Raw genomic sequence first — 230,686 nt, 5'->3', positions numbered from 1 at the left:
TGTGACTTCGTCATAATTGTTTGTTCAGAAGCTTATGTTGCAAAAGCCAATGCTGGTGAAGGAGGTGTAGGTTACGAAAAAATGATTGTAACTGCGTCACTACTTAAAAAAATCGACAGCAATAAAATAATTCCAGTTGTTAGGCAATCCTCTTCTACGGTACTTCCAACTTTTCTGCAAACAAAGCTCTATATTAACTTTTCCAACGACACTGAAGTTGAATATTCACTCGATGAATTAATCAGAGCACTTTTAAATGCTCCGTTGTATGAAAAGCCTGAAATCGGGGTAAGTCCGTTTAAACCGCTACAGGGGTCTAAGCCTGATAGAACTGCAGATGGTCTTAAAGCGGCAATGACAGCTATTGCTGCAGCGTTTGAAAACAGCCCTTACGATACATTAGCAATTGGGGTTATTAATAATCTCACGGATATGCACCGTCTAAAGTTGGAGCGTTACCTAAGTCAGGCCGAGAAAGAAGGGCTCGTGAAAAGCGACTTAATTGGTCGATACTCGGTAACAAACGATGGTTTCGACTATCTAGTCAATCATGGAGTCATAGATGCATAATCGGGTAGCCGCAGGTATCTAGCCTCCAGCCCCCACACCACCCTGCATGCGGCTCCGAACAGGGCGGTTCATTTAGAATACCTAACCTAAACGTTCTGGTTAGGGTAATGAACTGCGATCCATCCATCTCTCAGTGAATATAGTCCTGCTTTCTTAAGATACTCGTTACTCAGCGCTTGCTGTATGTAGTGGCATAGTGAATTTGGCCACCTAATAAGAAATGTTATGATCCCCTCATAACCCATTTAGGTGACAACATGAATAAAAGTAAACGTGCACGATATAGCGCCGCCATTAAGCTTGAAACAGCTCAATTAGTCATAGATCAAGGTTACACACAAGAAGCGGCCGCGAAAGCCATGAACGTGGGTAAATCGACAGTCAGTAAGTGGGTAACACAGCTTCAGGTTGAGCGCCAAGGGCTTGCTCCTAAAGCCTCACCCATGACACCTGAGCAGATTGAAATCAGGGCACTTAAACGTGAAATTGAGCGGATAAATCTCGAGAAAGAAATCTTAAAAAAGGCTACGGCTCTATTGATGTCGGACTCGCTGAACACTTCTCGATAATCGAGAAACTCAATCAGAGCAATAAATACCCTATTTCAGTGTTATGTCACGTATTCAACGTGAACCGAAGTAGCTACCGTTATTGGGCAAGCTGTGAGCTTGTGGTGACGCCTGAGCAGCGGCGTTTAGAATGTGAAATCAAAGCGATACATGCTGAAAGTAAGGAGTCTGCGGGTGCGCGAAGTATAGCCACCATCGCTTCTGAACGTGGCTTTACGTTAAGCCGTTATCGGGCGACTCGGTTAATGAAAAAGCTTGGCTTAGTGAGTTGCCAACAATCCAAGCATCGCTATAAGAAGGCTGAAAATGAGCATGTGACCATCCCAAATGTACTCAAACGACAATTTGCAGTTGTCGAACCAAACACCGTTTGTGTGGCGATGTGACGTATATTTTGGCGGGTAATCGTTGGTGTTATTTAGCGGTTGTGCTGGATTTATTTTCGAGAAAAGCCATCGGTTGGGCGATGTCATTTTCACCGGATACTGAGTTAACGGTGAAGGCCTTAGATATGGCCTTTGAATCTCGTGGGAAGCCTAAAAACTTGATATTTCATTCAGATCAAGGCTGCCATTATACCAGCCTGAAATACCGTCAGCGGCTGTGGAAATATCAAATCAGCCAGAGCATGAGCCGTCGCGGTAACTGCTGGGATAATGCGCCAATGGAAAGGTTTTTCAGAAGTTTAAAAACGGAATGGCTCCCGATACAAGGCTACAAGAGTTTTAGCGAAGCTAAACAAGATGTGACCGATTACATCATTGGTTATTACTGTGAAGTTAGGCCACATCATTACAATGCAGGATTGAGCCCAAATGAATCGGAGCGAAGATTTTGGGAAGATTCTAAAGCTGTGGCCAAATTTAGTTGATCACTACAGTATTCCTAGTGTTTTCGAGCTCCGCCATGGACCTTTACTTGTGATCCCACAAGCAACGGCAGCTTGGATCCTGACACCCCGCTTAAGTAAATTCTGTACCTTAGTCCGTGGCTTTCGCCATTGTAGTGGCATAGTGAATTTGGCCACCTAATAAGAAATGTTATGATCCCCTCATAACCCATTTAGGTGACAACATGAATAAAAGTAAACGTGCACGATATAGCGCCGCCATTAAGCTTGAAACAGCTCAATTAGTCATAGATCAAGGTTACACACAAGAAGCGGCCGCGAAAGCCATGAACGTGGGTAAATCGACAGTCAGTAAGTGGGTAACACAGCTTCAGGTTGAGCGCCAAGGGCTTGCTCCTAAAGCCTCACCCATGACACCTGAGCAGATTGAAATCAGGGCACTTAAACGTGAAATTGAGCGGATAAATCTCGAGAAAGAAATCTTAAAAAAGGCTACGGCTCTATTGATGTCGGACTCGCTGAACACTTCTCGATAATCGAGAAACTCAATCAGAGCAATAAATACCCTATTTCAGTGTTATGTCACGTATTCAACGTGAACCGAAGTAGCTACCGTTATTGGGCAAGCTGTGAGCTTGTGGTGACGCCTGAGCAGCGGCGTTTAGAATGTGAAATCAAAGCGATACATGCTGAAAGTAAGGAGTCTGCGGGTGCGCGAAGTATAGCCACCATCGCTTCTGAACGTGGCTTTACGTTAAGCCGTTATCGGGCGACTCGGTTAATGAAAAAGCTTGGCTTAGTGAGTTGCCAACAATCCAAGCATCGCTATAAGAAGGCTGAAAATGAGCATGTGACCATCCCAAATGTACTCAAACGACAATTTGCAGTTGTCGAACCAAACACCGTTTGGTGTGGCGATGTGACGTATATTTTGGCGGGTAATCGTTGGTGTTATTTAGCGGTTGTGCTGGATTTATTTTCGAGAAAAGCCATCGGTTGGGCGATGTCATTTTCACCGGATACTGAGTTAACGGTGAAGGCCTTAGATATGGCCTTTGAATCTCGTGGGAAGCCTAAAAACTTGATATTTCATTCAGATCAAGGCTGCCATTATACCAGCCTGAAATACCGTCAGCGGCTGTGGAAATATCAAATCAGCCAGAGCATGAGCCGTCGCGGTAACTGCTGGGATAATGCGCCAATGGAAAGGTTTTTCAGAAGTTTAAAAACGGAATGGCTCCCGATACAAGGCTACAAGAGTTTTAGCGAAGCTAAACAAGATGTGACCGATTACATCATTGGTTATTACTGTGAAGTTAGGCCACATCATTACAATGCAGGATTGAGCCCAAATGAATCGGAGCGAAGATTTTGGGAAGATTCTAAAGCTGTGGCCAAATTTAGTTGATCACTACACATTGACGCCATTAGCACATACGTACTCGACGACGGATCCAGTGGTCTAAATCGACACACCCTTGGTAAGCGTTGGCTATGCCAAAGTAGTTGATCCAGCCTTGCATATATTGCCGCACTTTAAACAACTGATAGCTCATGCTCACGCCCCAATTGCGGTTTGTCAGTCGTCTTATCTTTTGTTTGAAGATGTGCAGTGTTTTGACATGCCACTGGATCTTTCCGCGGTTAAAGGTAAACCCTAGAAACTTGCTTTGGCCTACCTTAACCACTTGGCTTTTCTGTTCGTTAACAACCAGTTTTAGCTTAGTGGCAAGATAGCGAGTAATACTCTTGAGGACACGTTCGACCGCTCGTTGAGACTTGACCAAGATGATAAAGTCATCCGCGTAGCGGGCGAAGTGATGCCCTCTGCTTTCCAGCTCTTTATCCAGACTATCCAACATGATGTTTGATAGTAATGGTGAGAGTGGGCCGCCCTGAGGTACGCCTTCGAAGCTTGCTTCAAATTGGTCGTTGATCATCACGCCAGCACGCGGGTATTTACCAATAAGCGCCAGCAGACGCTTATCCTGTACCTTGATCATTAACTGAGTCATTAAGAGATCATGATTTACTCGATCAAAGAACTTGGACAGATCAACATCGACGGCAAATTTGCGTTTATGTTTGATGATATCCCTGACTTGCAAGACTGCTTGTTTGGCATTCCTATTTGGTCTAAAGCCGAAGCTATTAGCCGAGAAGAAAGGGTCAAACAACGGCCTGAGAATTTGAGCAATCGATTGCTGTATCACACGATCAATGACGTTAGGGATACCCAGTTTGCGTTTACCGCCATCGGGTTTGTCGATCTCTACGCGTCTGACTGCTGAGGGTTGATATTCATCTAACTCAAGTTGAGATTTACACTGTTGCCAACCGCCTTGCTGCACCCAAAGCGGGAAGGCTTCGATGGTCATGCCATCGATACCAGCCGCGCCATTATTGGCTTTAACCTGACGCTAAGCTCGGTGTAGATTCTCAGGCTGAAGCCGTTGTTGGAATAAATCGCTGTTGAAGGCTGGTTGCATATCAATACGCTGATGATAGTAATCGTCTGGCGACGTAGTGGGAATCAACAAGTTTGACAAGACTCTTCCTTCTTCTAAATGTTCAGGCCTTCACCATGTCCCATCAATTACGATGGGCGTTGGGCTACTATGCCGTCTGCTGACTTCTGCTTAATCACATGCCGAGTTGCCCCGTCATGCGCTATCGGTTTTCATCTGGTTCGCTCTTTTCAGTCGATGACACTGAAAAGCCAAGGCACTTATAAATCAGAGCCTGACTGGTTAATGACCGATCGCGTGTTAAGCAGATCTCTCCAGATAAGAACATGAACTTTCTTTGCACTGCTGCATCATTTACGGTGGCCATTAGATCACGTGGTTTCGTCGTCTTGTCCCCTTACTTCGTGGGGGAGGCCCTGCCAACTCACCTCTAGCCTACGCCTCATATGATGTTCTTGTTCATCAGCTCGCAAATTTGCTAGCGGCTTCCTTCAAACCAATCATCAATGATAAGCCCTTGCCATTCGCTAGTAGTTAACGTTTAATAACAGGATGTTATTGAACGGTGACCTTCCTACAGAGGACTTTCACCTCATAAGTTCATGCCCATGCTGGGCGTACACAAGTGTGTTAATTTGACGCATTTACGCTGCGTTTCAATGCGCAAATTACACAGGCGTTATACTTAAAGGGGGTAATGTTGAAATATTGCACAAATTGTCAAACGGAATTTGGTGAAAACCATAAGTTTTGTGCTGGGTGCGGCAGTCCTAGAAACTCATCTGGACATGTTATTCAATCAGGTGATCAAAGCGTAAATACAATTGGCTCAGAGATTAATAATAGTAATATCCATATTGGAGATAATATAAATAATTCAAACAATATTGACCCTGAATTACTTAATCTTAAGCGTGAGTTTGTAAATCTACCATGGACAAGCGATGGTGCTTTAGCCAAAAGTTCTACATTTAAAAAGCTTGGCGCTTGGGGAAGTTTAGCTAGCATAATAGGTTTGTTTATACCTTTTTTTACAACCAGTTTATCCTCCATACAGCCAATTGTTTTTTTATTCTTTGGCATTTGCTTTTCAATGCTGATCTTAAGCATGGTGCTTCCTCGCAGAAGGTTTGAGCATTTGAGTGGGTTAAAAAACTTAGAAATTGGCACTTCTGGTAAAATCTATATCACAAAAATATCCGCTGAGTGCCCTTGGTGTGGTTCTGAAATGAATTTGAGAATGGTTGGACCCAAAAACCAGAGAGAGCACCTATTAATGTGCACTCGAAACCCCGCACAGCATAGAATTATCTTTGATCCGACAGCACTGCCGGATATCGAAAAATAAATATAACAAATAAGGATAGGCCGCGCGTAGCCGCGACCTTATCCCAAGTGTTGAACAAGCCCGATGCTGGTTGTTGACACTTTATTATGCAAATAGCTGATTGAGAATTTGAGGGTGCTAAGGTCGTACTTTGAAAGAGACTTTTTTGCAGACATGACCCGCCCTTAGCGAACGAGCTAATATTTTTATCACTTGTTCATCAAGCTGTTATCGAGTCCTCATTCTGTTTGGTTAACCCGTTATCCTTATACTTCTCGCCTTAAGCGGTGATATTAGCGCCTGTCGGTCGATGACGCATATGAACACCCATAAAATGCATAGCTTGATGGCAGCAAGGGCAATAGCGCACGGCTAAGGTACGTTTGACCTCAGGTAACATGGGGAACACTGCACCTGCGACAGCCAACATTAGTTGGATTTGTTGCCGTAGCTTTTTGGCATTGCCTCGCAGTAAGCCATAGTCTCGTACTCGCCGTAATCCTTTGGGTAACACATGTTGTAATATCAACCACAGAAATTCGACCGCGGGCAAGCTGCGTACTTGTTGGCAGCGAGTCTGACTGTCTTGATAGGTAAAGCTCACCTGATTATCGACATGACGACAAATACTGCTGTCGGGTAAAACGCCCCGATAAAGGTAGCGCGACAGATATTGCAGTGCAGGAGCACCTTTACCGACGAACTGACAATCGACCACCCATTTCGACTGGGATTGATGTGGCAGTTTAAGCTGAAGCGTGTCACTCAGATAAGCCAGTAAACGTGCTCGCCACACCTTGGCAAGATTAAAGGCGTTAAATAAGTAATGGGTTTGACACTTGCGCCATTGCCGCTTGCCTGAGTGGTAGCTCCCTGCTGGGATAATGAAGTGCAGATGTGGATGGTAGTCTCTGCGCCGACTGTGAGTATGCAGTACGCCGGTGAAGCCGATGTCACCACTGAGCTTAGGGGAGCGTGCGGCAAAGTCTTTGAGTACACTCGCTGCCACGGTAAACATGGCGTGATAGAACGGCTCGGGTTGCGACTTCGCTATGGCTCTTAATTCAAACGGCAAGGTAAAGGTCACCATAAAATAATTCACCGGTAATAACTTGGCTTGTTGTTTACTCAGCCAGTCACATGTGGTGCCGTGTTGGCACTGTGGGCAACTACGATGACCACAAGAGAGCGGAAACTCAAGCTGTTGCTCGCAGGTTTGACAATCCCAGCAACTCACCCTCGCCGTGTTGCAACGACAGCTGAGCATGGCATGGATAGCAGCATGTATTTCTGGGGTGATTTGATGGGCATAACGCCGCCGAAAATCCGCCAGATGTTGGCGTAAAATATCGATAAACTGGCTCATAACCCACACTCCCACCTCAAAGCTAAGTCGTTGGTCAGTTGGTTAATTGCCTCACAGGTATTTTTACGGGTGATATCAGTGAGCCGCGTGTAACGGGCGGTGGTATTCAGGCTGTGATGGCCAAGCAGTGTTTGCACTGAGCGCAAATCGAGTCCTTGCTCCAGTAAATGGGTGGCATAACTGTGGCGTAGACTGTGCGGGCTGATGGCTTTATGAATGTTGCACTCGGAAATGACTTGCTTCATGGCTTTTTGGAGCCCGCCTCTGTCCATGAGTGAATCAGGTTGATTATCTTTACCCGGAAACAACAAACGAGGATGACGGTGGGTGCGCCAATAATAGCGTAAAGCTAACAAGGTGCGTTGAGGTAACGGCACCAGTCTATCCTTGCCACCTTTAGCATCACGGATATGCACCTGCATGAGTCCTGCATCAATATCCCCGACCTGCAATGAAATCGCTTCACCAAGGCGCAATCCCATGCTGTACAGGGTTAAGAAACAAACCTGATAACGCAGTTGACGCGTGAGGCTGATAACCATCGCGACCTCGCAGGGCGTCAGGATATCGGGCAGGTGTTTCACCTGTGGTGGCTTAACAATATTAAGCCACTGCCAAGATTTATTGAGGACGTGAAAGTAGAAAAACTGCAAACCGTTGCGATCGAGTTTGACGGTGCTCCATGAATGTGAGGCAATCAAATCAGCAAAATAGCGTTTTAAATCATCGGTGGTCAGGGTATCGGGGCAGCAGTCAAAATATGCCGCAATACGGCGTATAGCTCGGCTATAGGCATCAATGGTTGCAGGCCGCTTGCCTTGCAAGGTTAAGTTGGTAAGATGTTGTTCATAAAGTAAATCAAAGCGTTGTTGTTCGTGAATGTCCATGATGATACTCCTAGGTTTGCGACCGAAGCAGGTCGCGTCTAGCAAGTATTTAGGATGAGGGGCAAAAGGATGGCTTTATCTTGTTCCTGCCGCAAAGCGGCTTCGTTCAACAAACAATTTAAGAGTGATTCACCACGCTTGGCATTTTGGATTTGGGTCTAGTTCAGTGTTTATGGCGTTCAAATTGAGTTGTGTGGTAGCGTGGTTCACGCCTTAATTGAGCATTAATCCATAGAAGTTATTATCCGAAATTCATGAGTTAGAACTGATGTTCTAACTCGGAAATGTCCCCAAATGAGTTCTTTATTTTTTACTTTATAGAAATTTAGTTTGCATGGATTGCGATATTGATATTTTCGGGGTGGTAGAGCAGTGCCTCTAGCATCACCGCTTCAGTTTGAAGCCAAAAATCAATTTCAAATGGGCTGATCAGTAGGGGCATTCTGCCATGATAGGCTTTGCACTTTTCTGTGGGCTCAGTCGTTAATGTGACCAGCTGGGTAAACTCTGCGTTTGGATAGCATATTCCGGCCATGTAAAGAGGCTCTCCTTTAGCATGACTAAACAGATATTTCTGTTTTTGTTTTTTACCTTCCTCGCGCCATTCATACCAACCAGAGCAGGGTACAACGCAGCGGAGACTCGCAAATGCGGAAGCAAACGTTTTCTTTTCTCGCACGGTTTCAGCCTGTGCATTAATCAATAGCTTTTTCGACCAAGCAGGCTTTATTCCCCAGGTACAATCTAGCTGCTGAAGCTGGCTATCGGCCATCATAATCACCGAAACTTGTTCGGTAGGGCGTAAATCAAGGTTGATTTGTGGATTAAATAGCACACCCAGTTGAAGGGATACCGTATTAGCGAGAAAACTATCAATGCTTATTCGTCCGCACATTAGGCTAATTCCTCATTATTTCTATCTTTATACACAATAGACTAAGTAAAAAATCAGTACGAGCGCCACAAAAGCCTAGACTGTACCTCTCACGAATTAAGCAGCCATGAACTGTCCATTCCTTGTCTGTTGTAAAGCTAATGTCATTGTTTATGCAGGGATTACAGCAGAGTAAATCGAGCCACTTGAGTATTGGCGAAGACAGACACTAGAACAAGCGTAATGAAAAATGGGTCATCTTGATTGATTTTGCATTTTTGACCTGCTGTTACTACATTTCAACGTAGCTGAACAGGGTTTTTAATTTGCAAAGGAAAGCAGAACCATGCTCTTCAGACCAGTGCGAGTCTTTGTCATAACATTACTTTTAACTGCTTTTAGCTTCTTAATTTTGTTTCTGGTGCAGTTGTCGGAACTTACCTGTGTTGATGATTTATCTGAACTAAATGATATCGTTGCAAAGAGAGACCAGACGGGTGACACCACCGCGGTGAATTTTGACGTGGGGTTTGATAAAGAAAAGAACCAATGGTGTTACATCGAAACATCACAATAATTCTTGCCAGTTAGCTAACAACGCCTATAATTACTGTATATAAAAACAGTGGTGTTGACTATGCGTATTATCCCCATCTATGCCAGTGCCGGTATCACTGGCTTCGAAAGCCCTGCAGCTGAATATAGTCAGTTGGGTCTCAGCCTTGATGAGCTGTTAGTTGTGCATCCCAGCGCGACCTTTATTGGTATCGCAAAAGGTGACTCAATGCAGGGAGTGGGCATTTTTTATGGCGATTTACTGATTGTTGACCGCCAAGAAACCGCGCGTCATGGTGATGTGATTGTTGCCAATTTCAACGGTGAATTTGTATGTAAAATCCTCGATAAAACGCACCGCATGCTGCTGTCATCGAATGAACAGCACCAACCTCAGCCTATTCACGATTACGATAACTTTACGATAGAAGGGGTTGTTATTCGTTCTGTTCGTTGCCATCGCCAAAGTCCATTATTAGCTGACATCTGATGTTTGCCTTGGTAGACGCCAACAGTTTCTATTGCAGCGCCGAGCAGGTATTTAGACCTGATTGGCGTGGTAAGCCAATGATTGTGTTGAGCAACAACGATGGCTGTATTGTTGCGGCAAACAAGCAAGCTAAAGAACGGGGTGTGCCTAAGTTTGCACCATACTTTCAAGTCAAAGACCTGTGCACGAAATTAGGTGTCATTGTTTGTTCAAGTAACTATGAACTCTATGCCGATTTATCTGCAAAGATGATGAATATCATTGGCCGATTTGCACCAGAGCAGCATGTCTATTCGATTGATGAAAGCTTTCTCTCCTTTAAAAATAGTTACCCTGCCATTAAGTGCTTGCGAGCCCAAGGTCAGTTGATTCGAAAAGCGGTTTGGAAAGAGACACGTTTGCCGGTTTGTGTCGGCATAGGCTCAACACTCACACTGGCTAAAGCGGCCAATCACGCGGCAAAGAAGTTACCTGGCTATCAGGGTGTGTGTGTTATCGATAATGAACAAGACAGGATTTCAATTTTACAATCAATGAATGTGAGTGATGTCTGGGGTATTGGGCGCAGGATAAGCAAAAAACTTGAATTGATGAACGTCAAGACCGCCTATGACTTAGCCAAAATCCCTGCAGGTTTAGCGCGAAAGCAATTTAGTATTGAAATAGAACGCACTGTGCGTGAACTCAATGGGCAAGCGTGCAAAGTATGGGACGAGGCGAGGGCGGATAAGAAGCAAATATTTTCAACTCGTAGTGTGGGCGAGCGTATTACCGAGTATGAGGATTTAATGCAAGCGTTAAGTAAGCATGTGGCGATTGCTGCAGCGAAAGCGCGTAAGCAAGGTTCAAGCTGTAAAACCATGTTGTTGTTTGCCAGCAATTCTCCCTACGATGAACGCCCAACAGGCTTTAAGACCTTAGTGCACTTTGCTTGCGCCACCGATTGCAGCATTGAACTCACTCAAGGTATGACACAAGCAGCATCTCAACTTTTCCGTGCAGGCGTACGTTATTATAAAGTCGGTGTAGGTCTGATTGATTTAGTTAGCACCCAGCATGGCCAGTTAGATTTATTCAATGCCTCAAAAGCCAAACCGGCGTTAATGAAGACCCTCGATGGCATCAATCAACGTTATGGTACAGATACCTTATTCATTGCCGCCCAAGGTATCGAGCAAAAATGGGCCATGCGCCGCGACCTGCTCACGCCACAATACACTACCAAGTGGCATTGTCTGCCTGAGATAAAGTGTTGATTAGTTGAAATAGACGTCTAGTTTTGGCCTATTAAGGAGCATTATTCACACTTTCTCTCTCCAAAACCCAAAATAAGTAATTGATTAAAATAGCATTTAAATTTGTTCAATGCTCTCTATAAAAACACCATAAATGGTGTTTAATTAATTGATTTTATTGTCATTTATCTTGTTTGTTGTGTTTATATGGGCAATATCTGCCGTTCACCGACGGCAGAAGCTGTGTGTCGCTTTAAGGTTGCGCAGCGCAGGCTTAATATTGAGGTGGACTCTGCGGGTACTATTGGTTATCACCAAGGGGATAGGCCTGATAGCCGTGCTATGGCGGCGGGGGAAAAGCGGGGTTTTAGTTTCGATGGAATGCGGGCTCGGCAGGTTGTGGATGCCGACTTTGAACATTTTGATTTAATTTTGGCGGCGGATAAGGCCAATTTAGCGGATTTGCGTAGCCGTTGTCCGCTCGAGTATCAGTACAAGTTACACTTAATGCTCTCCTATGCGGATACGCAAGTCACAGAAGTGCCGGACCCTTACTATGGTGGCGATCAGGGCTTTGAACTGGTGTTGGATTTATTAGAGCAGAGTATGGATGCCTTGCTTGATAGGTTGATCTGTGGTCCACAAAAGTAGTTGTGCGTGACAGTGTTTGTTAACGCGACATCTTCGTTTATGGAAATAAAAAAGCCAGCATATTTACTATACTGGCTTAAATTTTAAGCTTGATGAATTAACGTAACGATCATAAACATAAAGTCATTAGCACTTTATCTTCAACACACTCCGCGCGTTATTTTCAACGCTCGCAGAGTCGCAAGCTGATTTAGTCGTTATGGCGTTTGCCTGAACGTTTCAGCTTTTCATTAGCCAGTTTGGCTTCTTTCTCGGCTTCTTTTATGGCCATGATGCGGGCGACTTCAATCTTCTCAAGCTCGGCCATCGCTGGCGTTTCTAACGAAAGGAGGCCGATTTTGCCTGAGCGGTATTCATGCAGCAATAACTCAGATGCCTTGTGCATATCAATGCGACCACCGGGACGTAGCGCTCCACGTTTACGGCCGATTTCCTCGAGAAGTGCGACATCATCCTTGGGTAATTCACTTAAGTTATAGCGCTCACAAATCTCTTTTGGATAAGCGGTTAAGAAATACTTAGCAGCGAACAGGGCCACATCTTCATATTCCATTGCAGTATCTTTAATGGCGCCAGTGACGGCGAGGCGATAGCTGCTCGCTTCGTTATCCACTTTGGGCCACAAAATCCCTGGGGTGTCCGAGAGTACGATACCGTTACGTAAATTGATCCTTTGCTGGGTTTTGGTGACCGCAGGTTCGTTACCGGTTTTGGCGATAACACGGCCAGCTAAGGTATTGATGATGGTGGATTTCCCTACGTTGGGGATCCCCATGATCATAGTGCGAATGTCTTTTTCGGTTTTATCGCGACTCGGCACTAACTTACGGCAGATATCAGGGATCTTTTTCACCATTGCCGCTTGCAGTGTGGTGATCGCGGTGGCTTTTACGCCTTGTTCGCGTTCTAAGTATTCAATCCATTGCGCTGTGATCTCTGGATCGGCCAGATCGGATTTATTGAGCAGTTTGATACAAGGTTTGTCGCCTCGAAGCTGAGCCACCATGGGGTTTTCGCTACTGTAGGGAATACGCGCGTCCAGCACTTCGATAACAAGATCGACCTGAGGCATTGCCTCTTCAATCTCTTTGCGTGCCTTGTGCATATGCCCTGGATACCACTGAATTGCCATGATAACGCCTTGTCCTAAATAACTTAAAGAACGGCTATTCTACCTTGAAGGTGGCGAATGTCATAAAAAAAGCGCCCTAAGGCGCTTTAATCGCTTAATCCTTGACTGTCTCTTGCGATTATCTCTCGGATTAATGGGCGGTATTCGGGGGTTAAATAACGCCAAGCTCGCGCAGTCTTTCCATCAAATAACTGTCGGCGGTATAACGCTCAGACAGCACGACAGCAGGGTTTGGATGCAAAAATAACGGCAAAGAGATCCGTGGTTTGGTTTTATCCGTACCTTCAGGATTGATGACGCGATGTGACGTCGATGGGAAATAACCGCCAGACGCTTCCTGTAGCATGTCACCGATATTGATAATGATGCTGCCAAAATCGCTGGGGACATCTAACCAAGTGCCATCTTTGGCTTTCACTTGCAGCCCTGGCTCATTGGCCGCAGGTAACACTGTGATAAGGTTAATATCTTCATGGGCTGCTGCGCGAATGGCGCCCATTTCTTCACTGCCTGTCATCGGTGGGTAATGCAGAATGCGCAGCAAGGTTTTTTGGCTGTTGGCGATCATTTCTGGCAATGGGATCGAAAACTTGGCTTTTACGTCTTCTGGAGAGTAGGTTTCAATCCACTCTAAAAGCTCAGCGGCTAGCGCGTTGGCTTTGTCATAATAGGCGAGAATATTGGCACGCAGTGAATCGGGGATCCGCCCCCAAGGGTACACGTGGTAATACTCTTTAATGTCTTTGACTGTGTTGCCTTTGGCAGTTTCAGAAATCGATGCGGGGAAGAAACCGTCGTGGGTTTCCTTTTTAAACATGTAGTCGTTTTTGGCTTCTGAATTAAAAAAGGCTTGCCACTCGGTGTAGATGTCTTCAACTAAGCGCTTATCAATCGGATGATTAGATAAAACACCAAAGCCAGTTTCCCTAAGTGATTCAACGAATTGCTGGGCACTGTTTTCAGCGCGGTAATCAATGGTTTCTAATTTCATTGTGGTTTCTACTTGTTATATTTAGTTGTAATTTGACCCGCAGCAAGTGTAGCCGTGCGCTTGAGCGGGTGCAAATACTCCGCGAGGGTGAGTGAGAGCAACTGCTGTATTTTCGGTCATTTATGCTGTCGCTTAATGCGCACTGATTTAAATGCTTAGATTAGGACTGACTTAAGTGGCAAGATTTTAGCCGTTAAACCCGTTAGTATGGGTTATTGGATGTGTTGTGATTAGATTTGTTGTGATTGGGATTGATGTCAGCCGCATTTTGAAGCCGAGTGCAAGATATCTTGCTTGGAGTGGGTCTTATGTTGGCTTTTTATGGAACAGCTGCTTAATCAACTTAATCAAAGAGTATCAAAATAGACAACGACGTGAGTCGAAAGGGCATTAATATGAACAAACTGACCGATTTTGAACGCTATGTTATCGAAGAAAAAGGCACTGAACGACCATTTAGTGGTGAGTATTATGATCATGATGCCAAGGGTTTGTATTTATGCAAAAAATGCCATGCGCCCTTGTACCGCTCTGAGCATAAATTTAATGCCCATTGTGGCTGGCCAGCTTTCGATGATGAAATCGCCGGCGCTGTAACTCGCCATGTTGACGCCGATGGCCGCAGAACCGAGATTGTCTGTAGCCAGTGTGGTGGCCATTTAGGCCATGTTTTTGAAGGTGAGATGTTAACCCCCAATAATATTCGTCACTGTGTTAACTCCGTTTCTATGGTTTTCAAAGGGATGGATGATGCTGTTGAACCAGCATCGAACAGCTTTGCAACTTTTGGCGCTGGGTGTTTTTGGTGCGTCGAGGCGATTTTTAAAAGCCTAAAAGGCGTGGTGAACGTGACTTCTGGCTATGCTGGCGGTGATGCCCATGACGCCGATTATAAATCGGTTTGCTCGGGCCAAACTGGCCATGCAGAGGTGGTGCATATCGAGTTCAACCCAGAGGAAATTGATTTTACGACGCTGTTGCAGGTCTTTTTTGAGAGTCATGATCCGACCACGCTCAATCGTCAAGGCAATGATAAGGGGCCACAATATCGCTCTGTGGTGTTTGCCCATAATGCCGAGCAGATTGAGCAAACCACCGCTATGTTGACTCAGTTAGCGGCGGCTAAGGTTTTTGATGCGCCTATTGTGACCCAAGTGTCAGCATTTGAGACGTTTTATCCCGCTGAAAATTATCACAATGATTACTTTGCTTTACACGGTGAGCAACCTTATTGTCAGATGGTCGTGCGCCCTAAAGTCGAAAAAGTGAAAGCCTTGTTTGCACGATTGCAAAAAGCTTAAGCAATTCAACGCAGGATGCTAAATACAAAAACGCCACCGATAAAGGTGGCGTTTTTAATCGATTTTTTAATGTCCGCAACGGTCGTTACCGAGGTAACTATCTACTCTCGGCTAACCACTGGGCGTATTGTTTGGTGTAATAGCTGACAATCAAATCCGCTCCCGCACGCTTTAAGCCGACAAAGGTTTCTGTCACCACTGCACGCTCATCCAACGCACCTGCAAGGGCGGCAAACTTGATGCCTGCATATTCGCCGCCGACTTGATAGGCGGCGAGTGGCAAGTGGGTTTCTTGTCTTAAACGGCTTAACACATCTAAGTAGGGCGTACCCGGTTTAACCATCAGGATATCGGCGCCTTCGGCTTCATCTAATGAGGCTTCTAACAGGGCTTGGCGACCGTTGGCATAATCAAGCTGATATCCCTTGCGGTTACCACTGAGTTCACAATCGACCGCGGCTCTAAAAGGACCGTAGAAGGAAGAGGCGAATTTTGCCGAGTGAGCCAGAATCGCCACATGTTCAAAACCTGCGGCATCAAGCCCTTGGCGAATGGCTTTCACTTGACCGTCCATCATGGCCGATGGCGCTAACATGTCGGCGCCCGCTTTGGCGGCTGTTATCGATTGCTTAACTAAATTTTCGACGGTGAGGTCGTTGCAGACTTCATTATTGTGCACCACGCCGCAATGGCCGTGATCTGTGTATTCACAAAAACAAATGTCGGGGATCACCATCATCTCAGGCACGGCGGCTTTAATGGTGCGCACCATACGGGCGAGCAAGCCATTGTCATCCCATGTGTCGCTGCCTTTATCATCCTTAGTGTGCGAAATCCCAAAGGGCATTACATAACGGATCCCGAGGGCGTAAAGTTCGCGTACTTCTTCCGCCAGTGCACTCTCTGGTAAACGGCTGATGCCAGGTAGCGTGGAGATAGGCACTGCGTGGGTGATGTGCTCTTCAATGAACAGGGGATGGATGAGATCGCTTAACGAAATATGGGTTTCGCGCAGCAGATCGCGCATCGCTTCTGAACTACGTAAGCGTCTTAGGCGACGCAATGGAGGCGTGTTTAACATGAAATATCCTTATCGAAGGCGGGTTAATGCAATCGTACAATAGTAAAGGAATGGCAAGGAATGAATTCAATCCAGACTTGTCTGCTCTGACAAGCAAAGTTGAAAAAGTTTCCCCAAGCTGGCGGTATTCCTTAATGAGTTTATCGATCATTGACTTAGATCACATAAATCCATCAAGTCCTGATTTGCTACTGGATATCATGCGGGCGCTATTTTAGCTGACTTGCTTGCTTAGCCCTTTGTTTTCGGGCATTTGATGTTATTATTTGCGCCAGTTTACTCATGGCATATTCGCACAATACCGAAATGGTCAATTTGATGCGAAATCTTGCCCGCTAATCCGGTTTTGAAATGACAATAACACACGAACACTCTGCTTGTATTCTTGCCTTAGACACTTGTACCGAATCCTGCTCAGCTGCGCTGCAATATCAAGGTCAGATTTATGCTGAACTTGCCGATGCGCCGCGTGAACACAGCCAGCGTCTGTTGCCTATGGTCGATTCAGTGCTCAAGCAAGCGGGCATTAGCTTAGATAAAGTGGCGGCGATTGCCTATGGTCGTGGTCCTGGCAGTTTTACGGGGATCCGTATCTGCACTAGCATGACCCAAGGTCTGGCACTGGGGTTAGATTTGCCTGTGATTGGTATTTCAACCTTAGCGGCTATGGCACAAATGGCCATTAGCGAGCATCAAGCCGAGCAAGTGCTGTGTGCCATTGATGCGCGCATGGGTGAAGTGTATTGGGGGCAGTTTGTGGCCGTCGATGGTATTGCGACATTAGTCGGTAAAGAAGTGGTCAGTGCGCCTGCCAACGTACAACTTCAGCTTGATACTGAAGCGCCCATTGTGGCTTGCGGCACCGGTTTTGATGCTTATCCTGATTTACTGGCACTCGGCAAAGGGATTTTAGCTCTCGACGCCGTGAAATATCCCGATGCAAGGGCTATGCTGATATTGGCTGAGACAGGTATCAAAGCAGGGCTGACAACTTCGGTCGATGAGCTTGAACCTGTATATTTACGTGATACAGTCACATGGGAAAAGTTACCCGGTCGTGAATAAGCTGTTCTTTGCCTGAGTATCTGCGATAGAATCTCAGGCAATTAATGCTAAGCATTCTTTACGATGAATGGCTTAACGATGAATGGCTTAACGATGAATAGTGCAAACTTAAGGCTTCTTGATGCAAGTTAATGTGAATCAAATGAGTTTGACGAATGCTGTAGCGAGTAATAGACCCGCTATCGCTCAGGGGCTAACCGCACCTGAATCGTCACGCCCAGTGATTGATCAAGATGCCGTCGAAGCCCTTAGTTTAGAGACTCAGCCTAAAAGTAAAAGCGCAGCCGGAAATTTACAGTCAAGGCTCGGCGCCCACCTAGAGTATGAGCAAGACACGCGTGGCCATCAGGGGGCGATAGCCCAATATTTACAAACTCAACATGCCGCCAAACGCGATGAAATTCAGCAAATGGTTGGCGTGGACTTGTATGCTTGAACATCAACAAAAGCCTCCCCGTTCTACCTCGCGATTTTCCTCTTCTAAATTAACAGGTTTAGCCGCCAGCGGTGTGCCAAGCCGAGGCTTGTTTATTATCGAGCTGGTGGTGGCGTTACTCATCACTCGCATTCCCTATTTAAGCGTGCCGTTTAAATGGCTTGAAAGCTATTTCCATGAATTATCCCACGGCATTGCGACGATATTAAGCTCGGGCGTGGTCAGCCATATTCAGTTGTTTCCTAACGGCGCAGGCTTTTGTTTTAGCCAAGGCGGTTCGCCGATGTTGATTGGTTTTGCTGGGTATTTTGGCGCGGCCTGTTGGGGATATTTAATCTACTTGCTCGCGACTTGGCCAAAGGGGATCCGCGTGAGTTTTGCCTTGCTGGGCGCTTTAGTGGTGCTAAGCGGCTTGCTTTGGGGCCGAGATATCCTCACACTAGCGATCTTAGCCGTACTCACTATTATTTTGTTGCTACCGCTTAAACTCAGTCAAAACAAGATGCTGACCCAGTTTCTACGTATTATTGGCTTGATGATTATGCTCAATGCGCTGGCAAGTCCAACTGTGTTGCTCGGGCTTGATGGCCAAGGTGATGCGGTGATGTTGGCCGAGCGTTCTTGGATCCCCGCGTGGATTTGGGTGGGACTCTGGTTATTGACTAGTGCTTGCGCCTTGTATTTTGCGTGGCGCCGTGTCGATAACGCTGCGAGTCGTTAGTCATCAAGGTCATTTAATACCTCAGGCGTATTGTGTTTCCTCTAGACGTTTTTCCGCTTTGCGCTTTATTGGTTTAGATAAAGGTGAATTGACTCATCACTTTGAGCCATAACCACTTATGTTACTCAAACCTAGGTTTTACGACTTCTATTCCTTGGATTTTTGACCATTGGCTGCTAGCTTAAGCCTTCGGTATCCATGGAGAATTACAATGAAAAAAGTCACCTTAGTTGCCAGTCTATTGCTTGCTGGTTTATGTTCGAGTGTTACCTACGCCGATGAAAGTTTAGATAAAGTCTTAAAAAGCGATTTTCGTCAGGCTAAAAATGCCAGCCGTGACGTTTATCGTCATCCCGCTGAAACCTTAAGTTTTTTTGGTATTACCCCAACACAAACTGTGATTGAACTCTGGCCAGGTAATGGTTGGTATAGCGAAATATTAGGGCCTTATTTAGCCAAAGAAGGCCAATATATCGCCGCCAGTTTCGAAACCGCTCCGGCGACGGACACGCCTGGAAATCGCTATCGCGCTAATGCCGGCACTAAGTATGAAGCGTGGATGACGGCCAATAAAGACGTCATGGGCAATGCCAAAATGGTCACTTTCGATCCCCCAAATAAGATGGATTTAGGCGCCGATGGCAGTGCCGATCTGGTATTAACCTTCCGTAATCTTCATAACTGGGCATCAAGTGATCAGTTAGAGAATGTGTTTGCCGCGTCATATAGAGTATTGAAAGACGGCGGTGTCTTTGGTGTGGTGGAGCATAGAGCCAACGAAGGGATGAATTTTAGCACTGGCTATATGGATCAAGCGGCCATGGTTGCTCTAGCCAAAAAAGCCGGTTTCACCTTAGTTGAAAGCGCCGAAATCAATGCGAACCCCAAAGATACTAAGGATTACGCCAAAGGTGTTTGGACGCTACCGCCATCCTTTGCTTTGGGTGACACGGATAAAGAAAAATTCCAAGCGATCGGTGAAAGTGATCGTATGACACTCAAATTTGTCAAAAAATCATCTTAATTACCTGACATCAGAGGCATTATGTGGCAATCTCTCGCCCCCCAAAATCAAATCGAATTTGTATTACCTCATATTAAGGTCGCGGGCCGATTATGGGGGGCGAAGGATAAACCTTTATTACTGGCCTTGCATGGCTGGTTAGATAACGCCAACAGTTTTGAGCCCTTAGCGGCACATTTACTCGATTATCAAGTGCTCGCCATTGATTGGCCTGGACATGGTTTTTCGGCGCACAGGCCGGGGCATTATCCGCTGCATTGGATTGATTACTTGTATGATTTGGATGCACTGTTAACGGCATTACCGCAAAAGCCTGTGGCTATGGTGGGGCATTCGCTCGGTGGCATTATTGCCTCGGCGTATACGGCAACCTTCCCTGAAAAGGTCAACAAGCTGGTATTGATTGAAGCGTTAAGCCCCTTGTCTGAGTCGCCAACGCAGGCGAAAGCACGACTAAGGAAAAGCTTCTATCAACACGAGAAATATTTAACCCAGAAGCATGGGCAGGCAAAAATTTACGACAGCATAGATACCGCAGTGCGGGCGAGGGCACATTTAACAGGACTTGCCGAACCTTGGTGTAGTCTGTTGCTCGAGCGTAATATGCAACCCGAAGGTGAGGGCATAGGTTGGCGCAGTGATCCTCGATTGAGATTAGATTCACCCCAACGGCTAACCTTCGCCCAAGTTGATGCCTTGATGCAGGACATCAATATTGAAACCTTATTAGTGTGTGGCAAACAAGGATTTAGCCAGTTGCAGACCGCCATACCTAAGGCGCGAACTTGGTTCAAACATTTGTCTGAACATATAATTGAGGGCGATCATCATGTGCATATGGACAATGCTGAAGGCGTTGCACGCTTGATCCGCGAATTCGTTAAATAGGCTGCCTTTGCCGCCCTAAAAAAGACGCTAGGTTTTTTGTTTTTTTTATGTGATGATGATCAAAATTAAAACGCTCGTATGATTTATGACGAGTCAATCAATAACTATAAAATGTAAGCCGGTATTTTAACTCGGTATTTATCGAGTATTGACGCTTGTATGGATATTGTTTCCGCAGTTGTGGGGATTTAGGAGAGAGTTGTGGATCAGCCTTGGATTAATCATTTGCCAAAAGATGTGCCTGCTGAAATTAATGTGGAGCAGTACTCATCGCTTGTTGATATGTTCGAAACAGCGGTGGCTAAGTATGAAGATCAACCTGCATTTATTAACATGGGTGCCACGCTAACCTATCGTAAATTGGAAGAACGCAGCCGTGCATTCGCCGCGTATCTACAAAATGAATTAAAGCTTGAAAAGGGCGATCGTGTCGCCTTAATGATGCCAAACCTGTTGCAATACCCGATTGCACTGTTTGGTGTTTTACGTGCCAGTATGGTGGTCGTTAACGTTAACCCGCTATATACCCCGCGCGAACTTAAACATCAGTTGATTGACTCGGGCGCCAAAGCCATCGTTGTCGTGTCAAACTTCGCCCGTACCTTAGAAGAAGTTGTCGAACAAACGCCCGTTGAAAGCGTCATTATCACCAGTTTAGGTGACCAATTAAGTGCTCCAAAACGCACCTTAGTGAACTTTGTGGTGAAGTACATTAAGAAGTTAGTGCCTAAATACGACTTACCCCACGCCCTATCGATGCGCGACACCTTATCAACCGGTCGTCGCATGCAATACATCAAGCCTGAAGTGACTAACGACGACTTAGCGTTTTTGCAATACACAGGTGGCACAACTGGGGTGTCTAAAGGCGCTATGTTGACCCATGGCAATATTGTCGCCAACGTATTGCAGGCCGATGGCGCTTATTCGCCCGCCTTAAACGATGGCAGCGAGTTTGTGGTAACGGCTTTGCCGCTGTATCACATCTTCGCGTTGACCGTGAATTGCCTGCTGTTTTTGCACAAAGGCAGCCAGAACTTACTCATCACCAATCCTCGTGATATCCCAGGATTTGTTGCCGAGTTGAAAAAGTATCCTTTCACTGCATTGACTGGGGTAAACACCTTGTTTAACGCGTTAGTGAACAGTGATGATTTTTCCCAGTTGGATTTTTCGCGCTTAAAACTCTCTATCGGTGGCGGCATGGCGGTACAAAAAGCCGTCGCGGATAAATGGCAAGCCATCACTAAGACCCGTTTACTCGAAGGTTATGGTCTGACCGAAGCCTCACCTTTATTAACCTGTTGTCCATATAATTTAGATGGTTACAACGGTTCAATTGGTTTCCCTGCACCTTCGACACTTATTCAAATCCGTGACGATGACGGCAAGGCATTAGCCCAAGGCGAAACCGGTGAACTGTTCGGTAAAGGTCCTCAGGTAATGAAAGGCTATTGGCAACGTCCTGAAGAAACTGCCAAAGTGATTGATACCGACGGCTGGTTAGCCACGGGCGATATTGGTTACATGGATGAGAAAGGGTTCTTCTATATTGTCGATCGTAAGAAAGACATGATCTTAGTTTCAGGCTTTAACGTATTTCCTAATGAAGTCGAAGAAGTGGTCGCACTGCATCCTAAAGTGATTGAAGTGGCCGCTGTTGGTGTACCAAACGACGCCAGTGGTGAGTTAGTGAAGGTATTTGTGGTGGCAAAAGATAAATCTTTAACCGCTGAAGACATCATTAAGCACTGCCGTATTCATTTAACGGGATATAAAGTACCGAAGCTGGTAGAATTTAGGAACGAGTTACCTAAAACCAACGTGGGTAAAATCTTGCGACGAGAGCTTAGAGACGAAGCTAAGCGCGCGTAAGATTGAAGCCGGCATTTGCCGGCTTTTGTTTTTATGGACTGTGATTGACCCACAGGATCTGGAGAAGAATTTGTCAGCGTTTCAATATGTGAGTGATGAAGCAAGCCTTAATGCCCTCGTTGCCCAATATAAACAGAGTAAGATACTCGTGTTAGATACCGAGTTTGTTCGTACTCGTACTTATTATGCCAAGTTAGGTTTGATCCAAGCCTATGATGGTAAAACCTTAGCTTTGATTGATCCTGTGGCTTTACCTGATTTAGCCCAGTTTTGGGCGCTGTTATCGGACCCTAATATCGTTAAGCTTGTGCATTCCTGCAGTGAAGACTTAGAAGTTTTTGCGCACTATGGCAAATGTCAGCCTACGCCTTTGTTTGATAGCCAAATTGCCGCCTCTTTGTGTGGTATGGGCCACGGTGTGGGTTATGCCAAGTTAGTTGAAACTTGCCTTGGTGAAGTAATCGATAAAGGTGAATCGCGTACAGATTGGATCCGTCGTCCTTTAACGGAAGCCCAGTTAAGCTACGCCGCCAATGACGTCCTGTATTTGTATCAGCTCTATCCTCAACTTGAAGCGAAACTCAGCGCCCAAGGGCGTTTAGCTTGGTTATACGAGGAAGGGGAAAGGATGACTCAGGGCAGGCTTGCCGATCCTGATCTCGACACGGCTTATTTGAAAGTGAAAAATGCTTTCCAACTGACCGAAATCCAATTGGCTTACCTTAAAGTGCTTGCTAAGTGGCGTCTTGAAAAAGCCTTAGTGCGTGATTTAGCCCTAGGTTTTGTGGTCAAAGATCATGGCCTTATCGCATTAGCGAAGAAGCAACCTAAATCCTCGGCTGACTTGTTTAAGCTCAATGATTTGACTGAGCAAGAAAAACGTATCCACGGCAAAGATCTATTACGTGTGCTGCAAACCGCTGATTTGGTCAATTTACCCGAATTAGTGGATGTGTTGGCGTTGAAGTCGGGCTACAAATCGGCCTTTAAGGCGATTAAAAGCTGCTTAGTCGAGTTATGCGAACAGCATGATGTGCCGCAGGAAATGCTCGGTTCTAAACGTCATATCCATGAGTTTTTGCAATGGCGTTGGGATAAGCAACAAGGGGATTTGCCCGCGGTGTTATGCGGATGGCGGGGCGAGATTGCCGCTGAGTCCCTAGCTAAGCTTGAGGTCTAAGGCTTTTAATCTAGTATTTAAATCTTGCGCGTGAAGTCTTGTACTTTATGCGCAGCATTTAAGCTGGAAAACAGCCAACAAAAAGCGTCATCTTCCACAGAAGATGACGCTTTTTGCGTAATCGACTTATCTGTCAGGCAATGTGACGTTAAGTTCGAGTACCGACAGGTTCGCGTCGTTTTGATCTAACTGCACAGAAACTTGATCATCAGAAATCTGCACATATTTGCGAATAACGGCGATGATCTCTTGTTTCATCTGCGGGAAGTAATCGGGAGTGTCCCTTTGTCCACGTTGATGAGCCACAATGATCTGTAGGCGCTCTTTAGCCATTACCGCAGTGCTAGGCTTTTTCTTGCTTTTGAAATAGTCGAGTAAAGACATAATTAGCTACCAAATATCCGTTGTAAGAAACCTTTCTTTTCTTCCGTAATAAAGCGTACTGGTACATCTTCGCCCAGTAAACGTGCAACTGTGTCACTGTAGGCTAAACCTGCATCACTTTCTTGATCGATAATCACAGGCACGCCTGAGTTAGAGGCTTTCAGTACCGATTGTGATTCAGGGATCACGCCCAGTAATTCAATGGCCAGAATCTCTTTCACGTCGTCGACACTCAACATTTCGCCCGATTTTACACGGCTCGGTGAATAACGAGTCAGCAATAAGTATTCTTTGATTGGCTCAAGATTTAGCTCGGCACGACGGGATTTGCTCTGCAGCATCCCTAAAATACGGTCTGAATCGCGCACTGAACTGACTTCTGGGTTCGTGGTCACAATGGCGATGTCGGCAAAATACAGTGCCATCATAGCGCCTTGCTCAATCCCCGCAGGTGAATCACACAGGATAAACTCAAAGTCTTTGGCTAAATCGTCCAGCACACGGCCGACGCCTTCTTTAGTCAGCGCATCTTTATCGCGAGTCTGTGAAGCGGGTAACACGAATAACTTGTCGCAGCGTTTATCTTTGATCAGCGCTTGATTTAAATTGGCTTCACCATTGATCACATTGACGAAGTCATAAACCACACGACGCTCACAACCCATGATCAAGTCTAAATTCCGTAAACCAATATCGAAATCGATAACGACTGTCTTGTGTCCTTGCATGGCAAGACCGGTCGCAATCGCAGCACTCGATGTGGTTTTACCTACGCCGCCTTTACCTGAAGTGACAACAATAATTTGTGCCATGTTTCTCTCTATCCTTTGTTCTGCCATTTAGAGGGGCAATGATTCAACCATAAGCGACTCACCGTCTAGGCGAATGCAGCCGCTTTTATCTGAGCTATGTTGTTGTAGATTTTCAGCGAGCCAATATTGCCCTGCTATTGAAACGAGTTCGGCCTCCAGAGAGTGGGCTATGATGACGGCACTGGTATCGCCCGCCGCGCCTGCCATGGCTTTCCCTCGCAATGCGCCATAGATATGAATGCTACCATCTGCGATGACTTCTGCGCCATTGCCTACCGCACCAAATATGATTAAATCACCATTTTTTGCGTAGACTTGTTGGCCTGAACGAATATTTTGCTTCACTATCTTAGTTTGGCGCGGTGCTGGCGGTGGCGTACTGCTCTGTTTTCCGGCTTTGACTATGGCAAGGCCTAAGTCTTTGGCCTGTTTACTGAGTACGGTTGTCGCGCCCGTTATGCCAACAATCACTAATTGACGTGAGATCAGCAGATCCTTTAACGCACTTAAATTTAAGCTGTCGTGTTGGATCGCACTCAGATTGACGACTAAAGGAGCACCCAGAAAAAACTGAGGAGCTTGTGCCAACTTACTGTCTAATTCAGTCATGACAGCTTGTAAATCGCTGCTATTAATATGAAGCACTGAAAGAGTAAAAGAAGCGCCTTTTAACTCTAAGCTAGGTTTTGACATCCCGGCACTATTCTCCAGAAATCATCAGTCGGTTCGCTGATTTTACAATTAAATTACTAGGCGACCATGTTATAGTGTGCCCCATTGACTGGCAAGTTTGAACTATTGGATATTTGTACTCTTATGCTATGTGCCGTTTATAAAAGTAGCCGAAAGGCTGATACTTATTTATTTGTGAAGAAAAGAGATTGTTTTGATGATGTTCCAGCGCCTTTGATGGAAATGTTCGGCGTGCCAAAGCTGGTGATGGTGTTTCCTATTGCGAAACGTGACGCGTTAGGCATGGCAGATATTCAAAAGGTAAGAGCTGCGATGGAAGAAAACGGCTTTTATTTACAAATTCCACCACCTCAGGTGAATTTATTGGCAGAGCATAAGCTCAGTCTTGGGATCAAAGATTAAGCCAATAGCATAAAAATAACAGGAAGGTATATGCATCGATACCGTGCTTATCGAACCCAAGCTTATCAAATCAATGCTTACCCAGTTAAGGTTTGTCACTTTGGGGTTTATCAGAATAAGCATTATCGACTCGCCGCATATATCTTCGCTCCCATCAGGGCATTTGTCTGTTTCATCATTTGGCTGAGTGCGTGCAGTTTGCCAGCCATGGCGCAGCAGTCGGACGAGAAAATCAGCTTTAGTGATTATTTAATTCAGTTAAAGCAAGAAGCCCGTCTTCAGGGCATCAGCCAAACGACCTTAGATTTAGCCTTTCCCCAGATCAAACTCTTCAAAAAAGCTCGAGCGACAGACAGCCTCCAGACTGACAAAACTCACAACCTCGATACTTATCTCGCCGACACTGTGCCCGAGTGGAAAGTTGACACCGCACGTGTACTATTTAAAGAGCATGAACAACAACTCAACGCCATCGCCAGCCAATACGCTGTTCAGCCACGCTTCTTAGTCGCGCTCTGGGGGCTTGTCTCCGACTTTGGTGAAGCTTCTGGCGATTATCCTGTGCTATCTGTGACGGCGTCACTGGCCTTTGGCGGCGAGCGCGAAGCTTTCTTCAAAAAAGAGTTTATGGCAGCGCTCAGCATAATGGATAAAGATCATATCGGTTTTCAAGATCTTAAAAGTCGTTGGAATGGCGCCATGGGACAAACGCAGCTGATGCCAACGGATTATCTTGCCTATGGGCAGGACGGCGATGGCGACGGTAAGAAAGACATTTGGCACAACACACAAGATGCGTTTGCCTCCGCGGCGTATTTGCTACAGCAACTCGGTTGGAACGGCAATGATACTTGGGGGCGACAGGTACAAGTGCCCGCAACGCTTGATTTGGCAGTCGCTGGATTAGATAAACCCCAGTCCTTAGCCCAGTGGCAAACTCTCGGTATTCGCAAGTTTGATCATACCGATTTGCCGTCCCGCGAAGACATCAACGCCTCGCTAATCATGCCCGATGGTGTTACCGGTCGAAAATACCTCGTTTATGGCAATTACCGCGCATTAATGCACTGGCAGAATACCGATTATTTCGGGATTTCTGTCGCGCATCTGTCCGAGAGAATAAAGTATCCGCCGATAAACTAGTGTAAAATAGCCCGCATTAAGCGGGCTTTTTATTGAGAAGATACAGTTAATCATGGCATTTTGGCAGAGCAAAACATTAGCGCAGATGAGCGCAACCGAGTGGGAATCCCTGTGTGACGGTTGTGGTAAATGTTGTTTAAACAAGTTGATAGATGATGAAACCGAAGACTTGTATTACACCAATGCGGCCTGCCTTTTGCTCGATCATCAAACGGCGGGCTGTCAGCATTACAGTGACCGTTTCACCCATGTCCCGCAATGTACTGTGATCACGATTGATAATATCCATGAGTTAACTTGGCTTCCCGACAGCTGCGCATATCGCCGCTTAGCGGCAGGACGTGAGCTACCGAGCTGGCATCCGCTGCTGACTGGCTCTAAAGAAGCGATGCATTTAGCGGGCATGTCGATCCAAGGTAAAGTAGTCGATGAAAGACGCGTGAAGGATATTGAAGATCATATCGTGCTATGGCCACTCAAAGATGTGGATTAACAGACGTAGATTAATTTTTACCGTCGCGTTGTCGATTGGACAGTGACCGTCAGAATGAAAAAACAACTAGGGAGCGATTATCGCTCCCTTGTGCATTTTGGGTGTTAAGTTAATTTAAACTTCGTCAAATAACCCTCGACTAGATTTTTAATCCCACCATCAACTGATCAAGTTGCCCAGCTGTTGCTTGCAGCTCATCACAACCTGAAACCGACTGGTTCGCCGATTGCTCCACATCGTGGGACTGGTTACGAATTTCCATCAGGTTAGTCGCAATCTCGTTGGCTACAGCCGATTGTTCTTCGGCCGAGGTGGCGATTAGTACACTCATTTCAAACACTTTATTACTGTGGTGGGCGATAAACTCTAAGTCTTTGCCCGTTTGCAGTACATGTTGTTTGCCTTCATTCGCTTGATTCACAGTACGCGACATCACTTGTGTCAGGTTGCGCGTGCCAGATTGCAGCGATTCGATCATGGTTTTGATCTCAACCGTCGCGGCTTGAGTGCGGCCCGCTAAGGTACGTACTTCATCGGCGACCACGGCAAAACCACGACCTTGTTCACCGGCGCGCGCCGCTTCAATCGCCGCGTTGAGGGCGAGTAGGTTGGTCTGCTGGGAAATCGCATTAATGGTTGATACCACTTCATCAATTTTACTGGCGTTGTCATTGAGTACGCCCACCGCATTCGAGGCTGAGGAGATCTCATCCGATAACACATCGATGGCTTTGACTGTGGTTTCAATGTCTTTACCGCCCGCGCTAACTTGTTGATTAGCCTCTTGGGTTTCGGCAGAAGATTGCTCGGCATTGCGGGCGACTTCCTTCACTGCGGCGGTCATTTCTTCCATCGCCGTCGCTAGGGAGTCCAAATGTTGTCTTTGGTTCACCGCCAAGGATTGACCTTGCTGCGCTGTGCTACGAAACGAGGACACTACCTCGCGGATTTTCGTTGTCGACTCGGCGATTTGTTTCACTAACAGATGCTGACGCTCCACTAAGGCATCAATGCTGATAGCTAAGATACTGAATTCGTCCTTTACCTCGAAGAAGTTTAAACGTCCGGTTAAGTCACCCGATGCGGCGCGTTTTAATGCCATCACTGTGGTATAAAGTGCGCCGCCCACAAAGGTTGAAATGTAGTAACTAAATAAAAATAACACGAACAGAAGCGCCGCCATCAGGCCGTAAACCAGCAGGTTATCTTTGGCGAGCAAGGCATCAATTTCTTTGCTGTCTAAGGGAATAATCGTGATCAGGTTTTGATCGTTAACGCGACTCACAGCTCTAGGTTGCTTACCGCTATCATCAATACCGCCACCGCTGCGAGCTAAGGATTGCGCTTTGCTGTCGGCTTCATTCACCGAAACAATGCTGACATTGCCTTTGATTTCACGGCTTAGCTGGCTAAGGATAGCTTGGCGTTCTTGCTCTGGTAGTTTGTTATATAAGGTGCCCGTGACTTGGTTGATTTGTTGTGACGCATTTTGTAGACCGTTGAGCTGTCCTTGCACTAAGGTTTGCTGGGATTGGTTATCAAGAAAAATCGCCAGTCCAACAATCATTAGCATGGGAACGATAGAGAGAATAGCGAATTTAGTTTTTAAGGTCATATGGATAAGATATTGATCTATCCAGCGAAACTTTACTTCTTTCATGAGTGCCTCGATAAAATGGGCTGTGAACCGAATGTATATCGGTCAGTTTGCCATAGACTTGATAGTTTTCTGTTTTGTAATGATTTATATCTCTAATGTAGTCTAATTGCAGTCGTTATTGTGTTGTTTGCTGCAATTTTGGCAGGGTACAGGCATTAGTTTACAGTTTAGTTACAAATGCTGCTAGTGGCTGAATAGAGAACTTGTTTCGGTCAGAATTGAGGTTTGGATTTCACCTTGAGCAAAACTCAGGCTCTGAACTGGGGTAACACATGAATTTGCATGATAAAAACCCCCAATAAGCCCTAGTAATATGGCGCTCGCTCGCGTAAAATTTCTATCCTTTTATTTCGTTATAGCTAGCAAAGCGTCTGGCATTAACGCCCGATAACCTGAGCACCCAAATAGCCTGAAAGTTTGGCGCCCATAGCACTTGTTTATCAAGCGCGACTATGCAGTGGAAGAGAAAATGCAGCAGTTAACTGAGATCGTAGAACAAGCCTTAGTCATTATTGACCAGGCCAGTGATCTAAAAGCACTGGATGATATCCGTGTCGATTACCTGGGTAAGAAAGGTAAGATCACCGACATGATGAAAATGATGGGTAGCTTAAGCCCTGAAGAAAAGCCAGCCTTTGGCCAAGCGGTCAATGATGCTAAACAGGCGATTCAACAAAAATTAACTGAGCGCATCGATGGTCTGAAGAGTTCTGAACTGGAAGCCAAATTAATCGCTGAAAAGATTGATGTGACTTTGCCAGGCCGCACCCAAGAGATCGGTGGCTTACATCCAGTGACTCGCACCATTGAACGTATCGAAACCTTTTTCGGGGAATTAGGGTTCTCGGTAAAGCAGGGTCCTGAAATTGAAGATGATTTCCACAATTTCGATGCACTGAATATCTCTGAACACCACCCTGCCCGTGCCGATCATGATACCTTTTATTTCAATCCTAAACTGATGCTGCGTACCCAAACCTCGGGCGTGCAAATCCGTACTATGGAAACTGAAAAGCCACCATTACGCATTATTTCACCGGGTCGTGTTTATCGTAACGATTACGATCAAACGCATACGCCAATGTTCCACCAAGTGGAAGGGCTGTTGGTTGATGAGCATGTGAACTTTGCCGAATTGAAAGGCATTTTGCATGACTTCCTGCGTAACTTCTTCGAAGAAGATCTGCAAGTGCGTTTCCGTCCATCTTACTTCCCATTCACTGAACCTTCAGCGGAAGTGGACGTGATGGGCAAAAATGGTAAATGGCTAGAAGTGCTTGGCTGCGGTATGGTACATCCGAATGTGCTGCGCAGCGTTGGCATAGATCCAGAAAAATACTCTGGTTTTGCTTTTGGTATGGGTGTCGAGCGCTTAACTATGTTGCGTTACGGCGTAAACGATTTACGTGCGTTTTTCGAAAACGACCTACGTTTCCTAAAGCAATTTAAATAACGGAGCTGTAATAGCATGAAATTTAGCGAATCTTGGCTTCGTGAATGGGTAAACCCTTCAGTCAGCCGTGAAGCATTATCCCACCAGATCACTATGGCCGGTCTCGAAGTCGATGACGTTGAAGCCGTCGCTGCCGACTTTAGCGGTGTGGTGATTGGTGAAGTGGTTGAGTGTGGTCAGCATCCCGATGCTGATAAACTGCGCGTGACCAAAATCAACGTTGGTGGTAGCGAACTTATCGATATCGTCTGCGGTGCACCAAACTGCCGTCAGGGTCTTAAAGTGGCCGTGGCTATGGTCGGTGCCGTATTACCTGGCGATTTCAAAATCAAGAAAGCTAAGCTGCGTGGCATGCCATCAGAAGGCATGTTGTGCTCGTACAGTGAGCTTGGCATTAACGTCGAAAGCGATGGCATTATCGAATTGCCATTGGACGCGCCACTTGGCACTGACATCCGCGATTATCTGCAACTTAATGATGCCGTTATCGATGTAGATTTAACGGCTAACCGTGCCGATTGCTTAGGCATGGCAGGTCTTGCCCGTGAAGTAGGCGTGTTAAACCGCCAAGCTGTGGTTGAGCCACAGTGGCAAGCCGTTACGCCAACGACAGATGCACAGGTCACGATTAACGTTAAGGCGCCAGCCGCTTGTCCACGTTATTTAGGCCGTGTGGTTAAAAACGTTAACGTTAAAGCGCCTACGCCATTATGGATGCAGGAAAAACTGCGCCGTAGCGGTATTCGCTCTATCGATCCTATCGTTGATATCACTAACTTTGTGTTGATTGAATTCGGTCAACCTATGCACGCTTTCGATCTTGCCAAGTTAACGGGCGATATCCAAGTGCGTTTAGGCACTGGCGAAGAGAAAATCACCCTGCTTGATGGCAGCGAAGTGACCATCCCAAGCGATACCTTAGTGATCGCCGATGATGCGCGTCCATTAGCCCTTGCAGGCGTGTTTGGCGGCGAATATTCAGGCGTGAGCGACACGACCCAAGACATACTGCTTGAATGTGCGTTCTTCGCGCCTCTTGCCATTATGGGTAAGTCACGTCGTTTAGGCTTGCACACAGATTCATCACACCGCTTTGAGCGTGGCGTTGACCCTGAGATGCAACACAAGGTTATTGACCGTGCGACCCGTTTAGTACTGGATATCTGTGGCGGTGAAGCAGGCCCTGTGGTGGAAGCGAAATCAGAGGCTGATTTACCCAAACCTGCACAAATCGTTTTACGTCGCAGCAAGTTAGATAGAATTTTAGGTCACCACGTGCCAGACACGGATGTGGTTGAAATTTTACAACGTCTAGGCTTCAATGTGGTTGCTGGGCAAGATAGCTGGCAGGTCACCACTGCGACTTATCGTTTCGATATGGCGATTGAAGAAGATTTGATTGAAGAAGTGGCGCGTATTTACGGTTATAACAATATCCCGAATATCGCACCCGTTGCCGCGCTGCGTATGTCAGATCATAAAGAATCTGACTTGAGCTTAAAACGCGTGCGTGCCTTATTGGTCGCTCGTGGCTTCCAAGAAGCGGTAACCTACAGCTTTGTCGATCCAAAACTGCAAAATCTGGTTCACCCTAGTTTAGAGGCAATGGTGTTACCAAACCCAATTTCCAGTGAAATGTCGGCCATGCGCCTGTCAATGTTCACCGGTTTATTGGCCGCCGTTGGCTACAACCAAAGTCGTCAACAGAGTCGCGTGAGACTTTTTGAAACTGGCCTGCGCTTTGTTCCTGATATCAATGCAGAATCCGGTGTAAGACAGCAAGCAATGCTCGCTTGTGTCATTACTGGGCTCCAAAATGATGAACATTGGGCTATGGAATCGAAAACTGTTGATTTTTTCGACCTTAAAGGTGATTTAGAAGCAATTATCGGCTTGACAGTTTCCGCATCAGAATTTAGCTTTAGAGGAGCGACGCATTCTGCTCTCCATCCGGGGCAATGTGCTGAAATATTGAGAAATGATCGAGTGATCGGTCATATAGGTGCAATCCATCCTAGTTTGGAGAAGCCTTTTGGACTCAATGGTAAAACCATCGTTTTTGAGTTGGAATTGGATGCTTTATTGCATACCAGTTTGCCGCTAGCCCAAGCTGTATCTAAGTTTCCAGCTAATCGTCGTGACATCGCAGTCGTAGTAGATGAGAGTGTATCTGCAGGTGATGTAATGAAATTGATAAGAAAAGTTGGCGAAAATCAGTTGGTTGGCATAAACTTGTTCGATGTATACTTAGGTAAAGGTGTTGAACCTGGCAAGAAGAGCCTGGCGATAGCACTTACATTACAAGACACTACTCGTACGCTTGAGGAAAAAGAGATTGCTGAGACCGTTGGTTCAGTCGTTTCTGCCCTTAAGTCCGAGTTCAACGCATCGTTGAGGGATTAAAGTATGGCACTTACCAAAGCCGAAATGGCAGAACATCTTTTTGAAACACTCGGAATGAACAAACGTGTCGCCAAAGAGATGGTTGAGTCGTTCTTTGAAGAGATTCGGGGCGCACTTGAAAGTGGTGAGCAGGTCAAGTTATCTGGCTTTGGCAACTTTGACCTTAGGGACAAGAATCAAAGACCGGGAAGGAACCCAAAAACAGGCGAAGATATCCCAATTTCTGCTCGTCGTGTCGTGACTTTCCGTCCCGGCCAAAAGCTGAAAACTCGTGTAGAAGCAGCAAACACGGGTAAGTAATTTCGTTTGTTTGATGGGAAAGCCACTCCTTAGAGAGTGGCTTTCCTGTTTATTTTTTTCATGCAATATTTCAACTATTCTTATCCACTGTCTGAGGTAAATTCTTTGTCAAGACAGCCCAAACATTTTGACCGTCGCTTTAAACTCGCCTTAATACACCCTAAATACTGGGCCACTTGGTTGGCGATTGGTCTATTAGTGATTTTCGGACTTATGCCCGCATGGCTGCGTGATCCCATAGCAAGATTATTGGCAAGATTAGTGATGCCGATTGCCAAAAAGCCCATTAGTGTTGCAAGAGCCAACTTAAGAGCGTGCTTTCCTGAACAATCTGCCGTCGAGCTCGAAGCGTTAATCCGTGAGAACGTACAAAACTTCGTTTTAGTCTTGTTAGCACAGGGCGAATTGCTGGTGCGCTCAAAAGCGCATTTGCGTCGTCGAGTGAATTTAATCGGCTTTGAGCATGTGACGAAAGCACAAGCGGCGGGGCAACCGATCATTTTCATCATGCCCCATGTGTGGCCAATCGATTATGCTGGCTTACGCCTTAACCTAGAGTTACCTATGGTGACTATGGCCAAAGCCCATAAAAACGGCTTATTCAATTGGTTTAGTAATCGTGTGCGTAGCAGCTGTGGTGGCCATGTATACATGCGCGAGGCGGGAATTCGTGCGTTGTTAGCTGAGCTTAAGCGCGGTAACAGTTTCTTTTATCTTCCCGATGAAGATTTAGGCCCAGAACAAAGCGTGTTTGCGCCATTTTTAGGCACAGTGAAAGCGACACTACCTGTCGTTGGGCGTTTAGCGCAGGCGGGTAATGCCCAAGTGCTACCTGTAAAGATTGGTTACAACCAAGCGACACGTCAGTTTGATCTCACTGTGATGACGGCCGTTGCGCCTGAAGACATGGTAGGCAAGGAAAACGAGGCGTTGGCGCTGAACAAAGTGGTCGAGCAAGTTATATTAGCTTACCCTGAGCAATATATGTGGTTCCTACGCGTGCTCAAGACGCGCCCAGAGGGTGAAGCTTCTATCTACGGTCAATGACGGGCCAGTCAATTTAGTATGGCTAAAAATGGCTTTGAGCGCTCAGTGCTCAAAGCCATTTTTGTTTTGAGGGGTATTCTTGTTGATGGCACTCTTTATTGATTGAGATCTTGATCAACTCTGCTGTCGTTAACAATGCCAATTACAAATGAGGCACCTAATCTTCATCTTGTTCCATTTCAAGTTGCATCAGTAGCATGTCTTCGCCATCAAGTACGCGGGTGCGATAGCTTTGACACGCTGGGCAGACGATGGTGCGTTCACTAAGCACGGATTCGCTCTGGCAGTCTTGGCAAAGAATCACTAAGGGCTGAATTTGGATGTTGAGCTGGGCTGCTTTGCAAATGCCATCGAGCTTAAACGTATCGAAGGCGGTTTGCAGCAGGCTAGGTTCAACCCCGCTCATCACCCCCAGTTTGATATCCACTCGGGTGATTTTAGCGGCATGATTGGCCAGCGCGTGCTGCTCGCATTGCTCAATCAGGGCACTCACAATCGAATATTCGTGCATCAGCAAATCCTTGGCAGCAGTTCACCCTGGGGAAGATCGAGATAACGCTTGGTATTCCAAGGCGTTCTTAGCACTACTTTCCCTGCCAGTTCATCACTCACAGTACCGATAATCGATGCGTGCTCACAGCGGCCAAAGCGTTGCATGATCTCGAGCGCACCTAAGGCGATGTCGTTGGGGACGGCGAGGATGAAAGTGCCTTCGTTGGCAAGATCCATGGCTTCGAAACCATAGAGTTCACACAGACCTTTGACTTCATCGCTGACGGGAATACTGGCCTCATTGACAGTAATGCCGACATTGGAGGCGACGGCCCATTCATTAAGCACAGCCGATAAGCCACCGCGAGTCGCATCGCGCATCGCATGAATGGGAATATTGGCGGCGATCAATTGCTCGACTATCGGCCAGAGCGTCGCGCAGTCACTTTGCAATGCCGATTCGAGTGTGAGTCCTTCACGCGCCATTAAAATCGCTGCGCCGTGGCAACCAATATCACGGGAGACGATAATGGCATCGCCCACAGCGATATTTGCTGCTGAGATGTTGGGACGCAAGATGCGGCCAATGCCTGAGGTATTAATAAATAAACCATCGGCGCAGCCCTTGGGTACGACTTTAGTGTCGCCGCAGACAATCCGCGCGCCACTTTGTTTGAGCTCTTTTGCCATGCTGCGGACAATAGTCGTTAAATCATTGATAGAAAAGCCCTCTTCGATGATCACGCTACAGCTCAGATACTGAGGTTCTGCACCCATCATAGCGAGATCGTTGACTGTGCCCGCGATAGCAAGTTTGCCGATATCGCCGCCGGCAAAAAACAAAGGTGAGACGGTAAAAGAGTCAGTAGTAAAGGCGTTGGCGCCGTGCAAATCGAGTTTGGCAGCGTCTTCTTCGCTACGAAGGATTGGATTATCAAACTCGGCAAAAAACAGATCACGGATCAGTTTATTCATTTCTTTGCCGCCACCGCCGTGGCTGAGCTGAATGGATTTATCTTTTAGCGTATCAGCCATGATGTGGCTCCTTGATATCGATACCTTGATAGCGGTAATAGGCGTTACATGCACCTTCGGAGCTGACCATGCAGCTGCCTAGGGGCGTTTCGGGATTGCAGCCGCGGCCAAAAACTTTACAGTCCTTTGGTTTAGCAAGCCCACGAAGAATGTCGCCACACTGGCAGGCTTTGTGATCGTCAATTTCCTTTACGGGTAAGCAGTCTTTAAAGCGCAGTTCGGCGTCCCTGTGGGCATATTCGGGTTTGAGCTGCAGCGCTGAATTGGGGATAGGACCGAGGCCGCGCCAGCGAAATTGCGGTCTGACATTAAAGAATTGATTCACTTTGGCCTGCGCCGTAAGGTTACCGTCTTCCGATACCGCGCGGCTGTATTGGATATCGAGCTCCGCTTTGCCCGCGGCTTTTTGGCGTACAATCCGTAAAATAGACTCCATCACATCAACGGGTTCAAATCCTGCGACGACCACGGGCGTACCATAGTTTTCGACTGTGCTGCGATAGATTTTGGCGCCGCTGATCACGCTCACATGGGCGGGGCCAATAAAGGCATTCACTCTGGCTTTCGGGTCGTGCATCACGGCATCAATAGCGGGCGGCACTAATACATGATTAATATGGAATAACAGATTTTCGAGTTTTTCGTGCTCGGCCAGCTGCAATAAAATTGCTGTCATTGGGGTTGAGGTTTCAAAGCCAATGGCGAAAAACACCACGGTTTTATCGGGATTATCGCGGGCAATTTTGAGCGTATCTAAGGGATCATAAATCGGCCGAATATCGCAGCCTTTCGCCCTAAAACTGGCTAAGGAACCCTTAGAACCGGGCACACGGATCATATCGCCCAGCGTCACTAAGATGACATTCTCTTGGGAGGCCAGCGCCGCCGCTTGGTCAATGCGCTCTTTCGGCATAATGCACACAGGACAACCTGGACCGTGGATAAACTCAATATTATCAGGCAGTAAATCCAGCAAGCCGTATTTCATAATAGTGTGGGTATGGCCGCCACAGACTTCCATGATATTGATTGGTTGCTTAACTAATTTAGCGGTTACCTGAATATCCCGCGCTAAATTGGCAATCGTTTGTGGATCGCGAAAGCCTTGATAGAGGTGTTTTAGTTCAAGCATGCTCTTTCCTCGGTGCACTCGATAGGGTGCGCGCCTTGCTACTCAATCTTGCATTGTTGATGGTCAGTGTATGGCTTCGTTTTCGAGTTTAGTGACGATTTCTTGGTATAGGTCAATGCTTTGCTGCGCATCTTCCTTATCGATTTTGTTCATCACAAAGCCAATATGGATCAGCACATAATCGCCAATTTCCAGCGGCTCATTCATTAAATGACTGCTGACATCGCGGCGCACGCCTAAGGTATCGACCGTGACACTCTGGCGTTCAATATCGACCGCCACCACTTGGGAAGGTATGGACAAGCACATTATTGTGCACCTCTAATATTGTCTTTAAGCCAAGCCGCCACAGCCTGCATGGAGTTGCCATCTTTAATGGAGACTTCAATGATTTGAGTTGCTGGATTGAGTTTTTTAAGCTGTGCTCTGGCTTCGTCCAGCTTGAAATCAAAATAGGGCAGTAGATCGCACTTGGTGATAAAAACTACATCGGCGCGGCGGAACATCACGGGATATTTTTCAATCTTATCATCGCCTTCAGGCACTGACAGCAGCACGATATTTTTGTGGGTACCCACGTCATAACTGGCTGGGCAGACGAGATTACCGACGTTTTCAACGAAGCAAATATCCAGTCCATCAAGTGGTAAGTGATGCAGGGCACCGTGCACCATAAAGGCGTCAAGGTGACAGGCCGAGCCCGTTTGAATTTGATAGGCTGTAATGCCTTTCGCGATTAAGCGGTCGGCATCTCGGGAGGTTTCTAAGTCGCCTTCAATCACCGCATAGTTGAGCTTGGTGTATTCTTTGAGATTTTCTAATAGGGTAGTTTTACCGCTGCCTGGACTACTCATGATGTTGAAGGCCGTGACCTTATGTGCCTCAAAGTGGGCACGGTTATGACCGGCTTCGACATCATTTTTATCTAAAATCTTGTGGATGACTGACAAGGTTTTTTTATCGTTTAACTGAGGATTGGTGTGTAACTCTCTATGACTATGCAATGGGCTATGGGATGCGCCATGCTCATGCGAATGGCTGTGATCATGACTGTGCCCGTTATCATGGCTATGGTCATGACTATCAACATGTGAATGCGCGCCTAAATGATCATGGTCGTGGCGGGTAAGGGAGCAGCCGCAGTCTTTACACATTTTACCTCTCCTTGAATCGGCAGAGTGCGAGGACTTTGCCTGACGAATTGTGAATGCTGATATACGGATCGTTAATTTGGTTACGCTAATGTTGAGTGTGATACAAATTGCGCTGCAGATCTTTGATGTTCGTCAGGTTTATGGGGATAAAAATGGCGAGCTAACATCAGGGGTTATCAAATAAGTAAGGTTATTGACTCTGATGAATCCCATACCAGAGTTGGCCTAGGGCGATGCCGCCATCATTGATAGGGATCTGTTTACTGCATAACACTTTATTGCCTTGGGCGCTGAGTTTGCTCAGGCAGTATTCCAATAGGTATTTATTTTGGAATACGCCGCCGCAGAGCACGGTTGGGAGGTGTTTGTACTGGGCGGCATAGTCGCAGATAGCATCGCCTAATGTGTGTAAAAAGGCGCGGGCGATGGCATCTCGTCTGTTGTCCGTTAGCGGTTGTGCAGTAATCAATTCAACAATTTGCTTGAACATTTCACTGCTACGCCACTGGTCGACGTCAAGAGGTAAGTTAAGCGACATGGCTTCAAGGGCTAATGCATCGGCGCGATTGGCCGCGGCTTCTATTGCCATGCCCGCTTGACCTTCAAATTGTGTGGTTTCGATTAAGCCTAAGGCGCAGGCGAGGGCATCGAACAGTCGCCCGACAGAGGAGGTTTTTATCGCGCTGCCGTTCTGCCAGATCTTATGTAAGTTAGTCAGAGTGTTTGGGCGCATGTTGTTTAATATAGGTAATTGCAATGCGAGTACAGCATCGAGGCTCATTTGCTCGAACAATAATGCCAGTAACAACCTCACGGGTTGCTTAATTGCTTGTTCGCCGCCCAGTAGCGCTATGGGCTCAAAATGGGCCAGTCGCTGCGCTTTATCCAGCGTGGTTAATAGCACTTCACCGCCCCATAAACTGCCATCGTCGCCAAGCCCAGTGCCATCAAAACTAAAGCCCAATACAGGTTCTCGGTATTGGTTAACCGCCATTACGCTGAGCACATGGGCATGGTGATGTTGCACAGTTAAACATTGGCTTTGCCTGGTATTGATGAGTTCTACACTCGAGTTTGAGTGCATTTCAGCCCAGCGTGACGGGGCATAATCTGGGTGTTTATCGCGAACAATAAGATTTGGCGCAAAGTGATACAGCCGCGCAAAGGTGGCTAAGGTGCGCTCAAAATACTGCTCGGCGCTGACACTGAACAAGTCGCCAATATGGGGACTTAAAAACACATTATTGCCAAAGCCTAAGGCGATAGCATTTTTTTGCTGCGCCCCCACGGCCAAAATCGATTGGGTTAGCGGTGTATCAAGTGGAAAACTTAAGGGCGCATAACCACGGGCGAGACGCAGCACTTGCACCTCTGCAGGCAAGTCCATGTTGGGCTGAATCACCTGCACCACACTGTCATCGCAGCCATTAATAATCGGCCGATTATGATCAACTATTGCATCCACAACATGGCTTAAGTGGTGAATAAGCTCATAACAATCTGTGATGATAGGTTCTCCGGACACATTAGCGCTGGTCGCGACCAATGGCCCTTTGAAGAGACCTAATAGTAAATGATGCAGTGGTGTGTAGGGCAAAAATACCCCGAGTTTATTCAGATTGGGGGCGACAGCTAAGCTGAGATCATGTACGGGGCGACTACTCATCAGCACTATGGGCCGCTCCTGTGAACTCAGCACTTGCCACTCTGCATCCGAACCTGTGACATAGTGCTGCGCCATAGTGATATCCGTCATCATCACCGCTAGCGGCTTGGCTTGGCGCTGTTTTCGCAGCCGGAGTGCGTTGACGGCATTGTCACTTCGGGCATCACAGATTAAGTGAAATCCACCCAATCCTTTAATTGCCAGAATCTGCCCTTGGCGTAATCTGTCAGCCGCTGCTGTCAGTATCGCAAGGTCCGTACTCAATTCAGGTGCGCTGAAATTTGAGGTATTGGGAATGATGTATTCCCCTTCCGGTGTTTTTAAACTGAGCCTGGGGCCGCAGACTGGGCAACTGACTGGCTGAGCATGATAGCGGCGGTCGAGTGGGTTTTGATATGCTTTGGCGCACTCGGGACACATGTCAAAATCGGCCATGGCGGTATTGTGTCTATCATAGGGTAAGGCATTGATTATGGTGTATCTTGGGCCGCAATTTGTGCAGTTGGTAAAGGCATAGCCAAAGTGGCGATCATCAGGATTATGCATGTCGTTCAAACAATCTTGGCAGGTACTTTTGTCCGCCGTTACCACCACCTGCGCGCCTATCGGTGAACTTGGGTCATCGTCCTCATGGCTGTCGCTTTTTATAATTTCAAATGTGGTTTCGCTTAGCAAAATCGGCAGCGGTGTTTGGGTTATATTGTCGATACGTGCCAGTGGCGGCGGGGTGGTATTGAGCGTTGTGATAAATTGCGTGAGGTTTTCTTCCGTGCCTTGCAGCTCAATGGTCACGCCCTTGGCATTGTTGAGCACAGTACCTGTCAGTTGACACTCAAGGGCATAACGATAGACAAAGGGGCGAAATCCCACCCCTTGCACTATGCCAGTGATGTGCAGCTGACAACGCTTTAGCGCGGCACCCTTGTGGACAAGGTATTCCAATGCCAGCCTGCGCTTTATCTGCAGATCACTGTGTTTTTTGTGGCGACTATTATGTCTATGTGGCTGCATGCGTTGTGACTTAACTTTTGGCCTCCTAATCATGGGCATTCAGTTGGCGCTGCTTAACGTAAAGTGCGCCAACGGCTAAGTTATCGCCGTCTAAATCTAGACTACGATTGATCACTAAGGGGAAGTTCTTTCCTAAGCGTAAACTGATGCGTTTACACAGGGTTTCATTCGTTAATTCATTGCCCGCTAAGGCAACATTGTGCACGCCGATATTTAAATCGATATGTTCTAACCAGTTAGAAAGATAGTCCGCCAGCGAGTCTTGCATCGCAAAGGCGAGTTGACTCGGGTCGTCATTACCTGCGATACGAAAACTCAAGACTGTGCCTAAGGTTTTACACCAATTTAGGCTGCGGTGGGCTTCACCTTTGGTCAGGGGATAATCGATACGCGGGGCATTGGCACCGTGGTAACGCATGGCGGCGGCCATCAGTGTATCGCTGAGTTTTTCTTGGCTTTGCGTTTCTTCTTGGGGATTGAGGCCAATTAAAATGGCGGCAATGGCCCACAGACTTTGCAAGTTGTCCCGTCTGCCGTGAAGCTTTAGGCTCAGGAGTTTTAGGTAATCGTCGGGGAACAGGCTTTTAAACTTCTGTGCCACGGCTTTTTGTGGGCTGCTGTCCAGTTGATGGAAAATTTCGTAACCGTTATCGGGTAGCTCGGGCAGTGCAAAGAAGAGTTCAGTGTCGCCCTTATTATCGCAGGTGACAATTTGACTGGCGTGGGTATGGCTTAAGTAAATGACCGCGGCATTTTTTGCCTGTCTGTGGCTGGTAAATTTACCCTTGAGTAAGGCACTGAATAACGCTGCGTCCGCGATGGTATGATTTTCGGTATCGCTAGCGTGTGACGTGCCAGCATGTTCAACTTCAGTGTGAGCTGCTTCTGCGTTAGCGGCAAAGGTGTTAGCAGTGTGAGTCGCTTCACTCGATTGAGGTAATACCGCTACATTCAGTTCGCCTTGATGGGAACGTGACCGTTTCGCTGCTTGCCATTGGGCTTGATAACCGTGAAGACTGACTTTTTCCCTTAAGGGTTCTGGGGCGATAAAGTGCTTGGTTTGAGTCTGCATTGAGCCTAAATCTTTGCTAGCAATTTGTGCCCAGGCGCCATCGACCCACGCGAGTTTCGGCCTATTATGCTGGCCTTGGATATAAACCCAATCGACGCCTTTTTGTCGCAACACTTCAGCGAGTACTAAGATCACTCGGCTGTAGGCAAAGCAAATGTCGTACAGTGGCGCACTGAGTTTGTCGTGCTCTTGCGTGGGTCTGGCGCAGATAAGCGGCTTTTCAATACTGGAAAGCGCGAGCACCTGTGAATCGTTCAGGCAGAAATGGGCGTTTAGCGTATTGGGATTACAAATTAACAGTTGTGGCCGCTCGCCTAAGGGCTGAGCAAACGGTGTCAGACTAAGTTGCAGATCATCGGCGGCCGCTAATGCCAGTGGGCCTTGTGTCAGCAGCCCCTGTGCCATGGCTTTTATATCTGACAAGGTTAAGGCTTTTTGCGCTGGCGTTAATTGTGTTTCGCCCTTGCAGCAAGGGCAGGCTAAATCTAGCATGCCAAACTTCGCCGATTGATTATCGCCAATCAGCGGATAACATTGCTGGCAAAAAGGCGCGATGGCAGGACTTGATCCAGACTGTGAGTAGGGCAGTAAGGTTTTGCCGCCTTGGGGCTCGTCGATGACCTTAATGCCGGAGTCAATCAACCAAGCGGAAATCAAAAAGTCCGCGGCAATGGCATCGGCCAGTTGCTCGAGTTGAGTCTGCTCGCCCTGGGCTTCAATAAAGTAACTGTGCTGACCAAAGTCATGTAGGCCATCACAGCCTATGCTGATGTTCAGCGCATCGTAATTTAGGTATTGATTACATAAATGCGCGTACAAAGGCACCTGACGTGAGCAGGTAAAATCGAATCTGATGTTTTTCATTTTCTATATACTTTCACCAGTAGTAACGCCGCGTTTATAAGAGTCAGGGATCAGCGAGTCGATACTGTGATCGGCAATACGCGTCGCAGTGAACCCAAGGGAGACTAAGTGGGATAACAAGCTTGATTCCATTAACGGCACTGCGGCGGCGACTTTAGGGGTCAAGCCCAGCACCATAGGTTCGAGCACGGTTGGGGTGACGCCCAGCACAAAGGTCTTAGGTCTGTCGCCAACCATTTCCATCATATTGAGGGTTTGCAGCATTTCGACTTCATGGGCGCTGCCTTGCCAGTCGATTTCCTTCGGAGCCTTATCAAAATCGAAGAAGTAGACCTCGCCCGCTTCTACGCCATTGGCATTGACAGTATCGACCACGATTAAATAATCATATTGGCAAATAATGGGAATGAGTCCCTGAGCCAAGGTGCCGCCATCGAGCAGCTTCAGCTGGTGAGACTCATGGGTAAACTGATAATTATCAGCTATATAATTGACAAAATGTACGCCGATGCCTTCATCGGCGTACAGGACATTGCCAATACCGAGTAGCAATATCTTCATTGGACTCCTAGTGGTGTGAGTCTGGCTTTGGGTAGTCATAGCCAGAGACAATCGAGTCAACTGAGTTATGTTTGAAGCGTATCCCTGACCAAACCGCCATATAGACGTGGATAACCACAAAGATAACAAATGCCCAAGTGAGGTAGTGATGGAAAATCCTAACTTGTGCCAGCCCACCCATTTGTGCCGTAATCCAAGCGGCGCTGCCCCAAAGCATCCCACCTAAACCTTGGTGATACACATTGGCGTACAACACCAGACCCGTTATACATATCACGAGAGCGACCAGTGAGATTGCTACATAAGTCACAAATTGCAGCGGTCCATATACACCCGCTTTATGTAAGTGACCCATCCATAAGTAAGATTTCAGCTGAGTGATCCAGCTTTTTACACTCATCACATCGCGAAATGAGCGTCGCTCAATGTCACTTCGACTGAAAAAATACAGGTAGAAGCGGACTAAGGTGATCGCGGTCAATACAAAACCGCAGATCAAATGAGCGAAGCGGATCCAGCCTTGTACGAGCACATCCGTACTTTCAGGCGCCACAAGAAACGGCCAAGCAATATAGAATCCGGTGATCACTAGCACTAAAATTGATAGTGCCCTGAGCCAGTGGAAAATCCGTATTGCCGGACTAAAAACCAGTGTCCGAATGCGGGTTGCAGAATGGTTCATTTTGCGTTCCCTCCCTCGATTATTGACCATTGGGACTGACACGGAACTCGCTCAATGCCTGACCTTTAAAATCCATCACGTGTACAGAACACGCCATGCAAGGGTCAAATGAGTGAATAATACGTATCACCTCAAGGGGTTTAGTAGGATCTTCCAGTTTCAAGCCAATTAAAGAGGCTTCATAGGGACCCATTTTGCCGTTGGCATCCACAGGTCCTGCGTTCCAGGTCGTCGGTACCACGGCTTGATAGTTCTCAATCACTCCATTTTTAATGCGGATCCAGTGGCTTAACATGCCGCGTGGCGCTTCAATCATGGCGTGACCTATGTACTCTTTGCTCGGGTCGATATTGGGTTTCACATAAGTTGATTCATCAGACTGGATATTCGTCAGCAGCGCATCGAAGGTTTTTAATCCTTCTTGGGCGACGATAACTGTCTGTAACATACGGGCTGCGGTGCGACCTAAAGTGGTAAATAGGGCGGCAACGGGTAAGCCAGTGCGAGCAAGCAGGGCATTGACCGAATCCACAACCACTTTGTTACCACGGGCATAACTCACCAATAGGCAGGCTAATGGGCCCACTTCAACAGGTTCGCCTTGATAACGGGGGGATTTCACCCAAGAGTATTTGCCATCACCATCCAGCGTTGGCAATTTGCCGTAGACGGTATCGCGTTCAACAAACCCCGTGTAATTAGGGATCGTTGTACCGTCATAGGGATGTTGCGGCGCATCGGCGCTATACCAAGCATGGCTGACGTCTTCAGCAATCAGATCTGGGTTTACATCGCTGACACCGGCAAGGTCGCCATTCATGATCACGCCTTGATTGAACATGTATTCGCCATTGGCTAACACAAAGTCATCGGTCGCCATGAAGTTTTTCACATTCACGCCGCCCAGCACGCTTGGCTCAGTACCAAAGGCTTCGGCCGCCATCACGATATCCGCTTGATAAGCACGCAGGATAAAGTCAGTCACGGTCGCATGTTTTTGCTTCCATTCCTGCAGGCGAGCAGGGCTTAACATGTCACGCACCGACGTCACACCACCAACAACAACGGATTGTGGATGTGGTGATTTACCGCCAAAGATGGCCAGCATTTCTGCCGCAACACGTTGTACTTCAAGCGCTTTAAGATAGTGAGATAGCGCGATAAGGTTTTGCTCTGGAGTAAACTTATAGGTGCCATTGCCCCAATAAGCGTTGGCGAAGGGGCCTAATTTACCCGTTTCGACAAAGCCTTTGACTCTTTCTTGCACGGCTCTTAAATCACCTTCACCCGCGGCTATGGGTTTGTCTGTGTATTGCAGCGCAACTTGTGCAGCTTTGGCCGGATCGGCGCTCAGTGCAGACACCACATCCACCCAATCAAGACCGTGTAGATGGTAGAAATGCACAATATGGTCATGCATGTATAAAGAGGTTTGCATCAATGAACGTAAGTATCTCGCGTTCAACGGAATTTGAATTCCCAGAGCGTTCTCAACTGCTTCAGTGCCGCAGCGGTAGTGGGAATAGGTACAGACACCACAGATACGTTGCACAATAAGGCCAACATCCATAGGTGTACGGCCCTTGAGGATGACTTCAATACCGCGCCAGAGTGTGGAGGATGACCAAGCCTTGCTGATGACGTTATTTTCATCAACTTCAACTTCGATACGTAAGTGACCCTCGATACGTGTGATAGGGTCGATAACAACGCGCTTGCTCATGGGTTATTCCTCCAGCGGTTTGGCAAAAATACTGGCAACGGCATGGGCTCCAATGCCCACCACAGTCGCGCCTAAAATCACCGCACCAATAGTATCTGCGGTCGCATCCAATCCATGGAGGAGTTGACGGCCAAGGGGTTTTTCAAAGTCGGCCATGTCATCCCAGAAGTTAGGTTCTGAGCAGCCCATACAACCGTGTCCAGCGAGAACTGGCCAGCTGGTGTGATGGTTAAAGCGCTCGGTAGGGCAGTTGTTGTAGGTGTAAGGACCTTTACAACCGACTTTATACAGGCAGTAGCCTTCTTTCGCGCCGTGATCGCCAAATTCTTCAACGAATTCACCGGCATCAAAGCGGCCGCGACGTTCACAGTTATCGTGTACCCGTGCGCCGTAAGCCCATTTAGGTCTGTTAAACATATCCAGCGCAGGTAATTTGCCGAACATGATGAAGTACATCAAAGTGCCGACTATGTTCTTTTCGCTCGGTGGGCAACCGCCTAAGTTAATGACGGGTTTACTGACCACTTCGTGCACGCCTTTCGCCCCCGTTGGGTTTGGATAGGCAGCTTGCACGCCACCAAACGCCGCACAGGTGCCGACAGAGATAATCGCGGCGGCGCCTTCTGCAGCATGTTTGATGATTTCTAATCCTGTGTGACCTTTACAGCCCACAGTGAGGAAGCTGCCGTTATTGGCGGTCGGAATCGCCCCTTCAACGGCCAGTAAATAGCGGCCCTTGTAGGTTTCGAGTGCATTTTCGAGGTTTTCTTCGGCTTGCCAACCCGCAGCAGCCATTAAGGTTTCGTGATATTCCAAGGAGATATGATCAAAAATCAGCGAATCTAGATTGGGGGTATCGGTACGAATTAAGGATTCTGAGCAGCCAGTACATTCGGCCATGTGTAACCAGATTAAGGGTACACGGTCGGCTAATTCGGCAGCTTCGGCTACTAAGTTACTAAAGGGGAGCGGCAATGCGAGCATGCTCGTCACCATGGCACTCCACTTCATAAAATCACGGCGGCTAATGCCGTGCTGTTGCATTTTCTCAATCAGCGATTGTTGTTGACGGGGAGCGAATTGGCGTAACGCATCTAAGCGCGCCTTTCCCTGTTCATATAGGGCTGCATGTGTGTCCATGGGTCAACCTTTTTTGTTATTTAAATGTAAATTGGTAAGGGTTTACATAATTGACAGGGTCAGTTTAGGCCGTTGGAGTGTAAAGATTCTTGATGTATATCAAGAATTTTCAAGAGATGTGATAGAACTGAATTTGACATTTAATTAACATGACGCAGATCTAATTTCACTTTTCCTAATGGGACAAAATGTCTCATATTTGCCATTTTGGATGAAATCGGTCACTTAATCGGCGCTCATGTTATTAAGGTTGCGCTGTTGAAAATGCCGACCTTAAGTGGGGGGAGTCTGTGCATACGGCTTAATTGGACTTATATCAGCTTGTTTAAGAAAACCTTAAGATTCAGTTAATAGATTCAAAGGTAATCGTTAACGCGGAATATTCTATGAAGAAAATATTGTTGTTACTCAGTTTAATGGCCGCTGGCGTACAAGCCGCGCCGTCGTTGGATCATCAAGTGTTTAACGCGCAAAACCAAGCTGTTTCCCTGAGTGAGTTTAAAGGTAAAGTCGTCTATGTCGATTTTTGGGCCTCTTGGTGTGGGCCTTGCCGTAAATCCTTTCCGTGGATGAATGAGATCCAAAAAAAGTATCAAGATCAAGGTTTGGCCGTAGTGGCAATCAACCTAGATACAGATAACGAGTTAGCCCAAGAATTCTTAAAACAAGTCCCCGCCAATTTTTCAGTGCGTTTCAATCCAGAAGGTGATGTCGCGCGCAGCTTCGATTTGCTGGGTATGCCGAGCAGTTTCATGTTCAATCGCCAAGGTCAGTTAGTGCAGCATCATGTTGGTTTTTATGCCGATAAAGCCGCTGAATACGAGCAAGAGCTCGTCAGTTTACTGAAGGAGTAATTTATGCTTAAACCCGCATTAGTCGCAGTCACACTCATTATAGGTTTGAGTGGTTGTTCAAATTTAGGGGTGCAGCCGTGGGAGAAAGGCCAGTTGGCACGCGCTGATATGGCGCTCGACAGTGAAAAACTCGATCTGGCGCTCGATGATCATATTTATTTTAGTAAAGAAGGCAGTAGCGGCGGTCGCGCCTTTGCCGGTGGTGGATGTGGCTGTAACTAAACTCTCCGTTGGTAGTTAGTTGCCCTTAGATGTAACGAATAGATGTGATGAGCAGATGTAATAAAATCAGGGGCGAAATCCCGCGGTATTGAATAGATGAAAGTGACCTACAGGTGTTGTCAGCTATGACCCAAAAAAAGAATCAAATAAATGCAAGACAATCGAAACAGATTGCGGGTGCGTTAGCCTTAGCCAGTTGTGGATTGTTTGCCACAAGTGGCCACGCGACTGAATTATCTAAAAAAGCTGACGACTGGAAGGTCGATGCCGCTTTAATGTATTACGGTGAGCAGGATAGAGTGCAGGCCGTTGAAGCCATAGGTACAGCGCAAAAAGCCTTTGGCGATGATAGCGTGCTGGATCTCAAACTGGTGGTCGATAGCTTAACCGGTGCCTCGGCTTCGGGCGCTGTGGCTCAAAGTAGCAGCCAAACCTTTACTCGTCCTTCGGGCAATGGCCAATACAGTGTGGCAGCGGGCGATACACCGCTTGATGACACGTTCCACGATACCCGCGTTCAAGGCAGTGTTAACTGGGCCCAAGCGCTCAATCCTGACTGGAAAGTCAACGCTGGTGTCTACGGTTCAAAAGAATTCGATTATATGTCAATGGGGCTCAATGCCAGTATTGAGCGCGGTTTTAACAAAGACAACACTACGTTATTTTTAGGCACAGCTTACAGCTTCGATGTGGTCGATCCTGTTGGTGGACGTCCGGTGGATTTATCCTCCATGGCGGTTCGTGATAACTTCGCCAGTGAAGAAGCCTACCGCACCGCATTTGATGCGACTCGTCAAAGTGGCAGTGATAACAAGCAAACCGCCGATGTGATGTTAGGCATCACCCAAGTGCTCAGTCAGCGCTGGTTGTTGCAGGCCAATTACGGCTTATCGAGTGTCAATGGCTATTTAACCGATCCCTACAAAGTGCTCAGTGTGGTGGATAACAATGGCATCACTCAGGATCTCTTGTATGAAAGCCGCCCCGATGCTCGCTTGAAGCATAGCTTCTACGTGATGACTAAAGGCGCGTTGGATACGGGCGTGGTGGATTTTTCCTATCGTTATAATACCGATGATTGGGATCTCACATCGCATACCTTAGAAACCCATTACCGTTATTATTTTACGGGCAATTTTTACGGTCAATTGCATCTACGTTATTACCAACAAACGGCGGCTAACTTCTATCAACCTTTCTTGATGGCAGATACGCCACTGCCCGAGTTTGCCAGTGCCGATTATCGTATCGGTGATATGTCGGCTTATACGATAGGGATTAAATTTGGTCATCGATTATCGGGCGATCATGAGATGTCGTATCGCTTAGAGTATTACCAACAGGATCCGAAAAATAACGGCACTACGATCCCCGGTGAGCTGCAAAACTTTGATCTGTTCCCTACGCAGAAGGCAATAACAGCACAGTTTAGTTATTCTTTTTAATACGAAATAATGCTACTGACTCAGATAGCAAGGCGTTAAACTGTATGGGTAGCTTAGCTACCCATACTCAATTTACCCCTGAGCTTATTTAAGCTGAATGCCAGTGGGGTGCCATGTAAAGAGGTGATTTATGATGTCGACATCATCCCTAAAAACCGCACTTTATTCGCTGCAACGCCGTGATTGGGGTTATGTGGGCGAATTTAGGGCCATGGCGAGTCCCTGTGAAATACTCATTGCATGTGATCAACTCGATATCGCCGACGATATGCTGGATATGGCAGTCACTGAGGCGCTGCGTATCGAACATAAGTACAGTCGCTTTATTGCGCAAAATTGTCTGTGGCAATTAAACCATGCCTATGGTCATAAACAGCTTATTGATGAAGAAACCTGGCAGTTATTGGCTTTTGCCAAACAATGTTTTCAGCTTAGTGACGGATTATTTGATATCTCTGCAGGGCCGTTAATGGAGCTGTGGCGCTTTGATCCCAAAGCCCAATTGCCCGAACATGCCTTCATACTTGCCGCTAAAGCCTTAGTGGGGTTTGAGCGTATCGAGTTTGATTCGCGCCATATTGAGATGCCATCGGGAATGAAATTGGATTTTGGCGGCATTGCTAAGGAATATGCAGTCGATAGAGTCGCCTATGAGTTGGCTGAATGTTATCCAGATATTCCTGTGCTAGTGAATTTTGGTGGCGATATCGCCTGTCCTGTGCCCAAAGTGAACCCATGGCAGGTGGGCATTGAAGATCCTCGCCATCTCGATCGCGCCGCCAGTGTACTGGCGATCAGTCAGGGCGCATTAGCGACCAGCGGCGATACACGGCGCTTTTTTGAAGTAGATGGAAAGCGTTACGGCCATATTGTCGATCCACGTACTGGCTATCCCGTCGTCCATGCGCCGCGCTCCGTGACTGTGTTAGGGCCAAACTGCGTGACCGCTGGAATGCTGGCGACTATGGCCATGCTACAGGGCCAGGATGCGGAAGCATTTTTACAGCAACAAGATGTTAAGTTTAGTATTTTCCGTTAAGGGTTCTTTTAAAAGGCTCTGTTAAGGACATTGAATGCGTATTATGTTGGTTGAAGACAATGAGTTATTAGCCCAAGGGATTTGCTTAAGTTTGGCAAAGCTGGGCATGCAGGTTGATCACCTTAATAGTTATCAGCAAGCATTACAGGGTGTTAAAAATGAAAGCTTCAGTGCCATAGTGCTCGATCTGGGTTTACCCGACGGTAACGGTAAAGAGTTACTCAAGGCGTGGCGTCAGCAGGGGGTGTCAATTCCCACAATAGTCCTGACCGCCAATACGGATTTTGACACTAAGCTCGAGTGCTTAGACATGGGCGCCGATGATTATCTCGGTAAACCCTTCGATGTGCGAGAGCTCGCCGCTCGCATTCGCGCCATTGTCAGACGCCAGTACGGGCTCGATCACAACAGTTTGATTATTGGTGCGCTGTGCATTGATTTAAATACCCGTGAAGTGACCTTTCGCGAGCAAAATGTGCTGCTTTCACGGCGTGAATTTCAATTATTGCTTGAACTCGCACAATCAGCTGGGCGCGTATTGACGCGCAGCCAACTGGAACAGTTAACCTATGGTTGGGATGAAGTCGGCAGCAACTCGATTGAAGTACACATTCATCATTTGCGTAAAAAGCTCGCCAATGAGCTGATTAAAACCGTGCGTGGAATCGGCTATACCTTGATTGAAATAAATTAATTCACTGAATTAAGTGACAATACTCACGTTTATGGGTATTGATACCTCAGTGATTCGCTGAGGGTAAACGTTAGGAAACTGAAGTGATTCGATTAAAGGGGCTGGATGTGTATTCACTGCGTTTGGTACTGACATTATTGATTTTGTCAGGTATTTCAGTGTCCGTTGCTGTCTCTAGCTGGTTGAGTACTCGGGATTCTAAGCATCAAATTGAAGAACTCTTCGATGCGCAAATGCTGCAAACCGCAAAAATGCTGGAGCTGTTTTATCACACTGAGCCCGGTGCGACGCCCCAGAGTACCGCAAGACCGCAAGTGCTCCATGTTCCCGATAGCCAGATCAGTTCCTTTGCCGAAAAAGCCGATGCCCTGAAACTCGCCTATGAGCATAAATTGGCGTTTCAAATTTGGAGTGAAGCGGGCGAAGCCTTAGTGCTGTCGGACAATATTGGCCATCAACCTATCACCCGATTCGTGCAGGGTTATCACAAGAAAGTGTTCGAAGGTGAACTCTGGCATGTGTTCAGTTTTTTCTCGGTCAAAAATCATGTTTGGATTGTCACCGCCCAGCAGGATGAAGTGCGCCAAGAGCTCGTATCACAAATCATGCACAACGCGGTTATCGTGCCCTTGATTGTAGTGCCTTTGACACTACTTATCGTTAGCCTATTGTTTTATCTATTGTTCCGGCCGTTAAAAACCTTTGAAAGGGAGCTGATTGGGCGGGCGCCGAACGATCTCACGCCGCTGACTATGTCACTACCGAAAGAACTCGTACCCGTTCGCCGTGCATTAAACTTATATATCAATAGCATAGCTAGATTCATTGCCCGTGAACGCCGTTTTAGCGCCGATGCCGCCCATGAACTTAAAACACCATTATCTGTGATTAAATTACATCAACACGGTTTAGAGAGCCTGATTGACGATGATCCGCAGCAGAAATTTCATCTGGCCGCGATTGATGCCGGCGTGGTGCACATGAGTCATACCGTTGAACAGTTACTCGTGTTAGCGAGGGTGGATTCGATAAATGAGCTCAATGTGTCATCCCACGCTATCTTGCCTATGGTTGAAGATGCGCTTAATCAATTGATGCCACAAATCACCGATTATGAATGGAATATCGATATCGCGCCCCAGCTGACCGTGACTTGCGATCGTTTTTATCTGCTGCTGGTGCTAAAAAATATTATCGAAAATGCCTGCAAATACAGCCCGCAGGAATCAGAAATCTCAGTGTCGGCTCATTCACAGGGTGATGAGATTAGTATCTGTATCGCGGATCGCGGCCAAGGCATGACAGAAGAGCAGATTGCTAATGCCACTGAGCGTTTTTATCGTGTGAATGAAAATGAAGGCATAGGTGCGGGTTTAGGTTTGTCTATCTGCCATCACATCATTGAATTGCACCAAGGCCGTTTAGTGATAGCGCCAAGGGAGCAGGGCGGATTATCTGTGACTCTTTTTCTGCCGCAATAGTTCAGAAGTTAACATCTTAAAATAGATCCGCAGTTTAAGTGACATCACCTCAGTGGTTTTGATACATTTGGGTGAGTGTAATTGTGCGTTTGTCTGCTATTTTAGAAAAAATTCTTAGGTTTACCAACAGATTGGTTCGCTAATTGTGTTTTTTCATCTAAGATCATCCACACTTAAGTTGAGACTTTAAAAAGTCTCATTTTACTTTCAAAAATGTAGCATTTGGATCACTTAACCTGCTTTTGTAACTGTGAAAGCAGAAATATGCATGATAATGTTATTTTTATATTCCTTTTAGGTATAAACTTATTCTCAAATAGTATTGTGTAGAAGGGGTTAACTGCATCTTTATTTATGAGTTTTTTTCTCCTTCTGATATCTTTCGCGATATGTAAGCAACTGTTTTTTTTCGCCCCTAAGCGAGGGTGAAAAAAATTCACTGTATACATAAAAAACATTGATTTCTTAGTTTATTTTTTAGGTTACCTATCTATGGTTAGCTTGTTGCGTTGCCCATCGTCCAAACCTTATTCGTCACTCATTTGTTCACTGACGCTAGGCGCTGTTGTCGCCCTGTCTGGTGTCGCGTACGCTGAAGAGACAAAACCCGCCGAGACAGTTCCTGTGGTAACTCCGCCGAAAGTGATTTCTCAGCCCGCTACAAAAAATCAAGTGAGATTCACTAAAACAGGCGCTTTCGATAGCGATACTGTGGTGAAGATTGCAAAACGTTTGGCAGCGAAACCGTATGTGGCCCTTAAAGACCCGTTACCCGCTGGCCTGGCTAAATTGTCATACGATGAATACCGTGATATTCGTTTTAACCCGACTGCGTCTATTTGGCGTGATCAGGGCGTGCCTTTTCAAATGCAAATGTTCCACCGTGGCTTCTATTTCCAAGATCTGATCGAGATTGCGATTGTGGAAGGTCAAAACGCAACGCACTTAGCCTACGAGCCTAAGTATTTCACCGCGGGTGAAGTGATTACCCAAGCGTTACCCAATGACGACATTGGCTACTCAGGTTTTCGCATTCATAACCAACTGAATACTAACGGTGTGTTTGACGAACTTATGGTGTTCCAAGGTGCGAGTTATTTCCGCGCTTTAGGTAAAGGTAACGCCTATGGTTTATCTTCACGTGGTTTAGCGTTAAAAACCGCCGATGCCGAAGGGGAAGAATTCCCAATATTTCGCGCTTTTTGGGTTGAACGTCCATACAATGACAGCAACTTGATTGTTGTGCATGCCTTGCTAGATAGCCCAAGTGTGGCGGGTGCTTATACTTTCTCTGTCCGTCCTGGTGATAACACTTTGATTGACGTTGAAGCGACGCTGTTTCCGCGAGTTGAGCTGAGCAAAGTTGGTTTAGCACCCAGCACGAGCATGTTCCTGCATTCACTCAATGGTCGTCACGATACCGATGACTTTAGACCTGAAGTACATGATTCAGACGGTTTATTGATGTTAAACGGCCGTGGTGAGCATTTATGGCGTCCATTGGCTAATCCACGTCAATTACAAGTCAGTGCGTTTTCTGACAACTCGCCACAGGGTTTTGGTTTGATCCAACGTGAGCGTGATTATGCGTCTTACCAAGATTTAGAAGCACATTATGAACGTCGTCCAAGCCTGTGGATTGAGCCTGTGGGCAACTGGGGCCAAGGTTCTGTGGTGTTGACTGAAATTCCGACTGAGTCTGAAATTCATGACAACATCGTTAGCTACTGGAAACCTCGTCAGCCTATTCCTGCGGGCAGTGAATTCCATTTTGCCTATCGCATGAGCTGGGGTGATGAACCCGCGGCTAAAGTCGGTGCTGTACATGTGTCTCGCTCTGCCAGTGGCCGTGCCGATATCGCTAAAGCAACACCAAGACGTTTATTTGTGGTCGACTATCAAGTTGAAGGTCCGATGACAGATGAAATGCCAGTTGCTAAAGTAGAAGCGTCTGGTGGTGTGGTCACCAATGTGGTGATTGCCCGTAATGCAGCCAAAAATGGCTATCGCTTAGCTTTTGAATTAGAGCCAGAAGATAAAGAACTTATCGAACTGCGCGCTGAACTCAAGTTCCCAACTCCTCGTCAGGTTGAAACCTGGCTCTATCGCTGGACGCTGTAAGGTTCATGACGGAGCAACATGATATGACTGTATCCGAAAACTCGGTACTCGAGACGGAAGTCCTCGTGGGTGGTAGTGCTATGCCAAATGAACGGCCTGGCGCTATGGAACCCCAAAATTTAAGTAAGATGCCAGAGGGATTCCCTCGCCGTAGCACAGTGGCGAATGGAGTACGTTCGCGTGCTTCGCGCCGCTTCTTAGTGGTTGGCGGTGCTTTATTACTGTCTTTATTCGCTATTTATGAAATGGGCGCGGTATTTAGTATTGGCGGAATTACGCCACTGGAATATCTCGTGTTGGCGTTATTTGCGGTTAACTTTTGTTGGATCGCCTTAGCGTTTTGTAGTGGTATTGCGGGTTTTTTAATTTTGCTGCGCAAACCGCGGGCAAAAGATCTGCAAGTGACTGAGCTGCATACGCGCACCGCGATCTTAATGCCGACCTATAACGAATCCCCTGATAGGGTATTCTCGGCGGTCTCTGTGATGGCAGAAACCTTGTCGCAAACGGGTCATGGTCATGCTTTTGATTGGTTTATCTTAAGTGATACTACTGATCCTGATATCGCCTTGCTCGAAGAGCAGGCGTTTTTGGTGTTACGTCAAGAAACCCATAAACACTCGCGTGTGTATTACCGTCGTCGTCGTAAAAACGTCGCCCGTAAAGCGGGTAACGTGGCGGATTTCTGCCGCCGTTGGGGTTCGCGCTATGATCACTTGTTAGTGCTTGATGCCGACAGCTTGATGGAGTCTTCAACCATCACAGGTTTGGCCCAGCGTATGCAGGCCGACCCTGATGCGGGCTTGATCCAAACGATTCCGTCGCTGATCAACGGCACCACTTTAATGGCGCGTTTACAGCAATTTGCGGCGCGCATTTATGGCCCCGTTATAGGCACCGGTTTAGGCTGGTGGGTACAAAAAGAAGGTAACTTCTGGGGCCATAACGCCATTATCCGTACCGAAGCTTTTATGACTGCGGCAGGATTACCCAACCTTAAGGGTAAGCCGCCTTTTGGTGGTCATATCATGAGCCATGACTTTGTTGAAGCGGCCTTGATTCGCCGTGCAGGCTGGAGTGTGGTTATTGCCTATGACTTACCCGGTTCATACGAAGAATGTCCACCGTCAATTATCGACTTAGCAGTACGTGATCGCCGCTGGTGCCAAGGTAACTTGCAGCATTCACGTATTTTGCCAACTAAAGGTTTGCACTGGGTGAGCCGTTTGCATTTACTGACGGGTATCATGGCCTACTTATCATCACCTTTCTGGTTGATGTTGATTTTGACCGGTTTGATGTTAGCCCTGCAAGCACACTTTATTCGACCTGAATATTTCACCGATCAATTTTCACTGTTCCCCACTTGGCCCATCATGGACTCGGATAGGGCATTGAGATTGTTCTACATTACTATGGGCGTCTTGTTCGGCCCTAAAGTATTTGGTGTCTTGTTGCTGCTTAAAGACGGCGAGTTTGCTCGCAGTGTTGGCGGCCGGATTAAAGCGATATTCAGTGTGATCTTTGAGGTTATACTCTCAGCGTTGATCGCACCTATCATGATGTTCATCCATTGCGGTGCCGTGATGTCAATTCTGATGGGCCGCGACAGTGGTTGGTCGCCGCAACGTCGTGATGACGGCAGTATGCCTTGGATGACGTTAATTTATCGTCACCGTTGGCATATGCTGGCGGGTGTGATGTTAGGTTATGCTGCTATTTTGGATTCTCTAACCTTGTTGGCTTGGATGAGTCCTGCCTTGATTGGTCTGTGGATTGCCGTGCCTATTTCAGCATGGACGGGTTCTGTCAAAATCGGTGAAGTGTTTAAACGTGCGGGGATTCTTGCGACGCCTGAAGAGCGCAATCCTGCGCAGATTTGCCTGCAAGCACATGAAGCCCGTGCCGCTTACCAAAAACACATCGCTGAGCCTTGGACATTGGCACAGGTCCTTAAAGATCCTGCGTTGATGGAGCTGCATTTGGCTATGGTGGATAAACAGCCATTGCGTGCTGCGGGGACTCCGATTGAAGCGATGGAAGCCATAGTGCATGTGAAAGTGCATGAAGCTCGCTGCCAACAGAGTGCATTAGCAGTACTGAATCGCCAAGAAATGGCGATGGTGTTAGCGAATCCTTTGATGTTACGTAGCCTGCAGAAATTACCAGAGCAGTTTGTTGAAGAAGATCTGGTGTCTTTTTGCTAACGAATATCTAACGCACAGCGACCCAACATTAGCGCAGTGTTTGCTCGCAAATGGGTTTGGTTGTAATGATAATGAAAATGCCACTGACGACCTCAGTGGCATTTTTCTTTTCATAATCTACAGTTTGCCCCTAGTAATTAACTGATCCCCATGAAATAGTCGTATGACAGTGTTATTGACTGACATGATCGCTGGCTTTCAAGTGACCTTAAATAGCGAAGGGAGTATTTATGGTATTGCACAAGATCATCCAGTATTTCTCACCGTTTGTACGCGCATCGCAAATTAAACGTATGCCCATGAGTCGCTGTTTGGGACTGTTAGTGCTGAGCGTTATTGTCTGTTTTCCTATCACGTCAGTGGCAATGGCTACCGATGATACTCAAGCCATTTCATCGAATCCCAGCATTGGGGCACAGCAAGACATGCTGCAGCTAAACAGTGTGCAACCAAGCACTGAGAGTAAAGCCGATGAGCCCGATGCAGCCTTGCCACTTACGGCATTAGTGCCGCAGGTGTTGCTGCTGGATCTTGCGGGCGTTAATCCTGTTTTTGGTCTGTATTATCGCGAATTAACATTATCACCAAATACCTTATCTGCGGCCGAAATGGCGCGGGTTCAAGCTGATGTGGCGGGCTACTGGCGTTATATCAAGACCTTTGCGCAGTGTAATAACGGCGAACCTGTAGACACAGTATCAACCGTTATTCCAACGGATCTCCAATATCAAAGGGTGCTAAAACAAGTCACCCATTTAGCGCTATTGGATGCGGCTGATCCTTGGGAAACCTTAGTGCTGGATGAAAAGTTAACGGTCGGAATGAGTCATCCACTCCTTGATACCATAGCTAAACGTTTGTGGCGCTTGGGTGATTTAGCCATTGAGCCAACGACGAACCTTGTCTATAGCGAAGAATTGGTAGTTGGTGTTAAGCGTTTCCAACAAAGGCATGGGCTAAAACAAGACGGGGTGATTGGTAAGCAGACCTTGTATTGGCTGAATCAATCGCCAAAGGCGAGGGCAGTCTTACTGGCTAAAAATACGATTCGGCAACGAGTGTTTGAACGTAAGTTGGAGCCAAGCTACTTGCTGATTAACGTGCCCGCCTTTGAGATGATCTTAGTCGATAATGGCACCACAGTGCTCAATTCCAAAGTGATTGTGGGCAAATCTTCTCGGCAAACCCCGCTGCTGGATAGCCAGATTTCCAGCGTGGTCCTCAATCCCAGTTGGCGAGTGCCGAGCAGCATTCTACGTCGAGATATCCTGCCGCAGATTAGGCGAAATGGTCATTATCTTAATGAACGCCAATTTGATGTGTACGACTATAACGGCCAACGGGTGCAACACATGCCAGAAGAATGGCAGGACTTAGCCAGCACTTCGTTTCCCTATCAGCTAGTGCAACGCCCAGGGGAGAAGAATGCATTAGGCAAATATAAGTTTCACTTTGATAACAGTTTCAGTATCTATTTACATGGCACTTCTGAGCCAAGTCTCTTTAATAAGGACGATAGGGCATTATCATCAGGCTGTATTCGGATTGAAAAAGTCACTGAATTAGCCCAGTGGTTTAAAGAACATTTAGTTAAAGATAAGCGTTTATGGGACAAATTAGCCCCAGATATAACGGAGCCACAGTGGTTTTCACTTTCTCAAAAGCTGCCTGTGCATCTGGTGTATTGGACTGCATGGCTGGATGGCAGTGAGCAAGAGCAATACCGTAGCGACATTTACCATTTAGAAGCTGAGTTGACGAATGCCGTGCCTGCCACGGTTTTAGATCTCAATTAAGATTTTGGCACCATAAAGCTGAGTAAGATAACAAATTGAACTCGCAGGGCATTTTAAAATCGTGAGCAGAATGGGGTGGGCAAAACTTGATCTTAGGGCTTATTCAGTATAATTTGCTTGATTAGTGACCAAAAAGCATACAAAAGGTGATCATGTGACTTTGATATGTCCTGCCCGTAGGCAGTTATTGTTAGGCCTGAGTGGTGTGGCATTATGTTCTCTTATTCCATCAAAAGCAGCAGCCAGTCGTTCAACCAAAGGGATCCGCGAGTTAAGTCTGTTTAATCGCCATACCGGTGAGCGCGATGACGGCAGTTACTGGGTTGATGGTCATTATCAAAGCAAGGTATTAAACGATTTTAATCATTTACTGCGGGACCATCGCCAGAATGTTGCGGCGCCCATGGATAAACGTTTATTCGATTTGCTCTATTCCCTTAAAACGACTTTGAATGTCGACGATGAAATCCATGTGATTTCTGGTTATCGTTCACCCAAAACCAATGCCATGCTTGCGAGCAACAGTGGCGGCGTCGCAAAAAAGAGTTATCACATGCGCGGCATGGCAATGGATATCGCGATCCCAAGCGTTAAGCTTAAAACCCTCAGAGAAGCGGCTTTATCCCTAAAACTGGGTGGAGTGGGCTATTATCCTAACTCTGGCTTTGTGCATGTCGATTGTGGGCCGGTACGACACTGGTAGCGTGAATAATTTGTTGCTGAACTCGCTGATAGAATCCTTGCTCTAGGGCTTGAGATTCTGTCAGGTAATGCCTCAGTAGCGGGATAAATTGCTGGTTGAGCTTGTTCATTTCTCTATGCTGTTGCCAATCACAGATCAATAAACTCAAATGTTGTGAGAATTGATACTGCCTTTGCCTTTGTAACTCAATGTCGACCGACTCAATGACCTGCATGAGTAAAATAAAGCTGCGGTTTTTCTGTTGGGTGCAGGCAAGCAATTCTAAAAATTTTAATTCAAGGGTATTTTGCTGGTAAGGAACGGTTTCGATAAGCGAGACAAGTTCACGGGCCAGTTGGCATGAAAGTCTGTTTTCTTGTTGTAACTGGTATAGCGCATGACGCATTTTTTGACACAGCAGTTATCGAAATTTGCCCGAGCTTATCAGGCTTCTCAATTTCCCAGTGTGATCTAGATCGCGTGTTTTTTGTTTGAGATCAAAGCCTTTTCCCAGCTGTAACAGCCAAGATACAAGTTCTTCAATTTGATAAATTGCTACCTGTTTTACTAACGCAGCGGCGGACAAATTGATGGGTTGCGGGATTCTTGTGCGCCTTGGGTATCTATGTTAGTATTCGCGCGCTTTATATGAGCCGTCATTGGTCGAAAATGCCGGCAACTTTTTACTCTAAATTTAAGTGAGAAACACATGTCTTACACTATCCAAGCACAAACCCGCACTGAAATAGGGAAAGGTTCGAGCCGCCGCCTACGCCATGCTGGTAAAGTACCTGCTGTTATTTATGGCCAAGGCAAAGAGCCAGTTTCTATTGTTTTTGATCACAAAGATATCATCAACATTCAAGCTAACGCTGATTTCTACACTTCAACTTTGACTATCGTTGTTGATGGCAAAGAAGTGGGTGTACGTGCACAAGCTATGCAACGCCACGTGTTCAAACCACTTATTGAACATGTTGACTTCGTTTACGCTTAATTGTCGTAGCTGAAGCAAAAAAGCGCCTAAGGGCGCTTTTTTTGTGGCTGATTTTCACGCGACAGATTTTCATCTGATGGAGCGGCGTGACTCATTTTATTGTGGCCTAATACTTATCATAGACAGGCAGAGTGTATCGACACTCCACCTGAATTTGAGTCTGACTTTGCTACTTGATATTGAAGTTGTAATAGATATCAAGAGATTGGCCTAAGGTACCTGAGACTGTTTCAAGATAAAGCTGCGAGAGCAGGTAATATCTGACTGTCATCTCATAGCCAGGGTTAAACACGCCCACCCCGTATTTCACCATCAAGTTCTCGCCGATAAAGCCACTGATCGCCACACGGCCCTCATCGTTGGTGTCGAGTTGTACGTTAGAGAAACCAAACTCTTCAATCAATCCGGTCGCGGTATTACCTATGTTGTTAATTGCGCCGCCGCCCACCTGCGAGCTTAAACCTAAGGCTGCGCCCATCATCAATGAGTTATTTTGCTCATTGTTGGCACTGTTAAAACCACTGCCTTTAATAATGTAAGACAAGATCTCGGCCTGCTCTTTGGCGGGATTAGAGAACAGGGTCACCACAGGGCGGGCGGGAGTGCCAGTGACGCGCACACCCGCAACTAAGTCTTCACTCTTAATCTCGCGTATTGCCTCAATATTCAGGTTAGGCACTGACGTTGGCCCCACAAACTGCACTTCACCAGTACGGATCCTCAGGGTTTGACCCATAAACCGGTAACTACCCTGATTAACTCTGATATTACCGAAGAGCAAAGGCGGACGGAACGCTTGCTGTTGCAGTTTTAAGGTTCCTTGTAGCCTACCTGTGAGGCCCATGCCATCAATCCTGAGTTCGTTGCCCACACTGATATTCAGATCGGCCACGATTGCATAGGGGCTGGTTTTAGGTTGCATGGCGGCAATGGAGTCGTCAAATACCACGTCATCAGATGTGGCGATACCGCCTTCCGCTAATGGCACAATTTTAATGTTGCCAGAAGGAACGGCTATTTTGCCCTTCACCGTTAATTGTTTACTGTTGAAGGTTAAATTGATGTCGGGTGAAACATCAAGGATAGCCAGTGGCGGCTGGATCACGGCGAGTTTGTCACCTTCAAGGGCTAATTCACCGCTAAATTGACCTTGGGGCCATTGTAGCTGACCAGTCACTCGACCCAAGCCATTGCCCATCATCCAGCGGCCCTTGAGCTCGGCTTGTTGACCCGCGAACGACATTGACAGGTCAATTTTGTCGATTAGTGTCGGGTTTGCCGTCAGGGCTAAGGAGCCCTCCGTTAAGGCCATGCTTCCCGACACTTCTGGCGCCTCTAGACTGCCCGCAAAGTTAAGCTGACTGGTCAGCAAGCCTTGTACCGTATTTAGCTGCGGGAAAAATTCTCCCAGTGGTTGTAAGTTGATTTGCTTGATATTGGCAAAACCTGAGAGCGTGCGGTCTGGGGTGACATTGACGTTGATCTCACTCTGCCAACTGGCCACGCCTTCAGATTCAAAATTTAATACCGTTGCAAGCCGTTTAGCATCTAAGGTCGCTAGCAATGACAGATGTTGGTAATTAATGGTGACTTCACGATTCTTATCCCGCTTGAGCATGATACTGCCAGGGGCAAAATCAAAGTTCACATCGGCAGTGGGTTTACGACCCGCAGCCCAAGCCAAATTGGCTAACAATGAGGCAGGACCATCCCAGCGCATATTCGTTGGCAATATCGGTACGAGTAATTGCCCTGGATTACCCGAATAGCTCACCTGCGCGCTGCCTTTTTTGCCGATTGTCGTCTCGCTGTTTAGGCAGATGCGGCTGTTCGGGTTCATGAGGCAAAACGGCGTGATGCTGCCCTGATTCTTGTTTTGATCCCAAGCGAGATTAATGGCGTTATCGAGCTGCCATAGGCCAACGGGGGTGTTGAGATTTAGACGTTCGACATCGAGCCGTAGTCGCGATTTTTTCACATCGTATTGGCTACTCACTGTGGTATCGAGACCGAGATCGCCCGTGGCATTCAGGGTCAGCTTTTGAGCGTCAATCGTGCCTTTCGCCTCAAGCGTCACTGTATCTACATTCTGATCCGCAATCTGTAAGGCTTTTGATTTCAGCGAGATAGCAAATTCATGTTGATCTAGCGGCTTGTAATAGGCCTTTAAGTTGGATTCTCGCAACTTAATATTCTGATAAAACAGTTCAGCGAGTTGGGCGGTGAGTTCAACTTGAGGGTGCTTCTCATCCCCTGTGACATTAATTTGCGCCTGCAATTGGCCGCTGGCCTTAGGCAACCAAAGACCGAAGTCGGGTACTTGCAGCTCACCCTGTAGATCCCAGTTGGCGTTGGCTTCGCCTTTGAGTGTCAGAGTCGAGCCCAGTACTTTGGCGTTCAGCCCCTTAGAACTGACATACAGGGAATCATTCACACTGATATCCCCTGTGATATCGAAGGGATAACCTTGCAGGGTGCCCGTGAGCTCAGTGTCGTTCAGGGAGACTTGCCAGCGAGGATCAGCAAATGAGCCTTGAGTGCGTAATTTTCCTGAAATCAAACTGTCCGGTAGACCGGTTGCTGTTTGCGTCGTATCCGTTTGTGGCAGTTGTACTTCCTCCAGTTTTACGTCATTGAGCCAGAGATTGGCGTACCAGCGAATGGCTTTTTGATAATCGAGTTCGCCCGTGAGCTTGACCTGACCAATCGCGCCCGTTGCATCAAGATTATTAATGGTTAACTTCGCATCTTGATGCTGAAGGCTAGTGTCTATGGCGAGTACTTTGTGGAACGGCGTAGTCAGCTGGCCTTTAAGGCTCGCCTCTTGACGATTGAGATCGCCTTGACTTTCCAGTGCCACATCGCTGACCGAGTATTCAGGGCTTTTTAGCGGCCACTGCAGCCGTGTCTGTTCAAGTTTCACCTTGTAGGGCAGGTTAGGATCGCGAAGCGTTATCTGCCCATCTAGCGTGAAGTCGGCATCGCCCTTGGCGACAGCGTTGACTTGTAGTTGCCCTAAGCTTTGGCTCAGCTTTACATCTAGTGCTTGGTGAGTCAGCTCAGGTAATTCGGCTAATTGGTTAAGGGTGAGGTTGGCTTCTAAATCGAGTGGATAATCTTTATCGAGCGTTAAGCTGCCTGTGATATCCGCGCTGCCATCGGTATGGCTGATGGCGAGATGATCTAAGGTCAATTGATATTCGCGGAAATGACCTTGCAGCTCGGCATGGCTAAAGACATCTTTACGATCGCCGATTTGCAGCGTGGTGTTATCAAGCGTGAGGGCATTGACCGTCACAGGAAAAGGCATAAACACTTGTGGTAAGTGCGCTAGAGCCCATTCAGCACTACTGTCTTTTGCTGGCGAGTTGGCCGATGGGTCAGGCGTTGCATTGGCTGTTGTGCTGGCCGCTGTGTCGGGTGTCGTACTCGCGGCTATGTCGGCGTTAGAAGCCGTCGTTGTCGCTGCTTGGTTCGTTTGTGCGGCATCGGTTGCTGTGGGGATCAGCACAAACAATCCTTCACTGGAAAGCTGCTTAACCGACAAGCCTTCGGCAAGCCACTTTGCCTCTGCGTTAAGGCGATTAGCCGTAAATTGCATCTCATCCACTTGGATATTCACAGCTTTGAGTTCCGCAGAATCTAACTCAATATCAAAGGGTAATTGCAGCTCGCTGGGCTCTTCATCGAGCGGCGCTATCGGGGTTTCGTTTGTGTCGGCAGACAGGGCTAAGGTATCAATAGTCACATCGACTTTGGCCGCAGATAAGCCATTAACACATAAACGTTTTTGTAGTAAACAGGCGGGTTGCCACAGTAAATGCAGATCCTCAAGTTGTACCTTGATGCCAGTCATAGACCAAGACGCATGGGACAGGGCTAAGTCTTTATTAATGGAGCCTGAGGTGTAAGTCAGATCAAGATCGGGCACAAACTGATCGGCTAAGCCTACTGTGATGCGCGAACCAAACTCAGTGCCGAGTAATAGGGCGATTAACACTAAAAGCCCTAATGGCACATAGATGATAATCCGAGTCCAGAGTTTAAACTGTCGCCACAGTTTTTGGATGAATGATACCGATTGGGTGACAGAGGTCGCAATGGCTTCAGTGACTTCCGTGATGGGGCTGTCTACGGCGTCTTGTTCGGATGGCTTATTATGCTCTGGGGGCTGGCTCATAGATCTGTCCCCATGGTCAGGTGAATTCGCCATGATCTTTCAATAGTATCGGTTTCTTTCAATCCAACCCCTAAATCCAGTTTGATTGGGCCAATGGGGGAAATCCAATGGATACCGCCACCGACTGAGACAACAGGTTCAAATTGATTATTATCGAAGGCGTTACCCGCATCGATAAAGGTACCGACCCGCCAAGTGGGGGTCACATAATATTGATATTCTAAACTGCCGACCATTAAATAGCGGCCACCTATGACCTCGCGATTGGTTTTGCCATCATCGGCGACATAATCTAAATAGGGGCCCAATTCTTGATAACCATAACCCCGTACACTCTGATCGCCGCCGGCAAAATAGCGCAGCGAAGGCGGGATAGAGGCCAGATCATTTTCGTTGGCTAAGTTGGCGGCTAAATCGATACGTGCGACAATTCTGTGGTTGTCGAAGAAGGTATCAATCCATTTAAATTTTGCCTGTAGGCGCGCCAAACGGGTTTCTGAGCCTAAATAGGGATCGGCATAATCTAGGCTGTAAATCTGTCTAAAACCGGATTTAGGATCGAGTGAATTATCACCGCGCGTTGTCCGCGAAAAGTTAATCCCAGCCAAATAAAACGACGGCATATAATCGACATCAGACTGGGTATATTCTTCGCGAATAGCCTCAAGCGAATAACTCATTAGCCATTGGTTTTCGAGTCTTTGTTGGCGTAATAGCCCAAGAAGATATTTAGTCGATTCAAGCTGACCAGTGTTACTAAAATCGCGATTCTCGGCGTCATACACTTGGGTCACACCGTATTTGTCCCGTAGCAAACCGACGCGGATTTTTAATTGATCATCTAAGGGATGCGTCAAGGGGATAGTATAAGTGGTTAATAATTTTGGTCTATCCGGTGACCATTCGAGGCTGGTCTCCTGTGAGTGACCGTATTTATTGATTTGTGGCGTCCGCCAAGTCACGCGCACTCTTGGGTCGAAAGCTTGATCCGTCTTGCCAATATCACCACCAAAACCGAGCTCAATGGCGTGGCTTGCCTTAGGTGTTAATTCCACCAGCACCGGAATATGACTCTCTTCGACACCGTCGATTTGCGGGATCACTTTAATATTGGCGAAATAGCCCGTATCTAATAACTGGCGATTCAGCGCGCCCACACGGCGAGTCGAGTAGGAAGCGCCTTCTTTAAAGGGGATAAGTTTTTCTAAAATTTCAGGTTCTAAAGTATGGCCTTCGAAGCTGACTTGGCCAAATTTATAACGTTTGCCAGAGTCAAAATGCAAACTTATCTGCGCGGTATTGATGTCGCGGTTAACTTTGATCTGTGATTCCGTAAATTCGCCATCGAAGTAACCTCGTGCCAGAGCTAAGGTGACCAGCTGCGATTTTACGTCGCTATACACACCGTGGTTTAGCACATCGCCAGGCTTAAGGTTGACCTTTGCCAGCCATTGATCGAAGGCGCGATCATCAAGCATTTCGCCACTGAAGTTAATATCGACCCACTGGACTATAGTTGGCTCGCCTGCAGTGATCACCAGTTTTAGTTCCCACGGTCCCTTGTCATGTTCCGTCAGTTTTTCTTCCACTTCGCCATGATAGTAACCCATGGATTCTAAGGCTGTGCAGACATTGTCATCGACATTAAATAGAAAGGCACGGCGCTGCACCTCGGATTCGGGTAAGGTGCCTAAGTGCGCAACTATGTTACGTTGCAGAGCTTCATTCACGCCTGTGACAGATAGTTTAATAAATTCATCTGCCGCCGCAGCGACGGATGTGACTGAAATCAGACTCAGAAATAAGCAAAAACGAAAGTAATGTGAGGTGATTTGCAAAAATGGCTGCACTTTATAGTCCCTGTGATGTGGCATCATTGTCGCCAGAATAAAACCAACAGGCAAGGAGATGATTGAAATTACACGATGAAATGGTTACAAAGGACGCTACTTTTTAAGGGGATGTAAAGAATGAAAACAAAATTAGCCACCTTTAGTTTAATTATCTCGGGTCTACTTTTTATGTCACACAACACCTTTGCCAATGACAAACCGTTCGCCATTGCGATCCATGGCGGCGCTGGCACGATTTCTAAGGCTAATCTCACTCCTGAACAACGCCAAGCCTACAAAGATAAGTTAAAGGAAGCGATTGATAAAGGCTCAAAAGTGTTAGAAGAGGGCGGTGACAGCTTAGTCGCGGTGCAAACAGCCATTAATATTCTCGAAAATAGCCCACTGTTCAATGCTGGCATAGGCGCGGTGTACACCTATGACGGCGGGCATGAGTTAGATGCGTCCATTATGGATGGCAAAACCATGAATGCCGGCGCAGTTGCTGGAGTGCGCCATATCGCCAATCCCATTGATCTCGCTTTAGCTGTAATGAATAAGTCTGAGCATGTGATGCTCTCGGGCGCGGGTGCAGAAGAATTTGCCCTGACTCAAGGCTTTAGCTTAGTGCCAAACAGTCATTTTGATACTGACGAGCGTTATCAGCAATTACTCGATGCACGGCAAAAACTGCAAGCTGCGGCTAAATCAGAGCAAGTCGCGAGTGTTGAGATGAAAGATCTCGATTACAAATTTGGTACCGTAGGCGCCGTCGCCTTAGACAAAAATGGCAACTTAGCTGCTGGTACCTCAACCGGCGGCATGACGGCAAAACGCTTTGGCCGCATTGGTGATTCCCCTGTGATAGGTGCCGGTACTTATGCTGAAAACGGGGTGTGCGCCGTATCGGCAACCGGACACGGTGAGTTCTTTATTCGTTACCAAGTGGCGGGGGACATTTGTGCCAAAGTGAAATACCAGCAGAAATCCATTATTCAAGCCGCCGATGAAGTGATCAATCAACGTCTTATCACCGCAGGTGGTTCGGGCGGTGTGATTGCCGTCGATCAGCGCGGTAATATCGCCACGCCATTTAACACTGAAGGCATGTACCGCGCTACCCGTAGCAATGGTGAACCCGCCCAAGTGCTGATTTGGCAAGACCAATAACTTGAATTGTAAAAGCAGTTGGTTCGAGACGGACATTGCTTACAAGATTGCTTACAAGATTGTCTAGAAACATCACTTATAAACCTTAAAAAGCGAGTGCTGCGAAAGTGGTACTCGCTTTTTGCTAGCGGTTTTTTGCTTTAAGAGTGAGTAAGAAGCTGATAAGTTTGGGCTATTACGAATAGTTAATGGTATGTGGGGTGTCGCCCGTTGTTTGATTTCATTAGCGGTACAATAGTCATACGCAAAGCCGCACTTAACTCACCGTCAAAGCTGCAGTTTGTGTCCCGCGAACTCATCGCGTTTGCATGAGGTTGCACTCAGCGTAAAGGATATTTACATGATTTCTACCGTGTTAACCGACCGCGTCAGGGTTTTCCTCAATCGGTTTAGCCATCGACTTTGGGTGAAACCACTGCTTGTTTGCTTATTATCGATTGCAGTCGCCTTTGCCGCAAAATTGGCTGATGGTACTGAGCTTGTTGAGATTGCACCTAAGGTGTCATCGGCCTCCATCGAGGCGCTGTTATCCGTCATGGCTTCCAGCATGCTGGTTATCGCCACTTTTTCCGTGGGTTCTATGGTCTCGGCCTATGCTTCGGCGGCTAACACGGCAACACCACGTTCATTTATTTTAGTTGTCGCCGATGATGCCTCTCAAAATGCGCTATCGACCTTTGTTGGGGCATTTATCTTCAGTATTGTGGCACTCACTGCGGTTAAAAATGATTACTTTCAAACGGCGGGTCTGTTTATCCTCTTCCTGCTGACCACGTTTATTTTTGGCATGGTGATCTTTACCTTTGTACGTTGGGTTGATCGCATTGCCCGTCTTGGCCGCATGGCAACCACAATTGAGAAAGTTGAAAAGGCGGCGGCCGATGCTCTGACACGGCGACGCAATACCCCACATCTTGGCGGCGTTTCTGTACGTCCCCAAGCGCGTGGACGAGCCGTGTACGCGGCTAACGTCGGTTATGTTCAGTACATTAATATTGCCGCGATGCAGCGCTGGGCAGAGAAAAACGAGTTACGAGTCGTGATTGCAGCCTTGCCGGGCACGTTCGCCACGCCCAATCGACCATTGGCATACATTAGCGCCGATGGTGCGGAGCAGACTGAGATTGATTGCACCTGTGTTGCCGAGTCATTCCAGATTGGTGATACCCGTCTTTTTGACGACGATCCGAGATTTGGTCTAGTGGTACTGTCGGAAATCGCTGGCCGCGCCTTATCACCTGCGGTCAATGACCCAGGTACGGCCATTTGCATCATAGGCACACTGGTACGGCTGTTTACACTATGGGGTGAACCCGCGGCAGTTGATGATAAACCCTCGCCAGAGTGCGATCGCATTGAAGTCCCTCACGTTTGTGTGCAGGACATGTTTGATGATGCGTTTACCGCGATAGCCAGAGACGGCGCGGGAGTGGTGGAAGTCGCTGTACGGCTACAAAAAGCGCTTGAATCGTTAGCATCCAGCGATAACGGGGACATACGCGCGGCCGCTGAGTACCACGGGCGGCTGGCACTTAAGCGTTCACAAAAGGTGCTTGATATTGAAGAGGACTTGCAAGCCGTACAAGACGCCGCCAAGTTTGCCGAGTCAGCAGCTTCGTCTAACACTTAACGAGACATTTATTATCTCCTCGTGCTGTGTATCCGTTTGTTGTTTCTTTCTATTCTGTCAGCACTTTTTGACATTCGGTTTACACACTAGATAAGCGCAATCGATATAAATCGCACATCCTTGCCGATATTTTGACTAGACTTCAAACGTAGGGTTAATTCGAGGGGAAGACTATGGACTTAATTAAGATTCGTGACCATATGGATCGTCAGCCCGTGTTACTGCGCGCGAATATGTCGCTGGCGACCGCGGTCGAAAAGCTGTTAGATAATAATAAAATGGGTGCTGCAGTGGTTGATGATGCGGGCGATTTGGTGGGCTTTTTATCCCAGCAGGATTGTCTAGCTGTGATGATCAAGAGTAGCTATCACTGCGATATGACATCTGTGGTGAAGGACTGTATGCGCACTGAAGTGCTGTTTGTCGGGCCTGATGACAGTATTTTACAACTCGCCGAACAAATGCTCGGGCCTAAACCTAAGGTTTATCCTGTGGTTGAACACGGTAAAGTGATAGGCACGATAAATCGTACTAATGTGCTCAAAGCGATGAATATCTATATGCAGCAATGTTATCTGTCACCGGTTTAATTTGAGCCGCAGTGGACATAATCTGACAGCCTTTATCCTGAGTGCAGAGTAAATTAGCAATACCATTGCGCCACTTTCCTTGCTAGGATCGCCGTTTTTGATGCTAGCAATGGAATTTGGATTTGAACTCAGACAAACATCCGCTATCGAACGCCTTTCTTAATCTTTGTTATCAGGCTGATGCGTCTAGGATTCGTCGTCGTTTATTTAAGCTCAATAAAGAAGCCGACTCAGATAAAAAGACCCAAGTCTTAGCCCAGCTGAGTGAGCAAGCGCAGGCGGCGTTTGAGAAGGTTGAGCAGCGCCGTAACGCTCGCCCTAAAATCCAATATCCTGAAAACCTTCCCGTTTCTTTGATGCGCGATGACATTGCGCGCGCGATTGCGGGCAATCAAGTGGTGATCATTGCCGGTGAAACGGGCTCAGGTAAAACCACGCAGCTCCCCAAAATTTGTTTAGAACTCGGCTTAGGTTGCCGTGGCATGATAGGCCACACCCAGCCAAGACGATTGGCTGCCCGCAGCGTGGCGAGCCGAGTTGCTGAAGAATTACAAAGTCCGCTCGGTGAAGTGGTCGGCTTTAAAGTGCGGTTTGCTGATGCGCTTAAGAGTGACTCTTATATTAAGTTGATGACCGACGGTATTTTACTGGCGGAATTGACCTCAGATCGCAATCTCGATCAATACGACACCATCATCATAGATGAGGCCCACGAGCGCAGCCTCAACATTGATTTTATTCTGGGCTACCTTAAACAAATTCTTAAAAGACGCCCCGATCTTAAAGTCATTATCACGTCGGCGACCATAGACGTTGAGCGTTTTTCTAAGCATTTCAACAATGCGCCGATTATCGAAGTGTCGGGCCGTACCTTTCCGGTCGAAACCCGTTATCGTCCATTGGTGCAAGATAGTGATGCCGATTTAGATCAAATTGAAGGCATTTTTGCCGCCGTCGATGAGCTGGTGGCCGAAGGGCTGGGCGACATTCTGATCTTTATGAACGGCGAGCGAGAAATTCGCGATACGGCCGAGCAATTGAGTCGGCGTAATTACCGCGATACCGAAATTTTGCCGCTGTACGCACGTTTATCCTATGGCGAGCAGTCCAAAGTCTTCAGTAGTCACAGAGGTCGGCGGATTGTACTCGCGACGAACGTTGCGGAAACTTCGCTGACTGTGCCGGGCATTCGCTACGTTATCGACCCAGGTACAGCGCGTATCAGCCGTTATAGTTATCGCACTAAGGTGCAACGTTTACCGATAGAACCTATCTCGCAGGCGAGCGCCAATCAGCGCCAAGGCCGTTGTGGTCGTGTGGGATCGGGTATTTGTATTCGTTTGTACGATGAGGCGGATTTTAATAATCGTCCGGCGTTTACCGATCCTGAAATTTTGCGCACTAACTTGGCATCGGTCATTTTGCAGATGCTCGCCATCGGTTTAGGTGATATTGCTGGCTTCCCGTTTATCGAGCCACCTGATCCACGCCATATCCGCGATGGTTTCTTGCTGCTCGAAGAATTACAAGCGGTTGAGAGCAAACACGGCAAGCTCGTATTGACGCCACTTGGGCGTAATCTGGCGCAAATTCCTGTGGATCCGCGTTTGGCGCGTATGGTGGTCGAAAGTCAGCAGTTAGGTTGTTTGAACGAAGTGCTGGTAATTGCTGCGGGATTATCGATTCAAGATCCCCGCGAGCGTCCGATGGAGAAGAAGCAAGCCAGTGATGAAGCCCATCGTCGTTTTGCCGATCCCAGTTCCGATTTCGTTAGTTGGATTAACCTGTGGCAGCACTTAAAAGATCAACAAAAAGAGTTATCTGCTAGTCAGTTCCGTAAAAAGTGCCGCGATGAGTATTTGGCCTATTTGCGCGTTCGCGAGTGGCAGGATTTATACGCCCAGCTTAAACAAGCCGTGCACGATTTAAAATGGCGCTTAAACGATACGCCCCCAAGTTACGATACCTTGCACCGTGCGCTGTTGTCGGGCTTGTTGAGCCATGTTGGTTTTAAAGATAACAATAACGAGTATTTAGGTGCGCGTAATCGTAAATTCTTTGTGTTTCCCGGTTCGCCATTGGCCAAAAAAGGCCCAAAGTGGATTATGGCCGCTGAGCTTACCGAAACTTCGCGCTTATTCGCCCGCTGCTGCGCCAAAATTGAACCCGAATGGCTAGAGCCCTTAGCGGCGCATTTGATTAAGAAAAGCTATGTAGAGCCCCATTTTGAGGCAAAACCTGGCAGCGTTATCGCCCTTGAGAATCAAGTGCTCTATGGCCTGACGGTTGTACACCGTCGCAAAGTGCAATACGGCCCCATCGATCCCGTTGAAGCGCGTGAGATTTTTATCCGCAGCGCCTTGGCAGAAGGGCAGTTGCAAACCCAAGAAGCATTTTTTGTCGCTAACCAAAAGCTGCTCGAAGACATTGAATCCCTCGAGCATAAATCCCGTCGCCGCGATATTTTGGTGGACGAGCAAGTGTTGGTGGATTTTTACGAGCCGCGGATCCCCGAGGGGATTTACAACGCCCAGCTGTTTTTCGGCTGGTGGAAAAAAGCCAGGCGCGAGCAACCGGATTTACTCGATTTCAGCAAAGCGCTGTTAATGCAGCGCAATGCCGACCATATTTCGACCTTGGATTTCCCCGATACATGGCACAAGGGCAATTTGCGCCTGCAGCTGAGTTATCACTTTGAACCCGCTGCGGCGGATGACGGCGTGTCGGTGCACATTCCGGTGGCGCTGCTTAATCAAATCGACGATAGCGATTTTGATTGGTTAGTGGCGGGGCTGAGGGAAGAAAAGTGCATCGCGCTGATCAAATCTTTGCCTAAGAGTTTACGACGTAACTTTGTGCCCGCGCCTGACTATGCCCGCGCTTGTGTACAGGCCATGGTGCCTTTTAGTGCCAGTTTGCTTGAAGCCATGTGCAAGCAATTGCTGCGCATGAGTGGCACGCGCATAACGCCGGAAGATTTTGATTTAACGCAGATCCCCGCGCATTTGCAGATGAACTTTAAAATCGAAGACGATAAAAACAACTTAGTCGCCGAAGGTCGGGTGCTCGATACCTTAAAAGCCGAGTTGCAGGGCGTGGTGGCGAAGGCCATTCGTCAGGTGGCGGATAAAGGCATAGAGCAAGAAGCGTTAACTGAGTGGTCCTTTGGTGATTTGCCGCAGCAATATCAGCAGCAAAAAGGCAATTACCAAGTACGGGCGTTTCCGGCGCTGATCGATAAAAAAGACAGTGTTGCGATCAAATTATTTGATGATGAATTTGAAGCCTTAGATGCTCATCGCCAAGGTCTGCGACGCTTGTTGCTGTTAAACATTCCATCACCGGTAAAACATTTGCAGCAAGCTTTGCCGAATAAGGCGAAATTGGCGATGTATTTCAATCCCTTTGGTCAAGTACAAATCTTGATTGATGACATTATTGCCGCCGCTGTGCAGCAATTATTGGATGAAAAAGCCCTCGATGTGCGTAATCAAGCCCAATTTGAGCAGGCAAAGGACTGGGTTCGCCAAGAGCTCAACCCGACCGCCGAGCAAATTGCCCTGAAGGTTGAGCAGATTTTGACCTTATACCAGAGCATTAAAAAACGTCTCAAGGGTAAAATCAGCTTAGATATCGCTTTTGCTATGAGTGATATTCAAAGCCAATTAGACAAATTAGTGTTTAAAGGGTTTGTTGAATCCTGCGGTTGGAATCGTTTAGCCGATGTGGCGCGTTACTTAAAAGCGATTGAAATCCGTGTCGAGAAGTTGCCCGTCGATCCAACTCGCGACCGTTTGCATATGCAGAGTATTAACAAGGTGCAGGAAGCATTGAATGCACAATTGGCGAAAGTGCCACGATCTATGCCGACACCGCCCGCGTTAATTGAAGCGCGCTGGATGATTGAAGAGTATCGCGTCTCCTGTTTTGCGCAGGTGTTAGGCACGGCTTATCCGATATCGGAAAAACGCATTTTGAATCATATCCAACAGGTCTAATGGTTTGATTTAAGTGTTCAGTTGAATACCTTGGTTGGTTTAAAGGGCTGAGTACACTAATGCGAGCCATCATCGAGCAGACAAGCGTGTAAAAATACCTTCGCGAAAAACCGAGTAGAACTAACCTTTTACTCGGTTTTTTATTTCCCTAAATTCCTGCTATTTGAACGATATACACGTCAGTGATGCGCCGCGAATTGCGCCATGCACTAAGCACCAGGCACTGTGCTTTAGCTTTAGCCTCATCTCCACTCCTGCCCACGTAATCTTGTTATCTTCTGCGGTAAAACACTCACCTCCGACATTACTCAGTTATTCATCGATAAAACTGCTGTGCGGCGCTTAGTCAGTCTTAGTGGCTATCTTGGCTTGATGCCAGTCATGCTTTTATAGCGATTTTCTTACTTTTTAGATCAAGTAGTTAACTCTCGTACTTTCAAACCTTCCTACCATCTACTCCTTTATGAATACCCAGTGTTTTTTGGCGACTTTTTCGGGATGTTCTCGCGGAAATTCTTCTATTTTAGCCACTTTCTAATCTTTAAACCTATTCAACTTACTAAGTTGTAATCTTCAAAAGCGTTTGAAAACTGAGATCTGACTAATACTCGCAGAAAATTGATGATCTGGATCAAGCATCATCCGCTTTACCAATTTGGAGGTATACATTTTGTTAACAACTAAAAGGTATGATCGCTTCGTGATCCAAAGATGCAATAGATATACATAAAACTTGCCGCGGACGCTTGTCCCAACGCGCAACGTGGCAGGAACACACCTCTTGGAGGATGCATGAGTGCTAGCACCGCAGAAGAAAAATCCCTAGAACTGAAAATCTTTATCTTTTTAACCGTGTTTCTCGCGCCGTTATTGTCTGTGCTGCTGGTCAGTGGCTTGGGCTTTGCAATTTGGTTTAGTCAGATTTTGACTGGACCACCGGGAGTGGGTTAATCGCTTTATTATCAGAATATTAAATAAAGAGTGGAATGTCGGATGAGCAAAGAACTCCATATCACCAGTTTAGTGGTGCAGGTCTTACCGCAGAAAATGGCAGACGTTAGACAAGAGATCATGGCCATTGAAAATGCCGAACTTTCCGTCAACAACGAAGTGAAGTTGGTCGTGGTCATCGAGAGCGAAACTCAGCGCGCCTTGATGGACAGCATAGAAGCGATCAATGCCATTCCGGGCGTGTTATCCGCCACTATGGTTTACCACCAGAGTGAAGTGCTCGAAGAGGGTGAAGAATGAATATGAACAGACGTGACTTTATTAAAGCCAATGCGGTGATTGCCGCTGCAGGCGCCGCTGGTTTAGCCTTACCCGCTGGCGCAAGCAACTTAATTACCAGCTCAGAACAAACCAAATTAGAGTGGAATAAAGCCCCTTGCCGTTTTTGCGGCACTGGCTGCTCTGTGATTGTCGCAACCCGCGATGGCAAAGTGGTCGCCACCCATGGCGATGCTAACAGTGAAGTGAACCGTGGTCTTAACTGTATTAAAGGCTATTTTCTGTCGAAGATCATGTACGGTAGCGATCGCTTAACCACGCCCATGCTGCGGATGACAGATGGTAAATACGACAAGCACGGTGAGTTTTCGCCAATTAGCTGGGACAGCGCCTTCGACATCATGGCGCAAAAGTGGAAAGAAACCATTAAAGCCAAAGGGCCAACGGCCGTGGGCATGTTTGGTTCGGGCCAATGGACTGTGTGGGAAGGTTACGCCGCCGTTAAGTTGATGAAGGCGGGCTTCGGTTCAAACAATATCGACCCTAATGCACGCCATTGTATGGCGTCTGCCGTGGTCGGATTTATGCGCACCTTCGGTATCGACGAGCCAATGGGCTGCTATGACGATATGGAAGCCGCCGATGCATTCGTGCTTTGGGGCTCGAACATGGCCGAGATGCACCCGATCCTGTGGAGCCGAGTAACAGACAGACGCTTGAGTGAACCCCATGTCAAAGTAGCTGTGTTATCGACTTTCCAGAATCGCTCCTTCGATCTGGCGGATATTCCGATAGTGTTCACGCCGCAAACGGATTTGGCCATGTTGAACTTTATTGCCAACTACATTATTCAAAACGATAAAGTGAACTGGGATTTCGTTAAAAAACACGTGAATTTCCGCCAAGGCACGACTGATATCGGTTACGGTTTACGTCCGACTCATCCCCTTGAGCAAAAAGCTAAAAATGTTAAAACCGCAGGGGATTCAACGGCAATTGATTTTGAAGCCTTCAAAGCCTTTGTTGCCGAATATACCGTCGAGAAAGTCAGTAAACTGTCTGGGGTGCCAGAAGATAAACTGATCGAATTGGCTAAGCTATATGCCGATCCGAATGTCAAAGTGACGTCATTCTGGACCATGGGATTTAACCAACATACCCGTGGTGTCTGGTGTAATAACCTGATTTACAACATCCATTTGTTAACAGGTAAGATTTCAACCCCAGGTAACAGCCCATTTTCGCTGACCGGTCAGCCATCGGCCTGTGGCACGGCACGTGAAGTCGGGACTTTCTCCCATCGTCTACCCGCCGACATGGTGGTGACCAATCCCGAGCACAGAAAACGCGCCGAAGAAACGTGGAAGATCCCGAGCGGTATCATTCCGCCCAAACCCGGTTATCACGCCGTTGAGCAAAACCGCCGCCTTAAAGACGGTGACTTGAACTGTTATTGGGTGCAAGTGAATAACAATATGCAGGCGGGTCCGAACATCAACGAAGAAGGGTTGCCGGGCTATCGTAATCCCGAAAACTTTATCGTAGTGTCCGATGCTTATCCCACCGTCACCACCCAAGCTGCCGATTTGATCTTGCCCACTGCAATGTGGGTCGAGAAAGAGGGCGCTTACGGTAATGCCGAGCGCCGTACTCAGTTCTGGCATCAAATGGTGCAAGCGCCGGGCGAATCGCATTCGGATCTGTGGCAGTTGATGGAATTTGCGAAACGTTTCACAACAGATGAAGTGTGGCCCAAGGATGTATTGGCGGCGAACCCTGAGTTCAAAGGCAAAACGCTTTTCGAAGTCCTGTATCAAAATGGCCATGTCGATAAGTTTCCTTTGGCGGATGCCGATCCTAAGTATCTGAACGATGAAGCGAAACATTTTGGCTTCTATGTGCAAAAAGGTCTGTTTGAAGAGTACGCCTCCTTTGGCCGTGGTCATGGTCATGACTTAGCGCCGTTTGATGCCTATCACGAGGCCCATGGTCTGCGTTGGCCTGTGGTCGATGGCAAGGAAACCAAGTGGCGCTTCCGTGAGGGGAGCGATCCTTATGTAACAGCGGGCACAGGCTTTGAGTTCTACGGTCATCCCGATGGCCGTGCGGTGATTTTTGCGCTGCCCTATGAGCCTGCCGCCGAGTCGCCAGACGAAGAATACGATATTTGGTTATCGACGGGCCGAGTGCTGGAACATTGGCACTCAGGTTCTATGACCCAACGTGTGCCTGAGCTTTATCGCGCCTTCCCCGATGCTGTGTGTTTTATGCATCCAGAAGATGCCAAGAAGCGTGGTCTGCGCCGTGGCGATGAAATTCGCGTGGTGTCACGTCGTGGTGAAATTAAGACCCGAGTTGAAACCCGTGGCCGTAACAAACCGCCAGTGGGCTTAGTGTTTGTGCCTTGGTTCGATGCTAGCCAGCTCATTAATAAAGTCACCTTAGATGCGACAGATCCCTTGTCAAAACAAACTGACTTTAAAAAATGTGCGGTGAAGATCGTCAAGGTTTAAGGAGAACACGATGAAAACTCTACAATTAGTTTCAGCGATCGGTTTACTGGCATTCGGTTCATTGATGATGACGGCAGTCTCTGCCGCCAGTATTCCCGACGAAAAAATAGCGACCCTGCGACAAGCGCCAATTGATGTGGAACCGACGCCGCCGGCGATGCAAAACGTGCGTAATACCGATGTGAAGGAAGTGCGCAGCTACCCCATGCAGCCGCCTGTGATCCCGCATAAGATCGACGGTTATCAGCTCGATCTCAAAGTGAACAAATGTATGGCCTGTCATGCCCGCAACCGCATTGGGGAATCCCAAGCGCCTATGGTCAGCGTCACGCATTTTATGGACAGGGATAATAACTTCTTAGCCACATTATCGCCGCGCCGATATTTCTGCACTCAGTGTCATGTGCCGCAGTTAGATGCCAAGCTACTGGTCGAAAATGACTTTGTGGACATGGAACATCTGATCAAAGCCAACACTGAGCAGAAAAAACACTAGGAGTTAGCATGTTAGATAAACTGAAAAAAATCTGGCAGGTACTCAATCGTCCGAGTGTGCATTACAGTTTAGGTTTTTTGACCTTAGGTGGCTTTGTGGCTGGAGTGATTTTTTGGGGCGGCTTTAACACGGCCCTCGAAGCGACCAACAAGGAAGCTTTCTGTATCAGTTGCCATGAAATGGAAAACAACGTCTATCAAGAGTTACAGACGACAATCCACTTCACTAACCGCAGCGGTGTGCGGGCAACGTGCCCAGATTGCCATGTGCCACATAACTGGACCGATAAAATCGCCCGTAAAATGCAGGCCTCTAAGGAAGTGTGGGGCAAGGTTTTCGGTACGATTAACACCCGAGACAAGTTTGAAAGTAAACGGCGTGAACTGGCTGAGCATGAGTGGGCGCGGTTAAAGGCCAATGACTCGCTCGAGTGCCGTAACTGCCATAACTTCACTTACATGGACTTTACCCGCCAATCACCCAGAGCGGCGCAGATGCATTCAACGTCACTGGCAAGCGGCGAAAAGACCTGTATCGATTGCCACAAGGGGATTGCTCACCATCTCCCCGATATGGCAGGTGTGAAGGGCTTTTAATCTTAAACAGAGTGTGACTTCGTGTGGCTTAGCGTGACTTAGTCTCGTGTTAGTTTTACTTGATGTTGCTTTTGCTTAGTGTTGCTTAAGGTTAGTTAGATATCTCCAGCCAAAGGCCAAGCATACCTGCTTGGCTTTTTTATTAATTGTAATGGCAGCATGGCATTGCGACTTCACTTGGTACTTGGCATGCTGAGTTAACGTTTAAGCGATTGATTTTGTTTATGAGTGCCTGACGGGGTTTTATTCAGTTCACTGCACAGGATACAATCGACAGAGAATCATTATTGGGTGATAGAGGTCAGTATGAAAAGGCCGCTATGGAAAATGCTATTACGCAGGAGGCGATGATGAATGAACAACTTGAAAAACTCTTAGAAGACATCGGTTTTATGAGCCCGAGCTTGCTTGAAATCGTGCAGGGCGTGCGCCAAACCGTTAACGCCACCGCCGCCGTATCCTCGCTCGATATCACTGAAACGGTGAAGTACGGTGGAATACTCTTTAGCACGAAGAGCGATTTTGGTGGGGTGTTCGCCTATAAACAGCATGTGTCATTGGAGTTTAGTTTGGGCGCAAACCTTAGCGATCCACACAAGGTACTCGAAGGCAGTGGCAAATTTCGCCGCCATATCAAGTTAACCTCAATCGATGAAATCGCAGCCAAACACGTGGCGGAATATATCACGCAGGCGCTGCATCAAGCGGATAAGTAACAAGTGGATTAGTATCAAGCGAATGAGTGGCTGTTTCGCCTTATGATGTTAGGTAATAGTGTTGGGTCGTGATGATAATTTATGCTGCTAACTCATGGTATTAGCTCAGAGTATTAGCTAAGTATGCTAGCAAATGCGCAGAAACAAAAAAGGAGCTGAATATTCAGCTCCTTTTCGTTTTGCTAAGGCGCAGTAGCGACGCCTTAGCTTATATTCCAATGTTGAGCTTGTTACTCCAAAAAGCCACAAACCCAAATAAAGGGATATTAGAAGTTCGCAGTGCGCGGTGCACGTGGGAACGGGATAACATCACGAATGTTGTTAACGCCAGTCACGTAAGACACTAAACGCTCAAACCCTAGACCAAAACCTGCGTGTGGCACTGTGCCATAACGGCGCATATCACGGTACCACCAGTAATCTTCTTGGTTTAGATCCATTTCAGCTAAACGCATATCCAGCACGTCTAAACGCTCTTCACGTTGAGAACCGCCGATGATTTCACCGATACCTGGGGCTAACACGTCCATCGCGGCAACGGTTTTACCGTCATCGTTTAAACGCATGTAGAAGGCCTTGATATCTTTTGGATAGTTCTTCACGACCACAGGGGCTTTGAAGTGCTCTTCGGCTAAGTAACGCTCGTGCTCAGAAGATAAGTCGATACCCCAAGACACAGGGAACTCGAAGGTTCTGCCACAGTTTTGCAGAATTTCAACCGCATCTGTGTAATCCACTTGAGCAAAATCGCTTGAAACGAAAGATTGCAGACGGTCAATCACTGTCTTATCAACGTGCTGGGCGAAGAAAGTTAAATCGTCCATACGCTCAGTCAATACGGCATTGAATGCGTATTTCAACATAGCTTCGGCAAGGCCAGCGATGTCGTTTAAGTTAGCGAAGGCCATTTCAGGCTCAACCATCCAGAATTCCGCTAAGTGGCGGCTAGTGTTTGAGTTTTCAGCACGGAAAGTCGGGCCAAAGGTATACACTTTTGACAGTGCACAGGCGTAGGTTTCAGCGTTCAACTGGCCAGATACGGTTAGGAAAGCTTCTTTACCGAAGAAATCTTTATCGTAATCGACTTTTCCTGCATCAGTACGTGGCAGGTTTTCCATATCTAAGGTCGATACGCGGAACATTTCACCGGCACCTTCACAGTCAGAGGCGGTGATAAGTGGGGTCGATACCCAAATAAAGCCTTCTTCGTGGTAGAAGCGGTGAATCGCTTGGGATAAACAGTTACGCACGCGGGCAACAGCACCAATAATGTTAGTGCGTGGGCGTAAGTGCGCTAATTCGCGTAAATGTTCAATTGAGTGACGTTTAGCGGCCATTGGGTAAGTGTCTGGATCATCAACCCAGCCTGCGACTTCAATATCAGTCACTTGCAGCTCAAATGCTTGACCTGCGCCTGGAGATTCCACCACGTCGCCTGTCATCACAACAGAACAACCCGCAGTCAGCTTTAACACTTCGTTGTCGTAATTATCTAAGCTATTGGGCACGACACCTTGGATAGGATTAAAGCAAGAGCCGTCATAAACAGCTAAAAAAGAGATGCCGGCTTTAGAGTCACGACGGGTTCTGACCCAGCCACGAACTGTGACTTTAGAACCGACGGCGTGCTCACCTTTAAATACAGATGCGACAGATGCGATGCTCATTGTTGCTTAATTCTCCAACGAAACGTTTTATATGAAAATTTTGGAGGTTTATATTACCTTGCTGGTGGCTTTTCTCAAGCTGAAAAAGGTATCCTGAGGTTAATAATATCGATATTGGGCGATATAGTGAGTTAAATGGCTGGAGGCAGTATGAGTAAAGTCAGAATATTTCAAATTATCCTCGCGGCCTTATCCATTTTAGGCTGGGCGTTGGCCGTCTATGCGCTATTAGTGTTCGGTGATGCGAGGCCTGACCGCGAAGTCGGCGATTATTTAAGCCGTGGCGCGACATTTAGAGTCCATTGGGATCCACACGAAACCCAGTTATTACAGTATTTGATTTGGACCTGTGGCGGCATTAGTTTGGTCAGTTTAGCGTTTAACTATTATGTCGCCCACCATAGCCGCATGGGTTATTGGTTTAACATTCCCATGTTGCTGTTAACGTCGATTGTCGCCGGTTTGTATATACACTTGGTGGTTTAAGCTATCTATTATTTGGCTAATTTAACCGTTTGGCTTTTTAACGGTTTAGCGGTGCCAAATGAAGTCAGAGAATATCGGCAGGAATGCTTAACTGGCGGCATAAATGGTCGATAATGGCGGCGGTCGCGCCCCAGATAAAGCGTTGTTGGTAGGGAATAAAATGCACGCTGTAGTAGCGCCCTTGGCGTAAAAAGCGTTTTTGGTGGCGATTGCTCGGCTCAATAAAAAAGCTTAATGGCACAGTAAAGCAATCGGCTACCTCACCGGGATCGAGTTTCCAATCAAATGCCTGCTTGATAATGCCGACCACGGGCGTGATTTCAAATCCGGTAAAGGTATTGTGGGCCGGAAATGTGCCCACCACATCGACGTTATACCGCGATAATCCTATTTCCTCTTCTGCTTCCCTTAATGCTGCTGCAATTGCATCGACATCGTAGGGCTCAATTTTACCGCCGGGGAAACTGATCTGCCCTGGATGGGCGCGAAGGTGCATCGGTCTTTGGGTTAAAATTAGATTCAGTTCACCGTTGATATCCTGCAGCGGGATCAACACCGCAGCTTTGCGCAGTCCAAGGTGTGGGAAGGCCGCCGGATCTTGCAGCGCTAAAGGGTGCAGATTAAATCTGAGTCTAAATTCCGCTTGATCCATCGACGTTCTCGTTACTGTTTAGTATGAAAGCTTACGGCTTTTGCGGCTCTGCGCCAAGTAAAGGCAAAATCCGGCTGATCTTATCAAAGGTTTCTTGGTACTCGGCATTCACTTCTGAATCTGCCACTATGCCGCCGCCCGCCCAGCAATAGAGTTTGCCCTGCTCAGCCACAATAGTGCGAATGGTGATACTGGTATCCATTTGGCCATCTTGGCTGATATAACCCATAGAGCCACAGTACAGACTGCGCCGTGAAGGTTCGAGCTCTTCAATAATTTCCATGGCGCGAATTTTTGGTGCGCCGGTAATTGAGCCGCCGGGGAACGCCGCGCGCAGCAAATCGCTGGCGCTGTACTTAGCATCAAGCTTAGCCGTCACTGTACTGACAAGGTGATGCACCGCAGGAAAGCTTTCAATCTCAAACAGATGAGGTACACGTACCGAGCCTGCCGCCGCTACTTTGCCGATATCATTACGCAGCAAATCGACAATCATGACGTTTTCGGCGCGATCCTTTGGCGAGCTGGCAAGGGTGCTCGCGGCTTTGGCGTCGAGCACGGGATCCGCGTGGCGCGGCAGCGTGCCTTTGATGGGTTTAGTCTGAATATCATCACCGCGAAGTTGAATAAAGCGCTCGGGTGAAATTGATAAAATTGCGTTATGTGGCAGACGCATAAAGGCCGAGAAGGGCGCTTTATTGGCATTACGTAGTTGGCAATAGGCCGACCATTCATCGCCTTGATAGCCAGCTTCAAATCTTTTGGTTAAATTTATTTGATAGCAATCGCCGCTGTGCAAATAGGCTTGTACCGCCTCAAATTTGGCCGTGTATTGGGCTTTATCGATTTGTGCTGCCCATGGGCTTGTGAGCATGAATTCGGCGGTATTTGGCTTGTGCGCCATTTTCGCTTGAATTTTATTCACTTCAATGTCGAGTGCTGCTTCGCCTAAATAGTGCAATAAATGCCAACACTGGGCTTGGTAATCATAAACTAACGCCCAGTCGTAAAAGCCGATGTTCATCTCCGGCAGTTGAATATCTTGCTGAGCGCTTGTCGGCAGGGATTCGATGCGACGGCCTAAGTCGTAACTAAAGCTGCCCATTGCGCCGCCACTGAAGGGCAGATTGCAATCAAAAGATTTTGAATACCAATGATTTAATAAAGTGTTGAGCAGGTCGAAGGGATCACGGTTTGGGTCCATCGCCTCGGGTAAGCTCAAGTTCGTATCGATGAGCTTTATATCGCTACGCTCGCCCTGAGTCACTAATGTTGCGATGGGATTGGCGCAAATGATGTCGAATCTGGCATCCTGATGCGGCGCGTTCGCCGAATCTAACAGGATTGCCCACGGGTCATTGGCAAAGTGTTCGAACAGTGCTGCGGTGCTTAATGTCCAGTCAAGTTGGCGTGATGCAAGCTGTTTTGACGCCCTAATTGCCATCGATTAACCCTATTCAAAATGTGATGTAGCCCAAAAAGATGGGAAAGAGTATCATATTGGCCCAGAAAGAATTAAACAAAAATAAGTTAGGCCGCAAAGGCTGCTGGAGCGCTCCTACTATGTCATCTAACCATGAAATGTCTGTCAATTCTGTGATTAAGCAAGCCGACTTTATTGAAAGTGTGGCGGATGCTTTGCAATACATCTCTTATTACCACCCGAAGGATTTTGTGGATGCCATGAGCCAAGCTTATGAGCGTGAACAAAGTGCTGCGGCGAAGGATGCCATTGCCCAGATATTAATTAACTCGCGTATGTCGGCCGAAGGCAAGCGTCCTCTGTGTCAAGACACTGGGATTGTCACCACCTTCGTTAAAGTGGGTATGGGTGTCCAATGGGACAAAACCGATATGACAATTCAGGAAATGGTCGACGAAGGTGTTCGTCGTGCCTATACCAATCCTGATAACCCTCTGCGTGCATCAATCGTGTCAGATCCTGCGGGCAGCCGTAAAAATACCAAAGATAACACCCCATCTGTGGTGCATATCGACATGGTGCCAGGCAACCATATCGAAGTGGCGATTGCGGCTAAAGGCGGCGGCAGTGAAAACAAAGCTAAGATGGTGATGTTAAACCCATCTGATGATATCGCCGCTTGGGTAGAAAAAACGTTACCGACCATGGGCGCGGGCTGGTGTCCGCCGGGTATGCTAGGTATAGGTATTGGCGGCACGGCAGAAAAAGCCGCCGTATTAGCCAAAGAAGCGCTGATGGAAAGTGTGGATATCCATGAGTTGATGGCCCGTGGCGCGCAAACAACCGAAGAAAAGCTGCGTTTAGACATTTTTGAGCGCGCGAACAACTTAGGCATAGGTGCCCAAGGTCTTGGCGGTTTAACCACAGTGTTAGACGTTAAAATCAAATCGGCGCCCACCCACGCGGCTTCAAAGCCTGTGGTGATGATCCCTAACTGTGCAGCGACTCGCCACGTACATTTCCATTTAGATGGCTCAGGTCCAGCTGAATTGACGCCACCATCATTGTCAGATTGGCCAGAAATCACCCGTGAAGTGGGTGATGATGTGCGCCGTGTTAACTTAGATACTGTGACTCAAGCGGATATCGAGCAGTGGCAGAGCGGTGAAACTATTCTGCTGAGCGGTAAAATGCTCACAGGTCGTGATGCGGCCCATAAGCGCATTCAAAGCCTAATCGAAAGTGGTGAAGGTCTGCCAGAAGGCGTGGACTTTACGGGTAAGTTTATTTACTACGTTGGCCCAGTTGATCCAGTCGGTGCTGAAGTTGTCGGTCCTGCGGGCCCAACCACAGCAACTCGTATGGATAAATTCACTGACCTAATGTTAGAAAAAACAGGCTTGATGGGCATGATAGGTAAAGCTGAGCGCGGCCCTGCGACAGTTGAATCAATCAAAAAACACAAAGCGGTATATCTGATGGCCGTTGGCGGCGCTGCGTATTTAGTGTCAAAAGCGATTAAACATTCTCGCGTCGTGGCCTTTGCCGATTTAGGCATGGAAGCGATTTACGAGTTTGACGTGCAAGATATGCCAGTGACTGTGGCTGTGGATTCAAATGGCGTGAACGCCCATGAAACTGGCCCAGCAATTTGGAAAGTGAATATCGCCAACGCGAAAGCCTAAGTGGGAGTGAAGCGAAGGCGTTAGCGGATTGAACTTGATGGCTTTTAAGCAAAGCCGTTTAAATTTGCGCTCTGATATCGGTTGCTTCGGTAATCTGATATCAGTTCCTTACACAAATCATTGCGCCACTGACATTTTGTCACAAAAAAATACGCTCAGGTTCGCCATTTGGCTTGCCTGAGCGTTTTTGTTTCGATAGTGTGGCAAGCTTATCTTCAAAAGATACGATCTCAGATCGTTTTTAACATTCGTGTTTGCAGCAATGATGATTATTGAATATTTGCAAGCCTCGAACCTGTTCAACAAAAAGACGGACATAACAATGAAAATAGCTCCTCTCCTATTGGCGCTCGGCGCCGCAGGGTTGGCGTTATCAGCCCAAGCGGCCGATCCAACGCCTTTTACTGTGCAACAACTCATTAAACTCAATAAGATGCATTCTGCGACTGTGTCCCACGATGGCACTAAATTAGTTTATGGTCTTAAAACGGTAAACGATAAGGGAGAGGGCAGTTCTGATCTGTATCTATTGGATCTGACTGACACTAAAGCGAAACCGTTACAACTGACCTCTGCTGCGGGCACTGAGCATGATGTGAGTTTCGCCACTGACGACAAGTCGATTTATTTCCTTGCCAGTCGTAGCGGTTCAAGCCAGCTATTCCAACTGTCATTAACGGGCGGTGAAGCGGTTCAAGTTTCTGATTTACCTTTGGATATTGATGGTTACAAACTATCAAACGACGGTAAGCAAGTTGTACTCAGCATGCGCGTATTCCCAGAGTGTAAGGATTTAGCCTGCTCAAAGGATAAATTTACCGCTGAATCTGAGCGTAAATCGACGGGGCGCGAATACAAGCAGTTAATGGTTCGCCATTGGGATACGTGGGAAGATCATGCCCGTAGCCACTTATTTGTTGGCGCAGTCAACGGTGAGAAACTGACTAAAGTGGTTGATGTCACCCAAGGGTTAGACACTGAAACACCGCCAAAACCATTCTCGGGTATGGAAGAAGTGACTTTCACCCCAGACGGTAAGTTTGTGGTTTATAGCGCTAAAGCGCCGAGCAAAGATCAAGCTTGGACCACTAACTATGATTTGTGGCAAGTGCCAGTCACGGGCGGCGGCGCAACTAACTTAACTAAAGACAATCTCGCATGGGATGCACAGCCAACGTTTTCGAGCGATGGCCGTTACATGGCCTATTTAGCGATGAAGAAACCGGGTTTTGAAGCGGATCGTTACGGCATCATGCTGCGTGATACCACCACAGGCCAAACTAAAGAAGTGGCGCCATTGTGGGATCGTAGCCCAAGTTCACTGATGTTTGCCCCTGACAATCGTACCTTGTATGTCACGGCGCAAGACATAGGCCAAGTGTCTATTTTCCAAGTGAATACCCAATTTGGCGATGTGCGTTCTATCTACAGCGATGGCACGAACAGCTTAATTGCGGTCACTAACGATGAACTGATTTTCGACAGCAAAACCTTAGTTGAACCGGGCGATCTCTACAGCATCACCACTGATGGTCAAGGCCTTAAGCGTCTGACCGAAGTGAATAAAGACAAGCTAGCCGAGATCAAGTTCGGTAAGTTTGAACAGTTCAGCTTCAAGGGTTGGAATAACGAAGACGTCTACGGTTACTGGATCAAACCGGCTAATTTCCAAGAAGGTAAAAAATACCCGATTGCCTACTTAGTGCATGGTGGACCGCAGGGTTCATTTGGTAATGCCTTCAGCGGTCGTTGGAACGCGCAGTTATGGGCGGGGGCCGGTTATGGCGTTGTTATGGTGGATTTCCACGGCTCTACCGGTTACGGCCAAGCCTTTACGGATTCTATCAGCCAAGATTGGGGCGGTAAGCCATTAGAAGATCTGCAAAAAGGCCTAGCGGCAGTGAGCCAACAACAAAAATGGCTCGATCCGCAAAACGCCTGTGCACTCGGTGGTTCTTACGGCGGCTACATGATGAACTGGATCCAAGGTAACTGGAACGATGGTTTCAAGTGTCTTGTTGATCACGCAGGTCTGTTCGATATGCGTTCTATGTACCATGTGACCGAAGAATTATGGTTCCCTGAGTATGAATTTGGCGGTACTTACTCAGATAACAAAGCCTTATATGAGAAGTTTAACCCAGTGAATTATGTTGAAAACTGGAAAACGCCCATGTTGGTGATCCACGGCGAGAAAGACTTCCGGGTTCCTTATGATCAAGGTTTAGCTGCATTTAGCTTTATGCAGCGTAAAGGGATTCCATCTGAGTTGTTGATTTTCCCAGATGAAAACCACTGGATCTTAAAACCTGAAAACCTAGAGCAATGGTACGCCAATGTATTCCGTTGGATGGACCGCTGGACTAAGCAGTAACTGCCAGCACAATAACAGACTGTTGAATGACAGACTGTTTAATAACAAACAGTGAATGACAGTGTAATGAAAGACGTAAGGCTCGCCCTGATAGGGTTATCATCGGCGAGTCGTTTGATGTGATTAACTATTAAAGTGTTTTACGCGAAGCGTCTTTTGTTCAAGCGTCTTAAAAAGCCAGGACTCTGTTCTGGCTTTTTATTGCGTCATGTAATGGATTTATTTTTAATCAAGGAGTTAAGATGAATATTCGAGCCGCAACCTTAGCTGATATCCCTGAAATAAGCGAATTGCTCACTCAGTTAACCCAAGACTTTATTGCCCCAACTTGCACTGCAGAGGGCGCTACAATTTTAGTTAATGCCATGTCGATTGAAGCGATTGGTAGCTACTTTGCTATGGGTTATCAGTATCATGTCGCCATAACGGACTCGGGCCAACTTGCAGGTGTAGTGGGGATGAAGGCGAATAGTCACTTATATCATCTTTTTGTTGCCTCCCATGCGCAGGGACAAGGCGTAGCGCGAATGTTATGGGAACATGCAAAAACTCAATGTTTAGCCCAAGGCAATCCGGGCGTATTTACCGTGAACTCGGCATTGAATGCACAAGCTGTGTACTTAGGTTTTGGCTTTGAGCCATTAGGAGCAGAGCGAGAGCGGGGCGGGATCCGCGATATTCCCATGCAGTTGACGCTTTAGGCTGGCAGCACTCATTCATCCAAACACTAGTACTCTCAATTGAGCTAATAGAACAAAAAATAGAGGAATTATGGCAAATTTAACCTTTTATCCCATCGGCACCGCGGGTGAAAAATGGGGCGAGTCTGAAAAAGCCGCATGGCTGACGAGCACCCAAATCAAGCGTTCATATCAAGACGATGTCGTGACGCCACTCAAGGCAATGGAAGCAAAGCTATCTTTGCTTGGGCTTGGCATTGTGCAATATGGCGCCTTATCGATTAATGCCGATCGTTATCCATTATTTGCGGTGAAGAGCCAGCAGTTTGATCCACAAAAGCCAACCGTGCTGGTGACTGGCGGCGTGCATGGCTACGAGACCAGCGGTGTGCATGGCGCATTGGCCTTTTTAACTAACGAAGTGGCGAATTACGTGCAACAGGTGAACTTAGTAGTTGCCGTATGCGTGAGTCCTTGGGGTTACGAGACGATTAATCGCTGGAATCCAAAGGCTATCGATCCAAACCGTTCATTCTATGCCAACAGCCCTGCAGAAGAATCGGCGGCCTTGATGGCTTTAGTTGCTTCCGTTACTTCAGTTGAGCAAGGTTTTGATCTGCATGTGGATTTGCATGAAACCACAGATTCAGATGAGTTAGAGTTTCGTCCAGCGCTGTGCGCCCGTGATGGCATTGAATATGACAAAGGCACTATCCCTGATGGTTTTTATGCTGTGGGCGATACCGAACATTCAATGGATGCTTTCCAAAAAGCCATTATCGATGGCGTGAGCAAAGTGACCCATATTGCCCCTGCCGACGAGAAAGGCGAGATCATTGGCTCGACAGTGGTGCAACACGGAGTGATTAACTATCCGCTTAAGTCATTAGGGCTTTGCAGCGGTGTCACGGGTTGTATCTATAACACAACGACAGAAGTGTACCCAGATAGCCCAACGGCTACGCCTGCCGAATGTAATCTGGCGCAGGTTGCGGCCATCACCAGCGCCATCGATTATGTACTGGCGCAGCGTTAGTCGTAGTTTGTTGTAATGCTCTGCTAAGTGGTGATTAGCTTAGTGATCGTAAGTTGAGTGATGCCCAGTTGAGTTAGCGGCTAGTGAAGTGATTTTACGTGCGATCGATTAATGCATCGATTCCTTAATTAGATCATTCACTGAACATCACGCAGTAAAAAGCCCTCATTCGAGGGCTTTTTCATTTATGTCGCGCTTCGCACGCGCTTAGCATCGTTAGGCGATTGCCTAGTTGTTATCGCTATAGTCACGGCCATAATAGCTATCGAGGAACAGTTGTTTCAGCTCGTTAATCAAGGGGTAACGTGGATTGGCACCGGTACATTGATCATCGAACGCATCTTCGGCTAATTCATCTAACTTGGCGAGGAAGTCGGCTTCGTTGACGCCGGCTTCTTGGATAGAAGCAGGAATGCCAATCGTCGTCTTGAGGTGTGTGATTTTCTCAAGCAATTTTTCGACTTTTTCTTCATCCGTTTTTCCGCCTAGTTTCAAGTGATCTGCGATGGCAGCATAACGGCACAGGGCTTTTGGCCTGTCGTATTGGCTAAAGGCCGCTTGCTTAGTGGGCAGATCCGTTGCGTTAAAGCGTATTACGTTATTGATCAGCAGCGCATTGGCTAAACCGTGGGCGAGATGGAACTCTGCGCCCAGTTTGTGCGCCATTGAGTGGCAAATCCCGAGGAAAGCGTTAGCAAAGGCGATACCTGCGATGGTGGCGCCATTGTGGACTTTTTCACGGGCGACAGGTGACTGTGAGCCCAAGTTGTACGCATCGGGTAAATATTTGCACAGTAAGTCGAGGGCTTGCAGTGCTTGGCCGTCGCTATATTCGTTTGCCATCACGCTGACATAGGCTTCAAGAGCATGGGTCACCGCATCTATGCCACCAAAGGCGGTCAGAGATTTAGGCATGTCCATCACTAGATTAGGATCAACAATCGCCATGTTGGGCGTGAGTTGATAATCGGCAATCGGGTATTTTTTACCGGTAATTTCGTCTGTCACTACCGCAAAAGGCGTGACTTCTGAGCCTGTGCCTGAAGTGGTTGGAATTGCCACCATCATGGCCTTGGTGCCCATTTTAGGGAATTTGTAGATACGTTTACGAATGTCCATAAAGCGCAGCGCCAAATCGGCAAAATCCACATCGGGATGCTCGTACATCACCCAAATAATTTTGGCCGCATCCATTGGTGAGCCGCCGCCGAGCGCAATTATCACATCGGGTTTAAAGCTTTGGGCAACCTTAGCGCCTTGACGGACTATTGCTAAAGTGGGATCGGCTTCAACATCGTAAAAGATTTCAGTTTCAAGGCCTTGGGCCTTTAAAATCCGCATGGTTTCGTCGCAATAACCGTGGTTAAACAAAAATCTGTCGGTGATGATCAGCGCGCGTTTTTTATCGCTCAGTTCTTCTAGTGCAATTGGTAAACTGCCGCGGCGGAAATAGATAGATGCAGGAAGCTTGTGCCACAACATGTTTTCGGCCCTCTTAGCGACGGTTTTTTTGTTGATCAGATGGCTCGGGCCAACGTTTTCTGAAATCGAGTTGCCACCCCAAGAACCACAGCCTAACGTCAGCGAAGGCGCTAGTTTGAAGTTGTACAGATCGCCAATGCCGCCCTGTGAGGCTGGGGTGTTGATCAAGATACGCGCCGTTTTCATTCTAAAACCAAAGGCATGCACACGTTCGGTTTGGGTATCTTGGTCGGTATAAAGCCCTGATGTGTGACCAATGCCGCCAAGTGCGACTAAAGCTTCAGCTTTATCCATGGCATCGTTAAAGTCGATGGCGCGGTACATGCCAAGCAGTGGTGATAGTTTTTCATGGGCGAAGGCTTCGCTGTCGCAAATGTCGGTGACTTCACCAATCAGAACCTTAGTCCAGTGCGGCACTTCAAAGCCCGCCATTTGCGCGATACTGGCGGCGCTTTGGCCAACGATATCGGCATTCAAACCGCCATTTTTTAAAATGACGTGCTGCATCGCCGCGGTTTCATCCTTCGATAGCATGTAGCCGCCGTGAGAGATAAAGCGCTCTTTTACTTGCTCATAAATACTGTCAACCACAATCACAGCTTGTTCTGACGCACAAACGACGCCGTTATCGAAGGTTTTCGACATGAGAATCGAACTGACTGCGCGTTTGATGTCGGCGGTTTCATCGATAACAATAGGCGTGTTACCCGCACCTACGCCAATCGCGGGTTTACCGGAAGAGTAGGCGGCTTTCACCATGCCAGGGCCACCAGTTGCGAGGATCAAGTTAACCTTAGGGTGAGTCATCAATTGATTCGACAGTGCGACACTGGGCTCATCAATCCAGCCAATAATGTCTTTAGGTGCACCCGCAGCTATGGCAGCATCGAGCACTAATTTTGCTGCGGTTGTGGTTGAAACTTTGGCCCTTGGGTGGGGCGAGAAGATAATTGCGTTACGGGTTTTAAGGCTGATTAAGGCCTTAAATATCGCGGTCGATGTGGGGTTCGTGGTCGGTACTATGCCACAAATGATACCCACAGGTTCGGCAATGGTGATAGTGCCGAAGGTGACGTCTTCAGATAAAATTCCGCAGGTTTTTTCATCTTTATATTTGTTATAAATGTACTCAGAGGCAAAGTGGTTTTTGATCACTTTGTCTTCAACGACACCCATGCGGGTTTCTGCGGCGGCCATTTTCGCCAGCGAGATACGCGCATCGGCAGCGGCAAGGGCCGCTGCGCGGAAAATGTTATCGACTTGCGCTTGGCTGAATGTCGCATATTCGGCTTGTGCTTTCGCTACACGCTCGACCATGAGATCCAGTTCTTGTGCATTGGTCACTGTCATGATTAATACTCCTAAAAAGATTTAGTGAATCAAGGCATTCACTAAATCTTCTTTATGGTAGAAAATTACACCTAAAGCCGCGTTGAAAGTGTGACACCACCGACAATATCGGGCTTTTATGTAATAAAACTACACTTAGGGTAACTTGTTTGTTTAAAATTGCGTTGAAAATGCATCTGCTTCGATAACTAAATATTATTCGAAGTTGTGATTTAACCTCAAAAATCTCATTTTTCAGTCAATAGCGCTTGAGATACTATACTTGCCCTCAAGCAAATTTTGATGAAGACGGCGTGACACGCACATAAGGATAGCAACTTGGAGTTAACTCTTTACGTTAAATTTTTTCTTGGCCTAGTTGCCATCATCAACCCAGTCGGGTTGTTGCCTGTGTTTGTGAGCTTAACCAGCCATCAAACTGAAGCTGAGCGGAATCACACGGGTAAAGTGGCCAACTTTGCGGTTGTGGTGATCCTCTTAGTCACTATTGTGGCGGGTCAGCACATTCTGAATATGTTCAGCATTTCGTTATCAGCCTTTAGGATCGCGGGTGGTAGTCTGATCGCCATTATTGCTATGTCGATGTTGCAAGGTAAGTTAGGCGAAGTGAAGCGTAACCAAGAGGAAGACCGCGAATCCTCGGCGATGGAATCGGTGGCGGTTGTGCCTTTGGCTTTGCCACTGATGGCGGGACCTGGTGCTATCAGTTCGGTGATTGTCTTTGCCGCTGAGCATAATTCTTTGTCGAACATCATTGCGATGTTCATTACTGTGATTGTGTTTGGTTTAGTGAGTTTTGGCCTGTTTAGAATGGCATCCATCATCTATAAGATTTTGGGTAAGACGGGGATTAACGTCATTACTCGTCTTATGGGGCTGTTGATGCTATCCATAGGTATTGAAGTGATTGCGGCTGGTGTAAAGGGATTATTCCCGCAGCTCTTTAGCTAGAGTCGTATTACCCCGCAGGATTAAGTTTTTCTTCTTTTGATGAAACGCATTGGATTTTATCCCGTGCGTTTTTTGTTTTTATCAGTTACTCGTTTGATGTTTATCCCGCGGTTCACCTTACCCGAAAAGCCAAATCTAACGCTATTGATGAGACATGAGGTAAATCCTCGTTTATCAGAGGATTAACCTGAGTTTTCCCATAAGCCTTAGTCGTTATATGGTTAATCATATGCTATACCTAGTGTTTGGTTATTTGGTCTAACACTAAATTTAAAAGGATATTTCTATGAAATGGCAATGGATTGGTAATCTCAGTCTAAAACAAAAATTATTAATGGTTGTCTTACCTCCCTTATTAGCCTGTTTCCTCTGCGGTACATTATACCTCATTGAAAAATATGAATATAAGCAAGATTTAACCTTAGTGGTGCAACTGAGTGAGTTGGCTGTAACAAACAGTAACTTAGTACACGAGTTACAAAAAGAGCGCGGAATGAGTGCAGGATTTATCGGCTCAGCAGGAAAAGCCTTCGCCGGCAAAATACCAAGCCAAAGACAGTTAACGGATACGCAGCTTAGCCTCTATCAGCAATTTATCACTCAAAATCAGCTGCCAGCGATATTTGCTCCTAAACTTAAGGAACTTAATTCGCAGTTAGGGCGATTAAATTCAATTCGCTCACAGGTGGACAATTTAACTATCAGCGTCGCCGATGAAGTCGCCTATTACACTGAGTTAAACAAATTGTTACTGGCGATAGTCGATGAAACCGCTAAAACTGGCGCTAACCAAGAAATCGCCATTAAAGCCGCAGCCTTTAGTGCCTTTTTGCAATTAAAGGAAAGAGCAGGAATAGAAAGGGCGGTGTTAAGTTCAACATTCGGCCAAGCCGGATTTAAGCCAAAGGTTTACGCTAAATTTATTACCTTAGTGTCGGAGCAAAATACCTATCAAGAGCGGTTCTTAGCGCTAGCAGACTCAGATTTGTTAGTGGCATTTAACCGTTTGCAGAGTTCTGCTGCAATGCACGATGTTGAGTTGTTACGCCAGCTTGCATTTGAACAAGACAATCAAAAAATCCAACAACAAAGTCCCGAAGACTGGTTCAGTAAATCAACCGCACGGATTGAGTTATTACGTGGATTTGAACAGCAAGTCTCGGCAGATTTACTCAATACCACCCATGAAAGATTATCCTTAGCAAATGAGAAAATGTTCTTAGTGCTCGCGACCTTAATCTCAGTGTTAGCGATTGTGTTGATATTGAGTTTATCTGTGATCCGTTATTTGCACGATAGCGTGCATCACTTGTATTCGACCATCACGCAAGCCCGCAAACATTACGATTTAAGCGTGCGTTTGACTCAAACAAGCTCGGACGAGTTTGGTGAACTTGCCATCGCTTTTAACGATATGATGAGTGATTTTGAAAAGGTGATCTTGCATGTGCGTTCCAGCGGCGCAAAACTGCAACAAGCCGTGGCGCAAATGGATGTTTGTACCCACGCCATGGAGCAAGATGTGATGGCGGGGCACAGCGAGGCAGAGCAAGTGGCTTCGGCGATGACTGAAATGAGTGCGACAGTGGCCGAGATTGCCAGCAATGCCGTGCAGGCATCCGAAGCGTCCTCCGCCGCCAATATAGAGGCTAAAGAAGGTAACCTCGAAGTCGGCCGAACCAGTAAAGCGATCAAAGCCTTAGCCGATGATATCAGTGGAGCCTCTAAAGCCATCAACGACTTAGACCGTGAAATTCATGGCATAGTGGTTGTGCTTGAGGTGATCAGCAGTATTGCAGAGCAAACCAATCTACTCGCACTCAATGCCGCGATTGAAGCCGCGCGAGCAGGGGAAATGGGCCGCGGCTTTGCCGTTGTTGCCGATGAAGTCCGCAGTTTGGCACAGCGCTCACAAACCTCGACCTCTGATATTAAAAACATGACAGATAGATTGAAGGCAGGGGCGAGCATTGCGGTAAAAGCCATGGACAGAGGCTTGGCGCAGGCGAATAACAGTGTTAATGAGGCCGAGCAAGCGGGCGTTGAACTGAAACGGATTGTGGAGCAAGTCGACATTATTGACCGCATGAACGAGCAAATTGCTACTGCAACCCACGAGCAATCGGCCGTATCGGAAGACGTAAACCGTAATGCATTGAAGATCAGTGAGATTTACCTCAATACCCAAAGGATCTCCGATGAGCTTAGGGAACTGACCAAAGCCCTGACGTTTGACGCGAATTTAATGTCAAAAGAAGTACACAAATTTACCGTCAATTAATTGTATAAAACGGTGAAAAGATTCAGGAAATGACTGCGGTTTGTTTAGCAATTGCGCAACCGCCTGAAACTGAGTCTTTTTTACTTGACCCCCCTTAGGCTTTTGCGTACAGTACCGCTCCGTTAACGATGAAAGCCTCTCGGCAAGGCTATATAAAATCGCTAGCGATTCTTGAACGTGAAAGATTAACCACGCTAACATAAATCGACATATGGTGAGGTGTCCGAGTGGCCGAAGGAGCACGCCTGGAAAGTGTGTATACGGTAACGTATCGAGGGTTCGACTCCCTCTCTCACCGCCAAATTCAAGTTTAAAGACGTCCTATGACGTCTTTTTTCTTATCTGTGATTTAATAAAATCAATGACTTATAGTCCTAACTCATCCTTTAGCGTCCTACTGCATCCACCTTCTATAGTAATGCTTTAAGTAATGCTTCATAATTTAACTAAATTGAAGCATTACTTTTTATGCTGTTTTCACTAGATTTTCGTATTGTTTTTACTGGTTTTTACAATCAGTTTTAATCTATTAACATAATGAATTTAAATGAAATTATTGCCATAAGTAATGCTTGGTTTTTATTGCTTTTAAAATGGTTTCTAAAAGCATTACTTTGGGAGTTGAATCATTACTTCGGAGGCGATATGGCAAGGAATACTAATAAGCTAACAGCAAAAACAGTTGTGAATGCTAAACCTAAAGATAAGCCATACAGACTATCTGATGGTGGTGGGCTTTATCTTTATGTGCGTAGTGCTGCAGCAGTTAGTTGGGAGTTTCGCTACATTCGTCCATCCACCAGCAAACCAACCTATTTCGGGTTAGGCTCTTACCCTGATGTTTCATTAGCTGAAGCAAGAGAGAGGGCACTAATTGCCCGTAAACAAGTGGCCGATGCTATTGATCCGCAACTACTTAAAGTTGAGAACAAGTTAAAAGCTTCCACTGAGAACGCACAGACACTTAAGCATATTGCTCAGATGTGGATGGATGCCAAGCAAGGAAGCATTAAAGCTAAAACTATTGAAGGAAATTGGCGCAAACTAGAACTTTATGCCTTCCCTAAATTAGGTGGTATAGCTGTGAGCAAGCTCACCGCGCCAATGGCAATTGCTGCACTTAAACCATTGGAGCAGAAAGGCCGACTTGAGACGGTTAAGCGTACTGCACAGCTTTTAAACGAAATCATGAGCTATTCAGTCAATTCCGGTCTTATTCATTCAAATCCGCTCTCAGGTATTCGTGAGGTGTTTAGAAAGAGCAAGGTTGAACACATGAAGGCACTAAAGCCCCATGAACTAACTGAGCTGCTTCAAACTGTCGCGACTGCCAACTTGCAATTAACAACCCGCTGTCTAATCGAGTGGCAACTTCACACCATGGCTAGACCTAATGAGGCGGCTGGAACTCGCTGGGATGAGATTGATTTGGAAGCTAAGCTTTGGGTTATCCCTGAAACCCGAATGAAGATGAAGCGTGAGCATGTTATTCCACTCACTGAGCATATGATTGCGATACTTGAAGTAATTAAGCCCATTAGCGGACATCGTGAGTTTGTATTCCCTTCATCAAAAGATCCTAAAAAGCATACTGACTCTGAAACCATAAACAAGGCTCTAGGGCGTATGGGCTTCAAAGGGCGAACCACTGCTCACGGTTTAAGGTCGTTGGCGAGTACCACATTGAACGAACAAGGTTTTGATGCTGATGTGATTGAGGCCGCGTTAGCTCACGTCGATAAAAATCAGATACGCAGTGCTTACAATCGCACTACCTATTTAGAACGACGTATGAAACTGATGGATTGGTGGAGTAATCACATTGCTTCTGCTGCTATTGGTTCATTGTCAGTAACGGGCTTTAGAAATCTGAGGGTAGTGTAGAGAGGATTTTACTTGAAAAATTAATTTTCAGAACGTTGCTACTATAGCTGCTTTGACAAATCAGGTACGCGATACGGTGCCAATGCAAATGGAGCAAGCATATTAGAGCAGCGGTAATCATGTATTCTGATCCTCGTGACTCTATCGACACTCGCATCATGTAGTATTGGTGAGTGTATGTATTCTAAACTGACGAGCACTATATATCTGTCACCGATCGAGTCTAGCGAAATACATATGCTGGCTACTCTCGAATTGTTCTATATCGGAGTAAAGGCACATCTAGTGTATTTGTCCAATTAGTAGCAACGTGGGGCTGAAACGAGCGAACAAATTCAGAATCTGGGAAGATTGTCGGTTGTTCAAAGCTGATTAATTTGTAACTGCAACAATCCAGTTTAGTTCTTTAGGGAAGACGCTCCACATCCTCCTAATGCGCTACACGCAATATCCGATTCCCCTGCCACAGTGACATCTTTGCTCTAGTAGAGCAGACCACTTTAAACTGTTTGATTTATCCTATTCTTCTAGTGCAACACTTACCTTAATGACTGTTCTTGAAGGCGTTAACTCCCGCTATAGGCGCAATGCTTTGTTTATGTCTGGACATAGTATTGAGCATAAGTTGGTCATGCGAAGGGAGTTACTGATGCCGCAATACGCCACAACCTGGAACTGTGCTCCGGAGGCTAAGTGCTAATCGGAGGAAAAATATCGTTACCATTTGACATGCTATTTCTGCTACTAATAGCAGAAATAGCATGTCAAATGGGGAAATGGGATCTATGGGATCTACAGGAAGAGTGGTTCAGCTATCGTCAGTCAATTTGAATACAAGTACATCCTCAGTTATAGAATTCTTAAAGGAGAATGATAGGCCGATATTTTTCAGAGTACCTGAGAATAGGAATACATGGGTTATCAAACGTGCCGGCCATAACCTAAAGGATTATTTTATGAACGTTGTAAAAACTCTTGAAGGAGGGTATCCAACTCATCATAGAGATATGACATCAACGGTTAAAAATGATAGTAATAAAATCATCGATGCCAAACTCGTCAATGAGGCCTGTTATGGTTGTCTTGAAGCAAGCAAACTCCCCATTCTGCTTACGCAAAAATGTTTAGTAATCGATAAACTAAGTGTAGTTATGACATTTGATACCAATGGTAGATTGAAATTAGCTGAAGAAATTCGTCTCCAACCTACGTCTAGGATCAAGCCGAATAGCGATGATTCAATGCTCAGTTCTTCAGCCTTGAAATCCGACTCTTGTGGTGAAATATTTTTTACTGATAAAGCCGTTGATTCTTGGGCTAAAGATAACAGTACGCTAAATGACTTGGTTGGGATTGATGTCAGCCTTGAGTCAATTGCCGTCTACGAGTCAGATATTGTAACTTTTTTACATAGTGATCTGAATTCTATTCCTGATGATAGTCCTTACTTCATCCCCCATGAATTACGTAATCTATCAAACCTTGATCAACTAGCCGTGTTTGGTTTTTTTCAGTTTGAAACGTTAAGCAAAAGCAGGATAAGGCCAAGTGGATTATCACAAAAACTGCAGTGTCAGCTTAATTTAAAACCGACTATGGCGGAATCGGCCGCATTTTTTATTAAACCAAAGCCGCGTGGTAACAAGGGTTCACATGAAACAGTTACACCTAATGACAAATTCCCCGATTGCCAATTTCCATTTTTAGTTGAAGCACTTCGACGTTCTCAAAAGCTTGGCATTGGTCTTGCGAATAAAGTTAATTCAGATGCAACTGATTTTTTACTAAACTGCGGATTCGGCACCGAAAACATTAAGTATGGAGAGAAAATGGTTAGGTGTTCGACTAAAATAAATAAGAGGACCTAAAAGGTTAACTTTTTCAATAGCTTAATTTAATGGGGAGGTGTCGATTGTCCCTTAGCCTCCTTTTTATATCCATTCATAGTTTTAAACTTGCCTGAAATCAACCAACTCACTCAACAATCGATGAGAGGCAATTATGACTGGTAATCAGCCTAGCTATTCAATTATTAGACTTGTCACTGTTATTCAGTTAACCGGACTATCACGCTCAACCATTTACGACAAACAAAATCCGAGATCTCCGCGATACGATCCTACATTTCCTAAAAAAGTGTCACTTGGAGCTAGGGCTGTTGGTTGGTATTTTGGCGAAATAGAAACATGGCTTAAATTCATAAGAATTAATTCATAGATTGTAATAAAGGAGACTTTGTATGAAACGTATTTGCCCTCGGATGAGAAATTTAGAATTTGATGCACCAACTAATCAATGTGGTTTTAACGCTACATTTCCTATATCTAATGGTGTTTGTCCTGAAATAGGAGAGAATACTCTTTTAGGTCAAACCATAAAGGAAGCAAGTTTAATTACTCAAGCGGCAGGTGGAATCATTATCAGTACAGCATTATCTGCTATTGCCACTGCCTTACAGAAGCATATTAATGTTGAGCTACCGACAGGGAAAATCTGTCCAGTATCTCTTAATTTATTAACCTGTGCAGATTCTGGTGAACGAAAGTCTACAGTTGAAAATGAATTTATTAAAGGAATTAAAAGTTACCAAAAAAAACATCTGCAGTCTTATCTCGAAAAATTAAGGGAATATGAGATTTTGTTAGGAGTTCATGAGGTCAAATCGAAGTTGCTTAAAAACAAATTACAATTAGCTGCCGCAGAGGAAGTCAGTGATCTATTACAAGTATTGATTGAACACGAGAGGCGGAAACCGGAAAGACCAAAAGCACCTAAAATGATTTATGAAGATAGTAGTACAGAGGCGCTTATGTTCGGACTAAAGACCGACTCGCCATATGCTTATCTTGGATCAAGTGAGGGCGGAGTGTTAATCAATAGTGCATTAATGTCAAACACGCCAGTAATTAATGCTATTTGGAGTGGTGATGATGTCAACGTGGCAAGAAAAACTACATATTCCTATACGCTATCAGGTGTTAGGCTGACTACACATATAATGATCCAACCTGCTACATTGAAACGATTCATGGACAAGTCACAGGATGTAGTAAGGGACAATGGCTATCTATCTCGCTTTTTAGTGTGTTTCCCATCGCCTGTTAGCGGTTATCGGAAAATCAATGGGATAAGGTATGAGAAAGAATTTACAACGAAATTTAATCGAAGAATAGAAGAATTACTCGAAAGGGAAGTAAATGAATCGTTAATTTTCATTTTTTGTGATGAAGCAAAAGATTTATGGATAAATATTTATAATGATATTGAAAGAAAAATGCAGCCAGCTGGCATTTACGAAAACGCCAAAGATCACGCTTCAAAATTGGCAGAAAATATTGCAAGAGTTGCAGCACTGATCCACTATTTTGAGTATTCCTTTGACTCTAAAATTTCAGTGGAATCATTAAATGTAGCAGTTCAGTTGGTAAGTTATTATTCATTTTACTTTTTGACTTACTTTTGCCCTCCGCCTCTAGATGAGGTTTTAGCTAAAAATCTAGAATCTTGGTTCCATTCATTAAAAGGAAATGGTTTTAGATATGTTAAAAAGAATAAAATATTACAATATGGACCTAAGTGTATAAGAAAAAGTCAGTATTTAAATGATGCGTTGAACAATCTTTGTTCGAAAGACTTAATTGCAATTCATGATTATAAAAATACAGTCGTCGTTGATTTAAGTCCACTATTAGCTTATGACCAAATGAGCTTCGTACGTGATATAGGGTTGGGTTTTAATCGGAGTTCTCTATTCTAGTTTAAATGCTTCTGTATATAACGTCAGAGTTGATTTTTTAATTTTACTTGGTAGTAATTCCAGGTTTTTAAAATAAATAAATTAAATTCACTTTGTATTTGCGATGCTTTTATTTCTTCGTTACTCATCTGCTGCCTAGGGTTTAAGTAATATAATGATTTATTTGTGTGTGAATTGTTGTGGATTCAACTTTGACTCTAATTGTAAGTGGTCATTGATTTTGTGTTTTAAATTTAACTTTTAATATTGACGGAGTCTGGATATGTCTCATTATATCAATAGAAATTTAACCGTAGTGCATACTAATGAGTTTCAAGGATTGCCAGTCCTTGTATTTAGAAATGGTATCTATGTGGAATATTTGCAAAACAATTTTAAAATTATCAATCAGACACTAGCTATGTACGCAAAGGTTTTTGCTGTGAGAATTGATTTGAGGTTCCCTGACGATGATAACATCGATGAAAACCGTAGTGTTACACGATTTATAGGATCATTAAAGGCACAGATCAAAGCAGATTACATTGGAAAGTGTAATAATTCAGATGGATTTGTTCATCAAAGTGAACTGCTCTATATCTGGGTGCAGGAGACTGGAATATATAATAGATCACACTATCACCTTTGTTTGTTCTTTAATGGTAACGCCTATAGAAGCCTAGGTGCGTTTGAACTTGGTAGACCCAACATGTATAACCGGATCGTTAAAGCTTGGGCGAGTGCACTGGCGTTGGATGTTGTGCCTGCACAAGGTTTAGTTCACTTTCCAAAGCGTTCGTGTTATCTACTGGAGCGTAGTCAGCTTCAGCTAAATGGTGAGTTATCGAGGTTGTTTATGCGGTTAAGTTACTTTGCCAAAGTTGATACTAAGACCTATGGAGATGGACATCGTCACTATGGCTGCAGTCGTGTTATGAATGCCGTTCTTTAATCCTATGTAGTAGGGAGTTGCCATTTTGGTAAAGCGTTGTGTTGTAGAATGCCTATAAGGTTTAGATGAGAGGAGATCATACCTCCTCTCATGTGGTAATAGTTAATTACGAAGCCACCACCAGACGTCTCGGTAGATATCTGCCGCCACAATCAAGCCATTGCCAACGACTTCTATAGGTTTGACGATAGCTGCATTAACTGAGGTGGCGATAATGCCCTGAGTAAATGATTTACTGGCTTCGAAGTATTCACCGTTATGTATCTGACTCACGGTATCCTGAATGGTTTTTACACTACCTTGGATTACTGACTCTAGCGGTTTAGCTATTAGATCGCCTGGAGTGCCTAGTAACTGGTTAACAGGCTGTGGCAGATTGAGATATTCTCCCGTGACCTTTGCCGCCGTGGAAAGCAGTGCAATATTAGCAGCTGTGCTGGTTGCGGTTTTACTCATGACTTGTCCTATCAGACCTGAACGTGCTGCAGCTTGAGAGATGATATGTACTGAGTTACTCACTTGTTCCGAATAGGCATCACCCGTTAGACACCAAGTGACAAAGTGTTCACAGTTGCCACAGATGAGATGGTAGGGGTGTTTGCCTAGCTGACTCTTCGCACGTTCAATAGCTGTTGGTGTGCAACACGCAATATCTTTAACGCGAATCTGCTGGCCTTCAGCGAATTCTATGAAGGAAATCAATTCGACAATGCCTAGCTTACCTAAATGAATTACCTCATCTTTACCGATACATAGACCATGGTGTTTAGTAAGGCCCAGTGAGTCGATATTGACCACTAGGTGATCACCTGCTTTTAACTTTCTCATATGACACTCCTTAATGTAAAAGAGCCGGAACATGTTAGTTCCGGCTCTATGGTTGAGCTTACTTGGGTGAAGGGCATTAGATTTCCAGTTCGACAAAGTCCTTATCAATATCGTCCTGCTCAATACCGATATAGCGCAGGGTAGTTTCTTCGGCGCTATGCCTGAGCATCTTCATTACTCGGCCAATATCTTTGGTTTGTTGATACAGCAGATAGCCTCGTGTCTTACGCATTGAGTGGGTGCCTAAGGCGATTTTGAGCTCTTCACCAATCATCGCTAGGGCGCGGCAAATATAGCGGCGCGATAAAGGCGCGGGTTTAATGTGCTTCGCCCGTTGATTACGGTAGGACTGAAACAGATAGATATGGTTAGGATGCTCGCGCGCAATACGCTGTATCCGTTCCAGCGTCTTTTGGTTGAGTTTGATATTGGCAATTTTGCCGGTTTTAGATTCCTTAATGATAAGTCTATCGCCGTGGATATCACTGAACTTAATCGAGAGTAAGTCAGAGATCCGCAGGGCGAGATTAAGGCCGATATTCCACACATCGGCCAGTTGCTGGCTAAACTGTCTTTCCAGTAAGTAGCTGATAAGCTTAACCGTATCTTGGTCTTTAACTGCGTGAACCTCAGGCATGGTCATGTTCCTCTTTTTTGCTATAGTGTGTTTTTGGGCACTTGCATTGCGCAGAGCCTTATTGGGCAAGGGGTTGAGTGTTCCCGTTTTAGGATTCTGGGAACTTCATTTGGCCAAGAGTGTTAATCCAAACTGACCTTCACCTTGTAAACTCCCATATCGAAATAAGCGGCAAAGTTTTGGGTAAATAAATCGATTAATGCTCTGCATTCCCGCTCGCCAATCCAGCCACTAAACAAGCTATAGACCTGCTTGCTGTTAAAGCAGATATCGATGTCTTTGACGAGCTCGGGGAAGGGATGACCGCGATAGGCAAAATCAGTGACGTACACTAAACGCCAATGTTCCTGCTGTTTCTCTAGTCGTACTTCGACGGGATGAAAGCCACCATCTTCGGCGCTGTAATCTGGATCTCTAAAATTGAGCGTGATCGCATTGGCATCTTTTGGATCTACGTTAGCTAGTTCCTTTTCAATGACTTGGTAAAAACGATTAGGCATCGCTGGCAGTTGGTTACGGTTAATGATTAACTTCATGAAATATTCCTTGTTTGATTTACGCGCACACGCAAGAGCCCAGGAGCTACAACTCCTTGGCTCTTGTTGTGTTTGCTGGTGGGGTAAAAATTGCGTGAAACGAGTCTGATGGAGCGTGATGAGGCATTTAGGATGCGCTTTGGTGTTACAAGGTTATCGAAGGGCTGTGTGTTAATGCGGGTAGTGGTTTGTCAGCGGTTTGATATACAGCAATATACAAATAGCCATGGCTGCCTAATGTATCGGCCTCACAGGTAAAGTCATCGTACTCAATGGTGACGCAGTGCTGCTCTCTTGCATCTATCTCACCGGTGACGACTAACCGCTCAAGTTGTTTAACCAATTTCGGAAAAGCATGATTGAAGCGTTTGCGTACTTCAGGGGAAAACTCACCGACAAAACTTGCTCTGTCATTGAGATAATCCAAATGCAGACCACGCAAAATCAGTCTCGCACCAAAGCGGGGAGATACTTTACGGGGTAGACCCCAGGCGTGCTCAATATCGAAAAGTTTTAGGGTTGTCATAGGAACCTCTATGGTTGAAAGGGTGAAACTTTGGGAGTGGGTTGCTTGTTAGCTGGCGAGCTAAAACAGCTATAAATACAAGTGGCTAATACAAGTGATTAGTGGACTAGATGACACGTAGGTAGCGGTTTGCAAAATTAGGTATGGACGCTCCAATTGGGCTGCTCATTACTGCCATGGTTAAAGTACACACCGTTGATCACCCGTTGCCATTCACCCATAGGCACACCATAAGTGTCACAGGGGCAAATATAGCGGCAAAAGCTGATCTCCTTGGGCAAGTGCTCAACCACATCACGGTGAAACACACTCAATACGGTTTTATGCAGCTTTGGATTAGGTGCCACAATTGGCTTGCCAATCACTTGGCCCATGGCATTAAGTGGCCGCACAAACATCGGCAAAATCAACTCAATCACTAATCGGTTACGCAGTTCTGGAAACGCGGCGCAGGCCTCAGCAACGCAGGCCTGCGAAAAGCTGTCGGTAAATTCAATCATGTTGGACTCCTTAATTGGGAGTGATAAAAAGCAGCTTGAATGCGGGGCTAGAGTAAGCCTCGCTCAGCAAAGGACACTGGCGTACGGCCAACCACAATATGGTCAAGCACTCGCACATCAATAAGTCCCAGTGCGTCGGTTAACCGTTTAGTGATGTTTTTATCTGCAGCCGAAGGTTCAGACTCGCCGGATGGATGGTTGTGGGCAAAGATGACCGCCGCCGCATTAACGGCCAACACAGCTTTAACCACTTCTCGGGGATAGACGCTGGCGGCATCTAAGGTGCCAAAGAACAACTCTTTAAATTCAAGTAATTGATGCTGATTATCGAGCAGCATCACCGCAAACACTTCTCGCTCATAACCGCCCAGTTTGTAAGTTAAGAAATCCTTAGTGGCTTGAGGGTTACTGTAGGCATCCTTCTTTACATAACGTTCGGCAATAATATTGGCTGCAGAGGCTAGAATCGCCTCATTAGATTGTGGCCACAGGTTTAGATGTTGAGACGTTGATTTAGTATGCATTGTTTTTGTTGACATAGTCAGGCTCCTTGAAAAGGCAAATGGGTTTATGCCCAGGAGTGATATATATCTAAAAAAATGTCGAATGGGATGTTTGGGAAATGCGTTCGGGTGTGGGTTCAATTGATGGTGAAGACCATGTTTAAACTCGAGCGCTAACTATCGTTTTCAACTGCCCACTTGTATCCAGCAATAACACCAAGCAAGAACAACTTAGCTATCGGTTTGTCTATCACAAAATTAAACATAGTAAGACTCCTTTAAAACACCATAGATACTGATGCTAACCGCAAAGCCAGCAATAAATGCAATAGGCATAATGCCTCCTTAATTGAATTCTGAAAGTAACAAGCAGCTGATGGCATTGAGTCCATCAGCTGCTTTGCTGTAAGTTGGTTGCAGCAAAATATGACATATATGTAAAAGTATTTGACCATCAACGCGGTTTCAATCGCCACATCACTATACCTAAACCCGCGACCACGCCCGCCATGATGTTCATGGCAGTACCACACTTTTACTGCAGCTTCATCCACCCAGAAGGTTAGCGAGCCACGGCTCACTAACGCTTGGTTGTACTGCTTCCAATTAACGATTTTACGCATTGATTTGCCCATGTCGCTGTCCTGAAGGTGAGTCAGGAGATCTGATCATGGCAACACCGATTAGTTCACTGATTTTTTCAACAACGCCGTTGCATGATTGAACCAATCATTATTACGGCGACTTGAAATAACTTTGGGTATTTAAATAACAGATACTTTTAGGTTATTATGATTTAAAACAAAAATATAGATGATTTTTTTAAGTTCGTTAACGATGTGCAGGTATGATGAAACAATCTAGATAGCAGTTGTATAATCTGGCTGATAATTATGTTTATCAAAAAGTTAACAAACTCGGATATTATTTCTTCTGTTTTAAACAGATTGATGCTGTTGTGAGCAAAACGCAGTTTCCGTATAAGTTGCTGGCTTCACAATATTTAGATAGTAGTTTTTAGGTTTAAGGATGAATAAACAAAGGTTATTGGTCAGCTGGATTGGTGGAAAGGACCTAAGTATGCCTTAAGGACTGGTGTCTGGTCCTATTTGGGAAACGGTTAAAGTTACAAAATTTGATGTCACTGAAGAAAGGTTCACCGCTGATTTGTGGGCACTAGAGGGTTCAAAAGTCGCTAGTTTCATTACATCTACTTTAGAGCGGGAGCTGAGATACGTTCCTACACCGAATGCTAAAAATATTAAGGGTATGTTTAAGCGTTTTTTGTATCAGGATGTGACAGAAAATGGACTTGGATCGATGGTGATGCTGACCAAGCTAGATCTAAATTGAACCAGTGGATCAAGAAAAGAGGCGAAGATGTACACCGTTCGAACAATGACACGCAAACCACCCATCTAGTCAGTCGTCCTGACATGAAGAAGTGCATCACATTTTTTAAAAAATTAGTTGAAACAATAGACCTTATAATAGACCAATCATAGTCTGAATAAGTTATGTTACTGAATCAGGACTAAGTGATTTGTGATACTGGATTTTGAAAGAGTTGAATAGGGGACTTGTTAAATCAGTTACTCAATGAGTTAACTAAGCTATCAGATTACAATTTGGTCTTAGCAGGCGTACAAGGATATGGGAGGAACGTATATATGGTTTACGAAGAAAATATTATAAAAATAGCACTATACGTCGCCTGTAACGACGGCGTTTTATCGGAGAAAGAAGAGGAACAACTTGTTAAGTCATCCCTAAAAAACTTCCCAAGTGTTGATCAGAAGAAAATTGATTTTTGGATAGAAGAGTTTTTTAAAGAGGATCTTCTGCTTGAAAATTACTGCGACAAAATAGCTGGTTTAGAGGACAGGTTAATAGCGCTGAAGATTGCGACTGAAACTGCATCGGCTGACGGCTTAGTTCTTAAGGAAAACTTGGCACTTTCTAGGGTCATTAATTACTGGGGTATTCCTTGGGAGGAAATTACTAGTGCCTGAACATATTGACCTATCGCCAAACCCTAAATCCCATATAAAGACGCTATCAAGAATAGGGTATAACCTTGATTCTGCGATAAGTGACATTATCGATAACTCAGTCACGGCAGAGTCTCAAAATATCTTTGTAGAGATGGATGTTGTAGATCAAAAAGCAGCGTTGGTTATCAAAGATGATGGCTACGGAATGAATGAAGATACCCTAATCAATTCTATGAGGATAGGATGTAAAGACCCATCAGATATTAGAGGTGAGTTTGACTTAGGGCGGTTTGGTTCAGGGATGAAGATGGCTAGTTTCTCTCAAGCGAGAAAGCTAACGGTTATTAGTAAGATTGAAAACTCTAATATTCAGAGTGCCACTTGGGATTTAGATTTAGTTGAGCGAGAGAATGCATGGAAATTAATTAAGCACACTGAGCAAGAAACAGAGGGATTGTGTTCGAAATTTAACATTGAGTTTGGAGAATCTGGAACGGCTGTAATATGGGAAAATATTAGCAAATATAATGGATATCCAGTTACTGAACTACAAGCAATCTTGGGACAAGATCTAGCTAGTCTCAAAAGTTATGCCCAATTACACTTCCATAAATTCATGGAAGGAAAACGAGCTATAAGCTTTTATTTTAATTTTCAGAAACTAGAGCATTTCGACCCTTTCTTAAGAAATAGAAATGGTTACCAAGAGGGCCCATCACAAAAGTTTAGAGCTAAAAAGGGCGGGAGTATTGAGCTTAGAGTCCACATACTGCCTCATGAATCTAAATTGACGAAAGCTGACCTAGATAATTTAGGTGGGCCAGACCAAATAACAGCTAATCAAGGGTTATACGTTTACAGGGCGAACAGGCTTATTATCTCTGGGGGATGGTTTGGCCTGACTAGGCTGTCACAACTTGGAAAGTTGGCTAGGGTTGAGGTGAATGTACCAACCAGCTTAGATGAAGAATGGTCTACAGATGTTAAAAAATCGTCGCTTGAGATCCCACATAAAGTAAAAGTCAAACTAAAACAGTTGATTAGAGAGCCAATAACAAGGGCTTTGTTTCCTAAATCGAGTCAGCGAACAAAACTCTCATCATTGTTCAAATATCAAGCTACATAGTGGGTTTCAGGCATACCTAGCCCAGTAAGCTTGTTCAAAGCCCTAATCATCGCGTAAGTTTCTCCCACCTGAGCGTTATAATTCCGCATGCTCAACGTGCCTCCTAGCAGTTGTTTTACCCTGTACATGGCGGTTTCTGAGATTGAACGGCGATGATAACCATACCGTTTTTTCCACTGCTTATTTGAGCCATGAAGCTGTTGCCAACTGACGGCTAAGTTTCGTGGATGCCCTTGTTCCCATAGCGCAGCACCTTCCCTAGGTGGAATGAGCACTAAAGCGCGTTTTCGACGAACGGCTTCGTGACAGGCTTTCGTGTCGTAAGCACCATCACCCGAGATATTACGGATTTTTCGATGGGTTTGCTTAAGTAAATTGGGCATCACTTCAGCGTCTGTGACACCTGATAAACTGAGTTCTGCGGCAATAATTTCATGGCTATGTGTATCTACGGCAATATGCAGTTTACGCCACACTCGGCGCTTTCCATCTGTACCATGTTTCTTCACTTTCCACTCACCTTCGCCATAGACCTTCAAGCCTGTTGAGTCGATAGCTAAGTGCTTAATGGCGCCGCGAGTCTTGGTTTTAAAAGCAATATTGACCGTTTTCGCGCGTTTACTGATGCAGGTGTAATGCGGGCAAGATAATGGGATGTCACCCAGTTTAAACACTGAATTGATGAAGCCTTGTAAGGCTCGCAGTGGCATAGAGAAAATACGCTTGACCATCAACGCAGTGGTAATGGCCAAGTCGCTAAACACTCGAGGGCGACCTTTCTTGGGCTGCTCGACTTTGGCTTTCCACTTAGCAATTGCATCCTCATCAATCCAGAAGGTAAGTGAACCGCGGTTGATTAAGGCTTGGTTGTATTGCTTCCAGTTGGTTGTTTTATAGTGAGGTTTTGACACGGTTGATGGGTAAGTTGATAGGCGATGCCGATCAGATCTGCGGCTACGGTTTTAGTTCAACCTATTTAGGAAACAAGGCCAATAACAAGGTCTCAAAAAACTTACCGTTACAGAGGGCGTTTAGAAGAAGCTAACGCGTTCTGGAAGGTAAATGAAAATGAAAGAGATAAGAGTATTAGCTATGAAATATCGAAAGATAACACTCTTCTGAAGAAGTTATTAGTAACTCTGGATAGAGAACAAGTTTCCGATCTTATTGGGTATTTGACGCATTTGTCAGAGGAAATCCCCATTCATCATATCTATGAAAAAATGTCTTCAGAGCCAAATAAAATTAACCAGAATGATATTAGCTATGATGATCTACTAGAAGGATTTAAAGAACTATGGAACAAGTAGCGGTTGAAGATTGTACCAATACACTTCTTAGAATTTTTAACGAAGCTAAGGCATCTGGACAAAAAGTTGATGAGGCGTTCATAGGGCAGACTATTGAACAGCTCAAATTGATGCTTCCACAGTATAAGACGTTTAGTGAAGATGATTGGAAAACTATAAAGTTTAAAATCGAGACAAATATAAATGTCGAGATTGACGAACACCCGATTATTTTAGCAAGTCCAACAGTTGAAAGATGGCTGGATCATAAGCGCGGTGAATTAGAGTGGGACTATTGGAAGGCCTATAAAGAGTACCTAATTGATCAGGGGCGTTCTTTAGATATTATCAAGAAAACAGAAAAAACTATTGATGAAATACTAGATTGCTCGGGAGATCCACATAAAGAAGGGAAGTGGAATCGTCGGGGACTAGTCATGGGGAATGTCCAGTCAGGTAAGACACAAAACTATCTAGGCTTAATTAACAAGGCTATAGATTCTGGATATAAAGTTATTGTCGTATTAGGTGGGCATCTCAACGAGCTGAGAACTCAGACACAAGAGCGTTTAGATGAAGGCGTAATCGGTAAAGAGTCTAAAAAAAGGTATGAAAGTGGACTTCCTATTGGAGTTGGAAAGTATAGAGATGAGAATTTGCGTGCTTTGTATTGCACAACGACTGACGGCGACTTTAAAAAATCAGTAGCAAATAGCTTTGGAATTCACTTTTCATCAGTTGGAGGCCCTATAGTTTTTGTTATTAAAAAGTGGGCGTCGGTACTTAATAACTTATATGAATGGATCGCCGAGAAGCATAGTCTAGATATTGAAGCAGGACAAAAGTTAAACACTCAACTGTTGTTGATAGATGATGAAGCTGACTATGCATCAATAAATACCAAGCATGAAAAAGGTGACATTACTGCTATCAATAACAATATAAGAAAGATTTTATCTCTCTTTAATCGGTCAACTTATATTGGTTATACTGCAACTCCATTTGCAAATATCTTTATTGATCCAGACGAAGAACATATAGATATAGGCGATGATCTCTTTCCAGCTGATTTTATGATCAGAATACCAACTCCAGATAGCTACGTAGGGCAAAAGCATTTTTTCCAGTCTAATAATGACACTAAAAGAGACCCGGTAGTCATCGTTGACGATTATGAAAAGCTTCTACCAGTAAAAAGTAAAAAAGATACTCCTGTAGGTGTTTTACCTGAGTCGTTAAAAGAAGCAATTAGGTGTTATTTGATAACAGTGGCTGTGAGGTCTCTTATATATGGTCAAGTAAAATTGGCCACGGTTTTAGAGTCATTCCAATATAAACGTTCTGACTCATTTGGCGTTAACCCACCATTATATTGATGGGGTCTGGTCTCACTGTAATATCCAGTGATGTAATTTGTGATCTCTTTATCTGCTTCTGTAAAATTCCCATAACCACTTGCGGGTATCCACTCAGATTTCAAACTTCTAAAGAAACGCTCCATTGGTGCGTTATCCCAACAATTCCCGCGACGACTCATACTTTGCTCAATCTGAAGACGCCATATTAATTGTCTGAATTTCAAGCTCGTGTAATGTGAACCTTGATCGCTGTGATATATCACATTCTCAGGCTTACCCCTTAACTCAAATGCCATTTTCAAAGCTTTACAGGTCAGCTCACTATCTGGTGATAATGACAAAGCCCATCCAACAGGTTTGCGGGAAAATAAGTCTAAAACAACGGCTAGATAGGCCCAACGATTACCGACCCAAACATACGTCACGTCGCCACACCACACTTGATCTGGTTGAGTTACTGCAAATTGTCGATTAAGCGTATTGGGGATTGCAACATGCTCTTGTGTCGCTTTCCGATAAGAATGCTTAGGCTGCTGACAGCTTAATAACCCAAGCTTTTTCATTAGATTACGGGCTCGATAACGACTGAGGCCAATCCCTTTGTTAGTCACTAATTGCGCTATCGTTCGCGCACCGGCAGAGCCATGACTAATACGATGTGCGGCCTTCACTTCACTGCATAAAATAGTAAAGTCTGCATCAATATGTTCTTTTCTTTTTAGCCAATACTTATAGCTACTTCGATGCACTTTGAATGCATTACAAATTGTGAGAATAGAGTGGCTCTGCTTGAGTGCGCTGATTAGCGTAAATTGTTCATCGAGTCTGACATCAAGAGAGCGGTAGCCTTTTTTAGGATAAGATTGTGCTCCTCAAGACGAGCTATTTGCTTCTTCAGCTCACGGATTTCAATTTGTTCAGGGGTAATCGGAGATGCTTTTGGTATGCCACCCTGGCGTTCTAGTTTTAACTGTCTCACCCATTTATCCATAGTGGATTTACCTACGTTCATCGCCTTTGCAGCTTCGATGATGCTATGGTTTTTATCGAGGACTAATTGGGCTGCTTCAAGTTTGAATTCAGCACTAAATGTTTTTCTGGTTGTCGATCTCATGTGTTCACCTAAAGTCATCTACGAGGTAATAATATCACCTCTATTTAGGTGGCCAAAATTAGTGTGCCACTACACTTCTAGGTGCACCAAAAGCTCATAATACAATGTTGATAAACATGACTCATTTAACTGTACTGCAAGATAAGATTGCCGAAATAGTTGATGAGTATATGGATGAAATTCGTAACGCAGCCGATTATGCACTCGGATACCCTCTGGAGACAGCTCTAGGAAAGAGCGAAGCGATTTTGGAGCTTCAACACAGTTTTAACAAATTCTTCGAGATTAATGAAACTTTTGAGGATATTTACCCGCATTTAAAAAGAGCAATTGGAAAAACTAAAGTGTTTGCTGTTCACGGTAAATCTACCGAAAGCCTAGATTATTCAGTTTACAAAACGAATGGCTTGTCGGCCATTGTGATTGGGGGGCATAAGCTTTCTAGGGGGCTAACTTTAGAGGGTCTTACGGTTTCATATTTTACAAGGAACTCAAAAGCCTACGACACGTTAATGCAAATGTGCCGCTGGTTTGGATATAGACCTGGATACAAAGATCTATGTAAGTTGTTCATTACTGAGGAGTCCTATGAGTGGTATGAGTTTATCTCGGGCGCGATTGACGAACTCTATCTTGAACTTGGAAGAATGTCAGAGCAAAAGAAAACTCCAGGTGAGTTCGGGTTAAAGGTAAGAGAACACCCTGGTGCATTGCTAATCACAGCAAAACAAAAAATGAATGCCGCTCATAGCCATACACGGTCTTTAGATTTGGCTGGACGGAGACTGAGGAAGTATGAGTTTTATGTTTCAGATGAGAATAATCTGAAAAACATGGATGTTGCACGAAGCTTAATAAGTCGATTATGTGACACAGGCATACATCGATATGATTCCAAAGATGGTTCAACAGTATTTTACGATGTTGAGCACGCCCTCATTAAAGAGTTTATTTCTAATACAAAGTACGTAGAAGGTGAGGTATCCGATGATTTATTACTGCAATATATTTCAAAATTGGAAAAACAAGGCCTTTCTAAATTTACTGTTTGCATTAAGAATATTAATAAAGAAATACAAACTTGGTGGTCGCAGAAACCCATCCAAGAAGGCGATCCAGCGTTGCCAAGTGTAATTTATTTAGATTCGAGACTGCCAGAAATAAAGCCCTCAAAAAGAAAGCTATTGAAGTCTACTAGCGGTAATACTGTTTGCTGGGAGAGGCAAGAGATCGGCGACAAGCATGATGAAAAATATTTCTTACCTGATCCAGATAAGAATGCAACGAAAGAGTCGGACTCATTTTATTACATTAGGAATCCAGAGCGTAACCAGCCAGGACTGATTATTTACACTTTAGCAGTAGGAACCTTACCAAAGAATGCCAAAAAAGATGACGATGTTATTTTGGGCGTTCCCCACAAGGATCCAACAATTAGTTACTCCATTTCCTTTCCGGTGCTTGATAATCTAAAAGGCAAATCGAAGCAGGAAATTGATCGAATATCTAGAGATACAAAAGTTTCCTACGTGGTTAACCAAATATGGAAGACTTTAAATGAAGAGCAGATAATGGAGTCCGAAGAAGATGACGAATAGATATCAAGAGTTTTTCAAAGATAATCCTTGGGAGGGGATTGATGTAGGTTCATACCCGTCATCAGCTAGAAGGTTGTATAAAGAGGATGCTAGGTTTTGGGTTTCTGTTAATGCAGAAGGAAACTTTTTATTCTTTGTCGAAGAAAATGGCAGCTTCGACTTTGATATTGTTAATAGATTAGATTGTCTAGGTATTCACTTAGATCAAATTTCAGATAAAACGCGGCTTGTATGTATCCTTACAGATGCGGAGATGTTTGATAAGTTTCGCACTATTGCTAAGGATGTCGCGGCATACTCGTCAGAATGTAGCGGATTAAACCTGTTCCGTAGCGTTATATCGAGAATTTATTCATGGAGTGAGTTCTTGAAGCCGTCTAGAACAGGATTAGGATTTCGGGAGCTGATTGGTTTTTGGGGGGAGTTATTCATATTCCATAGCCATTTTGTCGAAAGCTTCGGCCTTGAAAATGCGCTTAAATCTTGGATTGGGCCAGAAAACAAAAAGCAGGACTTCACGTTTGACAATGCTGCCTTTGAGATAAAAACAAGTATTGTTGGGGATAATAATGACCTCAAGATATCTTCAATTGAGCAACTTCAAAAGGTTACGAATTCTCTTTACCTAATTGCTCTAAGGATAAATGAGAGTATAGAGTTATCCGGACTGACAGTAGCCGATTTAGTCGATAGATGTATTTCGTCAATTGAGGGGAATTATGCCCTGAAATCTGATTTTTTGCATAAGATTTCTGAAAAGTATGGAAAGGCAAATGATACTGAATTAGCAAGAAAATTCATTGATATCACTATGACAGCATATGAAGTGTCTGATGATTTTCCAAGAATTGTACCTGAAAATTTACCTCATGAGAAAATATTGAAAGCTAAATACACCATTGATGGAAATTCGCTTGAGAAATATAAAACTTCAAAAACATTAAGGGAGATAGTTGAGCATGGAACCGCTACTACAGTTTAAAAGTGAGCTTATAAATGGAGTGAAGCTGTCAGCTGAAAAGGAACTTTGTTTTGAAGAGGAAAAATTCTTTGAGCTGATCTCTGAATCTATTTCAGAGGCTGGGATTTTGGATAATATTGAGTACCACCCATACAGAAACTCAAATAAATATATGAAGATCGATGGGTATAGCTGGAACCAATTAGAAAGGACACTTAGTGGTATCATTACAGATTATGAGGATAGTGAAGATATTCAAATTATTACCAAAACGGACTTGGTTAAGTTGGGAAAGAATGTCTCAAGATTTCTCGAAAAAATTGATGATGAGAGCTTTTTAGATTCACTTGAGGAGTCAACAGATAGAGTGATCGCAAACTCTATGAGCTTTTATTTGCCGAATGCTTTGAAGTTTAGGGTAGTTGTTCTTAGTACAAGAAAACTGAGTGATCGTGTTAAAAAGGTTGCTATTGAGCCAATAAGAGAAAAGCCAACTTCAATAGAAATTTGGGATTTGGATAGGCTAAAAACCTTGTCTGAATCAGGTACAGAAAACGAACCCTTCTCGATAGATTTTCTAAATATTTGTAATGGGCTTAATAATTTGCCTGCAAATACTGAAGACGAGAATATTCTCACTTATTTGTGTGTAATGCCTGGAAAAGTTCTAAGTGAAATATATGATGAGTTTGGACAGCGTTTGCTTGAGGCGAATGTCCGAACATTCCTAGATTTTCGGTCTTCTGTAAACAACGGTATTAGGAAAGCATTGCTTACAGAGCCTGAGAACTTCTTTGCCTATAACAATGGTTTAACTTGTACAGCAACTCATGTTGAATTTACTAATGTTGGTGGTGTTCAGGTTATTTCTAAGCTCGACAATCTTCAAATAGTGAATGGAGGGCAGACAACCGCTTCGATTTATTTTGCTCCAAGAGAAAAAGGAGGGATCGGTGATAAGCTGTATAAGGATATAGACCTCGATAAGGTTTTTGTTCAAATGAAGCTCACGGTCATTCGTGATGAAGAAAAAATTGAAAACTTAAAATCACGTATAAGTCAATATGCGAATACTCAAAACTCTATTCAAAAGTCTGACTTGGTTTCAAATCACCCATTCCATAGAAATATAGAAAAACTTGCACTTTCTATTCCTATGCCTGCTGGTGAAACAGGGCTGTCGACTAAATGGTTTTATGAGCGTGCTAGGGGGCAGTATACGACTAGAGTTCGAGCTTTAACTAAGGCTCAAAAAGACCGCTTCATGCTTGAGTTTCCAACGAGCCAAAAGTTTTCAAAAACAGATATGGCTAAGTTCGAGAATACTTGGCGAATGAAACCTCATGAAGTTAAAAAGGGAGCGCAAGCTAACTTGAAGTTACTCGGAGAAGTTATTTCTGATGAGTATGATAATGATGAAATACAGTTTAAGCATGCGTTTTATCGAGAGTTGATAGCAAAAGCCATTTTGTTTAAAAGTGCTGATTCAAGTATCTTAAAATCAAATTGGTACAAGAGCGAGAGTGGTTTTAAGGCAGAGACAGTCACTTATACTTTGGCGTTCTTGAGGCACTTACTAATCCAACAAAAGAAAGATATTAATCTTTCTAGGATTTTCCAAAATCAAGATATTTCACCAACTTTATCAAAACAAATTGAAGTTTTGGGTGAATTTGTTAGAGAAAAAATATTAGACCCAACATTCAGAGGTGGACAAGGTAACCCCTCTGAGTTTTGCAAATCACCAAAAGGCTGGGAAGCGTTTAAAGCTTTGAGTTTTGATTTGGACATTCTTGATATTTCTGACGTTCTCAGTAGTAGCGAGATCAAAGAAAAGAAAGAAAACAACAAGAATATAAATGAAGCAGGCTCTCAAATTGAAGCCCAAACAGGCATAATGGATGTCAAGCCGGAAGAATGGAATGCTATCGTAGTGTTTTATAAATCCAAGGGCTACCCCACTTACCACAAGAATATATCGCTACCGGAAAAGTGCTATAAGATGCATGTTGGAGGGGGCTTACCTTCTGATAAGCAAAGCGCCGAAGCGCTAAGAATAAGACAAAAAGCATACAGCGAAGGATTTGATTTTATTTAACACAAATATTCAAAGCCTCAACTTGGGAGTTAGAGGTTCTGTTAGGGCATGTTAACGTTACTAAATTGATCCGCTAATAGCTAAAGGTTGATTAAGAAACCAAATTGAACATCAAGCTTATTGAACTGGCTAAAAATGACGGACCATTTCGTGGCTCAATACGATATGGTTCTAGTACATAGCTATTTGGTTGTATTGACATTTAATTGTGCCCCCCTATTGCGACTCGTTAGAACAACGCAATGCTATGGTGGACTCGTTTTTTGGGGGGATGTCGTCTTCTAGGCTTATGATTTAGGATTAAAGGATTGATATACATGGTAAGTCACTGTCAGCATGACTTATTCGCCTAACCTAAAAGTAAAGAAACCCATTGCTAGACAGTCTCAACCTGGTATTATTGCCTGGAAATTTTATTAATAGTAAGTAGTTAAATGGAAACTGGTAAAGTTCTTGTAATCGACCTTTTTGCGGGGCCTGGCGGGCTTGGGGAGGGTGTATCTTCTGTAACAGATGGCAATGGTATCAAACCGTTCAAGATCGGTGTATCAGTCGAGAAAGAGCCTTCAGCACATAAAACATTAACAACGCGAGCCTTCTACAGAAAAATTAAAATATTAGATGGTGGGTTAGAAGACTACTTTAATTATGTCCGGGGAAAGCTAACTCGGGAAGAAATTTTCGATTTATACCCTCAACAAGCTCAAGAGGCCATTTACGAAACGTTAGAAGAACCTAGAGCTCTGGGTGAAGACAATGATCTAATCCACACTCGCATCCGTGAATTAATTACAACTCATCAAGGCCCTAAAGTTGTCATTGGTGGACCGCCGTGCCAAGCATATTCTTTAGCTGGACGTTCTCGTAATGCGGGAATTAAAGACTATAAAGCTGAAGATGACCACAGAAACTTCTTATACAAGGAATACCTTAAAGTATTATCTATAGCACAACCTGATGTATTTGTTATGGAAAATGTACGAGGTATTCTATCTGCCAAAATCGATGGCAACGTTATGTTTCCCCAAATATTGGAAGACTTGAGAAATCCGGGCCTAGTAACTGGAGTGAGTGGTGTTTCTAAATATAGAGTTTTTTCACTTGTTGTAGAGGCAAACGACCCAAACGATCCTCAATACCCAGATTCTGCTGACTTTCTTATTCGCTCTGAAAATTATGGTGTTCCTCAAGCACGGCATCGCGTAATTTTGTTGGGAGTGCGACAAGATATTACCCATGTACCAGATACCATTTATCCAATGGAACAAGTTGTAACTGTTGAACAAGTGCTGTCTGATTTACCTCCATTAAGAAGTGGTCTATCTAAGCAGAAAGATATTCAACAAGATTGGGAGAAACAAGTACAAACCAATGCTAAAAAGTTAAAATGCATTTTGAAAACGCGATTCGATAGTGGGGCTGTTGATAAATTAAATCTTGAACCAATGTTAGGGTTAGATCGTCAAAGTTCTCTATTGTCAGAACTTGAGCAGAATATACCCGCACATTTAGAGGACTGGTATTTGGATGGCCATCCTGGTTGTGTGTTAAATCATGCGACTCGCGGCCACATGACTTCAGATTTAGTTCGGTATGCTTTCAGTGCTGCGTTTACCAAGTTAAGCGGTGGTACATCGCCTAAAGCAAGAGATTATCCGTTAGAGTTAGCCCCTGATCATGAAAACTGGGATTCGGGGGCGCATGCAGATCGCTTCAGGACTCAAGCTGCAAATAAGTGTGCGACAACGGTAACTAGTCACATTTCTAAAGATGGCCACTACTTTATTCACTATGATCCACAGCAGTGTAGAAGTTTAACTGTGCGAGAAGCTGCAAGATTACAGACATTTCCCGATAATTACATATTTGAAGGGAATAGAACACAGCAATATGTGCAGGTAGGTAATGCTGTGCCACCATATTTGGCAATGCAAATTGGTAAAGTTGTAATGAAGCTTTTAGAGCAAGTTTAACTACTCAGAGGGGGAATAGTCGGGTGTATCAATCCTCGTTGTAGTAGGAGCCTAATTCCTGTTAATTGTCCCCTGTCTCTTTCCCGTAAATAGCTCCGCATTATTCGAAAGACCGATGTTTTTCAAGCAAGTTATCACTAGTGGCGTCGCCTAGTTAACTAACGACAGCCGTTCTTTGTCGCAAATCTACAGCCTTACGTGCAGCCTCTAGTGCATCATCGATTGAAAAATTTAGGCCACTATCCCATACCGCATCATCTTTGCAGATAGCCCATTCAAAGCCTTCATTGTGTCGATCAGGATTTGGTTCGATATAAATTTGATAGTTGAGATATTCTTCTTCATAGGTGGTTTACATAACTAAGCCCTCAGTGTTCATGCGGTGAATTATCAATGAATTTGTGCGCCACTTCTACAGTCGATAAGTCTCATTAATGATTGACTTGTTCTGCATCAAATCGGCTTTTCAGCTGATTTAGGTAAAGCACAATATCGGCCATGGCTTCTAGTTCGACGAGCGCAGGGCTCGCTTTCGTTTGTAGCTCTGGATATTCATTATCCCCAAAGTTTTCAGCCTCGACCACCGTATAGCGGCTGTTGCTTTCATCTTCCCGTAGCCCAACTGCAGCATGATCAACCCACAAAATGTAGTAAACGTCATCAAGCTTAAAGTAAAAGCTTGGACACATATCGTTGGCACTACTTTGATCAACCAAAAACGGGTATTTGCTCAAGCTAAAACCTAAATCGAAATCGGCTCCAAATTTCTTTTTATATAGCATAAATCTCTCCTTTAATTACAGATAAAGGTTGTAGTTTAAAGTATTTATTTACAATGGGTTATAATATTTGTTGGATGATTATCCAACTGTCCTGTTTCTACAGTTGGAAGATAGTACTTTTTAAAGAGGTTAAGTGTGTTGGTATAAACAATAATCATCTAGGTAATGCTGCTAGTGACCTAACATAGGGATATATCAGATAGGTTTTTGCTGTTTTTAGCTAAACGTCAATTGTTTAAGCAACCAGAGTTATCTTCATTTAGGCTTTTTTATGCATCAGTAACTGGGTGCTGTTCACTAAAACCTTTCAAAAATGCATGTGTTGATGTGCCACAGGCAAGGCAAACCTGCTCAAGCTCTAGGATTTTGAGTTGACGTTCCCCGCTCTCGTACTTGGATACGAAACTTTGGGGCTTTCCTAATTTAAGTGCAAGTTCACTTTGATTGAACCCAGCCATTTTACGCATGGCTTTCAGCTCATTACGCAAAGCTTCTTCGCGATCCGACCATATTTTTTTCATGCTCGGATATTAGAGTAAGTTGCAAAATATCCCATTTTGGGATATTTTGTTTCTACATTAAATGAAGGAGTAGGAATGTATGAAAGTGATCAGGATAATTAAACAGTGTAATGCTCGGTACAGTATGGTTTGTGAGGATTGTGGTGCAACATTCTTCTCTGAGAGCCAGAATGCTCGATGCCCTCAGTGTGGTTCTTTGTCTACCCACTAAGGTTATTTGATAGTGGAATACATAAGTAAGGGGCTGCCATATGGCAGCCCCTTACTTATGTTGTAGCTTTAAATAAAGGAAAGAGCTATTTCATTGGGCTACAAGTCGCAAGTTTCTGGCATTATGCGCAAGGCTTACGTTTCCTTTAGCTGCTTCCATAATGTACTCACTCCACCATGTCATCATCACTCGACGGCGCTCAAGGTAAATACTGCGGTTATAGGCACTACGTACTTGGTTTTTATCCGTGTGAGCAAGGGCCTCCTCTATTACGTCAGGATCAAAGCTTTGTTGTAGTAGTCTAATTCTCTTCCTCCGTACACTGTAACCAGTATTCAATATACTGGAGCTTTTTTATGTTTGATGATGAAGTTGTAAAGCTGAGGGATTCTTTGGTAGGGGGGGTTAAGCTACGCCGTGTAGAGCTAGGCTATAACCAAGTGGAACTTGTCAGATCATTTGTATCGAGTGTTGAACGTGGATAGCTTCAATGTGGTAACTGGCACGAGCGCTAATTTGTAATCCTTCGGATATCAGGATAAAGGCAGAAAGGTTATATGAGACACGTTGACTGCTATGCAATAATCTTTCAGAGAGGTCTGCATTGAAGTTTTACCAAAAGTAATGCTTTAAGTAATGCTTTTTGAAGTTATGGTTTAATTTGTTTTTATTATTCATGTATTTACATTGTTAAGTCGAAGGCCTCTCTCGCCAAATTCTTAAACAAAAACAGCGACTTACGAGTCGCTGTTTTTGTTTTGGGAACTATTTGGGATCCAAATGTGGATTTTAATATAGTTGTTTAGCCTAAAATCTCCCTTCCAATCATTTTTTCCGGTTTTACCTTAGTGATATTCTTTCACTCATTCAGCACTTATCTACCCATCTTAGGCATACATGCAGTTGGTATGTTATCAAGTGTAGGTGTGTAAAAAATCATCTATGTTAGTTCGACAATTTCTAGAATTATTTGATGGGGTGAAAACAACTGAAATGTTGCTTAGCTAATGTGAAGGGAAGAACAGTTGAAATGTTGAAACCAGCATTGTTCCGGTGATTTTTTAGAACCTTAATAATGCTGGATATTGGCATGCTTATTTTATCTAATGTAAGCAGCTCTATAGTTACCCTTGAGCGGTTGTGAACCGTTCAAAAATAGAATTTATCTTTTGGGATGCGCTATCTCGTTCTACTTTGTTTGGAGATTTATTCCATTTAAGATAGTGTTTCTCTGCTGTTAAGACGCTTGCATGGCCGAGTTGTTTTGAAATGTACGTTTGATTAGCACCTTCATTACATGCTAAGGATGTAAAAGTGTGTCGGCAATGGTTTGGTTTTGTCTTGCTGACGTTGATAACCTTCAGAAAATGATAAAAATCCTTTCTAAATTTCTGTTCGTTTTGATAGCTTGTTTGTGTATCCATGCATAGCAAGACGAATCGGACATTTTCTTGTTTGATTTGTTTATAATCCGCACCAAGAGTCTTGATTGTTTGTTGAGGTGATAGTTCATAGAACCTTTTCTTCATTTCATTCAGCATCCAAAGCGCAGGATCTAAAATATCGACTTGACGAGATTCGACGCCTCTTACTTTTAAGGTTTTATATTTTCCATCTACTCTCGCTCTGCGGATGGTAATAATTCTTTTTTCTAAATCAATATCCTCCCAAGATAAACCCATTAGCTCTGAAAACCTGAGCCCTGCGCAACAATTGAACAATATAATAAGTGCAATCATTGGGTTAATAGAAATACTATTCTGAATTTTGTTAAGATCCTCGATCGTGAATAATTTTTCAGTGATTGTGCTATCGCCATGACCCTGCTTAATTTTCATTCTTCGTAAATTGATCGGCGACTTTACTAAATCACCGTTGTCGACGGCATTTTGTAAAAGTGTATCCAGCAGCCTGATCGTCTCATTCACTGTTTTCCATGCCAACGTAGATAATTGTTCGTTACGAAACTTAAAGACATCATTTGAGTTAATTTCAAGTATATTTTTTTCACCAATAGCCAATGAGATACGCTTAAAGTGACCTTTATAGCTTTTGACTGTAGCGGGAGCCAAGGTGGGATAGTGGTTTTTTGTATAGTTTTCTATTAAGTCATTAATAGTTAAAGGGACTTTGGTATTATTTCTTTTATAATTAGCGAACGCGAGTTCCAACTCGGCTGGCGATAACTTCCGCCATCCATCTAACTTAGATATCACGGAAACAATTTCTAGAGATGTAAGGCCCACATACAGTGTTTGTTTATAAGTCCTGTTTTGTCGTTTAAACACAGCTCTTAACGAATTACCATGTACTTCAATATTTTTAATTTGATGCTGATTTATTACCCCTTTTGCTTCAGCAGGTGTTAGTTGCACTGTATTTAAAGGAAATTGTTTCACTGTGCTTAATTCCCTTGTTCATTGATTAATACGTCAATTGCTTCGTAGTGAAACATATTCGTACCATCGAATTTCTTGTAATGAATCCCTTTAATCAGCACCTTACGACGAATTTTGCTCTTAATTGCGTTATAAGTTAACCCTTTGTAACGTTCCAAAATTTCTGCAGTGACCCATCCTAGTTTTTGAGACATATCTTAACCTCGCATTTTGTTGGTATGAGGTTATTGTCATCGAAGTGATTTGGCGCTGAAAATTTTGATTATGCTTTCTTTGCTTTTTATTTTTGTAACCCAAGCTTCATAGGTTTTTTATGTTGCTGATTTTTAATTATTTTATTCTGATTTAAGGTTTGTTGTCGAGCCAGGCAACACTACTGATATTTAAAAAAATTATTTTTGAATTGACTACTTTTTAGGGCAGTTCTTGGAGTGATTATTTTGTTTAGGAAGGAATTTAAGCTGAGTTTCACAGTGAAGATTCCTTTTAATATCATTAATTTAAGTTAATATCAAGGTATATTTCATACTTTGGATAGACAAGATGTTAATGACAGTTGAGCAAGCGAAATTGTTTTGTAAGAAAAAAAATATTAAACATCTAGATATTCGCTCAAGTACCTGCGTCCGAATGATGTTTAAACTTAACTCAAAACTATACCGTATGGCATTAGATGATATTGAGTGCACTGAACAAGGATTGTTACGCGCATCAGTAATCGTTAGTGATTTGAAAAATCTAGCAAAATATAATCATGAGCAATTTTTGAAGCAACTTGATAATTATCATTTCATTCGAGAGGAACAGCTTGAAGCTAAATTCTTCAATCATTACATTGACGCTTTTTTGAACGCGAAAAGGATAACGTTAGCGCCATGTACGATTAAAAACTACGAGAATAAGATTCTGACGCATATCGTGCCTCGCTTTGCAAATGATGCAGTTGATAAAATTAAGCCGTTAGATATTGAATCATGGATGAATACTAAACTAGCGTATTTGAGTAACAAAACGATTAAGGAGATTTTAAGCATTTTAAATCAGATATTTACCTTTGCGCTGTTGGATGAGGCAATATCGGTTAATCCGCTGGATAGGTTAAAATCGACTAACGTTACAAATCTCAAAGTGTTAACGCAAGTACCAGATCCATTCTTAGCCGAAGAGATAACCCAAATAGCATCAGTGGCCACAGATAGACAATCTGAAGTCAATATGATCATTTGTAATTGCTTTCTCGGTCTAAGGGTCAGTGAGTTGATGGCGTTGGCATGGGAAGATGTTGACTTAGAGAACGATACAATTCATATCTCGCGTGCAGTCGTTGAAGGCATTTACAAAAAGCCAAAAAACCTATCTAGTAACAGGCATATAGAGTTACTCCCGCAGGCAAAAACAATACTCATTGATCAGCGTGATAATTATAATTATTCTGCACTAGAAACGATTAATGTGCTTCGAGAGGACAATAAGTCTATAGAGAGGCAGCGTGTTCACTTTGTATTTTGTAATAGTAATACTAGAAAAGCATACACTTCAGATGCCCACTTGAGACAAAGATTTTATTGTTACCACTTGAAGAAAGCTGGGATTCGTTTTAGAGGGCCAAGTCAAACGCGGCATACCTTTGCATCGCACTTAATTTCGGCAGGACTACCTTTATCTTGGGTTGCTCGGCAAATGGGACATACCAGCATAAAGATGATCGAGAAACACTATGGTAAGTGGCTACCAACGCAAAAATACTGCATGAGAGAAATGGCTGAAAAAGCTTTCACATTTTGATTTAAATGATTGAAATTACTTAAGGTTAATTTATGCCAAAAATAGTATATGTAGACATGGACGATGTGCTTGTAAATTATACAGAAGCTGTAACCTTTAAAAAACTCCAGAAACCTGAGCAGGCATACCCTCAAGCTGAATTGGGATTTTTCAGCTGCTTAGCCCCTAAAGTAGGTGGCATTGCTGTGATGAAAAAGATGCTCGAACATCCAGAAATTGAGCCTTATATAGCCACAGCGCCAAGTTTGCAAAATCCATTGTGCTATATGGAGAAGCGGATTTGGGTAGAGCAACACTTAGGCATGGAATATGTCAGTCGTCTTATCATCATTCCGAACAAAGGATTGCTGAAAGGAGATATTCTTATCGATGACCACGTTGAAGGAAAGGGCCAAGAGTTTTTTAAGGGGTATTTGTGGCAGTTTGGTTCGATACGCTTTCCAGACTGGAGTGCTGTTGAGATTGAGTTATTTAATAACTTTCTCAGATGATGACGCCTTACTTAATAGTCAAGCTAACTGGCGAAAGTTGTTGGCTCGAAGTGGTGGTTGAGCCAGATTGATTTCGATGCGATTTAAATAAGGAAACTGCTTAAACATTTAGGCAGATTCCTTACTATGGTCACGGATTTCAGCGTTTTTTCTTATCTATTTCTTTGGCTTACATCTTTTCACAAGCACTATGCTGCCAATAATCATTAGCGCAATTGGTAGTAAAAATTCCATCATTTTTCCTTAACCGCCCTATAGGCGTCATTCACTAATTTGTCTGGTTAGTTACGTTGAGGTTTAGCAAAACCGGAACATCATGTACTTAAAACGCACCCATGGATCCTCGGGCTCGGGTGTATTTGCATAACGTCTATCATAGGCTAAAACACCGAAGGCGTACTTAATATGCAGTATTAACGGAGGTAAAAGGCAATTCATATCCTCAGTATAGATAAACCAGCAAAAGCACATGATAGTGATAATGCTCAAAAGGACTAAAGGTATCCATTTGGCAAGTGTTTTGTCGTTTAGATGACGGCGCATAATTAGAAACCATCCCCAAATCCACTGTCGAAATCGCAGCTAAATGTGTCGTTAGGCAATGACCAAGCATCATCGCTTATGCTGCTATTACACGCCGATGTGTCGGATTCAGTAATGCCAAATGGGTTGCCATGCACATCGATTCCTGTGTTACCTATCATAGGTGTGCCATCAATGTTTACGATCGGGCCGTTGTGATTATTGTCAGTCATGCTGTTATTCCTTTAATGTGATTAAGAGTAAAGCTCCTAAATTGACATTAATGAAAAAAAGCACTTTTTCAAGCATATTTTTCGCAATGGTGGACAATAAAAATGTTGAGTGAGTTTTGTAGTTTTTCTTTCATTTTTTTATCTTGTCTCGGACTTCACACTCACATTATTGACGACATTTTAATGCTGAGCTTGCAGGTTGGCGTTAACAGAATGTGCTTTTGACGAGCAAAAATCGGTACGATTTTCTGCGACAAAAGTGCTTGTGATAACAAGCTTTCAAGCGCGGATTTGGGCGATTACGCAGTAATGGCTCAAAGGAGCACGCGCATGTACAGCTGGTCTGTACTAACCGCATTTTAGTTTTGCCTCAGCAAAATTTAGGGGTGAATTTGGCACAAATACACCCCTAAACCCCAGACTTTTCGTGAGAAAAGTGAGCGAGACGCGAGGGGGAATAAGATGGCACATCGCCCCCTCGACGTGAGCGGCGAAAATGCGGTTAGTACAGAGCGTAGCTCGGTGCATGCGCGTCTGATGTCGTGGAGTGCTAGAACGGAGTTCGTAAGCCAGCGTCGATGACGAGTCATCAGAGCTGGCGGGCGCTTCAGGGCATCTGAGTCGTTTGCGCAGCAAGTGACTCATCAGCCAAAGGCTGGCTTGGTAGCGATGTTCATCGCTATTTTCATTCCGACAGGATGAAAGCAGTTTATCGTGATGAAAATCTGCAACTATTCACTCAAAAATATCATCAATGCGTTAAATTTGTCCCCTCGATGGCTAGTTAATTGTACCCATTTAATCAAAGGTATTTTTAATGACATCACACAGTAGCGCAAAGGATAAATCGGTCGCGAATCTTCCACTTCGATACGACCCGTTTTTGAATTTCGATATGCAATATCGACCTGGTGTAAATAACAATAAAACGGGGAAAATCCGCCGCGAGTTCACCATGAAATTGGTGGCTCGATTCGGTCTGATTTCACCGAGTAACATTGCTTGGCTCTATGGCATCAGCCATCGGCAATCTCTGGAGCATTTAAATAAGCTTGTCCAAGAGCAACTGCTCTGCCTCGTTACTACCCATCGTTCCCACGATGGCCGTGTTTATACACTCACTTACAGTGGCGCAAAATACGCCGAAGAGTTACTGAATGTTGCAGTCTATTATCGTGCGAAAGAGCATCCGGCGCTGCAAGTGAACCAGAACACTTTAATGCACGACTTAATCATGCAGTTTGTGTTGTTGAAAGGCATCCATCATCACAAGCCTAATGGAGAGCCAAATCCGCTATGGTGTGCCATGATGACTGAACCCGAGTTTAAACGGCGTTTTACTCACAGCAGCGTGCGAAATGTGGATGGGATAGTGAGGGAGGTGGATGGAACAATTTGTGCCGTCGAAATGGAGCATTCCTTTAAGACAAAAGCCGCGCGGCAAACCATTTTATTGAAATGGCATGATGGAATAGGGCAAGGCTACTACGATAAGGTCATGCTGTTTTCTCAATCCTTGCACATTTTTAGCGACATTAAACGACTTCATGAGCAGCTCTATGATGAGCTAACCACAAGGCCTGATAAAAAGACTCGTCAGCCTTTATTAACCGCGCAAGATGCGGCATCACTTAAGCAACGAATTATCTATCGTACTCTGCTGTGTGATGAACTCACCGAAAGGTTTTATCGCTAACAAACAATCTCTAATTTCCACAAACGACAAAAGGCACCTAAGTGCCTTTTGAAGGGTATACAAAGATTTTACAATGCATTACCAGTAGATGAAGTCGGCTGCACACTTTGGTACTGCCATCTGAAATAATAATTTTTTATTATTTCAGCCTGTTAAGGCTTCATTGCGAGGTCGTCCCTGTTCCCCACATAGATAAGTAAGCACATCCTCGGGCAAATTAATCAGTTGATTGGATATTTATGATGAAATGTCCACGTTATTTGGTTTTGATGTAAAACACAAAATAAGATAATTACAGGGTAATTGCTGTTCTAACCCTAGGTTACTTAAGGGCTTTGTGGCAAACTCAATAACCAGAATATTCGGTTATCTATCTAGAGGGAATTGGATTAGTAATGGTCAACCATAACGCGAGCATCAATAAAGCAAAGTTAACCGAAACAGACATCATCACAAAGTTCATCATGCCTGCGGTAAAAAATGCGGGTTGGGATGATATGACGCAAATTCGCCAGGAGGTGAAGTTGCGTGATGGTAAGGTGATTGTTCGGGGTCAAATGGGCATGCGCACAACGGTTAAGTCAGCCGACATTGTGCTCTACCATAAACCGAGTATGCCGCTGGCGGTGATTGAGGCTAAAGCGAATAAGCATGAAGTCGGTAAGGGCATACAACAAGCACTCGATTATGCTCATTTGCTCGATGTTCCCTTTGTGTTTGCCTCTAACGGCGATGGTTTTATATTCCACGACAAGACCCATGCCATCACAAACAGCCCGGGCACGCCAGAGGCTCACAACCTTGAATCCGAAATCCGCTTAGAAGATTTTCCTAGTCCTGAAGAACTCTGGGCTAAATATTGTATTTGGAAAGGTTATACCGCAGCGCAGTTACCTATCATTAACGAAGCCTATTACGATGACGGCACGGGTAAGCACCCGCGTTATTATCAGTTGCAAGCCATCAATAAAACCGTTGAAGCTATCTCATCGGGTAAAGATCGGGTATTGCTGGTGATGGCAACGGGCACAGGTAAAACCTACACAGCATTTCAAATCATCTGGCGGTTATGGAAATCCCGTGCCAAGAAACGCATTTTATTCCTCGCTGACCGTAATATTTTGGTCGATCAAACTCGCATAAACGATTTTCAGCCCTTTGGCACATCGATGACCAAAATTACTGGCCGAACAGTCGATCCTGCTTATGAAATCCATCTAGCACTTTATCAAGCACTGACTGGCCCTGATGAGAGTCAAAAAGCGTTTAAACAAGTCGCTCCAGACTTTTTTGACCTGATCATTATTGATGAATGTCATCGTGGCAGTGCCAGTGACGACAGCGCTTGGCGCGAAATTCTCGAGTATTTTAGCAGTGCCGCGCAAGTGGGCTTAACCGCAACCCCAAAAGAAACCGATGAGGTCTCTAACTCTGATTATTTTGGCGATCCGCTTTACACCTATTCGCTCAAAGAAGGTATCGACGATGGTTTCTTAGCGCCTTATAAAGTGGTTCGGGTGGATATTGATGTGGACTTACAAGGCTGGCGACCCACAAAGGGCCAAATCGACAACAATGGCGAAGTTATCGAAGACAGGATCTATAACCAAAAAGACTTTGACCGCACTATGGTGATTGATGAGCGTACTCAGTTGGTGGCCGAAACCATAACTAACTACCTTAAACGCACCGATCCTATGGGTAAAACCATTGTTTTTTGCAACGATATTGATCACGCCGAACGGATGCGACGCGCACTTGCCAATCTTAACCCTGAGCAAATGGCGAAAAATGACAAATACGTTATGAAGATCACCGGTGATGATGAACTCGGCAAAGCCCAGCTGGATAACTTCATCAACCCTAAAAAGGCCTATCCGGTTATTGCGACCACCTCAGAACTCATGACCACAGGTGTCGATGCGAAAACCTGTAAGTTAGTGGTGCTCGATCAAAATATTCAATCCATGACTAAATTTAAGCAGATCATCGGTCGCGGCACTCGAATAGATGATAAATACAATAAGTTATGGTTTACCATTCTGGATTTCAAAAAGGCAACCGAGTTATTTGCCGACGAACGTTTTGATGGTACCCCTGAAAAAATCATTAAAGTGACGCCAGAAGACATTGAAGATGAAGACGTGGATATTGATGCCGCTGATGATGAACCAAACGAGGAAGATGTTCAGGGGGACATTCAAGATGAGCAACAAGGCGAAGGCCAAGACCAAGACAACACCAAAAATGATCCTCAAGGCGATGGTAGCTTTGATGAAAGTGAATGGGACGAAGGCGAAACTCGTAAGGTTAACAAGTACCGCGTATCTGGCGTGACAGTCAGCAAAGTTGCTGAGCGGGTGCAGTATTACGACAGCGACGGCAAACTGGTCACTGAATCCTTTAAGGATTACACCCGTAAAACCATGGCGAAACAGTTCAGTTCGCTTGATGAGTTTGTCAGGCGTTGGAATGACGCCGACCGTAAACAAGCGGTAATCGATGAGCTGGCGCAAGAGGGGATTATTTGGTCTGCACTTGAGGAAGAAGTGGGCAAAGACATGGATCCCTTCGATATGATTTGCCATGTCGTCTACGACCAACCGCCGTTAACCCGCGCTGAACGGGCTAATAACGTTAAAAAACGTAATTATTTCACTAAATATTCCGACACGGCCCAAGCCGTACTCGAGAATTTATTGGTAAAATACGCCGATGTGGGCGTGCAAGAAATTGAAAATCTGCAAGTGCTTAAAGTTCAGCCATTTAATGACATAGGCAGTTTAAGTGACATCATCAAAAAAGGCTTTGGTGGCAAACCCCAGTACGAACAAGCCATTAGTGAGTTAGAAGCCGAAATCTACCAAATAGCACAATAATCAGTCTAATAAGCAGTGCGTACTTTGGTGCGTTTTACTTACAACTAAAAATTAAGCGTTAAGCATTAAAAACGAAAAGAGAAATTTATGTCTATCAGTTCAGCCGTTAAATCTATTCAAGACATTATGCGTAAAGATGCCGGCGTCGATGGCGATGCCCAGCGACTAGGCCAAATGTCTTGGTTACTGTTCTTAAAAGTATTCGATGCCCAAGAAGAGCAGTTAGAGCTAGAACTCGATGATTACAGTACACCTATCCCGAGTGATTTTTTATGGCGCAATTGGGCGGCCGATAACGAAGGCATCACAGGTAACGAGCTACTTGAATTTGTCAATGATGAGCTATTCCCTGATCTTAAAAATCTCACCGCACCAATAGATAAAAATCCTCGCGGTTATGTGGTAAAAGCGGCGTTTTCAGATGCTTTTAACTACATGAAAAACGGCACGCTTTTGCGCCAAGTCATCAATAAACTCAATGAAATCGACTTTACCGACTCAAACGAGCGGCATTTGTTTGGTGACTTGTACGAGCAAATATTAAAAGACTTACAAAGTGCTGGTAACGCGGGCGAGTTTTATACCCCGCGTGCCATTACTAAGTTTATTGTGGCGGTAACCGACCCCAAGCTGGGTGAGTCGATTATGGATCCGGCCTGTGGTACCGGCGGCTTTTTAGCTTGCGCTTTTGACCACGTTAAAGCCAACTACGTTAAAACAGCAGACGACCATCAAACCCTGCAACAGCAAATATTTGGTGTGGAAAAAAAGCAATTACCGCATTTATTGTGTACCACCAACATGATGTTGCACGGCATTGAAGTGCCGGTGCAAATTAAACACGGCAACACCTTAAACAAACCGCTTTCAAGTTGGGACGAGCAGGTTGACGTTATCATCACCAATCCACCCTTTGGTGGCACCGAAGAAGACGGCATTGAAAAAAACTTCCCCAGTGAGTTTCAAACCCGCGAAACCGCCGACTTATTTTTACAGTTAATTATTGAGGTGCTAGCCCCTGCAACAAATGGCAAGGGCGGCCGCGCCGCCGTGGTATTGCCCGATGGCACCTTATTTGGTGAAGGCGTTAAAACCAAAATCAAAAAAATGCTGCTCGAAGAATGTAATCTGCACACCATAGTGCGTTTACCTAATGGTGTGTTTAATCCTTACACGGGCATTAAAACCAATATCCTGTTTTTCACTAAAGGCCAGCCCACCAAAGACATCTGGTTTTACGAGCACCCTTATCCAGCAGGGGTAAAAAACTACAACAAAACCAAACCGATGAAGTTTGAAGAGTTTGAAACAGAACTTGCGTGGTGGGGCGATGAAGCCGATGGTTTTGCAGCGCGGGTCGAAAACGAGCAAGCATGGAAAGTCTCCATCGACGACATTATTGCCCGTAACTACAACCTCGATATTAAAAACCCCCATGTGGGCGAAGTGGTAAGCCATGATCCGCAAACCTTGTTAGCCGATTACGCTAAACAACAAGCGGATATTCAAGCCTTGCGTGACCAACTCAAAGGCATCTTGTCTGCCTCATTATCGTCACCTTCGGCAGCATCAGACGGTGAGGGCAAGTAATGGCTGATTTATCCATAACAGACACTCACGCTCGCAATATCAAAGCCACGCCAACGGCTGAAAATTTAATTACCACTCACCTTGATATTTGGACGACTGCGATAGAGCAAAAGTCTTCAGCAGGCCGTGGCAGTTCCAATAAGTTTTCGCTTTATGGCGGCCTTGTTTCCTAAATAGGTTGAACTAAAACCGTAGCCGCAGATCTGATCGGCATCGCCTATCAACTTACCCATCAACCGTGTCAAAACCTCACTATAAAACAACCAACTGGAAGCAATACAACCAAGCCTTAATCAACCGCGGTTCACTTACCTTCTGGATTGATGAGGATGCAATTGCTAAGTGGAAAGCCAAAGTCGAGCAGCCCAAGAAAGGTCGCCCTCGAGTGTTTAGCGACTTGGCCATTACCACTGCGTTGATGGTCAAGCGTATTTTCTCTATGCCACTGCGAGCCTTACAAGGCTTCATCAATTCAGTGTTTAAACTGGGTGACATCCCATTATCTTGCCCGCATTACACCTGCATCAGTAAACGCGCGAAAACGGTCAATATTGCTTTTAAAACCAAGACTCGCGGCGCCATTAAGCACTTAGCTATCGACTCAACAGGCTTGAAGGTCTATGGCGAAGGTGAGTGGAAAGTGAAGAAACATGGTACAGATGGAAAGCGCCGAGTGTGGCGTAAACTGCATATTGCCGTAGATACACATAGCCATGAAATTATTGCCGCAGAACTCAGTTTATCAGGTGTCACAGACGCTGAAGTGATGCCCAATTTACTTAAGCAAACCCATCGAAAAATCCGTAATATCTCGGGTGATGGTGCTTACGACACGAAAGCCTGTCACGAAGCCGTTCGTCGAAAACGCGCTTTAGTGCTCATTCCACCTAGGGAAGGTGCTGCGCTATGGGAACAAGGGCATCCACGAAACTTAGCCGTCAGTTGGCAACAGCTTCATGGCTCAAATAAGCAGTGGAAAAAACGGTATGGTTATCATCGCCGTTCAATCTCAGAAACCGCCATGTACAGGGTAAAACAACTGCTAGGAGGCACGTTGAGCATGCGGAATTATAACGCTCAGGTGGGAGAAACTTACGCGATGATTAGGGCTTTGAACAAGCTTACTGGGCTAGGTATGCCTGAAACCCACTATGTAGCTTGATATTTGAACAATGATGAGAGTTTTGTTCGCTGACTCGATTTAGGAAACAAAGCCCTTTATGGCATCAAAAAACTGCGCGAGCTGATTTTAGAACTCGCCGTACGTGGTAAGTTAGTGCCGCAAGATGTGAATGATGAACCCGCCTCAGTCTTGCTTGAGTGCATAGCCGCTGAAAAAGCGCAGTTGGTGAAAGAAGGTAAACTTAAAAAACAAAAGCCGTTGCCTGAGATTAGTGAAGAAGAAAAGCCGTTTGAGTTGCCGCAAGGGTGGGAGTGGAGTCGAGTAAACGAATTATCTAAGCAAGTTACTGATGGTGTCCATCACACCCCTAAATACATTGAAAGTGGAGTACCTTTTATATCCGTCAAAGATATAGATGGAAAAACAGTTTCTTTTGCAGACTGTAAATATATTTCACAGGAGCAGCACGAGGAGATTAATCAACGTTGTAATCCTGAACTTGGTGATATTCTGATTTGCCGTATTGGTACATTAGGTAGAGCAACAATAGTTGATACGTCTGAGCCTTTCAGTCTTTTCGTAAGCGTTGGTTTATTAAAGTTTTTTAATGAATCGTTATTATCCGGGTATCTTCACAAGGTATTCCATAGTCCACTATTACTTAGGCAGTATGATGAGATTAAAGCAGGAGGAAGCCATACTAATAAACTAAACCTTGGGGATATTCCAAGGTTATGGATACCTGTAGCTCCTATCGCAGAACAACGCCGTATCGTCGCTAAAGTCGATGAGTTGATGAGCTTGTGTGATGCCCTTGAAACGCAAACCGAAGCGAGCATTGCGGCACACCAAACCTTAGTAGAAACCCTGCTCAATGCGCTGCTACTGCCACAAACGGCTGCTAATACGGCAAGTCAAGCTGATGTCAGCCTTGAGCGTGCTTCTGAAAACAGCCTTGAGCTGCCTGTTACAAATAGTGTTGTTAAGGACTGGCAACGTGTTGCCGAGCACTTCGACATCTTGTTCACTACTAGCGCCAGCATCGACACCCTAAAGCAAACCATCCTGCAACTTGCCGTGATGGGTAAGCTAGTCAAACAAGACCCTAATGACGAACCAGCAGCCAAACTACTTGCGCGTATCGCCAAAGAAAAAGCCCAACTGTTCAAAGAGGGGAAAATCAAAAAGCAGAAGCCACTGCCCGCCATCACCGACGAAGAAAAACTATTTGAGCTTCCTCTCGGGTGGTCTTACGTAAGGCTTGATGACATTTGTTTTGCCATAACTTCTGGTTCTACTCCACCAAAAGAAAAGTTTAATGAAGAAACGGGAGTACCATATTTAAAAGTTTACAATATAAAAAACCAAAAAATTGACTTTTATCATCGGTCACAATTTGTTGAGTCAAATCACCACACCAATAAGTTGACTCGTTCAATTTTATATCCAGGTGATGTCGTGATGAATATTGTAGGCCCACCATTAGGTAAAATCGCAATAATTCCTGACGAATACCCTGAATGGAATTGTAATCAAGCTATAGTCTTTTTTAGACCCCTTGAGTTAAAACTTAATAGTTATATTTATACTTATCTAATATCAGGAGTGTTTCTTCAAAGTATTGAATTAATAGGAACTGCTGGTCAAGATAACATTTCTGTAACTAAGAGCCGAAGTATAGTAATACCTTTACCTCCACTCGAAGAGCAACACCGGATTGTCGCTAAAGTCGAAGAGTTAATGGCACTTTGTGATCAACTCAAAGTCCGTTTAGCGGATGCGCAAATCACCCAACTGCACCTCACCGACGCCATCGTCGAACAGGCAATTTAACCACTTACCTTAACTACAGAAAGATATAAAATATATGGAAATATTAGAGAGTTTATTACGAAGCCTTAATACACAATCGGTGAGTAGTGCCATTTTAGTGTTGATGGCTTTAGTGTGTGCATTAGGGTTATTTTTTACTAAACAAGCAAAGCAAGTTGAGTTTGTGAATTATGTACCGACATTATTAACCACTATGGGTATTTTTGGTACATTTCTGGGCATTGTATTGGGCTTGTTAGATTTTAATCAGCTCGATATTGAAGCCAGTATTCCGCCTTTACTTGAAGGGTTAAAAACGGCTTTTATTACCAGTTTAGCGGGTATTTTGCTCTCGTTGATTTTCAAAACATTAGCGACATTTTCTTTTTTGAGGCCTAAGCAGCTTGAAGAGAGTATTTCGCATGCTACGCCTGAGGCAATATTAGGTGCGATGCAGGCACAAGTTACTGAAACCCGTACTTTAAAAGATGCGCTTGTGGGTAATGAAGAATCCACATTATTTGGGCAACTTAAAATTCTGCGTGGTGACATTAATGACAATGCCAAATTGTCGGCAAAAATTCTGCAAGAACAATCCATTAAGCAACAAGAAAAGTTTGACGCATTTTCTGAGAAGCTTTGGCTTAAACTGCAAGACTTTGCTGATACTTTGTCTAAGTCTGCCACAGAGCAAGTGATTGAAGCCCTCAAACAGGTCATTGCAGATTTCAATAATAATTTAACCGAGCAGTTTGGTGATAACTTTAAACTGCTAAATGAGGCAGTGATTAAGCTTGTTGAATGGCAAGAAAACTATAAGTTACAACTTGAGCAAATGCAGCAGCAATATGCCCAAGGTGTCGAGTCCATTTCAGCAACAGAGTCATCAGTTGCGCATATTAGTGAGCAAAGTAAAATCATCCCGCAATCTATGCATGAACTAAAAGGCGTAATGGAAGTTAATCAGCATCAATTAGCTGAGCTTGAACGCCATTTGGAAGCCTTTAAATTAATGCGTGATGAAGCGGTTAAAGCTGTGCCTGAAATTAGAGCGCAAGTTCAAAGCACCGTCGAAGATATTTCTGCGGCGGTTAATACTGCAAGTGAGCATTATAAGACCTTGCTAACCGAGTCTGATGATTACATTAAAAATCATGTGAAAACGTCAAATGATCTATTAGAGAAGTTTGCCAGCGAAACAGAGAAAGGGATTAACAGTGTCGGTGCTCGCTTAACTGAGAGCTCTGATATCATCAGTAAAAATATCGATACAGCAGCGACTGAATTTACCAATAATACATCCCGTACAAATGAAAGCTTACAGACAAGTTCTGATTATCTGCAATCCCAGACTGAAATTATCAAGCAACATTTGCAAGATGCGGTAAGTGACTTGAATAGCACCATGCGTGACATGATTGAAAAGTTAGTTGCAGACGCTAAAGATATGACTTCCACAATGAAAGAAGCAAACCAAAACTTAGTCACTGACACTGAGAATGTCCGTGACACCGTCGTTAAATCAGCTGAAAAACTACAACAACGACTTAATGAAGTGATTGATGACGCTGCTACTCAGCAAATCAACCAAGCCAAACGCACATTTGATGCCATGGAAGAACAAGTGAAGCATCAGGTAGGCTTAACAGGTGAAGCTGTTGATTCACAACTTAAACTGATTGATACGGCAATGCAGCAGGAAATAAACCGTGTCATGAACGAGATGGGACAAGCGCTAGCTCAAGTCAGTGGTAAGTTTGTTGACGATTACATTAAGTTAACTCAAGCCATGAATGAAGTTGTTAATCAGCGAGTAGCCTAATGGACAAGATATTTGGTACTAGCAATGGTGCACAGGACAGTGGTGAACATTGGTTAACTGTGTCTGACTTAATGGCCGGTTTAATGATGGTTTTTCTATTCATTGCGATTGTGTTCATGATGATTACTCAGAAGGAAAACGACAAAATAAAAGACGTCGCTGTCGCGTATCAGGAAAACCAAGTGGCCATTTATCAAGCATTGGAAGATGAGTTTAAAAATGATCTTGATAAGTGGGGAGCGACCATTGATAAGGAAACGCTCGCCTTTAACTTTCAATCACCAGATGTGTTATTTGCTAATAATGAAACACGGTTAAGCGATGCCTATAAGGAGATCTTGAATGATTTTTTCCCTAGATATATTAAGGTGCTTACACCTTATAGGGATTCATTAGATGAAATCAGAATTGAGGGGCATACATCAAGTTTAGGTCTTCGAGGCTCTACTGAGGCACAGGCATATTTTTATAATATGCAGTTATCACAAGGTCGTACTCGCTCAGTTTTAGAGTATGGTTATTCGTTGATGCCAAACGACTCTGAGTGGATCAAAGCGAATATCGCCGCTGTTGGTTTTTCTTCATCACGCTTAATAATGAAAAATAATGTGGAAGATGAAGCAATGTCTCGTCGAGTTTCATTTAGAGCGATAACAAATGCTGATATTCAGATTAAACGGATATTAGAGGCACAATAATGAAGCTGACGGTTGATTTTAGTACTTTACATCGGGCTGTGGCACCGCTAGGTAAAGTTGTTACTAACTTTACTATTACTAGTCGGTCAACAGAAATTGAGAGCATAGGTAGTCATTTAATTAAGGGGCTTATTCTAGGTAAGGATATCCAACTTGATGAGATTGATGGTTCTGATGGAATTTTGAATTATGACGGTCATCAAGTCATGCTTTATATCCCTGACCAAGGTGAAGATATTGAAGCTGTACTGATAGATGGAAAGCAAGGACGTCGTATTCATGTTGCTGAATGTTCTACATTAGAATTAATGAGGAATACTGGTAGATTCAAGAGATATGATGTTATTAATCGAGTTGATGGTTTATTTCCCGTTTTTGGCTCAATGCACAGCTATCAAGAAGAAATAAAGGGAGAGGCTGCTTTAGGTGTTTGCAAAAATTGCTTAAAAATCCTTAATTATAAGGGATATGCAACTCAGAGCTATGCGGTAAAAGAGATGGTATTTAATCATTTTTCTTTTGAACAATTTTTTGAAGTGTATAGTTCATACTTTAAAAGCTTACCTACGAACAGTAACAAAGTATCTAGCAGCTATACTGCAGATTGGCCTGCGATCTCTTCAAAATTAAGAAGTGACTTAAATTACACTTGCGAGCAATGCGGTGTTTGTTTAGTAAACGACTCTAAGTTGTTGCATACCCATCATATTAATGGCAATAAAGCAGATAATGGTTCTGATAATTTAAGAGTCCTTTGCGCAGATTGTCATAAAAAACAACCTCATCATGGGCATATCTATGTTAGCAATACTGATGTGCTTAAAATAAATCAACTGCGAAGAGAACAACATAAGTTCGATGTGTTTGATTTTAATAATTTACGCGAATGTGCAGACACTGCATTAGATGGTCTACTGCAAAAGTGTCAATCAATGGGTTTACCTGGTGCTGAGTTAGGTATTGGTATTAATAATAATAGCAATATGGTAGCTATTGATCTTTGTTGGCCTAGGCGCAAGGTTGCTGTGTTAATTAACATGGATAATGCGAAAGTATTGAGAAGTCATGGCTGGAATGTGTTTACTGCGTTTGATGCATTGAATAATTTTGAAACCTTTCAGGCAAAGGTTAGATAGTAAAGTTTTATAAGGTTTTCGTATGTTAAATTCTGAAGAAATTCATACAATACTGCTTAAGTTAATAGACTCGGATGAAGAGCATAGACACCCTTCTTATGCTTATGAGCACTGTTTAGGTGAAGGTTTTTATATTTATGTTAAACGTACACTAATGAGGCTCAAAGTTGTCTAGTGAAATAGTGGCGATTCAAAGATTAATTTAGTATCTTCCGTTTCACCCAGTAACTTCACCGTATAAATCGATATAAAAGTCGTGGCAAGGAACGGTTTTTATAAATTCAGAGGCTTCTTGTTCGCCACCATATAACATAAGTAAATTTCGGTACATAACGGGAAGAACTTCCGTTATGTATCTGTAGGAATGTTTATGATCTTTAAATCTGTTGATGACAGATAGTATTTGCCACTCCATCGGTTCATAACGAACCTCATATGGCATTTGACTATATAGCTGAGATTTATCACCAAATGTCTTATCGTAGAGTCTGGTAAGCTCTCCTAAATTCTTTGAGCCCATCAATAATTCAATGAACGAATGATACGATGTTGGCAAAATTCGATATTTTCGATAGTAAGAAAGCACAACCTCATGTAGTCGTGCTTCCATTTCATTTAGCAAAGCATAATATGAAAAAGAACTAAAGTCTTCGTCAGGTGAATTAATCAGTGCCTTGATTAACTCACCTTTCCTCCCCTCAAACGCAGAATTAGTTCTACAAGGATTGTATGTTGAAGCAAAGACTATCGATTGACGTAAGTGGATATGCTCATGAGAACATATAGCCGCAATGGCAAGTGTTCGTGTTTCCTTGGGGATAAGGGTTCCGTGAACAACTATCTCTGGCATTCCATTGAATTGTATAGGAACAAAGTAACCCAAGGAGTTTCCTAAACGTCCTCTTAGAATGCTTATAAATATTGCAGTCACTGAATATAAGAACACCAAAACTAGAACAGGTATGAATAAAAACACGACTAGAATATAACTTGAAATAATAAATAAAAACAATAGCTTGCTTGGGCATGATTCTTTAATTTTGAAGAATTCATTTGGTAGTTCAACTAGAATTTTAGTTATAGATAGTCGTAAATTATTAACCTCAGCATTAAACTCACTATTCGAATCTCCGCCACTAATTAACGACCTAAAAATCTGAAATAATAAGTATAAATATCGATTGAAATGTGCAGCTTGTACTCGGTAAAATTGTGTAGGTTTTAGCGCAGGGCGAATCAAAGGGGCAGGTGGGTACTCACAGAAATCAGCTTCTAGCTGAGAGGTTGAGCTAAAAATTTCTCTTTTAACAAAAACCATTTGATTCCCTAGAATTCAGATAATTACTCCAACACTCACATTGAGGTGTAGAAGAGGACAACTGTTGAAAAGTGGTACGCTTTATCTTGCCAAAGTAAAAGAGTATACCCTGAATTATCAACATTTGACCAAAGCTATATACTACCAGATTTTAGTTCTTTTAGGACAGGGCTTCACCTCTTGGTTATCAACTAAAAACAGTTAGGAATTATTAATGGAATTTCATTTTGAATTGCCACTAAAGTAGATTAGCGTCGTTAGTTACTAACGAACTTTGGCCATTGGTTATATCCGATACTTGGATCGTTGACCCTATGCTCTCTGATCAGAACCTACTCCATACGATTTATCTCTGTAGAGTCGGTGTGGATTGATAAATGATCTTGCGGTGAATGGCCATATCTATTCGTTCTGAAGTAGTAAAATCCCTGACTATAAGCTCACCGCTCGCATTTTTCCAATAGTTAATGCTATTGGTCAAGCCTTATCAATGTAGATCTTTCCATTGGGATAAGTGATTTTGTAAATCATTTTGGTTTCTGTAATCGGTTGAATCATCATTTTTCTCGAAGAGTTGTAATTACTTTATCATGCACTCACTTTATCTATAGTGATACTTCCCTTTGGGTGGATTTTGGGGCGCAATCTCCGGCTTTTTAATAACACTCAGATGATCATTGCACTTAGGGCAGAGGTTGAGTAACGAGCTACCTTCAAAGTCCAATTTACAGAATACGCAGCGATACATCACGACTATTCTTTGGTCGAACTTAGCTATTTGCTCTTTAATCCGGTCTCTTGTGGTCTTGGGTTCATCATGCTGCTTTCTACTTTGTTGGTGCTCAAGCCACTCATTTCCCCTTGGGTTGTAGATCCAATGCTTTCCCTTGATAGCTGTTTCTAGCCATTCATGGAGCAGCTGTGTCGATGATTTTAGCTTGTGTGATTCACTGAATAATTTCGAGAAATGGATTAATTCAAGACTGAGTACCGCTGTGCGATGATCCCCACCCAAATTATTATATATCGGTGCGGGGCGCCCAGGGTGACTTATGTAAATGCATAACTTGCGGGCTGATACCATTAGGATTAAGTCAAACATCACATCCTGCTCATAGCTATCAAGTGTTATGTTCTTGTGCTCAATGGTTATTTTCGCGCTTTTGGTAATGACATGCTTGTCGCCTTCGAAGTTTATCTCCATAGGTGGCAACATCAACATGCCTGTCTCCTGCAGCATCTGCTTGAGCATGTAGCGCACCGAGACAAAGAAGGAGAATTGGCAAGCCTCAATCTCTTCTTTACAGCCGCCTTTGGGATCATGAGAAAAGTGGGAGGCATAAACTTCACCCTGCCGAGCGATTAAAGAAATGCCACACGATGGACAAACACAATTACAAGCCTTGCCCCGTGTCGCGGCTTCTGCATCGATATACACGCCATCACTACGAAGGCCAAAGGGGATTAAGTTCATGAAGTTACTCTCACAGTTTCAATCCTTCCTGAAGGATTGGGTTGATGTTCACACTGGTTACTCTACCCATTTCATCCAGCATTTGTTTAATGGTTTTGTTTTCCTGCTTTGCGTTTGTGTTGTCACATGTTGTCAGCATGTTCCTCAAGCAGCGATTTACTGATGCTAATGCCTAAGTGTTGTCCTTTGATGTCGCGATGAAGATAGATATATCGACTGAAAATTGTAACTTGGAAAATGTCCAAAAGTGGATTGATACCTTAAAACGTTTTTCCCCGAAGCGTATTAAAGCAGTGATTCAATAGATGGTTCAGATTGGATCTCTACTGTTCATTTTTTGTCGTTTCAACGACTGTTTCTTGAGTAAAATACAGTTTACTTTAAAAGTATTGCAGTAAATTAGTATTTACCAAATTGGTTTTAATCTATTACTTTGACATTCAGGTTTTGGTAAATTATTGTTTACTCTAATTGGTTTATGGTGAAGAGAAATTTTCTATGGGAAGGAATAAAATTCAAGTTGGCACTGTTGCTAGTGCTGCACTAGCCCATTTCGCCACTCTGCTTTCAATCCAGCGTAAGGAAAAGAAAATCACAGTAGAAGAGCTGTGTTCACGAGTTGGGGCATCTAAGCCCACTATGATAAAGATTCTTAAGGGTGATCCGTCTGTAAGTATCGGACTTTACTTCGAAACTGCTTGGGTGTTAGGTGTTTCCTTATTTGAAACCGATGAAAATCGGTTTGCTATTAAACATAAAAAAAATGCGAAAATAGAAGCACTGCTGCCTAATCGAGTAAGAAGGAAAAAGGTAATTTTGGATGACGACTTCTAGTAACCAATGCTTCGTTTGGAAATGGCTTAGAGGACAGTCAGAACCTGTGGTAGCCGGTAGACTCACTATTGATGAATCTGGCCAACATTTTACCTATGGTCAGTCTTACTTGAAGCGTCCAGATGCAGAGCCAATTTACTCACATGAATTACCGCTTTCTGCTGGTACTATGCAGCCAGTTCAAGGTATGTCTATATTCTCATGCTTGCGTGATGCAGCTCCTGATGCTTGGGGACGTAGGGCCATTATTTCTCGGCTGATGAGCAAAAGTTACGATGCTGAGTTTAACGAAATGACGTATTTGATGCATTCCGCTTCAGACCGGTTCGGTTCTCTCGACTTTCAAGAATCGGCCACTGAGTATGTTGATCGTTCTACTGATGCAGCCACGCTTGAAGAGTTATACCTGGTGTCTGAAATCGTCGCTCAAGGTAAGAAAATCCCGTTGGATTTGGATAAAGCACTTATGCATTGTACATCGCTGGGAGGCGCTCGTCCGAAAGCGATGATCACTGCTGGCGAAGTTAAGTATATTGCTAAGTTTTCATCCCAAAATGATACTTACGAGGTTGTCTATTCAGAATACGTAGCCATGAAGTTAGCTAAGTTAGCCGGACTCAATGTGGCCGAAGTTGTATTAAAAAAAGCATTAGGCAAGGATGTTCTTCTTGTTAAACGATTCGATAGAGAGTTGATTGGTGGTATTTGGTGTCGTCGCTCTATGGTGTCCGGACTGACAGTTTTAGGCTTAGATGAAGCATGGGCTAGCGAGGCTTCTTATGTAGACCTAGTAAACGTTATGAAGCAGTATTGCATCGCATTTGCCTCTGATAGCCAAGAGCTATTTGCACGGATGGTATTTAACGTGCTGATCGGCAATTCGGATGACCATGCTCGTAATCACGCTTTCTTTGTCGAAGGGGATAAAATATCTCTATCACCTGCTTATGATATTTGTCCACAAAACCATAGCGGTGGGGTGGCAAATCATGGAATGAAGCTCTTCGACAATTCAAATTTGTCTCTGTTATCACTTTGTCTGAAAGCAGCACCAAGCTTCAATATTAAGGCCGAAAAAGCGGAAGAAATTATCAGATCGCAGATTAATACGATTATCCAAGAGTTTGAATCCGTGTGTAACGAAGTAGATGTCCCTGAAGTAACGCGAAAGTTACTTTTCAAACGTGTGATATTGAATGACTACATATTCAATGAAATGGAACACCTAAAGCCGCAAGATGCTGGCTAACTTCTCAGCATACATGGAAATATAAGTATCTAAATGAATAACGTCCGTGTGACCTGAAGTTATATGAACCTCTATTCACTTCGATAAGATTCAAGGGCGATCTATCTTAACAAGCTAATACCCTAAAGTGAGTTAACACGGGGCGTTTGACCACAAACTAGCTACCTCATTTCCCAACAAATTCTCATCTATGTTCTGCTTTCAGCAATTCACCATAAGTGGCCGAAACTGGAGCGACTAGACAGTCGTATTCAAAAATGCGTAGCTCTGAGTGTTTTTAAGTCAATGTTTGTGCGCGTTATCTCAATCATTAACATCTAAAATTATTTAAAATTAATTACTTATATAAAGCGAAACTTAGATAATAGGCTTGTAAAACGCGTATGCGCGTTTTTCTTGATAGTGTATTTGATAAAAAGCTGATAAGTTCTTTGCCATACAAATAGTTAACGATTCGCATTTTCACTGGTCTAACATGATAAACGCGCATGCGCATAAATACTAAGACGTTATGCCTCTCCCGATAATTTATAGTAAGAGATTGATATGAGATATGTGAGTGGCTTTGAGAATCAGGTAATCACTTCGGAATTTGAAACAAGTGAACTTAAAAAGCTGCCAGCAGCTATAGACCGTTTTAATGAGTCTAGATACTTTGCTCAACAGTTTTCCAACTTAGATGCAAAAGAAGAAAACCTGCCTCAAGCAAACTGGTTTTTGAGCGCATATTTTGCCGCAGTGATCTCTATTCGCGAGGCAGCAGAATTAGACATGCTTAATTTAGGCTACTCCAGCCAGATGTTTAAGAACACATCAATGGCAAAAGAAACGTTTATGCCTTCTGATGGAGGCGAACAATCAGAAAATGATCCATTAGCTATCAATAGAATGTTTAAAGATATCCGTAACCTAAGAGTTCATTTTGCGTTGCCGCTCGTAAATGTCGTTAACAGCGTATTTGTATTGAATTATGTAACGAGTGAAAGCTTACACAAATTGCGAAGAGCACAGGTCACGGAAGCTGAAGCAGCACAATTCCATTCGTTTACTAAGACAAGTGATCTGAACAAGTTACTGTTTCAGCACCTGTTCATTCAACGTCAGTTGATTATTGCCCTGAGCGAGTTAACCAAGGAATTACAAACTGTTTAAGTGTGATTCGCAACGCGTGGTATTTTTACCATGCGTTGGTTAAGGTGGTATGCGGCGACTTCGGTATTGTGTTGCTCCCCCCTTAACAGGGGGCGCTGGCGGATCCCCTCATAATTGGGGTCTTCCAGCGTCATGAACTAAGTTTATATATTCGATTAATGCCCAGCGAAAAATTGTTTCCTTTACCGGATATCTGTCTCTTTTGCGTACTTCCTTTCCAAGTCTAACAATTGATAGCACTGCACGCTTTCTCACTGTATTGGCTTGAAAATATCGCTGCCATCCAAGGTGTTGCGCCGCTAACCCAATACACCACAACACAATTTCAGCGAGTATAGCGATGAGTAGCAATACATCATATCGCTTTGGACAACTGCTGCGGCTTTGTCTGAGGCCCATGCCATATTGCGGACTTTTTAAATCGCGGAAGGTTTCTTCAATTTGCATTCGCTTAGCATATAAATCGACGACCTTTGAAGGGCCAAAGTAGTCCGGCGGTAGATTTGTTGCGAGTAGCCAAGGCTCTTTACTCCCTAAGCTGTAACTCTTTTGTGCGGTGTGATTTCGCCCAGCTTTAGAAGAACGTTTATCCTTACGCAGCTTAGGTTTAGCTTTAAACAAGTGCAGGCAACATTGTAGCGGAGACTTGCGCGCTAACTTGACGCTACCTATGTATTTCGCGGTTGAATTCGCCTTAGGGTAGAGGGATTTATTTGACTGCCATGATGTTTGGCCGTTGAGCATAAAACTGACATCACCGCGAACTCGACCTAGCCAAAACCAGCCATGGCGCTCGACTTCCCTAAACCAAGTATTGCGATAACCTGCATCGGTGACGATGAGCGGGCAGCATCCTGGCGGCAATACGTTAGCAAGCTCAGCTAAGAAAGCGTTATGACTGCGCGGGGCATTGTAATCTTCAAACAGAAAAGTGCGTTCGTACAACGTAATGGAGCGACCTTTAACACTTATTGATGCGCGTAAGGTCATCATTCGCAGTTGTTCGCGCACATCTGACCAATCCACAAGAATAATGGGCATCGGATTTGAGCCGCAGAGATACTGTGCATGCCATTGATAAATAGCGAACTTATCTTTGACAACATGTAGATTTCCGAGCAGTCGGTCAATACGCTTGATATTGTGTTTTGGTGCAACGTTACCCGTTATGTTCCGTCCTAACTGGGTTAACGAGAGTTGATTGCCATCGAGTAAAGACTCAGTAGCAACCATCAGAGAATTAAGGCGTTTTGGGTGTATTTGAGGGCATTGTTTTTTGAGTAAATCGTGTAATATGTCGATATCACGCATGATGTTGGATCTAGTAGGTTTTTGGCGAAATTGATTAGATCAAACAGCATCATGCGTGTCTACTTATTTGAATCCCATCGAATTTATCTGGGGATTCGCTAGATTTGGGCGTTATAACTTCTTGGAGATTTCATGGCAGATTGGATTTTTAGAGGGAACAGAGAAGATTTTGACGTAGATACTTACTTAGGTGAGTTTGATTATATCTATTGGGCAGTTAAGCATGCTAAACACCAAAATGAAATGCAAAGTGGAGATCGAGTATTTATATGGAGATCAAAAGGTAAGTCAAAAGATCCTTATGGTTTAGTTGGTTTCGGTGTGATTGCCGAACCTCCGGTACATAAATCAGATGTAAAGCATCCTGAATTTTTACTTGAAGAGTATTGGGAAAAAAGGGAGGTCTCAGAAATTAAAGTCGGTATAAAACTGCAATCTGCTCGCCTAGATTTGAAATCAGGTCTTGTAGAGTCATCACTTCTATTAAGGGATGAGGAGTTATCAGGAATGCAGCTCTTGACAGCTAGGCAAGGTACAAATTTTAAACTAACTGATAGTCAGTTTAATAAAATTTGGGTGATGTGGGCAGGTGATTGTAGTGAAGATGTAGAAAATGAATATTCTTCTGATGAAACAAAATATCGAACTAGAACTCATAAAATTAGAGAACGAGACCCAAAATTAGTAAAGAGAGCCAAAGAGAGGTTCGTAAAAGACAATGGTTCATTATTCTGTGAGGCATGCGATTACGATTTTGTGGATTTATACGGTTTTAGTTATGCAGAAGCGCATCACAAAAAGCCGTTGAATTTAATAAAGGCTGGAGAAAAAACAACAGAATCTGACATGGGGATACTATGTGCCAACTGCCATAGAGCAGTTCATAGAATTGAATCGGATGATCCATGGTTCGAATTGTTAAAATTGCATGGGAAGTTATAACCATTCGTTCAAGCGGGACTCGTAAAAGTTGGCTCGGTTTCGCTTCGCATCACATTTTAGTCAACAATTACTCTGTAGTGGCACACTAAATTTGGCCACCTCATTAGTTCATGCCCATGCTGGGCGTACACAAGCCAAGCAAGGCGGACGCTGAAAAACGCGCCGCTTCTTGAAGCGTTAGATTTTTCAAGGAATCGTATGCAAGACTATTTTGAACAGTTGAAGAATGAACTTGAAGCCATCAAGCAGCTTGGATCGAGAAGCGGTGCAAATGGTTTCTTTGGTCAAGAAGCATTGCGTTTTTATTCTATAGCAGGAACTCTTCTTGAGAGCTTTAGCTGCGACAAAAATGCTGGTGTTGATGAGCGCTATATAACTCATATTCTTTCCAGAACCATCCTGGAAAACTATTTCTGGATTATCTACTTATTTGACGCTCCTGCTCAAACAGCCAGTCGATACGCTAGTCTGGTTGATGCATTCAAGCTGGATTACCACAAGCTCTTAAATGAGCCGCTGTTGCCTCATAAAGATAAGCTAGAGCCTTCAGATCCTTCTTGGTCAAGTCTGAATCGAGCAATGGATGTAAATAGCATGCTTGCCCAGGTTAAAAACGATTATGGTGATAGGCTAAGTTACCTATATTTTATTTACCGTCTCACCAGTTTTGACACGCATGGAAAGAGTCTAGATACCATCTTCCAAGAGGCGTTCGGTAAACAAGTGAATTTCCCAGTATTGGATGTTGGCTATGCAATTAAACTCATTGCCAACCAATATATGGTGACCTTGGGGCAGCTTAGAAATGCAGGTGAAATCTAACAATTTACTCTCTCTGAAAAATTACTCGCTACGCTCCTAATTTTCCGGTGAGCAAGGCATTAATACATAGAAATTTTAATTCGAAACTCACTAATTCGAGCTAACAGTCTAACTCGGAAAAGTCCCAAAGCGTTTGTGTTGTCATGTGTTGTTAGAGCTTCATTAAATATGAATATGGACTTAATTCGTAGACAAGTTTGATTAGGTATGAAAAGCGAACCCTTTCAGGTTCGCAAGTAAGTGGCTAACGCTTAGCATTACTGCTGAATGTTAGCTTAAGCTTCGGCTTCAATAATCTGCTCAGCCCAGAATTGTTCAGCAGCGTCAAAATAGAGAATCGGGGGCAACCCGAATATCTGTTGAAACTCCGCGGTAAACAACTCGCAAAAGGCAGAAATATCATCTTTATACATCAACAATAGCATCATCATTTCTAAGCCCATTAAATACTGAGTATCAAACTCAGCATGTTCCTCAAGAAGTGATTTACTGATGCTAATGCCTAAGTGTTGTCCTTTGATGTCGCGATGAAGATAGATATATCGAGTGAATTGTAAGGCTCTAGGATCGTTATCATTTTCGTCAATGTCAGCGAGTAACAAGACGGTACTATGATCATCCCAAGGGCTTTTTGATTTTCGTTGATATACGCGAATAAACGGTGACTGACTCATTATTAACTCCTCGTTATTGTCCTTATCAATAACTAGAATTGGGCACCGGAAATTCTGTGGGTTCAGGGGTTAAGTTTAACGTTTTAAGTAAGAATCCCTTCTTAGCCTTTTGCTGGTAACTAATCTTCCCCTCATTTTGCTAGTTTGCATTTTTCGACAAACATGTACCTAGGGTACTAAGTAATTGCAATTTATAAACTCTGCTTCTATAGTTGGTTTAATTTACTCTATATTTTGGTACTTATGGTGCAACTATGTCATCAAAAATAAACTGGCTTATTAATCATACGAGTCCTGGTGCGGTAGTGCTTCAGTCATGGTTGACACAAAATGAGATCAGCTCATCTTTGGTGAGAAAATATGTGCAGAGTGGTTGGTTGTACAAGATAAGTGCGGGGGTTTACGTTCGTCCTGAGTCAACAGGCAAGTTACAGCCTCATTGGGTTGAAGCGCTCAAGGCTGTGAATGAGCAGCTAAAGCTTCCTGTTCACCTTGCGGGAGTCAGTAGCCTAACGCATCAAGGGCTTAGTCATTATCTTCAACTAAGCAGCGAGCAAGTTTGGGTTGGCTGTCAAAGTAAGCAGGCTTTGCCAAAGTGGTTCCGCGAATTGGAGGCGCAAAACTGGCTTTTTTATACCAGTAGCAAGCTGACCCAAACGTTGGAAAAAGACTTTATTACTATAGGGGTGAACAATAGAGAGGTTAAGGCAAGTTGTGCGGAGCTTGCAGCCTATGAGGTCGTCAATGCCATTGGCAAACATATCAGTTTTGAGCATGCCGCGGAGCTGTTTCAAGGGTTAGTGAATCTCAGTCCACGTAAAATACAGTCAATACTGAATCGAAGTGAAGCCGTACAAGCTAATCGCGTATTTCTCTTTTTAGGCCACTACTATCAACACCAGTGGAGCAAAAGGCTAGATGAGCAGCAAATCACGCTTGGTGCGGGAAAGCGTCAGGTGGTGGCTCATGGCCGTTACGATGGACGGTATCAAATAACAGTGCCTGCATCGTTTATTAAGACAGAAGAAAATCAATATGAATAAGTCATCGATATACTACCAGCAAGTGACCTTGCTTATTCGGATGCTGCCGCTCGTCGCCCAAGAGAAGGTATTTGCCCTAAAGGGCGGTACGGCTATCAACCTATTTGTACGCAACTTCCCACGCTTATCGGTCGATATCGATTTGGCTTATCTTCCTTTGGAGCCAAGGGAACAAGCGCTACAAAGTGTGAAGGAAGCGCTTGGTCGTTTGACTGCACAGATCAATCTACAACCGAACCTTAGTGCTGTATTTCAAGACAATAAATATGATGAGCTCAGGGTTGTCGTGATAAGTGATAGAGTCACAATAAAAATTGAAGTCTCTCCTGTTGCGAGAGGTACGCTACACAAAGCGGTATTAATGCCAGTCGTTGAGTTAGTTGAAGAAGAGTTTGGGTATGCAGAGATCCCCGTCGTAAGCCTGCCTGATCTATACGGTGGTAAGTTATGTGCAGCGATGGATAGGCAGCACCCAAGGGATCTATTTGATGTGAAAATGCTGTTGGCGGAAGAGGGGATCACTCGAGAGATTTTAGTCGGCTTTCTCACTTATACACTTAGCCATCCAAGGCCTATTAATGAAGTGATGTCTCCACGCTGGAAACCACTTGATGAAAGCTTTCAAACTGAATTCAATGGAATGACGACAAAGCCGATTAAACTCGATGAGCTGGTTTTAACTCGCTCAGAAATGCTGACAGCGTTGCAGCATCACTTTACTGCAAAAGACAGAGACTTTTTATTATCTTTTAAACAGGGTCAGCCTGATTGGTCATTGTTTGATGAACCGAGCGTCGCGGCACTACCTGCGGTGAGATGGAAGCTATTGAATATCCAAAACCTAGCGAAAAACAAATCCAAGCATCAAGAACAACTCATTAAACTGGCTGATGTATTGGAAACGTGGGTTGCAGGTCGGATACTGTAATGTGCAGTGTATTGCCGATTTTATCTGATAGTTCGCTGTTTGTGGGCGTTGGCGACTTAGATTGAGCTAAGGCTATAAGCAAATAAAAAAAGCGAACCGTGAGGTTCGCTAGTAGGTGATTATTGAGGCGCGTTAGATTGCACTTCAATAATCTGCTTTTCCCAATATTGTTCCGCGGCTTCAAAGTAGACTGTCGGGTGATACCCTAAGACATACTCAAACTCTGCGGCAAATAATTGGCAAAAATTTGTTATATCATCAACATACATGAGTAATAGTTGCATCATTTCTAAGTCGTTTAAAAACTGAGAGCTAAACTCAGGATGCTCCTCAAAAATAGATTGGCTAATACTCACACCTAGAACATGTCCATCTAAATTTAAGTGAAGATAAATGTAGCGTGTAAACAGCAGCTCTATTGAGGTTTGGTCGTTCAGTTTAATATCTGCAAGCAACACGACTTTGCAGTGTTCATTCCAAGGACTAAATGTTTTAAGCTGATTTACATGAATAAAAGTTGAGTGTTCCATTTGTTGCTCCTATTGGTTTGGCCTTTCAACTTTTACTTAGGTCTGTGCCATGGAAATTAGCCCTGTTTGCATAAATTGCTCAGCAAATGAAATTGCGAGTTCAATCTGAACGGCGGACATTTTTTCACGCACTAAGCGTTGTTTAAGCATGTGCAGGAGTATTTCTTGCTCAACGTTGTCCTCGTAAGAAAAGGTGTCGCTATCAGGCATCTCTTTTTTAATCACATAAGTCATTAATTCGAAGACCATCAGCAGATTGTGGGCTTGTTGTTCAAACGCAGTCGATTGCATCATCGTGGTTTCTCGCTTTGCAGGAAAGTATGTCCTGAATAACTAGAAACATGGTGTGATAAATTGTCGTATTTGGGGATTCAATAGTTCAGTTTTGTGCAAAACATCTGTGCGAATTTAAAATTTTTTTCTGAGTGTTCAGAAGATCCAGAGTGGGATCTCTTTGGGATCCAAACAGGTTCTTATAGACCCTCACAGACCCTCTGAAAGCCACTGAAAAGGCGCTAATACGGTACTTTAGAGGGTTCGACTCCCTCTCTCCCAAATTAAAGCAAAGGGAATCAGTATCTTACTGGTTCCCTTTGTTGCTTTGGGGCAAAAGCTGGGCAGATCGCCGTTTTGTTCTCCTTCCGTGTCCTTGGTAAAACCAAGCATTTCTGACACACGATTAGCCATTTTTTGAGTCCTTAGGTTTTTGCCGCATTAGGTATGTTATTCGTCGTGGTTCTTTTACGCGTTTGGATTAAGGTATAGCCGCCACTTAATACTATGAGTAAGCTCCCTAGAAGTGTCAGTAAATCTGGGGATTCTCCAAATATCAATATGCCTAACGCTAAGGCAAACAGTAAACGTGTATACCGAAAGGGGCTGACTACTGAGACATCTCCAGCGCGCATAGCGATTGTCAGCGCATTGTAGGCCATGACACCAAAGACGATGGCTCCCAGAATTTGTGTTGCCGCAGTGGTACTAAACTGTAAGGGCTCATTTTGGTACATCATTATGGCTAAGCCTGTCGGAATTAACACAAAAAAGCTATACACCCCAAGTTGCATGTTAGATAACACGGGTGATGCGGCACGGGTTGCTAAATCGCGTCCTGCAAAACCTAAGGTAGCGATAACGGCAAATAAAGAGGTGGCTTCAAAGCCATCAAGCCCTGGACGAATGATCATCAGCACGCCCACAAAACCAACCAATACCGCAAGCCATCTTTTATGACCGACTTGTTCACCGAATAACAAGGCTGCGCCAATCATGGCTATTAGAGGTGTGGCTTGCAAAATAGCGGATGCACTTGATAGTGGTGTTAAGGTGATAGCTAAAGCAAAACAGAAGCGGCCGATCACTTCACACAATGCGCGTAACAGTATGGGGGCCGACAATGCCGCAGGGTGAAGCACAGTTTCGCCCTTGCGCTAGGTTAACAGTATAAAAATCAACATCCCACCTAGGCCAAATAACGCTAGAATGAAGCCGATAGAGGTGGTTTCTGCTGCAGATTTGATGAGCATGTCTTCAATAGAAAATGCTGCCATAGCAGCCACCATAAACAGACTACCTTTTGTATTATTCAAAATCTCTTCCCAACATGTGTAGACTGCGTCTCTGAAAAAGTATCGACTTGAGAGTGTTGGCTCGATGGAGCAGATCGCTGAAGTCATGGTATAGCTTATTGTGACCCAAGTTAAACATCATGTGACTCGAGTTAAACATCCTGCGCTCTAAGTTAAACAGCCTTTTATGCGCGCTACAGCAGGCTTTCTTTGCTCATCCTAATCGGATTCGCGGTCCAAGTTCGCAGTGATCTTGGGCTCGAAAGGAAAGGGGATAATAAGAGTTAGCAAGACACTATAATAGATACAGACATGGTTTTTTCATCTATATCAGATGGTTAATCTAACGCTATTACGCGTACCTTGTATGTCCAATATCTGCAAAGAGGATAGAGAATAAGCTGTTTGGCAGTGGCGTTAATCTGCCGAATATAAAATACTTTTCCTAAATAGGGCAATAAGATGCCCAGTTTTTATGGGATAGTTTGACTGAAGCGCGGTAACTGTAATGGTGCAGTTCGGGTCTCGATGGCGTAACGTTGCGCGTTTTAAAATGTCAGTCAATCAGCGAGGAGTAGAGTGCGCTTAGCAATGCAAACTCTTTCACCTTGAGAAAATGAGCTTGATACGCTCTGTTTGCGGGTAATCTACTTGCATTGCACACAGTTTATGAGTGTGGTGCACGCGCGCGGCGTGCGCCATTATTGAGTTACTGCGATTCAAATGTTCCCCATTTCAGCGCGTTACCTTCATCAACGAGTAGTTGCCCTTTGCTCCATACTTTATCGATATTAAAGTTATCCGTTAATAACACAAAGTCGGCATCGTGTGTTTCGCTTATTCTGCCCTTACTTTTTAGCTTGAGCACCCGAGCGGCATTTGAGGTCACTAAAGGAAGCACTTGTTCTAGGGGTAAACCACTGTTAATTAAAGCCACTAGCGCTTCAAATAGGCTGCTGACTTTACCCATTTCTATTCCAATACATTCACCGTCAGAACTAAATATGGGCAGGCTAGCATTTCCGTCGGAACTTAAGCTGATTTGACTCAAGTTAACACCTTGCGAGATTGCAAAATGGACCGCATTAACGATCGCGACTTCACCCTCGTTTAAATATTGAGTATTAGTCGACGTCGTGAAATCAATAACCCCACCTTGTCGTGCAAATTCAAGCCCTTGCACTAATAACTGCTGGGAGCGATTCATGTGAGTGGGATAGAACTGCGTTAAAGGGATATCAGACTGCTGCGCGATGTGATGCAAAATTTGGATACCAGTTGCACCATCGCCCACATGCACAAACACTATGCCGCCTTTACCGCTGAGCATGCCACCGACGCGGCTTTGCGCTGCGACTCTGGCGAGTTCTGGCACTGTGAGTTGCGATCCTCGGTGATCTGCAATTGCAATCTCACCCACACCAATAACATTGTCGATTAACACCAGATCTTGGGTGATATCGCCAGTAAGGGTCTTTACGGGGTACTCGTAAGAGCCTGTGTAGCAAAAGACAGACAAGCCTTCGTATGTGAGCGCTTTCGCTTTGACGACAAGTTCGTTCAAGCTGCGACTAATGGCGTCGGTTCCCAATGCTGCGACGAGCGTAGTGACCCCAGCAAGGCTAGCATCTGTTAGTTGCATCTCTGGAGTACGCGTGTGGTAACCGCCTTCACCGCCACCGCCTGTGATATGCACTAAGGGGTCCACTAAACCTGGGATTAAAGGGCGGCCATTGGCTTCGATGATTGTGACTAAGTCTGCATGCTTAAGATCAATGACGGGGGCGATTTTAAGGACTTTCGCCTCGCAAAATAACACGTCGCGTAGCCCTAAAAACTGCGGCGCATAAACGGCGGCGTTACGGATTAAAGTTAACATCAGCTATATCCTGTAATAACGGCAAATAAAATGACGGCACTGGCCATCAAGGTCAGCAATAATTGAAAGCGCCAAATAAGCGCAAGCCATTGAGCGTATGAAATTTTAGCCACACCTAAACAACCCATTAATGAGGCTGAAGTAGGGATCACTAAATTTGTCAGTCCATCACCAAACTGAAAACAAAGCACTGATACTTGGCGGGTGACGCCTGCAATATCGGAAAGCGGCGCCATGATAGGCATGGTCAGGGCGGCTTGACCGGAACCAGATGCGACAAAGAAATTCATAATAGATTGAAATATATACATAACAATGGCAGAGGTGACATCAGGTAACGTTGCCAAGGACTCGCCGGCATAATGTAAGGCAGTGTTAAGAATAGAGGGCTGTTGTGGGTCATCGCCGCCAAGCAATAACACCACACCTTTGGCGAATCCCACAATCATAGCGGCGGGTAACAGTTTACTGGCGCCTTTTTGAAAGGCACTTGAGATTTGGTTTAAGCTACGTTTCCGCCAAAGAACGGCAATCAGCCCAACAACCAATGCCAGTGCAAAAAACTGACTGGCGATTTGCGGAATATAATAGCCTTGGCTTACCACTCCCCAAATCACCCACATAATTACGCCGAGTAAACAAAGCAACACGAGAATGTCAAAGGAAGAACATTTATTATTCAATGGATTATCGTTAGCATGCACGAGTGTGGCATCCACTGCCGAGCGATGTTTTTTAGCGTAGCGCAGGGTAAAAATTAAGCCGACAACAGTGAAAACTAACCAAGCTGCAATCCGTAAACCAGCGCCAGACATTAAAGGTACACCGGCAATCCCTTGCGCAATGGCCACGCTAAATGGATTCATCCATGAGGTAGTAAATCCAATTTGGGTGGACAAATAGGTGACCATGACCACAGTTGCCGCTGAATAACCTAAAGCCTGAAAAAGCGGTAACAGTACAATGCAAAATGCAATGGCCTCTTCGCTCATGCCGTATATCGCGCCGCTTAATGAAAATATTATAAACAGTAATGGGATCAGTAATACTTGGCTGCGCTGCAGTTTGGCGATCATCGCCATAATGCAATGAGTAATGGCGCCAGTGTCCATGACGACACCAAAGGCACCACCCACGATAAGGATAAATGCCATGACGCCAACGGCCGAGCCCATGCGATCGCCTGATGTCATGCCGTCGAAGGCAAAATTGGTCAGCCCCGTTTTGTTGTTGGCTGAAAATAGACTGACATGATGCGCGTTATCGTATGTCATGAAAAACTGTTGTGGGTCGATTCTTTGAGTGATGTTGCCAGCGCTATCAACGATATCGACCATAGCAAACCAACCCGCAGGAAACAGATAACTGCTTATTGCGGCGGCTAAAACGATAAAAAATAAAATAACAAAAGCGTCGGGCATTGCCCTTGCAGTAGGTAATTTCATCCTAATGTGCCTTTATAAAGGGTCAGAACAAGGCATTGGCCACAATTAAACGCTGCGGCCAATGCCTCAAGTCAGTACATTAAAACTTGAAGGTATAACGTACGTTCCAGCGACGGCCTAACCAATCATGGACTGAGCTTGCATAGCCATTGGTTGGAGAGGAGGCGTAGGGCGGTTCTTCATCTGTTAGGTTACGCACTGACACCAAAAAGCTATGGTGTTCATTTAACTCATAACCAAGGCTCGCACTGAAGGTGAGCCAACTGTCGACGGTTTCGTTATCAAATTTAAAGTCACCATCACCCAATGAACTGATGTAGTGACCCGATAAACTGGCACTCCAATCGTTGAGCTGCCAGTCGGTTCCTAGATCAAGCACGCTTTCAGGGCGAGCAATTTCTGAGGCGCCACTTAACCGCCCTAATAAATCTTCCACTGGGGTTGAAGGTGTGACTTGTCTTTCAAACGATAGGGTTTCAGTGCCCGCAACATAAAACTTAAATTCACCTGCGGTTTCAGTGTCTAAGCGATAATCTAGCTTGTAGTCGATGCCATCAGTATTTTGATTGCCGACGTTAAAATAGCCGGTGCGTAAGAAGCTGATATCCCCTTAGCCATCAACAACACAGCCAAATTCATCCCCCAGTTCTGCAACGCTAGTCACGATTTTTGTACTGTCTTTAATACAGGCGCCCAAGGTAGTGTTGGCATCAATATCAACAATATCATCGTGCTCGTAGCGCCAGTAATCGACGGTCAATTGTAGTGCTTCGGTGAGGTTCCAAGAGACGCCAACGTTAATGGCGGCAGATTTTTCTGCGGATAAATCCTTATTGCCTATGGTTTCTTGGTCAAACTCGAGTTCGCCAAACTCAGCGCCAGCAGTACCGCATAAGGCATTGTAAGGTTCAGCTGAACCACAATTGATATACTGGCTGCTGAGCGACGTCCCTGCGCCTAATTGGGATAACGAAGGGGCTCTAAAACCTGTACTCCATGACGCCCTTAATACTAAGTCCTCAAGTGGGCGATAACGCATTGATATTTTAGGGTTAACATCACCACCAAAGTCACTATAGTGGTCGTAACGTAAAGCTGCGATCACATCTAAGGTGTCGGTAATGGGGAAATTAAACTCGCCATACACAGCATATTGCGTCCGGTCTGCTTCGGCATCGCTTGCGCCTAAGCCGATAATTTCGTTATTAACGGCGTTGATAGATGGCCTATCAAATATTTGCTCTTTTCGCAGCTCTCCACCAAAAACCGAGCTTACTGTACCTGCGGGCAATGCAAACAAATCGCCACTGATATTAAAATCCAGCGACAACACCTCTGATTCACCTTTACGAATGCCGGGATCGCGCAGGGTAGCAATTTGTGCAGCGCTACTATCATGGCCTAAATTGAACGGATTAAATTCATCCGCCGCCACGGCGGCATCCAGTTTAGTGGCATTCATATAGCCAGCAACATTGTTGATTTCGTTTGTAGATTTGCCATAACTCGCCGCGGTTTCCCAGCTCCAGTCGGCAAGTTCACCGCGCAGTCCAGCGAGGACTCGATAGCTCTGAGTGTCATATTCCTGTACTCGACGCTCAGGGAAACGAGTTCGAACAGTGATAACGTCGCTGACACTCCCATCTAGCATGTCAATGTCGTGAACATACTGAGGAATGTTGGCAGAATCACCAGCAATATCCACTGTATATCCCGCAGGCGCCTCATAGGCTGAACCGGTATTCTTTTGATACATGCCTTCAGCAAAAAACTCCAATCCATTATCTAGATGATAAATATGATTAAAGGTCGTGCCTATATTGTCAAAGTCAGGTTGGATAGCGCGTTTAATAACATAGTCATAATTGCAACGTGTACCACTTTTTTGAGTATCGTCGCCACACCAAGACTCAGCGTAATCCTCACCATCTATGGTCATACGAGTGCTGGATTCAAAGGTAACATTAACAGGTCTATCGCTATTAAAGATGGCGTTTCGCGTCGCATAATCGACTACAACTGTAGTATTGCTGTTTTCTGTGGCAAAGCCGCCAGCGTAGGTCAGATTCTTACGGCTGGCATCGTGATCAGAAGTATCATCCCCATATTGGGCACTGAGCTCATGCCCGACAAAATCCTTACGGAGGATAAAGTTAATCACCCCGGCAATGGCATCCGAACCATAGATGGACGATGCGCCATCGGTTAACACATCGATGCGTTCAATGGCAGATAAAGGGATTGAATTGACGTTCACAAACGAGTCAGAACCATTAGAGAATGAATCAACGGCGACTCTTCGGCCATTGACTAGCACTAAGGTTGAGCTTGAACCCAATCCGCGCAAACTGACGCCGGATGCGCCAGCTGGTGCTCCATCGGCTCCACCGACACCTCCAGTTTCCGAGAAAGTCCCCGCACTTGAAGCTTGTGGGAGATCGCGTAGAAACTCACTCACACTCTCGTAACCGCGTTTAGTGATGTCATCCTGGGTAAAACTTTGTAGTGGATTGGCGCCTTCCATATCCACCCCTTTTAGGCGTGAACCTGTGACTGCGACACGCTCGACCGGTGCATCTGCGGCAGGTTGCTCAGTTGTTTTTTCTAGTTCATTGGCTACAGCTAAAGCAACGGGCGACAAGGCCAACCCAAAAACAGCGCACAAAAATACAGAACTTCTCATGATAAGCTCCCGATAAATCTCTTATTAGAATTTTTTAGACGTGGCTAAGCTGCGCGTGAGTCAATACGCATGGCATTAGTTAATGTTTTGCAAAAAGCGCAACGTCAATCAAATGATTGAGAGGGGAGTAAGACGGCTAGACTAGACTCCACCAAACACAAGGTGTTTAGCGGTTATTCGTCCCACCATTCGGACAGATACCATGTGCGGTAGTGGTATCTTTGGAAAAGAGTTGTTTCTGTTTTCATGTAATAAACTGAAGTCTTTTGTTATTGACCTGTTAAAAGACTATCCGTAACATGAGCCTTGAGTCAATACATGGCGCACACTTTTTATTGAGTGCCACTATGAAAAATCGTTGCTTAAAAAACTTATCTTTTTTGCTCAATAGCTTAAGTATTTCTTACTTTACTCTTTTGCTATTTATCGCCCCAAGCGTGCAGTCAGCGCCAGCGAAAACCCTGAGTTTATCGATACCCACTCATCAACCATTTGATCTTATGCTGGTGGGCGGAGGGATGAAAACCTGCAGCTCTCAAGCTCCCGCAAATTGCCAATCGGAAGTCAAATTCTCAGCCGATGCCAAACGCGAAACACGTTATGTTTTCTACGAACAGTGGCTCGAACGTGCACTAAAACACCCAAGATTGCAGTCGTTAAATGAGCAACAAAAAGTGATATTACGGCAAGCGGCTAAAGCGTTTTCTCCAGTCAGTAATAGTCTTGAAAATAGCGATGTTGAAATTGGCCGTTCACTTGGCCGTTTACATAGTGACAGCTTAACCTTGGCAAACCTTGAACAAGCCATTGCAAAGATAGATAAGCAATTTCTGGCGCATTTGAGCGACCAACAATATTACACACTGCTGGATTTACTTGAAGAAAAGCAGATGCTTGCTGACGGCACGCTGTTACAAGAACAAGTGTTACTTGATTCCACAACCAATTCTCATGCCGCGACGCTTTATCAATTATTTACGCAGCAAGCGTTAGCAAAGCGCCAGCAAAGTAACCCCAATGCCAAACGTCCACTGATCGCCGTTGTGACCGCCTCTGCGCGCGATCCCTTTGAAGCGGCCGATTACTATGTCAGCGTATTTGAGCAAATGGGGGCCGAGGTTATTTGGCTGCCTTTAGATGCAGCGTTGCAAGCCGGTATCGCTACCCGTCAGTGTGACCAACTCGAAATGTTTAGACAGCAAATACAAGGTAATACGGATAGGGCGAGGCTTTATCCAAAGCAAGTTGAGCTACAAAAGGATTTCTGTGCCAGCCCCATTAAACTCTATCAATTGCTTAATCAAATCGACGGACTCTTTTTAAATGGCGGCGATCAGAGTTTGACTTTAAAGGCTTGGACGACGCCGGATGAATCACCCAGTGAAGCATTAACCATCATCAAGAAACGTCTTTCCAAACAAGAAATTGTCATCGGTGGCACCAGCGCTGGCACTGTTGTGATGGCTGATAAAAATATGATCACCGGCGGCACGAGTGAGGGGGCTCTGAGTTTTGGCGTTTTCGCGACCGAGGCGCCAAGTGAGCGTTGTGAAGTCGCTAATTGTGATGCCTCTGTTCCTGCAACGGCGGTCACTTATCGCGAGCAAGGTGGGCTTGGATTTTTTCCCTTTGGTATACCCGACACACACTTTTCACAACGAGACCGTTATTTAAGACTCTTGCTCCTTAGCGCCAATGCCGATAGCAAAATGGCATTTGGGGTCGATGAAAATACAGCATTATTGGTCGATTTATCACATCGTTCGCTCTCAGTGGTCGGTGAGCATGGAGTATGGGCATTAGCGCAAGTTGAGCGATTGAAACAAAGCCAAGCTAACTCTGAAATAAATGCGATTTCGCACTATCTCACTCCGGGTTCCTATGCTGAAATTGACGCCACTGGTGAGCATTTGACTCATATCCGCCTAGCTCAGACTGCCAAATTGACGCCAATAATGAGTAAGCAGAGTGACTTTTTTACTTGGGTCAGCAATGCGTGCCGGCAAGGTATATATTCAACATCACTGAGTGATAAGTACGAATTAACTATTTCTCCAATGGCGGCATTAAGCTGCCAAGGTATTTTAAATCAAGAACACGGATATCAATCGATGGGGTTAACACTAAAAGCGTTAGAACAATGACAGTGAGTTGAATTAATTGTAGTGGTATGGCTATGATATCAATAGGATAGGCTAAATTGATTAAGATTGAGTGTATATTAGATAGATTTTAAAACGTGAGAGGATAATTAATCTACTGATTTTAAGTTAAGAAGCTATAATTTAAGATTTTTTACTTTAAGTAAGTTTTAAGTTAAGTGATTGAGGTTAAATTAGGTAAAGTAAATTTATATTAAGCAGCATTTATTAAGTATGATTTTTTTGCGAACTAATTAATTTTAAAAACCGCTACTAAAAATAATGAATCGCTCAGCCAAAACTGAGCGATTCATTATTTAAAAAGAAAAGTCTTATCGTTTTAACGATCAGCTTTGGATATTAATCGTCACTTTCTCGATAACGATGGGTTCGCGGGGCACGTCTTCGTGGCCGGCGACAGTGGTGGTTTTGACTTTTTCAATCTGTTGGATAATGTCCATTCCCGCTGTGACTTTACCAAATACCGCATAACCCCAACCGTTATTGGTGGTGGCCGTGTGGTCTAAAAAATCATTATTGGCGGTGTTAATGAAGAACTGCGCCGTGGCCGAATGAGGCGCATCGGTGCGAGCCATAGCGATAGTGCCTATGGTGTTACTTAGGCCTTTGTTGGCTTCGTTCACGATAGGCTCGTGGGTCGGCTTTTCTTTCATTTTTGCGGTAAATCCGCCGCCTTGGATCATAAAGCCTTTGATCACTCGATGAAAAATCGTGTGCTCAAAGAAGCCTTCTTCACAATAGCGGACAAAGTTTTTTGAACTGACAGGCGCATGTTCAAAGTCGAGTGCTATGGTGATGTCGCCTAAATTGGTGCTGAATGTAATCATGCTAATATCTTCTATCTTAATGAGTTTCTACTTCTAATAAGTCACGACTGGTACTAGATCATAACTTTATACGGGATCGCGACTTTGTACGGGATCATGATTTTGTATTAGGCCATCAGTTCGTTTTAGAACCGCTGTTCCACGGATTAAAGGGCGCACTGCGACCCGTAGTCTCGCTACTGTTATCAGTCTGCGCGGATTGTGGACGCGCTACAGTGGCTTTTGCCTCCGGCTTAGATTTAGCACTGCGATGCTTTTTCGCATGGGCGGTTTCAAAGGAGCCTTCTTTCGCGGGGCGTGAGGTTCTGGCCTCAGGTGCGCGGGCTTTAAAGGTTTTTGGCGTGGTATTTTTCGGCACAAAGTCGAGGATAGAAACTGGCACTTCTTTGTTCGGCACAAAGCCTTCAATTTCTTTACGCACTATGATGTGGCCTAAACGGCGCTCGATAGCACATAGGTTTCTAAAATCATCTTTGGAAACAAAGGAGATGGCTTCGCCGCAGGCGCCAGCACGGCCGGTTCGGCCAATACGGTGAATATAATCATCGGCTTCATCGGGCAGATCATAGTTGACCACGCGGGTAAGGGCGTCGATATCGATACCGCGAGAAGCCACGCCGGTCGCAACTAAAAAGCGCAGTCTTCCGGACTTGAAATCGACTAATAATTGCTCGCGTACCGCTTGGCTGCGACCACTGTGAATGGCTTCGGCGGCAATACCGCGTTTTTCGAGTTGGCTGACCAGTTTGGCGGCACCTTGTTTAGTCTGGATAAAGATCAGTGCCTGTTCCCAAGCTTGCTCAGTGATGAGTTTGCTTAACAGGGCAGACTTTTTATCTTTATCGACAGTGATCAACCATTGGTCGATTTGCGGTGCGTTCGCACTGTCGCGGGCAATTTCAATCTCAACAGGGTTTTCAACCGCTGTTTTCGCTAAAAAGCGCACTTGCTTAGATAAGGTTGCCGAAAACAACAGATTTTGGCGTTCTGTTGGCAGACGTTCGATGATTTTATTGATGTCTTCGATAAATCCCATATCGAGCATTCTATCGGCTTCGTCTAGGACTAATACCGAGATTTCATCGAAATGAATCGCTCTTTGGGTGTACATATCGAGCAATCTACCGGGGGTCGCTACCAGAATATCGACGCCTTCGATAAGGCGTTGTTTCTGTGGTGCGGCATCGACGCCACCATACATGGCCATAGATGTCAGCGGCAGGTATTTTGCGTATTTGGCAATATTGTCTTCTACCTGAACGGCCAATTCGCGGGTTGGCGTTAAGATCAAGGCGCGAACGCGTTTAGCCCGAATTTTCGGCATATCGGCAAACATTTGCAGTATTGGCAACACAAAACTGGCGGTTTTACCTGTACCCGTTTGCGCGCCAGCCAGCAGGTTTTTACCTTTCAAGATCACCGGAATGGCTTTTTCTTGGATTGGAGTAGGTTGTGAATAGCCGAGCTCAGTGATGGCTCTTAAAATCGGATCGCTTAATCCAAGTTTGGAAAATGGCATTGAATGTCTCAGGTAAAGGGTCAGGTCAATAATGTATAAGCAAACTGTTACGCCAACGCGTTAACAGCGGAGCAGGGCGATATTATATACCCAAACAACCTGAAGATGCAGGATTCAGCGGTAATTTAACGCACTTTGGGCAAGGCCATTTATTGCTCCTGCATAAATTGCATTCACGCCGTCCATGGCGATTGCGGTTATTTGCAGACCTAGTGGGCTAAGTTAAAAATAACCAACACGGCATAAAGTGCGTTACCCCGTGGTTAACATCAGCCGCCGGAACGGAGCGCCTAGGGCACTCCACTTCTATGTTGCATCAATTCAAAAGGTAGCCGACATTCTGTCATTGATGTGCCTTGAATTGGAGCCCCCTAGGCGCTCTGAAACTCGTATATTCAGGTAGCTTGGGTATATCAGGAGGTGAAACAGAATTGGCGATTATCGTTATCTGAGTTCGTTTGGCAAAGTGGGAATTTTACCTCGAATAAGCGAATGATAGGCGGCATAAATATCGAGAACTCACAATTTTGTAACCGTAGATGTATTCACGGCTAACACTGCTGCAATTATTGGGACAATATGATTAACTTAGGTAATTTTTGCATGCCTGTTAAATATCAACAAAGGACCCATAATAATGAAAAAATCCGCTATTTCCCTTGCGATAGTGTTATCGCTGGCCGGCCTTGCTGGTTGTCAATCCCATAGCAGTCAAACTAAGCCTGTGGTTGCGGCTGAAGTTAAAGCCCAGTCATTTGAGCAATTTTCAGTATCCTTTATTGATTCATTGTGGGAATTATCACCGACGTGGGCCTTATACAGTGGCAAGCATGTTAATGATGGCTATCTTGAAATCCCCGATGCGGCTGGTCGTGCGAAAACACTAGCGTTTGTGAAAGCACAACAAGCCAAATTGACCCAGTTCGAGCAAAAGTCGCTGACGCCAAATGAACTGATTGATTACCATCTGATCGACAATTTACTCGGCAGCATGGCATGGGAAATTGACAGTTTTAAATCTTGGCAGTGGGATCCTTCAAGCTACAACGTATCGGGTGGTTTTGCCCAAATTATCAATGAAAACTTTGCCCCATTAGATGACAGATTACGTTCTGTATTAGTGCGTTTAGAAAATGTACCAGCTTATTATGCAGCCGCGCAGGCAAACATTAGCAAGCCGACATTGGAACATACCGAATTAGCTGTGATGCAAAACCAAGGTGCATTTTCGGTGTTTTCCGATGACTTATTAAAACAGGTCGCCGATTCTGGTCTGACGGCTACAGAAAAAGCGTTATTTAACACACGGTTTGATGCTGCCACTGCCGCGATTAGCGGCCATATCGCTTGGTTAGACAAATTAGTGGTTCAACTCAAAAAAGATGGTGCCCGTAGTTTTAGAATTGGCGAGGAACTATACGAGCAAAAATTTGCCTTTGATATCCAAGCGGGCATGACAGCAAAACAGCTGTATCAAAAAGCCGTGGCCGATAAAGACCGTGTTCAAGGGGAAATGGCAAAAATTACCGATAAGTTATGGCCTAAATATTTTACTACGCCAAAACCTGCTGACAGTAAGCTCGCCATTCGCCAGTTAATCGATAAATTATCGACTCAGCATGTTCAGCGCGATGAATTCGTGAATGAAGTGCGTAAGCAAATTCCAGAGTTAATTGAATTTGTAAATAAGAAAAACTTAGTCACATTAGATCCTAAAAAGCCACTTGTCGTCCGTGAAACACCCGAATATATGCGTGGTTATGCCGGTGCTTCAATTAGTGCACCAGGACCTTACGATAAATCTGGTAATACTTATTACAATGTGACGCCGCTCGATGGTATGAGTGATGCGTCAGCCGAGAGTTATTTACGTGAATATAATCACTGGATCCTGCAAATCCTCAATATTCATGAAGCAATTCCTGGGCACTACACTCAATTAGTTTACTCGAACCAATCACCGAGTTTAGTGAAAAGTTTATTCGGTAATGGCGCTATGGTCGAAGGCTGGGCGGTATATACCGAGCGCATGATGCTCGAAGAAGGCTATGGTAATTTTGAGCCTGAAATGTGGTTGATGTACTACAAGTGGAATTTACGTGTTATCTGTAACACTATTTTGGATTACAGCATTCATGTGAAAGGCATGACTGAAGAGCAAGCCATTGCCCTGATGATGAACGAAGCCTTCCAACAGCAGGCAGAAGCCGAAGGCAAGTGGCGCCGCGCTACGCTTAGCCAAGTTCAGCTGACGAGCTACTATTCAGGTTATCGTGAAATCTATGATTTCCGTGACGAATACAAGAAAGCGCAAGGCAAAGATTTTGATCTTAAAACCTTCCACGAACAATTCTTGAGTTACGGCAGCGCGCCAGTGAAATATATTCGTCAATTAATGCAAAACAAATAAGTTCGCATATTGATATAAATTAGCAGAGCTCAGGCTCTGCTTTTTTTATGCCGAATCGTTGCACACATTACCGTGAGGAAGTGAAGTCAATACAGTTACTGATGAAATGAAATCGTTAACACTCAGCAAATAATGGCAAGCAGAACCTATTGCCATATAACTGAAAAATTATATATTTCGTTATATGGCATATGCAGGTGTTAGCCGAATAATTTGACGGCTTAATGATAGAGCAGAATAGCGTTATGTTTAATTCTTAGATTTAGATGATGTCATCAGCGCTAAGACTTCATCGTAAGAAATGTTAAATTCTCTCGACAAGTTAATGATTTTTGTTTTGTAGGTTTGAATGTTTTCTTGCTGGGCTAATTGATGTTTCTTTTCTTCAACTAACTCGTTAACTGTTTCTTGTAATATCAATAATCGACGTAAACTATAGTCGAGGGATTTAATATATTTACCCATTTGTTGCTTGTTACGTGCTTGCTCAAGATCCGTTGAGACTTTTTTATCATATCCATATTCATCTAGAGCCGCGATTGCGCTCTGCAAATCAAGATCAGTAGTCATTTGGTTTTCGCTTTATAACAAAGAGGTGTGAGAACAGATTGATGAAACTTTCTTATGAAACATTAAAGGGTGTCATAGGACGTTAACTATCGCAGATTATAGTGCCTATGCCAATATACACCAAGCCTTTGCTGGTTAAAATTAAATAAAAAATTCGCTGATTTTTGCTTTGACCTTGTCGGGGTCTACAATTATGGGTAGTCTAAAGTGATAGGCTATTATGGAGATTCAAATGCTTGATCTACTACCAGATTTATTTGACCACTATCCGTCTAAATTACAGTTACTTCCCCTCGAATTTAAACCCTATGGCGGTAAGCGGCTCTTTTGGGGCGAGATAGTCACAGTCAAGTGTTTTGAAGATAATTCTAAGGTAAAAGAAATACTTGCACAGGATGGGCAAGGAAAAGTTTTGGTTGTCGATGGGGGCGGCTCTCTGCGCCGCGCATTGTTAGGCGATCTCATTGCGCAAAGCGCACTAGATAATGGCTGGCAAGGGATAGTGATCAATGGTTGTGTTCGTGATGTAGCCCGATTAAATACTTTTAGTTTAGGTGTTTATGCCTTAGGTGCCATGCCGATAAAAACCGAGAAGTTAGGTCAAGGCCAAATTAATGTTGCTGTAGATATGGGCGGCGTAATGGTTACGCCCGGTATGATGCTGTATGCCGATGAAAATGGTATTGCAGTAAGTGGTGAGATGTTGAACTTTGCATTTTTAAATTAACATTTTTAAATGAATTAGTAGCTTTAAATTCAAGTTGTTTTTGATAAGGATATTTATATGAAATTCATTAAGTGGCTCCTGGCCTTAGTGGTGACGCTCATTCTTTTAGTCACCGTGTATCTCACCGTATTTTTCGACCCTAATGATTTTAAACCTGAAATAGTTGATGCCGTCAAAAAACAAACGGGTCGTGAATTAGTCATTACTGACGATTTATCCTGGACCTTTTTCCCTGTTATCGGCATTAATTTAGGTGGCGTGTCTTTATCTAATCCTGAAGGCTTTACCCCTAAGGCTATGTTAGAAGTCAACAAAGCCGTTGCCGAAGTGGCGTTGATGCCATTGTTTAGTCAGCAAATTGAAATTGCGGAGCTGAGTCTCGATGGCGCAACCATTAATTTAGTGACTCGCAAGAATGGCACCAGCAGTTTTGATGGATTAAGTGGTGATAATAGTAAGAAAGCCGCAACTCCAGCGGCCGAAACTTCCTCAAATGCCAAACTGAACGATATTAATATTGGCGGTATTTCAATCACCAATACCCAAATTAATATGATTGACGAAGCGAAAAAGCAAACTCAAGTCTTTACCTTAAAAAGCTTCACCTTAGGTGAGTTCGCTTTAGAACAATTTGCGCCCATCGCCTTTGAATTTAGTGCAACTATGCCGGACATGACGGTAAGCAGCGAAGGCAAAGGTGAGCTAAAACTAAGCCGAGACTTTACGCAACTCGTCGTCAATGGACTCAAAATTGACACTGTGGTGGAAGGTGAAAGTATTCCCAATAAGAAACTCGAAACATCGATTAGCTTAGCAACTCAAATCGCGTTAGATAAACAGCAATTGTCCGTAGATATTGCGCAGCTTACCGCGGCGAGTATTACCGCTGCGGGTAAAGTTGGCGTAAATTACGCCACGAAAATTCCGCAAATCAATGCTGATTTTCAACTCGGCGATATCGATTTAGATACGCTGTTACCTAAAACGGAGACCGCTGCCGCAACAGAACAAGCACCCGCTGCCAGCACTCCGGCAGTTGAGCCTGATCTCTCTGCCCTTAAGCAGCTTGATGTAAAACTCAAGTTGACCGTTAAGTCCATTAAGGTCGCTAATCTGTCGACTCAAAATTGGTTGATGGATGTGGGGATTAAAAATGGCGTGTTAGATCTGACGAAACTGAATGCAGATTTATACCAAGGTAAGTTGCTGGTGAGCGCTCAGGTCGATGCACGTCAAGCGGTGGCAAGTTATCAATTCGATAAAAAAGTGACGGGTGTACAAATTCGTCCTTTGTTGAAAGATGCGGCGGATGTGGATTTACTGGCGGGTACGGCCAACTTTGATGTGAAAGGTAAAGGTAAGAGTTTGATCCCTGAGCAGTTAAAGAAAAATCTATTAGCCAATGGCCATTTTGATATTAATGACGGGGCTTTGTACGGGGTTAACATACCGCAGATGATCCGTAGCGCCCAAGCTAAGTTAAAGGGTGACTTATCGCCAGAAACCAAGGAAGAGCGCAAAACCGACTTCTCGAGTCTGACTGGTAGTTTCTCGCTGGATAATGGCGTTGCCACTAACCCAGATCTTGCTATGTCTTCACCTTTATTGCGTTTGGCGGGCAAAGGTACGGCGAATTTATTGACTGAAGCCTTAGACTACAGATTGACGACTAGCCTAGTGAATTCATTAAAAGGTCAGGGCGGTAGCGACAAAGATGCGCTGGCTGGAATTGACATTCCGTTGGCTATTACCGGGACTTTCCAAAAACCTGAATATGCCTTGGATACTAAAGCGTTACTGAATAATCAGTTAAAAGAAGAAACCGACAAAGCTAAGGAGAAATTAAAAGACTCCTTACTGAAAAAACTAGGAGGTTTCTAATGGTTGCTCCAATGCGCTACGCATTGCTTGTTTGCGCGAGTGCTTTTGTCGGCGGGCAACTTGTTGGGTGCTCGGCGCCTGAAGCCGCTGACACGAGTCCGTCTACCAAGGGCGAGACGACAACAGCCGCGGCGGTTCAGCCTGAGATTGTTCGCGCTGCCGATCTGGCGCTCGATGTTTCAGGCCTTAAAAGTACACCGACATTAAAGGTTGAACCTATGACGACTGATGCTACGCCAGGACTGCTTCGCGGCGAGTTAGCCTTAGATCCATTTGTGGATTTCAAGCAGCCAGTTAAGGCGACGTTGACTGTGACCAATCCACAAACCTATGCCGTCGGCCTGCGTTATAACTCAGGAATGACGGCGGATTTGTGGCTGGTAACGCAGGAGGGCAAACGTCTGTGGGCATGGTCCGATGATATGATGTTTACCCAAGCGTTACGCGATAGCCAATTGGCAGCGGGGAAAGTGATCACCACTTCCTTTAGCATTCCGCCCAAAGCGTTTGCTGGAATACCCGCTGGCGGTGCTCGTTTAGAAGCGCATTTTGCCGCTAAGGCATTAGAATCCGATGCCGTCGTTATGGCGCCTGTTGTCTTATTACTGACGATGGAATAACGCCGCCTCTCATAATCTGGAAAGCTCATAATAGAAAAAGGCAGCAATCCGATAGGGTTGCTGCCTTTTTGTTATCTGTGGATCAATCTTGCTAAGGGTTTATATTGCACCAATCAGTTCGAACTATGAACCTGTTTAGCCTTATGCGTTTAACTTACTTTCATCGACTACTAATTTAATCACTTGGCCTGGTTGCAAATATTGTGATTGCGCTAGGCTATTCCATTCTAATAGCTCGGCCACAGTCACGTTAAATTTGCTGGCGATACGGGCAAGTGAATCACCGGATTTGACCTTATAACTCACAGTGCGAATTTGCGCAGTTTGCTCAAGATTTTTCGGCGCTAAGATCACCAGTTTTTGACCATTTTGTAGCTTGTCACTCTTACCTAATTTGTTCCAAACGCTAAGTTGTTTCACTGTCACTTTATGGGCTTGGGCGATTTCAGAAAGTGTGTCACCAGACTTAACCTGATAGGCAATTTTTGTCGATTCAGTCGCAGCGTGCGATTTCTTCGGCAATTGTTGCTGAGTCGACAGGGCATAGAGCTGTTTGTCTTGCGCATCGACAGGAATAATCAAATGCTTACCCGCGACTATGGTATTGTTTTTCATGCCGTTGGCGGCGCGAATTGCATTAATAGTCGTGTGGTGCTGCTTCGCAATTTTGCCAATACTGTCACCTGATTTGATCGTGTAGCGTAGCCAACTGATCCTATCTTCGGTTTCTGTTTCGGCGAGTGCTTTCTTAAATTCTTCCGATTTATCAATCGGCAATACTAAAGTGTGCGGCCCCAGTGGCGAGGTGGCCCAGCGGTTATAACCAGGATTGAGCTTTTGCAGCTCAAGTGTGGTCATGTTTGCTAAACCTGCCGCCATGGCTAAATCAATTTGGCTATCAATATCAACTACTTCAATTGAAGGATTGTTGCTGATTGGCGCTAAGGTGATGCCATATTCATCGGCGTGTTTAATGACTTCTGCCAGCGCAAGCAGTTGCGGCACGTAGCGTTCGGTTTCACTGGGTAAATCCAATGACCAAAAGTCGGTTTTTAAGCCTTTCTTCTCGTTACGTTTAATCGCATTGAGCACCCGAGATTCACCCGAGTTATAGGCCGCAATAGCATAAAGCCAATTGTTATTGGTTTTATCGTAAAGATATTCCAACATGTCGAGCGCCGCAGTCGTTGAAGCGGGCACATCACGGCGACCGTCGTACCACCAGTTCATTTCTAAACCGAAATGGCTGGCCATAGGCGTGGTGAATTGCCACAAACCCGATGCCGCACTTGCTGAAGACGCCGATGGATCAAAGGCGCTTTCTATAATAGGTAATAGAGCGATCTCAATTGGAAGATGACGCTTTTCAAGCTCTTCCACGATCAGGTACATATAAGGTGCAGCACGCTCTGAGATGATCTCTAGATGCTGCGGATTTTTGATGTACCAATCGCGATATTGGTTTACCAATTTTTGATCTGGAACCGGTAACTGCATACCTTGACGTATTCGCTCCCACACATCGGTAATTTGCGCCGACGGAGCCTCAGTTGCGAGGTAATATTCTGGGACTGTATTTTCGGTTGTGACGGCTTCAACTTCTGTCTGATTAACGCCATGGTTGTCTAAAGTCTGACAACCTGTGAGTAGGGCAAATCCCCCTACAACATAAAGTGATACTCTCATTGAAAACGGTAGTCCTCTGTTAGTGCATAGCTTTTCTTTATAGTAACAGTATGTTTTATATGAAGATAAAGACGACGCAGCGCGCAAAGTTTTCACGCAAAACGAGCCATTCTATGGGATCTTTTCGATCTTGTCCCTTAATTATCGTACATAATGTAAGGCCATTTTTGATTTACATCATCAAAAATGGAAAAAACTGTTTAAATTTCAATCTATAATATTGCTTTTGTGATCAAAAATTATCTTTCCACTGTCTGAGCAGGGTAAAACCGCCAAGTTCGTCTAAATTGGCATGATTTAGATCGCTAAAATGCTGTTTTATGCTGTCAACAATCTCAGTGTCGCTGGCACGTAGAAAGGGATTGATGGCGCGCTCTAAAGCGATGGTGGAGGGGATAGTCGCTTTGTCTTGGCGACGCAATGCTATGGCGCGTTCGTTATAGTCTTGCAGCGCGCGATTGTTGGGATTGACCGCGAGGGCAAATTTGAGGTTTGAAAGTGTGTACTCATGGGCACAATACACCCGAGTGTCGGCGGGAAGCTGGGCAAGTTGCTGTAGTGAGTTGAGCATTTGCGCTGGCGTACCTTCAAATAAGCGTCCGCAGCCAGCGCTAAAGAGGGTATCACCGCAGAATAAGGCATCTGCAATAACGTAGGCAATATGTCCTGCTGTGTGCCCCGGTACATCTAAGACTTGCAGCTCGCCACTCATATAGTCGAGTGTCAATCTGGGCTGTGCTGTTGCGTTCAACGGATGGGTGATGCCTTCAATCTTCTCATTATCTGGGCCATACACTGTGAGTCGGTCTTGACTGTAGGCTTGAAGTTCAGCGACGCCACCCGTATGGTCATTGTGGTGGTGGGTCAGTAAAATGCCCGCTAGCGTGAGTTTATTGGCTTCTAGATAGTCAATCACCACACTCGCATCGCCGGGATCGACGACATAAACCTGTGTATGGGGCTGTTGTTGTAACACCCAGATATAATTGTCATTAAAGGCTTTGATCGCTGTTATAGTGAGCATAGAACCGCCTATGTCTGTATTTCAATTCGAAGATAAAGGTATTATCCATGAGTGAACGGCCCTTGGCGACCTTTGCCGCTTTTGCCCCATGGCTAAATGGCAGTAATCTTTGACCCAATTGGATACTTGTCTACCAAGCTAACGGAGGAACTCTGTGTCGCATTTTAGTACTGAGCTCAAACCCGAACAATGGAGCGACTTACCCAATGGTGAGGCGTTGCAACACGCCGTTGCTAAACAACTTGAAGATTGGTGGCCAAGAGTCTTTGGTTATCATTTATTAAAGTTAGGGCCTTTGACTGCCGAATTGTCGAGCATGGCATCGCCAGTCGCCCATCATTTTTCACTCTCGCCATCCAAAGGCGCTTCGATTGAAGGCGATTTTTGCCATTTACCTCTGCAGAATGCGGCGATAGATGCGATCGTCATGAGTCTCTTGCTCGAATTTGAACCCGATCCTTACCGTATTCTTCGTGAAACCGATCGGGTACTCATCGCTGGAGGCTATCTTTTTATCGTCGGTTTTAATCCCTTGAGTCCAGTATTTTTGGGTAAGTTATGGCCTAAGTATCAGGATTGTCTCCCATGGAATGGCCGCTTTTTTATGCCATCAAGGGTGCGAGATTGGTTAGGTTTATTAGGTTATCAAGTGGTGGGCGATGAGCGTTTGGTCTATCACCCCCTAATGGGTGATTTCAACCAAGGCACATTTTTTCAACAGAGTTTAGCGTCATGGCTTCCTAGTGCGGGCAGTTTGTATTTGATTGTGGCGCGTAAGCTTGAGTCGCCACTCACGCCTATTCGCGATAAACGTAAGGTGCGGCAAACGAATTGGACCACGGCACCGACCGCGGGACGTTCAGGGCATTTATCAGAGCATTCGGAAAACTGATAAGCCATTTCCTTTTTAAGTACAGGTTTTAATATGCGGATCACCTTAAGACAATTGGCGGTATTTGAGGCTGTGGCTCGTAGTGGCCAAGTCGCAAAGGCGGCGGAGCAAGTTAATTTATCACCACCGGCCACTTCTATGGCCTTGGCTGAGTTAGAAAAACAGCTTAATGCCCGCCTCTTCGAGCGCATTGGCAATCGATTACAGCTGAACTCGCAGGGCAATTTATTGTTGCCACTGGCGACGGATTTATTGCACCGTGTCGAGCAAATTGAGCAGGCATTTACCTATCATGGTGGCGATTTGGTTGGGCGTTTAAGTATCAGTGCCAGTTCGACCATTGGTAACTATCTGATGGCGAAAGCCGCAGTGGCATTTTGTCAGCAGCACACTCAAACCCATGTGGATGTGGCGATCACAAATACTCAAGATGTGATCCAAGCGGTTGCGCAGTTCCGCTCTGAAATGGGCTTTATTGAAGGTCATTGCACCGATAATCGCTTGAGTGTTGAAGCTTGGCATAAGGATAGGCTGCTGGTGTTTTGTCATCCGGCGCATCCTCTGGCGGGGAAAGTGGTTAAACCGGCGCAAGTGAGAGGCCAGTCATGGGTGTTACGCGAAGAAGGCTCGGGCACTCGTGAGTATTTTGTCAATGCCGCCAATGAGTTGGATATGCAGCCAGAAGCCAAATTCTGCTTTACTACGCCGGATGCGATTAAACTGGCGGTGAAACAAGGTGCTGGGCTTGGGGTGTTATCTGAGCTGGCACTGGAGAAAGAAATCAGCCGCAAAGAGTTGGCGTTAGTCACGATTGAGGGATTAGTGCTGGAGCGGCAGTTTTATCGCATCACCCATAAGAGCCGTCAGGCGACATCCCTTGGCCAAGCTTTTGTGCAGTTCTGTGAGAATTTTTTCAATATCGCAGGCGTGGAACCAAATAAGCAGTTTGATAGCAATGGCCATATGCAGTGAGCTTAAGCGGTTAATTTGAACTGTGGGTTTACGGTGAGATGAATAGTGAAATAAATCATCACGCCTAAGTGTTTAGCTTAGGCGTGATGGCATCGAACTTACTTTTTCGAATTAGCTTGTATGAACTTTGGCTGTTCAAACTTAGCTAGTTTAAGTAAGGGCCACAGAGTTAAGGCTGGTAGCCTAAGTCGGGTTGGGTCGGTTTTGATTCTGCCGCGGTGCGAGCTAATACATCGCAACGTTCGTTTTCAGCGTGGCCCGCGTGACCTTTAACCCATTGCCAGTCGATGGTGTGCATCTGTGAGGCTTTATCTAAACGTTTCCACAGGTCAACGTTTTTCACTGGGGTACGGTTTGATGTCATCCAACCTTTTTTCTTCCAGCCATGGATCCACGTCATTATGCCTTGGCGCATATATTGGCTGTCGCTGGTGAGTACGACTTGGCAAGGCTCTTTTAAGCTTTCTAACGCGATGATCGGGGCTAATAACTCCATGCGATTATTGGTCGTGAGCGCAAAACCGTCGGACATCTCCTTTGTATGGCCTTTATAATTCATTACAATGCCATAGCCGCCAGGACCGGGATTGCCTAAGCAAGAGCCGTCGGTGAAGATGTGGATCAGTTTTAGTTCAGTCATCAAATTGTTACCATAGCCGGGAATTTCGGCCGAGTATAACCAAAAATTGTCATAAGAAGCGCATAAAAAAAATGAATATTATCTCTAACGCTAGCCGTCAGGTTATTTTGGATACCGAAACCACAGGTATGAACCAGGGCAGCGGCGCCATTTATTTAGGCCATAGGATCATCGAGATTGGTTGTGTGGAAGTGGTGAACCGTCGTTTGACGGGGCGTTATTACCACCAATATATCAATCCAGGTCAAGCCATCGATCCTGAAGCCATTGCCGTTCACGGTATTACCGATGAGCGCGTTTCCAAAGAGCCGCGTTTTCATCAAGTTGCTCAAGAATTTATCAACTTTATCGACGGCGCTGAAATCGTCGCCCATAACGCGAACTTCGACGTGAGCTTCATGGATCATGAGTTTTCACTGTTGCAGCCGCGTGGACCAAAAACCGCTGATATTTGTCAGATCCTCGATACCTTAGTCATCGCTAAGTTCTTGCATCCTGGTCAGAAAAACAACCTTGACGCCCTCTGTAAGCGTTATGGCGTGGATACGTCGCGCCGCGAATATCACGGTGCTTTGCTCGATGCTGAGATCCTCGCCGATGTTTATCTGATCATGACCGGCGGGCAGACAAAGTTTAATTTGTCCAACGAGGAAGCGGGGCAGGAAGCGGGTGGTATTCAACGTTTTGATCCGCAATCACTTAACCTTAAAGTGATCGGCGCATCGGCCGATGAATTGACTATGCATGAACAACGCCTTGATTTAGTCGCAAAATCAGGCAAATGCCTCTGGAGAGGATAGAAAAATCACTATGCCGATGTCGCGCCATAAACCCATTTTAGCGCTTTGCCTTGTTGTCACTACGCTGTTTGCCAGTGTGACGTCTGTATTGGCCGCCGAGGCTGAAACCGCTAAAAAAGTCGTCAAGCCGCCCAAGGCCGCGCCGATTATAGGATTGGAGACGGCTTCTGAGCTTAAGAACCGTTTTCGCATCGACCATATGGTCGATAACATGACGCTGTTAGTGGAGCGTGAATACGGTTCTGCACCGGTAGTCATTGTGTTGCCCGATGGCAGTAAATGGTACGCCAATCGCCATCCCGAAACCGTCAAGTGGGTCGATGGCATTACCGGCGATATTATTTACATTGAGTCGCCTATGCCTGGACCTTGGCAGTTGGTGGGTAAAGTCGTCCCTGGTTCGACCCTCAACAAACTCTCTAAACTCGAAATCGAAGTTCAGCCTTTGCCGCAGCCGATATTCCAAGGTGAGCAAGTGAAAATTGTCGCCCAGTTGATGGGGGATGCTCAGCGTGTGCGCATGCCAGGACTCGACTTTCTGGTGGAATGGACGGCTCATTTTGTGAGTAAGCACAGGGCCGGCGATGAGAATTTTGCCGCGGGTGACATTATTGTCGGTTCCTACAAAGACAATGGTGAAGATTATGATGAAAAACCCGATGATGGTGTATTTACCAGCAATATCAATGTAAAGCAGCCTTGGGGGGATTATGAGTTTGTGGTGCAAGCACGCAACAACGTGTTTGAGCGGCAGATTTCATTTCCGTTTAGATTATCGCCGCGGCCAATTAATTTAGAAGTCATTACCCCAGACGATCCGTTAACGGGGCAGTGGAAAATCATGCTGCACGTCGATAGTGCTGTGCTGCAACTGGCTGAAACGCATTTTTCCTTTGAGTTGGTGGGCCCTGCTGGCTTACAACTGCCTTTAACGGTGAATGGCCTTACTGAGCCGGACTCTGAACTAGATTTACCGACTGTGACTGAGTTTGGTAGTTATCGTATTAAAGGTTTTGTAGCAACGACAACGATTACTGGTCGAGAGATTGTGCTGGATTTACCTGAGCTATTTTTCAACTTAATTCAGCCACCAGAGCCACCGCCGAGCGCCGAAGAGTTAGCTGCTGTTGCTGCACAAAAAGCGGCAGAGGAAGAAGAACTTGCAAAGAAAGATGCCATGTTTTGGATCATCACAATCAACACTATCTTATTAGTCTTGGGCGTGGTGGGATTAATTGTGTGGCGTAAACGCCAAAGTCTAGCACAGGCCTTAGCTGCCGCTGAGTCACGTTTATTGGAAGAAGCATCGGCGAATCCAGCTGCTGCGCCGTCATTAGATGAAATCGATCTCACTATGCCAGATGAGGCGGATAAAGACCGTTAGCCAAGTATCGCTGATGTGTTTGAGTTATGACTTTGAACTAGGGCGTAGAGCAATATTTGGCACATAAATCAAGGTCGGAAATTGATTTGGTTTTTTTTTAATCAAATGATAAATCTAAGTAAAAAAACGGTTGACGCCCGCAGGGCTCAACCGTATTATTCTTCGCATCTTAAGCAGAAGCCTTGATAAGTCAGTTGAATTATCGTTATGGCTGTTTTAGCTTCAGCGGCCTGTCACGCTGGTGCTAGCGGGTTTAAAACTCGTCAGATGTCGGATATGGAAGAATTTGGAGCGGTAGTTCAGTTGGTTAGAATACCGGCCTGTCACGCCGGGGGTCGCGGGTTCGAGTCCCGTCCGCTCCGCCAAATCAATAAAAAGGCCTTACAGCAATGTAAGGCCTTTTTATTTCTATCTTTTTCATCAAATAATTGCTTCGTAAAATCGCTGCAGCTTGCAGTCCATCGCTGTTGCGCCTTGGTTTCACTTAGGCCATGCAGTCTTCGATAAACTTTATAGCGTTTATGCATTTGCTGCTATTGTTAAGCGAAATAGATAATTCCCGAGCCATTATCATGCTCATGTCATCTATTTCATTAAAGATAATGCGAGCTCATTGTTTTTCTCACCTAAAGGATTTTTTATGGTTGAACAAATCACGGGTATGTTAGCGCTGATTGGGGTGTTATCGCTTTTTTGTCAATGGCTTGGTTGGAAATTGCGGTTACCGGCGATTTTGCCCTTACTGCTCTGTGGACTCACCCTCGGCCCCGGACTTGGCTTCCTCAATCCCGATGCTATTTTTGGCAATTTACTCTTTCCGATCATTTCTCTCGGGGTTGCCGTGATTTTGTTTGAAGGCGCATTGACTCTCAACTTTAAAGAAATCAAAGATCATGGCCGTATGGTGACGCATCTTGTGACCATAGGGACAGTGATCACTTGGGCTTGTATCAGCACGGCCACCTTTTATTTACTCGATTTTAGTTGGGAAATTGCACTCCTCTTTGGTGCATTAGTGGTGGTCACGGGACCGACGGTTATCGTGCCTATGCTCAGAAGTGTGCGCCCAAAATCCCAATTGGCGAGTATTTTACGCTGGGAAGGCATAGTCATTGACCCCATAGGCGCGCTGCTCGCAGTATTAGTTTTTGAATATATTACAGTTTCAGGCGATCAGACAACGCATGTGCTTTATGCCCTAGGTTCAATGCTTTCTCTAGGATTAGGGCTTGGAGCGGCAGCAGGTTACCTCACTGGGCAAATATTAAGACGCAACCTGTTGCCACATTATTTGCGCAATACCGCAGTCTTAACCTTAATGCTCGGCATCTTTGTCGGTTCGAACCTATTACAGGAAGAGTCGGGTCTACTGACTGTGACCGTTATGGGCATTTGGCTTGCCAATATGCGCGGTGTGGATATTGCTGAAATCCTTGAGTTTAAAGAGACCTTAACCGTACTACTGATTTCGGCATTGTTTATTTTATTGGCGGCGCGATTAGATTCTAATGCCATGCTCGACTTAGGTTGGGGCGGACTAGGCGTTTTAGCGGTCACTATGTTGTTAGCTCGGCCGCTGAGTATTTGGGTTTCTGGTGTCGGCACCTCTTTGTCGAGGGCCGATAAATGGTTTTTATGCTGGATTGCGCCGCGAGGCATAGTCGCTGCGGCGGTATCGTCATTGTTTGCGATTAAGTTAGAAGCCAACAATGTGCAAGGCGCCGATGCGATTGTGCCCTTAGTGTTTTTAATTATTATCGGCACGGTCGTTATCCAAAGTTTAACCGCGGGACGTTGGGCGCGATTCCTCGGTGTCAAAGCCGATTCTGCCCAAGGTTTATTGATTTTCGGTGCTTCTAAATTTTCCCGTGAGTTAGCGAAAATCTTAAAAGCCAAGGATGTCAAAGTGCTATTGGCTGATAATAACTGGGATAATATTCGCCTAGCACGTATGGATAATATCCCGGTGTATTTTGGCAATCCCGCATCTGAACATGCTGAAACCTATATGGATTTAACTGGGATTGGCCGCGTGTTGATCATTTCGCCTTATCGACAATTAAACCCTCTAGTGAGTTTCCATTTTCAAGATTTCTTTGGCACTAAGAAGGTCTTTGGCTTAAATAATACCGAAGTGGGCAGTGCGCGCCACCAGCTCTCTGAAACTTATAAGCAGCGCTTATGTCTGTTTGGTGATGCCGTGTCCTATGCCAAGATTGCAAGCCTGATGGCGAGAGGCGCTCAACTTAAAGTGACCAATTTAACCGAAAACTTCAGCTTTGAGCATTTCCGTAAGCGTTACGGTGAAACGGCTATGCCATTGGTTTATTTAACCAAGGAAGGTAAGGTCGTCGTAGTATCAGGTAATGATACTGTGTTCCCGAATGGTATTGAGCTGATTAGCTTGTTGCCGATTGAAGCCTTAGAAGAAGCCAAAGTACAGCAAGCGATTGCAGAGCGAGAAGCACAGGAAGCCCAAGAGAAATCCGCCGCAGAAGCCGCTTTAGCAAAGGCAAAAGCGGAAGAGGTGGCTGAGCAATTAAGGCTTGAGAAATCAGACGCTAACGCTGTAATAAATGACGAAGCTGACAAGGGTGTGGTGGATAACATGATAAAGAGTTAACTTGAGCATGTCATAAGGTATCACAGCCATGTTTTATCTTGTTGATACGACAAACTCACTCTCATATTCGCAAGTTAAACTGGAGAATACCGATGTTGAAATGTTCCACACTCATGTGCTTGAGTCTGGTGTTTGGTCAGGCGCACGCAGCTGAACAATGGCTACTGACAGCGGATCTCTGGGGTAATCCTGTATATGGCACACTGACATTAACATCCAAGGGTGACAATCTCAGTGGCGATATAGACGGTGACAAGCTGAGCGGACATCGCCAAGGTACAAGTCTTACCTTTGAAAGCACAGATGCGAATGGCGCGGTCTATCACTATGAGGGCAAGATGCAGGATAATACCATTGAAGGTATTGCCGATTTTCCTGATACCAATCATCCAAATGTTCGGGTGAAACATGCCTTTTCGGCACGGAAAATAGCCACGCGTCCAGAAGGCCAACCGCGGCGTTATGAATTCATGCCGACAAACTATTCCTATCTATTTGATCCTCATCGCACACCCGTCCTCACGATTTGGCCTGGGGATACAGTACAAACAAAAACGATTGACTCGGGTGGGGTCGATGAGCACGGCGTCACTAAGGCTCTATTTGGAAATCCACAAACTGGCCCTTTCTTTATTGCCACCGCAACGCCAGGGGATACGCTGGTCATACGGATAAATCGACTTAGATTGAATCGAGATTATGCTGATAGCTTGGATGCGATAGTAGGGCGAGCATTGGGGGCACGTTTTGCGACTCAAGCGGACGAACTTGGAAAGCCTGTGCGCTGGAAATTGGACAGAGAGCGTGGAGTGGCGAGCTTGGAAACGCCAACTGAACATTTAAAAGACTACACAATTAAAGTACGGCCTATGCTAGGTGGGCTGGCTGTTGCACCAGGTTTTGGTTCTGCGCCCGTATCTACGGGTGATACCGGACGCTTTGGAGGCAACATGGACTTTAACGAAGTAGTTGAAGGCAATATTGTTTATTTACCTGTGCAACAACCTGGTGCTTTACTCTATCTTGGCGACGCTCATGCGTTGCAAGGGGATGGTGAAACCTCGCAGTATGCTTTGGAAACCTCTATGGATGTTGAATTCACGGTTGATGTGATCAAGGCTAAATCGATAGCGATGCCGCGTGTTGAATCACCGGATCAGATCATGGTCTTAGGTCAGGCGGGATCATTAGATGAGGCATTACGTTCGGCAACAACAGGGCTTATTCAGTGGTTACAACAAGATTATGGATTGACGCTGCCAGAATGTGCGATTCTCCTCGGTAGTGCTGCTCACTATTCTGTTCCTAATCTCGCAGGGCGCAGCGTGGGCGTTGCCTTGAAGCTTGATAAGTCACTTCTTACTATGCCTCGTTTGCAGTAAGTATTGATACACGACGCAGTACATTTAAGCTTGTATTAACGATGTATTCTTAGTTTTAAAGCACAACGCTTGGCACTGTCTTCACGCCATTACATTGTTATTTTAGTTCCGCGGTACTAGCTGTTATGCGACATCGTTTGCAGGATAAAGGATAAGCTATGTTAACGCTGAATAGCTTTCGTCATCTGGTTGTGAAGCTTTATCTGATTGAGCTTGTATCATATTGAGCGGTTGATTCGTGACAGAGGCAGATAGACTTGTTATAAAAAAGGAGGCTAATTAGCCTCCTTTTTGTTGGTTTAAATCTTACTGAGTGGATTACGCTGCGCGTTCCTGTGAAGTGGTAGAAACCACTTCTGGACGCAGTTCAGCTGGGTCAAAGTCATCAACGTTGATTGACTTCATACGACCGATTTCCGCTCTTTCTAGCAAGTTAACTTCATCGTCGCTCAGCACGCCTAGTGCTTTACCTTCAGCGGCTACTTTATCTAACCACATGAAGGGTAGACGTTTACCGCTCGCCTTACAGACTTTGTCATGCAGAGGCTCAGATGCAATGATGTCCAGTAGCGTTTGTTCTTGGATACCCACAGCATTGTGCTCAGAGTTGGTCCAGAACTGGCCTTTACCTAGACGGTCACGGCTTTCACACGGTGTTTGCATAATCTTAGCGACTTTATGATCTAACACATCGCTTGGGCGTTTCAGTGGACGACCGAATGGGAACATCACCACGCGTAATGCGCCGCCAAGACCCATAGGGAAGTTATCCAATAAATCGTCTAACGAGGCTTGTAACTTGTACAGCGCATCTTCAACCGCCCATTGCACTAATGGCAAGTCGTCGGTTTGACGGCCTTCATCTTCATAACGTTTCAGCGTGGCAGATGCCAGATACAGTTGGCTCAGTAGGTCACCTAAACGGGCAGAGATACGCTCTTTACGTTTAAGGTTGCCGCCCAAGGTTGCCATGGCTAAGTCAGAAAGCAGGGCAAGGTTGGCACTGAAACGGTTCATTTGTTGATAATAACGCTTGGTTTTATCTGAATAAGGCGCGTTAGAGAAACGGCTTGATGTCAGACCTAACCAGAAGCTACGGATGAAGTTACTGGTCGCGAAACCAATGTGACCAAAGATGGCCGCATCGAAGTTAGCTAAACCTTGACCCGATTCGGTATCAAATGCTGACTCCATTTCTGCAAGCACGTACGGATGGCAGCGAATTGCGCCTTGGCCATAGATGATCATAGAACGGGTCAGGATGTTTGCGCCTTCAACGGTAATCGCGATAGGCGCAGCTTGGTAGCCACGGCCTAAGTAGTTATTGGGGCCAAGACACACGCCTTTACCACCGTGAATATCCATGGCATCGATAACGCATTTCTGCATTCTGTCTGTCAGGTGATATTTCACAATCGCAGAGATAACCGACGGTTTTTCACCTAGGTCGATACCTGTAGTGGTCAACGTGGTTACCGCATCCATCAGATAAGCGTTACCGCCGATGCGTGCCATTGGCTCTTCGATACCTTCAAGCTTGCCGATAGGCAATTTGAACTGACGACGAATGCGAGCATAAGCACCCGTTGCCAGTGCCGCGGTTTTCACGCCGCCAGCTGAGTTTGATGGCAGTGTGATACCACGGCCCACTGATAAACATTCCACCAGCATGCGCCAGCCTTGACCTGCCATTTTCGGGCCGCCAATGATGAAGCTTAATGGCACGAATACTTCGTTGCCGTGTGTTGGACCGTTTTGGAACATACAGTTGAGCGGGAAGTGACGACGACCGGTTTCAACTCCTTCCATATCGGTAGGGATCAAAGCACAAGTAATGCCAAGTTCTTCTTTATCGCCAAGTAGATGCTCTGGATCGCGTAGTTTGAAGGCTAAGCCTAATACTGTCGCGACAGGGGCTAAAGTGATGTAACGCTTGTTCCAGGTCAGTTTCATACCCAGAACTTCTTCACCTTCCCATTGGCCTTTACACACGATACCAAAGTCAGGAATAGAGCCTGCATCGCTACCGGCTTCTGGGCTGGTCAGTGCGAAACAAGGTACTTCTAACCCTTTGGCTAAACGCGGTAAATAATGGTTTTGTTGCTCTGGAGTACCGTAATGTTGCAGCAGCTCTCCAGGGCCTAAAGAGTTAGGCACACCAACAGTGGATGCCAACTCACTGCTCAAACCTGCGAGTTTTTGTAACACGCGCGATTGGGCATAAGCTGAATATTCTAAACCGCCGTATTTTTTCTTAATGATCATGGCGAAGAAGCCATTATCTTTCAGATATTGCCATACGTCGGCAGGCAGATCGGCAAGTTGATGTGACACTTGGTGTTGATTCACCATGCGGCACACTTCTTCAACAGGGCCATCGAGGAATGCCTGTTCGTCTGCACTTAAACGCGCAACTGGGTAGTTATGTAGTTTTTTCCAGTTAGGGTTACCCGCAAACAGATCGGCTTCCCACCAAGTGGTGCCGGCTTCAATCGCTTCTTTCTCTGTTGAAGACATTTCCGGCATGATGCCGCGATATACCTTCATCAGTGGACGACTGATCACATTTTGTCTAAATGCACTGATATTTAACGGCAAGGCTACCACAAGGAAAATGATCCAAGAGATAGGGCCGACAACATCGAGTGTCCATCCTGCTGTCATCACAACAGCGGCTGCAATAGTGGCAGTGAGCAAAGATACCCGAAGGTAAGCTAGGGCTCCTAGCACTAAGATCATGGCGATGATCCAAAGTAGGGTAGTCACTGTAATTCTCCTTAAATATGACCGAGTGCCAACCACAGGTCATAGAGTGTTTTGTTGATTGCGATCACAATTATAGTTTGTGGTCAGACCTGTGTCGCATAAAAGTTAAACCTAAGACAATTTTAATACAAGTATTTTTCAAACAATTGTTTAAATTATTTGTCAGCTTTGATCATTCCACAAATGTCATCAACTAGTTACAATGCCAGCAAGTGGATTTTTGATTGATGATAGGCGAGAAATATGTGCGAGTTACTGGCGATGAGCGCCAATGTGCCAACCGATATTGTGTTTAGTTTTACGGGATTAGCACAACGTGGTGGCGTAACAGGTCCCCACGTGGACGGCTGGGGTATTACGTTTTACGAGGGTAAAGGCAGTCGTACTTTTAAAGATGCTTGCCCGAGTAGCGAATCGCATATTGCAAAATTGATCAAATCCTACCCGATTAAAAGTGAAGTGGTGATAAGCCATATTCGCCAAGCGAATCGCGGCTGCGTATCTTTAGAGAACACCCATCCTTTTACCCGCGAATTATGGGGACGTTATTGGACCTATGCCCACAATGGCCAATTGACGGACTATCTGCCTAAGTTCAACGTTTCTCGCTATCAACCCGTTGGCGATACTGACAGCGAACTCGCTTTCTGCTGGATTTTGGAACAAGTTGCCCAGAAGTTTGGCGGCACTAAACCCGAGGATATGTTGGCTGTGTTCCATTATGTCGCGACGTTGGCCGAGCAAATCCGTGCCTTAGGTGTGTTCAACATGATATTAAGCGATGGCGAGCATTTGATGAGCTATTGCAGTAACAACTTATGTTACATCACTCGCCGCGCGCCGTTTGGCAAAGCGAAACTTATCGATACCGATGTGGTGATTGATTTTGATAAGGAAACCACGGCCCACGATGTCGTGACTGTGATTGCGACTCGTCCATTGACTGAGAACGAACAGTGGCATGTCATGCAGCCCGGCAACTGGAAGTTGTTTAGATTAGGCGAGCTGTTAATCGATCTTTGATGTTATCCAACAGCGCTAACACCAGCATCTGCGCGAAAAATGGGTGCGAGCAGATTTGCGGCTGACTTTGGTTTGTTCAGGTCACTTTTTAAAAAGATTAAGTCAGTATCTAACGCATCTTTTAGCAATCAAGGATTAGTGATAGGCCATTAGCAACGAACTTGTTGCAATGAACTGTCAGCTATGAACTAGTAGCGCAGGAATATTGGTTCTGAACTTTGGCAATGAACCATTAGCTATGGGCGTTAACCGAACTTAGAGGCTGGCCCTAAGCTCGGTTAGATATTCATTCGGTTCGGTATAACTTCGGTTTGGTTTTATCGGTGTGAGTTCAGCTAAGGCTGAGTATCATTGAGCTAAGTTGATTTCCTTAACTTAACTCAATGCTTTGCCAGTTAACCTTCTGTCGTACCTAGCAGTTTTGGTACTTGCGGTTGCTCAGCAATATCTGCCGGCTTGCTTTCTTGGCTCACAACTTCATCGAAGTGATATTTAAGTAACTTAATATCCAGCTGCTTACTGCCTTTTTCAAAATGTGTTAACCGCACGGGCAGGTAGGCTAAATCCGGTGCCATCCAGAAGAAGGTTTGGCGCTTTTTATTGTCACGCACCACTTCAATTTTGACTGTGTCGTAACTGCCACTGTCGATGTTCATCCGCTCTCTGCCAATCACATGGAACTTGTATTCATCCAGTTCGTTGTCTTTGACCATCTTGTAGTCGAGCGCTTCTTTGCCCGCTGCCATATCGAGCCTGAATTGCAATTGCACCATTAATGGATCGAAAATCTCGCCTTCATAGGGGAATTTACCTTTCTCGTCTTTATAACGGGTATGAATAAAGCCCTGCGCTTTGGCGAATGCGGTTTGCTCTGTGTAATTCGGGCCGACACCTTGGCGCTGCTGTAAGTAACGCAAAGGGCTGAGTTGACTATTTTCTTGAGTAAATTCACTCAAGATGTGGCGCACATCGGTTAGCAATAACAGGCTAAGGTCGCTGTCAAAACGATACTTATACACCCCATCTTCTGGATTGGGCAGCGTGTATTTGGCTTTACCGAGTTCGATATCCCCATAGTTGACTTGGTATTCGGCTGTCTGCGGCGTGAGCGGCGTCGGCGCGGCTATGGCAAACATACTTTGGGTGAGGGCAGTTAAGCTCACTAATAATGTGGGAATGGTACGCAAAGAATGCTCCTTGGGTCGCAGGTTTTCACCTTGTATCACTACAAAACGCTCAGTAGTGGTTGATAAAAAAGTGTCGAGTAGCATGCTTACTTACACAGTTCAGGGTAAATCAGTTTAGCGTAAATCAAAAATCGGAATCGACGGTTAGCAGGTTATAGCCGAGGCCGACACTTCTGTAAATAGCGATGTAAACAGTTTATGGATCAGTATATTAAACTAAAATGGCATTGCCATGACTAAAGTGACCAGATCGGGACGCCACTGGTACTCAGACAAACTAACTTTGCCGCAGTTCACTGTTATTCCTTCGATTCTTAATAATTCCATCTGTTCCTGAAAGGAGACTGAATTTTTCTCGAAGGAGATTTTACCCTGACTATTGAGGACTCTGTGCCAAGGCAGAGACAAATGTTCGGGTGCTGATTTGAGTGCCTTGGACACATAACGTGCTCGCCCCGGTAATCCCGCATAATCGGCAATTTTGCCATAACTGCTGATTTTTCCCTGCGGGATCATCGCAACGATATGCCAGATTTTTGCCATGGGAGACAAGTCCACCGCTTGCGGCTGGTGACTCGCTAAATCCTGTTCATCTTGTTTATCTTTTTCAAGATAGCGATACAGCGGCGATTTGTCTTTCGGAAACGATGCCATCGAATAGTTGGCCCTCAGCTAAATGCGTGTTCATGCTCAGAGAATCACGCTTAAAAGGTACACAGTAAAAGTCGCCCGCGACGAGGTTGGGTTAGTGTAACGGCAAAGTCTGGTTTAGCGGAAGAAGTGAGGACATTAAGCGTTCAATGGATTATGCATTACTCGATATTTTTTATCGACTATCTCGATTGCTAACAAAATATTTAAACTGTTTTTAGCTTTAATATTGTGTAAATGGTCAAATAGTCCATAATAGCGCCAATTTTTTTGACTCGATGAGAGAAGATAACTGGCATGGCTGTACTCGATATTCTAACAATTCCCGATGAGCGCCTTAAACGTAAAGCGCAACCTGTAAAAGATATTGAAGCTGTTCAGGGATTTATCGATGATTTAATCGAAACCATGTATCACACGGATGATGGTATCGGTTTAGCGGCAACGCAAGTCGGCAGTACGGATGCAATTATTGTGATCGATTTATCTGACGGTCGCGACCAACCTCAAGTGCTGATCAATCCTGAAATCGTCGAAAAGTCTGGCGAGTTTGTGGGTGAAGAAGGGTGTCTGTCGATCCCCGGTTATCGCGCTAAAGTGTCACGTTTTGAGAAGGTCAAAGTGACCGCCTTAGACAGAACGGGCAAGGCTATCGAAATCGAAACCGATGAGTTTTTAGCCATAGTATTACAGCATGAAATCGACCATTTACATGGCAAAGTGTTTATCGAACATTTATCCATGTTAAAACAACAAATTGCGCTTAAAAAAGTGCGTAAATACGCTTAAGCCTATTGCATAAAAGCGTGCACAAAAAAGTGTATGAGCGCTTTTGAGCGCGTGTTGCACCTCCTGACTAGCCGCATTTTATGATGCGGCTTTTTTGTATCTAAAATTGGTATGTAAAACCTGAGTTTGAATGTCATTGACTTGATATGTGAACATAACGACTTGTTTTAACTGTAATGAGTGGATAAGGTAGCCAGCAATATCCGCTAGCAATAAATTCAGTAGCATCATTAGCGGCAGTGTATGGATACGGTAGGGAAACAGATGAAACTTAAGATCATAACCAGCGGCATAATCTCACTCGCAATGCTTTCACTCAGTGGCTGCAGCGCGTTTTTTAACGGCAATACCACAGATAAAAAGGCGGTATCGAGTAGCTTAGTCGAATACTTATACCCAGATGAGAAGAGCCGCCAAGCCCAGCAGCCATCCTTACCTGTGCTGCGTTTGCCTATTACTGTCGGCATTGCTTTTTTACCTTCATCCCATTGGCAAGCTGATGCCATAGACAGTCGCGCCCAAGTCGCTTTGCTCAACAAGGTGAAACAATCCTTTATTAAATACGATTATATCGATCGTATTGAAATCATTCCGAGCACCTATCTTAAAAATGGCAAAGGCTTTAATACCTTACAGCAAGTTGCCCGCCTGCATGACGTCGATGTGATGGCGCTGGTATCTTACGATCAATTGATGCAAAGCCACGAGAACAAATCCGCCATTCTTTATTGGACTATCGTGGGCATGTATTTAATTCCTGGCAACGAGAATGCAATCCAAACCTTTGTCGATACTGCGGTGTTCGATATGCGCAGCCAAAAGATGTTATTTAGGGCGCCGGGCATTAATCAGTTAACTGAAAGTTCAACCGCTGTTGGCGTGACGACAACCCTAAGAGAGAAATCCTATGAGGGTTTTGATCTTGCGGTGAACGATATGATTGTCAATTTAGACGATGAGCTCGCCCGCTTTAAAACACGGGTTAAAGAAGAGCAGGTTGCCACCATAGAACATAAACAAGGTTATAGCGGCGGTGGCAGTTTATCGCTATTGATACTTTCACTACTGGGGATTTTTGCGGTGCGCCGTTTAACGATTTGCCGTGACTAAATAATTAAGCGCCAATTAAGATCGTTAAGGATGAGCAAATTGAGGTTTGCTTTGAATCAAGACGTGAGCAAAAAGTATATAAAGTTGAGCACAGGCTCTGGTTATCAACTTACTTGTAGTTAACGTTCTGATTTTATTTTTAAAGTGGTTTGCAGAGGCTGCGGTATTGCGTCGGACACCACTTACGCGGGCGCGATACATTAGGCGTTTAACAAGGAGAAAAATTAAATGGATTTAAATTCACTATTACTGTTTGCAGTTGCTTGCCTTGCTATCAATCTTATCCCTGGACCCGATGTTATCTACATTGTATCTAACACAATGAAAGGGAAAATGATCAGTGGGCATAAAGCTGCGATGGGTCTAGGTGTGGGTTATTTTGTTCACACGCTTGCTGCTAGCTTGGGATTATCTGCCATCATTCTCAGCTCAGCGTTGGCTTTTAGTATTGTGAAGTGGTTGGGCGCCGCGTATCTAGTGTATTTAGGCATTCAAGCATTAATATCAATGTGGCGTGGCAACAATAAAATGGTGGTCGATGACAATAGCAAACCAAACGGCAACGTATTTTTCCAAGGCATTGTCGTTAGTGTACTTAATCCTAAAGTCGCTTTATTTTTCCTCTCTTTTTTGCCGCAGTTTATTGACCCGTTAGCAGGTTCAACGTCAATTCAGCTGTTAACCCTTGGTCTTATTTTCAGTTTGTTAGCGACCCTGTGTAACGTCCTCTATGCGTTGGCAGGAAGCTGGGTATTTAGTCGGCCCAATTCCCAGCGTTATTCCAGAGCCTTAGAGGGGATATCAGGGGTGTTGCTTATTGGCTTGGCCAGTAAAGTCATGACCAGTGATAGATAGTGGAATCAGGTTAGGCTGCTAAGAGCTGGGACAGGGCTCAAATAAGCGGATCTGAGTTGATGAAAGACCCTGAAAGCAAGTTCCAGTGATGATAGAACGCAAACCGAAAGTGGATGTTGTTTGCGTTTTATCATCACTGGCCAGATTTAGGGTTACAGCTTGAGACTATTGAGCCGCGTTTCGTGCTTCAGTAAGCCAACCGTTCCATTTATCTTGGTTCTTGGCAATCCATCCATCAACGTGGTGTTGAATATCTTGCTTACTCTTTTCACCGTCGTTCATACGCGTGTTCTGCTCGTTGATATCGGCGAGCGGTAGTGTGAATACCTCAAAAAACTTTCTCGCGGCGGGATTTTGTTTAGCGAATTTTTTGTTGGCAACGATCTGGATGTCAGAAGCGACAAACCCCAGTTTTATCGGATCGGAAACCGCGCCTTCGAGTCCCTTTACCGTCATCCGATCAACGGCAGCACTCTGGGCTTTTGTTGGCTTGATTTCAGGCACGTTTATCCACACAACGTCCTTGCCTGGCTTCATTTTAAAAATGGTCCAGTTGGGCGCCCAAGTATAGAAAAATATCGGGCCACCATTTTTATAACCCGCCATAGCGGATGCCATCCCGGCAGCATAGGCCGCTTTCACTGGATTAATCGAATCTTTCAGACCGTAAACATCCATATGGTGAGTGATAATTTTTTCGCATCCCCAACCAGGAGGACATGCAGTCAAATCCGCTTTACCATCTCCATTAGTATCAAATGCTTGTTTGACTTCAGGGCGTTTAAAATCTGCAAGAGAGGTAATATTGTATTTATCGGCTTCTTTTTTAGAGATTAAATATCCGCCTAATCCACCGGCTTTAATAACATAACCAATCTTTTCAGCTTTCTCGTCGAAATTACTCGGTAGCTGATCGTTATGCATTGGAAACCAACCATTGGCCCAATAGTCAATGTCCCCGAGTGTGACGGTTTTATAAAAGATGGGATTGACCAATGTCTTAGGCTTTTCGACATCATACCCAAGCGTTTCAAGACCGCGTCGAACAAGTGCTTCCTGAAAAAAACCTGTGTCCCATGTCGCCCGAGCGGGTTTAACGATTATGCCTTCCCCTGGCTTGAGAGTATCTGCAAGCGCTGCGGATCCCGTCACTGTCATTGCAGCTAACGCTGCACCCAGTATTACTTTTTTAAGTCTCATTTTACGTCCTTATTTTTTGGGTCGCCATTGATTGGGTGATCCTATCGAGAATGATGGCTAATAACACAATCGCTAGACCGCCCACCGTGGCCAAACCAATATCAAGTGTATTTAAGCCCAGAACGACAGGTGCCCCGAGGCCACCCGCGCCAATCATCGCGGCGATAACCACCATGGAGAGCGACATCATGATGGTCTGATTCAGGCCCGCCATGATGGTCGGTAAAGCAAGGGGTATTTGAACTTTAAGTAAAACCTGCGAGCTTGTTGCCCCAAAGGCGAGCGCAGCCTCGACTAACTCTGGGTGTACTTGCCTAATCCCTAGACTGGTTAATCTCACCAAGGGTGGCAGGGCAAAAATGATGGTCGCCAGCACACCCGCGGTATTGCCAATAGAAAAAAGCATCACAATGGGGACCAAATAGACAAAGGCTGGCGTCGTTTGCATCGCGTCCAAAATGGGTCGTAGAACGTTGTTAACACGATCACTGCGTCCAGCCCATATCCCAAATGGCACACCAACAAGGGTGCAGAACACCACGGATGAAAAGACCATGGCGAGGGTTATCATGGTTTCAGACCAGAAACCGAGCAGACCGATGAGCACCAATGATAACAGCGTAAAGATGGCCAGTTTTAAACCTGACACTCGCCAAGCAATGGCGCCAAACAGGGCAATAACAAGCAGAGGGGAGGTTGCCAGTAGACCGTCTGACACACCAGACAGAATAAAGTCAACGGGCCATTTGATCAGTTGGAAAAACCATCGATAGCCTTCAACCAACCAGTTAACTACATTGGTGATCCACACATCTAAAGGAATCACTCTTTCATCAGAACTGAACATGATATAAAACTCCTGAAGTGAGTATTCTAAGATGCTGATTGCTCAAAATAAGTCCCCTTTTCCGCACGGTTTAAGGTGCGAAGAAACAGATTTTTAGAAACAACGCCGCGATATCTACTTTCTGAGTTTACAACTGGAATAGGCCAAGCATGGGAGGCGACCAAGGGTAAGATATCCTGAAGGCTATCTGTTTCTTGAACTGATTTAGCGTCTGTCAGAAAAGCATGCTCAAGTTTGCTAGCACCATTTCCTTGGTCAACAGCGTCGCGCAGGGAGTCTGAAGAGACCACACCTAAAAAGCGGTGTTCTGAGTCAAGTACATAGGCAAATTCGCGATCTTTAATGCTTAACATTTCTAGGGTGGCGCGTGGGCTACCGGCTTTAGTATGCCAAACGACCGTTGGCTGACTGTCGCGGGCAATGTCCCCAGCGGAGATAACACCGGTTGGATCCACACCACGGAAAAATGCGCGCACATAATCGTCCGCGGGATTTTGCAGGATTTCTTCCGGCGTCCCCACCTGAATCACTCTGCCGCCCTGCATAATGGCAATTCGGTCGCCAATGCGTAATGCTTCGTCTAAATCATGGGAGATAAAAATGATGGTGCGTTCATGACGATCTTGCAGTTTCAGCAGTTCATCTTGCATCTCTGTCTTGATAAGCGGATCAAGCGCCGAAAATGCCTCATCCATGAGCAAGATATCAGGATCAACCGCTAAGCCTCGCGCTAATCCTACTCGCTGCTGCATACCGCCACTTAACTCATTGGGATAGGCCTTCTCCAAGCCTTCGAGTCCGACTTGTTTTAAAGCATCTAGGGCTCGTTCTTCACGCTGTTTTTTATCCATGCCATCGAGTTCGAGGCCAAATGCGGCATTCTCTAACACTGTTTGATGGGGCATAAGCGCAAAGGATTGAAACACCATACTGGTTTTACTTCTGCGAAACCTGACCAGCTCATCCTTATTCATGTTGAGGATATTTTGGCCATCGACTAATACCTCTCCCGACGTGGGTTCAATGAGCCTATTTAACATTCTTACTAGGGTTGATTTTCCTGAGCCGGATAGCCCCATAACGACAAAAATCTCACCTTTATTAACGGTAAAGCTGGCACCTTGTACGGCAACTGTCAGCCCTGTCTGTTCGTAAATTTCTTCTTTGCTTTTCCCTTGTTCAAGTAACTTCACCCCCTTGCGAGGCTCAGCACCAAAAACCTTATACAGGTTTTTTATCACTATTTTTTCCATAACATTTTCCATGACGCTCTTTTACGCCGTTCTGCTTTTTTGCACTAACGCTACATAAAAAACACATGAATAAATTCTGCTCGATTAAACATTTAATGATGAACTCACAGAGTTCATAAAAAATGCACAGCACGAGTAGTCTCTTTCTACACTAGTGTCTTACAGGCCTATCTGTCAACGAATCGACGCAATTAAGTAGGGTGTAAATTATTGAAAATAAAAATATTTATATATTTTCCTCGTGGGCCATCATTTTTTTGATGGCTCAGTTGGCGGCTAAAACCTTGAAAGGCTGAACGATTCCAACAACGAAAAAAAACGTAGAAAACTGAAAGTCATCCAAGAAAAAGAAAATGCGGGTGCAAACACAAAAACAGCGACAATTGCTCAGTAATCTGTGTTAGGAACCCATGTAAGGCGTGTGGTGGACTGCGCCAACAACCGTGGGAAAATTCACTATGACACTCATTCACCATGAAATAGAGGTCGAGAGGACGAGTGATTGGGACATACTTATGCGTGTCTGATCATGAATGTCATGACAAGCCGGCGCGGTTGGATTTATCGCTGGGATCTCGTGTGAACATTTTAAACAGGAACGACATTTATCTAGTGGTTGTCAGCACCTAAAAGCGGACTGACGTTAAACGACTACGTCTATTCGCTTTGCTTGAACCTAAACCCAAAGTGCGTTATGTCATTGTTAATATTGATTTCAACATTGACCTCAGAAAAAACCTCAAAAAAGACATCAAAAAAGACCTCAAAAATTTTTCCACAACCATGAACTCCACAGCTATAGACATTACCGATTGTCTTTCTCTATGGCGAATTACTTGAGGTCTGGTCTCAGTGTGATAGGGTGGATTTAGCTGCGAACTCGACGCATAGGCATTTGGCGGCGCATCAATTGCACTCATAACTGCATTAATATCACTCCCATGTTCTATAGCGCACCGACAGCAATACTGCTTTTTGCATACGATGATTCGTATATTGCATCCTCTGTTAAAAAATCAAGCATGTGAAGGAGACAGTACTTATGTTACGCACCGTTAAACATATGGAAGACTACGTAATCAGTGCTACAGATGGCAATATTGGGCATGTCAAAGATGTCTATTTTGATGACGAAACTTGGTGCGTTCGCTATCTTGTTGTTGATACAGGTACTTGGCTTTCGAGTCGAAAAGTATTGATTTCGCCCATCTCGATAGGCCAAGCAAACTGGGCGGGCAAGCAATTACCCGTCTCGATCACAAAAGAGCAAGTTGAGAACAGCCCCGACATTAACACTCAAACTCCCGTCTCTCGCCAGCAAGAAATCCGCTTACTTAAGTACTACGGCTATCCATATTATTGGGGTGGTTATGGGATGTGGGGCGACAGTGTGTACCCGAATTTGATGTTAACGGGATACGTCGACTTGGTTTCGCGGCCCAATGACGAAGATCCACAAGGGGTTAGGGCGGTTAAAGCCGAGCAGCATCAAGATGACGATATGCATCTGCGTAGCTCTCAGGCGGTAATCGACTACCGCATTCATGCTAGCGACGGTGACATTGGCCACATAGAGGACTTGCTTATCGATGAAGAGACTTGGGCCATTCGATACCTGATAGTGAATACCAGTAACTGGTGGCTAGGTCATCAAGTGCTCATTCCTGCAGATTGGATTGAAGATGTGAGTTGGCCGGATGCCAAGGCGTCAGTCAACCTGACACGACAGGCAGTGAAAGACGCTCCGCCATATAACCCATTGATGCCAGTGGACCGTAAAACGGAAATATCTATCTACAACCATTATGGTCGTCCTGGTTATTGGCTGGATGAAGAGCAACATGAAACCGCAAAATCACACCCTAGCACCGCGTAAGAGCGAGCGGTGACAATATTAAGAGGTGATCAATGGTAGCCGAATCTATGTCTACATCTACAAAATCAGCCACAGAATCATTAATAAAATCAGCCACAGAATCGAAAAGTGTCGCAATTTTTGGTGGTGGTATTGCTGGACTAACGGCAGCCCATGAATTTGCAAAACTTGGCTATCAAGTCAAGGTGTTCGAGGCGAATGCGGATGCGGGCGGTTTTTTTAGAAGTGCCAGAAGGAAAGAGGAGCAGGGCATGCCTTCTGAATACTCTTGGCATGGAATGGGTCCTTGGTATAACAATTTTTTCGAACTCATCAAGGAGATCCCCTTTGATGAGCACTCCAGCCTCTATGACAATATTCTTTCACGGCCTGTGGTATTCGGCTTAGCGCCTAATTCAGGTGCGGCTCACTTTGGTGACTCTCACTCCGGCAATGTCGATGTGGAAAACCTGTTTAGTATGACGACCAAAGAAAAATGGCTTTGGTGTTGGCTAATGGGAAAAGCATGGTGTTCAAATACCCGAAGTAGCCAAAAGTACAGTAATATCAATGCGAAAGAAGCTTGGCGACCTTATTTAGCCGCTTCGACATTGAGTACCTGGAGTTCCACTTTTGGCCCTTGGGTAGGTTCCGACTGGTGTCATGTTTCTTTCCATCATGTGGCGCATTTTTTCCGTAAGCAATTAGTCACCAAGTATTCGTATCATCAAGCAGACAGTGAAGGCGGGCCGTGGGAACACAAGGCTCGTATGGGATGGTTGCTGCTTAACGGGCCCAGCAGTGAAGTTTGGTTTGATAAATGGGTCGATGATCTGAAGAAAAAGCAGGTCGAGTTTCATTGGCAGACCCCACTTCATCGTTTGTGTTTTGAGAATAACAGCATCACAGCGGCAGAGCTCGCCAATGGCGAAACCGTTCAGGCCGATATCTATGTCCTCGCACTCAATCCCTTTTCTGCGGCAGATGTTCTAGACAGAAACCCGCAGCTTCAAAATAAACCGCAACTCAATCTTTTTAAACCCTTGGTACAACAGGGGCCGCACACCCAAGTGTCCTTCAGAATTGGCTTCAAAGAGCCAATGTCTTGGCCGCGGAAAAGATGCGCGCTGGTTATTTCAGACTCCGCCTTTAACCTGACATTGTTTGCTCAGGAACAAGCGTGGGGAGAGTCGAGTTCTCTGGGGGACGATATTCAATCACTGTGGACTGTCACGGCTTGTGTTTCAAAAGTCCCTGGCCCAGTCCATGGCCTTTGTTTGGAACAATGCACAGAGGAACAATTTCTGGATGAAGTGTTATTTCAATTAAAACAGAGTCATGCCCTCGATGAATTGGTCAAAAAGGCTAACGGCGGTAAAAGCTGGCTAGATTTTTCCATCGTAAACATCACCGTTTGGCATGAATGGGCGTTTTCTCCTGAAGGCATAACATCGGCGCAGCCCAAATGGGTGAACTCGACCCATACCCAACAATATCTACCACAGCAAAAGACGACCATATCTAACCTAGTTCTTGCAGGCGCTCATACCCAAACGACGGCGGATGTGTGGAGCATCGAGGCGGCGGTCGAGAGTGGCAAGCTGGCGGTCAAGGTTTTTGAGCCGCAACTTAAGGTCATTCCACAGTCGAACTTTCTGGTGTTGACCATCCTTGGGAAAATAGATGATGTGCTTTATTACTGCAAACTTCCTAACGTGTTGGATGTTGGTTTGGCAGTCATTGTTATTTTGTCGGTGAGCGCCATTGCTTTTGGGATTGCCGGATAAAGAGTGGCTGATATAAAACGCAAATAACGCAGGGCGTATGCATGACCATGAGAATAATGTTGGCTGAAAGCTCGAAGTGAATTGCTCAACAGCGATTTCAGACGTGGATTGCGACCATGGGTATCCTCTTTTATCTGGCGGGTTTTGTCTGGGGCAAGATAAACCGCACTTTGTAGGTGCAGGCTAGCTTGGTCATTAATATAGAAATTTTTTATCTAAACGTTGGAGCCAATTATGTCAAAAAACGTAGCGGATCATCTAGTCGAAATGCTGGTAGAAGCGGGTGTTAAGCGAGTTTATGCCGTGACTGGCGATAGTCTTAATCCGGTCAATGATGCTGTACGAAGGGATGGCAGACTGCAATGGATCCATGTCAGGCACGAGGAAGCGGGCGCCTATGCGGCATCTATGGAAGCTGAGCTAAATGGTATCGGTTGCTGCATGGGTAGCAGTGGTCCTGGGCATGTTCATTTAGTCAATGGACTCTATGATGCTAATAGAGCTGAAAATCCGGTTATTGCGATTGCTTCAACTATTCATACTGAAAAAATGGGATTGGACAATTTTCAAGAGACAAGACCCGAATCGTTATTTCAAGATTGTTCAAAATATGTGTTTCTCGCCAATACCCCTAAACAAGCTGTCAATGGTTTACAAACGGCGATTCAGCATGCCATCAGCAAGAAAGGGGTCGCTGTGCTCGGGCTTCCCGGTGATGTGGCTTCAGCAAGTCTGGAATCTGTGCATACGGCGAATAAAAATTTCTACACTCAACCCAGAATAACCCCAAGCCATAAACAGCTTGAAGAATTGGCAAGCGTCATTAATGAACATGACAAAGTGATGCTGTTTTGTGGCCATGGTTGTCGCTATGCCGTTGAAGAAGTGATGGAATTGGCCGAAAGGCTTAACGCTCAGTTGGGATATAGTTTTCGAGGCAAAATATTTTTTGAACGTAAAGAAAATCCTTATGCCGTTGGACTTAATGGGCTGTTAGGCAATAAATCCGGTTTTGAAGCTATGCATCAAGCCGATGTCCTGTTGATGCTGGGCACGGATTTTCCATATAGTGAGTTCCTTCCAGAAAAATGCAAAATTATTCAAATCGATACTAAACCCGAAAAATTAGGCCGTAGAGCTAAAGTGGACTTGGGCTATTGTGGTGATATTAAATCAACCCTTGAAGATCTTATGCCGTTAATTGATGTCAAAACGTCCACGGATTTTCTCGACAAAACCCGTTCACTGCATCAAGAAATTGAAGCTATCTATGAGAGCTATGTGGAAGAAAAGGGTTCTGAAAAAAATATTCACCCAGAATATGTTGCCCATTTGGTGGATAAACTCGCCGATGATGATGCGATATTTACCGTTGATACGGGCATGAGCGCCGTATGGGCCGCGCGTTATTTAAAGGCGGGAGCCAATCGTTACCTGACAGGTTCCTTTAATCATGGCTCGATGGCGAATGCTATGCCTATGGCGATGGGGGCAGGCTTATCACAACCAGACCGGCAAGTGATTGCGTTTTGTGGCGATGGCGGTATTTCAATGCTGCTCGGCGATTTAATGACCATTAGCCAATATCAAATTCCTGTCAAAATCATCATCTTTAATAACCGTTCGTTAGCTATGGTGAAGCTTGAAATGCGGGTAGAAGGTTATATGGAGTGGCAGACGGGTATGGTTAATCCTGATTTTATAAAATTAGCAGAGGCGATGAACATTGCTGCATGGGAGGCGACGGAGTCCAAAGATGTGGAACTCGCACTGGTAAATGGATTCAAGCATAAGGGACCTGCGATAATCAATATTTTTACTGATCCCAATGCCTTGGCAATGCCACCCACCTTAAACTTCGAGCAAGTAAAAGGCTTTGCAGCATCGATGACAAAATTAATGGTCAATGGAAAATTTGCCGAAATCGTCGATACGACCAAGAACGATTTAAAATACTTACGGGAGTTATGATAAAACATCATGAAGCAAGCCATTCGATTCACCACAATTGTCCTGGTTATTTTTGTCGCCATCATAGGCATTATACTCTGGCCTTTAGCGGGTTTGATTATGCTGGTGGCTTCGCTCGTGCTGCTTGGATTGTATGATTTATTTCAAACAAAACACTCGATACTGAGAAACTTTCCTGTCATCGGACATATGCGTTACCTATTAGAAATGATAGGCCCAGAGCTGCATCAATATTTCGTTGAGTCCGATACTGATGGCAAACCCATTAACAAGAATCATCGCAATTACATCTACGAGCGAGCCAAAGAGCAAAATCAAACACGCCCCTTTGGCACTCAGCTCGATGTATATGATGATAACTATAAATGGATGCAGCACAGCATCTATCCGGCGAAGAAAATGGACACTCCGCCAAGGGTTATCATTGGCGGGAAAGATTGCCAACAACCTTACAGTGCCAGCCTGTTTAATATCTCAGCCATGAGTTTTGGCGCTTTGAGTAAGAATGCAATCCAAGCCTTAAATTTGGGCGCTAAAGCAGGTGATTTTTTTCATGATACCGGCGAGGGCGGTATATCAGAATATCATTTACAAGGTGGCGATTTAGTGTGGGAAATCGGCACAGGGTATTTTGGTTGTCGCACCGAAAATGGCTGTTTCGATGCGGAAAAATTTAAACAAAAGGCCAATTGGGAGCAGGTGAAGATGATTGAAATCAAACTCTCACAAGGTGCAAAGCCCGGGCACGGAGGGGTACTTCCTGCAGCTAAAAATAATCAGGAAATTGCTGAAATAAGAGGTGTCCAACCCAATACCGATGTGCTTTCACCTCCCGGCCATTCCGCTTTTAGCGATGCAGAAGGGTTATTGCAGTTTGTTGAGCAATTGAGAGTGTTATCCAACGGAAAACCAGTCGGCTTCAAACTTGCCATAGGCAGTAAACAAGAGTTTATTGAAATATGTGAAAAAATGCTCGAAACAGGTATCAAACCCGATTTCATCACTGTGGATGGAGCGGAAGGGGGAACTGGCGCCGCCCCCATCGATTTCTCAAACTATGTCGGTATGCCTTGGGAAGATGCACTGATTTTTGCCGTGGATACGCTCAATACCTACAAGCTCAAAAAAGACATAAAAGTGATTACGGCGACTAAGATTTTTACCGCTTTTGATCTGTTTAAAGCCCTTTGTATTGGTGCTGATGTGTGTAACTCCGCTCGGGGTATGATGCTGGCTTTGGGTTGTGTTCAGTCCCTAAAATGCAACACCAATGAATGCCCTACAGGCGTCACCACAAATAACCCCACATTAGTGCGAGGCTTAGTGGTTGCAGAAAAGTGGAAAAGAGTCCGCAATTATCACCAACATATGTTGGACGATTTCTTGGCATTATTGGCCGCTTCGGGCTGCCATTCACTTGATGAAATGAATCGAAATTTAATTTATAGGAAAGTGGATAAGCAATGGCATTCCTATGCTGAAGTGGTAAAAACTCAGTGGATTATATGAATTTTGCACTGACTCTTACGGTTACAACTTCACAAAATACGGTAGCGCGATGAGGGCGATGCCGATGCAGACGAGTAAGATTAGGTTGCTGACAAAATAAGGGTAGATCATCAGGGTTATCCCAACGACGAGGGGGATGGGCGCGCCTTGGCGTTTGCCATAGGTGAAGAAACCTATGCCGAAGACACCAAATAGCATGCTCCAAATCAGTACCGCGGGATTATCTAGCACGCCTTGCTCCTTCTTATCTTCTGCATCGACTTAAGTTTGTCGTAATAGCCCATTCATTAGCTTGTAGTAAACACTCATAATATTAGTTCGTTGGCTTAGCTTGTAATATTAGCTCTTAATATGAGTTCTTAAGCACAGTGAGTGTAATCCTAAAGCAGACTTTCGGCGATTAAGCTTTCTTCATATTGAGACTTCACACTGTGACTTGAACTGCTACTTGTAATTGGCTCTCGAACTGCTACTTATATTGACAATTGATACAGTGACTTCGGATTTTGACCTCATAGCAGCGTTAAACACGTTTTTATATTTGCAGCTCGTTTGAGTTCCGATTGTGATTTTACACTTGGTAAAGCTCTAGGGGTAAACCGTCAGGATCGCTGAAAAAGGTGAATTGTTTACCTGTGTATTCATCGATACGAATGGCTTCCACTTCAATATTATGTGACTGCAAGTGTGCAACGGTTTCATCAATGGATTGTACCCTAAAGGCTAAATGCCTAAGCCCACAAGCTTCGGGATAACTCGGTCTTTGTGGCGGCTTGGTAAAAGAGAACAGCTCGATTTGACTTAAATCCGGCAACTGTAGATCGAGTTTAAAGGAGCTGCGCTGCGCTCGATAATGTTCCGCCAGCGGCTTGAGCCCTAAAATCGTCACGTAGAAATGTTTGGATTTTTCATAGTCGCTGCAAATAATTGCCGCGTGGTGTATGCCGAGTAACATAGGTTTCCTAATATCGCGTTTGAGATATTGTCTTAGCAGTGCATCTAAGTATTTATTCTTTTGTGCAGAGTAATACAATCACATTAAATATCTAATCAGTTCAGAGCCTCACAGGCATTTCAATCCAAGGCGCATTGACGCAGAAATGGTCATTCCCTTTTAAGTCAATGCAACACGGGAGTGGGATGCCTGTGAGGCTCCCGAAGGGCGGCTGATGTTAACGGCATGGCAACGCGCTTTATACTGCGTTTAAGGCTTTCGACAGAGCACCACTATGCCTTCAAGCCTTCGCCTTGTCTAAAGCGCGTTGAACTCACGCTGAATGAACAGATATTTTATACGATTGGTATATGTTCTTATTAGATTAAGACCCATCATCCTAAGATGGCGGGTCTTATTTGGCAACGTGTTATCTCGCTGAAGCAGGCCACATCATTTAACTAACGCATTCGACCTTTATTATTCAGCCGTATACTTATTTAGCCGCTTACTCATTCAGTTGCTTACTCGCGGACTCACTTTTCCGCTCATCTGCTACAATGGTGAGCGAGAGAATCGCCGACGACAGCGGGGCTAGTGTGAGCACTATCTTGCCTTCACCTTGTTCAAGCAGTAGCTGGCTTGTTTGATGATCTTCGAGTAAATCCTTAAGCGGATATACACCGTCCTTTAATTGCCACTGACGGATGAGCTCTTTGGGGAGCTTGAGCTGTAAGGCTTTTGATTCGGTCTGACTGAAGTTACTGACTACAATCAACTTTTGAGTCTGCTTTGAGGTCTGAGATATTACCTCGAAGCGGGCGAAGGCGAAGGTGCTGTCGTCATAGCCTGTTTCGTTTACAGTGCTCTTTTGAGTACTCATACTTTGAGCGCTGTTACTTTCAATGATATGACTTTGAGTCGCATTCTTCTTGCTGCGATTCGCGGCATCGAGTGAATAATATTGGCCTAACAGTGCAGGCGCAGTTTTGCCTGTGCTTAGATTCAATAGCTTTTGATAGTAAGCCCGCAGCGATGTTTCCTGCGCCGTTGATTGTCCACCATCAAACTTGCCATTGTTCATCCAGCGCTGATGGGCGGGGACACCAACATAGTCAAAAATACTGGTGCGTGATGCATGACCAAAGCCTGGATTGTCGATGGCGGCTTCTCCCACTTCTTGGCCAAAATACACTAACGTCGGTGAAGTACCTATCGTTGCCGACACTACCATGGCTGGCAGGGCATAGTTTGGATTTACGGCTTGGGTTTCTAGGGAGCTATTCGTTGGTCTATTTGTTTGTAGCGACGCTAAAAATGATGCATTACCAATACGTTGCTCGTCGTGGTTCTCTAAAAAGTGCAGCATGTGGGATTCAACATCGTGCACTTTTGCCTGATCCGCCGCGATATTAGCTGTGCTGGTTTTACCCGCCATCACGGCTTTTAGGGTGTCGTAAAGATCGACCTTATCGTACAGATAATCCATTTTTCCAAGCTGGATATAATCTCGGTATAACTTAGGGTTATAGACCTCGGCCAAGATAAAGGCATCGGGATTAGTGTGTTTTATCTGGCTGTTGAGGTAACTCCAAAACTCCACTGGCACCATTTCGGCCATATCGTATCGAAACCCATCGACTCCTTTCGTTAGCCAATATTGGGCAATCTGATTGAATTTAATCCAAGAGCTTGGGATCTCGGCTAAGTGTTGTTGCCAGAAAGTGTAATGCTGCGCTTCAGTAAAAGTGGCGAATTTGGCTGGCAGGCGAGGGAAGTCATAGGTGCCATCGGGGCGTACGCCGTAATTGATTTTAACTGTCTCGTACCAATCATTAGCATCGGGCTTGGCTAAGCGTGAGCCATTGCCTGTCCACTTTGCGGGAAATTCGTCGAATTTACCGTCACTTAAGGGGTGAGTTTCTCCGCCCAGCGGTTTAAGCTCTGCGGGTAAGCTTGGCACCTCAAAGGCATGCGCTTGTCCTTTCGTTCCCTTCACACTGTTATCAACGACGTAATAGAAGTTGTTGTTTTTGGCGTACTCCAAACTGGTATCATCATCTTCGCCAAAATCGCGCACGCCTTGGGGTTTACTGACCGATTGATAATGGCGTGCCACATGGTTTGGCACGATATCGATAATCACCTTTAAGCCGTGTTGATGGGTACGGGCAATCAGCGCTTCAAACTCGGCTAAACGGTTGGCAGGATTGACCGCCAGATCTGGGTTGACGTTGTAGTAATCTTTGACTGCGTAGGGTGATCCTGCGCGGCCTTTTACCACATCGGGATCATCCGCGCTTACGCCAATCTCACTGTAATCACCAATCAAGGCATGGTGCGGAACGCCCGTGTACCACACATGGGTGACGCCTAGGTCCTTGATGCTATTGAGTGCAACATCGTCGATATCATTAAATTTGCCGACACCGTTGTCGGCAATTGTTCCCCAAGGTTTATTCGTTGGATTTTTATTGCCATAAAGGCGAGTAAAAATCTGATATACCACAGGTTTTAGCGTCATAACCTCACTCTCAGACTTTGGCTGTAACTCATTATCAAGCGCCTGCGCCGATGCATTTGCCGATAAGCAAAAAAGCGAGGCAGTTAATAAAGCTGCACTAGATAAAGAGGCATTAAACAAAGACTGTAGACATAAATTGAGTGATGAATGCCGCGACTGTCGGCGCTGCGGGGCTTTCGCTGCTTTGGACAGTAAAGCCATTATGGGAAATTTAGCCGCTTGTTGGCTCTGAGTCACTCTGGAATCGATAGGCGATAAAAAGCTCAAGGCTGAGTTCCTTTTTGAGTTGAGTTTTTGGCTAGGTTGATAGCAGTGTTGTTAGTATGAGCGCGCGTTAAAGCGTTAGCTTGATTCCTAGTGAGCATTGAATCTTGGCGGCTCGGCAAGCCAGCATTCAGCGGCGACTTAGTCTTAGACTTAGATTTAGTCTTAGAATTAGGCTTAAGCTCGAGGATAGTGACCCCTGCGTGGGGCAATGCTAGCGCTTGATTGAGTGAAACTGTTTTGCCACTGATGATATCTGTAGCGGCGCCGCTATCGCCAAGTACACTGGCAAAGCGCTTTATATCTAGCGTGACTGCCTTGTCATTCTTATTGTAAATCACCATGACTTTATCGGCCGAGGGCTGAGTGCAGGCATTGTGTTGAGTTAGAGAGTTGTTTTGTATTAGTGACTTAAGCGCCTCGGCTTTTTGTTCAGCAGATAATGGCGCATTTAATGCGCAACGAAATTGCACATAGACGCCATCTTGCGGCACAAAGTGCAGTAAGTCGCCCGATTGTAGCGCAGGGGATTGTTTACGGTAATTTAGTAGGGTACGGACAAATTGCTGTGCTTGTCGCTGGGGTTCACTCAGTCCTTGGCCGGTAAAGGCGTTAGTGGCACTGTTGGCAAAACCGCCGGGGAAATCACTGCGCACAACGCCATCGTGACGGCCTTCTGTCGGGCTGGTCATTAACACTTCTGTACCGTAGAACAGCTGCGGAATGCGTTTGGCGGTCAGTACATAGGTGAGTGCCATCTTGTATAAGTCTATATTTTCTTTCACTAAACTGAAGATACGATTGGTGTCGTGATTGCCTTCAAATAGCACTAGTTTACTGGGGTCGGCATACACAACATCGTTGGCTAACATCTCGTAAAGCTTGATAAAACCTGTGTCCCAAGTTTCTGGCTCATTAAGGCTGGCAATTAATTTTTCATATAGCGGGAAGTCCATCAAACTGGGTAAATCTGAGGTATAGCCATCGGCATTGATTTTGCCCTTTTGCCAATAGGACACTGTGATGGGGTTTGCGGTCCATTCTTCGCCCACAATATTAAAATTCGGGTACTCAGTCATTACGGCCTTAGACCATTTAGCGAGAAACCCTTTGTCGGCGTAGGAATAAGTATCTTCGCGGATCCCTGAAAGTCCTGCGTACTCGACCCACCAAATACTGTTTTGGATAAGATAGGTTGCCAGTTTGGGATTGCTTTGATTCAGATCCGGCATAGTGTCGGTAAACCAGCCGTCGACAAAATCAATATGATCTTGCGCTGCCGCGTAGGGATCTTGCACTGTGGTGCGCCTATGGCTGGTGAAACGGGGGCTGGTAACGCTGGATTTCATAGCACTGGATTTAGTTTCGGCAGACTGAATCAAGTCAGGCTTGGATTCGCGATTATGTAGCTGCGTTTTTGTGGCGTCATTGAGCCAGTCTTGGCTAGGTAAATCGTTGAGCCACCAATGATTAGAGCCGATATGATTCACGACAACATCTTTAATCACCCCAAGGCCAAGCTTGTTTGCCTTAGCGACTAAGGCTTTATAATCCTCGTTGCTGCCAAAGCGGGGATCAACGCGGTATAAATTAGTAATTGAGTACCCGTGGTATGAATAGTGGGCTTGATTATTCTCAAGCAGTGGATTGAGCCATAACTGAGTCACCCCGAGCTTTGCCAGATACGCTAAGTGCTGGCTGATCCCTGCGATATCGCCGCCATGGCGAGCATCGGGATAATTGGGGTTGCTAGGATTGCTATTAAAGTTAGCCGCAACTTGCTCTAGCATATCGGCCTGATTGTCATTACTGGTGTCGCCATTGGCGAATCTATCCGGGGTGATAAGGTAAATCACATCCTTATTGCTAAACCCTTGGCGCTCACGGCTGCCCTCAGCACGCGCTTGCAACGTATAGGGCAGGCGATAAAGAGGCTTGTTGGTTTTTGAAGCCGAGTCAGTGCTGGAAATCACCAGCTCAAAGGTTTGCGGCGCAGCTTGGCTCAGATCTAAATTGATAAACAGATAGTGAGGGTTATCAGTGTGTTCAAGGCTTTTTAGCGTGATGCCGTGCCCTTGGATATTAACCTTAAGCTGCTGCGGTAAGCTAGGCAGCTCGCGGCTATACAGCATCAACTGTAACTCAGGATTGTGCATCCCCGCCCACCAAAAAGCGGGTTCAAGTGTCAGGTCTTGAGGCTGGCTTGATGTGCCTTGAAGTGGTAAAGAGAGACTGCTTGAACTTGCCTGCGCTGTGTTGGCAGAGGCGCCTAGGCTAAGCATAATCACTAAGGAAGTGGTGAGAGTCCGCAGGTTTAATATCATATTCTTTCCTTGTTGATTCAAATTTAAACTGCAAGTTCAATTTATAAATCGATGAGTTAGTACACTCTTAACGTCAGTTGTAACTCTTAAGCCGTATTTATTATTTATGTGTCGATAAGTGCGCTAAATACTGGTCATGGGTTGGTAGCTTAGTGACGGTATTATCAATAATGGTGCGCATGTTGAGCAGAAATTCACTCAGTGCTTGCGGTTGAATGGTTGCCGCTAATGGATTGAAATCCCGAGGCCTAATGCCTTGCCCCAACATGACTTGAATCCATGCGGCTTCGGTAAAGAGTTCATCTTGATGTCTAAACACTGTGCCTGTGGCACGAAATAGGGCGATTTTTTGCTGTAAACTCTCTGGCAGAACCATGGTTCTGCATTGATGCCAAAACCCATTTTCCTGAGCATCTTCCCTTTGGTTTAAATGATAGTGCAAGATAATAAAATCGCGGATTTGTTCAAATTCAAGTTGGGACTGGCGATTAAATTCATCGACATTCGCTTGTGCAATTCCTTGATGTGGAAAGAGTTTACTCAAGCGAATAATCGCTGATTGGACTAAATGCAAGCTGGTGGATTCTAAAGGCTCTAAGAATCCACTCGAAAGGCCGATGGCGACACAATTTTTATGCCACTGTTTGATTCGTCGTCCGGTCGTGAAATTGATTTTCTTAGGTTCAGCCAAAGGCTTACCATCTAAATTACTGAGTAAAAGCTGTTTGGCAGCGTCATCACTGATATAGCGACTGCAATAGACTAACCCATTGCCTGTGCGGTGTTGCAGCGGGATCCGCCATTGCCAACCCGCATCATGGGCGATAGAACGTGTATAAGGCGTTATTGCTGGCGTTTTTTCGCAGGGTACGGCATATGCGCTGTCGCAGGGGAGCAAGTGTTGGTAGCTATCGAAGCCAACCTTGAGCGCTTTTTTTATCAGTAGCGCGGCAAAGCCCGAGCAATCTATAAAGAAATCGGCTTTTATGGTTTGTCCTGATCCTAAGGTTACACTTTCAATATCGCCGTTTGGCGTGAGTTCAACCGCCGTAATTTGGCCTTCGATACGCTTTACTCCGAGTTGCTCACTGAAACGTCGTAAAAATTGGGCATAGAGCGCTGCATCGAAATGATAAGCATGAGTTAAGCCTGCAAGGGGAGAGTTTGGGATCTGCTGGAGTACTTGAAATTTATTGTGTTTTGCCGCTTGGTAATTAACCGAGTAATCCCAAAATGAATTGACCTCTTTTGGGGAGGTGCTGAGCCAGTAATGATGAAATTGAGTAAAACCTATATCTTTACCTACATTGCCAAAAGCATGCATATAGGCTTCATCTGGTTTGCCCCAATTTTCGAATTGAATACCCAATTTAAACGTTGCTTGGGTGGCATTGATAAAATCGGCTTCGGAAATCCCAAGGACGTTATTGAATATTTGCAGTGGTGGAATGGTGGCTTCACCTACGCCCACTGTGCCTATATCTTCAGATTCAATCAGGGTGATATTCAGTGTTGATTTAAACAATCTTGCCAACATGGCCGCCGTCATCCAACCTGAAGAACCGCCACCGACAATGACGATATCTTTGATTTTATTCATGATATATGCCTTTTATTTTATAATTAGTGGTGATCAGTTAACGCAGATGAATAGCCTAGTGGCTTGAAATGATAAAGTAAAAAAGCCTCTGTAACAGGTTACAGAGGCTTTAAGCCGTGCAGGATTAGAACTTATAGTTCGCGCCTAACATAAAGTTACGGCCATAGTTTTGGTAATCACGGACTAAACGTTGATCATCGCTAGTGTAAGAGGTGAAAGGCTCGTTGGTTAAGTTGTTCACTTGGAACTGGACAGATAAACCATACAGAGACTCGATACCGCTTTCGCTAAAGTCATAACCGATTTGTGCATCGACCACAGTTTCCGCTTTGATGTTCACGTTTTCGCGTTGCAGGCTGATCTTTGTTACTTCACCTAGGAAGTCGCTGCGGTAGCGTGAGCTAATGCGTGCTTCAAAGCCTGAGTTTTCATAGTAGATCGTCGCGTTTAAGGTTTTTTCTGACAGACCTGGCAAGGTTGTTGGATTACTGGTCGGGGTTTCCTTCACTTCACTGTCGTTATACGAGCCACTAATAACAGTACCAAAGCCACTTAACACATCGGCAAACATACCAAAGTCGACAGATACAGAGGCTTCAACACCTTGAACATAACCACCTTCACCGTTTTGTGGTTGGGTGACATCGCCAATCGGGTTATCAGTAGGCCCTTGTGGGAATAGGGTGCTGAAATCAAAGTCTGTATGTTGATCGTAAACGAAGTTTTCAAGATCTTTGTAGAATACTGCTACCGAGAAATAACCTTGGTCGCTGAAATAGTTTTCATAGCTTAAGTCATATTGACGGGCTAACCATGGACGTAACTCAGGATTACCTGCGTTACCACTCCAGTTAACGTTGCCACCACTTGGGTTAGCTGAATAAGTGTAGTTTAGGTTGGCATTCATTTTGTCCATGCGTGAACGGGTTAACGTGCGCGCTGCGGCTAAACGAACCACTTGGCTATCGGCGACTTCGAAACTTAAGTTAACGCTTGGCAGCCATTCAACATAGGAATCACCCGCAGTGCGTGGTGTTAACACCACTAAGCCATTTTCAACCGTTGCCACTGTACCGTCAGAGGACTGATCGGTATGAACCGCTTGTAAGCCTGCGTTGCCAGTCAAAGGAATACCAAACACTTCTGATTCAAGGTTGGCCATCACATAGCCCGTTGTCACTTTTTCCTGTACAGCCCAAGAGTTAGTAGCGCGGGAAAGATCCACATCAGCGACGTCAGTTTCTGTATAGTTACCGTCATTGTAGAAAGCCAACGAGTCGTAACTTAATACATTGCCCATGCCAAAGAAGTCTAGTGACGTTGGTGCAAGTAAGTATTGATCTGGTACTGCCATAGTGTAATTGGCAGAACCGTCATAACCTTTGAGTGTCAGGTAATAACCTTTATCTAATTTGGTTTTATCGCGATTAGTACGATTCACACCAAACTCAACGCTACGAACGGCACCGCCATCGAGCACATATTCAGCGCTTAAACGGAAGGATTTTAGCTCATCCTCAATTTCAGGTTTGTTGATAAAGCCGTCTTGAGTGTTAGCGCCTAGCGGGCTACCCCAACCGAGTGGATCGCCAAGTTTGATCAGGTTTTTATCAGAATAATCGAGGTTATGGTCAAATACATAACCGCCTTTACCGTTGTAAGCAAAGCCTAAATCGTCAACAGCACCCACACCTGTACCGCGGCCAGTTCCTGAGTAACTTTCCATACCTATGTCAGTACGGTTAGCTCTAGACATGGAGATATCGGCTTCAACATTCCAGTTATCATTGATGTTGAATTTGTTATTCCAGCCAATAGACAGAGAATCCGCATCACGTTTGTTCACGTCGTTACGGATAACGACTTCAGCGCCATTAATGGCACCAGCTGTCATTAATCCATCACTCACTGTAGGAGAAACTAGTCCACCATTAGTACCCCATGCACCAGGGATTTCAATGCCTCGTAGGCGTTGATCATCGGTAAATTTTGAGTAGTAAATATCTAAGGTTGAGTGGAAAGTGGTATTTGGTGCATATTCAAATACGGCGAGCACACCATCACGTTCTAATTCACTTGAGCGAACGAAGGGCTTGGCTCCACCTAAACCTTTAAATCCAGCTGCTTCGCCAGGTACACCATTATAATCGGCATTGGCGTTATAAAACTCTTGGCCATTATTAATGTGCTTATATAAATCTGGGTAACCCCAAGCTTGCCAACGTTCTTCTTGGTTAGGTGACATCATGCGAGCATAACCAATGGCGACACCAATAGTGTCATCGGCGAATTGGTCAATATAAGAGATGCTGCCGCGGTAGCCTGTGTCACTTGAGCCGCTGTTTAATGAACCTAAATCGTTCATTTCGCCGCGTAGCGAAACGGCAATCGTTTGTTCACCGTGGGCTAAAGGACTGATTGTTTGCATATCAACCGTACCGCCGATGGCTTGCGCCATCACAGAGGCATCGGGTGTCTTGTAAACCACAACGCGATTTAATAACTCAGATGGATATTGGTCGAATTCCACACTGCGGTTATCGTTTACAGAGGCTTGTTCGCGACCATTTAATGTGGCGGTAGTGAAGTCAGGGCCCATACCGCGGATAGAAATCACGTTGGCACGACCATCGAGTCGTTGTGCCGATACGCCAGGTAATCGTGCTAGAGATTCTGCAATACTGACATCAGGTAATTTACCTATGTCTTCCGCTGAAATGGCTTCAACGATAGAAGAAGATGACATCTTAAGTGATTGGGATTCTTGCAAGCTACGACGAATACCAGTGACTTGAATCACTTCAATATTTTCATCTTTAGCTGTCTTATCTGTCGCCGCTTCATCTGCCGCATAGGAGTGCATACTCGCACCTGCGGCAATGAGCGCTAAGGTTAGCAAACTGGGTTTAAATCGCATCATATCTCTCTTCCCCTTGGAGTCGCTTTATCGCTTTGTAGAGCGTTTTATCGTTATCACCGCGTTATGTTTGCGGCCTTTTTTTTTGGTATCTGGGCGCTTAATTGACTGCATAAGTGCTGCGTTTATGACCAAATTGTTATGCAACGGTGAAGATACTACTCCCGAGCTTCTTAGCGGAACAACAGAGTGCATACGTATTCAATGCCTCGTTGAGTTAAGAATAGCCGTTAATTGAGGGAAATCTCATGGAATAAAATGATTTTGCTTTGCAATTAAGTAGCTGTTAATAAATGATAAAGTGAGTTAATGCTCAATGTGATTTATGGTGCAGCCTTCTGCATACGTATGCAGGTGTATTGAACCTTATTTCCCTCTTCACGTATGCTCGGTGACACAAAATAAGCCGCGATACCTTTACTCTGCAGTAACAAAACGATAACTGTTTGCGTGAGTGTGTTAGGGAAGATCGCTGTAGAATAACGATAAAGGGGCAACAATGAGTGAGTTAACTTGGTGGCGTGGTGCGGTGATTTACCAAATTTATCCGCGTAGCCTTTTAGATACGAATGGTGATGGCGTTGGTGATTTGCGTGGCATTATCACTAAGCTTGACTACATTGCGAGCCTCAATGTCGATGCCATCTGGATTTCGCCTTTCTTTAAATCGCCTATGGCAGATTTTGGCTACGACATCAGTGATTACCGTGAAGTTGACCCTCTTTTTGGCACTATGCATGATTTCGATGAATTGATTGAAAAAGCCCACGGCTTAGGCATTAAGGTCATTATCGATCAAGTATTAAGTCATACCTCTGATCAGCATGCGTGGTTTGTTGAAAGCCGCGAGAGCCGTACGAATCCCAAAGCGGATTGGTACGTGTGGGCCGATCCTAAGGAAGACGGCACAGCACCTAACAACTGGCTCGCGATTTTTGGTGGTTGCGCTTGGGAATGGGAACCGCGCAGACAACAATACTATTTACATAATTTCCTGCGTAGCCAGCCCGATATCAACTTCCATAACCCTGACGTGCGCCAAGCTGTGCTGGATAATGTCGAGTTCTGGCTTAAAAAAGGCGTTGATGGATTCCGCTTAGATGCAATTACCTTCTGTTATCACGATGAACAGCTCAGGGACAATCCGGCAAAACCTAAGGATAAACGTCAGGGCCGAGGTTTCAGTGAAGATAACCCTTACGCCTATCAATATCATTACTACAATAATGACCGTCCGCAAACTATCGCGTTTATCGAAGATTTACGAAAGCTTATCAATCGTTATCCTGGTGCGGTGACCTTAGGTGAAGTGTCTGCAGAAGACTCTTTAGCTGTGATGGCGGCTTACACTAAGGGTGAAGATCGCCTGCACATGGCCTACAGTTTTGAGCTATTAACCGACGATTACAGTGCCGCTTATATTCGCCAAACCGTAGAAGCATTAGAAGCGAGCATAGGTGATGGGTGGCCTTGTTGGGCTATCGGTAATCATGATGTGCAGCGCGTGGCGAGCCGTTGGGGGCAGGGCAAACAGAATTCAGACATGGTCAAAATGCTCAATGCCATGCTAAGTTCACTGCGCGGTAGTGTGTGTAGTTATCAAGGTGAAGAACTCGGTTTAACCGAAGCGCCGATTGAATACCATGAGTTGCAAGATCCCTTTGGCAAAACCTTCTGGCCTATGTTTAAAGGCCGTGATGGTTGCCGTACGCCAATGCCATGGCAGCAAGGCGCCGATTTTAGCGGTTTTAGTGAGGTTTCACCCTGGTTGCCGATCGCCCCTGCGCATCAAGCGTTAGCGGTGGATGTACAAGAATCAGATGCAGATTCCATGCTTAACGGTTATCGACGTTTTCTTGCTTGGCGTAAATTACATCCAGTGTTGGTTGAAGGCGATATCCAATTTGTGGATACCAACGAGCCCATCTTGGCCTTTATCCGCACCTTAGGAGAGCTCAAAATATTCGTCGGATTCAACTTAGGCGATACCAATGTTGAGTTGGATTTATCACAGTTGGAATTGGGTGAAATATTAACGGGACACGGCCTGAAAACCGCACAAATAGAAAACAATCAGCTGAAGTTTTCGGCATTTGCCAGCTTTTATGCAGTTTTAAACGGAAAATGATTCATTTTTATTCGGCTGAGGTGTTATATACCCAAGCCCACTATTCGACGTAAAGCCGCCCACGGGCACACTGGGGAATGTAACCTTACTGAGTTCCTGATAATAAAAACATACAGAGAGAATAACTATGGCGTCATCAATTAATACCGGTAGCTACACGAGCAGCACTGGCGAAAATGGGTCGGGCAGTTATCGTTTTGCCTTGATCTCATTGACTTCACTGTTTTTTATGTGGGGTTTTATCACTTGCTTGAACGATATTCTGATCCCGCATCTTAAAGCGGTGTTTTCGCTGAATTACACTCAAGCCATGTTGATCCAATTTTGTTTCTTCGGTGCTTACTTCTTAGTGTCGATCCCCGCCGGTAACTTAGTGAAAAAGCTGGGTTATCAAAAGGGGATTGTTACCGGTCTTGTGATTGCGAGTATTGGCTGTGCGCTGTTTTATCCAGCGGCCACGCTAGCGACCTACAATCTGTTTCTTGGCGCGTTATTCGTTCTAGCATCGGGCATCACTATCCTACAAGTGGCAGCCAACCCCTATGTTAACGCCTTAGGCAGTAGCGAAACTGCCTCGAGCCGTTTGAATTTAACGCAAGCTTTCAATGCGTTAGGAACAACAGTCGCACCATTCTTTGGTGCCATGTTAATTCTTTCTGTTGCCAGTTCTGTATCAAGCGATTTAGCCCACGCGAGCGCCGAAGCCGAAGTGGTAAAACTGCCATACCTGTTACTTTCTGGCGCCTTGGCTATTTTAGCGCTGATTTTTGCGAAATTAGATTTACCTGTGATCCGTGAGCATGATGAAAGTGTTCAAGGTGAAGTCCAAACCCATCTAGGTAAAACCAGTGCCTTGCAAAGCAAGCACTTAGTGCTCGGCGCTGTGGGTATTTTTGTGTATGTCGGTGCCGAAGTGTCTATCGGTAGCTTCTTGGTCAGCTTCTTAGGTGAAAGCCATATTGCCGGTATGCCAGAAGCCGAAGCCGCCCATTACATCGCCTATTACTGGGGCGGCGCTATGGTGGGACGTTTCATTGGCTCTGTGGTGATGCAAAAAGTGCCTGCTGGCTCAGTGCTTGCCTTTAATGCCTTTATGGCGGCGCTACTTGTGGTTGTGGCGATGACAACCAGTGGCAGCATTGCTATGTGGGCAATCCTTGGTGTGGGGTTATTTAACTCGATTATGTTCCCAACGATCTTCAGCTTAGCGCTGCGTGATTTAGGTCCACACACTTCACAGGGCAGTGGCATTCTGTGTCTGGCAATTGTGGGTGGTGCGATTCTACCTTTATTCCAAGGCATGTTAGCGGATAACCTCGGCGTGCAACTCGCCTTTATTCTGCCCGTGATTTGTTATGGCTTTATCCTGTTCTACGGCTCTAAAGGCTCAAAAATGTAACGGGTTAACTGGCTTAAACTAAAAAGCGATCCCTTTGGATCGCTTTTTTTATGGCTTTAACCTTAACTCAGCGCCAGCGTGCTTGCGTATTAGGGCCTGACCTCCTATGATCCTCCGGTTTTATCATTCATGGTGACCTTTTAAATGTTGAATTCTCCGCTTTCTGCCAGCTCGAACGAATTAGTGATCAGTATCTTAACTATGGTGCTGAGCCAAGGAAAACCCTTAGATCGGGCCTATTCTCAGCATTTTTCTGGGTTGCAATTGGTACCCGCCGAACAGGCGCGTATCGCATTAACGACGGGTGATATCCTACGTCGCTTAAATTTATATTGTTATCTGGCGGAAATCAGTCCAGATGAGATGGAGCGTTTTGGTTCTAAATTACTTAATGCATGGCATTTATTCCACGGGCTTGAATTGCCTAAAATGCAATATTCGCTGCAAGTCGATGAGGCGCGTTTAGCCGAGCGCACCGAGCAGGCGAAAACTAAGCCAGTACTGTGGGACGGTTGCCCTGAGTGGCTCGATGCGATGGGCCGTGAGCAATTAGGCGAGTCTTGGGAAAAGGAGCGCGCCGCGTTAAGTACCGCGCCGAAGCGTTTTTTACGCGCAAATGGCCTTAAAGTGACGCGTGAGGAATTGGCCGCTAAGCTTGCCGCTGAGTTTGTGAGCACGCTGAGCGTTGATGGGGTCGATTCTGCCCTTGAAGTGACCTCCGATTCTGCCTTGTTCCGTACCCAAAGCTTTAAAGATGGCTTATTCGAGCAGCAAGATGCGGGCTCTCAGCGCGTGGCGGCGGCGCTTGATGCCAAGCCAGGCATGAAAGTTATTGATGCTTGCGCAGGCGCGGGTGGCAAAACCTTACACATAGCCGCGCAAATGCAGGGCAAAGGGCGCTTGTTGGCCATGGATGTGGAGCAATGGAAACTCGACAAACTCAAAGAGCGTGCCCGTCGCAATGGGGCGCACAATGTCGAAACCCGCGTTATCGCCAGCAGTAAAACCATTAAACGCTTAAAGCTCAGTGCCGATCGGGTATTACTCGATGTGCCATGCTCAGGTTTGGGCGTATTAAAGCGTAATCCAGATGCAAAATGGCGCGATACTGTTGAGCGTTTACCTGTGCTAATGGAGCTGCAAAAGCACATTTTGACCAGCTACAGCCGCATGGTGAAGGTTGGTGGCATAGTGGTTTATGCGACCTGTTCTATCTTCCCCTGCGAGAACCGCGGTCAAGTCGATGCGTTTTTAGCCGAGAATCCTAATTTCCGCCTGATTGAGGATGAAAGTATCAGCCCAGCTGATAGCGGATTTGATGGTTTTTACCTTGCAAAACTTGAACGTATTCAAGAATAAAGCCTTGCAGTTAAGACTAAAGTAAGCCCTTTATTGAATTGATACAGGGTTTACTTAGTTAACATTAGTGCCTAGAATTTCCTATAAGTTATAAATATTTTAACATTGTGAATGTGTATTTATATTGCAACTTTGTTTCTAAGGGAATTATGGCGTACGGCGTTAATCTTCCAGATCTGCTCGACCATGCTGACGTTAAACTCGCCCACAATGTCAGCATAGCTTGCTATAGCAGTGTTCTCTCTATGCTGCTTAATGGCGCACCGCTACATGAAATCTTGCACGCCTTAGTGCTAAAAATCGAAGCGCAAAAGATAGGCACTCGTGGATCTATATTACTGCTCAGCGGTGATGGCAAACGTTTGTTGTTAGGTGCTGCGCCCCATTTGCCCGACAGTTACAACCAAGCGATTAATGGGGTCGAGATTGGCCCAAATGTTGGCTCCTGCGGAACAGCGGCGTATTTCGCAAAGCGAGTTATCGTTGAAGACATAGCTACACATCCCTATTGGGAAAATTATAAAGAACTGCCATTACGCGCCGGTCTTAAATCTTGTTGGTCTGAACCTATCAAAGATACTCAAGGCAAAGTGCTCGGTACATTTGCCATGTACTACGATACGATAAAGTCCCCAACAGAGCTTGATTTAGAGCTTATTTCAGAGGCAGCACGATTAGCCAGTTTAGCCATTGAACGCAGTCGGGCAATGGAGTTTCAGCGTTTAGCAGTGAAAATTTTTGATCGTTTACCTTTGGCACTGGTTATCTCCAATTCCGATGATTCCGTTCTCTATGCTAACCCCGCTTTTAAACACATCGTTCTTCCACAAGATATTGATATTGCGAACTTTAACCCCAAGATGTTTTTATCTGCGTCTCAATCGAATGAGTTAGTCGGCCTATTTGAGCATTTAGCGCAGGATAAAATGTGGCAGGGGGAATTGGTTGGCTTAAGGGGCAATGGCGAGGAGTTTTATCTAGATCTTATCGTCACCACATTTAGAGAGCCCAACGGATTACAGCCGTGTTTTGCGTGGCTATTTTCAGATATTAGTGAGCGTAAAAAAGCGGCGCAGCTGATTAAGTATCAGGCTAATAATGACTCGCTGACTGGGCTTGCTAACCGTAATGCCTTGTTTAAACAGATCCAATCCTTAATTACCTCCGACAGTCTGACGCCCGGATTTAGTTTTATGCTGATGGATTTAGATAACTTTAAACAAGTTAACGACACCCATGGTCACGACAAAGGTGATGCGTTATTAGTGCAAGTGGTGCGGCAGATTTGCGAGTGCCTCAATGACACTATGGTGTTTGCGCGCCTCGGCGGTGATGAGTTTGCCTTACTGTTACCTGGGATAGTCAATCAGAAAGAGTTGGCGCAACTCGCTGAAACAATTAATAAGCATGTGGCGAAACGTTATGTACTTGCCGATGGCAAAGGCGTTTATAGCTCGGTCAGTATAGGGATTGCGCGTTTTCCAGAAGATGCCCTCGATCTCGAGCAGCTGTTAAATTGCGCCGATCAGGCCATGTATATTTCTAAGGCTAATGGTCGTAATCGTTATCATTTTTTTACTGAGCAAATGCAGCTCAATGCCGAGCGTATTGCTAGCCTTCATAATCAACTCAAGCAGGCACTCGATCAACAGACTTTTGAGCTTTATTACCAGCCCATAGTGAATGCGACCACAGGTTTGATTGTTCGCGCCGAAGTGCTGCTGCGCTGGCAGCATGATGGGCAATTCATTCCCCCCGATGAGTTTATTCCCATCGCGGAGAACAGCGGCTTAATTGTTGATATTGGTCGAGATGTGCGCCTTGGCGCGATGCAAACCATCTTAGAAATGCAGGCTCATAATTGGCCGATTAACTTATCGGTGAATGTGTCGACCTTTGAGTTTTGGTCCCATGAACTGCAAGATGCCTTTGTGGATTCCTTTGCCGCGATTACCGAGCAACTTGAGGTGACAGATTTCCCCTACGACAGGTTAACCCTGGAGATCACTGAGTCTTTGCTGATGAAGCAACATACACATCTTATTGATGTGCTTAATGGTTTGCGGATTAAGGGGATTAAAATTTCCTTGGATGACTTTGGTACTGGCTACTCGTCCTTGTCCTATTTGGCGAATTTCCCTATCGATCAAATTAAGATCGACAAGAGCTTTATCGACCGATTAGACGAAGGCAAGCGTCACGAAGCGTTGGTGGAGGCCATAGTGCGGTTAAGCCATGCGTTAGATTTAACCGTGACGGCAGAAGGGGTGGAAACTGAGTCCCAACTTAAGTTTGTGATGTCGAATCATATTCAAGAAATTCAAGGCTATCTTTTCTATAAACCTATGCCTAAAGCCGCCTTCTTTGCGCTGTTGGCAAAGCAAGCTGAGCTGCATTAGGGTTTTAACGTTTGACTTTGATATTTGACCTAGATGTGAGGGCGGCTTAATCAGCGACAGTTTGATTTAGACATCGGATTTAGATGTAAGTCATAATCCAAGGTTTAGATATAAAATATTGAAATATAAAAACAAAAAGAGCGCCTCGGCGCTCTTTTTATTACTGAAAACGTGTGCTGCACACAGTATCTGCGTTCACATTGAGTCAGGTGGCGAGACCTAAGATTTAGCGGTTAGCTGACCGTTAATCACTAGGCTCAAGTATTCAGTAAAATCGTGACCGTGATTTTGCAGCATTTTAGGGAACATAGAAATCGGCGTAGAACCTGGGAAGGTATTGATTTCATTCAATAGAATTTCATTGTCCGCGGTTAAGAAAAAGTCGATGCGTGACAGGTGACGCAGCTTCATTCCTTTAAATGCCTTGATTGCATAGGCACGGATCTGTTCGCTGATCTCAGCTGAAACATGCTGCGCGACAACATCGGTGCGCGCTTTACTGTTTTTGGCGTATTTCTCATCGAAGGTGTAGAAGGTGTTGGTATCACAGATGATTTCACCTGGCACTGTCGCCACCACTTCACCGTTGTACTCGTAGACTGCCACTTCTAACTCGCGGGCTTTAATGGTTTTTTCAACGATCACATAGGGTGCATAGCCGAATGCATCCTTAAGCACGCCTGCAACTTTATCGCTGTCATCCACTTTGTAACAACCAACAGAGGAACCCTGCGAGGCCGCTTTAACGAAGATCGATCCCCATTGTGCTAAAGCCGCTTGGGTTTGCTCAATCGCCGCATCATCGAACTGATTCAGGAAAATATACGGCGTATTAGGAATACCTAAGGCCGAGAACCACATTTTAGCGGTGATCTTATTGAAGCAGTTGCTGCTCGCTTCGGATTCGCAGCCCAAATAGGGCAGTTGGATCAGATTAAAATAGGATTGAATGTCGCCGGTCTCGCCGGGATAGCCATGAATGCAAGGAATGACGTAATCGACTGGCCATGGCGTTTTGCTTTCATCACGGAAGCGAATCTCGCGGCTATTGGTCAGCTCACAGTCGTCACCAGCGGCAGTGCGGTACTGGCCGAATTTATCCAGCTCGACTCGCAACACGGAAAACTGCTCAGATTTTGCCAGTGAGGTTTCAAAATAGTTGGCCGACATTAACGAAATATCGTGTTCGGCACTTCCGCCGCCGCACAGCAAAAGCAGATTGATCTTAGACATTATGATTCCTCAAAGTGAGCAAAATCGGATGATATCGGCCTGTGGCAATACGAACATCATCCTATAGTACAACCGCTGTCATCTTAGTTTTCTTGTCCCTATGAGTGCAAGGTTTTGCTGACTGACGGCTATTAAGTGGTGAATTTTAACGCATTTAATCGCATTGCAAATGAGGGCTTGTGCATTTGCGAGTTTATTTTGATTTTTGTGGGCTTGGATAGTGATTCTTTGCATCACTCATTCGTCGCTATAGTCAGACGGATGATTACGCGCGAGCGACAACACAATTGCGTCCTGCATTTTTAGCGTTATACAGCAGGTTATCGCAGGTTTTAAGCCAAGTGTCTAAGGTGTCAGCTTGACGTAAATCAGCAACTCCGATACTGCAAGTGACTTGGGTGTGTTGGTCGAGAAAGTGTTGTTCCTCAATACTTCGTCTAAGGTCTTCGGCGACAATGGCAGCCGACTCAAATTGAGTATTGGGTAGCAAGATCAGAAATTCTTCTCCGCCGAAACGGAATAATAAGTCGTCTTTTCTGATCTTTTTTTGGATATGTTGACTGAATTTATTGAGTAATTGGTCGCCTATGATATGACCTAAATTATCGTTCACCATTTTGAAAAAATCGATATCTATCAAGAGTAAACTAGCAGGGATTTGCTGTTGCTGATACTCATAGACGCTCTGCTCAAGCTTAGTTTTGAGTTGTTTACGGTTGAGTGCTCCTGTGAGCTCATCCGTATTGGCTAAATGGACTAGAGCTTGTCTCTGTTTATTAATGATATGCGCAAAAATAGCGGCAAAGATAATGCAATCAAAGGTGGCGACTGAGAACCTCAGAACTAACTCGACTGACTCTACCTGTAATGCACTCACTAAACTGATACAGGCATAGAGGGTGCTCAATATTAGGCTTGATTTTAGATTGAAAAGGAAAAAGAAGATAAATACTGTTGGGGAAATATAAATTAATCCTTTATAGCCTATTTCATAACAGCTAAAAATGATGGCCCCACAGATTATGAGTAGCGTCAGTTGCTTCTGGAATAAATTCGATTTACGCCTTATCTCTAAGATTAATGTAATGCATAAGGGTAATAAGGCTATGCCAAAGACAAAAGTAAGGATGTAGTCTTGGTGGATGTAACGGTAAATAACGAAGGTACACAGTGTCAGTATTGCGGCAAGCATAAAAAGTATCGCTGGGATACGAGGAATAGAATACTGTTCCTTTAGTTCCATATTTACTACCGTTAGTAAGCATTGATGAGGCTAGTTTAGCTCACAAGTCATTATTACAGAGCATATAATGGCAGTTTTTACTAAAACTTGTAGCGACTCAAAATGCGAAACAGACTAAGGGCGAATTAATATACGGAGAACGGGCGATATGGCGAGTATAGATATGGAGAGTAAAAACATTCGGTTAGCTCAGTTACACGATGCAGAGAGTATTCAGCTGCTACTTGAGCAGCTAGGCTAAATTTGCCCAACGCGCCAAAAATGTAAAGTTAGCAAAACTACGCTACAATCCTCTTTGCTCACAGATAGGATCAGAAGCAAACCATTCTAGAAAATCATCTAAACTTGAATTTATTTCGATAGATTTTTTCATAGGATCATTCAATCGTGTCAGTACATTAGGCGTATGTAAAAGCTCTTCTTTATGTTCGCTAAGTTCGATAGCACGTAAGCAAAGTGCTTGGTATGGTTTAAATGCTTCATAGTCGAAAAAGTTATGAACAGCTCGCGCATAGGATTTTTGTCTTCTACCCAACTTAGTTGAAAGATCATACCCAAGGATTAACATAATTTTTTCGAGCACACTTAAGCTCATATTTTTGTGGAAACCAAAGTATAAATGGCTTAATTTTAATGCAAATTGTTCCCAACGCTTATATGAACTAGGCATGTCTGATGAGTAATATCGAATGATAGTTAGCACAGTGCTTTTTACTTGCAGTACACGTCGATAATAGTCTTCTTTAAACACAGAATGCAGCCAATCAGCATCGCTGCTCATATCGAGAGTTGGCCAGCATATCTTGGCAGCAACTAAAAATTGGCTCCAATCGCGGTATTCTTGGTTTTTGAAATGATCAATATTTGCTAAAACTCTTAACTTCCCTTGTTCAACCAAATCAGCTTTTAGTGCACGATCTAAAGCGTAAAAGTCCCTATAAAAAGTTTCACCATCGTGATGGGTGAGTTGGTCATAGGTAACACTATATTGGCACCAATCATAATAAATCTTTTTACCAGCTAAGCTGGGCTCCCACACTTTCGTTAATATCGTAAGCTGCTTGTTTTCGACTGATTCGGAAGCTAAAAATTTATTGAAAATGAACCAGTTCCCTCGGTTACAAAAGGCAATATCCTTCTGGACTTGTTTTACCGCAATTCTTTCTTTATCAAAAAAATCAAGGATCTGATCTTCATTCTCGGCACTTAGCCAAATCAATGGCCATTCTTTTTCCTGATAGAAATGCTGTCGGTCAAGGATGACTTTTGGGGATTCACTACGAAGTTGGATTTCAAACGCAACATCTTTACCGAAATAACGAGCATGGAGGTCGGGTTTTGCACGTTTGAGCTTGTCTAGGCTAAAAACAAACTGCGTATCGACATCAATCACTTCCCAATTGGGGAGGTTAATAAGCGTCTTAGCGAGTAGCTCTTTCATTTGCCAATGCTTATTTCCCTCACTTACTCCAGCGTAAATTTCCGCACGAGATTTACTATCAGATTTCCAATCGCAATCAATCCCTTCTGGATGACTAAAGTAATATTGATGCCCGTGCCGACTATCGTCATCTCGTTTTGCATGAAGATACACCAGTTGTTTACAGTTTTGACAGACGAAACGATGGTGTTTTATGTTGGCTTGACGTATTTCTTGTAGTTCATGCTGTTCATAGATCCAACTTAATGATTCAACCCAAATGGACTCATTACGCTCGGTATCTATAACAATAGGGATTTGGCGCTTAGTATTTTCCATAATCTCGCAGCTCTTTAACATCTATCGAGTAGGGGAAACAATTGATTGTTTAACTGAATTTATAGCCCGATAAATAGAAGCTTCTCCAAGGTGATACTCCTTGGCAAGCTGACCAATAGTGGCCCCCTCAGCTCTTTTATCATAAATCGCTTGTTTTAAGGTGTCTGTAAGTTTTACAGGCCTACCAAATTTAACTCCATTTTCATGGGCCTTTGCGATACCTTCGGCCTGTCTCTCTGTCCGCAAGTCATTTTCAAACTCAGCAATAGCTGCCAACATATTGAACATGAGTCTCCCAGTCGAAGTGCTCGTATCGATGTTCTGATCGATAACGAGCAAATCAATACCTTCACTTTGAAAACGCGAAGCAATCTGGGCTAAGTGGACGACTGAGCGAGCAAGACGATCGAGTCGGGTTACCACTAGGGTATCCCCTTCACGTAAATAACTCATGCAAGATTGAAATTCAGACCGTTCAGCCGTCCTCCCACTGCGTTTTTCTTGATATATCTTATTGCACTCAGCTCGATGTAACTTGCCCAGTTGCACTTCTAAGCTTTGACCCGTGGAACTCACTCGAGCATAACCAACTTTGGACATAAATTACCATATCTCTTTAAAGGTTTTGATAATGCACTTATGATAGTAGTTTTGATAGGCAATAACCAGAGCTGTCAAATAGTATACATTTTGATAAGGTGCATTTTTGACTTTTATCGCCCAACTGGTGTAAATTGAGCGAATCGAACGATTCGTTTAAAGGTGATAAATGAACACTCTTTCAGCCAATGAAGCAAAAATTCACTTTGGAGATTTGTTGCTCAAAGCCCAACAAGCTCCAATCCAAATTAATAAAAATGGCAAGCCTGTGGCCGTTGTTATTTCAGCTGATGCATACCAAAGTATCGAGACACTAAAATTACATTTGCTTCAATCCAAAGCGGTGAAAGCCATGACTGACATCAAAATGGGCAATTTGGTTGATGGTAATACCTTTTTTGATGAGCTGGCTGCAGGGCAGTATGACTAATGGCAGTAACTTATCATTTAACACCTGATGCACAGTCTGATCTGATAGGCATTCACCGCTTTACGTTAGCCCAATGGGGGGCTACTCAGTCAAAGACCTATTTATCCGGACTTAAACAAACGATTCAGCTGCTGGCTGAAACACCCACCCTTGGGAAAAATAGACCCGAGGTACGCATGAATGTGTTTAGTTTTCCTTATTCAAGTCACGTCATCTATTACATCCAACATGAGCATCAATTCGTTGTATTTGGGATCTTACATAAAAGTATGGTTCCACTTACTCATCTCGCGGAGCGGGAAACAATCTGATGTAGTGAAATAAGAGGTTATCCATGAAAAATGACGCTCGGCGGCTATCTATTTTGTCAACCGATGAAATAGATGAACTGTTTGGATTACCTCATTTCTCAGATGATGACCGTCGATTATATTTTGACTTAAGTGCTAAAGAGCGCGAGCTATTCGACAATACCCGAACGTTTTCTGTGGCAGCCCATTTAGTATTGCAATTGGGCTATTTCAAAGCCAAACGGCAGTTTTTCAGTTATGAACAAGAATCATCAGTATTGAATGACTTGGATTATATTACCGCGCTGTACTTTCCCACCAAAACGCTTTCAAGACTGAAAAGTCCCTCGAGACCGATTAGGGCTGAACAACAACGAGCAATTCTTGATTTATTCCAGTATAAACAATGTGATAGTGAGGTAAAAGTTGATTTGGAAGATAAAGCACAGTGGGTTGCGATGTTATCGACACAACCTATCTTTATCTTTCGTGAATTAACCCAATACTTAGCACTACACCGTATTGTCATGCCCAGTTATCGGTATATGCAAGAGATGATTGGTAGAGTGGTGGCTTATGAACGCACCCGTATTGCTCGATTACTTAGCACTTGCATGACTTCACTTATCGATCAGCAATTGGCGGCTTTGCTTCGGGCAGAGTCTGGATTGTTTCGCGTCAGCGCATTAAAACATGAAGCTAAAGATTTCAGTTATAAAGAATTGCGACATGAAGTCGCACGGCGGCAGTTTTTCCAGCCTCTACATGAGTTTGCCAAGCAGTTCCTCATAACAGCGAGGATCTCCAATGAAAGCGGCAAGTATTATGCTTCTATGGTTAAGTTTTATACCACTTATAAACTTCAACGCATGAAAAATGAGACTGCTCAGTTATATCTGCTGTTTTTTGCTTTTCATCGGTTTCAGCAAATTAATGACAACTTAATTGAAGCATTGCTCCATTGGGTCGATCAATATGAGAAACAGGCCAAGCGTGCCGCTGAAGAAGCAATGAATAATGCAGTTACCAATGCAGCGAAAAATTTACAAGCCGCGGGTCATGTATTGAGCCTGTTTACGGATGACACCATCACCGATGACACACCTTTTTCCGTTATTAAAGAAAGAGCCTATGCATTGCTTGAACAAGAGAGATTCCCATTAGTTGCTGATTACTTACGCAATATTGCTTTCGACAAAACGGCATTTGAATGGTCACATTACACAAAATTATCAGCCACATTCAAACGTAACTTAAGGCAACTTTTTACTGATCTGGATTTTGCTGGACGTGTAGAAGACTCTCCTTTGCTTGAAGCTATCGCGTTTTTACAAAACTTGTTGCGCACAGAAAAATCACCAAGGCAAACTGACCCTAGTGCATTTCCGACTGAGATTATTCCTAAAGGTTTACGCCGATATTTGTTTATTAAAGAGGGTAAAACATTTAAAACGCTAGATGTAGATCGCTATGAGTTTTTGGTCTATCGCCTACTACGCAACTCACTGGAAGCGGGTGATGTGTACGTTAAACATAGTAATGAATTTCGCCGCTTTGAAGATGACTTAATAAGCGATCTTAGATGGCAGGATAAAGAACGAGTATTGCAAGATATTGGTGCACCCATTTTATTGGCCCCTATCCAAGATACTCTGGCTGTATTTCATACTATGCTAGCAGCACGTTATAGTGCGATTAACCAACATATTTCTGATGGGGTCAACAAACATATTAAAGTGATTGGAGCTGCCGAAAAACGTCGTTGGAAGCTGCTTTATCCGAGCAGTGATGAATCCGTTAATAGCGATTTTTACAGCCAGTTACCAGGAATTGGCATTGCGGATCTGCTGTGGTTCGTTGCGGGTAATACTGGATTTTTGAATGCATTTACCCATGTATTAGATCGTTATGTAAAGCATGAAGCTGATCCTCGTGAAATTTTCGCCTGTATTGTTGCGATGGGAACAAACATGGGGTTAGCAAAAATGGCTGAAGTTTCAGGTCTTAGCTCAGCATCAATGGCGGGAACGTCTAGAAATTATCTACGCTTGGAGACGTTGCGAGCGGCTAATGATGCGATTAGTAATGCAACCAGCCAGCTACCCGCATTTCATCTCTATGATATTCAGGACACACTTCATTCAAGTAGCGATGGCCAGCGGATGGAAACGCAAATTAACACCCTTAACGCTCGATATTCTCCTAAGTATTTTGGTTTACAGAAAGGTGTCAGCGCCTACACGTTGGTTGCAAATCATGTTCCTATAAATGCAAAGATTATTGGGACTCACGAACATGAAAGCCATTACGTTTTCGATTTATTGCATAACAATACCTCTGATATAAAACCAGAACGGCATTCCACTGACACCCATGGCACCAATCAGGTTAATTTTTGGATTTTGCATGCATTTGGATATCATTTTGCACCTCGTTATCGTGATTTGCATAAGAAAATGGATACGTTAGTCGGCTCACAACATCCCAATGAGTGTGGTGACTGGCTAATAAAGCCTGCACGAAAAACCAACGATGAATTGATTGAACGTGAATGGCCCAATATTCAACGTATCATGGCATCGCTAGCTCAAAAAGATGTTACTCAAGCCACTATTGTTCGCAAACTCACGAGCTATTCGCGTCAGAATCAGACCAAGAAAGCATTATGGGAGTTGGAAAATATATGCCGAACGCTATACATTCTCGACTTTGTCGACGATGTTGGCTTACGTCAATGTGTACAAAAAGCATTAAATCGTGGTGAAGCCTATCACCGTCTCAGGCGAGCTGTTGCATTTGTTAACGGTGGAAAATTCAGAGTAAAAACGGAAGAGGAGCAACAAATTTGGAATGAATGCTCTCGGCTCATCACCAACGCGGTCATTTACTACAACACAGTGCTGCTATCTCGTGTCTATGAACAGAAGCAAACAGTAGGAGATCAAAACGCACTGGCTCAGCTTCACAGTATTTCGCCCGTTGCATGGCAGCACATCAATATGTATGGCAATTTTGAGTTTAGTCCATCAACCTCAAAAATAGATATCGATGCATTGGTTGCTCGATATGCTGAACCAGAATATTGGCAACAAGCGTTGACGGAGAACGAGGATTCAAGTGAGAAATTTTAGAGCTTAAAGCTAACTTTACATTTTTGGCGCGTTGGGCAAGTTTAGCCAAATTGTGACATAAGTTTAGTTACCTTTATCCTAGGTTGTGGCACAGGCCAGTGATGATCTCGACCATCATCATTGGCCGTATTTTTATCCATCATTTCTCATTTCAATACCCTCAACTTCCGTATTTCGTTGTTTGGCCACATTAACAGTCTGACCAAATTCGGGTACTTTTACCTTTAAAATAGCAATTCCATCGAATACAAGTGTACACATTAAATATTAAGGTATACACTTATATTTAATTATTTAAGGAGAATTTCATGGATAGCATGCAGACTACAGAGACTTTTCAAGTGCTTAAAATGGGGGCTGATGCCTATATTAAGCGACGTAACCAACGCCTATTGTCTAATCACCGGAAAGAGTTGCGAAAATTTACGCGTGCAGAAGCCTTTACCTATTTGGATATTGACGCAAAAACACTTGATAAATATGTATCTACAGCGGATTTTGATCCAAGGCGGCATGAAGATTCTCAATGGCTAATCAACATAGAAGAAATGTATCAGTTACGAGATTTGCTGCCAGAAAACTTGCGTAAAGCATCTAAATTTAAGCGCAGTGATAACCAGAAAATGCAGGTTATTGTTATACAAAATCAAAAAGGTGGTGTTGGTAAAACCGTTTCTGCTGCAACAATTGCTTCAGGCTTGGCTACTGAGTTTCATCAAGAGTATCGGGTAGGCCTTATCGATATGGATGGTCAAGCTACTTTGTCCATGTATTACGCACCAGAAGCAGATCTAGAAGGTTGTTTATCTGTTGGCGATCTCATGATGAATAATTTTGATCTAGATGAAGGTGAGACTCTTGAACAAGTCGTTTCAAACGCATTCTTACCTACAACTATACCTAATCTCCGTATTTTGCCGGCATCACAAAGTGATAGAGCTATTGAAGGTTGGTTTCATGAACAAGTATTTGGTCAAAAGTTAAAGTCTCCTTACTCTCTTTTGAACACGATCATCAATGCTGTTCAAGATGAATTTGATATTATCATTATCGATACCCCTCCCTCATTAGGGTATGCAACTTATAATGCATATTTTGCTGCTACCAGTGTAGTTTTCCCATTGTCCATTACAGAAAACGACATTGATGCTACTTGTTCCTATTTTAGTTATATCCCTCAAGTGTGGGCTTTATTGGCTAATGCTAATCATCATGGTTATGATTTTATGAAAATTTTAATTACAAATCATCGTGATAGCGCTACAACAACCGACCTAATGAATAGTTTATACGATCATTTTGCGCCTTATATGTACTCAAATGAATTTAAACATAGTGAAGCTATTCGTCAGTCATCTTCGTTGCTTTCTACCGTGTTTGATATGTCTAAGAGTGAATACCCAAAGAGTAAAGCGACTTTCCAAAGTGCACAGCAAAATTGTTATGAAGTAACCAGCCAAGTCCTAAGAGATATTGTGAACGTCTGGCGTGAACAGGAGCAAGCATAATGGCTAAAAAACGTGGGGTAATGAGCCCTCTAGGCAATGCTGTAGGTGCCGAAGAAGCACAAAAAAATGCAGCTAAAGCTAATATTGAGTCTTTAAAACGCCAAATTACAACTGAAATAGAAAAAGTAAGTGAAGACGTAACGTTATCTCTTCAAAATCTATTTGGTCTTGAATCTGTAGGTAAAAGCTTCTTATGGCAATTAGCTTCGGGTGCTACCGCTACATTTACCGAAGCAACGTTATCATATGAACAAGTTCGCGATAGTACCTATGTGACTTTTGATGTTAACGGGCGTGACCAGGCATTATTAAATGCAGATTCTCTACAAGATCTCGATTCATTAGCCTTCCAGCAATTTTACCCAGCAGTCGCGAGAGAAGTGAATGGTAAACTCGATGTGCTAGATGGTTCTCGACGCAGAGCTTGGTTTTTACTGCAAAATGGTGAAGTTAATATATTTCGCATACTGGTAACTAAAGATGATATTTCACTTTCAGATGCTAAAGCTCTAGCTAAACAGCTCCAAACTGCAAAAGAACATAACCTACGTGAAATTGGCCAACAATGCTTATCTTTGGAAAAAGCGAATCCTAAGATTACACAGGCTGAAGTAGCATCTCAACTTGGAATGAGTCAGGCTGGTGTGAGTAAAGCTTTAAAAGCCGCTAAGGTGGATGAACGTTTGGTGAAGCTTTTTCCTGTAGCTAATGACTTGTCACATACTGACTACGCTTTGCTTAATAAAGTTATGGAAGTATATGAATTTGAAGATGAATTACTATCATTCATCAATGATTTGACTAAAAAAGTTGTCATTATTCAGGCTGAATATTCTAGGGAAGAACGTAAATCAGCTATCACCAAAGCGATAAAATCTGAACTTCAGATCGCTAAGGATATGAATAATAAAGCACAGGTTAGTGTTACCAATCTTGCGACATTTGACAGCTCAGGTATTTATGCAAGAAAGCGTATCAAAGGGCGAAACTTCGCTTATGAATTTGGACGATTGTCTTTAGATGTTCAACAGCAGTTAGATGTTGCTATTGCAGATGTTTTGAAAAAAAATAAATTTAACACAGTATCTGATATTTAATTTAAATCAAAATTGAGTGTTAGTTAAGCCATTTCTGTTGGCGCTATTTATAAAAATAAGGCTGATATTATTACAAATATTAGCTTTATACGGAAAGGAACTATATGAATTTAGTTCCTTTTTTAGTTGTACTAACATCGTTTAACATATTAATTATTTTAATAATAGTGTCATACTTATTATTAACCATTTTTACTTTCAATTCTTGAAAGGCTTTTCCCTTTATTTTCGCAAAGTGGTCATAGGCTATGAAGATAGACTGAAATTTATTATGGCCACCTACGCATAGTGGTGACTAATAAATCGTAGCTAGAATTTGTAGACGACTACAGTTCCATTTCATGATGATATTCTCAATTGGAAATGATTTTTTCGTTTCTTATACGAGGACGTGTGCCTATCTGCAGACCATAGATTTAGAGGTAGTTACGCCACTGTTTTAGTTCAGTTATAGGAATAGTTGTTACTTTAAACTTTCATACCGCGTACATTTTAATTTGTATTAATCTGGGATGGATAACGGACAGAGCGTAACATCGTGGAACATTTCTCAATTCAAAATCCTGCTCTGTACGAGATGCCGAAGTGTTCACCGTTAAGGTTAGATAATATTTTCAAAAAAGCTCCTTCATCGAGTTTGTTCATTAGAATATGATTCCATAGGTTTCATGTCTAATTTATTTTTTTGTAAAAGGCATCCACAGCAGCCCAGATAACCAAGCATTTTGTTTCGCGTTAGGGTATTCGATTAACCCTATATCGAGATCATCGTCTGATTTACTGGCCTTAGCAGAATAAGTACTAAATATACGATCCCACCACACAATACTAGAACCAAAGTTGCTGCTGCTCTCGCACATTATTTGGCTATGATGAATTCGGTGCAAGATTTGAGTCACTAATACTGTTCTGACGACACGTTCTAGCATTGGTGATAATCGGATATTGGCGTGGTTAAATATGGCTAAACTATTTAATAAAATCTCAAATAAGATCACTGCACTGGCTGGTACCCCAAGTAGGATAATAATTAGTGCTTTAATTCCCATGCTGGCGATAATTTCTAATGGATGAAATCGCAACGCAGTAGTACTGTCGACATGAACGTCAGAATGATGAACTTTATGTAATCTCCACAATAATGGCACACGATGAAATAGCCTGTGCTGCCAATAAATAACCAGGTCTAATAACAATAAGCTTATGGTGATGCTAGCCCAATCAGGTAACCCAATATAATTGAACAGTCCCCATTGTTGTTGCTCACAGTACAATGCAATACCTGCTAATCCTATTGGTAATACCATTCGGGCTGCAATTACTGAGATAACCAATATACTGATATTGCCTACCCAACGTGTGGCTGGTTTTGGTGAGTTGGGTCTACTGGGTAAATGCCTAGCAGGCAACAAAAACTCCAATAGCAACATTAAGGTAAATATTGCTAGAAATGCCCCGAGTCGAATGGATGAAATATAGTCCATCATTTTGCTTTACATCGTTGAGATTTATTTACTGAAGTGTTTTTATTCAACGTATGACTTTTCAGTGTGTGATAGCCGCCATATATACGGGTGAAAATGGTAATAGTCCCTAAAAATGCAAAACTATAGGCAAGCTCAGAAAAATAAGCTGGCCATAAACAAAAGGCGACAAAGAAGGCGATGGTCTCTGTGCCTTCGGTTAAGCCGTTTAAAAAGTAAAAGCTCTTATTGGCGAATTGTGGCCGAGGCAGATTCAGCTTTTCCGCTGGTATGGCAAAGGCTAAAAAACTTGAGCCAGTGCCGATGAAGACGGTTAGCAACACTACCGCGGCTAGAGCATTTTCAGTAGGGTTGGCTAAGGCGAACCCGAGCGGAATAGCCGCATAAAACAGAAAGTCGAGGCAAATATCTAGATAGCCACCTGCGGTACTGGTGTGTTTTTGGTGACGAGCAAGGGCGCCATCGAGTCCGTCTATAATCCGATTAAGTGTAATAAAGAACAAGGCGCCATGCCAAAGTTGTAATGCCAGTAAGGGTACTGCCAACATGCCTAAACCGAAAC

General features: G+C 44.7%; 183 protein-coding genes, 2 tRNA genes and 8 pseudogenes (2 of these 193 cut by a window edge). 115 read left to right on the top strand and 78 right to left on the bottom strand.

Annotated elements, in window-relative coordinates:
- The 3 genes and pseudogenes from DYH48_RS11335 to DYH48_RS11315 form a co-directional block, all read left to right on the top strand.
- Positions 1-570: the 3' portion of a toll/interleukin-1 receptor domain-containing protein gene (locus DYH48_RS11335; RefSeq protein WP_115334825.1), read on the top strand. Its footprint begins 174 nt before the window's first position; 570 of the gene's 744 nt are visible here — the last part of the coding sequence; the start codon falls outside the window, past its left edge; it ends in the stop codon at positions 568-570.
- 257 nt (positions 571-827) lie between these two features.
- Positions 828-2,010: pseudogene (locus DYH48_RS11325) on the top strand (IS3 family transposase).
- A 203-nt stretch (positions 2,011-2,213) separates the two neighbouring features.
- Positions 2,214-3,397 (top strand): IS3 family transposase gene (locus DYH48_RS11315; protein WP_115334824.1). Its coding sequence is split into 2 segments (ribosomal slippage): positions 2,214-2,469 and positions 2,469-3,397, totalling 1,185 coding nucleotides; the frame shifts between segments, so codons are not numbered across the junction.
- Positions 3,398-3,416: 19 nt separating this feature from the next.
- On the opposite strand, the pseudogene ltrA reads toward DYH48_RS11315, so the two are convergent.
- Positions 3,417-4,397 (bottom strand): annotated as a pseudogene (ltrA, locus tag DYH48_RS11310) (group II intron reverse transcriptase/maturase); the annotation flags it as partial.
- A gap of 757 nt (positions 4,398-5,154) precedes the next feature.
- Between ltrA and DYH48_RS23610 the strand changes: the two are divergent.
- Entirely contained in the window at positions 5,155-5,805 is a 651-nt protein-coding gene (locus tag DYH48_RS23610) for a hypothetical protein (protein ID WP_147287774.1), read from the top strand.
- A gap of 259 nt (positions 5,806-6,064) precedes the next feature.
- Here the strand turns inward: DYH48_RS23610 and DYH48_RS11300 are convergent, their stop codons facing one another.
- The 3 genes from DYH48_RS11300 to DYH48_RS11285 form a co-directional block, all read right to left on the bottom strand.
- Positions 6,065-7,150, bottom strand: a complete 1,086-nt coding sequence (locus tag DYH48_RS11300; RefSeq protein ID WP_115334421.1) for an IS91 family transposase — start codon at positions 7,148-7,150, stop codon at positions 6,065-6,067.
- Positions 7,147-8,037, bottom strand: a complete 891-nt coding sequence (locus DYH48_RS11295) for a tyrosine-type recombinase/integrase (protein ID WP_115334422.1) — start codon at positions 8,035-8,037, stop codon at positions 7,147-7,149. Before DYH48_RS11295 ends, DYH48_RS11300 begins: the two co-directional genes overlap by 4 nt.
- 325 nt (positions 8,038-8,362) lie before the next feature.
- Positions 8,363-8,932, bottom strand: coding sequence for an SOS response-associated peptidase (locus DYH48_RS11285; RefSeq protein ID WP_115334822.1), 570 nt, complete (start codon positions 8,930-8,932; stop codon positions 8,363-8,365).
- A 325-nt stretch (positions 8,933-9,257) separates the two neighbouring features.
- On the opposite strand from DYH48_RS11285, the gene DYH48_RS11280 reads away from it, so the two are divergent.
- From DYH48_RS11280 to DYH48_RS11265, 4 genes are all read left to right on the top strand, one after another.
- The gene (locus DYH48_RS11280) at positions 9,258-9,488 is read left to right on the top strand and encodes a hypothetical protein (RefSeq protein WP_115334821.1); all 231 of its coding nucleotides are present in this window, start codon (positions 9,258-9,260) and stop codon (positions 9,486-9,488) included.
- A gap of 60 nt (positions 9,489-9,548) precedes the next feature.
- Complete coding sequence (locus DYH48_RS11275) at positions 9,549-9,956, top strand: LexA family protein (protein ID WP_107404054.1); 408 nt, start codon at positions 9,549-9,551, stop codon at positions 9,954-9,956.
- A complete protein-coding gene (locus DYH48_RS11270; RefSeq protein WP_115334820.1) occupies positions 9,956-11,212 on the top strand; it encodes a Y-family DNA polymerase in 1,257 nt (418 codons plus the stop codon). The genes DYH48_RS11275 and DYH48_RS11270 overlap by 1 nt, the downstream gene beginning before the upstream one ends.
- Positions 11,213-11,359: 147 nt before the next feature.
- On the top strand, positions 11,360-11,842 hold the full coding sequence (locus DYH48_RS11265; RefSeq protein WP_256613141.1) for a low molecular weight protein-tyrosine-phosphatase: 483 nt from the start codon (positions 11,360-11,362) through the stop codon (positions 11,840-11,842).
- A gap of 190 nt (positions 11,843-12,032) precedes the next feature.
- On the opposite strand, the gene ylqF is transcribed toward DYH48_RS11265, so the two are convergent.
- Both ylqF and DYH48_RS11255 read right to left on the bottom strand, forming a co-directional pair.
- Entirely contained in the window at positions 12,033-12,974 is a 942-nt protein-coding gene (gene ylqF, locus DYH48_RS11260) for a ribosome biogenesis GTPase YlqF (RefSeq protein WP_107947182.1), read from the bottom strand.
- A 151-nt stretch (positions 12,975-13,125) separates the two neighbouring features.
- A complete protein-coding gene (locus DYH48_RS11255; protein ID WP_115334818.1) occupies positions 13,126-13,965 on the bottom strand; it encodes an isopenicillin N synthase family dioxygenase in 840 nt (279 codons plus the stop codon).
- 395 nt (positions 13,966-14,360) lie between these two features.
- On the opposite strand from DYH48_RS11255, the gene DYH48_RS11250 reads away from it, so the two are divergent.
- Positions 14,361-15,266, top strand: coding sequence for a bifunctional methionine sulfoxide reductase B/A protein (locus tag DYH48_RS11250; protein WP_115334817.1), 906 nt, complete (start codon positions 14,361-14,363; stop codon positions 15,264-15,266).
- Between the two features lie 97 nt (positions 15,267-15,363).
- On the opposite strand, the gene hemB is transcribed toward DYH48_RS11250, so the two are convergent.
- The gene (gene hemB / locus DYH48_RS11245) at positions 15,364-16,347 is read right to left on the bottom strand and encodes a porphobilinogen synthase (protein ID WP_115334816.1); all 984 of its coding nucleotides are present in this window, start codon (positions 16,345-16,347) and stop codon (positions 15,364-15,366) included.
- Positions 16,348-16,698: 351 nt separating this feature from the next.
- Here hemB and tsaB point away from each other — a divergent pair, with 351 nt between their 5' ends.
- From tsaB to rnd, 7 genes are all read left to right on the top strand, one after another.
- Complete coding sequence (tsaB, locus tag DYH48_RS11240) at positions 16,699-17,412, top strand: tRNA (adenosine(37)-N6)-threonylcarbamoyltransferase complex dimerization subunit type 1 TsaB (protein ID WP_115334815.1); 714 nt, start codon at positions 16,699-16,701, stop codon at positions 17,410-17,412.
- A gap of 121 nt (positions 17,413-17,533) precedes the next feature.
- Positions 17,534-17,848: a hypothetical protein gene (locus DYH48_RS11235; protein WP_115334814.1), complete on the top strand. Its 315-nt coding sequence runs from the start codon at positions 17,534-17,536 to the stop codon at positions 17,846-17,848.
- Positions 17,841-18,569, top strand: coding sequence for a M50 family metallopeptidase (locus DYH48_RS11230; RefSeq protein WP_006086386.1), 729 nt, complete (start codon positions 17,841-17,843; stop codon positions 18,567-18,569). Before DYH48_RS11235 ends, DYH48_RS11230 begins: the two co-directional genes overlap by 8 nt.
- Positions 18,570-18,780: 211 nt before the next feature.
- Positions 18,781-19,593 (top strand): class I SAM-dependent methyltransferase, encoded by an 813-nt coding sequence (locus DYH48_RS11225; RefSeq protein WP_115334813.1) that lies wholly within the window; start codon positions 18,781-18,783, stop codon positions 19,591-19,593.
- 21 nt (positions 19,594-19,614) lie between these two features.
- Positions 19,615-20,481, top strand: a complete 867-nt coding sequence (locus tag DYH48_RS11220) for an alpha/beta fold hydrolase (RefSeq protein WP_071938806.1) — start codon at positions 19,615-19,617, stop codon at positions 20,479-20,481.
- A gap of 201 nt (positions 20,482-20,682) precedes the next feature.
- On the top strand, positions 20,683-22,356 hold the full coding sequence (gene fadD / locus DYH48_RS11215; protein ID WP_115334812.1) for a long-chain-fatty-acid--CoA ligase FadD: 1,674 nt from the start codon (positions 20,683-20,685) through the stop codon (positions 22,354-22,356).
- Between the two features lie 70 nt (positions 22,357-22,426).
- The gene (gene rnd / locus DYH48_RS11210) at positions 22,427-23,536 is read left to right on the top strand and encodes a ribonuclease D (RefSeq protein WP_115334811.1); all 1,110 of its coding nucleotides are present in this window, start codon (positions 22,427-22,429) and stop codon (positions 23,534-23,536) included.
- A gap of 126 nt (positions 23,537-23,662) precedes the next feature.
- Here the strand turns inward: rnd and minE are convergent, their stop codons facing one another.
- From minE to minC, 3 genes are read right to left on the bottom strand one after another with little or no spacing between them, the layout of a single operon-like run.
- Entirely contained in the window at positions 23,663-23,920 is a 258-nt protein-coding gene (gene minE / locus DYH48_RS11205; RefSeq protein WP_006081361.1) for a cell division topological specificity factor MinE, read from the bottom strand.
- A gap of 2 nt (positions 23,921-23,922) precedes the next feature.
- Positions 23,923-24,732, bottom strand: coding sequence for a septum site-determining protein MinD (gene minD / locus DYH48_RS11200; protein ID WP_006081362.1), 810 nt, complete (start codon positions 24,730-24,732; stop codon positions 23,923-23,925).
- Positions 24,733-24,759: 27 nt separating this feature from the next.
- Entirely contained in the window at positions 24,760-25,425 is a 666-nt protein-coding gene (gene minC / locus DYH48_RS11195) for a septum site-determining protein MinC (RefSeq protein ID WP_006081363.1), read from the bottom strand.
- Between the two features lie 123 nt (positions 25,426-25,548).
- Here minC and DYH48_RS11190 point away from each other — a divergent pair, with 123 nt between their 5' ends.
- The 3 genes from DYH48_RS11190 to DYH48_RS11180 are packed head-to-tail and all read left to right on the top strand — an operon-like array spanning position 25,549 to position 27,463.
- A complete protein-coding gene (locus tag DYH48_RS11190) occupies positions 25,549-25,827 on the top strand; it encodes a YcgL domain-containing protein (RefSeq protein WP_006081364.1) in 279 nt (92 codons plus the stop codon).
- Positions 25,828-25,857: 30 nt separating this feature from the next.
- Positions 25,858-26,970 (top strand): lytic murein transglycosylase, encoded by a 1,113-nt coding sequence (locus DYH48_RS11185; RefSeq protein WP_115334810.1) that lies wholly within the window; start codon positions 25,858-25,860, stop codon positions 26,968-26,970.
- Between the two features lie 52 nt (positions 26,971-27,022).
- On the top strand, positions 27,023-27,463 hold the full coding sequence (locus DYH48_RS11180) for a YcgN family cysteine cluster protein (RefSeq protein WP_006081366.1): 441 nt from the start codon (positions 27,023-27,025) through the stop codon (positions 27,461-27,463).
- Positions 27,464-27,602: 139 nt separating this feature from the next.
- Here the strand turns inward: DYH48_RS11180 and DYH48_RS11175 are convergent, their stop codons facing one another.
- Complete coding sequence (locus DYH48_RS11175) at positions 27,603-29,123, bottom strand: methyl-accepting chemotaxis protein (protein ID WP_115334809.1); 1,521 nt, start codon at positions 29,121-29,123, stop codon at positions 27,603-27,605.
- Between the two features lie 469 nt (positions 29,124-29,592).
- Here DYH48_RS11175 and pheS point away from each other — a divergent pair, with 469 nt between their 5' ends.
- From pheS to lpxM, 4 genes are all read left to right on the top strand, one after another.
- The gene (pheS, locus tag DYH48_RS11170) at positions 29,593-30,576 is read left to right on the top strand and encodes a phenylalanine--tRNA ligase subunit alpha (protein WP_006081368.1); all 984 of its coding nucleotides are present in this window, start codon (positions 29,593-29,595) and stop codon (positions 30,574-30,576) included.
- A 15-nt stretch (positions 30,577-30,591) separates the two neighbouring features.
- Positions 30,592-32,979, top strand: a complete 2,388-nt coding sequence (gene pheT, locus DYH48_RS11165; protein WP_115334808.1) for a phenylalanine--tRNA ligase subunit beta — start codon at positions 30,592-30,594, stop codon at positions 32,977-32,979.
- A 3-nt stretch (positions 32,980-32,982) separates the two neighbouring features.
- A complete protein-coding gene (gene ihfA, locus DYH48_RS11160) occupies positions 32,983-33,279 on the top strand; it encodes an integration host factor subunit alpha (protein ID WP_006081370.1) in 297 nt (98 codons plus the stop codon).
- A 105-nt stretch (positions 33,280-33,384) separates the two neighbouring features.
- Positions 33,385-34,326: a lauroyl-Kdo(2)-lipid IV(A) myristoyltransferase gene (lpxM, locus tag DYH48_RS11155; RefSeq protein WP_115336126.1), complete on the top strand. Its 942-nt coding sequence runs from the start codon at positions 33,385-33,387 to the stop codon at positions 34,324-34,326.
- 157 nt (positions 34,327-34,483) lie between these two features.
- Here the strand turns inward: lpxM and hypA are convergent, their stop codons facing one another.
- The 11 genes from hypA to hyaA all read right to left on the bottom strand — a co-directional run bounded on the left by hypA (position 34,484) and on the right by hyaA (position 46,858).
- Entirely contained in the window at positions 34,484-34,837 is a 354-nt protein-coding gene (gene hypA / locus DYH48_RS11150; protein WP_115334807.1) for a hydrogenase maturation nickel metallochaperone HypA, read from the bottom strand.
- Positions 34,837-35,853, bottom strand: coding sequence for a hydrogenase expression/formation protein HypE (gene hypE, locus DYH48_RS11145; protein ID WP_115334806.1), 1,017 nt, complete (start codon positions 35,851-35,853; stop codon positions 34,837-34,839). The genes hypA and hypE overlap by 1 nt, the downstream gene beginning before the upstream one ends.
- Positions 35,846-36,985: a hydrogenase formation protein HypD gene (gene hypD, locus DYH48_RS11140; protein ID WP_115334805.1), complete on the bottom strand. Its 1,140-nt coding sequence runs from the start codon at positions 36,983-36,985 to the stop codon at positions 35,846-35,848. The genes hypE and hypD overlap by 8 nt, the downstream gene beginning before the upstream one ends.
- Positions 36,986-37,048: 63 nt before the next feature.
- Entirely contained in the window at positions 37,049-37,294 is a 246-nt protein-coding gene (locus DYH48_RS11135) for a HypC/HybG/HupF family hydrogenase formation chaperone (protein ID WP_011846641.1), read from the bottom strand.
- Positions 37,294-38,139 (bottom strand): hydrogenase nickel incorporation protein HypB, encoded by an 846-nt coding sequence (hypB, locus tag DYH48_RS11130; protein ID WP_115334804.1) that lies wholly within the window; start codon positions 38,137-38,139, stop codon positions 37,294-37,296. Before hypB ends, DYH48_RS11135 begins: the two co-directional genes overlap by 1 nt.
- Before the next feature lie 190 nt (positions 38,140-38,329).
- Positions 38,330-40,849 carry a carbamoyltransferase HypF gene (gene hypF / locus DYH48_RS11125; RefSeq protein WP_370452674.1) on the bottom strand — a complete coding sequence of 840 codons (2,520 nt, stop codon included), beginning with the start codon at positions 40,847-40,849 and terminating at the stop codon, positions 38,330-38,332.
- Positions 40,842-42,752: a NiFe hydrogenase gene (locus DYH48_RS11120; RefSeq protein WP_115334803.1), complete on the bottom strand. Its 1,911-nt coding sequence runs from the start codon at positions 42,750-42,752 to the stop codon at positions 40,842-40,844. Before DYH48_RS11120 ends, hypF begins: the two co-directional genes overlap by 8 nt.
- A 3-nt stretch (positions 42,753-42,755) precedes the next feature.
- The gene (locus DYH48_RS11115) at positions 42,756-43,313 is read right to left on the bottom strand and encodes a HyaD/HybD family hydrogenase maturation endopeptidase (RefSeq protein WP_115334802.1); all 558 of its coding nucleotides are present in this window, start codon (positions 43,311-43,313) and stop codon (positions 42,756-42,758) included.
- A gap of 7 nt (positions 43,314-43,320) precedes the next feature.
- On the bottom strand, positions 43,321-43,995 hold the full coding sequence (cybH, locus tag DYH48_RS11110) for a Ni/Fe-hydrogenase, b-type cytochrome subunit (protein WP_006081382.1): 675 nt from the start codon (positions 43,993-43,995) through the stop codon (positions 43,321-43,323).
- A gap of 19 nt (positions 43,996-44,014) precedes the next feature.
- Entirely contained in the window at positions 44,015-45,718 is a 1,704-nt protein-coding gene (hyaB, locus tag DYH48_RS11105) for a nickel-dependent hydrogenase large subunit (protein WP_006081383.1), read from the bottom strand.
- A 3-nt stretch (positions 45,719-45,721) separates the two neighbouring features.
- A complete protein-coding gene (hyaA, locus tag DYH48_RS11100) occupies positions 45,722-46,858 on the bottom strand; it encodes a nickel-dependent hydrogenase small subunit (RefSeq protein ID WP_006081384.1) in 1,137 nt (378 codons plus the stop codon).
- Between the two features lie 386 nt (positions 46,859-47,244).
- Between hyaA and DYH48_RS11095 the strand changes: the two genes are divergently transcribed.
- The 10 genes from DYH48_RS11095 (at position 47,245) to mepK (ending at position 59,420) form a co-directional block, all read left to right on the top strand.
- Positions 47,245-47,712, top strand: a complete 468-nt coding sequence (locus DYH48_RS11095; protein WP_006081385.1) for a TlpA disulfide reductase family protein — start codon at positions 47,245-47,247, stop codon at positions 47,710-47,712.
- 3 nt (positions 47,713-47,715) lie between these two features.
- A complete protein-coding gene (locus tag DYH48_RS11090; protein WP_006081386.1) occupies positions 47,716-47,934 on the top strand; it encodes a DUF4266 domain-containing protein in 219 nt (72 codons plus the stop codon).
- Positions 47,935-48,059: 125 nt separating this feature from the next.
- The gene (locus tag DYH48_RS11085) at positions 48,060-49,379 is read left to right on the top strand and encodes a DUF3570 domain-containing protein (protein WP_115334801.1); all 1,320 of its coding nucleotides are present in this window, start codon (positions 48,060-48,062) and stop codon (positions 49,377-49,379) included.
- Between the two features lie 130 nt (positions 49,380-49,509).
- A complete protein-coding gene (locus DYH48_RS11080; RefSeq protein ID WP_115334800.1) occupies positions 49,510-50,418 on the top strand; it encodes an FAD:protein FMN transferase in 909 nt (302 codons plus the stop codon).
- Between the two features lie 34 nt (positions 50,419-50,452).
- Entirely contained in the window at positions 50,453-51,112 is a 660-nt protein-coding gene (locus DYH48_RS11075; RefSeq protein WP_071938790.1) for a response regulator transcription factor, read from the top strand.
- An 83-nt stretch (positions 51,113-51,195) separates the two neighbouring features.
- Complete coding sequence (locus tag DYH48_RS11070; protein WP_115334799.1) at positions 51,196-52,593, top strand: ATP-binding protein; 1,398 nt, start codon at positions 51,196-51,198, stop codon at positions 52,591-52,593.
- A 492-nt stretch (positions 52,594-53,085) separates the two neighbouring features.
- Positions 53,086-54,714: a glucan biosynthesis protein G gene (locus tag DYH48_RS11060; protein WP_115334798.1), complete on the top strand. Its 1,629-nt coding sequence runs from the start codon at positions 53,086-53,088 to the stop codon at positions 54,712-54,714.
- A gap of 23 nt (positions 54,715-54,737) precedes the next feature.
- Positions 54,738-56,921 (top strand): glucans biosynthesis glucosyltransferase MdoH, encoded by a 2,184-nt coding sequence (mdoH, locus tag DYH48_RS11055; RefSeq protein WP_006086416.1) that lies wholly within the window; start codon positions 54,738-54,740, stop codon positions 56,919-56,921.
- A 230-nt stretch (positions 56,922-57,151) separates the two neighbouring features.
- Positions 57,152-58,717, top strand: a complete 1,566-nt coding sequence (locus tag DYH48_RS11050; protein WP_115334797.1) for a L,D-transpeptidase family protein — start codon at positions 57,152-57,154, stop codon at positions 58,715-58,717.
- Positions 58,718-58,871: 154 nt separating this feature from the next.
- The gene (mepK, locus tag DYH48_RS11045) at positions 58,872-59,420 is read left to right on the top strand and encodes a peptidoglycan L,D-endopeptidase MepK (RefSeq protein ID WP_011846655.1); all 549 of its coding nucleotides are present in this window, start codon (positions 58,872-58,874) and stop codon (positions 59,418-59,420) included.
- On the opposite strand, the gene DYH48_RS11040 is transcribed toward mepK, so the two are convergent.
- Positions 59,371-59,805: a hypothetical protein gene (locus tag DYH48_RS11040; RefSeq protein ID WP_115334796.1), complete on the bottom strand. Its 435-nt coding sequence runs from the start codon at positions 59,803-59,805 to the stop codon at positions 59,371-59,373. The genes mepK and DYH48_RS11040 overlap by 50 nt on opposite strands.
- A gap of 303 nt (positions 59,806-60,108) precedes the next feature.
- Here DYH48_RS11040 and rplY point away from each other — a divergent pair, with 303 nt between their 5' ends.
- A complete protein-coding gene (gene rplY / locus DYH48_RS11030) occupies positions 60,109-60,396 on the top strand; it encodes a 50S ribosomal protein L25 (RefSeq protein WP_006081398.1) in 288 nt (95 codons plus the stop codon).
- A gap of 169 nt (positions 60,397-60,565) precedes the next feature.
- On the opposite strand, the gene tamB is transcribed toward rplY, so the two are convergent.
- Both tamB and DYH48_RS11020 read right to left on the bottom strand, forming a co-directional pair.
- Positions 60,566-64,576 carry an autotransporter assembly complex protein TamB gene (gene tamB, locus DYH48_RS11025; protein WP_115334795.1) on the bottom strand — a complete coding sequence of 1,337 codons (4,011 nt, stop codon included), beginning with the start codon at positions 64,574-64,576 and terminating at the stop codon, positions 60,566-60,568.
- A complete protein-coding gene (locus tag DYH48_RS11020) occupies positions 64,573-66,426 on the bottom strand; it encodes an autotransporter assembly complex protein TamA (protein WP_115336124.1) in 1,854 nt (617 codons plus the stop codon). Before DYH48_RS11020 ends, tamB begins: the two co-directional genes overlap by 4 nt.
- Positions 66,427-66,546: 120 nt before the next feature.
- On the opposite strand from DYH48_RS11020, the gene DYH48_RS11015 reads away from it, so the two are divergent.
- The 10 genes from DYH48_RS11015 to DYH48_RS10970 all read left to right on the top strand — a co-directional run bounded on the left by DYH48_RS11015 (position 66,547) and on the right by DYH48_RS10970 (position 79,347).
- The gene (locus tag DYH48_RS11015) at positions 66,547-67,578 is read left to right on the top strand and encodes an isoaspartyl peptidase/L-asparaginase family protein (RefSeq protein ID WP_115334794.1); all 1,032 of its coding nucleotides are present in this window, start codon (positions 66,547-66,549) and stop codon (positions 67,576-67,578) included.
- Between the two features lie 340 nt (positions 67,579-67,918).
- A complete protein-coding gene (locus tag DYH48_RS11010) occupies positions 67,919-69,208 on the top strand; it encodes a DUF2254 domain-containing protein (protein ID WP_115334793.1) in 1,290 nt (429 codons plus the stop codon).
- A 173-nt stretch (positions 69,209-69,381) separates the two neighbouring features.
- Positions 69,382-69,798 (top strand): CBS domain-containing protein, encoded by a 417-nt coding sequence (locus DYH48_RS11005; protein WP_006081403.1) that lies wholly within the window; start codon positions 69,382-69,384, stop codon positions 69,796-69,798.
- A gap of 122 nt (positions 69,799-69,920) precedes the next feature.
- Complete coding sequence (gene hrpA, locus DYH48_RS11000; RefSeq protein ID WP_370452673.1) at positions 69,921-73,796, top strand: ATP-dependent RNA helicase HrpA; 3,876 nt, start codon at positions 69,921-69,923, stop codon at positions 73,794-73,796.
- Between the two features lie 792 nt (positions 73,797-74,588).
- Positions 74,589-74,747, top strand: a complete 159-nt coding sequence (locus tag DYH48_RS10995; RefSeq protein WP_006081405.1) for a nitrate reductase — start codon at positions 74,589-74,591, stop codon at positions 74,745-74,747.
- A gap of 42 nt (positions 74,748-74,789) precedes the next feature.
- Entirely contained in the window at positions 74,790-75,047 is a 258-nt protein-coding gene (locus tag DYH48_RS10990) for a chaperone NapD (RefSeq protein WP_115334791.1), read from the top strand.
- A gap of 2 nt (positions 75,048-75,049) precedes the next feature.
- Entirely contained in the window at positions 75,050-77,539 is a 2,490-nt protein-coding gene (gene napA / locus DYH48_RS10985) for a nitrate reductase catalytic subunit NapA (RefSeq protein ID WP_115336123.1), read from the top strand.
- Positions 77,540-77,549: 10 nt separating this feature from the next.
- Positions 77,550-78,035 (top strand): nitrate reductase cytochrome c-type subunit, encoded by a 486-nt coding sequence (locus DYH48_RS10980; protein WP_006086431.1) that lies wholly within the window; start codon positions 77,550-77,552, stop codon positions 78,033-78,035.
- Positions 78,036-78,043: 8 nt separating this feature from the next.
- A complete protein-coding gene (locus DYH48_RS10975) occupies positions 78,044-78,631 on the top strand; it encodes a cytochrome c3 family protein (RefSeq protein ID WP_006081409.1) in 588 nt (195 codons plus the stop codon).
- Positions 78,632-78,981: 350 nt separating this feature from the next.
- Complete coding sequence (locus tag DYH48_RS10970; protein WP_012587798.1) at positions 78,982-79,347, top strand: DUF1801 domain-containing protein; 366 nt, start codon at positions 78,982-78,984, stop codon at positions 79,345-79,347.
- A 266-nt stretch (positions 79,348-79,613) separates the two neighbouring features.
- On the opposite strand, the gene asnS is transcribed toward DYH48_RS10970, so the two are convergent.
- Entirely contained in the window at positions 79,614-81,014 is a 1,401-nt protein-coding gene (gene asnS, locus DYH48_RS10965; protein ID WP_115334790.1) for an asparagine--tRNA ligase, read from the bottom strand.
- A 150-nt stretch (positions 81,015-81,164) separates the two neighbouring features.
- On the opposite strand from asnS, the gene DYH48_RS10960 reads away from it, so the two are divergent.
- The gene (locus DYH48_RS10960) at positions 81,165-81,500 is read left to right on the top strand and encodes a hypothetical protein (protein ID WP_115334789.1); all 336 of its coding nucleotides are present in this window, start codon (positions 81,165-81,167) and stop codon (positions 81,498-81,500) included.
- Positions 81,501-81,564: 64 nt separating this feature from the next.
- On the opposite strand, the gene DYH48_RS10955 is transcribed toward DYH48_RS10960, so the two are convergent.
- A complete protein-coding gene (locus DYH48_RS10955) occupies positions 81,565-82,152 on the bottom strand; it encodes a CoA pyrophosphatase (RefSeq protein WP_006081413.1) in 588 nt (195 codons plus the stop codon).
- A 31-nt stretch (positions 82,153-82,183) separates the two neighbouring features.
- Positions 82,184-83,596, bottom strand: a complete 1,413-nt coding sequence (gene pabB / locus DYH48_RS10950) for an aminodeoxychorismate synthase component I (protein WP_115334788.1) — start codon at positions 83,594-83,596, stop codon at positions 82,184-82,186.
- Positions 83,597-83,715: 119 nt separating this feature from the next.
- On the opposite strand from pabB, the gene DYH48_RS10945 reads away from it, so the two are divergent.
- The 4 genes from DYH48_RS10945 to DYH48_RS10930 all read left to right on the top strand — a co-directional run bounded on the left by DYH48_RS10945 (position 83,716) and on the right by DYH48_RS10930 (position 89,350).
- On the top strand, positions 83,716-85,260 hold the full coding sequence (locus DYH48_RS10945; protein ID WP_107950202.1) for a fumarate hydratase: 1,545 nt from the start codon (positions 83,716-83,718) through the stop codon (positions 85,258-85,260).
- A 322-nt stretch (positions 85,261-85,582) separates the two neighbouring features.
- Positions 85,583-87,634: a dipeptidyl-peptidase 5 gene (locus DYH48_RS10940; RefSeq protein ID WP_115334787.1), complete on the top strand. Its 2,052-nt coding sequence runs from the start codon at positions 85,583-85,585 to the stop codon at positions 87,632-87,634.
- Between the two features lie 242 nt (positions 87,635-87,876).
- On the top strand, positions 87,877-88,335 hold the full coding sequence (locus tag DYH48_RS10935) for a GNAT family N-acetyltransferase (RefSeq protein ID WP_115334786.1): 459 nt from the start codon (positions 87,877-87,879) through the stop codon (positions 88,333-88,335).
- 70 nt (positions 88,336-88,405) lie between these two features.
- Entirely contained in the window at positions 88,406-89,350 is a 945-nt protein-coding gene (locus tag DYH48_RS10930) for a M14 family metallopeptidase (protein WP_115334785.1), read from the top strand.
- Positions 89,351-89,578: 228 nt separating this feature from the next.
- Here the strand turns inward: DYH48_RS10930 and adhE are convergent, their stop codons facing one another.
- Positions 89,579-92,182 (bottom strand): bifunctional acetaldehyde-CoA/alcohol dehydrogenase, encoded by a 2,604-nt coding sequence (gene adhE / locus DYH48_RS10925; protein WP_115334784.1) that lies wholly within the window; start codon positions 92,180-92,182, stop codon positions 89,579-89,581.
- Between the two features lie 318 nt (positions 92,183-92,500).
- Here adhE and DYH48_RS10920 point away from each other — a divergent pair, with 318 nt between their 5' ends.
- From DYH48_RS10920 to DYH48_RS10880, 9 genes are all read left to right on the top strand, one after another.
- Positions 92,501-93,133 carry a YchE family NAAT transporter gene (locus tag DYH48_RS10920; protein ID WP_006081420.1) on the top strand — a complete coding sequence of 211 codons (633 nt, stop codon included), beginning with the start codon at positions 92,501-92,503 and terminating at the stop codon, positions 93,131-93,133.
- 286 nt (positions 93,134-93,419) lie between these two features.
- On the top strand, positions 93,420-95,414 hold the full coding sequence (locus DYH48_RS10915; RefSeq protein WP_115334783.1) for a methyl-accepting chemotaxis protein: 1,995 nt from the start codon (positions 93,420-93,422) through the stop codon (positions 95,412-95,414).
- Between the two features lie 213 nt (positions 95,415-95,627).
- Positions 95,628-95,715, top strand: a tRNA-Ser gene (locus DYH48_RS10910).
- A gap of 344 nt (positions 95,716-96,059) precedes the next feature.
- A complete protein-coding gene (locus DYH48_RS10905) occupies positions 96,060-97,298 on the top strand; it encodes an integrase domain-containing protein (RefSeq protein ID WP_115336122.1) in 1,239 nt (412 codons plus the stop codon).
- A 547-nt stretch (positions 97,299-97,845) separates the two neighbouring features.
- Entirely contained in the window at positions 97,846-97,998 is a 153-nt protein-coding gene (locus tag DYH48_RS24100) for a DUF4113 domain-containing protein (protein ID WP_115334782.1), read from the top strand.
- A gap of 256 nt (positions 97,999-98,254) precedes the next feature.
- Positions 98,255-99,166, top strand: a complete 912-nt coding sequence (locus DYH48_RS10895) for a hypothetical protein (protein ID WP_147287773.1) — start codon at positions 98,255-98,257, stop codon at positions 99,164-99,166.
- A 133-nt stretch (positions 99,167-99,299) separates the two neighbouring features.
- Positions 99,300-99,515, top strand: a complete 216-nt coding sequence (locus DYH48_RS10890) for an AlpA family phage regulatory protein (RefSeq protein WP_115334780.1) — start codon at positions 99,300-99,302, stop codon at positions 99,513-99,515.
- Positions 99,516-99,537: 22 nt separating this feature from the next.
- A complete protein-coding gene (locus DYH48_RS10885) occupies positions 99,538-101,055 on the top strand; it encodes a YfjI family protein (RefSeq protein WP_115334779.1) in 1,518 nt (505 codons plus the stop codon).
- A 262-nt stretch (positions 101,056-101,317) separates the two neighbouring features.
- On the top strand, positions 101,318-101,986 hold the full coding sequence (locus DYH48_RS10880; RefSeq protein WP_115334778.1) for an inovirus Gp2 family protein: 669 nt from the start codon (positions 101,318-101,320) through the stop codon (positions 101,984-101,986).
- 102 nt (positions 101,987-102,088) lie between these two features.
- Here the strand turns inward: DYH48_RS10880 and DYH48_RS10875 are convergent, their stop codons facing one another.
- From DYH48_RS10875 to DYH48_RS10845, 7 genes and pseudogenes are all read right to left on the bottom strand, one after another.
- A complete protein-coding gene (locus tag DYH48_RS10875; protein ID WP_172481181.1) occupies positions 102,089-102,814 on the bottom strand; it encodes a lecithin retinol acyltransferase family protein in 726 nt (241 codons plus the stop codon).
- 76 nt (positions 102,815-102,890) lie between these two features.
- The gene (locus DYH48_RS10870) at positions 102,891-103,451 is read right to left on the bottom strand and encodes a tyrosine-type recombinase/integrase (protein ID WP_115336121.1); all 561 of its coding nucleotides are present in this window, start codon (positions 103,449-103,451) and stop codon (positions 102,891-102,893) included.
- Between the two features lie 122 nt (positions 103,452-103,573).
- Positions 103,574-103,987 (bottom strand): DUF2787 domain-containing protein, encoded by a 414-nt coding sequence (locus tag DYH48_RS10865; protein ID WP_115334776.1) that lies wholly within the window; start codon positions 103,985-103,987, stop codon positions 103,574-103,576.
- 145 nt (positions 103,988-104,132) lie between these two features.
- Entirely contained in the window at positions 104,133-104,513 is a 381-nt protein-coding gene (locus tag DYH48_RS10860; RefSeq protein ID WP_115334775.1) for a type IV toxin-antitoxin system YeeU family antitoxin, read from the bottom strand.
- A 137-nt stretch (positions 104,514-104,650) separates the two neighbouring features.
- Positions 104,651-105,013, bottom strand: a complete 363-nt coding sequence (locus DYH48_RS10855; protein WP_115334774.1) for a hypothetical protein — start codon at positions 105,011-105,013, stop codon at positions 104,651-104,653.
- A gap of 47 nt (positions 105,014-105,060) precedes the next feature.
- Positions 105,061-105,552, bottom strand: a complete 492-nt coding sequence (radC, locus tag DYH48_RS10850) for a RadC family protein (protein ID WP_115334773.1) — start codon at positions 105,550-105,552, stop codon at positions 105,061-105,063.
- Positions 105,553-105,962: 410 nt separating this feature from the next.
- Positions 105,963-106,151, bottom strand: a pseudogene (locus DYH48_RS10845) (transposase); the annotation flags it as partial.
- A gap of 460 nt (positions 106,152-106,611) precedes the next feature.
- Here DYH48_RS10845 and DYH48_RS23960 point away from each other — a divergent pair.
- From DYH48_RS23960 to DYH48_RS10830, 4 genes are all read left to right on the top strand, one after another.
- Positions 106,612-106,869: a hypothetical protein gene (locus DYH48_RS23960; protein WP_256613050.1), complete on the top strand. Its 258-nt coding sequence runs from the start codon at positions 106,612-106,614 to the stop codon at positions 106,867-106,869.
- Positions 106,866-107,021 (top strand): HEPN domain-containing protein, encoded by a 156-nt coding sequence (locus DYH48_RS23955; protein WP_256613049.1) that lies wholly within the window; start codon positions 106,866-106,868, stop codon positions 107,019-107,021. Before DYH48_RS23960 ends, DYH48_RS23955 begins: the two co-directional genes overlap by 4 nt.
- Before the next feature lie 165 nt (positions 107,022-107,186).
- Positions 107,187-107,528 carry a hypothetical protein gene (locus DYH48_RS10835; RefSeq protein WP_115334772.1) on the top strand — a complete coding sequence of 114 codons (342 nt, stop codon included), beginning with the start codon at positions 107,187-107,189 and terminating at the stop codon, positions 107,526-107,528.
- Positions 107,521-108,636: an ATP-binding protein gene (locus DYH48_RS10830; protein WP_172481180.1), complete on the top strand. Its 1,116-nt coding sequence runs from the start codon at positions 107,521-107,523 to the stop codon at positions 108,634-108,636. Before DYH48_RS10835 ends, DYH48_RS10830 begins: the two co-directional genes overlap by 8 nt.
- On the opposite strand, the gene DYH48_RS10825 is transcribed toward DYH48_RS10830, so the two are convergent.
- Positions 108,624-109,547 carry an IS5 family transposase gene (locus DYH48_RS10825; RefSeq protein WP_012088175.1) on the bottom strand — a complete coding sequence of 308 codons (924 nt, stop codon included), beginning with the start codon at positions 109,545-109,547 and terminating at the stop codon, positions 108,624-108,626. The genes DYH48_RS10830 and DYH48_RS10825 overlap by 13 nt on opposite strands.
- Before the next feature lie 386 nt (positions 109,548-109,933).
- On the opposite strand from DYH48_RS10825, the gene DYH48_RS10820 reads away from it, so the two are divergent.
- Positions 109,934-111,301, top strand: coding sequence for a hypothetical protein (locus tag DYH48_RS10820; RefSeq protein WP_115334770.1), 1,368 nt, complete (start codon positions 109,934-109,936; stop codon positions 111,299-111,301).
- On the opposite strand, the gene DYH48_RS10815 is transcribed toward DYH48_RS10820, so the two are convergent.
- Positions 111,220-112,397, bottom strand: a protein-coding gene (locus DYH48_RS10815) for an IS3-like element ISSba5 family transposase (protein ID WP_086012033.1) whose coding sequence is annotated in 2 segments (ribosomal slippage) — positions 111,220-112,139 and positions 112,139-112,397 — 1,179 coding nt in all. Because the reading frame shifts where the segments join, the coding sequence is not laid out codon by codon here. The genes DYH48_RS10820 and DYH48_RS10815 overlap by 82 nt on opposite strands.
- 92 nt (positions 112,398-112,489) lie before the next feature.
- Here DYH48_RS10815 and DYH48_RS10810 point away from each other — a divergent pair.
- From DYH48_RS10810 to DYH48_RS10795, 4 genes and pseudogenes are all read left to right on the top strand, one after another.
- Positions 112,490-113,995 (top strand): annotated as a pseudogene (locus tag DYH48_RS10810) (Z1 domain-containing protein); the annotation flags it as partial.
- Positions 113,985-114,977, top strand: a complete 993-nt coding sequence (locus tag DYH48_RS10805) for a PD-(D/E)XK motif protein (protein ID WP_115334768.1) — start codon at positions 113,985-113,987, stop codon at positions 114,975-114,977. The pseudogene DYH48_RS10810 and the gene DYH48_RS10805, both read left to right, overlap by 11 nt.
- On the top strand, positions 114,955-117,054 hold the full coding sequence (locus DYH48_RS10800) for an AIPR family protein (protein WP_115334767.1): 2,100 nt from the start codon (positions 114,955-114,957) through the stop codon (positions 117,052-117,054). Before DYH48_RS10805 ends, DYH48_RS10800 begins: the two co-directional genes overlap by 23 nt.
- A 434-nt stretch (positions 117,055-117,488) precedes the next feature.
- Positions 117,489-119,027, top strand: a complete 1,539-nt coding sequence (locus tag DYH48_RS10795) for a DNA cytosine methyltransferase (protein ID WP_115334766.1) — start codon at positions 117,489-117,491, stop codon at positions 119,025-119,027.
- Between the two features lie 431 nt (positions 119,028-119,458).
- Here DYH48_RS10795 and DYH48_RS10790 read toward each other — a convergent pair whose 3' ends face one another.
- The 5 genes and pseudogenes from DYH48_RS10790 to xisR all read right to left on the bottom strand — a co-directional run bounded on the left by DYH48_RS10790 (position 119,459) and on the right by xisR (position 123,134).
- Positions 119,459-119,809, bottom strand: a complete 351-nt coding sequence (locus DYH48_RS10790; RefSeq protein ID WP_115334765.1) for a hypothetical protein — start codon at positions 119,807-119,809, stop codon at positions 119,459-119,461.
- Between the two features lie 269 nt (positions 119,810-120,078).
- Positions 120,079-120,330 carry a helix-turn-helix domain-containing protein gene (locus DYH48_RS10785; protein ID WP_115334764.1) on the bottom strand — a complete coding sequence of 84 codons (252 nt, stop codon included), beginning with the start codon at positions 120,328-120,330 and terminating at the stop codon, positions 120,079-120,081.
- 301 nt (positions 120,331-120,631) lie between these two features.
- Positions 120,632-120,841, bottom strand: a pseudogene (locus DYH48_RS24195) (integrase); the annotation flags it as partial.
- A gap of 824 nt (positions 120,842-121,665) precedes the next feature.
- The gene (locus tag DYH48_RS10770) at positions 121,666-122,940 is read right to left on the bottom strand and encodes a tyrosine-type recombinase/integrase (RefSeq protein ID WP_115334763.1); all 1,275 of its coding nucleotides are present in this window, start codon (positions 122,938-122,940) and stop codon (positions 121,666-121,668) included.
- A 5-nt stretch (positions 122,941-122,945) separates the two neighbouring features.
- Positions 122,946-123,134 carry an excisionase family protein gene (gene xisR / locus DYH48_RS10765; RefSeq protein WP_014620713.1) on the bottom strand — a complete coding sequence of 63 codons (189 nt, stop codon included), beginning with the start codon at positions 123,132-123,134 and terminating at the stop codon, positions 122,946-122,948.
- Positions 123,135-123,483: 349 nt separating this feature from the next.
- Here xisR and DYH48_RS23820 point away from each other — a divergent pair, with 349 nt between their 5' ends.
- Positions 123,484-124,725, top strand: coding sequence for a tyrosine-type recombinase/integrase (locus tag DYH48_RS23820; RefSeq protein ID WP_115334762.1), 1,242 nt, complete (start codon positions 123,484-123,486; stop codon positions 124,723-124,725).
- Positions 124,726-124,757: 32 nt separating this feature from the next.
- Positions 124,758-125,216: a 5' nucleotidase, NT5C type gene (locus DYH48_RS10755; RefSeq protein ID WP_107950150.1), complete on the top strand. Its 459-nt coding sequence runs from the start codon at positions 124,758-124,760 to the stop codon at positions 125,214-125,216.
- Positions 125,217-125,761: 545 nt separating this feature from the next.
- On the opposite strand, the gene DYH48_RS10745 is transcribed toward DYH48_RS10755, so the two are convergent.
- Positions 125,762-125,971 carry a hypothetical protein gene (locus tag DYH48_RS10745; protein ID WP_107946796.1) on the bottom strand — a complete coding sequence of 70 codons (210 nt, stop codon included), beginning with the start codon at positions 125,969-125,971 and terminating at the stop codon, positions 125,762-125,764.
- Positions 125,972-126,788: 817 nt separating this feature from the next.
- Between DYH48_RS10745 and DYH48_RS10740 the strand changes: the two genes are divergently transcribed.
- The 9 genes from DYH48_RS10740 to DYH48_RS10700 all read left to right on the top strand — a co-directional run bounded on the left by DYH48_RS10740 (position 126,789) and on the right by DYH48_RS10700 (position 138,727).
- Entirely contained in the window at positions 126,789-127,667 is an 879-nt protein-coding gene (locus DYH48_RS10740; protein WP_107946797.1) for a hypothetical protein, read from the top strand.
- Positions 127,668-128,062: 395 nt separating this feature from the next.
- Positions 128,063-130,546, top strand: coding sequence for an EcoAI/FtnUII family type I restriction enzme subunit R (hsdR, locus tag DYH48_RS10735; protein ID WP_115334761.1), 2,484 nt, complete (start codon positions 128,063-128,065; stop codon positions 130,544-130,546).
- Positions 130,547-130,633: 87 nt separating this feature from the next.
- On the top strand, positions 130,634-132,136 hold the full coding sequence (locus DYH48_RS10730; RefSeq protein ID WP_115334760.1) for a type I restriction-modification system subunit M: 1,503 nt from the start codon (positions 130,634-130,636) through the stop codon (positions 132,134-132,136).
- On the top strand, positions 132,136-132,309 hold the full coding sequence (locus DYH48_RS23695; RefSeq protein WP_172481179.1) for a hypothetical protein: 174 nt from the start codon (positions 132,136-132,138) through the stop codon (positions 132,307-132,309). The genes DYH48_RS10730 and DYH48_RS23695 overlap by 1 nt, the downstream gene beginning before the upstream one ends.
- A 65-nt stretch (positions 132,310-132,374) precedes the next feature.
- A complete protein-coding gene (locus DYH48_RS10720) occupies positions 132,375-133,298 on the top strand; it encodes an IS5 family transposase (RefSeq protein ID WP_012088175.1) in 924 nt (307 codons plus the stop codon).
- 114 nt (positions 133,299-133,412) lie between these two features.
- Positions 133,413-135,092: a restriction endonuclease subunit S gene (locus tag DYH48_RS10715; protein WP_218565651.1), complete on the top strand. Its 1,680-nt coding sequence runs from the start codon at positions 133,413-133,415 to the stop codon at positions 135,090-135,092.
- A 34-nt stretch (positions 135,093-135,126) separates the two neighbouring features.
- Entirely contained in the window at positions 135,127-136,893 is a 1,767-nt protein-coding gene (locus DYH48_RS10710) for a MotA/TolQ/ExbB proton channel family protein (protein WP_115334758.1), read from the top strand.
- Positions 136,893-137,591 (top strand): OmpA family protein, encoded by a 699-nt coding sequence (locus DYH48_RS10705; RefSeq protein WP_115334757.1) that lies wholly within the window; start codon positions 136,893-136,895, stop codon positions 137,589-137,591. Before DYH48_RS10710 ends, DYH48_RS10705 begins: the two co-directional genes overlap by 1 nt.
- A complete protein-coding gene (locus DYH48_RS10700; RefSeq protein ID WP_115334756.1) occupies positions 137,591-138,727 on the top strand; it encodes an HNH endonuclease in 1,137 nt (378 codons plus the stop codon). Before DYH48_RS10705 ends, DYH48_RS10700 begins: the two co-directional genes overlap by 1 nt.
- 217 nt (positions 138,728-138,944) lie before the next feature.
- Here DYH48_RS10700 and DYH48_RS10695 read toward each other — a convergent pair whose 3' ends face one another.
- A complete protein-coding gene (locus DYH48_RS10695) occupies positions 138,945-140,045 on the bottom strand; it encodes a hypothetical protein (protein WP_115334755.1) in 1,101 nt (366 codons plus the stop codon).
- 601 nt (positions 140,046-140,646) lie between these two features.
- On the bottom strand, positions 140,647-141,519 hold the full coding sequence (locus DYH48_RS10685) for a competence protein CoiA family protein (RefSeq protein WP_115334754.1): 873 nt from the start codon (positions 141,517-141,519) through the stop codon (positions 140,647-140,649).
- A 498-nt stretch (positions 141,520-142,017) separates the two neighbouring features.
- Between DYH48_RS10685 and DYH48_RS10680 the strand changes: the two genes are divergently transcribed.
- From DYH48_RS10680 to DYH48_RS10670, 3 genes are all read left to right on the top strand, one after another.
- Entirely contained in the window at positions 142,018-142,353 is a 336-nt protein-coding gene (locus tag DYH48_RS10680) for a helix-turn-helix domain-containing protein (RefSeq protein WP_115334753.1), read from the top strand.
- Positions 142,340-143,602 (top strand): type II toxin-antitoxin system HipA family toxin, encoded by a 1,263-nt coding sequence (locus DYH48_RS10675; RefSeq protein WP_115334752.1) that lies wholly within the window; start codon positions 142,340-142,342, stop codon positions 143,600-143,602. Before DYH48_RS10680 ends, DYH48_RS10675 begins: the two co-directional genes overlap by 14 nt.
- 546 nt (positions 143,603-144,148) lie before the next feature.
- Positions 144,149-144,754: a hypothetical protein gene (locus DYH48_RS10670; RefSeq protein ID WP_115334751.1), complete on the top strand. Its 606-nt coding sequence runs from the start codon at positions 144,149-144,151 to the stop codon at positions 144,752-144,754.
- Between the two features lie 108 nt (positions 144,755-144,862).
- Here the strand turns inward: DYH48_RS10670 and DYH48_RS10660 are convergent, their stop codons facing one another.
- Complete coding sequence (locus DYH48_RS10660) at positions 144,863-146,065, bottom strand: IS4 family transposase (protein ID WP_115334749.1); 1,203 nt, start codon at positions 146,063-146,065, stop codon at positions 144,863-144,865.
- Between the two features lie 132 nt (positions 146,066-146,197).
- On the opposite strand from DYH48_RS10660, the gene DYH48_RS10655 reads away from it, so the two are divergent.
- A complete protein-coding gene (locus DYH48_RS10655) occupies positions 146,198-147,007 on the top strand; it encodes an EVE domain-containing protein (protein ID WP_115334748.1) in 810 nt (269 codons plus the stop codon).
- Between the two features lie 198 nt (positions 147,008-147,205).
- Positions 147,206-147,829, top strand: a complete 624-nt coding sequence (locus DYH48_RS10650; RefSeq protein WP_115334747.1) for a hypothetical protein — start codon at positions 147,206-147,208, stop codon at positions 147,827-147,829.
- Between the two features lie 275 nt (positions 147,830-148,104).
- Here the strand turns inward: DYH48_RS10650 and DYH48_RS10645 are convergent, their stop codons facing one another.
- Positions 148,105-148,503, bottom strand: coding sequence for a hypothetical protein (locus tag DYH48_RS10645; protein ID WP_115334746.1), 399 nt, complete (start codon positions 148,501-148,503; stop codon positions 148,105-148,107).
- A gap of 254 nt (positions 148,504-148,757) precedes the next feature.
- Here DYH48_RS10645 and DYH48_RS10640 point away from each other — a divergent pair, with 254 nt between their 5' ends.
- Together DYH48_RS10640 and DYH48_RS10635 are read left to right on the top strand one after the other, a co-directional pair.
- Entirely contained in the window at positions 148,758-149,546 is a 789-nt protein-coding gene (locus tag DYH48_RS10640; RefSeq protein ID WP_115334745.1) for a type IV toxin-antitoxin system AbiEi family antitoxin, read from the top strand.
- A complete protein-coding gene (locus DYH48_RS10635) occupies positions 149,539-150,474 on the top strand; it encodes a nucleotidyl transferase AbiEii/AbiGii toxin family protein (RefSeq protein ID WP_115334744.1) in 936 nt (311 codons plus the stop codon). The genes DYH48_RS10640 and DYH48_RS10635 overlap by 8 nt, the downstream gene beginning before the upstream one ends.
- Before the next feature lie 119 nt (positions 150,475-150,593).
- Here the strand turns inward: DYH48_RS10635 and DYH48_RS10630 are convergent, their stop codons facing one another.
- From DYH48_RS10630 to DYH48_RS10605, 6 genes and pseudogenes are all read right to left on the bottom strand, one after another.
- Positions 150,594-151,004: a hypothetical protein gene (locus DYH48_RS10630; protein WP_012089076.1), complete on the bottom strand. Its 411-nt coding sequence runs from the start codon at positions 151,002-151,004 to the stop codon at positions 150,594-150,596.
- Between the two features lie 36 nt (positions 151,005-151,040).
- Positions 151,041-151,298, bottom strand: coding sequence for a hypothetical protein (locus DYH48_RS10625; protein ID WP_012089077.1), 258 nt, complete (start codon positions 151,296-151,298; stop codon positions 151,041-151,043).
- 404 nt (positions 151,299-151,702) lie between these two features.
- Positions 151,703-152,680, bottom strand: a pseudogene (locus tag DYH48_RS10620) (DMT family transporter).
- Positions 152,681-153,281: 601 nt separating this feature from the next.
- Positions 153,282-154,451: a beta-aspartyl-peptidase gene (iadA, locus tag DYH48_RS10615; RefSeq protein WP_115334743.1), complete on the bottom strand. Its 1,170-nt coding sequence runs from the start codon at positions 154,449-154,451 to the stop codon at positions 153,282-153,284.
- Complete coding sequence (yfcC, locus tag DYH48_RS10610; RefSeq protein WP_115334742.1) at positions 154,451-155,896, bottom strand: putative basic amino acid antiporter YfcC; 1,446 nt, start codon at positions 155,894-155,896, stop codon at positions 154,451-154,453. Before yfcC ends, iadA begins: the two co-directional genes overlap by 1 nt.
- A gap of 79 nt (positions 155,897-155,975) precedes the next feature.
- Positions 155,976-158,579, bottom strand: a pseudogene (locus DYH48_RS10605) (TonB-dependent receptor).
- Between the two features lie 347 nt (positions 158,580-158,926).
- Here DYH48_RS10605 and DYH48_RS10600 point away from each other — a divergent pair.
- Complete coding sequence (locus tag DYH48_RS10600; protein ID WP_115334741.1) at positions 158,927-160,723, top strand: cyanophycinase; 1,797 nt, start codon at positions 158,927-158,929, stop codon at positions 160,721-160,723.
- 344 nt (positions 160,724-161,067) lie between these two features.
- Here DYH48_RS10600 and DYH48_RS10595 read toward each other — a convergent pair whose 3' ends face one another.
- Positions 161,068-161,568 (bottom strand): peptidylprolyl isomerase, encoded by a 501-nt coding sequence (locus DYH48_RS10595; protein WP_006081478.1) that lies wholly within the window; start codon positions 161,566-161,568, stop codon positions 161,068-161,070.
- A gap of 115 nt (positions 161,569-161,683) precedes the next feature.
- Positions 161,684-163,087 carry a DEAD/DEAH box helicase gene (locus DYH48_RS10590; protein ID WP_107404653.1) on the bottom strand — a complete coding sequence of 468 codons (1,404 nt, stop codon included), beginning with the start codon at positions 163,085-163,087 and terminating at the stop codon, positions 161,684-161,686.
- A 637-nt stretch (positions 163,088-163,724) separates the two neighbouring features.
- Here DYH48_RS10590 and DYH48_RS10580 point away from each other — a divergent pair.
- Positions 163,725-165,497 (top strand): DUF885 domain-containing protein, encoded by a 1,773-nt coding sequence (locus DYH48_RS10580; protein ID WP_115334740.1) that lies wholly within the window; start codon positions 163,725-163,727, stop codon positions 165,495-165,497.
- Between the two features lie 249 nt (positions 165,498-165,746).
- On the opposite strand, the gene DYH48_RS10575 is transcribed toward DYH48_RS10580, so the two are convergent.
- Positions 165,747-166,067 (bottom strand): hypothetical protein, encoded by a 321-nt coding sequence (locus tag DYH48_RS10575; protein ID WP_006081481.1) that lies wholly within the window; start codon positions 166,065-166,067, stop codon positions 165,747-165,749.
- Positions 166,068-166,299: 232 nt separating this feature from the next.
- Between DYH48_RS10575 and DYH48_RS10570 the strand changes: the two genes are divergently transcribed.
- Genes DYH48_RS10570 through DYH48_RS10560 form a run of 3 tightly spaced genes read left to right on the top strand, consistent with a single transcriptional unit; the run spans position 166,300 to position 169,295 of the window.
- Complete coding sequence (locus tag DYH48_RS10570; protein ID WP_006081482.1) at positions 166,300-166,794, top strand: putative 4-hydroxy-4-methyl-2-oxoglutarate aldolase; 495 nt, start codon at positions 166,300-166,302, stop codon at positions 166,792-166,794.
- A 57-nt stretch (positions 166,795-166,851) separates the two neighbouring features.
- A complete protein-coding gene (locus DYH48_RS10565) occupies positions 166,852-168,675 on the top strand; it encodes an AsmA family protein (protein WP_115334739.1) in 1,824 nt (607 codons plus the stop codon).
- Positions 168,675-169,295 carry a BsuPI-related putative proteinase inhibitor gene (locus DYH48_RS10560; protein WP_115334738.1) on the top strand — a complete coding sequence of 207 codons (621 nt, stop codon included), beginning with the start codon at positions 168,675-168,677 and terminating at the stop codon, positions 169,293-169,295. The genes DYH48_RS10565 and DYH48_RS10560 overlap by 1 nt, the downstream gene beginning before the upstream one ends.
- 141 nt (positions 169,296-169,436) lie before the next feature.
- Here DYH48_RS10560 and DYH48_RS10555 read toward each other — a convergent pair whose 3' ends face one another.
- The gene (locus DYH48_RS10555; protein ID WP_115334737.1) at positions 169,437-170,981 is read right to left on the bottom strand and encodes a lytic transglycosylase; all 1,545 of its coding nucleotides are present in this window, start codon (positions 170,979-170,981) and stop codon (positions 169,437-169,439) included.
- A gap of 232 nt (positions 170,982-171,213) precedes the next feature.
- Positions 171,214-172,005, bottom strand: coding sequence for a hydroxyacylglutathione hydrolase (gloB, locus tag DYH48_RS10550; protein ID WP_115334736.1), 792 nt, complete (start codon positions 172,003-172,005; stop codon positions 171,214-171,216).
- A gap of 154 nt (positions 172,006-172,159) precedes the next feature.
- Here gloB and DYH48_RS10545 point away from each other — a divergent pair, with 154 nt between their 5' ends.
- Both DYH48_RS10545 and DYH48_RS10540 read left to right on the top strand, forming a co-directional pair.
- The gene (locus DYH48_RS10545) at positions 172,160-172,897 is read left to right on the top strand and encodes a class I SAM-dependent methyltransferase (RefSeq protein ID WP_115334735.1); all 738 of its coding nucleotides are present in this window, start codon (positions 172,160-172,162) and stop codon (positions 172,895-172,897) included.
- A 33-nt stretch (positions 172,898-172,930) separates the two neighbouring features.
- Positions 172,931-173,869, top strand: coding sequence for a LysR substrate-binding domain-containing protein (locus DYH48_RS10540; protein WP_006087268.1), 939 nt, complete (start codon positions 172,931-172,933; stop codon positions 173,867-173,869).
- A gap of 169 nt (positions 173,870-174,038) precedes the next feature.
- On the opposite strand, the gene rnhA is transcribed toward DYH48_RS10540, so the two are convergent.
- Positions 174,039-174,509 (bottom strand): ribonuclease HI, encoded by a 471-nt coding sequence (gene rnhA, locus DYH48_RS10535; protein ID WP_006081489.1) that lies wholly within the window; start codon positions 174,507-174,509, stop codon positions 174,039-174,041.
- A gap of 71 nt (positions 174,510-174,580) precedes the next feature.
- Between rnhA and dnaQ the strand changes: the two genes are divergently transcribed.
- The 5 genes from dnaQ to DYH48_RS10510 all read left to right on the top strand — a co-directional run bounded on the left by dnaQ (position 174,581) and on the right by DYH48_RS10510 (position 180,698).
- Positions 174,581-175,309: a DNA polymerase III subunit epsilon gene (dnaQ, locus tag DYH48_RS10530; RefSeq protein ID WP_063884330.1), complete on the top strand. Its 729-nt coding sequence runs from the start codon at positions 174,581-174,583 to the stop codon at positions 175,307-175,309.
- Positions 175,310-175,319: 10 nt separating this feature from the next.
- Positions 175,320-176,693: a TIGR03503 family protein gene (locus DYH48_RS10525; protein ID WP_115334734.1), complete on the top strand. Its 1,374-nt coding sequence runs from the start codon at positions 175,320-175,322 to the stop codon at positions 176,691-176,693.
- 288 nt (positions 176,694-176,981) lie between these two features.
- Positions 176,982-177,058 (top strand) — tRNA-Asp (locus DYH48_RS10520).
- A gap of 275 nt (positions 177,059-177,333) precedes the next feature.
- The gene (locus DYH48_RS10515) at positions 177,334-179,316 is read left to right on the top strand and encodes a cation:proton antiporter (RefSeq protein WP_115334733.1); all 1,983 of its coding nucleotides are present in this window, start codon (positions 177,334-177,336) and stop codon (positions 179,314-179,316) included.
- A 92-nt stretch (positions 179,317-179,408) separates the two neighbouring features.
- Positions 179,409-180,698, top strand: a complete 1,290-nt coding sequence (locus tag DYH48_RS10510; RefSeq protein ID WP_115334732.1) for an acetamidase/formamidase family protein — start codon at positions 179,409-179,411, stop codon at positions 180,696-180,698.
- Positions 180,699-181,016: 318 nt separating this feature from the next.
- On the opposite strand, the gene fadE is transcribed toward DYH48_RS10510, so the two are convergent.
- The gene (gene fadE, locus DYH48_RS10505; RefSeq protein WP_012587755.1) at positions 181,017-183,464 is read right to left on the bottom strand and encodes an acyl-CoA dehydrogenase FadE; all 2,448 of its coding nucleotides are present in this window, start codon (positions 183,462-183,464) and stop codon (positions 181,017-181,019) included.
- A gap of 243 nt (positions 183,465-183,707) precedes the next feature.
- Here fadE and DYH48_RS10500 point away from each other — a divergent pair, with 243 nt between their 5' ends.
- Positions 183,708-184,487, top strand: coding sequence for a class II glutamine amidotransferase (locus tag DYH48_RS10500; protein WP_006081496.1), 780 nt, complete (start codon positions 183,708-183,710; stop codon positions 184,485-184,487).
- A gap of 395 nt (positions 184,488-184,882) precedes the next feature.
- Here DYH48_RS10500 and DYH48_RS10495 read toward each other — a convergent pair whose 3' ends face one another.
- Both DYH48_RS10495 and DYH48_RS10490 read right to left on the bottom strand, forming a co-directional pair.
- A complete protein-coding gene (locus DYH48_RS10495; protein ID WP_086012237.1) occupies positions 184,883-185,674 on the bottom strand; it encodes a DUF3108 domain-containing protein in 792 nt (263 codons plus the stop codon).
- A 216-nt stretch (positions 185,675-185,890) separates the two neighbouring features.
- Entirely contained in the window at positions 185,891-186,328 is a 438-nt protein-coding gene (locus tag DYH48_RS10490) for an MGMT family protein (RefSeq protein ID WP_006087286.1), read from the bottom strand.
- A 294-nt stretch (positions 186,329-186,622) separates the two neighbouring features.
- Between DYH48_RS10490 and def the strand changes: the two genes are divergently transcribed.
- From def to DYH48_RS10475, 3 genes are all read left to right on the top strand, one after another.
- Positions 186,623-187,114 carry a peptide deformylase gene (gene def / locus DYH48_RS10485; protein ID WP_006081499.1) on the top strand — a complete coding sequence of 164 codons (492 nt, stop codon included), beginning with the start codon at positions 186,623-186,625 and terminating at the stop codon, positions 187,112-187,114.
- Between the two features lie 264 nt (positions 187,115-187,378).
- Positions 187,379-188,224, top strand: a complete 846-nt coding sequence (rhlP, locus tag DYH48_RS10480; RefSeq protein WP_115334731.1) for a rhombotarget lipoprotein — start codon at positions 187,379-187,381, stop codon at positions 188,222-188,224.
- 228 nt (positions 188,225-188,452) lie between these two features.
- Positions 188,453-189,079 carry a LysE family translocator gene (locus DYH48_RS10475; RefSeq protein ID WP_115334730.1) on the top strand — a complete coding sequence of 209 codons (627 nt, stop codon included), beginning with the start codon at positions 188,453-188,455 and terminating at the stop codon, positions 189,077-189,079.
- 165 nt (positions 189,080-189,244) lie between these two features.
- Here DYH48_RS10475 and proX read toward each other — a convergent pair whose 3' ends face one another.
- The 3 genes from proX to proV are packed head-to-tail and all read right to left on the bottom strand — an operon-like array spanning position 189,245 to position 192,379.
- Positions 189,245-190,279: a glycine betaine/L-proline ABC transporter substrate-binding protein ProX gene (gene proX / locus DYH48_RS10470; protein WP_115334729.1), complete on the bottom strand. Its 1,035-nt coding sequence runs from the start codon at positions 190,277-190,279 to the stop codon at positions 189,245-189,247.
- Position 190,280: 1 nt separating this feature from the next.
- The gene (locus DYH48_RS10465; protein WP_115334728.1) at positions 190,281-191,126 is read right to left on the bottom strand and encodes an ABC transporter permease; all 846 of its coding nucleotides are present in this window, start codon (positions 191,124-191,126) and stop codon (positions 190,281-190,283) included.
- A 26-nt stretch (positions 191,127-191,152) separates the two neighbouring features.
- Positions 191,153-192,379: a glycine betaine/L-proline ABC transporter ATP-binding protein ProV gene (gene proV / locus DYH48_RS10460; RefSeq protein ID WP_198136741.1), complete on the bottom strand. Its 1,227-nt coding sequence runs from the start codon at positions 192,377-192,379 to the stop codon at positions 191,153-191,155.
- A gap of 1,042 nt (positions 192,380-193,421) precedes the next feature.
- On the opposite strand from proV, the gene DYH48_RS10455 reads away from it, so the two are divergent.
- The 4 genes from DYH48_RS10455 (at position 193,422) to DYH48_RS10440 (ending at position 199,501) form a co-directional block, all read left to right on the top strand.
- On the top strand, positions 193,422-194,255 hold the full coding sequence (locus DYH48_RS10455; RefSeq protein WP_115334727.1) for a PRC-barrel domain-containing protein: 834 nt from the start codon (positions 193,422-193,424) through the stop codon (positions 194,253-194,255).
- 47 nt (positions 194,256-194,302) lie between these two features.
- Complete coding sequence (locus DYH48_RS10450) at positions 194,303-196,021, top strand: FAD-dependent oxidoreductase (protein WP_227500710.1); 1,719 nt, start codon at positions 194,303-194,305, stop codon at positions 196,019-196,021.
- Between the two features lie 234 nt (positions 196,022-196,255).
- Positions 196,256-197,992, top strand: a complete 1,737-nt coding sequence (locus DYH48_RS10445) for a thiamine pyrophosphate-dependent enzyme (protein WP_115334726.1) — start codon at positions 196,256-196,258, stop codon at positions 197,990-197,992.
- Positions 197,993-198,001: 9 nt separating this feature from the next.
- Positions 198,002-199,501, top strand: a complete 1,500-nt coding sequence (locus tag DYH48_RS10440; RefSeq protein ID WP_115334725.1) for an FMN-binding glutamate synthase family protein — start codon at positions 198,002-198,004, stop codon at positions 199,499-199,501.
- Positions 199,502-199,522: 21 nt separating this feature from the next.
- Here the strand turns inward: DYH48_RS10440 and DYH48_RS10435 are convergent, their stop codons facing one another.
- The 6 genes from DYH48_RS10435 to DYH48_RS10410 form a co-directional block, all read right to left on the bottom strand.
- Positions 199,523-199,732 (bottom strand): hypothetical protein, encoded by a 210-nt coding sequence (locus DYH48_RS10435; RefSeq protein ID WP_006081509.1) that lies wholly within the window; start codon positions 199,730-199,732, stop codon positions 199,523-199,525.
- A gap of 340 nt (positions 199,733-200,072) precedes the next feature.
- Positions 200,073-200,456, bottom strand: coding sequence for an SMU1112c/YaeR family gloxylase I-like metalloprotein (gene gloA2, locus DYH48_RS10430; protein WP_115334724.1), 384 nt, complete (start codon positions 200,454-200,456; stop codon positions 200,073-200,075).
- Between the two features lie 487 nt (positions 200,457-200,943).
- Positions 200,944-203,226, bottom strand: a complete 2,283-nt coding sequence (locus DYH48_RS10425) for an alpha-amylase family protein (RefSeq protein ID WP_115334723.1) — start codon at positions 203,224-203,226, stop codon at positions 200,944-200,946.
- Positions 203,223-205,547, bottom strand: a complete 2,325-nt coding sequence (locus DYH48_RS10420; protein ID WP_115334722.1) for a glycoside hydrolase family 13 protein — start codon at positions 205,545-205,547, stop codon at positions 203,223-203,225. Before DYH48_RS10420 ends, DYH48_RS10425 begins: the two co-directional genes overlap by 4 nt.
- Positions 205,548-205,647: 100 nt before the next feature.
- Positions 205,648-207,147 carry a tryptophan halogenase family protein gene (locus tag DYH48_RS10415; RefSeq protein ID WP_115334721.1) on the bottom strand — a complete coding sequence of 500 codons (1,500 nt, stop codon included), beginning with the start codon at positions 207,145-207,147 and terminating at the stop codon, positions 205,648-205,650.
- Between the two features lie 124 nt (positions 207,148-207,271).
- Positions 207,272-210,067: a TonB-dependent receptor gene (locus tag DYH48_RS10410; RefSeq protein ID WP_115334720.1), complete on the bottom strand. Its 2,796-nt coding sequence runs from the start codon at positions 210,065-210,067 to the stop codon at positions 207,272-207,274.
- Positions 210,068-210,563: 496 nt separating this feature from the next.
- Here DYH48_RS10410 and DYH48_RS10405 point away from each other — a divergent pair, with 496 nt between their 5' ends.
- The 4 genes from DYH48_RS10405 to DYH48_RS10390 all read left to right on the top strand — a co-directional run bounded on the left by DYH48_RS10405 (position 210,564) and on the right by DYH48_RS10390 (position 217,349).
- Positions 210,564-212,192 carry an alpha-glucosidase gene (locus tag DYH48_RS10405; RefSeq protein WP_115334719.1) on the top strand — a complete coding sequence of 543 codons (1,629 nt, stop codon included), beginning with the start codon at positions 210,564-210,566 and terminating at the stop codon, positions 212,190-212,192.
- A 127-nt stretch (positions 212,193-212,319) separates the two neighbouring features.
- A complete protein-coding gene (locus tag DYH48_RS10400; protein ID WP_006087299.1) occupies positions 212,320-213,591 on the top strand; it encodes a sugar MFS transporter in 1,272 nt (423 codons plus the stop codon).
- A 144-nt stretch (positions 213,592-213,735) separates the two neighbouring features.
- Complete coding sequence (locus DYH48_RS10395) at positions 213,736-214,950, top strand: RsmB/NOP family class I SAM-dependent RNA methyltransferase (RefSeq protein ID WP_011839950.1); 1,215 nt, start codon at positions 213,736-213,738, stop codon at positions 214,948-214,950.
- A 149-nt stretch (positions 214,951-215,099) separates the two neighbouring features.
- Positions 215,100-217,349, top strand: coding sequence for a sensor domain-containing phosphodiesterase (locus DYH48_RS10390; RefSeq protein WP_115334718.1), 2,250 nt, complete (start codon positions 215,100-215,102; stop codon positions 217,347-217,349).
- Positions 217,350-217,568: 219 nt separating this feature from the next.
- Here the strand turns inward: DYH48_RS10390 and DYH48_RS10385 are convergent, their stop codons facing one another.
- Both DYH48_RS10385 and DYH48_RS10380 read right to left on the bottom strand, forming a co-directional pair.
- Entirely contained in the window at positions 217,569-218,582 is a 1,014-nt protein-coding gene (locus DYH48_RS10385; protein WP_115334717.1) for a D-alanine--D-alanine ligase, read from the bottom strand.
- A 265-nt stretch (positions 218,583-218,847) separates the two neighbouring features.
- Complete coding sequence (locus tag DYH48_RS10380; protein ID WP_256613046.1) at positions 218,848-219,489, bottom strand: GGDEF domain-containing protein; 642 nt, start codon at positions 219,487-219,489, stop codon at positions 218,848-218,850.
- 484 nt (positions 219,490-219,973) lie between these two features.
- Between DYH48_RS10380 and DYH48_RS24095 the strand changes: the two are divergent.
- Positions 219,974-220,063, top strand: a pseudogene (locus DYH48_RS24095) (GNAT family N-acetyltransferase); the annotation flags it as partial.
- A gap of 45 nt (positions 220,064-220,108) precedes the next feature.
- Here the strand turns inward: DYH48_RS24095 and DYH48_RS10370 are convergent.
- Positions 220,109-221,584, bottom strand: coding sequence for a DUF6035 family protein (locus DYH48_RS10370; RefSeq protein ID WP_256613043.1), 1,476 nt, complete (start codon positions 221,582-221,584; stop codon positions 220,109-220,111).
- A 21-nt stretch (positions 221,585-221,605) separates the two neighbouring features.
- Positions 221,606-222,184, bottom strand: coding sequence for a recombinase family protein (locus tag DYH48_RS10365; protein WP_107881344.1), 579 nt, complete (start codon positions 222,182-222,184; stop codon positions 221,606-221,608).
- A gap of 169 nt (positions 222,185-222,353) precedes the next feature.
- Between DYH48_RS10365 and DYH48_RS10360 the strand changes: the two genes are divergently transcribed.
- The 5 genes from DYH48_RS10360 to DYH48_RS10335 all read left to right on the top strand — a co-directional run bounded on the left by DYH48_RS10360 (position 222,354) and on the right by DYH48_RS10335 (position 228,640).
- Entirely contained in the window at positions 222,354-222,614 is a 261-nt protein-coding gene (locus DYH48_RS10360; protein ID WP_011638898.1) for a type II toxin-antitoxin system Phd/YefM family antitoxin, read from the top strand.
- Positions 222,614-222,925, top strand: coding sequence for a type II toxin-antitoxin system RelE/ParE family toxin (locus DYH48_RS10355; RefSeq protein ID WP_011074407.1), 312 nt, complete (start codon positions 222,614-222,616; stop codon positions 222,923-222,925). Before DYH48_RS10360 ends, DYH48_RS10355 begins: the two co-directional genes overlap by 1 nt.
- A 23-nt stretch (positions 222,926-222,948) precedes the next feature.
- Entirely contained in the window at positions 222,949-226,035 is a 3,087-nt protein-coding gene (locus tag DYH48_RS10350) for a Tn3 family transposase (protein ID WP_115334715.1), read from the top strand.
- Positions 226,036-226,343: 308 nt separating this feature from the next.
- Positions 226,344-227,543, top strand: coding sequence for a ParA family protein (locus tag DYH48_RS10340; RefSeq protein ID WP_011979538.1), 1,200 nt, complete (start codon positions 226,344-226,346; stop codon positions 227,541-227,543).
- Positions 227,543-228,640 (top strand): ParB family protein, encoded by a 1,098-nt coding sequence (locus DYH48_RS10335; protein WP_115334713.1) that lies wholly within the window; start codon positions 227,543-227,545, stop codon positions 228,638-228,640. The genes DYH48_RS10340 and DYH48_RS10335 overlap by 1 nt, the downstream gene beginning before the upstream one ends.
- Before the next feature lie 677 nt (positions 228,641-229,317).
- On the opposite strand, the gene DYH48_RS10330 is transcribed toward DYH48_RS10335, so the two are convergent.
- Positions 229,318-230,127, bottom strand: a complete 810-nt coding sequence (locus DYH48_RS10330; RefSeq protein ID WP_115334712.1) for a sterol desaturase family protein — start codon at positions 230,125-230,127, stop codon at positions 229,318-229,320.
- Positions 230,124-230,686: the 3' portion of a CDP-alcohol phosphatidyltransferase family protein gene (locus tag DYH48_RS10325; protein WP_115334711.1), read on the bottom strand. 103 nt of this gene lie beyond the right edge of the window; 563 of the gene's 666 nt are visible here — the last part of the coding sequence; its start codon lies beyond the right edge, outside the window — the gene reads right to left on this strand; it ends in the stop codon at positions 230,124-230,126. The genes DYH48_RS10330 and DYH48_RS10325 overlap by 4 nt, the downstream gene beginning before the upstream one ends.

This window comes from Shewanella baltica (genome assembly GCF_900456975.1).
GTDB classification, from domain to species: domain Bacteria; phylum Pseudomonadota; class Gammaproteobacteria; order Enterobacterales; family Shewanellaceae; genus Shewanella; species Shewanella baltica.
Note: the sequence above shows the minus strand (reverse complement) of the source record. Positions and strands in the feature narration are given on the sequence as shown.

Excerpts from the sequence above, each read along its gene's own strand:
- DYH48_RS23610 (WP_147287774.1), top strand. The coding sequence starts at position 5,155 with ATGTTGAAATATTGCACAAATTGTCAAACGGAATTTGGTGAAAACCAT.
- DYH48_RS11300 (WP_115334421.1), bottom strand. The coding sequence starts at position 7,150 with ATGAGCCAGTTTATCGATATTTTACGCCAACATCTGGCGGATTTTCGG.
- DYH48_RS11295 (WP_115334422.1), bottom strand. The coding sequence starts at position 8,037 with ATGGACATTCACGAACAACAACGCTTTGATTTACTTTATGAACAACAT.
- DYH48_RS11285 (WP_115334822.1), bottom strand. The coding sequence starts at position 8,932 with ATGTGCGGACGAATAAGCATTGATAGTTTTCTCGCTAATACGGTATCC.
- DYH48_RS11280 (WP_115334821.1), top strand. The coding sequence starts at position 9,258 with ATGCTCTTCAGACCAGTGCGAGTCTTTGTCATAACATTACTTTTAACT.
- DYH48_RS11275 (WP_107404054.1), top strand. The coding sequence starts at position 9,549 with ATGCGTATTATCCCCATCTATGCCAGTGCCGGTATCACTGGCTTCGAA.
- DYH48_RS11270 (WP_115334820.1), top strand. The coding sequence starts at position 9,956 with ATGTTTGCCTTGGTAGACGCCAACAGTTTCTATTGCAGCGCCGAGCAG.
- ylqF (WP_107947182.1), bottom strand. The coding sequence starts at position 12,974 with ATGGCAATTCAGTGGTATCCAGGGCATATGCACAAGGCACGCAAAGAG.
- DYH48_RS11255 (WP_115334818.1), bottom strand. The coding sequence starts at position 13,965 with ATGAAATTAGAAACCATTGATTACCGCGCTGAAAACAGTGCCCAGCAA.
- DYH48_RS11250 (WP_115334817.1), top strand. The coding sequence starts at position 14,361 with ATGAACAAACTGACCGATTTTGAACGCTATGTTATCGAAGAAAAAGGC.
- hemB (WP_115334816.1), bottom strand. The coding sequence starts at position 16,347 with ATGTTAAACACGCCTCCATTGCGTCGCCTAAGACGCTTACGTAGTTCA.
- tsaB (WP_115334815.1), top strand. The coding sequence starts at position 16,699 with ATGACAATAACACACGAACACTCTGCTTGTATTCTTGCCTTAGACACT.
- DYH48_RS11235 (WP_115334814.1), top strand. The coding sequence starts at position 17,534 with ATGCAAGTTAATGTGAATCAAATGAGTTTGACGAATGCTGTAGCGAGT.
- DYH48_RS11230 (WP_006086386.1), top strand. The coding sequence starts at position 17,841 with ATGCTTGAACATCAACAAAAGCCTCCCCGTTCTACCTCGCGATTTTCC.
- DYH48_RS11225 (WP_115334813.1), top strand. The coding sequence starts at position 18,781 with ATGAAAAAAGTCACCTTAGTTGCCAGTCTATTGCTTGCTGGTTTATGT.
- DYH48_RS11220 (WP_071938806.1), top strand. The coding sequence starts at position 19,615 with ATGTGGCAATCTCTCGCCCCCCAAAATCAAATCGAATTTGTATTACCT.
- minE (WP_006081361.1), bottom strand. The coding sequence starts at position 23,920 with ATGTCTTTACTCGACTATTTCAAAAGCAAGAAAAAGCCTAGCACTGCG.
- minD (WP_006081362.1), bottom strand. The coding sequence starts at position 24,732 with ATGGCACAAATTATTGTTGTCACTTCAGGTAAAGGCGGCGTAGGTAAA.
- minC (WP_006081363.1), bottom strand. The coding sequence starts at position 25,425 with ATGTCAAAACCTAGCTTAGAGTTAAAAGGCGCTTCTTTTACTCTTTCA.
- DYH48_RS11190 (WP_006081364.1), top strand. The coding sequence starts at position 25,549 with ATGCTATGTGCCGTTTATAAAAGTAGCCGAAAGGCTGATACTTATTTA.
- DYH48_RS11185 (WP_115334810.1), top strand. The coding sequence starts at position 25,858 with ATGCATCGATACCGTGCTTATCGAACCCAAGCTTATCAAATCAATGCT.
- DYH48_RS11180 (WP_006081366.1), top strand. The coding sequence starts at position 27,023 with ATGGCATTTTGGCAGAGCAAAACATTAGCGCAGATGAGCGCAACCGAG.
- DYH48_RS11175 (WP_115334809.1), bottom strand. The coding sequence starts at position 29,123 with ATGAAAGAAGTAAAGTTTCGCTGGATAGATCAATATCTTATCCATATG.
- pheS (WP_006081368.1), top strand. The coding sequence starts at position 29,593 with ATGCAGCAGTTAACTGAGATCGTAGAACAAGCCTTAGTCATTATTGAC.
- pheT (WP_115334808.1), top strand. The coding sequence starts at position 30,592 with ATGAAATTTAGCGAATCTTGGCTTCGTGAATGGGTAAACCCTTCAGTC.
- ihfA (WP_006081370.1), top strand. The coding sequence starts at position 32,983 with ATGGCACTTACCAAAGCCGAAATGGCAGAACATCTTTTTGAAACACTC.
- hypA (WP_115334807.1), bottom strand. The coding sequence starts at position 34,837 with ATGCACGAATATTCGATTGTGAGTGCCCTGATTGAGCAATGCGAGCAG.
- hypE (WP_115334806.1), bottom strand. The coding sequence starts at position 35,853 with ATGGCTGATACGCTAAAAGATAAATCCATTCAGCTCAGCCACGGCGGT.
- hypD (WP_115334805.1), bottom strand. The coding sequence starts at position 36,985 with ATGCTTGAACTAAAACACCTCTATCAAGGCTTTCGCGATCCACAAACG.
- DYH48_RS11135 (WP_011846641.1), bottom strand. The coding sequence starts at position 37,294 with ATGTGCTTGTCCATACCTTCCCAAGTGGTGGCGGTCGATATTGAACGC.
- hypB (WP_115334804.1), bottom strand. The coding sequence starts at position 38,139 with ATGTGTAAAGACTGCGGCTGCTCCCTTACCCGCCACGACCATGATCAT.
- hypF (WP_370452674.1), bottom strand. The coding sequence starts at position 40,849 with ATGATTAGGAGGCCAAAAGTTAAGTCACAACGCATGCAGCCACATAGA.
- DYH48_RS11120 (WP_115334803.1), bottom strand. The coding sequence starts at position 42,752 with ATGAAAAACATCAGATTCGATTTTACCTGCTCACGTCAGGTGCCTTTG.
- DYH48_RS11115 (WP_115334802.1), bottom strand. The coding sequence starts at position 43,313 with ATGAAGATATTGCTACTCGGTATTGGCAATGTCCTGTACGCCGATGAA.
- cybH (WP_006081382.1), bottom strand. The coding sequence starts at position 43,995 with ATGAACCATTCTGCAACCCGCATTCGGACACTGGTTTTTAGTCCGGCA.
- hyaB (WP_006081383.1), bottom strand. The coding sequence starts at position 45,718 with ATGAGCAAGCGCGTTGTTATCGACCCTATCACACGTATCGAGGGTCAC.
- hyaA (WP_006081384.1), bottom strand. The coding sequence starts at position 46,858 with ATGGACACACATGCAGCCCTATATGAACAGGGAAAGGCGCGCTTAGAT.
- DYH48_RS11095 (WP_006081385.1), top strand. The coding sequence starts at position 47,245 with ATGAAGAAAATATTGTTGTTACTCAGTTTAATGGCCGCTGGCGTACAA.
- DYH48_RS11090 (WP_006081386.1), top strand. The coding sequence starts at position 47,716 with ATGCTTAAACCCGCATTAGTCGCAGTCACACTCATTATAGGTTTGAGT.
- DYH48_RS11085 (WP_115334801.1), top strand. The coding sequence starts at position 48,060 with ATGACCCAAAAAAAGAATCAAATAAATGCAAGACAATCGAAACAGATT.
- DYH48_RS11080 (WP_115334800.1), top strand. The coding sequence starts at position 49,510 with ATGATGTCGACATCATCCCTAAAAACCGCACTTTATTCGCTGCAACGC.
- DYH48_RS11075 (WP_071938790.1), top strand. The coding sequence starts at position 50,453 with ATGCGTATTATGTTGGTTGAAGACAATGAGTTATTAGCCCAAGGGATT.
- DYH48_RS11060 (WP_115334798.1), top strand. The coding sequence starts at position 53,086 with ATGGTTAGCTTGTTGCGTTGCCCATCGTCCAAACCTTATTCGTCACTC.
- mdoH (WP_006086416.1), top strand. The coding sequence starts at position 54,738 with ATGACTGTATCCGAAAACTCGGTACTCGAGACGGAAGTCCTCGTGGGT.
- DYH48_RS11050 (WP_115334797.1), top strand. The coding sequence starts at position 57,152 with ATGGTATTGCACAAGATCATCCAGTATTTCTCACCGTTTGTACGCGCA.
- DYH48_RS11040 (WP_115334796.1), bottom strand. The coding sequence starts at position 59,805 with ATGCGTCATGCGCTATACCAGTTACAACAAGAAAACAGACTTTCATGC.
- rplY (WP_006081398.1), top strand. The coding sequence starts at position 60,109 with ATGTCTTACACTATCCAAGCACAAACCCGCACTGAAATAGGGAAAGGT.
- tamB (WP_115334795.1), bottom strand. The coding sequence starts at position 64,576 with ATGAGCCAGCCCCCAGAGCATAATAAGCCATCCGAACAAGACGCCGTA.
- DYH48_RS11015 (WP_115334794.1), top strand. The coding sequence starts at position 66,547 with ATGAAAACAAAATTAGCCACCTTTAGTTTAATTATCTCGGGTCTACTT.
- DYH48_RS11010 (WP_115334793.1), top strand. The coding sequence starts at position 67,919 with ATGATTTCTACCGTGTTAACCGACCGCGTCAGGGTTTTCCTCAATCGG.
- DYH48_RS11005 (WP_006081403.1), top strand. The coding sequence starts at position 69,382 with ATGGACTTAATTAAGATTCGTGACCATATGGATCGTCAGCCCGTGTTA.
- DYH48_RS10995 (WP_006081405.1), top strand. The coding sequence starts at position 74,589 with ATGAGTGCTAGCACCGCAGAAGAAAAATCCCTAGAACTGAAAATCTTT.
- DYH48_RS10990 (WP_115334791.1), top strand. The coding sequence starts at position 74,790 with ATGAGCAAAGAACTCCATATCACCAGTTTAGTGGTGCAGGTCTTACCG.
- napA (WP_115336123.1), top strand. The coding sequence starts at position 75,050 with ATGAACAGACGTGACTTTATTAAAGCCAATGCGGTGATTGCCGCTGCA.
- DYH48_RS10980 (WP_006086431.1), top strand. The coding sequence starts at position 77,550 with ATGAAAACTCTACAATTAGTTTCAGCGATCGGTTTACTGGCATTCGGT.
- DYH48_RS10975 (WP_006081409.1), top strand. The coding sequence starts at position 78,044 with ATGTTAGATAAACTGAAAAAAATCTGGCAGGTACTCAATCGTCCGAGT.
- DYH48_RS10970 (WP_012587798.1), top strand. The coding sequence starts at position 78,982 with ATGAATGAACAACTTGAAAAACTCTTAGAAGACATCGGTTTTATGAGC.
- asnS (WP_115334790.1), bottom strand. The coding sequence starts at position 81,014 with ATGAGCATCGCATCTGTCGCATCTGTATTTAAAGGTGAGCACGCCGTC.
- DYH48_RS10960 (WP_115334789.1), top strand. The coding sequence starts at position 81,165 with ATGAGTAAAGTCAGAATATTTCAAATTATCCTCGCGGCCTTATCCATT.
- DYH48_RS10955 (WP_006081413.1), bottom strand. The coding sequence starts at position 82,152 with ATGGATCAAGCGGAATTTAGACTCAGATTTAATCTGCACCCTTTAGCG.
- pabB (WP_115334788.1), bottom strand. The coding sequence starts at position 83,596 with ATGGCAATTAGGGCGTCAAAACAGCTTGCATCACGCCAACTTGACTGG.
- DYH48_RS10945 (WP_107950202.1), top strand. The coding sequence starts at position 83,716 with ATGTCATCTAACCATGAAATGTCTGTCAATTCTGTGATTAAGCAAGCC.
- DYH48_RS10940 (WP_115334787.1), top strand. The coding sequence starts at position 85,583 with ATGAAAATAGCTCCTCTCCTATTGGCGCTCGGCGCCGCAGGGTTGGCG.
- DYH48_RS10935 (WP_115334786.1), top strand. The coding sequence starts at position 87,877 with ATGAATATTCGAGCCGCAACCTTAGCTGATATCCCTGAAATAAGCGAA.
- DYH48_RS10930 (WP_115334785.1), top strand. The coding sequence starts at position 88,406 with ATGGCAAATTTAACCTTTTATCCCATCGGCACCGCGGGTGAAAAATGG.
- adhE (WP_115334784.1), bottom strand. The coding sequence starts at position 92,182 with ATGACAGTGACCAATGCACAAGAACTGGATCTCATGGTCGAGCGTGTA.
- DYH48_RS10915 (WP_115334783.1), top strand. The coding sequence starts at position 93,420 with ATGAAATGGCAATGGATTGGTAATCTCAGTCTAAAACAAAAATTATTA.
- DYH48_RS10905 (WP_115336122.1), top strand. The coding sequence starts at position 96,060 with ATGGCAAGGAATACTAATAAGCTAACAGCAAAAACAGTTGTGAATGCT.
- DYH48_RS24100 (WP_115334782.1), top strand. The coding sequence starts at position 97,846 with ATGACTGTTCTTGAAGGCGTTAACTCCCGCTATAGGCGCAATGCTTTG.
- DYH48_RS10895 (WP_147287773.1), top strand. The coding sequence starts at position 98,255 with ATGAACGTTGTAAAAACTCTTGAAGGAGGGTATCCAACTCATCATAGA.
- DYH48_RS10890 (WP_115334780.1), top strand. The coding sequence starts at position 99,300 with ATGACTGGTAATCAGCCTAGCTATTCAATTATTAGACTTGTCACTGTT.
- DYH48_RS10885 (WP_115334779.1), top strand. The coding sequence starts at position 99,538 with ATGAAACGTATTTGCCCTCGGATGAGAAATTTAGAATTTGATGCACCA.
- DYH48_RS10880 (WP_115334778.1), top strand. The coding sequence starts at position 101,318 with ATGTCTCATTATATCAATAGAAATTTAACCGTAGTGCATACTAATGAG.
- DYH48_RS10875 (WP_172481181.1), bottom strand. The coding sequence starts at position 102,814 with ATGAGAAAGTTAAAAGCAGGTGATCACCTAGTGGTCAATATCGACTCA.
- DYH48_RS10870 (WP_115336121.1), bottom strand. The coding sequence starts at position 103,451 with ATGCCTGAGGTTCACGCAGTTAAAGACCAAGATACGGTTAAGCTTATC.
- DYH48_RS10865 (WP_115334776.1), bottom strand. The coding sequence starts at position 103,987 with ATGAAGTTAATCATTAACCGTAACCAACTGCCAGCGATGCCTAATCGT.
- DYH48_RS10860 (WP_115334775.1), bottom strand. The coding sequence starts at position 104,513 with ATGACAACCCTAAAACTTTTCGATATTGAGCACGCCTGGGGTCTACCC.
- DYH48_RS10855 (WP_115334774.1), bottom strand. The coding sequence starts at position 105,013 with ATGATTGAATTTACCGACAGCTTTTCGCAGGCCTGCGTTGCTGAGGCC.
- radC (WP_115334773.1), bottom strand. The coding sequence starts at position 105,552 with ATGTCAACAAAAACAATGCATACTAAATCAACGTCTCAACATCTAAAC.
- DYH48_RS10835 (WP_115334772.1), top strand. The coding sequence starts at position 107,187 with ATGGTTTACGAAGAAAATATTATAAAAATAGCACTATACGTCGCCTGT.
- DYH48_RS10820 (WP_115334770.1), top strand. The coding sequence starts at position 109,934 with ATGGAACAAGTAGCGGTTGAAGATTGTACCAATACACTTCTTAGAATT.
- DYH48_RS10805 (WP_115334768.1), top strand. The coding sequence starts at position 113,985 with ATGACGAATAGATATCAAGAGTTTTTCAAAGATAATCCTTGGGAGGGG.
- DYH48_RS10800 (WP_115334767.1), top strand. The coding sequence starts at position 114,955 with ATGGAACCGCTACTACAGTTTAAAAGTGAGCTTATAAATGGAGTGAAG.
- DYH48_RS10795 (WP_115334766.1), top strand. The coding sequence starts at position 117,489 with ATGGAAACTGGTAAAGTTCTTGTAATCGACCTTTTTGCGGGGCCTGGC.
- DYH48_RS10790 (WP_115334765.1), bottom strand. The coding sequence starts at position 119,809 with ATGCTATATAAAAAGAAATTTGGAGCCGATTTCGATTTAGGTTTTAGC.
- DYH48_RS10785 (WP_115334764.1), bottom strand. The coding sequence starts at position 120,330 with ATGAAAAAAATATGGTCGGATCGCGAAGAAGCTTTGCGTAATGAGCTG.
- xisR (WP_014620713.1), bottom strand. The coding sequence starts at position 123,134 with ATGTCTCAAAAACTAGGATGGGTCACTGCAGAAATTTTGGAACGTTAC.
- DYH48_RS23820 (WP_115334762.1), top strand. The coding sequence starts at position 123,484 with ATGTTAATGACAGTTGAGCAAGCGAAATTGTTTTGTAAGAAAAAAAAT.
- DYH48_RS10755 (WP_107950150.1), top strand. The coding sequence starts at position 124,758 with ATGCCAAAAATAGTATATGTAGACATGGACGATGTGCTTGTAAATTAT.
- DYH48_RS10745 (WP_107946796.1), bottom strand. The coding sequence starts at position 125,971 with ATGACTGACAATAATCACAACGGCCCGATCGTAAACATTGATGGCACA.
- DYH48_RS10740 (WP_107946797.1), top strand. The coding sequence starts at position 126,789 with ATGACATCACACAGTAGCGCAAAGGATAAATCGGTCGCGAATCTTCCA.
- hsdR (WP_115334761.1), top strand. The coding sequence starts at position 128,063 with ATGGTCAACCATAACGCGAGCATCAATAAAGCAAAGTTAACCGAAACA.
- DYH48_RS10730 (WP_115334760.1), top strand. The coding sequence starts at position 130,634 with ATGTCTATCAGTTCAGCCGTTAAATCTATTCAAGACATTATGCGTAAA.
- DYH48_RS23695 (WP_172481179.1), top strand. The coding sequence starts at position 132,136 with ATGGCTGATTTATCCATAACAGACACTCACGCTCGCAATATCAAAGCC.
- DYH48_RS10710 (WP_115334758.1), top strand. The coding sequence starts at position 135,127 with ATGGAAATATTAGAGAGTTTATTACGAAGCCTTAATACACAATCGGTG.
- DYH48_RS10705 (WP_115334757.1), top strand. The coding sequence starts at position 136,893 with ATGGACAAGATATTTGGTACTAGCAATGGTGCACAGGACAGTGGTGAA.
- DYH48_RS10700 (WP_115334756.1), top strand. The coding sequence starts at position 137,591 with ATGAAGCTGACGGTTGATTTTAGTACTTTACATCGGGCTGTGGCACCG.
- DYH48_RS10695 (WP_115334755.1), bottom strand. The coding sequence starts at position 140,045 with ATGGTTTTTGTTAAAAGAGAAATTTTTAGCTCAACCTCTCAGCTAGAA.
- DYH48_RS10685 (WP_115334754.1), bottom strand. The coding sequence starts at position 141,519 with ATGAACTTAATCCCCTTTGGCCTTCGTAGTGATGGCGTGTATATCGAT.
- DYH48_RS10680 (WP_115334753.1), top strand. The coding sequence starts at position 142,018 with ATGGGAAGGAATAAAATTCAAGTTGGCACTGTTGCTAGTGCTGCACTA.
- DYH48_RS10675 (WP_115334752.1), top strand. The coding sequence starts at position 142,340 with ATGACGACTTCTAGTAACCAATGCTTCGTTTGGAAATGGCTTAGAGGA.
- DYH48_RS10670 (WP_115334751.1), top strand. The coding sequence starts at position 144,149 with ATGAGATATGTGAGTGGCTTTGAGAATCAGGTAATCACTTCGGAATTT.
- DYH48_RS10660 (WP_115334749.1), bottom strand. The coding sequence starts at position 146,065 with ATGCGTGATATCGACATATTACACGATTTACTCAAAAAACAATGCCCT.
- DYH48_RS10655 (WP_115334748.1), top strand. The coding sequence starts at position 146,198 with ATGGCAGATTGGATTTTTAGAGGGAACAGAGAAGATTTTGACGTAGAT.
- DYH48_RS10650 (WP_115334747.1), top strand. The coding sequence starts at position 147,206 with ATGCAAGACTATTTTGAACAGTTGAAGAATGAACTTGAAGCCATCAAG.
- DYH48_RS10645 (WP_115334746.1), bottom strand. The coding sequence starts at position 148,503 with ATGAGTCAGTCACCGTTTATTCGCGTATATCAACGAAAATCAAAAAGC.
- DYH48_RS10640 (WP_115334745.1), top strand. The coding sequence starts at position 148,758 with ATGTCATCAAAAATAAACTGGCTTATTAATCATACGAGTCCTGGTGCG.
- DYH48_RS10635 (WP_115334744.1), top strand. The coding sequence starts at position 149,539 with ATGAATAAGTCATCGATATACTACCAGCAAGTGACCTTGCTTATTCGG.
- DYH48_RS10630 (WP_012089076.1), bottom strand. The coding sequence starts at position 151,004 with ATGGAACACTCAACTTTTATTCATGTAAATCAGCTTAAAACATTTAGT.
- DYH48_RS10625 (WP_012089077.1), bottom strand. The coding sequence starts at position 151,298 with ATGATGCAATCGACTGCGTTTGAACAACAAGCCCACAATCTGCTGATG.
- iadA (WP_115334743.1), bottom strand. The coding sequence starts at position 154,451 with ATGTTAACTTTAATCCGTAACGCCGCCGTTTATGCGCCGCAGTTTTTA.
- yfcC (WP_115334742.1), bottom strand. The coding sequence starts at position 155,896 with ATGAAATTACCTACTGCAAGGGCAATGCCCGACGCTTTTGTTATTTTA.
- DYH48_RS10600 (WP_115334741.1), top strand. The coding sequence starts at position 158,927 with ATGAAAAATCGTTGCTTAAAAAACTTATCTTTTTTGCTCAATAGCTTA.
- DYH48_RS10595 (WP_006081478.1), bottom strand. The coding sequence starts at position 161,568 with ATGATTACATTCAGCACCAATTTAGGCGACATCACCATAGCACTCGAC.
- DYH48_RS10590 (WP_107404653.1), bottom strand. The coding sequence starts at position 163,087 with ATGCCATTTTCCAAACTTGGATTAAGCGATCCGATTTTAAGAGCCATC.
- DYH48_RS10580 (WP_115334740.1), top strand. The coding sequence starts at position 163,725 with ATGAAAAAATCCGCTATTTCCCTTGCGATAGTGTTATCGCTGGCCGGC.
- DYH48_RS10575 (WP_006081481.1), bottom strand. The coding sequence starts at position 166,067 with ATGACTACTGATCTTGATTTGCAGAGCGCAATCGCGGCTCTAGATGAA.
- DYH48_RS10570 (WP_006081482.1), top strand. The coding sequence starts at position 166,300 with ATGCTTGATCTACTACCAGATTTATTTGACCACTATCCGTCTAAATTA.
- DYH48_RS10565 (WP_115334739.1), top strand. The coding sequence starts at position 166,852 with ATGAAATTCATTAAGTGGCTCCTGGCCTTAGTGGTGACGCTCATTCTT.
- DYH48_RS10560 (WP_115334738.1), top strand. The coding sequence starts at position 168,675 with ATGGTTGCTCCAATGCGCTACGCATTGCTTGTTTGCGCGAGTGCTTTT.
- DYH48_RS10555 (WP_115334737.1), bottom strand. The coding sequence starts at position 170,981 with ATGAGAGTATCACTTTATGTTGTAGGGGGATTTGCCCTACTCACAGGT.
- gloB (WP_115334736.1), bottom strand. The coding sequence starts at position 172,005 with ATGCTCACTATAACAGCGATCAAAGCCTTTAATGACAATTATATCTGG.
- DYH48_RS10540 (WP_006087268.1), top strand. The coding sequence starts at position 172,931 with ATGCGGATCACCTTAAGACAATTGGCGGTATTTGAGGCTGTGGCTCGT.
- rnhA (WP_006081489.1), bottom strand. The coding sequence starts at position 174,509 with ATGACTGAACTAAAACTGATCCACATCTTCACCGACGGCTCTTGCTTA.
- dnaQ (WP_063884330.1), top strand. The coding sequence starts at position 174,581 with ATGAATATTATCTCTAACGCTAGCCGTCAGGTTATTTTGGATACCGAA.
- DYH48_RS10525 (WP_115334734.1), top strand. The coding sequence starts at position 175,320 with ATGCCGATGTCGCGCCATAAACCCATTTTAGCGCTTTGCCTTGTTGTC.
- DYH48_RS10515 (WP_115334733.1), top strand. The coding sequence starts at position 177,334 with ATGGTTGAACAAATCACGGGTATGTTAGCGCTGATTGGGGTGTTATCG.
- DYH48_RS10510 (WP_115334732.1), top strand. The coding sequence starts at position 179,409 with ATGTTGAAATGTTCCACACTCATGTGCTTGAGTCTGGTGTTTGGTCAG.
- DYH48_RS10500 (WP_006081496.1), top strand. The coding sequence starts at position 183,708 with ATGTGCGAGTTACTGGCGATGAGCGCCAATGTGCCAACCGATATTGTG.
- DYH48_RS10490 (WP_006087286.1), bottom strand. The coding sequence starts at position 186,328 with ATGGCATCGTTTCCGAAAGACAAATCGCCGCTGTATCGCTATCTTGAA.
- def (WP_006081499.1), top strand. The coding sequence starts at position 186,623 with ATGGCTGTACTCGATATTCTAACAATTCCCGATGAGCGCCTTAAACGT.
- rhlP (WP_115334731.1), top strand. The coding sequence starts at position 187,379 with ATGAAACTTAAGATCATAACCAGCGGCATAATCTCACTCGCAATGCTT.
- DYH48_RS10475 (WP_115334730.1), top strand. The coding sequence starts at position 188,453 with ATGGATTTAAATTCACTATTACTGTTTGCAGTTGCTTGCCTTGCTATC.
- proX (WP_115334729.1), bottom strand. The coding sequence starts at position 190,279 with ATGAGACTTAAAAAAGTAATACTGGGTGCAGCGTTAGCTGCAATGACA.
- DYH48_RS10465 (WP_115334728.1), bottom strand. The coding sequence starts at position 191,126 with ATGTTCAGTTCTGATGAAAGAGTGATTCCTTTAGATGTGTGGATCACC.
- proV (WP_198136741.1), bottom strand. The coding sequence starts at position 192,379 with ATGGAAAAAATAGTGATAAAAAACCTGTATAAGGTTTTTGGTGCTGAG.
- DYH48_RS10455 (WP_115334727.1), top strand. The coding sequence starts at position 193,422 with ATGTTACGCACCGTTAAACATATGGAAGACTACGTAATCAGTGCTACA.
- DYH48_RS10450 (WP_227500710.1), top strand. The coding sequence starts at position 194,303 with ATGTCTACATCTACAAAATCAGCCACAGAATCATTAATAAAATCAGCC.
- DYH48_RS10445 (WP_115334726.1), top strand. The coding sequence starts at position 196,256 with ATGTCAAAAAACGTAGCGGATCATCTAGTCGAAATGCTGGTAGAAGCG.
- DYH48_RS10440 (WP_115334725.1), top strand. The coding sequence starts at position 198,002 with ATGAAGCAAGCCATTCGATTCACCACAATTGTCCTGGTTATTTTTGTC.
- gloA2 (WP_115334724.1), bottom strand. The coding sequence starts at position 200,456 with ATGTTACTCGGCATACACCACGCGGCAATTATTTGCAGCGACTATGAA.
- DYH48_RS10420 (WP_115334722.1), bottom strand. The coding sequence starts at position 205,547 with ATGATATTAAACCTGCGGACTCTCACCACTTCCTTAGTGATTATGCTT.
- DYH48_RS10415 (WP_115334721.1), bottom strand. The coding sequence starts at position 207,147 with ATGAATAAAATCAAAGATATCGTCATTGTCGGTGGCGGTTCTTCAGGT.
- DYH48_RS10410 (WP_115334720.1), bottom strand. The coding sequence starts at position 210,067 with ATGATGCGATTTAAACCCAGTTTGCTAACCTTAGCGCTCATTGCCGCA.
- DYH48_RS10405 (WP_115334719.1), top strand. The coding sequence starts at position 210,564 with ATGAGTGAGTTAACTTGGTGGCGTGGTGCGGTGATTTACCAAATTTAT.
- DYH48_RS10400 (WP_006087299.1), top strand. The coding sequence starts at position 212,320 with ATGGCGTCATCAATTAATACCGGTAGCTACACGAGCAGCACTGGCGAA.
- DYH48_RS10395 (WP_011839950.1), top strand. The coding sequence starts at position 213,736 with ATGTTGAATTCTCCGCTTTCTGCCAGCTCGAACGAATTAGTGATCAGT.
- DYH48_RS10390 (WP_115334718.1), top strand. The coding sequence starts at position 215,100 with ATGGCGTACGGCGTTAATCTTCCAGATCTGCTCGACCATGCTGACGTT.
- DYH48_RS10385 (WP_115334717.1), bottom strand. The coding sequence starts at position 218,582 with ATGTCTAAGATCAATCTGCTTTTGCTGTGCGGCGGCGGAAGTGCCGAA.
- DYH48_RS10370 (WP_256613043.1), bottom strand. The coding sequence starts at position 221,584 with ATGGAAAATACTAAGCGCCAAATCCCTATTGTTATAGATACCGAGCGT.
- DYH48_RS10365 (WP_107881344.1), bottom strand. The coding sequence starts at position 222,184 with ATGTCCAAAGTTGGTTATGCTCGAGTGAGTTCCACGGGTCAAAGCTTA.
- DYH48_RS10360 (WP_011638898.1), top strand. The coding sequence starts at position 222,354 with ATGAACACTCTTTCAGCCAATGAAGCAAAAATTCACTTTGGAGATTTG.
- DYH48_RS10355 (WP_011074407.1), top strand. The coding sequence starts at position 222,614 with ATGGCAGTAACTTATCATTTAACACCTGATGCACAGTCTGATCTGATA.
- DYH48_RS10350 (WP_115334715.1), top strand. The coding sequence starts at position 222,949 with ATGAAAAATGACGCTCGGCGGCTATCTATTTTGTCAACCGATGAAATA.
- DYH48_RS10340 (WP_011979538.1), top strand. The coding sequence starts at position 226,344 with ATGGATAGCATGCAGACTACAGAGACTTTTCAAGTGCTTAAAATGGGG.
- DYH48_RS10335 (WP_115334713.1), top strand. The coding sequence starts at position 227,543 with ATGGCTAAAAAACGTGGGGTAATGAGCCCTCTAGGCAATGCTGTAGGT.
- DYH48_RS10330 (WP_115334712.1), bottom strand. The coding sequence starts at position 230,127 with ATGATGGACTATATTTCATCCATTCGACTCGGGGCATTTCTAGCAATA.